The sequence below is a fragment of the Haloarcula sp. KBTZ06 genome (assembly GCF_048595605.1).
In the GTDB taxonomy this organism is placed as follows: Archaea; Halobacteriota; Halobacteria; order Halobacteriales; family Haloarculaceae; genus Haloarcula; species Haloarcula hispanica.
Map to the genome: position 1 here is coordinate 115,343 of NZ_CP184340.1, position 230,686 is coordinate 346,028.

Annotated in this window: 193 protein-coding genes and 6 pseudogenes; 113 read left to right on the forward strand and 86 right to left on the reverse strand. The window is 58.9% G+C overall.

Features of this window, described 5'->3' with window-relative positions:
* Window positions 1-136 precede the first annotated feature (136 nt).
* On the forward strand, window positions 137-391 hold the full coding sequence (locus ACNO8S_RS18985; RefSeq protein WP_014030966.1) for a hypothetical protein: 255 nt from the start codon (window positions 137-139) through the stop codon (window positions 389-391).
* A 23-nt stretch (window positions 392-414) separates the two neighbouring features.
* On the opposite strand, the gene ACNO8S_RS18990 is transcribed toward ACNO8S_RS18985, so the two are convergent.
* From ACNO8S_RS18990 to ACNO8S_RS19045, 12 genes are all read right to left on the reverse strand, one after another.
* Complete coding sequence (locus ACNO8S_RS18990; RefSeq protein WP_050036512.1) at window positions 415-732, reverse strand: hypothetical protein; 318 nt, start codon at window positions 730-732, stop codon at window positions 415-417.
* A 21-nt stretch (window positions 733-753) separates the two neighbouring features.
* The gene (locus tag ACNO8S_RS18995) at window positions 754-4,935 is read right to left on the reverse strand and encodes a hypothetical protein (protein WP_420183107.1); all 4,182 of its coding nucleotides are present in this window, start codon (window positions 4,933-4,935) and stop codon (window positions 754-756) included.
* Window positions 4,936-5,621: 686 nt separating this feature from the next.
* Complete coding sequence (locus tag ACNO8S_RS19000; protein WP_014030963.1) at window positions 5,622-6,674, reverse strand: hypothetical protein; 1,053 nt, start codon at window positions 6,672-6,674, stop codon at window positions 5,622-5,624.
* Between the two features lie 132 nt (window positions 6,675-6,806).
* A complete protein-coding gene (locus ACNO8S_RS19005; RefSeq protein WP_420183108.1) occupies window positions 6,807-7,301 on the reverse strand; it encodes a DUF3592 domain-containing protein in 495 nt (164 codons plus the stop codon).
* Between the two features lie 363 nt (window positions 7,302-7,664).
* Window positions 7,665-8,453 (reverse strand): histidinol-phosphatase HisJ family protein, encoded by a 789-nt coding sequence (locus tag ACNO8S_RS19010; RefSeq protein WP_008308249.1) that lies wholly within the window; start codon window positions 8,451-8,453, stop codon window positions 7,665-7,667.
* Window positions 8,453-9,199 carry a 2-phosphosulfolactate phosphatase gene (locus ACNO8S_RS19015; protein ID WP_420183109.1) on the reverse strand — a complete coding sequence of 249 codons (747 nt, stop codon included), beginning with the start codon at window positions 9,197-9,199 and terminating at the stop codon, window positions 8,453-8,455. Before ACNO8S_RS19015 ends, ACNO8S_RS19010 begins: the two co-directional genes overlap by 1 nt.
* A 186-nt stretch (window positions 9,200-9,385) precedes the next feature.
* On the reverse strand, window positions 9,386-10,195 hold the full coding sequence (locus tag ACNO8S_RS19020; RefSeq protein ID WP_129754733.1) for an energy-coupling factor transporter transmembrane component T family protein: 810 nt from the start codon (window positions 10,193-10,195) through the stop codon (window positions 9,386-9,388).
* Entirely contained in the window at window positions 10,195-11,940 is a 1,746-nt protein-coding gene (locus tag ACNO8S_RS19025) for an ABC transporter ATP-binding protein (RefSeq protein ID WP_151148294.1), read from the reverse strand. Before ACNO8S_RS19025 ends, ACNO8S_RS19020 begins: the two co-directional genes overlap by 1 nt.
* Window position 11,941: 1 nt before the next feature.
* Complete coding sequence (locus ACNO8S_RS19030) at window positions 11,942-12,682, reverse strand: hypothetical protein (protein WP_225306815.1); 741 nt, start codon at window positions 12,680-12,682, stop codon at window positions 11,942-11,944.
* A gap of 449 nt (window positions 12,683-13,131) precedes the next feature.
* Window positions 13,132-14,487 (reverse strand): bifunctional metallophosphatase/5'-nucleotidase, encoded by a 1,356-nt coding sequence (locus ACNO8S_RS19035; RefSeq protein WP_420183110.1) that lies wholly within the window; start codon window positions 14,485-14,487, stop codon window positions 13,132-13,134.
* A gap of 249 nt (window positions 14,488-14,736) precedes the next feature.
* Window positions 14,737-15,648, reverse strand: coding sequence for an acetamidase/formamidase family protein (locus tag ACNO8S_RS19040; RefSeq protein WP_151148298.1), 912 nt, complete (start codon window positions 15,646-15,648; stop codon window positions 14,737-14,739).
* Window positions 15,649-15,767: 119 nt separating this feature from the next.
* Window positions 15,768-16,874: a tubulin/FtsZ family protein gene (locus ACNO8S_RS19045; protein WP_064287195.1), complete on the reverse strand. Its 1,107-nt coding sequence runs from the start codon at window positions 16,872-16,874 to the stop codon at window positions 15,768-15,770.
* Window positions 16,875-17,132: 258 nt separating this feature from the next.
* Here ACNO8S_RS19045 and ACNO8S_RS19050 point away from each other — a divergent pair, with 258 nt between their 5' ends.
* The 14 genes from ACNO8S_RS19050 (at window position 17,133) to ACNO8S_RS19115 (ending at window position 38,248) form a co-directional block, all read left to right on the forward strand.
* Window positions 17,133-18,218, forward strand: a complete 1,086-nt coding sequence (locus tag ACNO8S_RS19050) for an FAD binding domain-containing protein (RefSeq protein WP_420183127.1) — start codon at window positions 17,133-17,135, stop codon at window positions 18,216-18,218.
* A gap of 121 nt (window positions 18,219-18,339) precedes the next feature.
* Window positions 18,340-18,849: a universal stress protein gene (locus tag ACNO8S_RS19055; protein WP_064287194.1), complete on the forward strand. Its 510-nt coding sequence runs from the start codon at window positions 18,340-18,342 to the stop codon at window positions 18,847-18,849.
* Between the two features lie 255 nt (window positions 18,850-19,104).
* Entirely contained in the window at window positions 19,105-22,299 is a 3,195-nt protein-coding gene (locus ACNO8S_RS19060; RefSeq protein WP_151104054.1) for a molybdopterin-dependent oxidoreductase, read from the forward strand.
* Window positions 22,299-23,480: a 4Fe-4S dicluster domain-containing protein gene (locus tag ACNO8S_RS19065; protein ID WP_064287192.1), complete on the forward strand. Its 1,182-nt coding sequence runs from the start codon at window positions 22,299-22,301 to the stop codon at window positions 23,478-23,480. The genes ACNO8S_RS19060 and ACNO8S_RS19065 overlap by 1 nt, the downstream gene beginning before the upstream one ends.
* 10 nt (window positions 23,481-23,490) lie before the next feature.
* Window positions 23,491-24,210: a TorD/DmsD family molecular chaperone gene (locus ACNO8S_RS19070; protein ID WP_420183111.1), complete on the forward strand. Its 720-nt coding sequence runs from the start codon at window positions 23,491-23,493 to the stop codon at window positions 24,208-24,210.
* Window positions 24,203-25,243: an ethylbenzene dehydrogenase-related protein gene (locus tag ACNO8S_RS19075; protein WP_014030948.1), complete on the forward strand. Its 1,041-nt coding sequence runs from the start codon at window positions 24,203-24,205 to the stop codon at window positions 25,241-25,243. Before ACNO8S_RS19070 ends, ACNO8S_RS19075 begins: the two co-directional genes overlap by 8 nt.
* Window positions 25,240-26,154, forward strand: a complete 915-nt coding sequence (locus ACNO8S_RS19080) for a HEAT repeat domain-containing protein (RefSeq protein WP_064287189.1) — start codon at window positions 25,240-25,242, stop codon at window positions 26,152-26,154. The genes ACNO8S_RS19075 and ACNO8S_RS19080 overlap by 4 nt, the downstream gene beginning before the upstream one ends.
* 2 nt (window positions 26,155-26,156) lie before the next feature.
* Window positions 26,157-26,768 carry a hypothetical protein gene (locus ACNO8S_RS19085; RefSeq protein ID WP_420183112.1) on the forward strand — a complete coding sequence of 204 codons (612 nt, stop codon included), beginning with the start codon at window positions 26,157-26,159 and terminating at the stop codon, window positions 26,766-26,768.
* A 1-nt stretch (window position 26,769) separates the two neighbouring features.
* Window positions 26,770-28,017, forward strand: a complete 1,248-nt coding sequence (locus ACNO8S_RS19090; protein ID WP_420183113.1) for a P-loop NTPase — start codon at window positions 26,770-26,772, stop codon at window positions 28,015-28,017.
* Window positions 28,018-28,102: 85 nt separating this feature from the next.
* Window positions 28,103-28,945, forward strand: a complete 843-nt coding sequence (locus tag ACNO8S_RS19095; RefSeq protein ID WP_420183114.1) for a hypothetical protein — start codon at window positions 28,103-28,105, stop codon at window positions 28,943-28,945.
* Entirely contained in the window at window positions 28,942-32,625 is a 3,684-nt protein-coding gene (locus ACNO8S_RS19100; RefSeq protein WP_420183115.1) for a hypothetical protein, read from the forward strand. The genes ACNO8S_RS19095 and ACNO8S_RS19100 overlap by 4 nt, the downstream gene beginning before the upstream one ends.
* On the forward strand, window positions 32,622-33,203 hold the full coding sequence (locus ACNO8S_RS19105; protein WP_420183116.1) for a BREX protein BrxB domain-containing protein: 582 nt from the start codon (window positions 32,622-32,624) through the stop codon (window positions 33,201-33,203). The genes ACNO8S_RS19100 and ACNO8S_RS19105 overlap by 4 nt, the downstream gene beginning before the upstream one ends.
* A complete protein-coding gene (locus tag ACNO8S_RS19110; protein WP_420183117.1) occupies window positions 33,200-37,042 on the forward strand; it encodes a hypothetical protein in 3,843 nt (1,280 codons plus the stop codon). The genes ACNO8S_RS19105 and ACNO8S_RS19110 overlap by 4 nt, the downstream gene beginning before the upstream one ends.
* Window positions 37,043-37,204: 162 nt before the next feature.
* Window positions 37,205-38,248, forward strand: coding sequence for a hypothetical protein (locus ACNO8S_RS19115; RefSeq protein WP_420183118.1), 1,044 nt, complete (start codon window positions 37,205-37,207; stop codon window positions 38,246-38,248).
* Between the two features lie 115 nt (window positions 38,249-38,363).
* Here the strand turns inward: ACNO8S_RS19115 and ACNO8S_RS19120 are convergent, their stop codons facing one another.
* A complete protein-coding gene (locus ACNO8S_RS19120; RefSeq protein WP_420183119.1) occupies window positions 38,364-38,615 on the reverse strand; it encodes a hypothetical protein in 252 nt (83 codons plus the stop codon).
* Window positions 38,616-38,766: 151 nt separating this feature from the next.
* Here ACNO8S_RS19120 and pglX (ACNO8S_RS19125) point away from each other — a divergent pair, with 151 nt between their 5' ends.
* The 5 genes from pglX (ACNO8S_RS19125) to ACNO8S_RS19145 all read left to right on the forward strand — a co-directional run bounded on the left by pglX (ACNO8S_RS19125) (window position 38,767) and on the right by ACNO8S_RS19145 (window position 53,052).
* Window positions 38,767-43,143, forward strand: a complete 4,377-nt coding sequence (pglX, locus tag ACNO8S_RS19125) for a BREX-5 system adenine-specific DNA-methyltransferase PglX (RefSeq protein WP_420183120.1) — start codon at window positions 38,767-38,769, stop codon at window positions 43,141-43,143.
* Between the two features lie 9 nt (window positions 43,144-43,152).
* Window positions 43,153-43,584, forward strand: coding sequence for a hypothetical protein (locus ACNO8S_RS19130; RefSeq protein WP_050036529.1), 432 nt, complete (start codon window positions 43,153-43,155; stop codon window positions 43,582-43,584).
* A gap of 2 nt (window positions 43,585-43,586) precedes the next feature.
* Window positions 43,587-45,779, forward strand: coding sequence for a BREX-5 system phosphatase PglZ (gene pglZ, locus ACNO8S_RS19135; protein ID WP_420183121.1), 2,193 nt, complete (start codon window positions 43,587-43,589; stop codon window positions 45,777-45,779).
* 78 nt (window positions 45,780-45,857) lie between these two features.
* Complete coding sequence (gene pglX / locus ACNO8S_RS19140; RefSeq protein ID WP_420183122.1) at window positions 45,858-50,054, forward strand: BREX-5 system adenine-specific DNA-methyltransferase PglX; 4,197 nt, start codon at window positions 45,858-45,860, stop codon at window positions 50,052-50,054.
* 82 nt (window positions 50,055-50,136) lie between these two features.
* Complete coding sequence (locus ACNO8S_RS19145) at window positions 50,137-53,052, forward strand: helicase-related protein (protein ID WP_420183123.1); 2,916 nt, start codon at window positions 50,137-50,139, stop codon at window positions 53,050-53,052.
* A gap of 750 nt (window positions 53,053-53,802) precedes the next feature.
* On the opposite strand, the gene phnE (ACNO8S_RS19150) is transcribed toward ACNO8S_RS19145, so the two are convergent.
* The 4 genes from phnE (ACNO8S_RS19150) to phnD are packed head-to-tail and all read right to left on the reverse strand — an operon-like array spanning window position 53,803 to window position 57,427.
* Window positions 53,803-54,597, reverse strand: coding sequence for a phosphonate ABC transporter, permease protein PhnE (gene phnE, locus ACNO8S_RS19150; RefSeq protein ID WP_050036533.1), 795 nt, complete (start codon window positions 54,595-54,597; stop codon window positions 53,803-53,805).
* A complete protein-coding gene (gene phnE, locus ACNO8S_RS19155) occupies window positions 54,597-55,412 on the reverse strand; it encodes a phosphonate ABC transporter, permease protein PhnE (RefSeq protein ID WP_050036534.1) in 816 nt (271 codons plus the stop codon). Before phnE (ACNO8S_RS19155) ends, phnE (ACNO8S_RS19150) begins: the two co-directional genes overlap by 1 nt.
* A 5-nt stretch (window positions 55,413-55,417) precedes the next feature.
* A complete protein-coding gene (phnC, locus tag ACNO8S_RS19160) occupies window positions 55,418-56,233 on the reverse strand; it encodes a phosphonate ABC transporter ATP-binding protein (protein WP_008308314.1) in 816 nt (271 codons plus the stop codon).
* Window positions 56,234-56,248: 15 nt separating this feature from the next.
* Window positions 56,249-57,427, reverse strand: coding sequence for a phosphate/phosphite/phosphonate ABC transporter substrate-binding protein (gene phnD, locus ACNO8S_RS19165; RefSeq protein ID WP_191906075.1), 1,179 nt, complete (start codon window positions 57,425-57,427; stop codon window positions 56,249-56,251).
* 299 nt (window positions 57,428-57,726) lie between these two features.
* Here phnD and ACNO8S_RS19170 point away from each other — a divergent pair, with 299 nt between their 5' ends.
* On the forward strand, window positions 57,727-59,028 hold the full coding sequence (locus ACNO8S_RS19170) for an MgtC/SapB family protein (protein ID WP_014030929.1): 1,302 nt from the start codon (window positions 57,727-57,729) through the stop codon (window positions 59,026-59,028).
* Between the two features lie 122 nt (window positions 59,029-59,150).
* Window positions 59,151-59,942 (forward strand): HAD-IIA family hydrolase, encoded by a 792-nt coding sequence (locus ACNO8S_RS19175; protein WP_050007814.1) that lies wholly within the window; start codon window positions 59,151-59,153, stop codon window positions 59,940-59,942.
* 49 nt (window positions 59,943-59,991) lie between these two features.
* On the opposite strand, the gene ACNO8S_RS19180 is transcribed toward ACNO8S_RS19175, so the two are convergent.
* The 5 genes from ACNO8S_RS19180 to ACNO8S_RS19200 all read right to left on the reverse strand — a co-directional run bounded on the left by ACNO8S_RS19180 (window position 59,992) and on the right by ACNO8S_RS19200 (window position 65,444).
* Window positions 59,992-60,936: a glycerophosphodiester phosphodiesterase gene (locus tag ACNO8S_RS19180; RefSeq protein ID WP_023842940.1), complete on the reverse strand. Its 945-nt coding sequence runs from the start codon at window positions 60,934-60,936 to the stop codon at window positions 59,992-59,994.
* Between the two features lie 373 nt (window positions 60,937-61,309).
* Complete coding sequence (locus ACNO8S_RS19185; RefSeq protein ID WP_050007813.1) at window positions 61,310-62,449, reverse strand: ABC transporter ATP-binding protein; 1,140 nt, start codon at window positions 62,447-62,449, stop codon at window positions 61,310-61,312.
* Window positions 62,450-62,459: 10 nt separating this feature from the next.
* The gene (locus ACNO8S_RS19190; RefSeq protein WP_420183124.1) at window positions 62,460-63,362 is read right to left on the reverse strand and encodes a carbohydrate ABC transporter permease; all 903 of its coding nucleotides are present in this window, start codon (window positions 63,360-63,362) and stop codon (window positions 62,460-62,462) included.
* A gap of 1 nt (window position 63,363) precedes the next feature.
* Window positions 63,364-64,248 carry a carbohydrate ABC transporter permease gene (locus ACNO8S_RS19195; RefSeq protein WP_420183125.1) on the reverse strand — a complete coding sequence of 295 codons (885 nt, stop codon included), beginning with the start codon at window positions 64,246-64,248 and terminating at the stop codon, window positions 63,364-63,366.
* On the reverse strand, window positions 64,248-65,444 hold the full coding sequence (locus ACNO8S_RS19200; protein WP_008308325.1) for an ABC transporter substrate-binding protein: 1,197 nt from the start codon (window positions 65,442-65,444) through the stop codon (window positions 64,248-64,250). The genes ACNO8S_RS19195 and ACNO8S_RS19200 overlap by 1 nt, the downstream gene beginning before the upstream one ends.
* A gap of 439 nt (window positions 65,445-65,883) precedes the next feature.
* Between ACNO8S_RS19200 and ACNO8S_RS19205 the strand changes: the two genes are divergently transcribed.
* The 6 genes from ACNO8S_RS19205 (at window position 65,884) to ACNO8S_RS19230 (ending at window position 74,716) form a co-directional block, all read left to right on the forward strand.
* Window positions 65,884-67,002, forward strand: a complete 1,119-nt coding sequence (locus ACNO8S_RS19205; protein WP_420183126.1) for an NADH:flavin oxidoreductase — start codon at window positions 65,884-65,886, stop codon at window positions 67,000-67,002.
* Window positions 67,003-67,192: 190 nt separating this feature from the next.
* Entirely contained in the window at window positions 67,193-68,362 is a 1,170-nt protein-coding gene (locus tag ACNO8S_RS19210) for a thiolase C-terminal domain-containing protein (RefSeq protein ID WP_151148314.1), read from the forward strand.
* Window positions 68,359-68,790: a Zn-ribbon domain-containing OB-fold protein gene (locus tag ACNO8S_RS19215; RefSeq protein WP_050007977.1), complete on the forward strand. Its 432-nt coding sequence runs from the start codon at window positions 68,359-68,361 to the stop codon at window positions 68,788-68,790. Before ACNO8S_RS19210 ends, ACNO8S_RS19215 begins: the two co-directional genes overlap by 4 nt.
* 1,276 nt (window positions 68,791-70,066) lie before the next feature.
* Window positions 70,067-71,254 (forward strand): orc1/cdc6 family replication initiation protein, encoded by a 1,188-nt coding sequence (locus ACNO8S_RS19220; protein WP_050036536.1) that lies wholly within the window; start codon window positions 70,067-70,069, stop codon window positions 71,252-71,254.
* Window positions 71,255-71,497: 243 nt separating this feature from the next.
* Complete coding sequence (locus ACNO8S_RS19225) at window positions 71,498-72,247, forward strand: helix-turn-helix domain-containing protein (RefSeq protein ID WP_014030918.1); 750 nt, start codon at window positions 71,498-71,500, stop codon at window positions 72,245-72,247.
* 60 nt (window positions 72,248-72,307) lie between these two features.
* Window positions 72,308-74,716 (forward strand): heavy metal translocating P-type ATPase, encoded by a 2,409-nt coding sequence (locus tag ACNO8S_RS19230; protein ID WP_420183007.1) that lies wholly within the window; start codon window positions 72,308-72,310, stop codon window positions 74,714-74,716.
* Between the two features lie 134 nt (window positions 74,717-74,850).
* Here ACNO8S_RS19230 and ACNO8S_RS19235 read toward each other — a convergent pair whose 3' ends face one another.
* Window positions 74,851-76,089, reverse strand: a complete 1,239-nt coding sequence (locus tag ACNO8S_RS19235) for an MgtC/SapB family protein (RefSeq protein WP_420183008.1) — start codon at window positions 76,087-76,089, stop codon at window positions 74,851-74,853.
* A 219-nt stretch (window positions 76,090-76,308) separates the two neighbouring features.
* On the reverse strand, window positions 76,309-77,874 hold the full coding sequence (locus ACNO8S_RS19240) for an ABC1 kinase family protein (RefSeq protein ID WP_420183009.1): 1,566 nt from the start codon (window positions 77,872-77,874) through the stop codon (window positions 76,309-76,311).
* A gap of 290 nt (window positions 77,875-78,164) precedes the next feature.
* Between ACNO8S_RS19240 and ACNO8S_RS19245 the strand changes: the two genes are divergently transcribed.
* From ACNO8S_RS19245 to ACNO8S_RS19280, 8 genes are all read left to right on the forward strand, one after another.
* Complete coding sequence (locus ACNO8S_RS19245; protein WP_014030914.1) at window positions 78,165-78,659, forward strand: hypothetical protein; 495 nt, start codon at window positions 78,165-78,167, stop codon at window positions 78,657-78,659.
* A 3-nt stretch (window positions 78,660-78,662) separates the two neighbouring features.
* Window positions 78,663-80,168 carry a UbiD family decarboxylase gene (locus ACNO8S_RS19250; RefSeq protein WP_420183010.1) on the forward strand — a complete coding sequence of 502 codons (1,506 nt, stop codon included), beginning with the start codon at window positions 78,663-78,665 and terminating at the stop codon, window positions 80,166-80,168.
* On the forward strand, window positions 80,165-81,568 hold the full coding sequence (locus tag ACNO8S_RS19255; RefSeq protein ID WP_420183011.1) for a prenyl carboxy-lyase: 1,404 nt from the start codon (window positions 80,165-80,167) through the stop codon (window positions 81,566-81,568). Before ACNO8S_RS19250 ends, ACNO8S_RS19255 begins: the two co-directional genes overlap by 4 nt.
* A 170-nt stretch (window positions 81,569-81,738) precedes the next feature.
* Window positions 81,739-83,421, forward strand: a complete 1,683-nt coding sequence (locus ACNO8S_RS19260; RefSeq protein ID WP_064287173.1) for an acyl-CoA synthetase — start codon at window positions 81,739-81,741, stop codon at window positions 83,419-83,421.
* Window positions 83,422-83,466: 45 nt separating this feature from the next.
* Window positions 83,467-84,633 carry an acyl-CoA dehydrogenase family protein gene (locus ACNO8S_RS19265; protein ID WP_050036542.1) on the forward strand — a complete coding sequence of 389 codons (1,167 nt, stop codon included), beginning with the start codon at window positions 83,467-83,469 and terminating at the stop codon, window positions 84,631-84,633.
* On the forward strand, window positions 84,633-86,411 hold the full coding sequence (locus ACNO8S_RS19270; RefSeq protein ID WP_050036543.1) for an acetyl/propionyl/methylcrotonyl-CoA carboxylase subunit alpha: 1,779 nt from the start codon (window positions 84,633-84,635) through the stop codon (window positions 86,409-86,411). Before ACNO8S_RS19265 ends, ACNO8S_RS19270 begins: the two co-directional genes overlap by 1 nt.
* A 2-nt stretch (window positions 86,412-86,413) precedes the next feature.
* The gene (locus ACNO8S_RS19275; protein WP_014030908.1) at window positions 86,414-88,132 is read left to right on the forward strand and encodes an acyl-CoA carboxylase subunit beta; all 1,719 of its coding nucleotides are present in this window, start codon (window positions 86,414-86,416) and stop codon (window positions 88,130-88,132) included.
* 3 nt (window positions 88,133-88,135) lie between these two features.
* Window positions 88,136-88,600 carry a MaoC family dehydratase gene (locus ACNO8S_RS19280; RefSeq protein WP_420183012.1) on the forward strand — a complete coding sequence of 155 codons (465 nt, stop codon included), beginning with the start codon at window positions 88,136-88,138 and terminating at the stop codon, window positions 88,598-88,600.
* Between the two features lie 41 nt (window positions 88,601-88,641).
* On the opposite strand, the gene ACNO8S_RS19285 is transcribed toward ACNO8S_RS19280, so the two are convergent.
* Both ACNO8S_RS19285 and ACNO8S_RS19290 read right to left on the reverse strand, forming a co-directional pair.
* Window positions 88,642-89,364 carry a class I SAM-dependent methyltransferase gene (locus tag ACNO8S_RS19285; RefSeq protein WP_008308352.1) on the reverse strand — a complete coding sequence of 241 codons (723 nt, stop codon included), beginning with the start codon at window positions 89,362-89,364 and terminating at the stop codon, window positions 88,642-88,644.
* A 42-nt stretch (window positions 89,365-89,406) separates the two neighbouring features.
* Complete coding sequence (locus ACNO8S_RS19290) at window positions 89,407-90,240, reverse strand: HpcH/HpaI aldolase/citrate lyase family protein (RefSeq protein WP_420183013.1); 834 nt, start codon at window positions 90,238-90,240, stop codon at window positions 89,407-89,409.
* 217 nt (window positions 90,241-90,457) lie between these two features.
* Between ACNO8S_RS19290 and ACNO8S_RS19295 the strand changes: the two genes are divergently transcribed.
* A complete protein-coding gene (locus ACNO8S_RS19295) occupies window positions 90,458-91,333 on the forward strand; it encodes an amidohydrolase family protein (RefSeq protein ID WP_050036547.1) in 876 nt (291 codons plus the stop codon).
* Here the strand turns inward: ACNO8S_RS19295 and ACNO8S_RS19300 are convergent.
* Complete coding sequence (locus ACNO8S_RS19300; RefSeq protein WP_050036548.1) at window positions 91,330-92,091, reverse strand: enoyl-CoA hydratase/isomerase family protein; 762 nt, start codon at window positions 92,089-92,091, stop codon at window positions 91,330-91,332. The two genes, ACNO8S_RS19295 and ACNO8S_RS19300, sit on opposite strands and share 4 nt — an antisense overlap.
* A 25-nt stretch (window positions 92,092-92,116) precedes the next feature.
* The gene (locus ACNO8S_RS19305) at window positions 92,117-92,773 is read right to left on the reverse strand and encodes a helix-turn-helix domain-containing protein (RefSeq protein ID WP_151104211.1); all 657 of its coding nucleotides are present in this window, start codon (window positions 92,771-92,773) and stop codon (window positions 92,117-92,119) included.
* Window positions 92,774-92,879: 106 nt separating this feature from the next.
* On the opposite strand from ACNO8S_RS19305, the gene paaA reads away from it, so the two are divergent.
* From paaA to paaE, 6 genes and pseudogenes are all read left to right on the forward strand, one after another.
* Window positions 92,880-93,821, forward strand: a complete 942-nt coding sequence (gene paaA / locus ACNO8S_RS19310; protein ID WP_146418170.1) for a 1,2-phenylacetyl-CoA epoxidase subunit PaaA — start codon at window positions 92,880-92,882, stop codon at window positions 93,819-93,821.
* Between the two features lie 5 nt (window positions 93,822-93,826).
* Window positions 93,827-93,985: pseudogene (locus ACNO8S_RS19315) on the forward strand (PacF protein); the annotation flags it as partial.
* A gap of 69 nt (window positions 93,986-94,054) precedes the next feature.
* A pseudogene (locus ACNO8S_RS19320) lies at window positions 94,055-94,354 on the forward strand (PacF protein); the annotation flags it as partial.
* Window positions 94,354-95,187: a 1,2-phenylacetyl-CoA epoxidase subunit PaaC gene (gene paaC, locus ACNO8S_RS19325; RefSeq protein WP_050036549.1), complete on the forward strand. Its 834-nt coding sequence runs from the start codon at window positions 94,354-94,356 to the stop codon at window positions 95,185-95,187. The pseudogene ACNO8S_RS19320 and the gene paaC, both read left to right, overlap by 1 nt.
* A complete protein-coding gene (gene paaD / locus ACNO8S_RS19330; RefSeq protein WP_151104029.1) occupies window positions 95,180-95,614 on the forward strand; it encodes a 1,2-phenylacetyl-CoA epoxidase subunit PaaD in 435 nt (144 codons plus the stop codon). Before paaC ends, paaD begins: the two co-directional genes overlap by 8 nt.
* Window positions 95,611-95,778 carry a 1,2-phenylacetyl-CoA epoxidase subunit PaaE gene (gene paaE, locus ACNO8S_RS19335; RefSeq protein ID WP_004594293.1) on the forward strand — a complete coding sequence of 56 codons (168 nt, stop codon included), beginning with the start codon at window positions 95,611-95,613 and terminating at the stop codon, window positions 95,776-95,778. The genes paaD and paaE overlap by 4 nt, the downstream gene beginning before the upstream one ends.
* Window positions 95,779-95,878: 100 nt before the next feature.
* Here paaE and ACNO8S_RS19340 read toward each other — a convergent pair whose 3' ends face one another.
* Window positions 95,879-97,330 (reverse strand): aldehyde dehydrogenase family protein, encoded by a 1,452-nt coding sequence (locus ACNO8S_RS19340; RefSeq protein WP_420183014.1) that lies wholly within the window; start codon window positions 97,328-97,330, stop codon window positions 95,879-95,881.
* A 147-nt stretch (window positions 97,331-97,477) separates the two neighbouring features.
* Window positions 97,478-97,936 (reverse strand): MaoC/PaaZ C-terminal domain-containing protein, encoded by a 459-nt coding sequence (locus ACNO8S_RS19345; RefSeq protein WP_008308373.1) that lies wholly within the window; start codon window positions 97,934-97,936, stop codon window positions 97,478-97,480.
* Window positions 97,937-98,034: 98 nt separating this feature from the next.
* On the opposite strand from ACNO8S_RS19345, the gene paaI reads away from it, so the two are divergent.
* Entirely contained in the window at window positions 98,035-98,430 is a 396-nt protein-coding gene (gene paaI / locus ACNO8S_RS19350; protein WP_014030896.1) for a hydroxyphenylacetyl-CoA thioesterase PaaI, read from the forward strand.
* Between the two features lie 3 nt (window positions 98,431-98,433).
* Here the strand turns inward: paaI and paaK are convergent, their stop codons facing one another.
* Entirely contained in the window at window positions 98,434-99,723 is a 1,290-nt protein-coding gene (paaK, locus tag ACNO8S_RS19355) for a phenylacetate--CoA ligase PaaK (RefSeq protein ID WP_044952595.1), read from the reverse strand.
* Window positions 99,724-99,854: 131 nt separating this feature from the next.
* Here paaK and ACNO8S_RS19360 point away from each other — a divergent pair, with 131 nt between their 5' ends.
* Together ACNO8S_RS19360 and ACNO8S_RS19365 are read left to right on the forward strand one after the other, a co-directional pair.
* Window positions 99,855-101,027, forward strand: a complete 1,173-nt coding sequence (locus tag ACNO8S_RS19360) for a thiolase domain-containing protein (protein ID WP_420183015.1) — start codon at window positions 99,855-99,857, stop codon at window positions 101,025-101,027.
* Entirely contained in the window at window positions 101,024-102,460 is a 1,437-nt protein-coding gene (locus tag ACNO8S_RS19365; protein ID WP_151104025.1) for a zinc ribbon domain-containing protein, read from the forward strand. The genes ACNO8S_RS19360 and ACNO8S_RS19365 overlap by 4 nt, the downstream gene beginning before the upstream one ends.
* Window positions 102,461-102,469: 9 nt before the next feature.
* Here ACNO8S_RS19365 and ACNO8S_RS19370 read toward each other — a convergent pair whose 3' ends face one another.
* Window positions 102,470-103,612, reverse strand: a complete 1,143-nt coding sequence (locus ACNO8S_RS19370) for a thiolase family protein (RefSeq protein ID WP_420183016.1) — start codon at window positions 103,610-103,612, stop codon at window positions 102,470-102,472.
* Between the two features lie 99 nt (window positions 103,613-103,711).
* Between ACNO8S_RS19370 and ACNO8S_RS19375 the strand changes: the two genes are divergently transcribed.
* Complete coding sequence (locus ACNO8S_RS19375; RefSeq protein ID WP_014030891.1) at window positions 103,712-104,596, forward strand: 3-hydroxyacyl-CoA dehydrogenase family protein; 885 nt, start codon at window positions 103,712-103,714, stop codon at window positions 104,594-104,596.
* The gene (locus tag ACNO8S_RS19380; RefSeq protein WP_050036556.1) at window positions 104,593-105,405 is read left to right on the forward strand and encodes an enoyl-CoA hydratase/isomerase family protein; all 813 of its coding nucleotides are present in this window, start codon (window positions 104,593-104,595) and stop codon (window positions 105,403-105,405) included. The genes ACNO8S_RS19375 and ACNO8S_RS19380 overlap by 4 nt, the downstream gene beginning before the upstream one ends.
* A gap of 105 nt (window positions 105,406-105,510) precedes the next feature.
* On the opposite strand, the gene ACNO8S_RS19385 is transcribed toward ACNO8S_RS19380, so the two are convergent.
* Entirely contained in the window at window positions 105,511-106,281 is a 771-nt protein-coding gene (locus ACNO8S_RS19385; protein ID WP_014030889.1) for an IclR family transcriptional regulator, read from the reverse strand.
* Window positions 106,282-106,393: 112 nt separating this feature from the next.
* Between ACNO8S_RS19385 and ACNO8S_RS19390 the strand changes: the two genes are divergently transcribed.
* A complete protein-coding gene (locus ACNO8S_RS19390; protein ID WP_050036557.1) occupies window positions 106,394-106,720 on the forward strand; it encodes an EthD domain-containing protein in 327 nt (108 codons plus the stop codon).
* A 60-nt stretch (window positions 106,721-106,780) separates the two neighbouring features.
* Here the strand turns inward: ACNO8S_RS19390 and ACNO8S_RS19395 are convergent, their stop codons facing one another.
* On the reverse strand, window positions 106,781-107,251 hold the full coding sequence (locus tag ACNO8S_RS19395; RefSeq protein ID WP_420183017.1) for a VOC family protein: 471 nt from the start codon (window positions 107,249-107,251) through the stop codon (window positions 106,781-106,783).
* A 195-nt stretch (window positions 107,252-107,446) separates the two neighbouring features.
* On the opposite strand from ACNO8S_RS19395, the gene ACNO8S_RS19400 reads away from it, so the two are divergent.
* From ACNO8S_RS19400 to ACNO8S_RS19420, 5 genes are all read left to right on the forward strand, one after another.
* The gene (locus ACNO8S_RS19400) at window positions 107,447-110,296 is read left to right on the forward strand and encodes a penicillin acylase family protein (RefSeq protein WP_420183018.1); all 2,850 of its coding nucleotides are present in this window, start codon (window positions 107,447-107,449) and stop codon (window positions 110,294-110,296) included.
* Between the two features lie 130 nt (window positions 110,297-110,426).
* On the forward strand, window positions 110,427-111,674 hold the full coding sequence (locus ACNO8S_RS19405; RefSeq protein ID WP_420183019.1) for an ABC transporter substrate-binding protein: 1,248 nt from the start codon (window positions 110,427-110,429) through the stop codon (window positions 111,672-111,674).
* 8 nt (window positions 111,675-111,682) lie between these two features.
* A complete protein-coding gene (locus ACNO8S_RS19410) occupies window positions 111,683-113,707 on the forward strand; it encodes an ABC transporter permease (RefSeq protein ID WP_014030884.1) in 2,025 nt (674 codons plus the stop codon).
* The gene (locus ACNO8S_RS19415; RefSeq protein ID WP_014030883.1) at window positions 113,700-114,464 is read left to right on the forward strand and encodes an ABC transporter ATP-binding protein; all 765 of its coding nucleotides are present in this window, start codon (window positions 113,700-113,702) and stop codon (window positions 114,462-114,464) included. Before ACNO8S_RS19410 ends, ACNO8S_RS19415 begins: the two co-directional genes overlap by 8 nt.
* Window positions 114,461-115,183: an ABC transporter ATP-binding protein gene (locus tag ACNO8S_RS19420; protein WP_014030882.1), complete on the forward strand. Its 723-nt coding sequence runs from the start codon at window positions 114,461-114,463 to the stop codon at window positions 115,181-115,183. Before ACNO8S_RS19415 ends, ACNO8S_RS19420 begins: the two co-directional genes overlap by 4 nt.
* Window positions 115,184-115,457: 274 nt before the next feature.
* Here the strand turns inward: ACNO8S_RS19420 and ACNO8S_RS19425 are convergent, their stop codons facing one another.
* Both ACNO8S_RS19425 and ACNO8S_RS19430 read right to left on the reverse strand, forming a co-directional pair.
* Window positions 115,458-116,210, reverse strand: a complete 753-nt coding sequence (locus ACNO8S_RS19425; RefSeq protein WP_014030881.1) for an IclR family transcriptional regulator — start codon at window positions 116,208-116,210, stop codon at window positions 115,458-115,460.
* A 1,096-nt stretch (window positions 116,211-117,306) separates the two neighbouring features.
* A complete protein-coding gene (locus tag ACNO8S_RS19430) occupies window positions 117,307-118,437 on the reverse strand; it encodes an ABC transporter ATP-binding protein (RefSeq protein ID WP_420183020.1) in 1,131 nt (376 codons plus the stop codon).
* Between the two features lie 131 nt (window positions 118,438-118,568).
* Between ACNO8S_RS19430 and ACNO8S_RS19435 the strand changes: the two genes are divergently transcribed.
* Together ACNO8S_RS19435 and ACNO8S_RS19440 are read left to right on the forward strand one after the other, a co-directional pair.
* Complete coding sequence (locus ACNO8S_RS19435) at window positions 118,569-119,786, forward strand: aminotransferase class V-fold PLP-dependent enzyme (protein WP_050007469.1); 1,218 nt, start codon at window positions 118,569-118,571, stop codon at window positions 119,784-119,786.
* 44 nt (window positions 119,787-119,830) lie between these two features.
* The gene (locus tag ACNO8S_RS19440; RefSeq protein ID WP_014030878.1) at window positions 119,831-120,535 is read left to right on the forward strand and encodes a PIG-L deacetylase family protein; all 705 of its coding nucleotides are present in this window, start codon (window positions 119,831-119,833) and stop codon (window positions 120,533-120,535) included.
* A 39-nt stretch (window positions 120,536-120,574) separates the two neighbouring features.
* Here the strand turns inward: ACNO8S_RS19440 and nagZ are convergent, their stop codons facing one another.
* From nagZ to ACNO8S_RS19460, 4 genes are all read right to left on the reverse strand, one after another.
* A complete protein-coding gene (nagZ, locus tag ACNO8S_RS19445) occupies window positions 120,575-122,122 on the reverse strand; it encodes a beta-N-acetylhexosaminidase (protein ID WP_420183021.1) in 1,548 nt (515 codons plus the stop codon).
* A gap of 99 nt (window positions 122,123-122,221) precedes the next feature.
* Window positions 122,222-123,139 (reverse strand): carbohydrate ABC transporter permease, encoded by a 918-nt coding sequence (locus ACNO8S_RS19450; RefSeq protein ID WP_420183022.1) that lies wholly within the window; start codon window positions 123,137-123,139, stop codon window positions 122,222-122,224.
* Window position 123,140: 1 nt separating this feature from the next.
* Window positions 123,141-124,001: a carbohydrate ABC transporter permease gene (locus tag ACNO8S_RS19455; protein ID WP_008308407.1), complete on the reverse strand. Its 861-nt coding sequence runs from the start codon at window positions 123,999-124,001 to the stop codon at window positions 123,141-123,143.
* A gap of 332 nt (window positions 124,002-124,333) precedes the next feature.
* The gene (locus tag ACNO8S_RS19460; RefSeq protein WP_336358891.1) at window positions 124,334-125,701 is read right to left on the reverse strand and encodes an extracellular solute-binding protein; all 1,368 of its coding nucleotides are present in this window, start codon (window positions 125,699-125,701) and stop codon (window positions 124,334-124,336) included.
* A gap of 243 nt (window positions 125,702-125,944) precedes the next feature.
* Between ACNO8S_RS19460 and ACNO8S_RS19465 the strand changes: the two genes are divergently transcribed.
* From ACNO8S_RS19465 to ACNO8S_RS19480, 4 genes are all read left to right on the forward strand, one after another.
* Window positions 125,945-126,952 carry an SIS domain-containing protein gene (locus ACNO8S_RS19465; RefSeq protein WP_420183023.1) on the forward strand — a complete coding sequence of 336 codons (1,008 nt, stop codon included), beginning with the start codon at window positions 125,945-125,947 and terminating at the stop codon, window positions 126,950-126,952.
* Between the two features lie 237 nt (window positions 126,953-127,189).
* Window positions 127,190-128,338 (forward strand): galactonate dehydratase, encoded by a 1,149-nt coding sequence (gene dgoD / locus ACNO8S_RS19470; RefSeq protein ID WP_014030872.1) that lies wholly within the window; start codon window positions 127,190-127,192, stop codon window positions 128,336-128,338.
* A gap of 52 nt (window positions 128,339-128,390) precedes the next feature.
* Complete coding sequence (locus ACNO8S_RS19475; RefSeq protein ID WP_014030871.1) at window positions 128,391-129,137, forward strand: IclR family transcriptional regulator; 747 nt, start codon at window positions 128,391-128,393, stop codon at window positions 129,135-129,137.
* A gap of 458 nt (window positions 129,138-129,595) precedes the next feature.
* Window positions 129,596-130,654 carry a glucose 1-dehydrogenase gene (locus ACNO8S_RS19480; RefSeq protein ID WP_420183024.1) on the forward strand — a complete coding sequence of 353 codons (1,059 nt, stop codon included), beginning with the start codon at window positions 129,596-129,598 and terminating at the stop codon, window positions 130,652-130,654.
* Between the two features lie 588 nt (window positions 130,655-131,242).
* On the opposite strand, the gene ACNO8S_RS19485 is transcribed toward ACNO8S_RS19480, so the two are convergent.
* Window positions 131,243-131,827, reverse strand: coding sequence for an HD domain-containing protein (locus ACNO8S_RS19485; RefSeq protein ID WP_050036566.1), 585 nt, complete (start codon window positions 131,825-131,827; stop codon window positions 131,243-131,245).
* 1 nt (window position 131,828) lies between these two features.
* On the reverse strand, window positions 131,829-132,548 hold the full coding sequence (locus ACNO8S_RS19490) for an EthD family reductase (protein ID WP_023842934.1): 720 nt from the start codon (window positions 132,546-132,548) through the stop codon (window positions 131,829-131,831).
* 104 nt (window positions 132,549-132,652) lie between these two features.
* Here ACNO8S_RS19490 and ACNO8S_RS19495 point away from each other — a divergent pair, with 104 nt between their 5' ends.
* Together ACNO8S_RS19495 and npdG are read left to right on the forward strand one after the other, a co-directional pair.
* Complete coding sequence (locus ACNO8S_RS19495; protein WP_014030867.1) at window positions 132,653-134,014, forward strand: NAD-dependent succinate-semialdehyde dehydrogenase; 1,362 nt, start codon at window positions 132,653-132,655, stop codon at window positions 134,012-134,014.
* Between the two features lie 134 nt (window positions 134,015-134,148).
* Window positions 134,149-134,820 (forward strand): NADPH-dependent F420 reductase, encoded by a 672-nt coding sequence (gene npdG, locus ACNO8S_RS19500; protein ID WP_191449317.1) that lies wholly within the window; start codon window positions 134,149-134,151, stop codon window positions 134,818-134,820.
* A gap of 112 nt (window positions 134,821-134,932) precedes the next feature.
* On the opposite strand, the gene ACNO8S_RS19505 is transcribed toward npdG, so the two are convergent.
* The 6 genes from ACNO8S_RS19505 to ACNO8S_RS19530 form a co-directional block, all read right to left on the reverse strand.
* Window positions 134,933-136,933 (reverse strand): AMP-binding protein, encoded by a 2,001-nt coding sequence (locus ACNO8S_RS19505; protein WP_420183025.1) that lies wholly within the window; start codon window positions 136,931-136,933, stop codon window positions 134,933-134,935.
* 71 nt (window positions 136,934-137,004) lie between these two features.
* Window positions 137,005-137,388, reverse strand: coding sequence for a PaaI family thioesterase (locus ACNO8S_RS19510; protein ID WP_014030864.1), 384 nt, complete (start codon window positions 137,386-137,388; stop codon window positions 137,005-137,007).
* Between the two features lie 164 nt (window positions 137,389-137,552).
* Window positions 137,553-138,557 (reverse strand): LLM class flavin-dependent oxidoreductase, encoded by a 1,005-nt coding sequence (locus ACNO8S_RS19515; protein WP_420183026.1) that lies wholly within the window; start codon window positions 138,555-138,557, stop codon window positions 137,553-137,555.
* A gap of 86 nt (window positions 138,558-138,643) precedes the next feature.
* Window positions 138,644-139,912, reverse strand: a complete 1,269-nt coding sequence (locus tag ACNO8S_RS19520; protein ID WP_420183027.1) for a M24 family metallopeptidase — start codon at window positions 139,910-139,912, stop codon at window positions 138,644-138,646.
* Window positions 139,913-140,026: 114 nt separating this feature from the next.
* On the reverse strand, window positions 140,027-140,989 hold the full coding sequence (locus ACNO8S_RS19525) for an NAD-dependent epimerase/dehydratase family protein (RefSeq protein WP_050007351.1): 963 nt from the start codon (window positions 140,987-140,989) through the stop codon (window positions 140,027-140,029).
* Between the two features lie 61 nt (window positions 140,990-141,050).
* A complete protein-coding gene (locus ACNO8S_RS19530; RefSeq protein WP_129754787.1) occupies window positions 141,051-142,754 on the reverse strand; it encodes a thiamine pyrophosphate-binding protein in 1,704 nt (567 codons plus the stop codon).
* Window positions 142,755-143,943: 1,189 nt separating this feature from the next.
* On the opposite strand from ACNO8S_RS19530, the gene ACNO8S_RS19535 reads away from it, so the two are divergent.
* The 11 genes from ACNO8S_RS19535 (at window position 143,944) to ACNO8S_RS19585 (ending at window position 158,627) form a co-directional block, all read left to right on the forward strand.
* Window positions 143,944-145,149, forward strand: coding sequence for an ABC transporter substrate-binding protein (locus tag ACNO8S_RS19535; RefSeq protein ID WP_420183128.1), 1,206 nt, complete (start codon window positions 143,944-143,946; stop codon window positions 145,147-145,149).
* A gap of 187 nt (window positions 145,150-145,336) precedes the next feature.
* Window positions 145,337-146,455 (forward strand): pyridoxal phosphate-dependent aminotransferase, encoded by a 1,119-nt coding sequence (locus ACNO8S_RS19540; RefSeq protein ID WP_008308436.1) that lies wholly within the window; start codon window positions 145,337-145,339, stop codon window positions 146,453-146,455.
* 333 nt (window positions 146,456-146,788) lie between these two features.
* On the forward strand, window positions 146,789-147,886 hold the full coding sequence (locus tag ACNO8S_RS19545) for a branched-chain amino acid ABC transporter permease (protein WP_050036573.1): 1,098 nt from the start codon (window positions 146,789-146,791) through the stop codon (window positions 147,884-147,886).
* Complete coding sequence (locus tag ACNO8S_RS19550) at window positions 147,883-149,190, forward strand: branched-chain amino acid ABC transporter permease (RefSeq protein ID WP_151148339.1); 1,308 nt, start codon at window positions 147,883-147,885, stop codon at window positions 149,188-149,190. The genes ACNO8S_RS19545 and ACNO8S_RS19550 overlap by 4 nt, the downstream gene beginning before the upstream one ends.
* Entirely contained in the window at window positions 149,183-150,010 is an 828-nt protein-coding gene (locus ACNO8S_RS19555; protein ID WP_014030855.1) for an ABC transporter ATP-binding protein, read from the forward strand. Before ACNO8S_RS19550 ends, ACNO8S_RS19555 begins: the two co-directional genes overlap by 8 nt.
* The gene (locus ACNO8S_RS19560) at window positions 150,007-150,711 is read left to right on the forward strand and encodes an ABC transporter ATP-binding protein (protein ID WP_014030854.1); all 705 of its coding nucleotides are present in this window, start codon (window positions 150,007-150,009) and stop codon (window positions 150,709-150,711) included. The genes ACNO8S_RS19555 and ACNO8S_RS19560 overlap by 4 nt, the downstream gene beginning before the upstream one ends.
* 681 nt (window positions 150,712-151,392) lie before the next feature.
* A complete protein-coding gene (pdhA, locus tag ACNO8S_RS19565) occupies window positions 151,393-152,541 on the forward strand; it encodes a pyruvate dehydrogenase (acetyl-transferring) E1 component subunit alpha (protein WP_050036575.1) in 1,149 nt (382 codons plus the stop codon).
* The gene (locus tag ACNO8S_RS19570; protein ID WP_050036576.1) at window positions 152,538-153,554 is read left to right on the forward strand and encodes an alpha-ketoacid dehydrogenase subunit beta; all 1,017 of its coding nucleotides are present in this window, start codon (window positions 152,538-152,540) and stop codon (window positions 153,552-153,554) included. Before pdhA ends, ACNO8S_RS19570 begins: the two co-directional genes overlap by 4 nt.
* Before the next feature lies 1 nt (window position 153,555).
* Window positions 153,556-155,088, forward strand: a complete 1,533-nt coding sequence (locus ACNO8S_RS19575; protein ID WP_420183028.1) for a dihydrolipoamide acetyltransferase family protein — start codon at window positions 153,556-153,558, stop codon at window positions 155,086-155,088.
* Window positions 155,088-156,521, forward strand: coding sequence for a dihydrolipoyl dehydrogenase (lpdA, locus tag ACNO8S_RS19580; RefSeq protein WP_420183029.1), 1,434 nt, complete (start codon window positions 155,088-155,090; stop codon window positions 156,519-156,521). The genes ACNO8S_RS19575 and lpdA overlap by 1 nt, the downstream gene beginning before the upstream one ends.
* A gap of 1,827 nt (window positions 156,522-158,348) precedes the next feature.
* Window positions 158,349-158,627 carry a DUF7576 family protein gene (locus ACNO8S_RS19585; RefSeq protein ID WP_044952666.1) on the forward strand — a complete coding sequence of 93 codons (279 nt, stop codon included), beginning with the start codon at window positions 158,349-158,351 and terminating at the stop codon, window positions 158,625-158,627.
* Window positions 158,628-158,708: 81 nt separating this feature from the next.
* Here the strand turns inward: ACNO8S_RS19585 and rdfA are convergent, their stop codons facing one another.
* Window positions 158,709-159,323, reverse strand: coding sequence for a rod-determining factor RdfA (gene rdfA, locus ACNO8S_RS19590; protein WP_420183030.1), 615 nt, complete (start codon window positions 159,321-159,323; stop codon window positions 158,709-158,711).
* A 128-nt stretch (window positions 159,324-159,451) separates the two neighbouring features.
* Window positions 159,452-160,336: a universal stress protein gene (locus tag ACNO8S_RS19595; RefSeq protein WP_420183031.1), complete on the reverse strand. Its 885-nt coding sequence runs from the start codon at window positions 160,334-160,336 to the stop codon at window positions 159,452-159,454.
* Between the two features lie 355 nt (window positions 160,337-160,691).
* Between ACNO8S_RS19595 and ACNO8S_RS19600 the strand changes: the two genes are divergently transcribed.
* The 6 genes from ACNO8S_RS19600 (at window position 160,692) to ACNO8S_RS19625 (ending at window position 165,193) form a co-directional block, all read left to right on the forward strand.
* A complete protein-coding gene (locus tag ACNO8S_RS19600; RefSeq protein WP_420183032.1) occupies window positions 160,692-160,982 on the forward strand; it encodes a DUF211 domain-containing protein in 291 nt (96 codons plus the stop codon).
* A 6-nt stretch (window positions 160,983-160,988) separates the two neighbouring features.
* On the forward strand, window positions 160,989-161,570 hold the full coding sequence (locus ACNO8S_RS19605; protein ID WP_420183033.1) for a VIT1/CCC1 transporter family protein: 582 nt from the start codon (window positions 160,989-160,991) through the stop codon (window positions 161,568-161,570).
* A gap of 73 nt (window positions 161,571-161,643) precedes the next feature.
* Window positions 161,644-162,033, forward strand: a complete 390-nt coding sequence (locus ACNO8S_RS19610; protein WP_420183034.1) for a MauE/DoxX family redox-associated membrane protein — start codon at window positions 161,644-161,646, stop codon at window positions 162,031-162,033.
* 560 nt (window positions 162,034-162,593) lie between these two features.
* Window positions 162,594-162,944: a hypothetical protein gene (locus tag ACNO8S_RS19615; RefSeq protein ID WP_420183035.1), complete on the forward strand. Its 351-nt coding sequence runs from the start codon at window positions 162,594-162,596 to the stop codon at window positions 162,942-162,944.
* A 99-nt stretch (window positions 162,945-163,043) separates the two neighbouring features.
* Window positions 163,044-164,000: a DUF7139 domain-containing protein gene (locus ACNO8S_RS19620; protein WP_191449320.1), complete on the forward strand. Its 957-nt coding sequence runs from the start codon at window positions 163,044-163,046 to the stop codon at window positions 163,998-164,000.
* Window positions 164,001-164,164: 164 nt separating this feature from the next.
* A complete protein-coding gene (locus tag ACNO8S_RS19625; protein ID WP_014030841.1) occupies window positions 164,165-165,193 on the forward strand; it encodes a hypothetical protein in 1,029 nt (342 codons plus the stop codon).
* A gap of 89 nt (window positions 165,194-165,282) precedes the next feature.
* Here ACNO8S_RS19625 and ACNO8S_RS19630 read toward each other — a convergent pair whose 3' ends face one another.
* The gene (locus ACNO8S_RS19630) at window positions 165,283-165,756 is read right to left on the reverse strand and encodes a hypothetical protein (protein ID WP_014030840.1); all 474 of its coding nucleotides are present in this window, start codon (window positions 165,754-165,756) and stop codon (window positions 165,283-165,285) included.
* Between the two features lie 81 nt (window positions 165,757-165,837).
* Here ACNO8S_RS19630 and ACNO8S_RS19635 point away from each other — a divergent pair, with 81 nt between their 5' ends.
* Entirely contained in the window at window positions 165,838-166,539 is a 702-nt protein-coding gene (locus ACNO8S_RS19635; RefSeq protein WP_064287142.1) for a hypothetical protein, read from the forward strand.
* Window positions 166,540-166,609: 70 nt separating this feature from the next.
* Here ACNO8S_RS19635 and ACNO8S_RS19640 read toward each other — a convergent pair whose 3' ends face one another.
* Window positions 166,610-167,425: a DUF7093 family protein gene (locus ACNO8S_RS19640; protein WP_420183036.1), complete on the reverse strand. Its 816-nt coding sequence runs from the start codon at window positions 167,423-167,425 to the stop codon at window positions 166,610-166,612.
* 488 nt (window positions 167,426-167,913) lie between these two features.
* On the opposite strand from ACNO8S_RS19640, the gene ACNO8S_RS19645 reads away from it, so the two are divergent.
* Both ACNO8S_RS19645 and ACNO8S_RS19650 read left to right on the forward strand, forming a co-directional pair.
* A complete protein-coding gene (locus ACNO8S_RS19645) occupies window positions 167,914-168,762 on the forward strand; it encodes a hypothetical protein (RefSeq protein WP_191449321.1) in 849 nt (282 codons plus the stop codon).
* Window positions 168,763-169,836: 1,074 nt separating this feature from the next.
* On the forward strand, window positions 169,837-170,742 hold the full coding sequence (locus ACNO8S_RS19650; protein WP_420183037.1) for an NAD(P)/FAD-dependent oxidoreductase: 906 nt from the start codon (window positions 169,837-169,839) through the stop codon (window positions 170,740-170,742).
* 14 nt (window positions 170,743-170,756) lie between these two features.
* Here ACNO8S_RS19650 and ACNO8S_RS19655 read toward each other — a convergent pair whose 3' ends face one another.
* The 4 genes from ACNO8S_RS19655 to glnA2 all read right to left on the reverse strand — a co-directional run bounded on the left by ACNO8S_RS19655 (window position 170,757) and on the right by glnA2 (window position 176,690).
* Window positions 170,757-171,947: an ABC transporter substrate-binding protein gene (locus tag ACNO8S_RS19655; protein WP_146418219.1), complete on the reverse strand. Its 1,191-nt coding sequence runs from the start codon at window positions 171,945-171,947 to the stop codon at window positions 170,757-170,759.
* 38 nt (window positions 171,948-171,985) lie between these two features.
* Window positions 171,986-173,809 (reverse strand): IucA/IucC family protein, encoded by a 1,824-nt coding sequence (locus ACNO8S_RS19660; protein WP_420183038.1) that lies wholly within the window; start codon window positions 173,807-173,809, stop codon window positions 171,986-171,988.
* Window positions 173,810-173,811: 2 nt separating this feature from the next.
* On the reverse strand, window positions 173,812-175,203 hold the full coding sequence (locus ACNO8S_RS19665; protein WP_050036587.1) for a diaminobutyrate--2-oxoglutarate transaminase family protein: 1,392 nt from the start codon (window positions 175,201-175,203) through the stop codon (window positions 173,812-173,814).
* A gap of 137 nt (window positions 175,204-175,340) precedes the next feature.
* Window positions 175,341-176,690, reverse strand: coding sequence for a gamma-glutamylputrescine synthetase (glnA2, locus tag ACNO8S_RS19670; protein ID WP_336331118.1), 1,350 nt, complete (start codon window positions 176,688-176,690; stop codon window positions 175,341-175,343).
* 220 nt (window positions 176,691-176,910) lie between these two features.
* On the opposite strand from glnA2, the gene ACNO8S_RS19675 reads away from it, so the two are divergent.
* The 3 genes from ACNO8S_RS19675 to ACNO8S_RS19685 all read left to right on the forward strand — a co-directional run bounded on the left by ACNO8S_RS19675 (window position 176,911) and on the right by ACNO8S_RS19685 (window position 182,599).
* Window positions 176,911-178,764, forward strand: a complete 1,854-nt coding sequence (locus ACNO8S_RS19675) for an IucA/IucC family protein (RefSeq protein ID WP_420183039.1) — start codon at window positions 176,911-176,913, stop codon at window positions 178,762-178,764.
* 58 nt (window positions 178,765-178,822) lie between these two features.
* Window positions 178,823-180,757, forward strand: a complete 1,935-nt coding sequence (locus ACNO8S_RS19680; RefSeq protein WP_420183040.1) for an ABC transporter ATP-binding protein — start codon at window positions 178,823-178,825, stop codon at window positions 180,755-180,757.
* Between the two features lie 1,206 nt (window positions 180,758-181,963).
* Window positions 181,964-182,599 (forward strand): hypothetical protein, encoded by a 636-nt coding sequence (locus tag ACNO8S_RS19685; protein WP_420183041.1) that lies wholly within the window; start codon window positions 181,964-181,966, stop codon window positions 182,597-182,599.
* 89 nt (window positions 182,600-182,688) lie between these two features.
* Here the strand turns inward: ACNO8S_RS19685 and ACNO8S_RS19690 are convergent, their stop codons facing one another.
* Both ACNO8S_RS19690 and ACNO8S_RS19695 read right to left on the reverse strand, forming a co-directional pair.
* Window positions 182,689-183,090: a hypothetical protein gene (locus tag ACNO8S_RS19690; protein WP_420183042.1), complete on the reverse strand. Its 402-nt coding sequence runs from the start codon at window positions 183,088-183,090 to the stop codon at window positions 182,689-182,691.
* The gene (locus ACNO8S_RS19695; RefSeq protein ID WP_151104001.1) at window positions 183,091-183,960 is read right to left on the reverse strand and encodes a ParA family protein; all 870 of its coding nucleotides are present in this window, start codon (window positions 183,958-183,960) and stop codon (window positions 183,091-183,093) included. It lies immediately after the preceding gene.
* Window positions 183,961-184,207: 247 nt separating this feature from the next.
* On the opposite strand from ACNO8S_RS19695, the gene xseA reads away from it, so the two are divergent.
* Together xseA and xseB are read left to right on the forward strand one after the other, a co-directional pair.
* Complete coding sequence (gene xseA / locus ACNO8S_RS19700; RefSeq protein ID WP_151104000.1) at window positions 184,208-185,419, forward strand: exodeoxyribonuclease VII large subunit; 1,212 nt, start codon at window positions 184,208-184,210, stop codon at window positions 185,417-185,419.
* On the forward strand, window positions 185,416-185,592 hold the full coding sequence (xseB, locus tag ACNO8S_RS19705) for an exodeoxyribonuclease VII small subunit (RefSeq protein WP_014030824.1): 177 nt from the start codon (window positions 185,416-185,418) through the stop codon (window positions 185,590-185,592). Before xseA ends, xseB begins: the two co-directional genes overlap by 4 nt.
* An 86-nt stretch (window positions 185,593-185,678) precedes the next feature.
* On the opposite strand, the gene ACNO8S_RS19710 is transcribed toward xseB, so the two are convergent.
* Complete coding sequence (locus tag ACNO8S_RS19710; RefSeq protein ID WP_420183043.1) at window positions 185,679-186,674, reverse strand: HNH endonuclease; 996 nt, start codon at window positions 186,672-186,674, stop codon at window positions 185,679-185,681.
* An 868-nt stretch (window positions 186,675-187,542) separates the two neighbouring features.
* Here ACNO8S_RS19710 and ACNO8S_RS19715 point away from each other — a divergent pair.
* Together ACNO8S_RS19715 and ACNO8S_RS19720 are read left to right on the forward strand one after the other, a co-directional pair.
* Window positions 187,543-188,301: a PQQ-binding-like beta-propeller repeat protein gene (locus ACNO8S_RS19715; RefSeq protein ID WP_420183044.1), complete on the forward strand. Its 759-nt coding sequence runs from the start codon at window positions 187,543-187,545 to the stop codon at window positions 188,299-188,301.
* A gap of 293 nt (window positions 188,302-188,594) precedes the next feature.
* A complete protein-coding gene (locus ACNO8S_RS19720; protein WP_420183045.1) occupies window positions 188,595-189,155 on the forward strand; it encodes a hypothetical protein in 561 nt (186 codons plus the stop codon).
* A gap of 48 nt (window positions 189,156-189,203) precedes the next feature.
* On the opposite strand, the gene ACNO8S_RS19725 is transcribed toward ACNO8S_RS19720, so the two are convergent.
* Complete coding sequence (locus ACNO8S_RS19725; RefSeq protein ID WP_064287138.1) at window positions 189,204-189,698, reverse strand: hypothetical protein; 495 nt, start codon at window positions 189,696-189,698, stop codon at window positions 189,204-189,206.
* Window positions 189,699-190,069: 371 nt separating this feature from the next.
* Between ACNO8S_RS19725 and ACNO8S_RS19730 the strand changes: the two genes are divergently transcribed.
* From ACNO8S_RS19730 to ACNO8S_RS19750, 5 genes are all read left to right on the forward strand, one after another.
* Window positions 190,070-190,477 (forward strand): DUF7475 family protein, encoded by a 408-nt coding sequence (locus tag ACNO8S_RS19730; RefSeq protein WP_050036592.1) that lies wholly within the window; start codon window positions 190,070-190,072, stop codon window positions 190,475-190,477.
* 334 nt (window positions 190,478-190,811) lie between these two features.
* Entirely contained in the window at window positions 190,812-191,342 is a 531-nt protein-coding gene (locus tag ACNO8S_RS19735; RefSeq protein WP_129754840.1) for a GNAT family N-acetyltransferase, read from the forward strand.
* A gap of 981 nt (window positions 191,343-192,323) precedes the next feature.
* Complete coding sequence (locus tag ACNO8S_RS19740; protein WP_023842926.1) at window positions 192,324-193,121, forward strand: hypothetical protein; 798 nt, start codon at window positions 192,324-192,326, stop codon at window positions 193,119-193,121.
* Between the two features lie 88 nt (window positions 193,122-193,209).
* On the forward strand, window positions 193,210-193,662 hold the full coding sequence (locus ACNO8S_RS19745) for an ArsR/SmtB family transcription factor (protein ID WP_420183046.1): 453 nt from the start codon (window positions 193,210-193,212) through the stop codon (window positions 193,660-193,662).
* 62 nt (window positions 193,663-193,724) lie between these two features.
* Window positions 193,725-194,552 (forward strand): hypothetical protein, encoded by an 828-nt coding sequence (locus ACNO8S_RS19750; RefSeq protein ID WP_420183047.1) that lies wholly within the window; start codon window positions 193,725-193,727, stop codon window positions 194,550-194,552.
* 115 nt (window positions 194,553-194,667) lie between these two features.
* On the opposite strand, the gene ACNO8S_RS19755 is transcribed toward ACNO8S_RS19750, so the two are convergent.
* Complete coding sequence (locus tag ACNO8S_RS19755; RefSeq protein ID WP_008308543.1) at window positions 194,668-194,955, reverse strand: amphi-Trp domain-containing protein; 288 nt, start codon at window positions 194,953-194,955, stop codon at window positions 194,668-194,670.
* Window positions 194,956-195,142: 187 nt separating this feature from the next.
* On the opposite strand from ACNO8S_RS19755, the gene ACNO8S_RS19760 reads away from it, so the two are divergent.
* On the forward strand, window positions 195,143-195,997 hold the full coding sequence (locus ACNO8S_RS19760; RefSeq protein ID WP_225308212.1) for a coenzyme F420-0:L-glutamate ligase: 855 nt from the start codon (window positions 195,143-195,145) through the stop codon (window positions 195,995-195,997).
* Between the two features lie 86 nt (window positions 195,998-196,083).
* On the opposite strand, the gene ACNO8S_RS19765 is transcribed toward ACNO8S_RS19760, so the two are convergent.
* Entirely contained in the window at window positions 196,084-197,163 is a 1,080-nt protein-coding gene (locus tag ACNO8S_RS19765; RefSeq protein WP_050007337.1) for a CNNM domain-containing protein, read from the reverse strand.
* A gap of 329 nt (window positions 197,164-197,492) precedes the next feature.
* On the opposite strand from ACNO8S_RS19765, the gene ACNO8S_RS19770 reads away from it, so the two are divergent.
* The gene (locus ACNO8S_RS19770) at window positions 197,493-197,756 is read left to right on the forward strand and encodes a hypothetical protein (RefSeq protein WP_014030810.1); all 264 of its coding nucleotides are present in this window, start codon (window positions 197,493-197,495) and stop codon (window positions 197,754-197,756) included.
* Between the two features lie 172 nt (window positions 197,757-197,928).
* Window positions 197,929-198,609 (forward strand): IS6 family transposase, encoded by a 681-nt coding sequence (locus tag ACNO8S_RS19775; protein WP_420183048.1) that lies wholly within the window; start codon window positions 197,929-197,931, stop codon window positions 198,607-198,609.
* A gap of 105 nt (window positions 198,610-198,714) precedes the next feature.
* Here the strand turns inward: ACNO8S_RS19775 and ACNO8S_RS19780 are convergent, their stop codons facing one another.
* Together ACNO8S_RS19780 and ACNO8S_RS19785 are read right to left on the reverse strand one after the other, a co-directional pair.
* Window positions 198,715-199,917 (reverse strand): Fic family protein, encoded by a 1,203-nt coding sequence (locus tag ACNO8S_RS19780; RefSeq protein ID WP_420183049.1) that lies wholly within the window; start codon window positions 199,915-199,917, stop codon window positions 198,715-198,717.
* A 139-nt stretch (window positions 199,918-200,056) separates the two neighbouring features.
* A pseudogene (locus ACNO8S_RS19785) lies at window positions 200,057-200,245 on the reverse strand (hypothetical protein).
* A 119-nt stretch (window positions 200,246-200,364) separates the two neighbouring features.
* Here ACNO8S_RS19785 and ACNO8S_RS19790 point away from each other — a divergent pair.
* A complete protein-coding gene (locus ACNO8S_RS19790; RefSeq protein ID WP_151148362.1) occupies window positions 200,365-202,041 on the forward strand; it encodes a transposase in 1,677 nt (558 codons plus the stop codon).
* A 355-nt stretch (window positions 202,042-202,396) separates the two neighbouring features.
* Entirely contained in the window at window positions 202,397-203,419 is a 1,023-nt protein-coding gene (locus ACNO8S_RS19795; RefSeq protein WP_420183050.1) for a tyrosine-type recombinase/integrase, read from the forward strand.
* 92 nt (window positions 203,420-203,511) lie between these two features.
* Here the strand turns inward: ACNO8S_RS19795 and ACNO8S_RS19800 are convergent, their stop codons facing one another.
* Window positions 203,512-204,357 carry a hypothetical protein gene (locus ACNO8S_RS19800; RefSeq protein ID WP_420183051.1) on the reverse strand — a complete coding sequence of 282 codons (846 nt, stop codon included), beginning with the start codon at window positions 204,355-204,357 and terminating at the stop codon, window positions 203,512-203,514.
* Between the two features lie 196 nt (window positions 204,358-204,553).
* Between ACNO8S_RS19800 and ACNO8S_RS19805 the strand changes: the two genes are divergently transcribed.
* The 5 genes and pseudogenes from ACNO8S_RS19805 to ACNO8S_RS19825 all read left to right on the forward strand — a co-directional run bounded on the left by ACNO8S_RS19805 (window position 204,554) and on the right by ACNO8S_RS19825 (window position 213,292).
* Complete coding sequence (locus ACNO8S_RS19805; protein WP_420183052.1) at window positions 204,554-209,608, forward strand: VWA domain-containing protein; 5,055 nt, start codon at window positions 204,554-204,556, stop codon at window positions 209,606-209,608.
* Window positions 209,605-210,348, forward strand: coding sequence for a hypothetical protein (locus tag ACNO8S_RS19810; protein WP_050036601.1), 744 nt, complete (start codon window positions 209,605-209,607; stop codon window positions 210,346-210,348). The genes ACNO8S_RS19805 and ACNO8S_RS19810 overlap by 4 nt, the downstream gene beginning before the upstream one ends.
* A gap of 94 nt (window positions 210,349-210,442) precedes the next feature.
* Window positions 210,443-211,615: pseudogene (locus ACNO8S_RS19815) on the forward strand (ISH3 family transposase).
* A 159-nt stretch (window positions 211,616-211,774) separates the two neighbouring features.
* Window positions 211,775-212,341 carry an IS1595 family transposase gene (locus ACNO8S_RS19820; protein ID WP_228841619.1) on the forward strand — a complete coding sequence of 189 codons (567 nt, stop codon included), beginning with the start codon at window positions 211,775-211,777 and terminating at the stop codon, window positions 212,339-212,341.
* A 261-nt stretch (window positions 212,342-212,602) separates the two neighbouring features.
* Entirely contained in the window at window positions 212,603-213,292 is a 690-nt protein-coding gene (locus tag ACNO8S_RS19825) for a hypothetical protein (RefSeq protein WP_154020780.1), read from the forward strand.
* Window positions 213,293-213,524: 232 nt separating this feature from the next.
* Here the strand turns inward: ACNO8S_RS19825 and ACNO8S_RS19830 are convergent.
* Window positions 213,525-213,674: pseudogene (locus ACNO8S_RS19830) on the reverse strand (ISH3 family transposase); the annotation flags it as partial.
* Between the two features lie 328 nt (window positions 213,675-214,002).
* Between ACNO8S_RS19830 and ACNO8S_RS19835 the strand changes: the two are divergent.
* The 7 genes from ACNO8S_RS19835 (at window position 214,003) to ACNO8S_RS19865 (ending at window position 219,764) form a co-directional block, all read left to right on the forward strand.
* Window positions 214,003-215,256, forward strand: coding sequence for a hypothetical protein (locus ACNO8S_RS19835; protein WP_420183053.1), 1,254 nt, complete (start codon window positions 214,003-214,005; stop codon window positions 215,254-215,256).
* Window positions 215,253-215,906 (forward strand): hypothetical protein, encoded by a 654-nt coding sequence (locus ACNO8S_RS19840; RefSeq protein ID WP_336358965.1) that lies wholly within the window; start codon window positions 215,253-215,255, stop codon window positions 215,904-215,906. Before ACNO8S_RS19835 ends, ACNO8S_RS19840 begins: the two co-directional genes overlap by 4 nt.
* A gap of 31 nt (window positions 215,907-215,937) precedes the next feature.
* Complete coding sequence (locus ACNO8S_RS19845) at window positions 215,938-216,300, forward strand: hypothetical protein (protein WP_336358964.1); 363 nt, start codon at window positions 215,938-215,940, stop codon at window positions 216,298-216,300.
* Between the two features lie 3 nt (window positions 216,301-216,303).
* Window positions 216,304-216,795 (forward strand): hypothetical protein, encoded by a 492-nt coding sequence (locus ACNO8S_RS19850; RefSeq protein WP_420183054.1) that lies wholly within the window; start codon window positions 216,304-216,306, stop codon window positions 216,793-216,795.
* A 250-nt stretch (window positions 216,796-217,045) separates the two neighbouring features.
* Window positions 217,046-218,569, forward strand: coding sequence for a hypothetical protein (locus ACNO8S_RS19855; RefSeq protein ID WP_420183055.1), 1,524 nt, complete (start codon window positions 217,046-217,048; stop codon window positions 218,567-218,569).
* Entirely contained in the window at window positions 218,566-219,213 is a 648-nt protein-coding gene (locus tag ACNO8S_RS19860) for a hypothetical protein (RefSeq protein WP_420183056.1), read from the forward strand. The genes ACNO8S_RS19855 and ACNO8S_RS19860 overlap by 4 nt, the downstream gene beginning before the upstream one ends.
* The gene (locus ACNO8S_RS19865; protein WP_420183057.1) at window positions 219,210-219,764 is read left to right on the forward strand and encodes a hypothetical protein; all 555 of its coding nucleotides are present in this window, start codon (window positions 219,210-219,212) and stop codon (window positions 219,762-219,764) included. Before ACNO8S_RS19860 ends, ACNO8S_RS19865 begins: the two co-directional genes overlap by 4 nt.
* Window positions 219,765-220,031: 267 nt before the next feature.
* On the opposite strand, the gene ACNO8S_RS19870 is transcribed toward ACNO8S_RS19865, so the two are convergent.
* From ACNO8S_RS19870 to ACNO8S_RS19880, 3 genes are all read right to left on the reverse strand, one after another.
* Entirely contained in the window at window positions 220,032-220,319 is a 288-nt protein-coding gene (locus tag ACNO8S_RS19870; RefSeq protein ID WP_420183058.1) for a PadR family transcriptional regulator, read from the reverse strand.
* Between the two features lie 128 nt (window positions 220,320-220,447).
* On the reverse strand, window positions 220,448-220,705 hold the full coding sequence (locus ACNO8S_RS19875) for a DUF7389 domain-containing protein (protein ID WP_420183059.1): 258 nt from the start codon (window positions 220,703-220,705) through the stop codon (window positions 220,448-220,450).
* 63 nt (window positions 220,706-220,768) lie between these two features.
* Entirely contained in the window at window positions 220,769-221,593 is an 825-nt protein-coding gene (locus ACNO8S_RS19880; RefSeq protein ID WP_420183060.1) for an N-6 DNA methylase, read from the reverse strand.
* 129 nt (window positions 221,594-221,722) lie between these two features.
* Here ACNO8S_RS19880 and ACNO8S_RS19885 point away from each other — a divergent pair, with 129 nt between their 5' ends.
* Window positions 221,723-221,971, forward strand: coding sequence for a hypothetical protein (locus ACNO8S_RS19885; protein ID WP_147439962.1), 249 nt, complete (start codon window positions 221,723-221,725; stop codon window positions 221,969-221,971).
* Between the two features lie 64 nt (window positions 221,972-222,035).
* Here the strand turns inward: ACNO8S_RS19885 and ACNO8S_RS19890 are convergent, their stop codons facing one another.
* Entirely contained in the window at window positions 222,036-222,476 is a 441-nt protein-coding gene (locus ACNO8S_RS19890; RefSeq protein ID WP_420183061.1) for a hypothetical protein, read from the reverse strand.
* A 106-nt stretch (window positions 222,477-222,582) separates the two neighbouring features.
* On the opposite strand from ACNO8S_RS19890, the gene ACNO8S_RS19895 reads away from it, so the two are divergent.
* The gene (locus ACNO8S_RS19895; protein ID WP_151147793.1) at window positions 222,583-222,951 is read left to right on the forward strand and encodes a hypothetical protein; all 369 of its coding nucleotides are present in this window, start codon (window positions 222,583-222,585) and stop codon (window positions 222,949-222,951) included.
* Window positions 222,952-222,959: 8 nt separating this feature from the next.
* On the opposite strand, the gene ACNO8S_RS19900 is transcribed toward ACNO8S_RS19895, so the two are convergent.
* The 16 genes and pseudogenes from ACNO8S_RS19900 to ACNO8S_RS19975 form a co-directional block, all read right to left on the reverse strand.
* Window positions 222,960-223,346 (reverse strand): hypothetical protein, encoded by a 387-nt coding sequence (locus ACNO8S_RS19900; protein WP_151147796.1) that lies wholly within the window; start codon window positions 223,344-223,346, stop codon window positions 222,960-222,962.
* A 75-nt stretch (window positions 223,347-223,421) separates the two neighbouring features.
* Complete coding sequence (locus ACNO8S_RS19905; RefSeq protein WP_420183062.1) at window positions 223,422-224,321, reverse strand: transcription initiation factor IIB; 900 nt, start codon at window positions 224,319-224,321, stop codon at window positions 223,422-223,424.
* A gap of 56 nt (window positions 224,322-224,377) precedes the next feature.
* Window positions 224,378-225,064 (reverse strand): hypothetical protein, encoded by a 687-nt coding sequence (locus ACNO8S_RS19910; RefSeq protein ID WP_420183063.1) that lies wholly within the window; start codon window positions 225,062-225,064, stop codon window positions 224,378-224,380.
* A 263-nt stretch (window positions 225,065-225,327) separates the two neighbouring features.
* On the reverse strand, window positions 225,328-225,642 hold the full coding sequence (locus tag ACNO8S_RS19915) for a hypothetical protein (protein ID WP_420183130.1): 315 nt from the start codon (window positions 225,640-225,642) through the stop codon (window positions 225,328-225,330).
* Between the two features lie 3 nt (window positions 225,643-225,645).
* Window positions 225,646-225,804 (reverse strand): annotated as a pseudogene (locus ACNO8S_RS19920) (HNH endonuclease); the annotation flags it as partial.
* A 140-nt stretch (window positions 225,805-225,944) separates the two neighbouring features.
* Entirely contained in the window at window positions 225,945-226,160 is a 216-nt protein-coding gene (locus ACNO8S_RS19925; RefSeq protein WP_420183064.1) for a hypothetical protein, read from the reverse strand.
* Entirely contained in the window at window positions 226,153-226,356 is a 204-nt protein-coding gene (locus tag ACNO8S_RS19930) for a hypothetical protein (protein WP_420183065.1), read from the reverse strand. The genes ACNO8S_RS19925 and ACNO8S_RS19930 overlap by 8 nt, the downstream gene beginning before the upstream one ends.
* A gap of 233 nt (window positions 226,357-226,589) precedes the next feature.
* Window positions 226,590-226,955: a hypothetical protein gene (locus tag ACNO8S_RS19935; protein WP_170098914.1), complete on the reverse strand. Its 366-nt coding sequence runs from the start codon at window positions 226,953-226,955 to the stop codon at window positions 226,590-226,592.
* 58 nt (window positions 226,956-227,013) lie between these two features.
* Window positions 227,014-227,253, reverse strand: coding sequence for a hypothetical protein (locus ACNO8S_RS19940; protein WP_420183066.1), 240 nt, complete (start codon window positions 227,251-227,253; stop codon window positions 227,014-227,016).
* On the reverse strand, window positions 227,250-227,456 hold the full coding sequence (locus ACNO8S_RS19945; protein ID WP_420183067.1) for a hypothetical protein: 207 nt from the start codon (window positions 227,454-227,456) through the stop codon (window positions 227,250-227,252). Before ACNO8S_RS19945 ends, ACNO8S_RS19940 begins: the two co-directional genes overlap by 4 nt.
* Entirely contained in the window at window positions 227,447-227,761 is a 315-nt protein-coding gene (locus ACNO8S_RS19950; RefSeq protein ID WP_191449697.1) for a hypothetical protein, read from the reverse strand. Before ACNO8S_RS19950 ends, ACNO8S_RS19945 begins: the two co-directional genes overlap by 10 nt.
* Window positions 227,758-228,048 carry a hypothetical protein gene (locus tag ACNO8S_RS19955; protein WP_420183068.1) on the reverse strand — a complete coding sequence of 97 codons (291 nt, stop codon included), beginning with the start codon at window positions 228,046-228,048 and terminating at the stop codon, window positions 227,758-227,760. The genes ACNO8S_RS19950 and ACNO8S_RS19955 overlap by 4 nt, the downstream gene beginning before the upstream one ends.
* A gap of 133 nt (window positions 228,049-228,181) precedes the next feature.
* On the reverse strand, window positions 228,182-228,592 hold the full coding sequence (locus ACNO8S_RS19960; protein WP_008313421.1) for a hypothetical protein: 411 nt from the start codon (window positions 228,590-228,592) through the stop codon (window positions 228,182-228,184).
* 40 nt (window positions 228,593-228,632) lie between these two features.
* Window positions 228,633-229,160, reverse strand: coding sequence for a hypothetical protein (locus tag ACNO8S_RS19965; protein WP_239642335.1), 528 nt, complete (start codon window positions 229,158-229,160; stop codon window positions 228,633-228,635).
* Window positions 229,157-229,915: a hypothetical protein gene (locus tag ACNO8S_RS19970; protein WP_420183069.1), complete on the reverse strand. Its 759-nt coding sequence runs from the start codon at window positions 229,913-229,915 to the stop codon at window positions 229,157-229,159. Before ACNO8S_RS19970 ends, ACNO8S_RS19965 begins: the two co-directional genes overlap by 4 nt.
* 35 nt (window positions 229,916-229,950) lie before the next feature.
* Window positions 229,951-230,631 carry a hypothetical protein gene (locus tag ACNO8S_RS19975; RefSeq protein WP_420183070.1) on the reverse strand — a complete coding sequence of 227 codons (681 nt, stop codon included), beginning with the start codon at window positions 230,629-230,631 and terminating at the stop codon, window positions 229,951-229,953.
* Between the last annotated feature and the right edge of the window lie 55 nt (window positions 230,632-230,686).

Here is a 230,686-nt window from a genome sequence, read left to right on the forward strand (position 1 = left end):
GACCGTCAGTCATCGCGCACCGCCGCGAGCAGTCACGTCGGATTCGAGGAGAGACATACCGATACGGGGGACGAACGGCCGCAAAAGGCTTCGCCCTGTCGGAACTGTTTAGCCCGCGTTGCTCCTCGACCGACCAATGCGAGTCCTCGATCGGCAGCCTTACTCCTACGTCCTACTGGCCCGCGACGGCGAGTGGATTCTCACCTTCCTCCTCGGCGGACCGGTAGAGCGCGATGTCTCCGTGCGCTTGACGCCCGCGGAGGTCACTGCAATCGAAGACGGCGAGTCCTCGGCCACGGACTTGGTCGAGACCGTCCGCACCGACCTCTCAGCGTACGATGACAGACGGATCAGGCCGACAGTCTGGCCAGGGAAAACGGACGACGAATGAGCATAGCGGTCCCGCCAGTTTCGTCAGTGCTCTTCCGTTGCGAACGTGGCGTGTCGGTTCAGCGTCCGGACGAAGTCCGCCTCGTCGATAGCAGTCAGCGACTCGTGTCTGGATAGTTCCTCGCGGAGCCAGTCACCGGCGCAGGCGTCGACGAACTCGGCCCACTCGTCGAGGCGGAAGTCCTCGAAGTCGTAGACGGTACCGCCGAGACCGTGCCCTTTTCCCTGAAAGAGTCGGATCTCACGGTCGTCGAAGGACAGTCCGAGTTCCTTGGGCCACTCGGAACTGTGGTTGCTGTCGGGAGTGTGCTCCGGACTCGAGAGGACGTAGTAGGTTGCCATACGGTGGATTCTGCCAGTGGGTCACTCCGAGTAGTCCCCGGTTGGACGGTCGCCGCCGAAGACGGCCGCTTCGAGGGTCTCGCCCCCGGTCGCCCGGAGTGCCCGACCGAGCAAGTGGGTACAGTCTGCCTGTGCTCGGGGATTACCCGTCGGGAGCCTGTCGACGGCCCGCGAGAAGGTTCGTACCACGGCATCGTCGGCCCGGAATACGTTCTCCTCACTCGCACGCTCGACGGACTGAGACACGGCCTCGACACACGCCTCGACCTCGGCGGCTAGTTGGCTCTGCGTCGTTCCCGCGACTACGACGTCGGCGTAGACTCCTTCGAGAAACGTCGCCGGGTCCTCGACGTGGCTCTCCAAGGCGAACGCCCGGAGGGCGGCATCGAGACGCCGACGCCACGCTGGCGTCTCGGCTTCGACTGCGTCGACGTACGCCCGGGTGTAGACTCCCGCAACGAAACCGGCGGGATCGTCGGGGAGTTCCCGCGTCGCAGTTGCTTCCATCCGCTCCGAGCAGACGGCCAGCCACGCCTCGGTGTTGTCGTGGTCGGCATTCGTCCGACCGACTTCGGCGAGAGCCGCCGCATACACCCGTTCGAGGATGCTCGCCCGCGCCATCCCGACCCACGCGAAGTCAGTTCGCTGTTCGGCGGCGACGACTTCGGTCACGCCGAAGCGAACTTCCGCAGGGTCGGCCTCGACTGCCAGCGCCAGTGCGGTCCCGAAGACCGAAGCGACGTAGTGTACGGGATGCAGTGGGTACTCCGTCGCCGTTGCAGTGGTTTCGATCTGGGAGAGTACCGACTCCACCAGGCGATCGTGCGTTCGCCCGCCGGCGTCAGTCCGAGTCAGCACTGCCAGAAGAACGGCCGCGTCCGCTTCCGCGAACGCGTCGAACCACTCCGTCTTGCTCGGTCCCTCGATCCCTTCTCGCGCTCCGCGGAACGCCCGGACGAGCGACCCAAGCCACTCTCCGGCCAGGTTCGCCTCGCCCTCTGCGGCCCACCCTGTAGCTGCGTCGCCGTAGACCGAACGCAGGAACGCGACCGGATCCGAGACTAAGTCACCCGTGGCTGCCAGGTCCTCAATGCGCTCTGTCAGGCTGTCGAACCACATACTCTCGCTGTGTGGCGAAATCCCGTCGTCAGGCTCGGTGTCGTATCCCCGGACCTGCGTCGAGAGCGCCCCACGGTAGACCGCCCGAAGGTACGGCTCGACCACTGCTGTCGGTGCATCGCCCGCTACTCCGCGGGTCACGGTCGCGTCGTAGCGGTCGATCCAGTCCGCGAACCCTGGCGAATTCGGGAGTCTGAGGGCTCCTTTGCCGTAGGGGCCCGACTTGGCCACGTCTCCCTGTTCCACGATGGCTAGGGTCGCGAGCGCGCCGGCGTGGAGTGACGCACGGCACTCCCACTCGTCGTCGGGGACCTCCGAGTCAGCGATCGTATCGACCAGCCGGTGACACTTCTCGAACAGTCGCTCGGCACGGTCGAGGTCGCGGTAGTGAACGACGTGCCAGATTGCCCAGCTGTACGTGTCGACCACGAAGGATTCGGGGTGATCGACGAACGACGACTCGGCCGTGCTCCGACAGAGTTGCTCGCCGGTCGCCACCAGCCACGGCTCGAATCGGTCCGCCGGACAGTTGTGGTCGAACACCCAGAAGCCGATTGCGATCACGGACGCGACGTGTAACAGCTCGGCCCGGTTCTCGTCGTGCTGGAGCGACGTGGCCACGTCTCTCGCAGCAGCGTCGACCGCGTCAATCCAGACGGGGAGGTCGTCGGTCGGCATCTCCACACTCCCGAGGGCCCCGAGCATCGATCCGAACACGTTGCCGAGGAGGACGGACGCGTGACCGTCCTCGTACTCGGACGCTGTCTGGTCGACGAGCGCGACCACCGGTGCGAGCACCGCCTCAGCACTCGCCGACTCCTCGGCGCGTTCTACGAGCCGTCCGACAGTCTTCCCGTAGATCCGACAGAGCGGATACAGGCCGGGTTCGGGATCGATGGCGTTCCCGTCCACCATCTCATGGAGCAGATGGTCGACCGTCGCGAGTGCCCCCTGATTCGGCTCTCCTCCGGCTTCTGGTCGGGCAAGCGTCGACAGGGCCGTCGTGACGGCGGTCACGATAGGTTCGACGTCGCCACCGACCGAGTCCCGACCGTGGGGAGTCGCGGTCTCGTTGGTCAGTGCCAGCGCACGAACTGCAATGGCCTCGACCCACGCGTCGGCTGTCGGGTGCTCGCTCGCCACAGTCGCCATAGCAGTGCCCGCGACCGTTCCCCGGTACCTGATCGCCGCGTCCGTGTCACAGCGGTTCCCTGCGACGTCTCCGACGAGGTTGTCGACCAAGAGCAGCCACTCCCGTGCGGCGCTCGGCTGGGCGGTCCGTGCGACGACAGCGACGGCCTCGGCAACGACCTGCCCGACGAAGGCCGCATCGAGAGCACTGTCGGGCATGCCAGCGATCGCTGCCAGCGTACTCTGGCCCGCGACCGAATCGACCGCGAGTGACCGACGGGAAGGAGTTCGATTTTCGGGCCACTCCAGCGCGGACAGCAGATCCTCGGCGACCGCCTCTGGCGTCCGATCGGCCGTCAGGTCAGCGTCTCCAAGGTCGAACTCGATACGGTCGCACCAGGCCTCGACGTCGTCACAGCCAGTCCGGTCGGCGAGGGCGTCCAGATGCTCCCGTCGGTCGTTATCACAGAGCAGCACTGCACCGGAACAGACCCCTGCCTCGACCCAGTCAGCGAGCGCCCGAACGCCAGCGTCGCTCACGATCCGTGCTGGCTCGGCCCCGTACGTCGCGACTACGACTGCGTTGGGCGTGGCGTCGATTCCCACCCTGCTGTGGTTTGGCTGACGGAGGTCGGAGAGTCTGACCGTCGCTCCCCGCATCGTAAGTGCCGTCGCAACGCTCGCTGTGAGCCGTCGCTTCCCGCTGGCTTTCGGTCCCGAGAGGAGCACGAGCCCGCCATCGAGTGCGTCGACGACCTCGTCGACGCCGACCCCAGCAACGTCCCCGTCGGCTGCAGAGTTCTTGTCCGAGTTCGGGAACTCTCGGTCCGCCGCAGCCGCGTCTAACGCTGTTAGTCCGTTCCAGTGCCAGGAACCGACGAGGGGATCGGTTCCGTACTCGTCGGGCTCCATCGCGGCGGCGTCCAGCGACGACCCGATTGCTCGCATGGCTGTCAGAGCTGCATCGATTGGGGCACTCGCGTCGGCGATGGCTGTCTCCGTTTCGGACTGAGCCGTCAGGCGCTGACTGATCCTCGCTCGCATCGGTTCGGACCCGAACACCCGAAGCCGCTCGACCGTCCCCGGCGGGAGATCGACGGCGATTTCGAGGGCTTCGGCAGCCCCGGCCAGCGGCCGATGTCGAACGAACGGTTCGAGCCACTCCGTGTCGTCATCAGCCAGCGACCTCGCGACGAGAGCGAGTGCGGTGGCGACCGCAGGCGACATTTCGACCGAGCTACAACTGCCATCCACGGCACAGGAATAAAGGGACGCGATGAGGTCGAGGGCGCCCTCGTCAAACGGTTCGACCGTGATGTCGCGGTCGGTAACCACCGCCCTGACATCGGGACCGGCCAGAACCGTTTCGGACCCATACTGCGAGAGCGAGAGGAAGGCTGCGGGCGTGACTGTCTCCTCGACGGTCCCGATCTGTTGCTGAAGCCGCTCGTCCTCGAAGTCATAGCCTGGATAGGTGACGCGTTCGACGAGGGACGTGCGCTCCCCGTCACCCAGTTCTGGTGGACGTCGCTGGCTGGTGAGTTCGCGGATTTCGGTGATTGCATCGTGGCTCTCTGCGGGGGGCGTCCGAACCACGAGCACGGAATCGACTCGGTCGTGGAACGCAACGGGCGCGAGGTGACCGTGTCGGCAGAGCCAGTCGAGGCTCCGTGGCCGCGTCACGATTACTGCACCCCCGGAACGATCGAACAGGACATTCAGCCTGTCCCGGTCGTCACCGAGGTGCAAAACCGCCGAGACAAAATCGTCGACGACCACGAGTTCGTCGTCGTCGATAGCTGTTGTTTCTGCGAGCCGCTCGACGGATGGACCGACCCGCCGCAGGTGATGTGACTTTCCGACACTGGGTGCCCCGAGGACGAGTGTAACCTCACACGGGTCGACCGCGTCGCACAATTCGCTAGGCGTGACTTCTCGAACCGTTCCTTCCATGTAATTCCCCACGACCGACCCCGCCGACGACCGCGTCTGGATGGCAGACCCTGCCGAGTATATCTGTTCAGTACGCTTGCTGGAGAATATAACTGTTTGCTGTTGGGACAGATATCCCCGAAGCCGATCCAGCCACCACTCCCCCGACATCACCCGACGATTAGCCCCCGGTGTCTTCGTCGTTGGCAGACCGTCCCTGTCGGCTCTGCTTCGGGTCGCTTGTCTGCGCCGTTATCAGGGCTGCGCATTCTCAATCACCCCACGCTCAACTCTAATCTTGCCTGTGGGAGGACTCGGTCGCCCGACGAAACGAGAGCGATTCGCTCTTCCAGTGGGAGGAACACTCGCTGTAGTGGTTCTATAGTAACAATTGAAACGAGTTACACACTGATCGCATTGCCGCCATGCGACCAGCTGTGCATTGATTTCCAATGGCTACTATACTGAAAGTTCAACTCTATGTTTGTGAGCGTCGCGTGTTCAGTCACGGAATCCCATCGACGGTTGCCGAGGGGACGTGTTGCATACAGAATAGTTATTTAACGAATTATCAGATAGTGATAATATAACGGTGCGCCTCGTGGCCACCGTATTTCCGTATTCCGTCGAACTGAGTAGCGCAATGAGCCGCATTGCGTGGAGAATTCAATTTGAGCGAGTGCGCTCAACTAAGACAATCCTGCTGCTCAGTCAGATACCTGTTTGAAACTCTGAATAGCGACTACGGTCTTGTTTTGCGACGGGATATCCCGGACACTGTACTCGTGTGGGTGCTGCTGGTCGTGTGGATATTCGGCCGGTTGTGGGACATCATACGTTTTGCTGTCTCGGAAATCGCTCAGGAACTCTCGGGTGAGCATCGGTTCAACGAACGCCAGCTGTGACCCCTCTGTGTCACCGAGAAACCCTTGAATGAGTGTGTTGCTGAAGCTAGTAGGATCACCTCGGTCGTCGGGGCCACTTGGGAGTTCAGGCGCATCGTTGGGAGCTACGTGTTCACCCATGTCTGTGATATACCGCTCGTCAGCGACGGGCGGAGGTGATCGCGCATACCCTTCTGGAAGTTGAGCGAAGTCGAAGTTTGTCTCGATTCCGTCCGCTGTTTTGATATCGTACGGCGGAAGCTGAGGCCCCTCGACGTTATCCACTGTTGCAGGGTCACGCATGTGAAAGTGGATATCGAAGTGTGGCTTCTCCCACGCTCCTTTGCCACCGAAATGGCCGTCCGGATTCCAGTTGAGTCCTAAGAAGGTAAACGGCGTGCCAGCCGCATCTGGGAACGGCACAAAGAACTGGAGTGACTGTTTGAAATGGATCGTTGCCGCTTGTCCACTAAATCGATACTTATCAGTCTCTACAGGATCGTTTACCTCACTTATCTCTGTCTCGCTTGGAAGCCCTTCGAGTGCCGTGTGGTCGAACTCGACCCCGTGATACCTCGGCTCTCCTGACGGTGTTTCACTCGTAAATGTTCGCACCTCCCCGTTTCCGAGGGTGACTTTCCGTCCATACTCAGTGATGCCACTCGGCGGAAAGCCCGCTGAGCGATTGTTGCTATCTCCAGAACCCTTCTCGTCGGACTGCACCTGTCTGGCAACTGGTGTGGCCAGACCGACTCCCCCCAATATCGCACTTCCAACAAGGGTCGACTGAAGTAGCGTCCGCCGATTTAGCGTGAACGTCGACTGTGCTGCCGACTGACCCTCCTCTTTTCCTTTCGGGCCGGACTCTTCCACCATACTGGTTAAATATAGTCCTATTTACACTTTAAGCTGTGCGCGAATAGAACCGTCGTGTTTAGTTAAACGTATTCGGGCAAATCACACATGATGTCCAGTAACGACACGGACAGCCGAACAACGGAAGGGGACTCAGAGCTTCTTCACGGCAGAGAAGGCTGCAAAGAGGGTGAATAATCCGCCAAGTCCAATAGCGATGATCGGTGCGTTCGACGTTTTGTTTTTCAAAAACGCATCTCCTGGCTCGTCTGGAGACACGTATGCAGTTGTCTGTGTCCCCTGTTCGTAAGAGTCGATCGCTGATTCGGCTGCTGACCGTCTCTCATAGTTCCGCTCAATATTCGCTGGGTATAGTTTTGTCCCGGTGTATGTAGTTCCATTATAGGTGTATTCAAATTCGACGTTCGGTTCGTACTTTACGCCCGGATTTGACGATGTTCCGCTATCCGTTTCGATACCGAGTTCCGTAATGTTCGCGTCCACTTCAACCGAGTTTCGAACTGCTTCAGTCTGCTGAACGTAATCGAATCCCCCGTAGCTAGCGATAGCGATACCGACAACGAGGTACAGTACTGCGCCACCCAGAGTATCTGGACCAGTGACACGAAGCCCTGAATCGTTGGCCATGCTACCAGTCTCCTCCGGAAAATTTGATGGCTAACGGCAGCCAAGTGTCTGTGAGAAGCTCAAGTAATTGGGGACTGAACTGTTTATTCAGATGAATGTGACGGGGCGAGCAGGTCATAGCCACAGTTCGGGCGCTATGTCGTGGGAGTGTGCGATGGTACTCCTGGAGGGCGGAATACACAAGATATCATCATAGGGGCTGGCCACTAAAACCTATATATAGCCACTATCGCAGTGAGATATTCGCTGTGTTCACAGCATTCGAACAGTCGCTATAGTAACAATTGAAACGATGTACACACTGATCGCACTGCCGTCGTGCGATCTGGTGTGCATTGATTTTCAATGGCTACTATAGGTTGCTCAAAAATCACGGTACTGTTGATTATCGCGTAGTACAGCAGCAACAGGTGACCGGTCTAGTGTTTCAGTCAGTGTTCGTAGTTCGGGGACTCGCTGCGAGAGTTCTGCAGGCGTGTGGCTGTCCGATCCGAGGACGAACTGGATTCCATACTCGGTAAACAGATCTAGCATCGCTGGGTCGGGATGTACCCGGCCGAGCGAGCGATGGACGCGACCGGCGTTTACCTCAGGGACTGTCTCGGAGTCAGCAAGCGCTCGTGCGACCCGGTCGTAATCCGCTCGAATTGTGTGCCGTCGCAACGTTGGAATGCGCTCTGGGAGGTCGAGGTGCCCGACTACGTCGAAGAGTTCAGATTCGATGAGCGCAACGACCGCATCGTAGTACCGCTCGACGGCCCGCCGGCGTTGCGTTGCGGACGCAGTAACGTACTGTGTCCCACTGGTGTAGTCGTACTGGTCGGCGAAGTGGACGCTCCCGATAGTGTATGCGAAGTCGGCGGTGTCGAGAAACGACGCAATACGCGACTCGGTGCCTTCGACGTAGCTTACTTCGGCAGCATCGTACAGTTGGAGGGCAGTCGTGTCTCTGGCAGCACGAATGTCCTCCCGGCGTTGTTGATACGTTTCGACGAGGTCGTATCTCGCACGTCGCCCGAAGTCGTCTTCAGTGACGATACAGTGATCAGTCAGCCCGAGTGCAGACAAGCCAGCCTGTTCGGCCGCGGTAACCATTGCGTCGAGATCCGACCCATCCGAGTACGTGGTGTGTGTGTGGATATCGGTCCGCATCAGATCTCGGTCTCGCCACTCACGTCATAGAGCCGTTGCCCGTCCAGTTTCGGAACGACGTCACGGCTGTCGAACGCGAGTGTGTACTCGTAGAGGTCCGTACGCTTGATCTGTGGTTTCTCCTCGTACTTCGGCCCCTTCGCGAACTGAACGACTTCCCGATAGATATCGCGTTGCTCCGGTGTCAGTGGCTTCCCGTGCAGTTGCCGAGCAATATACAGCGCGCCAACGAGGTCCTCAGGCGAGGGTTTCCCTCTCGAGCCGGCGGCAACGAAATAGGTCTCGCGGTCGCTGTCTGCGAGATAGTCGGCGACCGCTTTCCCGTTAGTCAACCCACCAACGTAGATATCGACGTCGTCACCGCCTGCTAAACGGATATCCGTGACCGCGTTCCCACCGTTGGTCGAGGTCATCGCAGTCGGCCGACCGGCGACGTCAATATCCTGAACGAAGCTCGGTGAATTGAAGAAGTCGTATCCTTCTTCGCCCCGATAGTCCGGGCCGGAACTCCCGCCGATTTTCGCGTCTGGATGTTCAGCCTTGAATGCTGGTTCGTTCCCCCGTTCCTCGGTAATGTAGATGTACTCCGCGCCATTCGCAAACAGTTCCGGGACCGTCGTCGAGAACTGCGCCACGTCGACGACGACATAGTTCCCTGGATTGGGATCGTCCGGAATCTTTGCTCGGCCGAGAATAATCGTCTCCAGCAGTTTCGATTCGAGCGAGTTCCCGGTAATCAGGCTCATATCACTCACTCAGTCCGTCATGTCAAAAAGACCGCTAAGAGCCCTATGGACCAGTTACACTCGATATGTATCCCTCAATATACGGTAGACAGTGCCAGACTGTCAAAGGGTACACTAGAGTTCCTTTTGATAGGCTAGTAAGAAAATGAGAACGAGGTAAGGAAACAGTCAACGGCGCGGAGGACATCACAGAAGAAGCGCGAGTCCGGCAACGACGAGCAGAGAACCGGCGAAGAACCCGACATCGACGGGTCGAATCTGCATGTCCGCCAGCCGAAGTTCCGTACTCGCCTCGTCGGCTAGTGAGTGCGAGAATCCCCGGGCTTCCATGGCCTCGACGGTGACGCGACTTCGCTTTGCCACGTTGAAGATCATCGGATAGAACGCACGCACCGATAGCTTCAGCAGGTAGACGTAGTGCCGCCAGCGGAATCGCCCGGGTGAGTCGGGAGCCGTACTCCGTAACCGGAACGAGTTCACCAGATCGTGGTACTCCTCAAACAACACTGGGAGCATCCGGTAGCCGTACGTGATGAGGAACGTGAACTGTCGTGGAATCCCGAGACTTCTGAGACCCTGAGAGAGGGTCTTCGGACCCATGCTCGAGAACACCGCCAAACTCGACACGGAGATAATCGTTAACTTCAGCGTGTACGGAACTAACGCTCGAATCGCCGCAACGGGATCACCCGTAAAGACAGTCACGACAGCGTACGATCCTAACGTCGTTGCCACGGTAAACGCCATCAGTCCGACGAGGAACAGGCTGACCCGTGAAAGTACTGCGAGCACCGACACGAACGCTAGCAGTCCGAGAAGGATGGTTGTGTCGTAGAACAGCCATGGGACGAACAGGAAGACGACGTACCAGAGTAACAGGACTCTGGGGTCCAAGCGGTGGAGGAACGAACCCTCGTTCTCGTAGGCCGTCCGAAGCAAGTCAGCCTTGATCGCCTCGACGGACGTGGCATCACGAAGCGCATCGAGTGTCGTCATCACTGCTCCTCCACGGTCGGTTTCGATGTCTCGTCCGGCGGACTTGCCGTGTTCAGTCGGTCCGTGAACGCCTCGACTGTGAGCGGTGCGGGACTGAGACCGAGTTCTGTCCCCAGGCGGACCACTTGCGGTGGGTGAAGGTTCGCTCGTTCGAGAGCGGCAAGGTCAGCAAACACGTCACTCGGCGGGCCGTCAGCGATGATGTCACCGTCGTCGAGCACGACGACACGAGTCGCCCACGATGCCGCGAGCTCGAGGTCGTGTGTCGCAATCACGACCGTCTCGACACGGTCGCCCGCCCGGTCGATGGTTCGACCGACCTCCTCGCGACTCGCGAGGTCGAGACTGCCGGTTGGTTCGTCGAGCAGGATAATCGACGGGTTCGTCGCAAGCCCGATAGCCAGTGACGCCCGGCGCTGTTGGCCGACGCTGAGCAGGCGGCCGTCCCGGGACTGCAGATCTTCCAAGTCGAGGAATTCGATCACCTCGTCGACTCGCTGCTCGACGTTCGGGTAGCCCCTATCATCGAGATAGTGAGCGACATCAGCTCGGACAGTATCGTCGATAAACATCTCTTCGGGGTTCTGCTTGACGTAGACGACCTCCTCGGCCAGTTGCTCTGGGAGGACGTCTTCGGTGTCTGTTCCGCCGACGGTGACCGTCCCTTCGTCGGGTGTCTCCAAGCCAGTCACCAGTTGCATGAGCGTGGATTTCCCAGCGCCGTTGCTGCCGACGAGGACGACCCGCTCGTCTGGGTAGACATCCAATGAGAGGGTATCGAGAACGTCTTTCGTCCCGCTTCGGAGTGTATCGTACGACTGCGAGACGTTATTGAAGGAGATGACAGGCTTCCCTTTCCGGTTCACCTCCGGTGGTCCGTCAGTTCGAGCCACAGTGGTGTCGCCGTAATCGGTGAATAGATCGAGGCCGTCCGCGAGCGTCACCGGGAGCGGGCGAGCATCATCGAGGACGCGCTCGGCGATCCGCGTGACCTGTGGGGGATGGACGTCCTGTCCTCTGAGGTCTTCCAACTGATTGAGGGCCGTCTCGACCGGTAATTTCCAACGGACAATACCGTCCTCGACGAGGACGACGCTATCGCAGTATTCGGCGATGAACTCTGTCTGATGTTCGATAGTGACCACGGTTTTCCCGTGGGTTTCGTTGAGCGTGGCGAGACGGTCGTAGGTCTCCCGAGCGTTGACTGGGTCCAGTTGTGCCGCCGGTTCGTCGACGACGAGGATGTCGGGGTCTAGCGATAACGCTGCTGCCAGCGCAACCAAGTGTTTTTGCCCGCCGGAGAGTTCCCAGACGAAGCGGTCTTCCAGCCCGCTCAAATCGAGCAGATCTAGTGTCCGGTGGACTCGTTCGCGGTAGTCCTCGTGTCCATAGTTCATCGGGGCGAAAGCGACTTCCTCGAATACAGTCGGACTGACGAGCTGGTTATCGAACTCCTGGAACACGTAGCCGACGTGCTGTGAGAGCTCTGCAACAGAGCTCTCGGAGACATCGTGTCCAGCGACGGTAACTTGGCCTCGCATATCACCCTCGTAAAAATGCGGGATGATTCCGTTAAACGACTTACACAGCGTCGTCTTGCCGGAACCGTTCCCACCGATGATGGCGACGAACTCACCGGGCTCTATCGTCAGCTCCGCCCCGGTCAACACAGCTTCGTCAGCACCGGGATACCGGAACTGCAGTTCGTCAACGGCAATTTGAGAGTCGTGTGTCGCTGTCATCATCTTACGCCGTTTGCGTTGCGCGGTACCAGACGATGGTGGCGACGATAGCGGAGACGACGATCGGAACTGCGATGTAACTCTGACCGAACGTCGCGAGGAATTCCGGCTCCCAGACTACGTTGACCGCCCCGCCGACTTCGCTGGCAGCCTCGGCCACGAAGGCGAGCGGGAACGCGATAAGCACCGCCAACAGCGCCTTCGGGGAAAAGCCACGCCACATCGACCCGCCGCGTTCACCCTCAAACGGTTCCATACCGAGCAGCGGTTCGACTTTACCGTGGAGTTTGGGGTAGAGATACAGTGCGGGGATGACGCCGAAAAGAATCCCCGTGATTAGCATCTGTGTGAGGAAGTCGACCCCTTCGAGCACGATAATGCTCTCGGGGAGGCCGGGTACGGCTTCCAATTCTTCAACCCCGATATACACCTTCCCAATGTCGATGAACGTAGCGAAGAACTCTTCGAGTGCCTCAGCCAGAAACACGACAATTGCCAACTGTGTGGTGTTTTCCGGGTCCTGAAGCAGTTTCGCGGCGAAATAATAGCAAACCGGAATGAGAAGCAATCCCTCCATGGCACCCAGACCATCGAACTCACCGAGCAGTATCTCTCCGAATACGATTTCGCCAACAGGAACGGCTACTGCAGCCCAGTAGGTCCTGAAAAGTAGCACCAGCACGATCGGGATAAAGATGAAGCCACCAACGCCCAGTTCTAGCGGTCCGACCGTGAACTCGGGCATGATTTCTGTGAACGCATTCTGCAACCCGGTAAGGGACATAACGAGTATGAACACCATCATGTCCTGTTTACCAAACGATAACCAACTCTCCGTATCAGCCGAGAGTGTGCTCATGCTACACTGGAACGCATACTGATGACGTGTTTGAACATTTATAATATGTATACTGACTACTATGAACCGTCCACCGTGACTCGTAATACTATATACGGCCCTGTTTAGAGGTCTCCAATAACGTGGGGTGGTGTCTGTGTCGGCTGAACAGGACCGGTCTGTGGGGGTCTCTGGTCGAGTTCGTTTTTCCGATAGCTACCGATCGGCCGACCTGCACCGCGTCGAAACAAGGCCCGTCGATAGCAAGTACTGTTGGTTACTACGACAGAGTAGTTCTGGAACGGTCAGTTCCTGAAGGAGACAGTTGCAGAAGGGCCATCCGTGGCGGGACCCGGTCAGCAGTTCTGGAGTCGGCCACCAACCTGAACAGTGATGCCCTCTTCGCGAGCGTAGTCTGCGACGGTCTCGAATGGGAGACCGAACGAGTCAATGGTTGCCTCGTGTGGAATCGGCCAGTCATCGCTGTAGACGACGTAGGAGTTGGTGGCAAGTCTGTACTCTCGGTCGGCTTCGAGACTCTGGCCGTTGACAGCCACACCGATTAGCCGTCCAGCCTCGGAATCGTACTCGACGGTCATCCCGCTGACGTCGCCGTGCCAGAGCCGTCCGTCCTCGCGGTGTGGACGGAAGGCCGCCTGCAAGAGGGTTCGTAGTTGTTCACCGGAGACGCCGAGGACTTCTACCGTACCGCCGAAGGGGTGTACGCTGGCCACCTCGCCAGCAGTGACCTCGCCGGACAGGGGTCGCCCCGTTCGAAGGCCACCATTGTGGACGAAGCTGACGTCAGTATCAGCCGCCCAGCGATAGGCGTCAGCCACGAGGTTGCCAACGCGGCTCTCGCCGCGGGTTCGCCGGTCGAGGCCTCGATGGATCGGATCGTCGACAGTGGCAACAGTCTCCAGCAGACCGACATCGGCCAGCCGTTCGCGGGTCATGTCGGCCACGGACTCGTCGATAGGTCCCTCGGCTGTCGAATGACGGGTGGCAATCGGCGAGCGGTCCCCGTCGAAGAGTTCGACTTCCCAGACCACCTGCCCGTTCGCTCCGGGGCGGACAACCAGTGTTCCGTCGACAGCCTCGTGGCGCTCCCTGTGGACGTGGCCGCCGAGGACCGCGTCGACACCCTCGACGGCCGCAACGTCGGTCTCTACGTCGTCTCGCAAGTGTGCGAGGACGACGAAATGATCGACACTGTTGCCGAGTTCGCTGACCGCTTTCCGCACGCTCTCGACAGGATTGGTCACGTTCAGCTCTGACGCGCCGGAAGCAATCCGGGGAGTCGCGGGATCGACTACGCCGACGAATCCGACTCGCCGGCCATCTCGATGCAAGACTGTCGTCCCGTCTAATCCGGCGAAGGGAGCGCCACCCTCACTCTCGCTTTCGTAAACGTTCGCAACGACCCACTCCTGTGGACTCTTCGAGACCACGTCCAGAATGGGAGCAGTCCCGAAGTCGAAATCGTGGTTCCCTACCGTCTCGACGTCGGTACTCACTGCCTGGAAAAACGGCAGTGCTTGATACCCCTCGTAGTAATGGGCGAGGACACCCGGTGCAGTGTTGTCGCCGGTGCCAGCGACTACAGTATCCTCCCCGCGGATTGACTGGATCGTTCCGGCAAGCCGACCCATCCGCACGGGGTCGTCGCAAGCGTTCTCAATGTCAGAGTAGTGGAGCAACCGGATCGACATCTTTCGGAGCCGATTCCAGCGGGGCATAGAAGTGGATACCGTTTGTGGCTTCTTGGCAGGGGGCCGATAGCAGAAGCTCTCGATTCTGGAAGGGCGTACGTTCGTTCAACGGTGTACACCGGATTCAGAGCCACCAGTTTGCGGAATGCCGGTAGCAGGACGAGCAGAAATCCATCATCCAGATGAGTGTCCCCATTGAAACTGTCGTCCCGCTAAGTACCAACAGGACTGAAAGATTCGCCGCGATAATTAGAATGGATCTGGGAGGTATTCGCGCGGAATGGAGTTCCGCACAGTAACGAGTGGGTCGACGACTTGGCTGATTTCGAGGCCGCCAACGAGGCTCGAAAAGAGGTAGGCGTCGGTCAGCGTGTACTCGTGTTCGGCAGCGAGCAATCCGATGAGGTCCTCGTTTGCCGTCTTGACCGCATCTTCCATCGTTTCGGCACTTGCAATCGTCTTCCACGCGTCACCGGTGTCGACGAGTGGGCGCTCAAGGTCGACAGCGGCATCCGAGATTACTGAGACGGTGACGTCGATCTCGGTTCCGATTTCGGCACCAGTGCCACACATTTCACCGTCTGCCATCGCGGCCTTCGAGTCACCCATCGCTAACATCGCACCGTCCTGGAACACCGGAAAGTAGGCCGTCGTCCCGGTGGTCATATCCGTGGTATCGAGATTTCCGCCGTGGTCGTGTGGCGTCAGAGTCGACATCGATTCCTCGGACGTTGCCACGCCAATGGTCCCGATGACGGGATCGACTGGTACCTCTATATCCTTGAACGAGAGTGCCTCCCCGTCGTCGGTTATCTCCGTCACGCGCGTCGCTGGGTGTTCGATGTCCTCGTGATCCTGGAGGAGTCCAAACCCCGGTGCCGTAATTACGCGACCCAGATCCTCGGTGACTCGGACGTCTTCGATCTCAACCTTGAGGACGTCGCCGGGTGTAGCTCCCTCGACAGCAACCGGCCCTGTAGCCGCATTCACTTCTTCAGGGATCGCATCCATCAGATCAGCGTCTGATTGAACGGCTTTGTTCAGGCTATCGATGGTTTCGAATGTGAGCGATTCCCCGTCTGCAGCCGTATACAGCGGTTCCATATTCGGGGCGAACTCGTAGACGTGGCCGTCTTCGTATGATATGACAGTCCGTGTCATCGTATGGTTTCGTTGAAAACTGTCACTTATAAATCTATTTGAGTGCAATCCGCTTTGTCTCGTTTTTTCCGCACTTCAGACGGTCTGGCTCCAGTCCCACGAGAATCTAACGGGCCGTCTCATTTTGATTCGTCGACCAGCGTTTTGAGTTCCACCAGCCGCGGCAGTTCTGTGACGCCGCTGAGTACGACCAGAACCGACAACGTGTCCCGGTCCGGCGTCGGCATATCGCCGCTCCGTACCTCCGGTGACTGCAGTTCCTCCGTGAGCCATCGCCGCCCGTCGGTAACGGCATCCCGGATCAACCACGCGGGCGGCCCGGCAAACACGGCCAGGGCTCTGTCGACCGAATCCAGCTCGCACTGGGCCGTCAGTTTGCCGCGTACAGCGCGGCGAAGTGTCGTCTCGACGGCGTTGTATGCCTCGATTTCGTCGACGTCGTCCGAGTTGTCGCCGAGAAAACGGTTCTTGAGCTGGTCTATGACTGTCTCGTCACTGCCGCCATCGTCCGCTTGCAGGTCCTGACTGGCGTAGCCAAGCGTAGTGAAACCCGAATCCGAGAGGGTGTTGATTATTTCGCTGGCGTCGACGACGCTCTGGCCGACTGCGTCGGATGCCGTCGCCTCACCCGCTGCGAATAGTGCACCCAGCCGTGTCACGACAGTCTCGTTCAGCGTCTCGGCGGCCGTCTCGACCGTCTGTCCGCTTCCGAGCCACGCTTCGTTGTCGAACAGTATCTGCCCGTCGACGGTCGGTTCCAGCGCTCGAAGTGCTTGGATGGTGTTGGCGGCTGCTTCGTCGTCCCTGCCGGCGGGTAACACCGACAGGCAGTAGACCGGGATCGTGTAAATCTCTCTGAGTGCGTCGGCAATGTGGGCCGTAGCGCCACTGCCCGTCCCGCCCGCAAGTCCGGCCACGAGGACGAGAGCGTCGATATCGCTCGTTACCAGTTGGTCTATCGGCCGGCGCACTTCGAGCCGTTCGTCTTCGATGGCGGCAGTACCGTTCGTCCGGTCCCCGTTCGTTCCGGCCCCGTTTGTTTCGGAGAGCCCGAAGGCATGCCGCCGGTCGTCCGGAAGTGCGTCGAGTTCGTCGAGCGCTTCGGTGTCCGTATCGACGGCGCAGGCCGCGCCGAGATACGTCGTCTCGCGGCGTTCGTTGTCCTGCCACAGCCGCTCGACGATCCGTCCCCCGGCACCACCGATTCCGACTGCCGCGACTCGCATACGTCGTGTTTAGTGTCGGCTGACATTAATAGTCCGACTCGGTGCGAGGCAACCATTGGGACTTCGTAGTATGATGATTTACAGCGGAAGCGACAGGGGAACTTCAGGAGCGCCTCTCGGGGCTGGTGTTCGGGAGCGATACTGTCATCGGCTGGTGACCAGAGGCCTTTCGTACGGCAAGCGCTGAGAGGGGCCGTGTCACAGGACCTCGCCAACGAACCATCCGATTCCCTGTCCGTCACCATCTCCGGCGGGTCGATGGGCGGCCTGTTTACCGGCATCGCTCTCGACAGTGCAGGCCACGACGTGACGGTCGCCGAGCAATCGGCCGGCGACCTCCGAAGTCGCGGCGGCGGCATCGTCGCCCAGCAGTCGATCCGACAGTTCCTCTCACGACACGACATCGTCGACCCGGCGACCATCACCACCCGAGCCAGTGAGCGGCGGTTTCTGACTGCTGACGGCGATGTACGGACGTCGACACCGGATTCGATGGTGTTCACCTCCTGGGACGCCGTCTACCGTCAATTGCGGGCGGCGTTCCCGGACGACCGGTACCACGCCGGTCGGACTGTCACCAGTCTCAGGGCCACAGACGGCACGGTTCGATTCGCCGATGGGGACCGGACCGCGGCCGATCTGGTCGTCGCTGCCGACGGCGGGCAGTCGACGGCCCGTGCGCAACTGTTTCCCGAGACCGAACCGGAGTTTGCCGACTACGTCGCGTGGCGTGGTGTCGTCCCGGAGGCGGACGTTTCGGATGCAGTCATCGACGCGTTCGACGGCCGCTTCACGTTTTATCAGGGAGAGCGAACGCTCATCCTCGCGTACTTCATCCCAGGCGGCGATGGCAGCACAGCACCCGGTGACCGCCGTCTCAACTGGGTCTGGTACGACACACTCCGCGGGCGCGAGCGTGATACTATCTTTACCGACACGACAGGAGCAAGCCAGCAGTTCAGCGTGTCGCCGGGGCACCTCCAAAACCCGGTCGAAACGCGCCAGCGCGAGCGGGCGACCGAGATACTGCCGCCCGTGTTTGCCGACCTCGTTGCAACAACAGCAGCGCCTTTCGTGCAGGCGATTTACGACCTCCGGATCCCCCGGATGACAGTCGATAGGGTCTGTCTGCTCGGTGATGCGGCGTTCGTCGCCCGCCCACACACTGCCGCTGGCACTGCGAAGGCGGCCAGCGACGCCGTCGAACTAAAAGCCGCTCTCGACCGCCACAGTTCGCTCGGAGACGCGCTGGCGTCATGGGACGACGCCCGGACCGACTACGGAGAGCGTCTCGTTGCGCAAGGCAAGCGAATGGGCGACGAACGGTTGTCCCTCGGGAGTTGATGGACTACCGTTCTGCGTGTCTCGGGTCTGGGTGCAGTACTGGCTCTTCGATTGCGGGCTGTCTTCTCGCCGTGTAAGAACGAACGGTATGTTACTTGTCTATGGCTCCGGTAATCAGCGTATGACACTCGTTGTGCCGTTCGACGGCTCCGAACTGGCCGAGGCAGCACTCGTTCGGGCGACGGAGTTCGGCACCGTCTTCGAAGAGGACGTGTTGGCCATCAGCGTTATTCGGAACGAGAATGCCAAGTACGCCCGAGAACGCGACTGGATCGGGCCGAACGAAGAATTCGATCTGGAGACAGTCGTCACCTCACTGCACGAGCAGGTGATGGACCTGTGTCCGAGTTCGGATTTCCGACATACAGTCGTGGATCGGTACGCGCCGGCCGGATCGGTGGCGAAAGCCATCCGTAAGATGGCCAAGAGAGAAGGCGCGTCAATGGTATTCATCGGAAGCGAAAACGCCGGCCACCTAGTCACGAGCATCAGCAGTGTCGGCGGGTCGATTGCATCGGACGACGCCTACGACGTCGTCATCGTTCGCCATCGGAACCCGTCCAAGATCGCCCAGCTCAGGAACACGTCCCCGCACAGACAATCGAAATCCGATTTTTATCTCCCGGAGTAGGTACCGATAGTCTTCGGCAAGTCAATACTGTTGGCTGTAACTATTTTAAGATATTCGCCACCCCGGGTGGCGAAATTCTTTACAGACTTACAGCCGACAGTAAAGTATTGAAAACAGAAGCCCGTCCTTAGACCCTTTTTCGCCGAATATCTTCGTGCCCCGTCTCACCAATTGGGAACCTGTAGTATCGTTCATTTAGCAAAGGCCGTGGGTCCCACGTATGCAGATACGCGCTGTCCAACGGAGTGATGTCCGGTGAAACTGTCACGGCGGGACTTCCTGACCGCGGCTGGCGCAGGGACGGTCGGCGCGCTCGCCGAAGGTGCTTGGGGCGCGACACAGTCCACGGAACCGATAACGAGCGTGGACAACCCGCTCAAGTCCTATCCGAACCGGGACTGGGAGCAGGTGTACCACGACATCTACGCCTACGACGAGGTGGACTGGACGGTGTGTCACCCCAACTGCACCCAGTCGTGTGCGCTGAACTTCTACATGAAAAACGGCGTCCCGATACGGGCCGAGCAGGTGTATCACAACGAGGAACCCTCGGTCGGGCCGTCGGGCTATGAGGACGCCGGCGTCAGCCAGCACTGGAACCCCCGTGGCTGTATGAAGGGGCTCTCCCTGCACCGCCGGACGTTCGAGCCGTCGCGCATCAAGTACCCGATGGTCCGCAAGGGGTGGGACCCCGAGGACCCTAACCCCGAGGGCCGCGGCGAGGACGAGTTCGAGCGCGTCTCCTGGGACGAGGCCATCGACCTCATCGCCGAGAAGATGGCGAACTTAGAGGACAACAAGCGGTTCCACATCTTCAACGCCATCAAGGCAGATGGACTGTTCACCCGGCACGGCTCGGGCCGCCGACTGGCGTCCATCTTCGGCGGCTGTGAGTGGACCGAGTACGACTGGTACGCCGACCTGCCGCCAGGCCACGTCATCACCACTGGTTACCAGACATCCGATTCTGACGCCGTCGCCTGGCGCAAAGCCGACTACACCATCATCCAGGGGAAGAACCTCATCCACAACAAGCTCGCAGACAACCACTTCCTGCAGGAGACCCGCGAGCGCGGTGGGAAGATGGTCGGCGTCTACCCGGACTACTCGCCGACGGTCCAGAAGTGTGACCGGTGGCTGCCGATCCGCCCCGGGAGCGACCCGGCGTTCGCCCTCGGCATGGCCCACGTCATCATGGCCGAGGAACTGTACGACGCCGAGTTCATGCGGAAGTTCACGAGTCTTCCCCTACTCATCCGGGAGGACACGGGCAAATACCTTCGCGCACACGAGGTGTTCGAGGACGTCGAACCGCCCGCGGAGGACATCGACGAGCAGCACGAGCACAACGACTGGGGCGACTTCGTGGTGCTGGGTGAGGACGGCCAGCCCGTAGCGATGACCCGCGAGGAGGTCGGCGAGGAGATGCCGACCACGCCGCAGCTAGACGTCGACAGCGAGGTGGCACTGACCGATGGCTCGACCGTCGCCGTCCGGAGCGACTTCGCCCGCCAGCGGGACAACATCATCGAGAACTACGACCCGGAGACGGTCGAGGACATCACCACGATTCCGGCGGACAAGCTCGCCCAGACGGCGCGGGAGTTCGCCGACGCCGAGAAGGGCCAGTGGTTCACCGGCGAGGGGATCAACCACTGGTTCCACTCCAACGACGCGCTCCAGCGGGCGGTGTTCCTCGTCCAGGCGATGCTCGGGAACATCGGCGACGCCGGCCAGGGGTACTACAACTACTCCGGCCAGTACAAGATCGAACTGCTGGACGGGTACCCCCACTACGTCAACCCGGACGGCAACGCCGCCCACGGGATGTATCCGGGCTACGCCTTCGCCTTCTTCGGCGGCGAGAAACTCGACCCCCACGAGATTCGCGGCGACTTCGACCGCGAGATGGACCTCGTCCCTCAGGGCGACGCCGAGGAGCCGGTGATGCCGAAGAACGCCGGCTCGTACACGATGTCCAAGCCGTCGATCCTGTGGACGATGAACTGCAACCTCCTGAACCAGACCAAACATCAGGAGCACGTCATCGAGAACTTCGTCAAACACCCAGACACCGAGAACGACCTGTTCATCGTCTCGGACATGCACATGACCTACTCCGCCAGACACGCCGACATCGTGCTCCCGGTGCCGTCCTGGCTGGAGTGTGAGTACCCCGACATCACCATCGGGCCGGAGAACCCGTTCGTCCAGATGGACCACGGCGTGATGGACCCCATCTACGACACCAAACAGGACGGGGAAGCCGTCGCGATGGTCGCCGAGAAACTGGACGAGAAGATTCCGCCCGAGGAGCGAAACGTCGACTCCTACCGGGCGTACTTCGAGGAGTTCCTGGAGGAAGACGGCGACGTCAAGAACTACATCCAAGAGACCTTCGACCGCGGGATGACGACCCAGAGCATCGACGTCGAGGACTTGGAGGACGGCCCGGAACGGCTAGACCTCAAGACCTATCCGCGGATTCCGTTCTACTCGCAGGTCCACGAGGACCGACCGTTCTACACGAAGACCGGCCGGATGGAGTTCCACAAGGAGGAGGACCGGTTCATCGAACTCGGTCGGGACGACATCGACCACGTCGAGAGCGTCGAGGGGACTCCCTACGGCGTGAACAAGAAGTGGGACGAGGCCAAGGACGAGGAGAACCCGCTGTATCACGACGAGGGCAACCAGTTCTACTACAACACCCCCCACCCCAAGTACCGGACCCACTCCTCGTGGGGGATGACGGACTGGAACCTCATCTGGGCCTCGCGGGACTTCGGCAGCGTCAGCGGCGACCCGGAGGGGACCGACCGGTTGGTCGATGACTTCTCGTTCCCCACCGGGGACGGCGAGTCCGAAGACGTCGCGCCGCTCGGTGAAGCGTTCGTCGAGATGCATCCAAGCGACGCAGCAGACATCGATGTAGAGAACGGTGACTACGTCCGCATCACCGGCAAGCGCGGCGACCTCGTCGTCAGGGCGATGGTCAGCGAGCGTCAGCGCCCGCGGTCGGCCGGCGACATGGGACAGCTGACGCTGTGGCACGGCTGGTGGCCCCAGCACTTCCCCGACGACGAGGCCGACGAGGACGGCGTCAAGGGGTACAACACGATTACCAACATCTGGCTCGATCCGCTGCAGGAGACCGACGACCTCGTCCACAAGGCGGTGTTCGGCGACCCCAACGTCTCCGACATCGTCGACGAGGACATCGCCTGGCACGGCGCGGAACTGGAGCACGGCTACGAGGAGACGGTGTGGGCTCCGACAGGGACCAACCGGGACGACCTCGTGGACGTGGAGAAGTACGAGGAAGCGGACTGGTGGCCCGGCGACGCCCGCCGGGACGACCTCGTCGAGGACTACATCGGCGGGTCCTTGCAACCCAGCGGTAGCGGCTCTGGCAGTACCAGCAGGAAGACCCCAGGAGGCGATGACTGATGGCACAAACGTACAACCCACAACTCGGCCGCGAGCACAGCTATCCCTACGAACACCGCGAGGAAGAGCGGGACTACCACTGGGGGATGGTTATCAACACGAACCGGTGTATCAACTGCAACACCTGCTCCTTTGCCTGTAAGTCGACCTGGACCAGCGGCGAGGGCGAGGAGTACATGTGGTGGATGAACGTCGAAACCGAGCCCTACGGCGGCTACCCGATGGGCTGGGACATGCGGCTGCTCGACGATTTAGAGGCCGACCAGACCATCTTCGACGCCGCCGACAACGGCGAAAAGGTCCACGGCTACATCGCCGAGAAGCAGGCCTGGGAGTACCCCGCGCTGGGCGACGATCAGGTCCACGGCGAGTACCCCGAGGGCGAGGTCGTCGAGTCCGACCTGGAGAACGACGAGTACCACGACATCTGGCAGTTCTACCTCCCGCGGCTCTGTAACCACTGCAAGAACCCGGCCTGTCTGGCGGCCTGCCCGCGGAAGGCCATCTACAAGCGCGAGGAAGACGGTATCGTCCTGCTGGATCAGGAGCGGTGTCGCGGCTACCGCCGCTGTGTGAAGGCCTGTCCGTACCACAAGCCGATGTACAACCCCGAAACCGGCATCACCGAGAAGCCGGTCGGCTGCTACCCCCGCATCGAGGAGGGGAACGTCCCGCGGTGTGTCTCCTCCTGCATTGGGAAGACGCGGCTCCACGGCAACATCAACCGCGGGCCGGACGCCGGGCCGGCAGGGGGCAAATCCTCCGCCGCGTCGGGGCGCTCGCCGATCAACTACCTCGTCCACTCCGACGAGAAGGTGGCCCTGCCGCTGTACCCGCAGTTCGGGACCCAGCCGCAGGTGTTCTACATGCCGCCGTACCACGTCCCGCCGGAGTTCCTGACCCAGATGTTCACGCCGAACACCGAGGTCAAAGAAAACGAGTGGCCGGGCGACACCTACGAGGAGTCGGTCCGCATCGTCCAGGAGCGGGCTCGCAACCCCAGCCACGAAGTGCTTGGCATTCTCCAGTTGTTCGGCGCGACGACGCGGCTCATCGAGACCTACAACGTCAAGGAGAACCGCGTGAAGGGATGGGACCGCAACGGCGAGAAGGTCGTCGACGTACCCATCGAGGAGCCCATGGAGGTCCGCGAGGGCGAACAGTGGACCAACCAGCCCTGAGGTGCGTACAATGAAGAACACGCCACAACACCACACGCGACGCGCCGCGCTGTACGGGTTCGCCGCGACGGCCTTCCAGTACCCCGATGAGGCCGTCGTCGCCGATTTACAGGACGAGGCGGTACAGGACGCCGTGCGACAGGCCGGGGTCGAACTCGGGCTCGACAGCGAGGTCGATGCGCTGCTTGACGCGCTGGACGGCGTCGACCGGGACTCGCTCGAACCGGCGTACAATCGGCTGTTCGGCCTCCCGGGCGACGGGGGGACCTATCCGGTCGTCCCCTACGAGGCCCACTACACCACCGGCGAGGAGGTCAACGAGAGCCAGCGCCGCATCGCCACGGTCGTCGGCCTGCTGGAGGAGTTCGGCCTTGAAATCAGCGACGAGTTCGACGAGCGTCACGACCACGTCACCGTCGAACTGGAGCTGCTGCAGGTGCTGGCCGCACAGCGGGCGGTCGCCCTCGACGGCGGCGACGACAAGACGGCCGTCCGCCTCGCTCGTGCGGGTGCAACGGTGTTAGACGAGCACCTCGGTGACTTCGTCCCCGCGTTCGCTCATCGGGTCCGGGAAACCGTCGACGGTGGCGGCAGTTCCGACCGGGACCTGCCCGAGACGAGCGCCGTCTACGCCGCCGCCGCGGGGCTTGCGGCGGCCCTGGTCGAGTTCGACGAGGCGAGCCATCCCGATCCGGTCTCGCCCGGCACGGGGGTGAGAGCCGATGGTTGAACTCGACTACGAGGCGGCCCGCCGGGCGACGACAGCAACGGCAGTCGTCATGGCGCTTCTGGTCGCCGGACAGATGGCCGTCGCGGCGGCCGTCACCGGTGGCCAGCAACCGCTGGTCGCGACCGACGAGGTGCCCCAGACCGCCGAGAGCGACCGCTGGTCGGAGGCTCCGTCCCGGACCGTCTCGCTGTCGAAACAGCAGATGGCCGTCCCCTACGGCGGCGGGAGCGTCGACGAGATGGAGGTGCAGGCGCTGACCAACGAGACCCACGTCGCCTTCCGGCTGACCTGGACGGACCCGACGAAAGACACGAACATCCGGTCGCCGAAGAACTACAGCGACGCGGCGGCCGTGATGCTCCACAGCGGCGAGAAACCGCCGATCACGATGGGCGCGGGCGGCGACCCGGTCAACATCTGGTACTGGCGGTCCCAGTGGCAGTACGGGAACGACAAGAACGCGGAGTGGAGCAACGATATGTACGCCTACCCGCACCCGGACGAGGAGACCAAACCGGGGCGTGCGGCCGGGAACCCGCTATCACAGAGCCAGTACGAAAACTACGGCCAAAACTACTACGCGGCCGGCTACGGGTCGCTGAGCAACGCGCCACAGCAGAACGTGAACGCACAGGGGACTCGCAACGGCGACGAGTGGTCCGTCGTCTTCGTCCGGGAACACACCGGCGAGGGCCAGCATGACGCGGCGTTCCGCCAGAACGAGACGATGTACCTCGCCTTTGCCGTCTGGAACGGGAGTAGCGACGAGGTCAACGGCAAGAAGTCACTGACGATGCAGTACAGCACGCTCGACACTGAATCGGGCGAACTCACGGCACCCGAGAGCGGCGGCAGCGGGGACAGTTCGAGTTCAGGTAGCGCCGCCAGCGGCGGCGGTTCCAGCGGCGGCGACTCCAGTAGCGGCGACGGCGGTTCGGGCGGCAGTAGCAACCCGCTGTACACGTCGCTCGGGACACTCATCGCGGCAACGGTCGCCGGCTGGACTGTCCTCTACTGGAGGCTAGCGCGATGAGCTACGAGAACTGGAGCGCACGCGGTCGGACGCCGGGCGAGACCGAGACAGAGGTCCGAAGCGCACTCGACGCTCCACAGGTCCGGACTCGGCAGGACGCCGCCATCGCACTTGTGGATGCGGCCGAGTCCGGCCTCGACCGGGAAACGATTGACGCGCTGGGAGAGCGCGCACTGGAAGACGACGACCCCGAAGTGCGGCAGTTCGCTGTCGAGGCGCTGGGTGTCGCCGGGGCCGCGCCGGCCGTCGTCCGGCAGGCGCTTGACGACGCCGAACCGTGGGTCCGGGCCGAAGCCGTCGTCGCCCTCTCGCGGGCCGGCGGCGACGCCGACCAGCTAAGAGGGGCGCTGGACGACGACAGCGGGTGGGTCCGACGGAACGCCGTCATCGCGATGGGCAAGCGCGGCGACGCCGACCAGCCGCTGCTGGTCGAGTGTATCAAGACCGACCCCCATCCGGCGGTCCGGGAGTACGCCGCGCAGTTCCTCGGCGGCGTCGCGGAGGACGTGCCGGAGGCCGAACGCATTCTGGCCGCGATGCTGGCCCGAGAGCCGAACGCCTTCGCCCGGGCGAAAGCCGCCGAGAGCCTCGGCGAACTCGCGACCGACCGCGCGGAGCAGGCGCTCGAAGCCCACGGCGTGACCGACCAGAGCGAGGACGTCGCCCGCGCGGCCAAACAGGCGCTCGCGAGCGCTCGCGGGACCGACCCCGAGGAGCTAGATGTCGAAATCGGGCCGCCGTCGGCCCCCGGTAGCGGGCCGGACACGCCCGCGGAGCAGTCCGTCGATGGCTACGACCCCGCCGGCTCCTTTGGCTCGGCCCGATCCGGGAGCGGGTCACCGGCCCCCGGCGGCGCGCCCGGGTTCGAGCCCCGGCGCGACCTGAACACCGACCCGGAGGACAGGACCTGACGATGCCATACGAACTCGACTCGACCGGCACGGCAGCGGAACAGGACGGGAACGAGACAGAAACCGACGAGGGCGGCGGTCTTGAGTCGTCGCTGGGCATGACCATCCCGGAGGACCACGTCGGTGCGTTCGTCGCCGAGGCGCTGGAGGACCCCGAGCGAGCGACGACCTGGACCGACATCGTCGACACGATGGTCGCGCCCGTCGCCCGGGATGCCTGGGCGGAGTTGTCCCCCATCGAACAGGCGACCGAGGTGCTCTCGAAGGCGGCCGAGTTCGACCGGCGGGCCATCGAGCACTTCGAGGCTGTCCCGCTGGACGGGGACCTGAGCGAAGCGGAGACGGACATCGACGAGGGGCTGCGGTGTCGGCGCAACGCCGACACGTTCCGGGACGGCGTCGCCGCCGCCTACGGCGACGGGCGGCTCGACGACGACGGCCTCGTCGACGCCCTGGAAGCCGCGGAGTTCGATACTGAGATCATCGCCAGGCGCGAGGACCTCATAGAGCGTATCGACAGCGTGTTCGAAATCGACTACCGCCCCTACGGCGGCACGTTGATGGACGACGACGATGGTCCCGAACCGGAAACCGAACACGGGGAGACGTGGTAACATGTCCGGAGAGCAGCCCGAACCAACGGAAGACGCTGTCAGGGACGCGCTTCGGACTGTGGCCACGCCCGAGAGTGACGAGGACGTGATCGCCGCGGGGCTGGTAGCGTCCGTGGCTACCACTGACGGGACCGTCAGCGTGGAGACGGCGCTGTCCGGCATGGACCCTGCCACGGCGGACGCGCTCGCCGACCGGATGCGGGCGGTAGTGCTAGAGTGTGGCGGTGTCGAGGCAGTCCGCATAGAGACGGACATCGCAGAGCCGGACCACGGGACCGTCGTGCCCGGCGTGGACCAAATCATCGCCGTCGCCAGTGCGAAAGGCGGCGTCGGCAAGACCACCGTGGCGACCCAGTTGGCGCGCGGACTGGCCGCGTCCGGCGAGCGGGTCGGCCTGTTCGACGCCGACGTGTACGGTCCGAACACGCCGGAGTTACTCGACATCGGGGGGCCACTCGGCTCGACCGAGGACGGCCGCGCCGAGCCGGTCGAGGTCGACGGCCTGCAAGTCGTCAGTGTCGGCCTGATCGCCAACGACGAACCGATGGCATGGCGCGGCGCGATGGCCCACGAGGCCGTCGAGGAACTGCTGACCGACGCCGCCTGGGACGTCGACACGCTGGTGCTCGATCTGCCGCCGGGGACCGGCGACATCGTGTTGACGACGCTGCAGTCGTTCCCCGTCGACGGCGCGGTGTTCGTGACGACGCCGTTTCCGACCGCGGCCAGTGATACGGAGCGCTCGACGGCGCTGTTCCGCGAGGAGGGCGTCCCGGTACTCGGAGCCGTCGTCAACATGGCCGGGTTCACCTGTCCCACCTGTGGCGACGACCACGCGCCGTTCGGCAGCGACCCCGACCTCAGTACGGACGTACTCGCGGAGCTCCCCATCGACGACTCGCTTCGCTCGACCGAGGGAGACGTCCCAGCAGCCTTCCGGGACCTGGGCGACGACGTACGCGAAGCCCTTACGGACCGGACGACGGTGACGGTTCCCGAGACTGCGCTCGACCTTCGCGGCGTCCCCGACCGGGCGCGTATCGAACAGGTTCGCGCGGAGTTCGGCGCGCTCGCTCCCGGCGAGTCGCTCCATCTCGTGACGGACACCCGTCCGGGCGACGTCAGCGGAGCCCTCGAAGATCTCACCTCGGCACCGCCACGGGTGGCCGTAGAACAGAAGCGGTCCGGCGTGTGGGCGCTACAGATATTCAAGACCGCCCCTGACCCAGCCGAAGACGTACCCTGCTAACCGACGGTCGAACACCCGGGTTACCGGACGCCTCCGATTCGGTTTTCCCTATCAACTAAGTGGTGTGGCCGGTTCGAGATGATATATGACTCTCCGCACCGACGGGAGGGGTGTTTCTCTACCGTCGCTCGACTCGACATTTTCTGACGACGAAGTGACGATGGTTCTTACTAGATGCGGGCTTCTCGTTGACAGAGCGGAGACGCTCGCTCGACTGTACGCCCACCATCGGGACTGGACGGTTGTCGAAGAGAAGTGGATCGAAGAGCGATTCGACGAGCGCAGCACGCGTGGGAGTTCGAAGGGCATTTACCGAGCTCTCAGTTCGCGGTTCAAGACCGCTGGCAGCGAACTTCCCTCTATTGTCCAGCTCCCCTCTGTACTCGACCGGTGTGAGACGGTGCGTGACAAAGCGCAGGTGTTGTATTTCTATTTGCTGGAAGACGACCCCCTCGTGAAGTACACGGTGCATCGATACGTCGACCGCCTGCAGGAGTCCGGTGTCGGCGGGCTGGGCTTCGAGCAGGAGACGATAGAGCGCCTCCTGAGCGAGTTCCATTACGAGGACGGGAGCGAGTTTGACTATGCTGAATCGACGACGCGCCGGTGGGGAGAGGGGCTCCGGTCGGTGCTGCGCGATATCGGTGTTCTCGACACACAACAGACCTTGCAGGGACAGATCCCAAACCTCGGGTCGACGCCGTTACTCGTCGCATCAGGCTACTCGTGGGAGATCCACGGCGACGACTGGCTCTCCCAGCCGACCGGCTGGCTCTACCTCTTCCAGCCGGACCAGTACTGGGACGCCCTGGCCGAACGCGTGAGCGACGATCCGAACTGGGAAGCGAGCGGGATTCACGGTGAGTTGCGACTCCAGCCGGTCGATGACACGTACGGCTGGGCTGAACCGTGGGAGGGCGAAGTGTGACGGACGAGGGCTGGTTCGCTGCCGACGTCGGGAGCGATTTCGAGGAGTCCGTGCGCATCGACCGCGAAGACGACGGGCGGGATCATCGGCTGGAATCGATCGACACCTACCACGTAACGGAGGAGTCCGCGGAGTTCATATCCGACTTCTTCTCACGGCTACTCGGTCGGTCCGAGGATATGCGGTCAGGCGCGAACTACTGGCTCTACGGGTACTACGGGAGCGGAAAGAGCCACCTCCTCAGCGTGCTCCGCGGACTTCTTGACAGCGAATGGCTGCGACAGCGGGACGATGTCTGGGAACGGCTACCCGACGGTCGGTCGCTAGAGACGCTCGAGTCAACGTGGTCATCGATTCACGAGGAATACGAGGTCATTCCGGTCTCGGTGAACCTCCTGAAGCATCAGGGCCAGAAGAAACTGAGCTTCAGCGAGATCGTCCTCCGAAGCGCCCACACGTCGGAACGGCTCACTGGTGCAGAGGGAGGGCTCTCCTCGCAACTCGACGTTGCCTTCTTCGAGGACTGGTACCGGACGACCGACGCGTGGGCCGACCGGACCGCCAACACCCACACGGCACTCCGGGGTACGGTTGACAGCCCCGAGAAGTACAACTGGGAGGACGTGCAGCAGTACAACGCTCTAGCCGACGCCGTTCTCCCGACACTATTCGAGCAGGAGACCGGCACGGCGGATGGTCTAGATGACCTGATGCCGTCGGATCTCGACCCACAGGCGATGGTCGAGCGCCTCGAACAGTTGCGGAGCGATCGCGAAGCGGAACTCGGCCGCCCGGTCAAACTCGTGCTGTTGCTCGACGAGGTCAGTCTCTTCATCGGGACGGATTTCGACCGCCTCACCGAGTTGCAGACGCTCGCGGAGAGCGTCGACGAGACCGGCGACGGTGACATCCAACTGGTGGCGACAGCACAGGCCAAGATCGAGGACGTCCAGCCGCAGTTCGCGGCTCGCGGGGCCGACTTCAGCATCGTCAAGGACCGGTTCCCGCATCGGTTTGGCCTGCCGAGCCGACACGTCGGCGAAATATCGACGCAACGGCTACTCAAAAAGTCGGAAGCCGGGAGGGAAGACACGGAGCGCGTCCTCGACCGTACCAGCAACGAGCCCGAGACACTGCTCGTGTACTCCGGTATCGAACAGAACACCGAACCACCGCTCGACAACATCGATCGCGAGCGTCTCATCGAGTTCTATCCGTTCCTCCCGTATCAGCCACCGCTGTTTCTCGAAATTCTCTCGAACCTCCGGCAGGAGGCCCACGATCCGGCAAAGTCGATTTTCTCGGGAACCGCACGGGCGATTCTGGCCCTCGTTCACGGCCTCCTGCAAGAGTGGCTAGAGGCCGGCGACGAGACTCACGTCATTTCGCTTGTCGACTTCTACGACCTCATCGAGCCGGAACTCGATGACATTACGCCACAGGACGTGGGAGTCATCGAGGAGATCGAGGAACAACACGAGGCAGGCGAACTGGAGGAGATCGACGTGGCTGTCGCGAAGGCCGTGTTGCTCCTCCAGCACATCCCGGACACGATTCCGATGTCCGAGCGGAATCTCGCAGTCGCCGTGTTGAGCGACCTCGACGGCCCGACCCAGTTCCAGATGGAGAACCGCGTCGAGGACTCGCTCCAGCGGCTTCGGAAATTCATCCGTCCGACGCACGACGAAACCGGGCCGAAGTACGCGTTCACGCATCCGGAAGAGCGCGAGATCATCGAAGCCGCAGAGCGGAACCTCGACAACCCGGACTGGCAGTCCATCATCGAAGCCGTGGACGGGTATCTCTGTGACGACATCGTGCGTGACCTCTCGCTCCCGACGTCGGCCGAGTACGGAGAGACTGGCGAGCAGTACCCCGTTCGCTACGGGTTCAGTATCGACGGGATAGAACTCGACACGACCGTCGACGCTGCGGACGCACTCGATGTCGAGGTCGCCGTCAGAGGTATTTCACCTGCGGCGACAGACGTCGACCACGACGGCGACCCGCTCGAATGGACGATCGGTCAAGACGGGCTCGACGACCTCCGAGATAGCCTCATCGAGTGGTGGTCACTCAGAGATGCCGTCGGAGACCACACGCTCCCACAGTCTGTCGAACGAGATCTCTCCGATCGCGCGGCTCGCGTTCAGAGCAAGCTCGTCGGGGCTCTCGATAGCGGGGCATTCGACGTCAAGGATCGCGGCGACCAGATCGGGGGCATGGGCTCGGGAGTCGAGGAGTATCTCGACGTCACCTATCCCGACGACTTCCATCCCGTAATGTTGCAGGTCGGGGACGAACACTTACAGGAGCTCCAGGGACTCTCCGCCCAGGACCCGCTCCCTGCGTGGGCCCGGCAGATCGATGTCGCGACAGAAGACCCCGAAACGCACGGCGGGTCGATCCAGAACAACGTACGCGCCTTCACCGGCCGACAGTTGAAGCAACGCGGCGGGAACCTCGCGATGGCGACGATCCTCGACGGCATCGTGAAGAAGAAGCCGATCTACGAGGACGCTCGCCCGGCGCTGTGTGCGATTATCTGGGGGCTCTGCCGGAAGGGGGACTTCCTGCCCGTCGACGAAACGGGCGACTCCCTCGAACTCGACGCCGTCATCGACCTCAACAAACTGACGACGACGCGTCTCAAGATCGCGGGGAGTGGCGGTGTCCGAGGGATTCTCCGCGAGGGCGGCTTCATCGACTCGACGGAGACCATACCGGACGGAATCGTCAGGCTCCAGTCCGCGAACGACACGCTCGCGGGTCGACTCGGGAGTCTCGTAGAAGACGTCAAACTGGTCGCCGAGAGTGACATCCAAACGCGAGCCGTTCGCACCCTCCTCGAGTCGTTCGTGGGGGCGCTCGAAGCCGAGCAGCAGAGCGCTATCGACCGAAGAGAGGCCGTCAAGTCACGCGATACCGACTGGGCGGCAGTCGTCGAAGCAACCAACGACGCACAGGGATGGTACGACGACGCCGAGGAGGTGTGGAATTTGCGCCTGCCCGCGCTCACACGAATCGACGCGCAGCTAACGCTCGCCCAGCAGTCGTACGACTGGCTGACCGAGGAGTGTGACACGGCCAGCCAGACGCTCCGTGGGAGTATCGACGGCTACGGGGGCGAGTGGTGGACACACGATGGGTGGGATCGGTTCAACGACGCCCAAACCACCGCACCGGCGCTCAACGACGCGATCGGGACCGCGTGGGACTCGTTCCGAGAAGAAACCGGGGTCGATGCGTTCGTCGACGAGTTACAGGCGCATCCGTGGATCCAGCCCCTGAGCGAGTTCGAATCGAACGTTCGGCCGGCTTTCGAGAGTGAATACATCACACCGCTCCGCCGCGCCGCATCGTGGTACGCTGACGTCTCGAACGCAGTGTCGACGGTGACTGGCGGAACGACCAACGCCGAAGCTGACGACTTCATTCGGGCAACGAACGCACTCCTCGACAACGACCCTCTCGCCGTGGTTGCCGGTAGCGACATCGGCGATTTACGAGCGACGTTCGAAGAGCTACAGACACTCGTTGGGGAGCAGTCTCCCGCGGACGTCACGGCGATCGGGGTGCTCCCGTCGGATCGCGAATCGCTTGACTCCGAACTGGAACGGCTCGTCGAACACCACGAACTCAGTGTCGAACGGACTGAAACGGGGGTTATCATCCGATGACGACCAAACGTCCCTTCCGGGACTTCACGGACCGGATCGCACAGTTCGCCGACGGGCGACGGGGCATCCGAAACCCGTTCGTCATCGTTCCCGTCCAGCCGAAGTACGAGCGACGCGTCGCCGAACGGCTCACCGAGTGGGCGACGAACCCGCATCGAACCGAGGAGTTCCCGGACGACGGGACCGTCCAGATCCTCCGGTTAGACGAGGCGTTCGTCGAAACAGAAGTCTTCGAACTCGCAGTTGACCTCGGGAAGCACAGCCAACCAGCGACGATCACCGAGACGATGCAAGACCGGCTAGCGGCAGAACTGGTCGGGATTATGCTCGATAGGATCGAGGCACCGGGCGAGCAGCGACACGTCGTTCTCCTCACGCATCTCGGCAGCCTCTACCCGTTCACGCGTGCGTCGGAGCTCCTCGACGAACTCGACCGTCGCAACGTCCAGTCCACTATCGGTATTCCGTTCCCCGGAGATATCGTCGGTGGGAAGCTGAGTTTCTTCGGCGAGGAATCGCGTAACTACTACCCGGCCCACCAGATCGAAGGCCGGGTTGAGGGGGTGCATCTCCAATGAGCGACACACATATTCACGACATCTTCCAGCAATCACCGACTCGCGAACTCGAAGAGGTCCAGAAGGTAAACGCCAGAGCGCAGGCCGAAAACGACGTCCGCGAGTTCTACGAGACCGACAGCGCTCGCGACGTACTGACCACGCTGGGGGACCTCGTCGACAAGTATCCACACGAGCAACCGCGTTTCCTCTACATCTCCGCGACGTTCGGGTCGGGGAAGACACACCTCCTGAAACTCATCGGGTTCGCCGCCGATACCGAATCGGAGTTCACCGATCTCGGCGAAGAGCTGGCGAACAGGTGGCCGGGGTTCCAGTCGTTCCGACAGAGCGTCGCTGACTCGCACGTCGACCGGCTGAAACCCGTGTTCCTGAACCTCCTCAACCGGGACGCAGCACAGGAGCCGCCGCTCCCGTATCTCATCTACGAGGCGATCGGCCGCGAACTCGGCTATCCGACTGATCCGAACTGGCTGCTCGAGTGGGCGTGGCAGCTCGACATGAACCACGGTGACTGCTGGGAGCGGCTACAGCAAGTCGAGCACGACGGACAGACGTTCGAGGATGTGTACGACGAGCGGGCGTCGCTACGGAGCTGGCTCTACGACGCCGTTCCGACGCTCGATGACTCACCGTTCGCGTCTCGGGCAGAGGTCAAGCAGTCGATCGACGACGCCATCGCGGAGGTCGATCCCGACGAGTTCGACCCCGACGAACTCGTCGACCGCATCGAAGCGGCGCAAGCGTCGCTGAGCACGCCGGAGACCGAGACGGAGTTGCTGATCGGGCTCGACGAGGTGGCCCTGTTCATCGGCGATGGCCGCCATCGCTACAGGGAGTTCCAGGAGACGATGGAAGCGCTGACTGAGCTCGGCGTCGGGCCCAATCCCCCGGTCATCGGGACTGGACAGTATCCGATCGAGCGTATCCACGGTGAGTTCGACGATACGGAAGTCACGGAGCAACCGTGGTACGGTGCCCAGGAACCGTTGGAGGGTGCCGACACCGAGATCATCGTCCGGAAACGGTGGCTGCAGAAGGATGTCGAGGGCGGACAGGCCGTCGAGACCGCACTCCGGGAGATGCCCGACCTGACACTCGATGCATACACAGATATCGCCGGGGCCGATCCGGACGCAGTCGAGTCGTACCCGTTCCGGGAGTACGACCTCGGGTTGCTCCGGACGGTGATCCAGCAACTGATGCCGCGTGGACGCGTGACCGAAGAGGAGTACGTGCAGGGTCGGGCGTTGCTCATCCTCGTCCGCTCGCTGTTCACGCGGTTCGAGTGGGGCGACAAGCGGGTCGGTGCCCTCGTCACATGGGACGAACTGTACGACCTGCTGGTCGAGGAGACGACGTACGTCCCGCTCTGGGTACAGGAGATGGTCGAGAACAAACTCGTCCCATCGGCCGGCGGCGACGAGAACGCGTTCTCAGTTCGGGTGGCAAAGGCGCTGTACCTGCTGAATCAGGTTCGGTCCGCGGTGCCGTCGACGCCGGCGAACCTCGCCCGACTGATGGTCACGTCGACCGACGAGTCGTTCGAGTCCGTCCGGGACGATGTCGAATCGGCGCTGTCTGCCCTCCTCAAGGATCGGAAGGTGCTGACGGAGACGAACGACCGCGGCGACGAGGAGTACCTGCTGGTCTCCGAGGAACAGGAGGACATCCTGACGCGGGCGAAGACTCGCGCACAGCAGATTCCGTCGCATCGGCTGTCGGCCAAGTTGGAGAACTCCATCCGGGAGGGAAGCGATCGCTTGCTCTCTGCTGGCAGTCGACACGAAGTGGATTTCGAGGGAGAGCGCAAAGTCCCGCTCCGATTCGGCTACTCCGTCCTGGACCCGATCGAGCAAGCACCGACGCCGGAGTTCGACGCTGTTCGTGTTCGGCTGGTCGCGAACCGCGACGCCGAGATCAGCGACCAGGTTGCTGCGTGGCAGGCAACAAACGAGGGGTGTGACGGTGGTGAGCATATCCTCGTCGCCGTCAGTTTACAGCAATCGACAATCGACCGCCTGCGGGACGTGATGGGGATGCAGGAAGTGCTCTCGGAAGAGACGGACACGTATCCGGACCTGGAGTCCGATCACCGCGACGAACAGCGGGCACTCGAATCGACGATTCGCGAGCAGCTCGAAGAAGCGGACGTCTACGTCCGGACGGGCGGGACGAGAGGGCGGTACGAGGACGCATTCGAGCAGGTCGTTCAAACGGAAGTCCAGTCCGTGTTCAGCGGAACGCGGTTCGTCCTGACGAACGGTATCACGGAAGTCGACGACGCCAAGCGGATGGCACAGTTCTTCCGCGGTGTCGCCGACTGGCCGCTCACGAGCGAGGACGCTGTCACGCTCGGGGTAGATACAGACCGCGCCGAACTCGCCGACGGCCGGTGTCAGGAATTCCTCGACGAGTACGCGGACACCCAGTCGCTTCGTGCGGAAGACGTGCTTACCCAGACTGTCCAGCGTGGCGGCGCGTATCGCGGGACGCCCCAGGAGTCGATCTCGGCACTGCTGATCACGCTCGCAACGGCCAACGAGATCGCACTCCGGCGGGACGACGAGTACATTACCGAACCCGAGGAGATCGGCCGAGCGGTCAGAAACAAGACGAACCTGACCGAGGTACAGATCCGCTTCGAGTCGATAGGCAAGATCGATCCAGAGCAGATTCGGGACACTGTCGAGACGCTGATCGGCGATGAGCCGGACGGGACCGACCCCGACGCGTGGCTCTCCGCGTTAGCCGAGTGGGGTGACGAGAACAGCGTGCTGGTGAAACGCGTCCTGCGAGGCGTCAGCAGGGAGTTCGGCGACGGCGCTTCGCTGGACGAACTCGAAACGGCGCTCCAGCCCGCGCTCGGGGGCGAATCGCTCGAAACGGATGCGTTCGCGTCCGAGACGGTCGAACGGCAGTCCGAGCGGTTCGCTCGGGCCAGCGGGCTCTTCCAGCCGAGCGAAGACGGCCAGTCCCTCTGGGAGCAGTTCAGCCAGCGGACAGTGGAGATGAAGCGGCGCTACCCCGGTCCGGACATTACGGGGGAGATGCAAGCAGTCATCGGCGGGGACGAAGTGCCAGATGCCGACCGGCTTCGAGCACTACTCGAAGAAGCTGACACGCACAGGCGTACCGTCGTCCGTGCGCAGTACGAACGCATCACGGGCGGACCGCCGATGGACGAGGAGCCCGAGAGCGTGGTGTCCAGTCTCGCGACGTGGCTCTACGCACACGACGGGAGCAGCAAGGAAACCGCGGACCGCGTCGCCGTCGAATTCGACGGCGTAACCATCGACGACCTCTACGATCTCTTCGAGACGGCGTGGCGGGGTGACTCGTTCTCCGAGGAAGCCCTCGTCGACCCGACGGTCGTCCAGCAGGCCAAGCGGTACGAGCGGGCACGGCGGCTCCTCGAAACATCCGGTGGCGAGGCCTCGCTCTGGTCGCAACTCCGGGACGCGTCGAAACGACTCGCGGAAGACCATCCGAATCACCCAGTCACGGCCGACGTGAGCGAGATGCTCAGCCGGTCGCAGCCGCCGAGTGTCGACGATGTAGAGCAACTCCTCGATGCGGCAGAGAACCCCTTCGAGGTAGACGAGCGACTCGAGGAACTCGCCAGCGAACTGCAGTCCGAGTATCCCGACCACGATCTCACCCAAGAGGTCGTCAATGCAGTAGAGGGAACCAGCCCGCCGAGTGAGGAACGCGTGGGTGAATTGGTCGAAGACGCCGAGCAGTTGCTCGACGGTGTTGACGAGCAGCTGCGACGGATTCGGGAGACCATGGATGAACTACCGGATGGCTCTGTGATGGTGATCGAGTCGCTCGACTGACGGTCTGGTGTTGCAAAACACCGAATTCATTTATATTCAATTCGCAATTACGCAACACAGGGCCGTAATCACGGTCGAACCGACGTGCCCGTCCAAATTCTCTCCCATTGTTACTGGTGGCTCCAAAGGATTATCATGCGTCTGTGATTCTATCTCGACATCATGCTTAGAGTCGGGGACAAGGAAGACGTTTCCACGTTAGAAACGGTCTCCCTGAAGGAAGAGGGATTTCGTGAGGATGACCTCCGAGAGTGGATTATCAATAGTCCCGAGAGCATCCTCGGAGAGGACTTTCGACTGGTCGGACGGGAGGTCTCTGTAAAGCAGATCGGCGATGGCATCGACCTTCTCGCCATCGACCGAGACGCTAACGTGGTCGCTATCGAACTCAAACGAGGCGCGCTAAAGCCGAAGGTCGATTTTCAGGGACTCAAGTACGCCGCCTACACCTCGCACTGGGATTACTCCAAACTCCGCGACCAGTTCGAGAAGTTCAAGTCCACGTCGTGGGGTCGGACGCTCTATGAAGAGGAAACCACGTTTACCGAGGTGCTTGACGAGTTCTGCAACGAGGACTACACGCTCAATCAGGATCAGCGAATCGTCTTCGTCGGTGAATCCGTCCGCGAGCGGCTGGACATCGTGCTCCGGTGGCTCAGCGACAGATCGATCGACATCTCCGTCATCGAGTTCCAGCTCCTCAAGGACGGCGACCGGCTGTATCTTGACGCAGAGCAGACGATCCCGACACCAGAACACACCGTGACGGACGTAAGTCCCGACACCTCTGACGAGCCGTGGAAGGAGGACGGACAGAGTTGGCACCTCAACGAGCGTTCAAATGAGGAAACAGCCGGTTTGCTGGAAGACGTCACAGCCGCGCTGCAGGAACTGGAGTTCCTCAACGGGCCGGAGTGGGGGCAGAAGCACTACGTCGCGTTCAACAAGGGCCGAAAACGTCGCATCGCGATCCGGACGAAGCGGACGCTGTTCCACATCGACCTGTACGACGTCGATACGGCGTCGCTTGACGCTGCGGAGATTGCGGATGCACTCGGGATCGATGCCGAGTCGGTTGCAGTCAAAGAGGATATGCGGGGCAGTGGCCGAAGCGGAGTGAGAATCACCTGTAACCCGAATCAGGAGATCGATTTTGACGCGCTTGAATCTCAGGCTCGGGAGATACTCGGCGAGACTACCGAGTGAGATAGAGGGCAGCAGAGGCTGCAGCTCCACTCTTTTCGAACCTAGCACCGGGTCGGCTTTCCGCTGTGTCGGCCTTCTGTTCACGGAAGGCGCTTAGAATGCTGCGCTGTGGTTGTTAGAATCCGCTATTATCGGCCAGTTCCAGAGCTTTCATCCCCGCAATAAGGATCAGCGCGATGATCGAGAAGAACCCTGCAAGCTCAAAGAGCGCCATCGGGTTCTCTACGAACCACCAGAAGATTGGTTCGAGAAACTCGATCCCGTAGAAGTCCGCAAGTATCTTCGATATCACGGCACCGAAGACGGCTATCAACAGTAGATACAGGAAGTACCGAAGCTTCCGAGGGCCGGCGAAGGCATCTACCATACCTCAGCTTCCACATTTTGGCATAAATGCTTCGTGGAGGGTTACCCCCGTCGGCCTATCTCCGAGTGCTAATCCAACCGCCGTCCGAGAGATCGAGGGACAATCTTCAAGACATCGCAATGGCTCTGCTTGAAACATCACGGATTCTCGTATGGACGGACAATCTACCCACCCCCGCAAGGCCCAGCTCGACAAGGAAGAACGCGAGCATCTCGAAGCCGTCGTCACCGAGATGCGCGACCGGGTCGAGGCGAACGTTCGCTACCAGCTCGAAGACGAGTACGGCCTCGACGAGAAGCCGGACACCGTCGGAGCAAGCGCCGACGAGTCCTCCCTCGCTGCCGCTCGCGAGGACGGCGACGCGTCCCTGAGCGAGACGCAGGAAAACCTGGTCGAGGCTATCGAACTCGAAGCCGCCGATGGCCACGATTGGGAGGACGCTCACGAGCAGTATATCACGGGCGTCGGCTACACTATCGTCAACCGTCTGGCGGCGCTCCGTTGTATGGAGGTTCGGGACTTCATCGACGACGAAGTCACGTCGTTCCGCGACGACGGTCTCACGCCGGCCGCTGACCGGTTGGTTACTGAGGAATTCATGCTGGAGGAGGAAGCCGTCCTCGAAGCCTATCGGAACGAATGCGACGCCCTCGCTGATGAAATAGAGATCCTCTTCGACCGCTCGACCGCCTACAGCCTGATCGACCCCGACGACGACACCTACGAAGATCTCTGCGGAATGCTGGACGAGGTCCCCGACGAAGTCTGGCGAGGCGACGACGTGCTGGGCTGGGTGTACGAGTACTACAACGTCAAACTCCTCGATGACCTGCGTCGGAAGGGCGACCGCGAAGGATTGGAGCCCGAAGACGTGCCGGCGGCGAACCAGTTCTACACGCCCCATTGGGTCGTCCGGATGCTCACCGACAACTCGCTCGGCAAACTCTATCTCGAAGACAACGGAACGCTGCAGGAGACCGTCGAAGCACAGGACGCGCTGACGCCGGACGAGCGCAAGAACCGGCCACTCTCCCCCGACGAATCCCCGGACTTGGCGGATTTCTGTACCTATCTCGTTCCCTCGGAGGAGGAAGGCGAGCCACCGGCGTTCGACGGCCCAGAAGACATTCGCGTCATCGACCCGGCCTGTGGAAGCGGCCACTTCCTCCTGTACGCGTTCGACGTCCTGGAGCGCATCTGGCGAGCAGAGACCGACCTTGACCACGCGGAGATTCCGCGGGAGATTCTGCGGCACAACCTCCATGGTGTCGACCTCGATATGCGGGCCTGCCAACTGGCCGCGTTCAATCTCTATCTGAAGGGGCGGACGCGTGCCGAGGCCGAAGGGGCAACTGGCTTCGATATGCCAGAAGTCGGCATCGTCTGTGCTGACGCGAAGGTGGCCGACATCGAGGGCGTCGAGGAAGTGTTCGACGAGGTCGCTGATGGGAAGGATGATGTTGAGAACGCACTGCGGCGGATTCTCGATGCATTCGAGGAAGTCCACGGCCTCGGAAGCCTGCTGGATGTTCGTGGGACGCTTGGCGAACTGTTTGAAGACGGAATTGATCAAGAGAGCGTCCAGATTACTCTGGAAGATGACCCGACTGAGCATCACACGCTCGGGCAGATTCTCCACAGCCTTCGAGAGGCTGTTGACGAGCACCGGGAGGAAGACTCGTTCTTAGCGCAGGATTTGCGGAGCTTCGTACGCCTGTTGGATGTGTTGGCACAGGACTACGATGTTGCGTTGATGAATCCGCCGTACGGGGCGCAGAACCGAATGCCTGATGTCGTTCAAAATTACGTAGACGAATATTACGAATATACTTCTGAATTCTATATTAATTTCTTTGAAGTGTGTAATAGAGTTTCGAAGAAAAATGGCAGAATTGGAATGCTTGTCCCGTGGAGCTTTATGTTTAAACGGTCATTCCAAGATTTCCGTGAGGATCTCGTCGGGGAACGGGGAGGTTTTGATTTCCTCGCAGAATTTGGCTACGGCGTTCTTGACAACGCGACAGTAGGAACTGTTGGTACAGTTATTAGATCAAGAGCTGAAAATAGCCCGAAAGGGACATTCCTACGATTACATGATGTCGAGACTAAACAGAAAGAAAACTCATTCTTGGAAACTCTGGTAGAGACTAAAAATACCGATGTTCCACGATATTACGAAGTGGACCTGTCAGAGTTCTCAGATATACCCGGGAGCCCTATTTGTTATTCTATACCCCGAACGGTTAGAGACCTACATAAGACTGAGCTGAAATTAGATGCAGAAAGAGCAGATATAGAAGGTACTAGTGTGGCTAACGCTGTGCAAGGCCTGTCAAGCGGAAATAATGATCGGTTCATACATTATCACTGGGAAAGTGATTCCAGTGGAGGTTCTCTTCCAATCTCAAGAGGGGGTAAAGACGCGTGGATTCTTCCAAAAGTGACTGAGACGGCCCAATGGGAAGAAAACGGAAAAGAGATGGCTAGAACCGATTCCTCACTTCTTCGTAATCAAGAATTCTACGGTGAAGGTGGCCTAACGTGGACATATGTGAAAAGAACTGGCCGACGGTTCGGATATTTCCCGGAGGATAGTCTCTTTGATTATGCAGGTTCGATGCTTTTCCCTGAAGAGGACATTTCTCGGTGGCAAATGTTAGCCGCTCTTAATTCGAATCTCTACCACTGCCTATTCTTATCAATAACCACAGAAAGACATTGGAATGTAGGTGAAGTAGGACGAATTCCGTGGAGGCGTGAACTCGAAGAGCTGAATAAATTGGGTGAGTTGGCACGAGATCAATACCGCGTAATGGTTGAGAGTAGATTGAACAACCCGACTAGTCCATATTATATTGCTCCATCATTACTCCCCAAAGAGGAGGCAACTGGGTTCTTCTATGACCATTCACACATAGAGAAAGCAAATGAGGTAATAAGCATAGAATATCAGGGCGACTCTTTTGATAAAGATCTGAGGGAACTAGCTCGTAAGGCCGAAACAAGGAAACTTCAGTATCGACAAGAACTAGAGTCACTTGCTAATCAGATTGACTCGATAGTATATTCTGAATTTGGTATATCAGATAGCATCCGTGAAAATATTGAAACCGAAATCTTCCTCCGAACCTCCGAAGACCCCGAAGACCGCGAAGTCCCCGACCCTGAGTCCGTCCCTGAAGTCCCCGACAACCTCGACGAGCAGGTCAAAGACCTCGTCCACCACTTCGCGATGGAGGCTGTCCGCGAGGAATCTGATGGCATCATCCCAGTCGAAGGCGCGGACGAACAGGCGGATATGCTCGACCGTATCGTCGAGCGGTTCGAGGACGCATACGGTGAGTACGCCGAAGACCGACTCGTCGAAGTTGACGACATCCTCGGGGCCGAGTCCGCCGCCGACGAGGCCTACCCCAACCTCCGGGCGTTCGTCGAGGACGACCTCTTCGCCTACCACGTCGACACGATGGAGAACACGCCGATCCTCTGGAAGCTCAGTACGGCGCGGCTCCTCGCCGACGCCGAGAGCGAGGGCTTTGCGTGCTTCGTCGACTATCACCAACTCGACGCCAGCCTCTTCGACCGCCTCGGCAACACCTATCTCGAACCACGGAAATCTGCCCTCCGCGACCGGCAAGCGGCGGCGAACCAGCGCCGGAACGACGAGTCGCTCTCTACGAGCGAACGCGCCGACGCGACCGAGGAGTTCGAGTTCTGTTCGAGCGCCCTCGAACAGATCGCAGAATTCGAAGCGGTACTTCAGGAACTCGGGTCGACGAGCGAGCGGGACTTCGACGACGGCGACCGCGAACGCGTGGACGGACTGGCCCCCAAGGTCGCCGCGTTCCGGGAGGAGACTGCGGCACGCATCGAGACGCTCGAACGACTTCGCGAGGTGAACGGCGAGGAGTGGTTCCAAGACACCTTCTCCGATGGCTTCTGGGACAAGGTCGACGAGTGGCGCGACGAGTGGCTGGACGCCCTCGGAGAACTCGAACACGCCTGCGAGGAGTACGCCAAGCCCAGCGACGAACCCGTCGAAGCCCACCTTGCCGACCTCTTCGACTACTTCAACTGGCGGCTCAAGGGTTCGGACCACTACTCCAGCACGGGCATCCTCTTCATGACGTACTACTTCGAACGCGAAGGGAGCGACCTTCTCGATGAGGACGGTGAGCCATTCGGCACCCTCACCGAAGATGAGGAACTGCTCGCGTCACTCGCGACGGGCATCGACGACGCGTCCGTCCTCGACGAGGAGTACCTCCAACAGATTGCAGCCGAGGAAGATGTCGACGACGTGGACGAACTCCCACCGTTAGCGGAGTTCAAGGCGCTCGCCGCGGAGATCGACGACCGCTGCCAGACTGTGGACAAACAGATTCCCGCGGACTGGTCAGACCGAGCGCTGTCGGAAATCACGACCGCTGGCTATCAGCCCATCCACAAGCACGGCGTCGCGATCAACATCACGCCGCTGGCCGAGCAAGACATCGTCCCCGAAATCGTCGAGGACAAAGTGCTGTAAGTCGGACCCATGAGCAACGAAGTCGAATTCCCGGTCGGGAAAGCGATTCTTGCGATGCTCTGCGGAGCATCGCTGTTCCCGATTAGCTACCCTGTATCGTACTTTTTCGGGTACCTCGGCGTACTGAGTTGGGACTCCGTCGCGATGTGGGGCTTTCTTGGCCCGATGTTCGTCATCGGTGTCCCAGTCGTGCTGTATGATCTCCCTGAGCGGTTTGCGGAGAAGCTGACCGGGTACTGGCTACTCGTGGCTAGCGTCGGGTGGGTGACACTCATCAGTACAATGCAGTTTTTCAATTCAGACGTCCCAGAGTCACGTATGAATGTCTACGCGATGGGCACGACGTTGCTCATTGTTGTTTCGACTCTCTCGATAGCAGCCTACCTTGACTACACCAACGCACCGGTAGACGAGTATCTCGACGGTCTCCGTCCCAACTGATTATGCAAGCAACGCAAACGCTCCCCGAAGCCGCGAAAGACACCATCCGAAAAAAGTTCGACCGAGCCGAATCAGCGGACCCGATTGTCCTCTGGTGGGACGACGGGAACTACCTCGAAGACATCATCGAGCAGGCCTGCGACGAACTCGGCGTTCACCTGAAAGTCGCCGAGGAGACGCCGCTGGAACTCCGTGCCAACCCGGTCGACGGCGAACAGGTCTGGTACGTCCCACACGTCAAAGAGCCCGAAGACGCCGAGGGCGACTTCGACTGGTTCCGCGACGTCGAGCACACGGGCGGCGAGGTGGAGATGAGCATCGAAGACCTCACCGTCCACGCGTTCGAGCGCGGACAACTCGATGCGTGGGAGCTGAAAACTGCAACGCAAGCGGACGATCCCGCAAAGCGCCGCGAGATTGCGCGGATTCTCCACGACCAGCTCACCGGCGGGCAGCTCCCGACGCTCGAACAGCTCCGCACGCAGATCGTCACCGGCGGCTACACCGACCCGGTCGCGTTCGTGCTGGAGAACGGTTGGGGGGACATCGACGACAGCCCCGACACTATCGAGCAGATGCAGGACTTGCTGACCAGCGAGGGCGTCAACGCGGTCGCCAGCGAGGACGAACCCGCTGGGATCGTCGCGGCGACGCGTCGGTGGGCCGTCGCCGAGTGGCTGATCCACGCCGGTGTCGACGCCGAACGGTTCCCGACGGAGTGCCGCGCCGAGACGGCCGGCGATCACGACCTCCCCGAACTCAAGTCGCTGTTGAACAACACCACCTCGGCCGGTCTCCTCGCCGACCGCTATCTCGGCGAAGCGACCTGGCCCGACGTCGTCGCGGCCGTCGACGACCCGTGGGACCTCGCGGACTGTCTCGTCGACGCCGCGCTCGAACGTCGTCTCTGGGAGGAGTGGCACGCGTCCTTCGACGCCGGCGACTACGAGACGTGTCTCGAGCGCGCCGAGGAGCGGTACGACGCTCTCCTCGGGAGTGAGGACTTCCGGGGCACTTACCGCGGTGCCTACGGCCCGGACAGTCCGTGGACGCAGACGTGGGAGCAGGCCGCGGAGGTCGCCCGCCTCGCACACCAACTCGAGACGTGGGACGAGAGGGCCACCGACGACGTCGTCTCGCTGTACGCTGATCCGGACGACGGAACGTGGCAGATCGACAACGCGATGCTCAACCTCGTCGTCGCCGGCGCGCCCGAGTCCGACCTCCCTGCCGACCATCCTGCCGTCGATACCCTTGACGACCTCCGCACCCAGCTCCAGTCGGAATACGTCGAGTACCTCGAAGCCCTCGGCGACCGCGTCACCGAAACTGTCGAGGCCGGCGCTCCGTTCGTCGACGAGGACCACTCCTATCAGTTCTTCACGAAGGAGTCCGCCGGCCTCGAAAGCGGCCAGACGGTCGCACTGTTTGTCATCGACGCCCTCCGACTCGACCTCGCGCGCCGGCTCGCGGACGAGTTGCGCGACTACGTGGCGACGCTCCCGGCCGACGCCCCCGAGTTCGCCGTCGACGAAGACGTCTGGCTCGGGACGCTGCCCTCGGAGACCGAGTTCGGGAAGGCCGCACTCACGCCGGGCGAGATCCAGATGTTCGACGTCTCGCTGGTCGACGGCGAGTTACAGCCCCTTCGAAACAACCGAAAGGTGAACACGAACCGGCGGAACTCGCTGTTGGGCGGCGACGGCTGGACGGTCACTCGCGACACCGAGGACGGCTGGCAGTCGACGCGCGTCGCCTACTTCAAAAACGACCTCGACGACATTGGCGAGAAGGAACTCAGCGACCTCGAGGCGATGCTGGCCCGACGCGTCGACTCGCTCGCGGAGTTTATCGGGACGAAGCTCGAACAGGGAGAGTGGGACCAGGCCTACGTGCTGACCGATCACGGGTTCGTCCTGCTCCCGGACAACGCGTCGCCGGAGAAGATTTCTCGGCCGACGGAGGCGTCAGACTCCGGTCGGCGATGGATTGCCGGCGAGGACGTAGACGCGGATTCACCCGGCGTGTTACTCGACTCCAGCACCCGGCTGGGGTATCTCGATGCCAACGTCAGCGTCCTGGCGAGCCCGCTCAAGCGGTTCAAAAAGCAGGGCCTCGGGGACGCACGGTTCTACCACGGTGGCCTGCTCCCACAGGAGTTCGTGCTCGATTTCATCAGCATCACGCAGGGGTAGCTGTCCTGGTCGAGCCATCGCGATGGGGCAATATTCAAGAGACCACAGTTGTACTGGGAGAATATCACTGACTCTCATATGGATGGGAACGCTCTGGCCCCCCGAAAGGCGCAACTCGACAAGGAAGAGCGCGAACACCTCGAAGCGGTCGTCACCGAGATGCGAGACCGTATCGAGGCGAACGTTCGCTACCAGCTCGAAGCGTCTGATCTGGCAGACCGTCCTGATGACGCGTCCCTGAGCGAGACGCAGGAAACCCTCGTGGAAGCTATCGAACTCGAAGCCGCCGATGGCCACGATTGGGAGGAGGCCCACGAACAGTACATTACGGGCGTCGGCTACACGGTCGTCAATCGGCTGGCCGCGCTTCGCTGCATGGAGGTCCGGGACTTCATCGACGACGAAGTGACGGCCTTCCGCGACGACGGCCTCACCCCGGCCGCTGACCGGCTTGTCACCGAGGAGTTCATGCTGGAAGAGGAGGCCGTCCTCGAAGCCTATCGGAACGCGTGCGACAAACTGGCCGCGGAGATCGAGATCCTCTTCGACCGCTCGACCGCCTACAGCCTGATCGACCCCGACGACGACACCTACGAAGATCTCTGCGGAATGCTGGACGAGGTCCCCGACGAAGTCTGGCGGGCCGACGACGTGCTGGGCTGGGTGTACGAGTACTACAACCGTCCCGTTGTCGAGGCGCTCGACGCGAAGAACACGCTCGAACCGGAGGACGTGGGGCCGGCGAACCAGTTCTATACACCGCACTGGGTCGTCCGAATGCTCACCGACAACTCCCTCGGCAAACTCTATCTCGAAGCGACTGAGCAGGAAGACGCCGTTCCGAATCCGGACGCTCTCAGCCCCGAAGAGCGCAAGGAACGCTTGGTCACGCCGGAGGACAGCCCGTCCGTTCCCGAACTCTGTACGTACCTTATCCCTGACGAGGAGGCCGGCGATGCACCGGAGTTCGATCATCCGTCGGAACTGCGGGTCATCGACCCGGCCTGTGGGAGCGGCCATTTCCTCCTCTATGCGTTCGACGTACTGGAGCGCATCTGGTGGGCCGAAACCGATCTCGACCGCGCCGAGATTCCGGCGAAGGTGCTGGAGCACAACCTCTACGGCGTCGACATCGACCTGCGCTCGTGTCAGCTCTCGGCGTTCAATCTGTATCTGAAGGCCAGAACACGTACCGAAGCGGAAGACGGCCAGTTCGAGATGCCCAGCGTCGACATCGTCTGTGCGGACGCCCGCGTGGCGGACGTCGAGGAAGGCGCAGAAGTGCTGGACGACATTACCGGCGAGGGAACGGACCTGCGTGCTGCGCTGGGAGAGATCATCGACACGTTCCAGCACACGGAAGCCCTCGGGAGCCTGCTGGACGTGAGCGGGACGCTCGAAGACGTGTTCGAGAGCGGTCAGACGGACCTCTCGGACTGGGGCGACGGAACACACCAGTCGCTGAACTCCTTCTTGAAGGCACTTCGAGAAGCCGTTGGTGAGCGCTCGTCAGATTCGTTCGGCGAACAGAACCTCAAGAGTTTCCTGAATCTGCTGGTAGTGTTAAGCCAATCGTACGACGTGGCGCTTATGAACCCGCCGTATGGTTCGGGGGGACGAATGCCGGACACCGTGCAGGAATACGTCGAAGAGAACGAGAATTACAAATATACGACGGAGTACTACATCAACTTCTTCGAGGCGTGTGATCGGCTGGCCAAAGCCGACGGACGCACGGGGATGCTCGTTCCGTGGTCGTTCATGTTCAACAAGTCCTTCCAGACCTTCCGGGAGGATTTCGTCGGTGGGAGAGGTGCGTTCGACTTCTTCTCAGAGTTCGGGTACGACATCCTCGACAACGCGACCGTCGGCACTGTCGGGACAGTTGTTCGCTCCGAGGCAGACAGCGGGCAGACAGGGACGTTCATCCGCCTCCCGGATGTTGCGAAGGGTGAGAAGGAAGGGGAATTCATCCGCGCGTCTTTCGAGGGTTCTGAAACCGGTGTCAAGCGACTCTATCACCGAGACCTGTCCGAGTTTGCGATGGTTCCCGGCACGCCGCTTTCTTATTGGGTGCCACGAGGCCTGCGAAGCATCTATCAGTCCGATACCGTTCTCGACGCGGATAATGCGGGCTTAGAGGACCGGGAGACGCTTGGAGACATCAAACAGGGTACCGCAACCGCAGACGATTCCCGGTTCGTGCATAAGTTCTGGGAAGACAGGGGCGCTGAATGGGTGCCGTTTGCGAAGGGGGGCGCTGATGCGTGGCTTTTGCCTCGAATAAAGAACACCCTCCTCTGGGGAGAAGACGGGACGGAAGTCGATAGATACCCCAAATCCTACCCCCGCAATACAGACGCCTACTTCAACGAATCATTAACGTACACCGTCGCAAAGCGAAGCGGTCGGAGGTTCGGGTATCTCCACGATTCGTCCGTCTTCGGTCACAAGGGCTCGGTTCTGATTCCGGATCGGGCTATCTGGAACGCCCTCTCGTACACGAATAGCCATCTATTCACGTATCTGATGCTTGCACAGACCTCCGAGCGAATGTGGGAAGTCGGGTTCGTCTCGAAAGTCCCGTGGCGGACAGAACTCGAAGAGATCGACGAACTGGCAACCCTCGCCCGGGAAGCCGTCGGGCACCTCATCTCGAAGCGGCAGTACGACTTCGTGTCGCCGCATTACGATGGGCCTGTCCTGCTCGATGCACTCGGTGTCGATGACCCGCTACCGCAGTACGATCATCCACACCGCGAGCTTCGGGACGAACTTTCGCTCGATAGCCCGACACAAACTGTGTCCACGGCAGACTCGCTCAATCAGGTCGGAACTGCCGCCGCGAAACACTTGGCGCGAGTCGAGCAAACCCTCCAGTCCTGTGCGAACGACATCGACGATGCCGTCTTCGATTGCTTCGACATCACCGACGGGCAGCGCGAAACGATCCTTCAGGAGATCGCGCTCCGAACCATCGAAGATCCACGCGAACAGGAAGTGTATGCTCCAGCGGCCATCTCAGAGCCGTCTAGCGACTTCCCGGAACAGGTCAAAGACCTCCTTCTCCACTTCACGCTCCGAGCGATCAACGACACCGATGACGGCATTATCCCGCTTTCCGAAATCGACGGCACGGACGACCTTCTGACCCACATCGAGGCGGAGTTCGAACGTGTCTGGGGCGAGCACGCGACCGACCGCCTCGCGGAAGCCGACGCGGTACTCGGGAACCGCAACGCGAGCGACGAAGCGTACCCGAACCTTCGGGCGTGGCTCGAAAACGACCTGTTCGAGTACCACGTCGCGGAGTTCGACCGAACGCCGATCCTCTGGCGGCTTTCGACCGAGCGACTCGTTTCCGACGCCACGGGCGAGGGCTTCGGCTGTCTCGTCGATTACCATCAGTTGGACGCGAGCATCTTCGACCGACTGCAGAACCAGTATCTCGAACCGCGGCGGACGCACCTCCGCGAACGCCAGGCGGCGGCAAACAGCCGTCGGAACGACGAATCGCTCTCGACCACTGAGCGAGCCGACGCCGCCGAAGAGTACGACCAGTGTGAGAGCGCCCTCGAACAGCTCAGCGCGTTCGAAGAACGGCTTGGCGACCTTTCGCAGGCCACCCCGAGTGACTGGCCCAGCGTGAATCAGGAACGCGCGGCCGAGGCGGCCGAACGCGTGGCGGAGTTCCGGGAGCGGACAGCATCACGGCTAGACACTCTCGAAACCCTCGCCGACCTGAAGGACGTAGATATGGCAGACCTGTTCAGTCCCTCGTTCTACGAGACGGTACAGGAGAACAAAGACGAGTGGGTCGATGCGCTCGACGACCTGCAGACCGCCTTCGAGGCATACGCCGAAGACGGCTCAGAACCCGTCGAAGCACATCTCTACGACCTCTTCGAGTACTACGACGATCTCGTCGGCTCCTCCCACTACGCGAGCAACGGGATCCTGTTCATGACGTACTACTTCGAACAGTTCGAGGATGCCGAGCAGTCACAGATCGGAGACACCGGCGTCGCCGAGCGGCAGCGACTGCTCGCAGAACTCGCGGCCGACGTTGACGAGTATCGGCAACTGGCCGACGAAATCGCTGCAAACTGCGACGAGGTTGCGACCGATATCTCCGGCGATTGGGAGGAACGGGCGCTCTCAGAAGTCGTGACCGCAGGCTACCAGCCCACCCACAAACACGGCGTCGCGATCAACATCACGCCGCTCGCCGAGCAAGACATCGTCCCGGAAGTGGTGGCGGACAACGTACTCTGAGGCGGTGGGGAACCGATCTCCGTCAGAGGAGGTGGCTGACAAGGTTCAAGAGTCTATGCCGTTTTGGAACACGTAGCACTCGATGACGGATTCTTCATTCTCGTCCGGGCAACGAGTCCTTCTCAACGGAGCGCCGGCTGAAATCATCAAAACACAGACAGTCGGCGAGATCGAATATTTGAGAGCATACATCGACGGGAAAGGCGTCAAGACTGTCTGTCTCGACGATGTAGAGATTCAGCCACAGCAGTCCGGAATCGAGGAACTGGCCAACCAGCGAATCGACGACCTTCATCCGGATCACGATGCGGTCGCGGCGCAGTGGTTCGACCTCCGGACGCAGGCGACGAAGCTCAAACTCGCTCACGAACAGGGACAGCTCCTGAGCATCTCGAACTCGCTCGTTCGGCTCGAACCGTATCAGCTTGACGCCGTAAACTGGGTGATGCAGAAGCTCCGGCAGCGGGCGCTTATCGGTGACGACGTCGGGCTCGGGAAAACGATAGAGGCGGGCCTCGTCCTCAAGGAACTCGCTGCACGGAATCGCGCTGACCGCGTCCTGTTCGTCGTTCCCGCCCACCTCCAGAAGAAATGGATCCGGGATATGGACCGCTTCTTCGACATCGACCTGACCGTGGCAGACCGCGCGTGGGTGGAAGGTGAGCGCCGACGGCTCGGCGAGGAGGCTAACATCTGGGCCCAAGACCAGCAACGGCTCGTCACCAGCATGGCGTTCCTGCGGCAGGACGAGTTCCGGCCTGCACTCCGGGACGCGTTCTGGGACGTCGTCGTGGTCGACGAGGCCCACAAGGCTGCAAAGCGGGGGGACTCACCGAGCAAGACGGCACGGATGATTGACGCTGTCACGGGGAACTCCGACTCGTTGCTGCTTCTCAGCGCGACGCCACACGACGGGAAGGGCGAGGCGTTCCGCTCGCTCGTGGAGTACATCGATCCGTTCCTCGTCGCCGAAAACCAGGAACTCTCACAGGAAACAGTCGACCGCGTCATGATCCGTCGCGGGAAGACCGACATCTACGACGAGGACGGTGAACGCGTCTTCCCGGACCGCGAGGTCAACTCGGTATCGGTCTCGATGACCCACGACGAACGACAGTTCTACCGGGCTGTCACCGACTACGTGAAAAACGTCTACAACCGCTCGGAGAAGCTGAACGAACCCGCAGTCGGGTTCGCGATGGCGCTCATGCAGAAACGACTGGTGAGCAGCGTCGGCGCGATTCACGCGACGCTCCGACGACGACTCGACGACCTTCTCGACGAAGAGGCAGAAACGGACGGGCTTTCCGAGGAAGCACGAGCCTATCTCGACGGCGAGGATCTAGACGAGGACGACAAGCAACACGCGGAAGACGAGATCGCCGGTCTGACCGTCACCAGTACCGACGAACAACTCCAAGAGGAGATCGATACGCTCCGCGACCTCGTGTCGCTGGCGGAGGATCTACCGGTCGACTCCAAGGCCCAGAAAGTCAGACGGTTCATCTCCCAACTCCTCGAGGAACAGCCGGACGAGAAACTCCTGTTGTTCACGGAGTACCGCGATACGCTGGACTACCTTCTCGAATTCGTGCAGGACGAGCCGTGGGCCGACGAGATTCTGGTGATTCACGGCGACGTTGACAAGGACGAACGGACCCGGATCGAAGACGAGTTCAATCACGGGCAGTCACGACTCCTGTTCGCGACCGATGCAGCGAGTGAGGGGATCGATCTCCAGCACAGCTGTCACATCATGGCTAACTACGAGCTTCCGTGGAACCCGAACCGCCTCGAACAGCGGATCGGACGCATCCATCGCTACGGACAGGAAGAGGAGGTCAAGGTCTGGAACTTCCTCTTCGACGACACCCGCGAGAGCGAAATCTTCGAAATGCTCCAGACCAAGGTCGAGGAGATCCGCTCCCAGCTCGGAAACACAGCGGACGTGCTTGGCATCCTCGACGACATCGACGTGGATGCGCTCATCATGGAGTCCATCGAGAACGACGACCCGCCGAGTGCGACCAAAGCGGAACTCGAGGAGCTGATCGAGGAGCGCCAGCGGACGCTCGAAGAGTGGTACGAGCGGAGCCTCGTCGATACGAGCACGTTCGACGCGGAGAGTCGCCGGCAGATTCAGGAGGTCGTCGACGAGTCAGCGGACGTCTACGGAAGCGAGGGAGACATTCGCGAGTTCTTCGAGCGAGCAGTCGAAGCCTTCGGAGGCGAATTCGAGAAACGCGGTACCAACCTCTATCAAGCCGAGTTGCCTGATGGGATCAATTCGCCCGGCCAAGATGCGACGTTCGGCCCGTTCACGTTCGACCGCGACTTCGCGATGGATCACGAGGACATCACCTACCTCGCTCCGGACACGGACGTCCTGCAACGGCTCATGGCACGCGTGTTGGAGGACGAGCGCGGTGCGGTCGGACTCAAACTGCTGCCGTTCGTCGACACGCCGGGGATTACCTACAACTATCGCGTGGCGTTCGAGGACGGCACTGGCGATGTGATTCGTGAGGAGACCATCCCCGTCTTCGTGGATGCGACGCAAGGGGACGCTCAGCAGGCGCTTGGTGAACGTGTCGTCGAAGGCGACTCGGTAGCAGCAAAGCCCGACGTCGACGACTTGCGAACGGTTCTCGACGCTCAATCCGACTTACGGGCGGCCGCTGACCGGTACGTGAGCGTGCGTGTCAACGAGATCAAGAACCATCTTCAGGAGAAACGTCACAAGGAGACTGCCCAGGAGTTGGAAAATCTCGAGGAGTATGCACAGGCGGAACGAGAACGGATCGAGGCCTTCATCGAGGAGTACGAGCGCAAATCCGACGCCGGCTCGGATATGGACATCGCGATCCGTGGCCAACAGGAGCGACTTGCACAGCTCGAAGAGCGAATCGAGACACGTCGCCGTGAATTAGAGCGCCGAGAACAGATCATCTCACTGGCGCCCGAGGTTGAGAACTACTGTTTGACTCTCCCATTATGAATCGGTTTCTGAATGAGACTACCTCAGTGTCGTAATTGCGACGGGCTCGCTGACAGTCGGCTGAATAATTTGCCTTCCGAGAGAGCGTTCGTGGCCGCGCAACAATCACAGAACCGATAGACTGCAAGCCGATATCACAACTGTTTTTGTTACCAACTGTGTACCGGTAGGTGGGTTCTGGTCCTCGCTCCATTTCCCCCTTGAATCCGATTCAGATCATCGATTGGCCCGAGTCCAGAACCTGTCGTCGTGGATGACGACTTCGAATGGTGCGTTGCACGCCACTCCCCCCCGGCTGCCCACCATTCCGTTGCTGACCTGAGTGAGGGGATAGCAGTCCTCGTGATACGTATCCGGGAGTTCGTCTGCCGTCACTACCACGTCTCTCCAGCAGCGGGGCGGCCACAGACTGGTTCGGGTATATCAGCGTGGCTCTGGTGTAAGACATCGTAAGCTCACGTATACCCATTGGGGCGAGCATCACGGTTAGGCAGGAGATCCACTCCGGTATCCGGGCCGCACCGACGGCCCCGATATCCTACCTTCTTGCGGAATGACTTGTCTCGCGACGCTGTATCCGTCGATAGAGGCACTCGCAAAACGGAGAGTGGGGAAACCAGGTTGGCAGACACTGGCGTTGGCCCCACTATCAATATACAGCCCAAACATATAAGTTTTTTGATAGATGCTTTACAATATTATGTATTTGTCTGGGCGGATAATAATAGGCGATACGAGCGGACTGCTCGCCTACATTACTTTCTTGCGCAGATAGGCCGAGATGGCTTCACTGATGAGCACAAGGCCCAGAATCGAGATGAGGATCGTCAGGACTGCTTCCCAGTTGAAGTAATTGATCTCAGTCTGGAGCGGGACGCCGATCCCGCCTGCGCCGACGAACCCGATGATCGTCGACGCTCTGACGTTGATATCCCATCGAAGCGTCGCGACACTGATGAACGCCGGCTTGATCTGTGGAACGATACTGTAGATGAGCACATCAATCGGCGATGCTCCGGCTGCAGTGATCGCTTCGACAGACCCGCGGTCGATCTCCTCGATGGCTTCCGCGATTAGCTTTGCAGTGAACCCGATCGATCTGATCGAGATCGCCAGCACGCCAGCGAGGGCCCCAGGGCCGAAGATAACCACGAAGATCAGTGCCCAGATGATGACGTTGACCGAACGGGTAAACGAGATGATGAACTTCCCCAGCAGGTACGCCGGCTTGTTGGGCGACGTGTTGCTGGCTCCGAGGAACGCAACCGGGATCGCCATCACGATGGCCAGTGCCGTTCCCAGAATCGAGATATTGATCGTCTCGAGCAGCGGCCCGACAATAGTCCGGGAGTACCCCACATTGGGGGGATACATCCGGCCGAAGAGGTCGGCCAGCTCACGCGGGGCAGTCACGGCGTAGCCGTAATTCACTTCCATGGCGCGCCAGGCTGCGACGAGGATGACGAGTCCAGCTAGCAGCCCGAAGAACCGGAGTAAGCGCTCACGGCGATCGAACCGGCTCCATGAGTCAGTGCTGTTTGACATTATTGGATCCGCCTCCGAGCGAGAGCGCTGACACCTTCACCAACCATGACGATGGCGACGATGACAGCGATAATTGCCATGCTAAACTGGTAATCGTACTTATCGAAGGAGTTCAGCAGCGTGATACCGATACCGCCCGCTCCGACGATTCCGACGACAGTGCTGTGTCGGAGGTTGATGTCCAGGCGGTAAATCGACAGGCCGACGATCCGGGGCATTACCTGCGGGAGAACGCCGTAGAGATACGTCTGAACGGGTGTCCCGCCGGCAGCAGTGATCGCCTCCATCTGCCCACGATCGATGTCTTCGATCTCTTCTGCGAGAAGTTTCGCGAAGAATCCGATCGTTTTGAACGCGAGGGCAAGGACACCAGCGAGCGGACCGAATCCGACCGCTTTGACCATAATGATCGCAACGATGAGCTCGTGGAGTGAGCGCGTGACTGCAACGATGCTGCGACCGACGTAGTAGACTGGCTTCGGCGAGAGGTTATTGGAAGCCATGACAGCGACCGGCACGCTGACGATAATACCCATTGTCGTGGCGACAATCGTCATCACGATACTCTCGACGATCCCCTGTATGAGGAGTTCCCGCTGCGACGGAGTGTACGCTGGTGGGAGCATACTCGTGACGAGTTCGACACCAGCTCCGATCCCTCGCACGAACCGGCTGGGAGAAATCCGAAGGTTCCAGAAGCTATACGCGAAGAACAACAAGATAAGCCCGTAGATGAGATACTTGACTTTCTTGTTGTAGAAGACTGTGGGCCGCTCCCAAGATCCTTCAACGGCCGATCCAGATTCAGCAGCCATATTGATTAGTCACCTCGTTCAGCAATGACGTCGTCAGATCCGGTGCTGCTACCAGCACTCGGCTCTTCGCGGTCCGCAATGGATTCACCACCGCGGTAGATTTCGTCTCTGGCTGCCTGATCCAGATCGTCAGGTGGGCCGTTAAAGACGATCTCACCGTCACTGAGTCCGATGATCCGGTCCGCGTAGTCGACCGCCAGATCGACTTCGTGGATGTTGATGATGATCGGGATATCGTCTTCGTGAGCGATGTCCGTCAAGAGGCTCATAACCTCCCGGGAGGTATCGGGGTCCAGCGCACTCGTCGGTTCGTCAGCGAGCAGAATTTTCGGCCGCTGAATGACGGCACGGGCGATACCGACGCGCTGTCGCTGGCCACCGGAGAGTTCATCTGCACGGTTGTTCTCGACGCCCTCTAGGTTCACCCGACTGAGGATTTCCCGTGCGCGCTTGATATCCTCTGGTGGGAAGTTCCGACGGAACGCGTTCCACGTACTGAGATAGCCAAGGCGGCCGGAGAGTATGTTCTCCATCACCGTGAGGCGCTCGACGAGATTAAACTCCTGAAATATCATGCCCATATCGCGACGGACATCGCGAAGGGCTGATTTGTCCAGGCCGGTCACCTCTGTATCATCGAGCGAGACACGCCCGCCAGTTGGCTCGGTCAGCCTGTTGATACTACGAACGAGCGTGCTTTTTCCGGCCCCGCTTGGCCCGATGATCGCAACGATCTCGTTACCACTGACTTCGAATGAGACACCTTTGAGTGCTTTATCACCGGAGTCGTACGTTTTTTCCAGATTATCTACAGTGAGCATTATTCGGTTCTCTTCTTAGCCTTCGATGTTCTCGGTGTTGTACTTGATGTCGTTGTTCTCCTGAATCTGGAGGATGATATCGTAGACAGTGGCGTAATCAATCTCCGTCCATTTTCCGCGACCACCGAAGACCTCCGCGATCTTGGTGTCCGAGTAGTCGTAATCGAGGAATGCCGCCCTGATACCTTCCTGAATTTCTGGTTTCAGGTTGTAGCGGTAACAGAAGCTCGTTGTGGGGAACGGGTTGCTGGCCCACACGACTTTGAGATTCGTCGGGTCAATGTTGTCCGCCTCCGCAACACGCGTGACACAGGTGCTACAAACGGGGGCAGCGTCGTAGTCATCGTTTGCCACTCCGAGGATACTCTGTTCGTGCCCGCCGGAGTAGCTCACTTCGTAGTCGTCTCCCGGAGTAACGCCCTGGTTCGAGAACAGCGCACGCGGAGCGAGGTTCCCGGAGTTAGACGACGGTTCGGCGTGTGCGACACGCTTGCCTTTGATATCCTCAAGCGACGAGATGTCGTCGTTATCCGCCTGTGTGGCGAGCCACAGCCGATAACCGAAGTCACCCTCCTTCGAGATCTGGAGCGAGAACGGGACAGCGCCGGCCAGATTCACAGCGAACGGCGTTGGCCCAGTGGAGAACCCGGCGACGTGGAGACGCTCGGATCGCATCGCCTCAATCTGGGACGCGTACGAGTTGAGGGGGAAGTACTTGACCGATTTCCCCGTCTCTTCGGCGATGTTGTCCATCAGCGGTTGCATCGTATCCCGGTAGACTGCCGGGTCCTCCGTCGGCGTCATCGCAAACGCGATGCGGTCCGGGTCAATCAGGTCGTCTTGATTACCGGGAGTACTCTGGACGGGGTTACCGTAGCGGGGCTTCTCGCGCTCCTTCATGTTCTTCAGGTCCTGCAGGGACCCCGTCTCGAACCCTGCCTCGATGAGCGTCTGCATCAGCTGCGGGAACTCCGGGTTCGCCGGATCGAACTCGGGATAGTTGGTACTCTGTCCGGAACTACCGTCGCCACTACTGGAACCGTCACTGCTATCAGTGCTGTCACCACCAGACGCTTCGGTGTTCTGGCTACTCTCCTGAGAACAGCCTGCAACGCCCGCTGCAAGCGCAGTAGCGCCAATTTTCAACACAGATCGTCGGTCAACTGGGTTCTGTTTCATTGTCGACGCAGACATGTGCGAAACCTGGGTTAAAAAGTATTTATGTTTATATCTGACAAAACAACAAACCCTTTGTACCGAGTTTTAGATGCTCTTCACATAGAATCTAGAATAAGTATTAGAAGTAGATATATAGAAGATACTAGACACTAAGCAGTAATCGAGGGCGATCTTCGAGTTCCGCAGGAGCCACGGCAATATTCAAGCGAGCCTCAAGGCCAACACCTATTACCCATCAGTATATTTGTCTCCATATAGAATATAGTAGTATATAGACTATATAAAAATGACGGAACCACCGTTTGTAAGATAAGATGACTGTAATGAGTGCAATCGCGAATACGGCTGTTTTCGGAGGTATAGAGGGGATAACTGTCGATACTGAGATACTCCACCTATTTATTGCAGGTGCACTGGGTATGCTGCTCGGGCTCGAACGAGAGTGGGCCAACAAGTCTGCGGGAATCCGAACGTTTACGCTGACGAGTCTGGTCGGCGCTGCCGCAATGTCACTCGACGAGAGGATACTACTTGCCTTGGGAGGGGCATTGGTACTCGTGCAAGGGGGGTTGCTCGGGATCCGGGGAATAGTCGCACAGTGGACCAGCGACGATAGTGAGTTGGAGTTCGGCCTGTCTCTGACAACCTCGACCTCGTTACTTGTCGCGTACGCGGTCGGAATACTGGTCGGAGCCAATCACGTTCTGATCGGCGTCATTATTGGCATAACGTCGTCGTTCCTGCTAGTCCTTCGAAGGGAGCTACACGAGTTTGCGAACCAGCTATCGCGAGAAGAAGTACGCAGCGCAGGTGAGTTTGCGATCATCTCGTTTGTCGTGTATCCGCTCCTGCCCGGCGGGACGTATGGGCCATGGGATGCGATCGATCCGAAACTGGTCTGGATGCTCGTGATCGCAGTCAGTGGGATCGGGTTTGTCAACTATATCGTGATGCAGCGATACGGCAGCAAGGGGATCGCTGTAACTGGCTTCTTCGGCGGGCTGGTGAACTCCACTGCCGTGATCGGCGAAATCGCGGGCAGGGCAAAGAACAATGCGGGGATCACAGAGCTCGCAGTCGGAACGATACTGATCGCTGATGCGGCGATGGCGGTCCGTAATTTAGCGATCATCGTTGCATTCGTCCCCGAGTCGGCTGTCAGTGTTGGACTCCCGCTCGGCCTGATCGCGATTAGTGGCGTCGGACTCGCATATTACGATAGCGACTGGGAGGGAGATCTGGAACTGGATTTCGACTCGCCGTTTAGCAGTGCAAATGCGCTGAAATTCGGCTTGCTCTTCCTCGCTGTCTTGATTCTGACCGCCGGAGCACAGCGCATCTTCGGAACAGCCGGGTTCCTGATTACGAGCTTCCTCAGCGGCATCGTATCGAGCGGCACGACGACAACGACCGCAGTGACGCTGACGTCGACCGGTCAGATATCGCCGGCAGTAGCGGCGCAAGGCGTGCTGGCCGGGACGCTCTCCAGTATACTCGTGAAAATCGGGTTTGCAACAAGTATCAACCGCTCACTGCTAGCGCCGGTGGTGCGAAAGTCACTCTACCTGTCGCTCATCGGGATCGGTGGCGTGGTTATCAGTATCCAATTGATATGAACAGTCAGAGCTATCAGCGTGTTTCGAGGGTCGCCGCGGCCCCTGCGGCAGAGGAAGCGCCTGTGATCACGTCGGCAGCGGCTTCTGCCGAAGCGTCACCGTTCGAGATGGAGGAACTCTAGATGACGTACACCAGTGCCATCATCGACCTCGACGGGACGATATATCGCGGGGATTCGTTAGTCGAAAACGCTGCAGAGGGGGTACGGACAGTACGTAAGGCGGGGCTTTCGACGCTGTTCGTCACGAACAAGCCGATCGACCGGCGGGAGAAGTATTGCGAGAAACTGAACGCGCTGGGCATCGATTGCAGCAGTGAGGACATAATCACGTCCGCCACTGCATCAGCGGACTATCTATCCGCGCAGCACCCGGAGCGCGAAATCTACGTCATCGGCGAAGACGCTCTGGTCGCGGAGTTGCGTGCCGCCGGATTGAAAACGACGTCCGACCCCGAACGAGCGGGCACTGTGATCGCATCACTTGATTTTGGTTTCGATTACCAGGCGCTACAAGATGCGCTAATCGCACTTACCGAGAACGACGCGCTTTTCGTTGCGACCAACCCGGATCGAACGTGTCCGGTAGATGGTGGTGAGATACCCGATGCAGCAGGGATGATCGGGGCAATAGAAGGAGTTACCGGGCAGGAATTGGATCAGTTGATCGGCAAGCCGTCCAACGTAATCCTTCAGATGGCGCTGGAACGGCTCGGTGGCGAGCCGGAGCGCTGTCTCATGATCGGTGATCGCCTCGGGACAGACATCAGAATGGGGAACCAGGCCGGGATGGAGACGGTACTGCCGCTAACTGGCGTTACCAGTACGGCGGACTTAGAGGAGAGTGACGTGAGCGCGGACCACGTCGTGACCGACCTTTCAGAACTGGCAGCTATCGTAGAAAACGGACAGTAGGTCCGGAAACAGGGGAGTAACTGTTTCCAGGGGTCTCGATACCCAGAGCTCAGTCGAGCACTCCGGGGTAGTCAGCGATGATTCCGTCGACACCGGCCTCGACCAGTTTCTCCGCCTGATGCCAGGTCGTTATCGTGTACGGGATTACCTTCCGACCTTCCTCGTGTGCGGTCTCGACCAGATCGATCTCGGCGAAATCCGGGTCTTCGAGGTAGTAGTCCTCGTTGAAGAAAGGCGTGTTCATGATCATATTGTACGGCGGCTGGATGTACTCCGCGTCCAGGTCACGGACGATAGAAAGACCGTCCTCGATTGAATCCCAGAACAGGTACGCGATCGGAATACTGGCGTCCGCGTTTCGGACGGACTCCAGCGCAGCCTTCTGGAACGACTGGATGATAACGTCGTTTTCGTGATGCGAGAGGACTTCGAGTGCCTGTTCCGTGAACGGATCCCAGGTCTCGACATCGGATTCCGACGCGTCGTCGTCGGGAGAGACACCAGCGGCCTTCCACTCGATGTCGAGTGGGATACTGTCCGGAGTCGCTTCGACGAACTCGTCTAGTCGAGGGATTGTCTGTCCGCTGTCACGGATTTCAGCGTTCAGAACCGTCTGCACGTCGTTCTCCCAGACGTACCCTGATTCGTCTGTCAGGTCGTCTAGCTTATCGTCGTGGAAAACGACGATTTCGAAGTCCTCACCCTTCCAGGGCTTCCCGCCTGCAGGCACAAGGTCACATTCCATCATATCGGTATTGTACTCGTGACTGCTGGGACCGCCGTACGCCGCCTGCTGAACTGCGGCGATGGTGTTTTGCGGATACAGACCGCGGTAGCCACGGTGTGCAGCGAGGATCGGTGGAGAAGCGATGGGCGGTTCGGTACTGCTGTGATCGTTTTCCCTGCCAGCCGCAGTGCCTACAATGGAGCCCAGTGCGGCAGCAGACGTACTCTTTAGCACGGTTCGACGGCATATGTCTGGTATTCGAACCATTCCGTGGCCTATTACCTACACAATCTATATATAACTATTGATTGCACATATCAGTATATACTATTGCGTTTTCTTGAGTTTATTTGGGTTATACAGCAGTAGAAACGGCTGCAGAGTGGATGTATATATCAATATATAGCATAAATGCCGGTTGAATCCCCAGCTTCGTTGTATTGAGACTACATGTAGCAAGCTAATCGGACGGAACTGGGCTTGCACAGCGCTCTCGCTAGCAGCGGCTCTGAGACAGCGCTCTGCCACTATCCCCGTGGTCGCGCCGGTCGTCGCGTTCGAGAAGACCACAGCACCGGATCGAACCGAAAATGTCGGTGCCCGTCCCTTCTATCGGAGGATCGAGAATCGGTCGGAAAACCTAAAGAGTGCTATCGATGGGGCTAGTTTCTTCGGGTGGTTGCGCCGCCGCTGCGTGATAGATGGCCTCGCCCGTCTGTGGGTCGAACAGGTGGAGCCGCTCGGTCTCAACTGTCAACGCAACTCGGTCGCCCGGCTCGACGGCCGTTCGGGGTTCGGCGTGTAGTTTGAACTCCTGATCGCCGGTCCGACACTCCAGCAGGAGGCTATCGCCGAGCGGTTCGGTGACGGTTACTTCAGCGGCGAACGAGCTTCGGTCGGTCGAATCAGCTACCGAAAGGCTCTCCGGCCGAACGCCTAGCAACGCCTGTCCTCCGGCGGCTGTTTCCAAGCCGTCGCCGTCGGGTAACGGGATGCGAAACGTCGGTCCGACGGCCTCGTATTCAGTCCCATCACGGGAGATATCCACGGCGAGCATGTTCATCGCAGGGTCGCCGATGAACTCCGCGACGAACCGAGTCTCGGGGAAGTCGTACAGGCGCTGTGGGCTGTCGACTTGCTGGATGCGGCCGTCGTTCATCACTACCACCCGGTCACCGAGCGTCAGCGCTTCTGTCTGGTCGTGGGTCACGTAGATTGTCGTGGTCTCGAATTCGCCGTGGAGTTTCGCCAGTTCAGCCCGCATCTTGATCCGGAGTTTGGCATCGAGGTTCGACAGCGGCTCGTCCATGAGGAACACCTCCGGGTCACGGACTAGTGCGCGGCCAAGTGCGACTCGCTGTCGTTCGCCACCCGATAGCTCGCCTGGCTTTCGGTCGAGCAGGTCGTCGATGTCGAGCACCGCTGTGGCTTCTCTCACTTGGCGGTCGATTTCCTCGTCACTGAAGTCGCCGGCCGACTTCATGCCGAACGTGATGTTCCGGCGCGCGGTCATGTGCGGGTACAGCGCGTAGTTCTGGAACACCATCGCGACGTCCCGGTCTTTCGGTTCGACGCCGGTGACGTCCTGGTTGCCCATCTGGATCGTGCCGTCAGTGGCCCGCTCTAGCCCGGCGATCAGCCGAAGCGTGGTGCTTTTGCCACACCCACTGGGCCCGACGACAGTCACGAACGCCCCGTCCGGTATCTGGAGGTCGATGTTTTTGACGGCGACGACACCATCGAATTCCTTCCGTACGTTCTGTAAGGTTACGTCAGTCATTGGTATCCTCTCACTTTTGTTGGATCGTAAACGTCTCCAGCAGCTGTCGTCGGAACAGCACTAGCAGTGCCAGCGGCGGCAACAGGGTCAGTATCGACCCGGTCATCACCATCGACCAGGCCACTTCGCCGGTGCTGGCCTGTCCGCGAAGCAGGCTCAGCCCGACCTGTGCGACCTGCAGGCTCTCGGCGTTGATGATCACCAGCGGCCAGAGATACTGGTTCCATGTGTAGACGAACATGATCACCGAGACGCCCACGAGGACGGCACGGGACATCGGGACCAGGACCGACCACAGAAACCGCAGCGGACCGACACCGTCGACCTTTGCCGTCTCGACGAGCGAGGCCGGAATCGACAGGAAATGCTGGCGCAGTATAAAGACGGTCGTCGCGCTGGCCAAGTATGGGACCGTGATAGCGAAGATCGTGTTACCCATGCCAAGCTCCGTCGTCAAGCGATACAGTGGCACAAACCTGACCGGGACCGGGAGCAAGAGCGTAAAGAGAATAAACAGGAACACGGCGTTCTTGTACGGGAACCTGTAGTAGACGATCACCAGCGCGGCCAGCAGCGACACGATCAGCTTTCCGACGACGACGGCGACAGACATCACGAACGAGTTGAGCATGTACCGCCAGAATTCGAGGCCAATGAGAGCACGCCGGTAGTTCGACAGCGCGTGGCCACCGGGTGCCAGATCGCCGATAGAGGTGACGATTCCGGCCCGCTTCGTGGAGACGAGGGCCGCGATCACCACTGGCAGTACGATCAGGAACGCGACGGTAGCCGCAAGCACATGCAGCGTGAGCTGCTCAGTCTCGAATCGCCGGATGCGCTCGCTAGTCATTCGTCCCGCAGTACGGGAGCGCTCAGCGGCAGTAGTCAACGCAGTGAGGAGTGACCCGAGCATGTTAGCCTCCGTAGTAGGCGTACCTGTCGCTCAGCCGGAACTGGCCGTACATCAACAGCCCGACAGCGACGAACAGCACCACGGACTTCGCCGAGGCGAACCCGAACTCGTAGAACTGGAAGGCGGTCCGATAGAGGTCGTAGATGAGAATGTTCGTCGCACCGGCGGGACCGCCCTTGGTCATGAGATCGACCATCGCGAACGTACCGAAGAAGCCGTAGATCGTGTTCATGATCACCAGGAACACGAGCGTCGGCGAGATGATCGGGACGTACACGCGGAGCAGTCGTTGCGTTCGGGAGACGCCGTCGAGTTCGGCCGTCTCAGTCAGCGACTCGGGGACGTTGCCGAGTGCGGCTGTCATGAAGATAACGTTGTACCCGACCTGCTTCCACACCGCTGCGATCAACACGACGACGAACGCCTGTGGACCGTTGCTGAACCAGTTGACATCGATGCCGAGAGCCTCGATGTAGCTCGTGAAGATGCCGATGTTCGGGTGTGCGATGAACAGGAACACCAGCCCAGCGACTGCCGGCGGCAGCGCGTACGGCCAGATGACCGCCACCAAGTACAGTCCCTTCCCGACTTCGATCTCGTGGATAAGGAAGGAGACACACAGGGCAACGGCCATCACGCCGACGACGACGCACGTAGCGAACAGGACCGATAGCAGGACGCTCCGGAGGTACTCTGTGGAGCCGGCTAACCGCCTGTAGTTCTCCAGTCCGACGAACACGTCACCCCGGGCGAGTGAGGCCTGGTAAAAGCTCAGCCCTATCGCACGGACCGTCGGGTAATAGAGGAACAACAGCGACACGACCATCGTCGGTAACAGCAACACACCGGCCTGCAGGCGGTCTGTGAATACTTCGTGGGTGGACATTAGCTGTAGTATCGGTCTAGTTCGTCTTCGACGGCCGATTTCAGCTCGGAGAGCCCCTCGTCGACGCCGACCTCGCCGCTGAACAGCTCGACCGACATATCCTGAATTGTTGTCTGGACCTGCCGAGCCGGGCCGATGAGCATCCGTTTTGTCGCCGGCGTGTTCTCGGCCTGTGTCAACTGGTCAAACGCGGTTCGGTACATCGGGTTCTCCGCAAACCAGCCGTCGTTTTCGAGTTGCTCGACAGCGGTCTGTCGGATCGGGTAGTAACCAGTCCCCTTGTGCCAGGTGATCTGTGACTCCGGTCGACCCATGAATTCGAGGAAGCTGCCGATGTCGTCCTGGCGGTCCTGTGGCAGTCCGGAGGGGACGAACCACGAAGCCCCGCCGATAACTGGCCCGGTCCGGTCGCCGTCAATCGTCGGATAGAACGCGTTGTCGACCTCGAACCCGTTCTCCTCCGCGCCGGAGCGGATACCAGTGACCGATGCCGTCGAGGTCATCAACATGGCGGCTTGTCCGGTGAGGAACGTGGACGTTGCTTCCCCCCAAGCCTCTATCCCGGGGTTGCTGAACAGGCCGTTGTCTGCCATCTCGTGCCACCATTCGTACAGTGACCGGGCCGTGGCGTTGTCCGTTTGCATCGTCGTCGGCTGACCGGCGTGGCCGTTCTCGGCGTCGAGTAGCGTCTGGCCGTCGACGGAATAAAAGTGCTCGACGAACCAGACATGGTTCGGCCATGTGAGGCCGGCGTCGGTGACGCCTTCGTCGACGAGCGTCTGCGAGTAACTTCGGACTTCCTCAAGCGTGGTCGGCGGACTGTCCGGGTCGAGTCCGGCTTCCTCGAACGCCGACCGGTTGTAATAGAGGATGGCGTTGGAGTTGTTGAACGGCATCGACGTAAGCGTCCCATCGATGGTGAAAAACGAGGTCACGTTCGACAGGAAGTCATCGACCGGGTAGTCGTCGGAGAGCAAGTTCTCGACGGGCTCGACCGCGTCCGTGTCGAGGACCTGCTGTGCGAACAGACTGTCGATCTGGAAGACATCGGGGACCTCGCCGGAGTCAAGTGCGCTCAGTGTGTTCGTCAGTACCCCCTCGTAGGAGTCCTGAAAGACCAGGTTCGCGTCGATGTCCGTCTCGGACTGGAACTGGTCGACCAGCCCCTGCAGCGTCTCACCGTTGGTACCACCCATGGCATGCCAGATGGTGAGGCTGTCTTCGTCGACCGGCCGGACACTGGCACCGCTGCTACTGCTACATCCGGCTAGCCCCACGGTCCCCACCGTGAGTGCAGCCCCCGATGTTTTCAGAACCGACCGCCGCGATACATGGTCGTACCCGCCACCACTTTGAACCATACCCTTTGCCAGCAAGGCATGAAAAATGAATGATTATAATTGCTCTCTATAGCAGACAGTACGCGTATATGGGCGTCATAACCGAACGATAGACGTAGCAAGTGAGCGGCTGGCTCCCGAGTCTCCGTGCGTTTGGAGGCTCCCCAGTCACGCCGGAGTGAACACGTTCGAAGCGTGCTTCGAAATGGCAAATGTATTATCTTTTTACTCACAGGCGACTGATTCGGCGTATGCTGAACCAGCCGTTAATTGTCTTATCCGCTTACCGGGTGGTGTGACACTGTTCGACGGAACTACACTCAACGAGTTGTCGTTAGACAACCGAGTTGGCCTCGCGCCGATGACACGGGTGAGCGCCACCGACGACGGCCGTGCGACGGCGGAGATGGCACAGTACTATCAGCGGTTCGCCGACGGTGGGTTCTCTTTTCTTATTACAGAGGGGACCTATCCAGACAACGCATACAGCCAGGGGTATCTGAACCAGCCAGGTCTGGCGACCGACGCACAGGCAGCGGCCTGGCAACAGGTTACCGAGGCGGTCCACGACGCTGGTGTCCCGATTTTCGCCCAGTTGATGCACGCCGGCGCACAGAGCCAGGGGAATCCACATATCGACGGGGAACAGACCATCGCCCCATCGGCGGTGCAACCGGACGGACAAAAGGCCGAAGCCTACGGCGGGAGCGGTGACTTCCCTACGCCGAAAGCAGCCACGGTCGACGAGCTAGCCGACATCCGTGACGGGTTCGTTACCTCGGCACAGAACGCCATCGAAGCGGGGTTCGACGGTGTCGAGATCCACGGTGCGAACGGGTATCTGCTTCACGAGTTCCTCTCGGGAGAGTTCAATCAGCGTGATGACGAGTACGGTGGTGTGCCTGCGAACCGGGTGCGCTATCCCCAAGAGGTTGTCGCTGCGGTCGTCGAGGCGACACCCCCCGATTTCGTCGTTGGTATTCGTGTCTCGCAGTCGACCGCCCTTGACGAGGACCACCTGTGGCCCGAAGGCGAGGACGCCGCAGCGGTGTTCTTCGAGGAACTGTCGACGGCCGGTGCCGACTACATCCACGTCACCGAACCCGATGCGACCACGCCGGCGTTTGGCGACGACGGACCGACGCTGGCCGAGGCCGCGGCTACCTACGCAGCAGATGAGACAGTCATCATCGACAACGGCGGGCTCGGAGCGCCTGACGCGGCACGCGAGAAGGTCGATGCCGGTGCCGACCTGGTAACGTTGGCGACGAGCGCACTCGCCAATCCGGACTGGCCTGAGAAGGTCTCAAAGGGTGAAGAACTGACTGCATTCGACCCTGCTGAGTTCCTCGCTCCGTCCGCAGAACTCTCGGAGCATGAACTGCAGACAAGCGGTGCCTCGGCCGACGACTGAAGCAGTTTGGACACCAGATACCGCGACGCGAAAGACGGTCCGAACGCCGATTCGAGGGGTGAGTTAGATCGGGGACGAGCGACCCCGACGGCACCTGCGATGCTATGTGCGTAGTTCGACGGGGCCAATATTTCAACTATCTAGAAAATGGGAATGACTAACTAGGCTCGCAGACATGTGGGAGGTACAGATGCCAGAGCCAGTCATCGCGTCGGTCGGTGCCTCGCCGCTCGGCCGCACAGACCTCCCGGGCCGTGACCTGTTCTCGGTCGCGCTTGCGGAGGCCTTCGACGACCTGCCCGACCCTGCCGACATCGTCGAGGCGGTGTACGTCGGCAACCAGTCGGAGACCTACGAACACCAGATTATGCAGGGGACGCTGCTGGCCGAGTGGGCCGGCCTCCGACACGTCCCCGCCGAGCGAGTCGAAGGGTGTGCCGCCGCGGGCGCGCTCGCGCTACGACACGCGGTCAAGGACGTCCGTAACGGCGAACACGAGGCCGTGCTCGCGTGCGGCGTCGAGAAGATGACGTCCGCGGGCACCAGCGGTGCGACGGACGCGCTCTCGGCGGCGTTCGACCGCGCCATCGAGCAGCGTTCCGGCATCACCGCCCCCAGCCAGTACGCACTGCTCGGCCAGCGGTACCTCCACGAGACCGACGCCACGGAGCGAGACCTTGCCGAGATCGCAGTGAAGAACCACGCCAACGCCGCTCGCAATCCCCGGGCACAGTTCCCGAAAGAAATCGACGTGGCGACCGTGCTAGAATCGGACCCCGTCGCCCCGCCGCTGAAGCTCTACGACTGCGCGCCCGTCGGGGACGGTGCCGCCGCCGTCCTCGTGACGACCGCCGAAATGGCGGCCGACCTCGACCAGCCGCAGGTGCGCGTCGCGGGCAGCGGGGCCTCCGCGAACAACATCGCGGTCGCGGAGCGGGACATGACCGACATCGCGGGCGCTCGCATTGCCGCCGAGACGGCCTACGAGGAAGCGGGTATCGACGCCAAATCCGTCGACATCGCGGAGGTTCACGACGCATTCACCGTCTGCGAGGCGCTGCTCGCGGAGGCCGCCGGCTTCGCTCCCGCGGGAACGGGCTATCAGAGCTACCAGCCGCCAGCGGAGCGGGCTGACGGCTGGACCGACGTGCAGTTGAGCCCGAGCGGCGGCCTGAAGGCCCGCGGTCACCCCATCGGTGCGACCGGGCTCTTGCAGGCGCTCGAAGCCTACGAACAGCTCACGGGGGCCGCGGGCGACCGGGCAGTCGAGGATGCCGAGACAGCCCTGTTGCTCAACGAGGGGGGCGTCGCGGACGCGGTTACCGTTGGCCATGTGCTTACGACGGCGGAGGCACCATGACTGACGGCGGCCTTGATGCAACCGACCCGCGGACGCTGCCGGGCTTCTTCGACGCGCTCGCCGATGGCGAACTCCTGGGCGGGGTCTGTACGGACTGTGGACAGGTCCTGTTGCCGCCGCGACCGGCCTGCTACGCCTGTGGCAGTCGCGACGTCGACGTCGAACCGCAGTCACCCGAGGGCCAGATCTTCTCGTACACGGCAGTCCACACGCCGCCGCCGGCGTTCGAAGCGGACGCGCCCTACACGGTCGCCGTGGTGGAACTCGCGGACGGTGGCCGCTTGCTTGGCCGCGTTGCCGCCGACTACGCCGACGTCACCATCGGTGACCCGGTCGAACTCACGGTGCGGGAGCCGACGGCCACAGAGCGTGAGGTCGCGCTCGACTACGAGAGCGACTGGCCGGTCCACGTCTTCGAACCGCGGTGAGGGGCAGGCCGGCTCCACAGCGATTATCGGTGAGTGATCGGGAGCCCAGTCTGGTGCGAGCGAAACTGGAGAGGGGCCGTGAGGTGAAGAGACGCGGGTAATACGCTGAAAATGGATATTGGGCGCTGCCGGGAGTGTCTATTCGTGCCGGCGGTTCTCAGTCGCAACTGTGGCGAAATCACAGGAAAAGCTCAACAGCGAACGCAATCGCCGCCAGAAATAGCCAGAACCCGAGAACAAGTATGGCAAACCACTTTCGACCATTCCCCGACAAACTCGGCGTTTCTGAGGGATAATACGGAGCTAATGGATTATTTGGCTGTGGTTTTTTGTCGGGCATAATGGACAATGCAGCTTCAAGTCATATTACAGTTCTGGATTCAGTCAATCCGTACGCTTACCGAGCGGTTGTCTTACTCTCGCTCATGAATAAAGTCTACTCCGGGTATCGTCTGTCGGCGTAAGTTTGGGCCGTATGGTTCACCGCTGTGTTGAGTCGATAGACGCCTCAGCCGACTCTCCGCCTCGACTGGAAGTTGTGGATGGCCTGCCCCAGCAACTGTAACAAGAATGGGTCCACACCCCCACCCCACTGGTTCCGCTGTTAGGGAATAAATAGACGGCACCACCCCCATGGGAGGGGGTGCTTTGCTATTTTGTGATAACGTCCTACGGTTGTGGTTTATTACTGAGACACTTGAAGTTATTTACTAGCTCTAGAGATATTCAGGCCGCGATCTGGATAGGTCACCACCAAATTTCGGTCCTAACAGCGGAACCAGTGGGGTGGGGGTAGGGGTCGAAGAAGAGGTATCCCAAGATACTCGACCTGTTCAGGGTGGAGAAACAGCGTGGTCCCACAGCGTATACCCCTTTCCATCGAGCTAACAGCGGAAGTAGTGGGGTGGGTGTGTCGCTCTACAGCTACAATCCCGCGAAATCCTGCTGTCTAACCACTCGCAGTTACTCGATCCCGTTCCTCGACCAGGGAACTTCTCGGCTACCGCGCTAACAGCGGAAGCGGTGGGGTGGGGGAGTAGGAGGGTCGCTATCCCATTTCTCATCTAACAGCGGAAGTAGTGGGGTGGGGGAGTAGGAGGATTGCTATCCCATTTCCCATCTAACAGCGGAAGCGGTGGGGTGGGGGAGTGGTCAGTCAGGTGTTCCCCTCTCATCTAACAGCGGAAGTGGCGGGGTCAATCATTTATATACCCAACCGAACAGCGGAAGCAGCGGAACCAAAGGTTAAGACACTCCGTGTTGCAACTACACACAAATGAGCGATATTACGTTTTCGCCCACCTCCACAATATTCGAACAACGCGAGGCACTACTCGAAGAGTGGACTCCTGAGGAGCTCGTCGGACGTGACGAGGAGCTCCAGAAGTATCACGCTGCTCTCCAGCCAGTCATCAACAACGAAACCCCGTCGAACATCTTCCTGTACGGGAAAAGCGGTGTCGGGAAGACTGCTGCCACCCGATACCTCCTCTCCGCCCTGGAACGCGATGCAGCAGATGTCGACGGACTGGACCTCAGTACGGTCGAAGTCAACTGCGATGGACTCAATTCGAGCTATCAGGCCGCGGTCGCAATCGTCAACACACTTCGTGATCCGGCGAATCAAATCTCCAACACCGGATATCCACAGGCTTCAGTGTATCAATTCCTCTTCGACGCACTCGATGACCTGGGCGGAACGGTACTCATCGTTCTCGACGAAGTCGATCACATCGAAGACGATTCGCTGCTGTACAAACTTCCTCGCGCCAGATCGAACGGTGACATCTCCGAAGCGAAACTGGGCGTCATCGGTATCTCGAACGATCTCGATTTCCGCAACCAACTGTCCTCGAAAGTCCGGTCGAGTCTCTGTGAAAAGGAAGTGTCTTTCTCGGCGTACAACGCCAACGAGCTTCAGCTCGTTCTGAAACAGCGTGAGGCTGTCGCGTTTCAGGACGATGTCCTCGATGACGGCGTCATCGAAATGTGTGCTGCGTACGGCGCGAAAGACTCCGGGGACGCCCGCCAGGCTCTGGACCTCCTCCTTGAGGCCGGAGACCTCGCTCGGGAGTACGACGATGAACTCGTAACGGAACATCACGTACGCGAAGCCCGGCAGCGGCTACAGACCGATCAGGTCGTTGAAGGTATCCGTAACTACTCCGATCACGGCCAACTCGTTCTCTATGCGCTCACCGGGCTCGCCGAAGACGATGACACGCCAGCCCGGACACGAGACATCCTGGGTGCGTATCAGGAGTTAGCCCGTGATGAGGGTCTGGACCCGGTTTCAGAGCGCTCGGTCCGTGACTATCTCGGTGAGCTCACACAACTCGGAATTGTGTCCTCAGCGGAGTACAACCGGGGGAAAGGCGGTGGAAAGTACAAGGAATTCGAGCTAGAGCAATCCATCAGCTCGATCAAAACAGGGCTGTCAGAACTCCTGAAAAAAAGCCCGTAACCCCACCGCTTCCGCTGTTAGCCACCCCACTGGTTCCGCTGTTAGACGGAGAGCAGACATAGACAATCTCTCCGACGGAATTCCGGACCGCGAGCGACAAGCCATTGCGATCCAATGAATGCGGGGCCTGTTCGATACCGATGACGTGCTCTGACTGTCGTCAACGATGAGCGGAGCGTCCCGAAGTCAAGGCTGAACGGCATCGTCCCGACGTGTTTTATCGAACCGCTGCTTACGATGCGTATGCGCGAACTCGTTTTCGCTCTCGACTACGAGCCGGGCTGCAACAGGGTTGCAGACGCTCTCGCCGAACACCCCAACGCCCGTGTCCGCTCGCTCTCGCTGCACGCCACTGCTGACCGTCTCTGGCGCGTCGACCACGCTACCGGAACTCCCGAGGCGCTCGACGCCATCGAAGACGCCTTTCTCACCAGCGACTACTACGCCGACTGTCTCGCCACCGAGGACTGCGGAGCCACCCAGACCACTCGCGTCCTCGACCGCGCCGACGACACGCTTGTCCTCTACTCCGACTGGGAACGCACCCCCGCCTGTGCTTCGGTTCCCCACATCGCCCGCGATCACCTCGGAGAGGGCGTACTGTTCGAGACGCGCCACGAGGGGCATCACTATACGTGGCGACTCATTCACTCCGGCGAGGGTAACGTGGCCGCGTTCTTCGACGACCTCGCGGCGGCCGTCGGGGAAAGTGCCCAGATGGAGATACTCCGCACTGCGGACACGACGGCGTCGATGCGAGAATCCGACGGGACACAGGGTGCCCTATCGCCGGAGCAAGAGGCCGCACTCCGGGCCGCTGTCGAGCACGGTTACTACGAGTCACCCCGAGAGGTCGACGTCGGCGAGTTAGCCGAGCACCTCGACGTCCCCCGGTCGACGCTCACCTACCGACTGCGTCGGGCTGAGGAACAGCTGGCGAAGCAGTACGTCGCGGGCAGCCGAGTGGGCGAGGAGTCCTCGGTATCACGTTGACCCATCGGGTTGGAATATTCCAATAAAGCCTTATCGAACTCACGCGCCTATCATGAAGTGATGACAGAGAATCCGGATTCGACGGGGCAGGCAAGTGGGGGCGGTCAGCAACAGGAGTTGACTGTCCGCCTCACAGTCCCCGAAATGGATTGCCCCTCCTGTGCCCAGAAAGTCGACAAAAGTCTCCAGCGTGTCGACGGCGTTGTCGACACCACGCTCCAGCCGACCACCGGTACAGCCAGTGTCACGTACGATTCTGAACGTACTAGCGAGGCAGATGTAGTCAAGGCGATTGAAGCCGCTGGTTACGAAGTCGTTGGCGGCTCGGACTCCGACGCCGATGAACGGGTGGAGTCGGGCGACAGCGTCGACATCGCGCCGCCGTCGGAGGTCTGGACGAGTCCCCGCGCGAAGAAGACGTGGGTCGGCGCGGCGCTGGTCACGTTCGGTCTCCTCTTCGAGTTTCTCCTGACAGCACAGAATATCGCGGTGGCAAGTGTTCTCGGCTATCCACTGGCCGTTGCCGACGTGCTGTTCCTGGGGGCCGTCGCCGCCAGCGGCGCCCCTGTCGTCCGCAGCGGCTACTACTCGGCGAAGAATCTGAGCCTCGACATCGACCTGCTGATGGGGACGGCTATCATCGCCGCGACCGGTATCGGCTACTTCGTCGAGGCCGCGACGCTGGCTGTCCTGTTCAGCATCGCCGAGCTGCTCGAAGACTACGCGATGGACAGGGCACGGGACTCCCTGCGCGAGCTGATGGAGCTATCACCGGACGAGGCGACTGTCATGCGCGATGGCGAGGAAGTGACGGTGCCCGCCGACGAGGTGGAGATCGGCGAGACCGTGGTCGTCCGCCCCGGCGACAAAATCCCGCTCGACGGGACGGTCGTCGAGGGCGAGAGCGCGGTCGACCAGTCACCGATTACCGGCGAGAGTGTTCCCGTGGATAAGTCCGCCGGCGACGAAGTGTACGCCGGCGCTATCAACGAAGAGGGGTACCTCGAAGTGGAAGTCACGTCGACGTCGGGCGACTCGACGCTCTCGCGCATCATCGAAATGGTACAGGGCGCACAGGCGAAAAAGACCGACACCGAGCAGTTCGTCGACCGGTTCTCGGGGTACTACACGCCGGTCGTCGTCGTGCTGGCGATTCTGACCGCCGCCATTCCGCCACTGGTCATCGCCGACCCAGTGTCAGTGAGCGTGGCCGGGTACGGCGTCACGTTCGCTGGCGACTGGCAGACGTGGTTCATCCGCGGGCTCACGCTGCTGGTGATTGCCTGCCCCTGTGCCTTCGTCATCTCGACGCCCGTCTCGGTGGTCTCGGGCATCACCAGCGCCGCGAAGAACGGCGTCCTCATCAAGGGCGGTAACTACCTCGAAGCGATGGGCGGGGTCGACGCCGTCGCCGTCGACAAGACGGGCACGCTCACGAAGGGCGAACTCGCCGTCACCGACGTCGTCCCTGCCGGCGACACGGATGCGGCGACGCTCCTCAGTCACGCCGCCGGACTGGAGCGGCGCAGCGAGCATCCGATCGCCACGGCGATCCTCGCCCGTGCAAACGAGGAGGGTGTGGACGACCGCCCCGACCTGACGGGCTTCGAGAGCCTCACCGGGAAGGGTATCCGCGGGGAGATCGACGGCGAGACGTACTACGCGGGCAAGCCCGCGCTCTTCGAGGAACTGGGCTTCGATCTCTCGCGGGCCCGCCGCGACCCAGACGGTGTCCCCGGGAGCGGAGCGACCGGAGCCTCGTCAGCGCATCGGTCTGACGGTGGCATCGTGCCGGAAGAAACGGCTGCGTCCGACGACGGGGCGTTCGCCGAGGATGCACTCGCCGCACTGGAGCGGGAGGGCAAGACGGTCGTTATCGTCGGAACGGAGTCGAAGCTGCTGGGTGCCATCGCCATCGCCGACGAGGTACGCCCCGCCTCGAAGCAGGCTGTCCAGCGCTTACAGGAGCTGGGTGTCGAGCACGTCGTGATGCTGACCGGCGACAACGAGGGTACCGCCCGTGCTATCGCCGACGCGGTCGGCGTCGACGAGTACCGCGCCGAACTCCTGCCGGACGAGAAGGTCGATGCAGTCGAGGGGTTGCAGGCGGAGTACGGCGAGGTGGCGATGGTCGGCGACGGGATCAACGACGCGCCCGCGCTCGCCACCGCGGAAGTCGGTATCGCGATGGGCGCTGCCGGCACCGACACCGCGCTGGAAACGGCGGACATCGCACTAATGGGCGACGATATCGGGAAGCTCCCCTACCTGTACGAGCTGTCACACACCGCCAACGGCGTGATCCGGCAGAACATCTGGGTGAGCCTCGGCGCGAAGTTCCTGCTCGCACTGGGTGTCCCACTAGGGCTGGTTAGTGTCGCGCTCGCGGTCGTGGTCGGCGACATGGGGATGAGCCTCGGCGTCACCGGAAACGCGATGCGGCTGTCGCGAATCGAGCCGGACCGGTAATCTGACCGTCTGCCAGCCCATCACTGCGTTACAGGCTATTCTGCGGGCTTCTCGGTACCACGTTCGCGGGCAATCCTTCCGCGGCTTCCGGACGCGTTTTGTCGGGAGCGATGTTGTTTCGATGCCGCAGCGGGTTAGAGGACGACGACAGCAAGTCCGGCGGCGGCGACGATTCCAAGAGCGACCGTCACTCGCCGGCCCAGTTCGACCGTCCCCAGTAGCCACGCGAGTCCGGCTTTCGTGAGCGTATTCGCGATAGCGCCGATGACGATGCCGGTAGTCGCTACTTCGGGCGAGATCTCACCGTCCGCTTCGAGCGCGCTCAGCGTAAGCGTGATGGCGTCGACGTCAGCGAGCCCCGAGAGGAACGCAGTCGCATAGATACCCGAGTCGCCGAACCAGGTATTCGCGGACTGGGACACGAGGAGCACGATTGCGAAAACAGCGCCGAAAAACAGTGCCGGTCGGAGACGAAACGGGTTCTTGAGATCGGTCTCGACCGCGGACTCTGTCGTCGATTGCCAGTAGACGATGCCGGCGATACCCACGCCGACACCAGTCATTACTCCGAGCGGAACGACGACGCGAGGGAGTAAGGCCGGGTTGACGACGGCGACCTCGACGAGTGCGCGCGGGAACATGACGATCGACGCGACGACAATCGAGAACGAGCCGATCTTGTAGAGCTCTGGAGTTTCACTGATCCGCTCGGCCATCGAGACCGTCGTCGCGGTCGAAGAGACGAACCCGCCGAGGATTCCCGTGAGGGCGATCCCCCGCTTGGCTCCGAGAAACCGGCTCAAGATGTAGGCAGCGAAGCTCAGGCCGGTGACAAAGCCGACCATCAGCCAGATGAACCGCGGATTGAGGCCGTATAGGACATCGAGTTCACGATCAGGCAGGATCGGCAGCACGACCACCACGACGAGGATGAATTTGAGCGAGGCACGGCGTTCCCGCTCGTCGATCTGGTCGACGAAACTGTGGATCGTGGGTTTCGCCGACATGAGGACAGTGACACTCCCGCCGAGAATGATCGCGAACAGCATCCCGCGTTCGGAGGACACTGCCAACGCACCCAGAAGGACAGTGAGCAAGGCAGCGGTCACCGTCGTGAGTCCGATATCCCCTTCAGTCAGCACTTTCCCGGCATACGCGACGGTCAGGGGGACTGCAATAGCGAGGACTGTGACAGGTAAGAGGGCCGGAAAGAACGCCTGGGCGGTTGCACCGACGAGGGCAAACAGCGGAAACGTCCGGCTGCCAGCGAACGTGCCCCCAGATTTCGCCTGTTCCCGTTCCAGTCCGATGAGAGCACCAATACCGAATGCAACGAGGAGACGAAGGAGGAGCGAATCGATGATCGCGACCATTCTCTAGGGGTTCATGCCTCCAAGTTGTCAAACTTCGGGTGTGAGAGCCGGTATCGGTCGTCTGCTGTGGCGACTTCGGAGCCGTGCTCGGTTTTTCCCTGATGACCGGAGAACTGCGCGAGCCATTCCGGATGAGCCGACTACACCTGTGCCGTCACCTGCATTCCGACTCTCGGTCGGATTGCTGTTTGTTCTTCTGGAGACCCGGTGAGGCAGGAGCTACGACTCGATGTCGACGAGGTAGACGAGGAGAAAGCCGGCGGCGACGGCAAGTACTGGGATCTCGTACGGACGCTGGTGAAAGGTCAGAATCGCTGCTGCCACGATGAGCGCTCCGGCGATCACCGCGTAACCGAGATTCCGCTCCCCTATTCCATGTCCATCAGCCGGTTCCGTACGGACGACCAGTTCACCACGTTCGAGCCGATACAACGTTCGGTCGACTCGTGACGGGACCCGTGCCAGCGCGGGAAGCGACCGGCGCACGTCCGCCCACGTTTCCTCGATGATTGCGTCCAATTCACTCTCGATGAGGTTCTGTTCGACGAGAAACGAGCGAACAGCGGCGAGGAAGTCGAACTCCGGATCGAGCTGTCGACAGACGCCCTCACCGACGGTCCCGACACGGATGAGTAGCATCACGTCCGGCGGAATCCGAAACGGGAACGCACGGAGGGTCGTCGTCAACTCCGTAATGATCTGCCGCCAGGTGATCTCCGACTGGCCTTCGAGGTTCTCGATGACAAGTTCGAGCACCCGGCCGACCTCGGCGCGGTTGACGTGTGGTTCGAGGACATCGAGCGCGATGAGCGCGTCCACCAGGTCGTCCACGTCACGACGGACGAGTGCCCGATAGAGGGCGATGATATCGTCCTGAACCGTCGGTGGCAGGCGTTCGCTCATGCCGAAATCGAAGAGTAACAGATGGCCGTCGTCTGTGACGCCGAGGTTGCCCGGATGGGGGTCAGCGTGGAACACGCCGTCGACGAGACCCATCTCCAGGTACACATTGATGATCCGTGTCGCCATCTCGTGTGGCGTCACGTCGACATCGTCGAAAGCGTCGTCGTCGGTTATTTTCCGACCGGTCAGATACTCCATAGCTAACACGCGCTCAGAGCACAGGTCTTCGTAGATGGCAGGGATGACGACTCGCTCATCGTCGTCGAAGTTCTCCCTGATATCGGCCATGATCGTCGCTTCACGCTTGAAATCCAACTCGTTCAGGATGATGTCCTCAAAATCGTCAGCCGCGTTTTGGATCGAATACTGCTGGCGTTCGGTAGCGAAGGGGCGAATCAGCGGAAGCAGCCCCCGGACCACCCGGAGATCACGCGTAATCACGGGTTTCAGTTCGGGACGTCGAACTTTCAGTGCGATTCGCTCACCCCGATAGTCTGCCGTATAGACGTACGCGAGCGACCCGCCGGCGACCGGTTCGAGCGTCGACTGATCGAGTTCGTCGCCCAGTTCTTCCGCAACGACGTGCTTTGGATTTCCCCCTGCGGCCTCTGGAACTTCGTCCTGAAGGGTTCCGAAAACGTCGGCATACACCGGTGGAACGATATCTGGGCGCGTCGAGAGTACCTGCCCGACTTTGATGAAGGCCGGTCCGAGTTCGAGCATCGTATCCCGGATCTGCTCGGCCCGTTGTCGATGCTGCTCGTCTGGAACCTGTCTTCGTGAGCCAAAAAGGACGAACCGCCGACGGTCACGGAGAAATGACAGCGCGAAGGGTAAAAACCGGACGATAACGACCAGGTACCGGCGAAACAATCCGTTCATCTATCGAAGCGAAAACGGCTGAGTCGCGTCAATTGGCAGTGCATACTCTGGCTTCGATCAAGCGGCATATATAACTGAAGGAAACATTATGTTGGCTCGTGTAAATATACACTTTCTGACAACCTCTCAATACTAGTGATCCGCGCATTTCAGCTCATAGAGGGCCGATTCGAGTGACAAACTGTGCCTGGGATGCACAAGTCAGTGAAACGGTGGACTGACGACGGTACATATATGCAATAGGGACAAGAGGTTGCTAAGAACATCAGCAAAACAACTGAGGGCAGGTAATGTCGAACCACTACATCACGTCAGCAGACCATCTCCCCGAGGAAGCACAGACAGAGACCACACTACAGATCACGGATGCCCAAACGAAACGCATTTTCGAGGCACGCGTTCGGATTGCCAAAGACCCCGATGCGCTCACTGACCCGGAACCGCTAACAATCGTCGCCGGGCCACACGAGAGCGTCAGCGAGACCAGATACGTCGAACTGCTCGACGAGACTGAGGCGACTGGTATCGATCAGGAGCTGGTGACGCATCTGGCGGCCGAACAGGAGACGGCGTCGAACATCCTCAATACACGATCCGACGATCTGAAGGTCCTCTTACAGTATCTCGTCGAGACCGGCGAGTACGAGTCAACGGCCGATGCGCTTCGCGAGATCGCGTTCGACCAGCTCGCCACAGAACGACCGGCCCTGCTTGACGCCTACGCTGAGGTCCGCCGTGAACTCGACGACGACCCACTGAGGCGCGTGCTGGAACAACAGGAGTGATCTATGTCGGTTAGTTCGCTCCGCGAGTACCTCGATTTGCTCGACACGACCGGTTGGCTCCGGTCCTTTGACCAACCGGTGTCGTGGGACCTCGAAGCGAGCGCGGCGACGATGCTCGCCAATATCCGCGACGGCCCGATTCCGGTGTTCGAGTCCATCGCAGGGCTAGAGACGGAGTCGAAACTGGTTGGCGATCCGTACCGCGGCCCCCAGACGCGTCCCTGGGATCACTTCGCCCGCGCGCTGGGACTCTCAGGCGGCCTTTCGGGCCGTACGTACTACGACCGAGTGATTGATCGCCTCAACGCGCCACAAGCGCCCCGAACTGTCGCGAGCCAGGAGGCTCCCTGCAAAGAAACAGTGCGGACGGGGAACGAGGTCGACCTCCTGTCGTTTCCGTGGCCATATATCCATGAGGGCGACGGGGGACGGTACTCGAATCTCCACACCATCGTCGCACCGGACCCCGACACGGAGTGGGGGACCTGGTCGAGCCATCGCATGATGATCCACGACTCCTCCCAGGCCAGTCTGCTGTTACTGGCCGGCGAGCAGGTACCCAACCGCTACTACTACGACTACGAACCCCGGGGCGAACCGATGCCCGTCGCGGTCGTCATCGGTGCCGAACCCACCGTCGAGTGTACTGCGGATATGTGGATTCCGACAGGCCGGAGCGAAGCGGCATTCGCGGGCGGCCTGAAAAGCGAGCCTGTGGACCTCGTCCAGTGCGAAACCAATGACCTGTACGTCCCGGCGACGGCCGAGTTAGTTCTCGAAGGCCACGTTCGACCCGACGACCGCCTCGACGAGGGGCCGTTCGGCGACTACTTCGGCTACATGAACGGCCCGCGACGCTCCATGCCGGTGTTCGAGGTCGATGCGATCACCCACCGCCACGAACCGCGAATACCGTTTTGTGTCGAGGGGAGCGGTGTCGGATACGGGCAAAACTCGACCAGTACGCTCCGGCTCGTCGCGGCCGGCCCCGACGCGACTGTCGGTCTTCGGGCCGCCGGATTCGACGTTGCGATGGCGGTCCCGTGGCGATTCACCTCTCGCACCGTCTGGGTCATCGCGACGGATCGACCGTATCCGGGCTATCTCCACGAACTGGCGAACTTCATTTTCACGACGTGGGGGATGCTCCACATCGATTTCTTCGTGTTTGTCGACGCTGCTGTCGACCCGCTCGACCCACGGGCAGTCTTGACAGCTATCGCGCTTGAGGCCGATCCGGACGCCGACTTCCATCAGTTCGGCGTCGAGCGAATGCCGAAAGTTCCGCTCAACATCTACCAGACGCCCGACGAGAAGGGCAACGCGGACGTGGGGACGTCGAAGGCGAAGACGGCCAAAGCCTACATTGACGCAACGAGTGACGGTGACGCGGCGGAGATGGCAGCGACCACAGAAACCCGGAAGCGAGCCCAGGAGCGGTTGGTCGATGCGGGCCTAAACGCTGCGCGGTTCGACCGGCTTGACGAGCGGGAGGGCCAATCACAGTGATACCGTTCACGCAGTACGTCCGCGGACTGGCCGGCGACGACGACCTCGTCCGACTCGACGGCCCGTTCGAAGTCCCGGTGGACGTGCTTGCGGCGGAGGCGCTCCGGGCGAGTGGGCCGGCGCTTCGATTCCAGCGCGCCGCCGGCAGTGATCTAGTTAGCGGTGTGTTCAGCGGCCCGGACCAGACACACCAGCGCGAGGCCCGGCCGTGGTCGCGGCTGTCGCTCGGCCTCGGACTCGACCCGGAAGCTCCGCTCGTTGATCTACTGGAGACGATCAGCACTCTCGGCCCGGCCGGCGGGAATACGGACCCGACATACACGAGTCGGGCGGCCTCGGGGAGAGATATCGACGCACAGGACTTGCAGTTCCCGCAGAGCGAAACCGATACGTGGCCTGCTATGACGCTCGGTGTCGCATCGGTTTCGACCGCTGACGGCACACACTGGGCACCGGTTCACGGCTCGGTCGTGGGCGGCGACACGCTCAGAGTGCGTGTCCCAGACACGCTGTCGTCGCTTGTCGGCGAAGGGACGACGATGACGATAGCGCTCGGCGTGCCGCCGGCGGCGATCACGACGGCGTACCTGCTCGCTGTCACCGAGCAAACTGCCACGCCGATCCAGTCCTGTGGGGTGACCGGAACCGTCCCGCTCGTCCCGACCAACGGCGGCCTCGTCCCGAGCGCGACGGAGGTCGTCATGGAGACGACGGTCGTGGACTGCAAGCCGGACTTCCGGTCCGACCGTCGAGAGGGCTGGGAATACGTCATCGAGAGCGGCCCGCTCTCGCTGTCGGTCGAGCGCGTCCGCACTACTGAAAACCCGGTCATCCCCGTCTCCCCCGTCGGTCGCCCACTCGCGGATGACACCCGTCTCACGGGGCTCGTGACCGCCGCAGCGCTCTATCACCGACTCAACAACTACTGGGGCATCTCGCCAGTCGAATGGATTATGCTGCCGGCAGAGGCTGAACTCGGTATCTGTTTCGTCGCTAGTGACGTGCTCTACGGCGGCTTCGAGTGGCAACTCGCGAACATCCTCTTTTCGTTCTCGTCGCTTTTCGACACGGTCGTTATCGTCGATGAAGACGTTCCGCCACAGGACTTCGGCCGCGTTCTGGCCGATATCTGGCTGAAATCCCACCCCGCCCGCGACTGGACGTTCAGCGAACCGGATGCACCGGCAGCGACACGCCCTCACTATCGACGAGACAACGAAACCGGCTCGCGCCTGTACGTGAACGCGGCGTGGGACCCGCGCTGGAAGGAAACCTACATCGCGCCGCGAGTCACGTTCGAGAACTCCTTCCCGAACGACGTCCGCGACGTGGCTCGTGTCCTGTGGGACGAACCCGACACCGCTCCCGGAGAGACGACTGAAAACGAATCGCCCCACTGAATATGTCTCTCGCGTGTATATATCTTCGAATATGTTGTAATCAGTTCTGTTTACGCCATACTGCAATCGAATAATACCTAGGTAGGAATGAAAAATAAAATAGATTCAATACGTTTTTCGCAAAAAGTAACCGGTACAGTTATACCAGAACCCGGTATTCCGAGCGGTGTATGGTCACCAGCCACAACCTCCCGGACTACGACACAGCGCGAAACGAGTTCTCCTGGGACGATATATACGCGGCAGCGGACTGGGACGCACCAAACGAGCTGAACATCGGGCACGAAGTCGCCGACCGTCACGCGACCGACCGGGGCCAGGTCGCACTCTACCAGGTCGGGACCGACGGAGAGCTGTCGAAAATGACGTTCTGGGAGCTTGCTGACCGTTCGAGCCAGTTCGCCAACGTTCTCGACGACCTCGGGGTCGCCCAGGGTGACCGGGTCTTTTCATACATGCCCCGGATTCCGGAGCACTACGTGGCGCTGGTCGGCACGCTCAAACACGGTGCCGTCTGGGGAAGTGTCAACGAGCGGTTCGGCCCCGACGGCATCTCGTACCGTCTGGACGACTGCGACGCGAAGGTCGTCGTCACCACGACCGACAATCGCGACACGGTCGAAGACGCGCTGGACGAGGCCCCGTCGGTCGAACACGTACTCACCGTTGACCGCGGGGGCGGCGCACCCGCTGACGACGTGGTGTTCAATACCGCGCTTGATGGCGCGAGCACGGCGTACGAGGTCGCTGAGACCAGCGGGGAAGACGACGCGCTGCTGTACTACACTTCGGGAACGACCGGGCTGGCCAAGGGTGTCCTCCACAAACAGCGCTGGATCGCCGGCGTCGCGGCAACACAGAAGTACGCCGTGGACCTTCAAGACGGCGACCTGTACTGGTCGACCGGTGACCTCGGCTGGCTGACGGGTGCAATCAACACCCTCGGTGCCTGGTTCTGGGGTGCGTCGCTGTTCACGTACGAAGGCGAGTTCGACACCGACGAGTGGGCCGCCCTGCTCGACGAATACCCGATTAGCGTCCTGTTCTCGGTTCCGACGGCGTACCGGATGCTCCGGGAGAACGAGGAGGTCCTTGCGGATGTCGACCTCGATTTGCGGCATGCGCTTTCCATCGGCGAACCGCTCAGCGCCGGCGTCGTCGAGTGGGGAGAAGACGAACTCGGCGTCACGATTCTGGATACGTACGGCCAGACTGAGACCGGGAACATGATCATCAACAACTATCCAACGATGGACCTCCGGCCCGGGTCGATGGGGAAACCACTCCCCGGAATCGAGGCCGACATCGTCGACCCACAGAGCGGCGAGGTTCTGGAACCCGGTGAGACGGGCGAAATCGCACAGCGCGGCGACTACCCGTGTTTCTTCGCCGAGTTCTGGAACAAGCCCGAGAAGACCCAGCGAGCGTTCGTCGACGGACCGGACGGGACATGGTACCTCTCGGGTGATCTGGCACACAAAGACGAGGACGGCTACTTCTGGTTCGAGGGGCGTGCGGACGACGTGATCCTCTCTGCTGGCTACCGCATCGGGCCGTTCGAGGTCGAGAGTTCGCTGGGTGAACACGACGCGGTCGCCGAGGCGGCAGTCGTCCCCAAACCACACGAAGCGCGAGGGAACATCGTCAAGGCCTATGTCGTGCCGAGCGAGGACGCTGAGCCATCCGCCTCGCTCAAAGAAGACATCCAGAGCTACGTGAAAGAAGAGCTCTCAGCACACGAGTACCCGCGCGAAATCGAGTTCCGGGAGGGCCTACCCAAAACAGTGACCGGGAAAATTCGCCGAACCGAACTCCACGACGACGCCGAAGCAGAAGCCGAAGTCGAATCCTGACACAGGGTATCAAGCAGTACGAGTGCCAACGCAGACACAACCACAATGAATTTCGAAGAAACAGAGGAACGCTCGATGATTCGGTCGACCGCGGCGGACGTGGCGGCCGAGTACGGACCGGAGTACTGGCGCGAGAAAGAGGAAGCAGGCGAGTTCGGAGAGGAATTCTGGGACGAACTGGCCGCGGCCGGCTTCCACGGCCTGCTGGTCCCGCCGGAGTACGAAGGGGCCGGGATGGGCATACAGGAGATGGGGCTGGTCATGGAGACGCTCTGTGCCAAGGGCTGTGGCATGGCAGGCACTTGGTATCTGGTGCTCACCGCCGGCATGGCCGCTGCCGGTATCAGCGAGAGCGGAACAGAAGCGCAGAAACGGACCTATCTGCCGGACATCGCCAACGGCAAGCGAAACTTCTCTATCGGCATCACGGAACCCGAGGCCGGGACAAACACGCTGAACGTCGCCACCCGCGCGGAGAAAGACGGCGACGAGTACGTTCTGAACGGGAACAAGGCCTGGATTACCTTCGCCGACCGGGCTGACAACATGATTCTCGTCACGCGCACGACCCCACGCGACGAGGTCGAGCGCGGGACCGACGGTATAAGCCTGTTTATCGTCGATATGGACGACCCCGGCATCGACGTGTCCCCGATTCCCAAACACGGCATCAACTACTCGAAGTCCTGTGAAGTCTTCATCGAGGACGTTCGGGTCCCCGAGGAGAACCTCCTGGGGGAGGAAGACGACGGCTGGTGGACTCTGGTCGATATGCTGAACCCGGAACGCATCGGCTTTGCGGCCGCCGGGACCGGTATCGGCAAACTGGCCGCCGACACTGCTATCGAGTACGCTAGCGACCGGGAGGTGTTTGGCGCGCCTGTCGGGAGCCATCAGGCGGTGTCGTTCCCGATCACCAAGGCGTACGCACGCATGGAAACGGCGGCGCTCATGCGTGAGAAGGCCTCTTGGCTCTACGACCAGGGCGAGGAGTGCGGGTACGAGACGAACGTCGCGAAGGCGACGGCCGTCAGTGCTGGCATCGAAGCGGTCAAGCAATCCATGCAGGCGTTCGGCGGCTGGGGCTACGCGAAGGAGTACGACGTCGAACGCTGGTGGCGCGAAATCAACCTGACACGGCTGGCCCCGGTTTCCCAGCAGATGGCGTACAACCATATCGGCCAGCACCTCGGCTTCCCCAGATCCTACTAATGTTCGAGAAAGTCCTTGTCGCAAACCGCGGCGAAATCGCGGTCCGTGTGATGGCTGCGTGTGAAGAGCTGGGTATCGAAACGGTCGCCGTCTACAGCGATGCCGACCGCAACGCCGGCCACGTTGAGTACGCCGACGACGCATACAACGTCGGCCCGGCACCCGCAAGCGAGTCGTACCTCGACCAGACCGCGATACTCGATGTTGCCGAGCGGGCCGGGGCCGACGCGATCCATCCCGGGTACGGCTTCCTCGCCGAAAACGCTGAGTTCGCTGGCCGCGTCGAGGCTACCGACGGCATCACCTGGGTCGGGCCGCCAAGCGACGCAATGGAGACGCTGGGCGAAAAGACGAAAGCCCGGACGGTGATGCAGGATGCCGGCGTCCCGGTCGTCCCCGGCACGACGGACCTTGTCAGCGAGCCGGACGAAGTGCGCGAACTGGGTGCCGAGTACGGCTACCCCATCGCGATAAAAGCCGAAGGTGGCGGCGGCGGTCGTGGCATGAAGATCGTCCGGAGCGAGGCCGAGGTCGCGGAGGCGCTCAAGAGCGCGAAGCGCGAGGGGGAAGCCTACTTCGGCAACGATTCCGTGTACGTCGAAAAGTACCTCGAAGCACCGAAACACGTCGAAGTGCAGGTGCTTGCAGACGAACACGGCAACGTCCGTCATCTGGGCGAGCGCGACTGCTCGCTCCAGCGTCGCCACCAGAAGGTCATCGAGGAAGCCCCGAGTCCCGCTCTCGATGCCGAACTGCGGACGCAGATCGGCGAGGCCGCCAGACGCGGTGTCAGCGAAGCCGGGTACACGAACGCCGGCACGGTGGAGTTCCTCGTCGAGGACGGGGAGTTCTACTTCATGGAGGTGAACACCCGCATTCAGGTCGAACACACCGTCACCGAGGCTGTGACGGGCATCGACATCGTTCGCTGGCAGCTCCGGGTCGCCGCGGGCGAGCAACTGGACTTTACACAGGAGGACGTGTCGATAGACGGACACGCCGTCGAGTACCGAATCAACGCGGAGAACCCGGCCGAGGACTTCGCGCCGACGCCGGGACCGCTGACGACGTACGCGCCGCCAAGCAGTATCGGTGTGCGGCTCGACCACGCAGTCTCGCAGGGCGACGAGATCGGGGGCGACTACGACTCGATGATCGCGAAGCTCATCGTCGCTGGCGAGGACCGGGACCACTGTCTGGACCGGTCGAGGCGTGCCCTCGACCATTTCACCGTCGAGGGGGTCCACACGACCATCCCGTTCCATCGATTGATGCTGGACGACGACACGTTCCGCGCCGGGACGCACACGACGAAATACCTCGATCAGGAACTCGCCGACGATGCCCTTGACGCGGCCGTCGCGCGGTGGGGGACAGACGAGGTCGGCGGCAACACCTCATCGGCGTCGACGGACGAAATCGCCGTCGAAGTCGACGGAAGGCGCTTCGATGTCGTCGTTACGGACGGACGACCCCGCGTCTCCGGTGATGGTAACGCCAGTGGCGGCTCCGGCAGTGGCGCTTCGGGCGGCAATTCATCCGGTGGCGGCCCGGTGGCCACGTCGGGTGCGATTACGGCTGAGATGCAGGGCACTATCCTCTCGACCGAAGTCGCGCCCGGTGACGATATCGCAGCGGGCGATGTCGTCTGCGTGCTGGAGGCGATGAAAATGGAAAACGACGTGGTGGCATCCACGGGCGGCACTGTCGCGTCCGTCCCGATCGCGGAGGGCGACTCCGTAGACATGGGTGACACCCTGGTTGTACTGGAGGAGTAAGTATGCAAGTCAGAATTTCAGACGACGCGACCGAATCGGAAGCACAGGCCATTGCCGAGGCGCTGGCGACACACTTTGAGGACGACATTACCCTCGTCATTGACAGCGGCGAAACGGTCGCCAGTGCCACGTACGACAGCACTCGACGGGACGAATCCACGGAACCGGTCGACGACGACCTCGGTCCGACCGAACGCGAAGAGGCCCTGCGCGAGGAGATTGCAGAGATCCTCGAAGGCGGGCCGGAAAAGTACAAGGAGCAGTTACCTGAGGAGGGCAAGCTGTTCGTCCGGGACCGTATCGACCTGTGGTTCGGTGACGATTTCCTGTTCGAAGACGGGAAATTTGCGGAGTTCGACGCCGACGACCAGCTCCCGGCTGACGGGCTCATCACGGGGGCCGCGGAGTTCGAGGGCCGTGACCTGCATTTCATGGCCAACGATTACACGGTCAAACGTGGCAGCATGGCGGCAAAGGGTGTCGAGAAGTTCCTCCGGATGCAACAGCGGGCACTGAAAACCGGGCGTCCGGTGCTGTACCTGATGGACTCCTCGGGCGGCCGTATCGACCAGCAGACGGGCTTTTTCGCCAACCGCGAAGGTATCGGGAAGTTCTACTACAACCACTCGATGCTATCGGGGCGGGTCCCGCAGATCTGTGTGCTGTACGGTCCCTGTATCGCCGGTGCAGCCTACACGCCGGTGTTCGCGGACTTCACCGTCATGGTTCGGGACATGAGCGCAATGGCCATCGCCAGCCCCCGGATGGTCGAAATGGTCACCGGCGAAAAGATCAGCCTCGACGACCTCGGAGGCCCTGCTGTCCACGCACAGCACTCCGGGAGTGCGGACCTCATCGCTGACGACGAGGAACACGCCCGCGAACTCGTCGCGAAACTCATCGGCTATCTGCCAGACAACGCCGACGAAGACCCACCACAGACCAGTGGGACGGCCCCGAAGCGCTCGCCGGAGGGTATCGACGCCGTTGTCCCGGACAAGCCGAACAAGGGTTACGATATGTTTGACGTGATTGAGCGGGTCGTCGACGCCGGGTCGACGCTCGAACTCCGGCCCGAATACGGCAAGGAGATAATCACGTCGTTCGCCCGGATAGACGGGCGGCCAGTCGGAGTTATCGCCAATCAGCCAGCCCAGCGTGCCGGGGCCATCTTCCCGGACGCGGCGGAGAAAGCCGCCCAGTTCATCTGGACCTGTGACGCCTACAACATCCCGCTGCTGTATCTCTGCGATACGCCGGGGTTCATGGCCGGGTCTGGCGTCGAGAAAGAGGGCATCCTCGAACAGGGCAAGAAGATGATCTACGCCACGTCTTCGGCGACAGTGCCCAAGCAGTCCGTTGTGGTCAGGAAGGCCTACGGCGCGGGCATTTACGCGATGTCCGGTCCCGCCTACGACCCCGAGTCGACAATCGGCCTTCCGAGTGGGGAAATCGCGATCATGGGACCTGAAGCGGCTATTAACGCCGTCTACGCCCGCAAGCTCTCCGAGATCGACGACGAGGACGAGCGACAGCAAAAGGAGCAGGAACTCCGCGAGGCCTACCGCGAGGATATCGACATTCATCGAATGGCTAGCGAGGTCGTCGTCGACGACATCGTCCCGCCGAGCGACCTCAGAACGGAACTGACGAACCGCTTTGCGTTCTACGAGACCGTCGAGAAAGACCTCCCGGACAAGAAACACGGAACTATCCTCTGAGCTATGACAGGACGCTACTACGAGGAGTTCGAGGTCGGCGAGACCATCGAACACGAGAAGCGCCGTACCGTCAGCGAGCGCGACAATCAGCAGTTCTGCGATATGACCATGAACCAGCAGCCGCTCCATCTCGACGCCGAGTTCGCGGCCGAGACGGAGTTCGGCGAGCGACTGGTCAACGGGCTCTACACGATGAGTGTCGCTGTCGGACTGACCATTCCAGAGACGACTGACGGCACCATCGTCGCGAACCTGTCCTACGACAGCGTCAAGCATCCGAACCCGGTGTTCCACGGCGACACGATTCGCGTGCAGTCGACCGTGACCGACAAACGCGAGACCAGCGACGGCGAACGCGGCGTCGTCACGATGCACGTCGAGGTGTTCAAACTCGCAGATTCGGACGACGTCCTCGTCTGTGAGTTCGACCGCACCGTGCTGTCGCTGAAACGGGACCACGCCGAGTGACGCTGTGACCGCTCGACGGACGAACCGCAGATTCAAGTCACCTATTCGGGCACACCGACGACCCAGCGCCATCGTTGCTCGAACGTGCCGTCGAGAGCGCCGAGGAGTTCACGAGCTTGTCGAACCCGCTCCTCCGTTTCGAGTTTCGGATAGAGCCGTGCGGCCATCGCGGGAATCGCGTGGAACAGCCGGATGTTTTCGGCAGTCGTCGAAAAATTCCAGGTCCCCGTAATCGTCGAGAACTCGTCCGCGAGGGCGTCCCGAATAGCCGGTGTATCAGTCGGGGAGCGTGACTCGCGCTCGAACTGTTCGAAGACGTCCGTGCCGTCAGGCCGGAACCAGCCCAGCGGTGCGACAGCGCCGACCACGCCGTCTGTGTGGAGGATTCTGGCGGCTTCTCGCACTGCGGCGGCCGGGTCAGGGACCAGAAAGAGCGAGGCGGTAAACGCGACGCCGTCGACTGACCGGTCTTTGAGTGGCACATGGTCGAAATCGGCCTGCAGTCGAGCAGTGGACTCGATCTCGCTCAGCATCTCGCGGCTGATATCGAGGGCAATTGTGTCCGCTGTTGTCTCGGCGAATACGCGTGTGCTCACGCCTGTTCCTGCGCCCGCATCGAGAACTGTCCCGAGGCCGCCGTCAGTACGAGCGCCCATCTCGGCGGCGAGTAGTCGCGCGAGCGACGTGAAGCGATTGGTCCGCCGCTCGTAGGTCGTGTAGGCGTCGACGCTGGCATCGAAGTTCTGCCGGACGACGTCTTTCATACGCGACAGCACAGCCAGGTCCCGGATAGGTGTTGCCGTTGGCTACCGCTGACCGGCTTCGCGAGCGCGTTCGAGGACACGCTCCGCCTGTGCGATAAGCGGTGCGTCGATCATCTCCCCGTCGACCTCGAAAACGCCGGCGTCTGTCTCGTTGTCGGCTGTGACGACGCGTTCGGCCCATGCGATATCCTCGTCACTGGGGGTGAACGCGTCGTTGATGACCGCGACCTGGTCCGGGTGGATCGCCATCTTCCCGTCGTACCCGAGTTGTGCGGCGAACTCAGTTGCCTCGCGGAGGCCGTCCAGATCGCCGTAGTCCGGGTAGATCGTGTCGATTACGTCGATTCCCGCGGCGCTGGCCGCAACGACGACCCGCTGGCGTGCATAGAGCACCTCCCGTCCATCGCTGGTGCGACTCGCACCGATGTCGGCCGCGAGGTCTTCGGCCCCGAACAGGAGCGCATCGGTGGAATCGGCGGCTGCGATCTCCGCCGCGTTGAGGACGCCGGTGGCCGATTCGACCAGCGCAAGCACCGGGAGGTCCGTATCGTGTTCTCTGAGGAGCCGTTCCAGTGCTTCGATGTCGTCGGCGGACCCGGCCTTGGGGAGCATCACGCTGTCGGGACCGGCGTCTGTCAGTATCGCAGCGAGGTCGGCTGTGGCGCTTACCCCCACTGGATTGATGCGAACGCAGATGTGGCTGTCCGAACTGACAGCCGAGAGTACTGATTGAACGGATTGACGTGCCTGCTCTTTATCCGCCGGTGCAACCGCATCCTCGAGGTCGAAGACGACGACATCGGCGTCGCCACCGGCCGCTTTCCGCATCAACTCCGTATTGTCACCCGGTGCGAACAGAACACTGCGACGAACCATAGCTGTGCCTTCACTCCCCGGTAGTAAGATTGTAGGGGGTTGACGCCCGGCCATACCGGGGGTGAGCCTTCGTCTGGCGATTTGTTCGTCTGCCGCCGTTATCATCGGCTCTTCTCGATGCTGGTATCCTCAGCACGATTCTCCACTCGCTCCGGTGAGTATTCCGCACAGCACAATCAGGCATGGATTTTTATGATACTGGGTAAAAGCTCCTTCTGTGACAACCGACCTCCCCGGCGTAGCCGACAGGCAACTGTTCGATACGCACGCGCATCAGCCGACCAGTGAGTTCCTCCACGACGCTGGCGGCGAAATGATGCAAGACGCCGCCGACCGCTTTGGCACTGACCTGGAGACGTGGGACTACGAGGAGATGCTCGCGGAGTACCATGAAGCGGGCGTCGGTGGCGCTGTCCTGCTTGGCTGGGACGCGGAAACGAACACCGGGAACCCACCCGTCCCGAACGACTACGTCGCCGAGGTCCGGGACGAGTATTCCGACTTCTTCGTCGGGTTCGGAAGCGTCGACCCTCTGAAAGACGATTGTGTGCAGGAGGCAATCCGGTGCGTTGAGGATCTGGACCTCTCCGGGTTCAAGTTCCAGCAGATCGCACAGGGCTTTGACCCCTCGGACGAACGCCACGACCACCTGTGGAGTACCATCGAAGACCTCGGCGTCCCCGTCGTCTTTCACGGCGGCAACTCGACGCTCGGGGCCTGTAGCGCCGGCGGCCGTGGCCTGAAGGTCAAGTACGGCAACCCGATGCTTATCGACGACGTGGCCGCCGCCTATCCGGACCTCGACATCCTCATTGCCCATCCCGCGTTCCCGTGGGAGAAAGAGCAGTTGGCGATCTGCCAGCAGAAGGGCAACGTGTACATGGACCTCTCGGGCTGGGTGCCGAAGTACATCGACGATCAGGTCCTTCACTACGCCGGGACCGTTCTCAAAGACAAGGTGATGTTCGGCACCGATTACCCGATGATCGACCCCGAAACGTGGCTCGAATCGTTCGCCCGCGACACCGACTTCGACACGGACGTCCAGCGGAAGATTCTGTTCGAAAACGCACAGGAGTTTTTCCACCGCTAATCGAAGTCCGGGGTTCGACCGTCCAGAAACGCCTCGACACCACGCGAATGAGCCGGCGTATCGTACGCCAGTGACTGGATGCGTGCTTCTTGACGCAGCCCGGTCTGTAACGGCTGGCCGATGTTGTCGTGGATCGCTTCCTTCGCCAGCCCGAGGTTCGCCGTCGGCTGTGCCTGAAGCGTTTCGAGCAGGTCGGCCGTCCGCGCGTCGAGGTCACGCTGCTCGACAGCCTCGTTGATCAGGTCTATCTCGGCGGCGGTCTCGGCGTCGATCAGTTTCCCGGTGAACGCGAGTTCCTTGGTCTTCCTGAGCCCGATGAGCCGGGGGAGTATCGCGGTTGCGCCCATATCCGGCACGAGGCCGACGCTGATGAACGACGCACCGAACCGGGCGGACTGGGCGGCATACGCGAAATCAGCGACAGCCACGAGCGACAGCCCGGCACCGACCGCATCCCCGTTGACCTTCGCGACGACAGGCACCGGCGCTTCGAGGATGTTGCTGGCCACCCGACCCAGCGTCGTCCGGACCCGCTCGTAGGCTTCCGTCGCGGACTCCTCACGCTCGCTCATCGCCTCGATATCCCCGCCGGCACTGAAGGCGTCGCCGTCGCCGGTGAGGAGCACGGCATCGTGTGTCGCTGGGTCGAGGTCAGCGAGCGCAGCAGCGAGCTCAGTCGCGACCGCCCCGGTCATCGCGTTTTTGACATCGGGACGGTCGAATACGATTCGTCGAACAGCGCCGTCTTCAACGCGCATGGTCGTACTCACACGCGCGGGTACTTTACTCCCGGTCGTCGTCCGGTCGGCCTTCGCCGACGCTGCCGAACAGCTGTGTGAGCAGCGAGTGCTGTGCGCGGTGGAGCCGTTCGAGGAACGCGGACTTACTGATACCGAGTTCGGCGGCGACTTCACTAGCGGTGGTCTGTCGTGGGACGACGAAGTAGCCCATCTCGACCGCGTACCGGAGACTTTCCGCCTGTGCCGGGGTCAGGTCCCACTGCTGGGCGATAGACGCGTCTTCTCTCGCACGCAGGGCGTACACCCGCTGTAGCTTCACGCCGACGGTTTCACCGGCCGTCTCCATGACCGTCTGGAGGATCTCGTGGCCCACCACAGCGCCAGTTAGAATCGCGTTTCCGTCCCGATAGGTCAGCGATTCCACCATGAAGCCCGCGCTGATGAGTTTGTGGACGACACACTGCTGGAGCGACAGACATCGGTAGTTGTACCGACCCTCGGTAACTGACTGGTAGAGATAGCGGATCCGGTCGTCGCCGTCGAGGTAGTCCCCGAGTTCCTCACTCGCCTGCGCGCTGAACCGCAACAGTACGTTACGGTCATCCCGGAGGAGTGGCGGGGCCGCCTCGATGGGCGTGCCAGTGGCACTACTCGCATCTGCCAGTGGACAGTCATCGCCCTCGATGCGAAATTCGACCATTAGACACTCCTCTATCATTGCCTCGTATATGTGCGGATATACTTATAAAACCCGTCTATATAGGGGCAAATTAGTATGAACATTCCTCACGATTTATGGGATACATATGAACGTTGACGAAGTCAAAGCCCGCGCTGGACCCCGGGAGTTCAGCCCGAAAGACGACCTTCCCGAAGAGTATCGGAAGGCAGCCACGCGGATGCTTGAATTCCACGCCAACAGCGAGATTATGGGGGCGTACCTCGAACGGCCCTTCATCAGACAAGCCCCGAGCATCGAGCGAAAGATGGCCTTCAGCGCGAAGGTGCAGGACGAAATCGGCCACGGCCAGATGCTCTACCGAGCGGCGGAGTCGCTCGGTATCAAGACCCGCGAAGAGATGCTCGACGACCTGGCGAACGGGGACGGAAAGTTCCTGAACTGCTTCCACTACCCGATGGAGAGCTACGTCGAGACGCCGATGATTGCCTTCTTCGTCGACGGGGCTGCGATGCGTCGTCAGGCGACCCTGAAAAAGTCCAGCTGGGAGCCGTACGCCCACGCGATGGACAAGATATGCTTCGAAGAGGGGATGCACGTCAAGCACGGTGAGTCGATCCTCCGCGAACTGATGAACGGCTCCCGGAGGGAACAGCGCATGACTCAGGAGGCCTTCGAAGAGTGGTGGCCGCGAATTCTGCAGTTCTTCGGCCCGACCGACGACCAGAGCACCCACCACGACTTCGCCGCGGAGGTCGGGCTGAAGACGTGTACAAACGACGAACTTCGGAACGCGTTCCTCAACACCTACATCCCGAAGGCGAAAAAATACGGGCTGGAGATGCCCGACGAGCCACGCATTCGGGACAACGGTGACGGGACCTACGAGGTCGTCGAGGACGACCTCGACTGGGACGAGTTCTTCACCGTCTCGCAGAACGAATATGACGGCAGTATCGAACAGATTTCCGGTCGCCGGCAGGCCCAGGAAGCGGTGCAGTGGGTCCGTGACATGATGGACGACCAGACGACCACGAACAGCGGCCCGCAGACACAGGCAGCGGACTGAGAACGATGATCTGGGAAGTATTCCGACAACAGAGTCCGGACGCGGATTTCGTTCACTGCCGGGACGTCCACGCACCCGACCGAGAGATGGCGAAGCAGTTCTCGGTCATCCAGCACGGGCGGCGGAAGCCGACCCACGCGCTCTGGGTTGCCCCGCAAGAGAAAATCACGCAGGTCGATCCTGACGCAGAGAGCCGTGACGAGGTCGGAAACAGCGCCGAGAAACCGTGGGCTGTCTTCCGGCAGGACCAGCCCGGCGGGTATCACACGCACTGCGGTGACGTCGAAGCCCCCAGCACCGCCGGCGCAGAACAGGCGGCGATTGCAACGTTCAGTGACGACGACCCCAACAGTCTCTGGGTCGTACAGCACCAGTACATCGGCGAAGTCACCGAGGACGACGTGAGCTTCGGTGGGACGACCAACAAGTCCTACCGGTTCGCACAGACGTACAACGTCGATCCGGCTGCTGAGGAGGTCGAAGCCTCCGAATCCGAGCAGATAGAAGCGGAGAAACAGCGAGGTGAGATCTAATGGCAACAACGGAATCCGACCTCGGCGGTCCAGCCGACCTGTCCGAGGACGAACAGCGCGCAGTCGAGGCACAGCTACTCCGACTCGCCGACGACGAGCTGGTTCAGGCCGAACGCTACACGTTCTGGCAGGTGCGTGCGCCGACACTGGAATCGGACCTCTCGATTTCGAACAACGCACAGGACGAGCTGGGCCACGCCCGACTGTGGTACGATGCGGTACAGCAACTCGGCTACTCCGAGGAATCGCTCATTTACGAGAGCGACCCCAGCGACTTCCAGCACAGTACGCTCGTCGAGCTACCGTTTGCGGAAGGTGACTGGGCCGATGCTATCGTCAGAGCGTACCTCTACGACGTCGCTGAAGACATCCGCCTCTCTGCGCTCGAGGACTCGTCGTACGAAATCATCCGGAACAGAACGAGTCGCATCCAGGGCGAGGAAGGCTATCACCTCGAACACGCCGAGAGCTGGCTGGACCGGATGGCACTGGACGAGGAGGCCAGCGAACGCGTTCAGGCGGCTATCGACGAGCTCTACCCGTACGCCCTCACGCTGTTCGAACCCGTTGGCGACGTGGAGGCCGACATCGACCGGCTGGGCATCCGCACGATGACCCTCGACGAGATGCGCACCGAGTGGGAGACCCGCGTCGAATCGTTCCTGACCGAACTGGGGTTCGACGTGCCGACCGATGCTGCCCCCGCAACGCCGGCAGGCCGGGACAACGAACACACCGACCACTGGCACGACCTACACGACGAAATGACGGCCAGTTACCGGAATCTGGGCCGTGACGAAGCGACGCTGATAATGGCGGCCGACGATGAGTAGCGACTACGACCGGCCACGCGCGGACGCTGATGCTACCGCGTGTTCGTACACCGACTACGAGACTAAAGACCACGCAGCGGACGACGTGCCGGCCACGGGCGAAGACGCCGACGGCATTGAACGCGACGTGTGGGCAGCCCTGTATCAGGTCGAGGACCCGGAGATGCCGGTCAGCATCGTCGACCTGGGCCTCATATACGGGCTCGACGTATCCGACGGTGACGTCACGGTCGACATGACGCTCACCTACAGCGGCTGTCCGGCGCGCGAGATAATCCTCGGGGAGGTCGAGGAGGCCGCCGAGAGTGTCGACGGAATCGAGACCGCGTCGGTCCGACTGGTCTGGGCCCCGGACTGGTCGATTGATCTGGTCACAGAACAGGGCAAAGAAGCGCTGCGGGACTTCGGCATGAGTTTCGACGGATGAGTGAACCCGACCCCAGTGTCACGACCAGCGGCGAACAGACGGGCGCTGAGTGCCCGTACTGTGGCTCGACCGACACCGAGCGGAAACACCCACGCGGGCCGTCGCGGTGCCAGTCGATTCATTACTGCAACGAGTGCCTGCAGCAGTTCAAAAAGTTCGAGTAAGCAGTTATTACTCGCTAGTTTTGCCTTCGGAGTTTCACAGCGTGAGGCAGAGCGGTGGAACTGTTGCTGGCTGCCTGGGCACGACTCGTCGGGGGAAGTTTCAGCCGAGGTTGATGTGGACGTTTTTCACCTCGGTGTAGGCCTCGATAGCCTGCTCGCCCTGTGCGCGGCCGTGGCCGCTCTGTTTCGTGCCGCCAAAGGGTGTCTGTGGCCAGGTGTTGGGCGTCTCGTTGACCATCACCATCCCGTAGTCCAGGCTGTCTGTGACGGTGTGTGCGCGAGTCAGGTCGTTCGTCCAGACGCAGGCGGTGAGGCCAAACGGTGAATCGTTTGCGACCGCAATCGCTTCTTCCTCGTCGCTCACTTCGATTGCGGTGAGCACGGGACCGAAGATCTCCTCCTGTGCAATCGTCATCCCGTTGTCCACGTCGGCAAAGACGGTCGGCTCGACGAAGTGACCGGTGTCTCTGTCCGCAGGAACGCCACCACCAGCCACAACAGTCGCACCCTCCTCCTTGCCGGTCTCGATGTAGTCGAGTATCTCCTGTTGCTGGCCCGCGCTGACGACTGGTCCCATCTGCCCATCGTCGTCGATGCCACCGCCGAGTGGGATGTTCTCTGCGATCTCTGCCATCCGGGAGACCATCTCGTCGTAGACGTCCTCGTGGACGACGATACGCGAGTTCGCCCAGCACATCTGCCCGGCGTTCATGAAAATCCCGTACTGGATGCCGCGGGCGGCGGCATCGAGGTCAGCGTCGGGGAACACGACTGCCGGCCCCTTCCCGCCGAGTTCGAGCGTCACGTCGGCGACCGCGTTGGCAGCACTGCGCTGGACCGTCTTTCCGACACCTGTACTCCCGGTGAAGGTGACGTGATCGACGCCCTCGTGTCCGGTGAGTGCGTCGCCGGCCTCGGACCCCTTCCCGGGAACAACGTTGACGACACCATCCGGAAGGCCCGCTTCTTCGGCGGCTTTCGCGTAGTACAGCGCCGACAGCGGCGTCATAGCGGACGGCTTGAGGATAACGCTGTTCCCCGCCGCCAGCGCCGGTGCCAGGCCGCGGCCGGCGAGCTGGAAGGGATAGTTCCACGGCGCGATGTGTGCAGTCACACCGACCGGCTCACGGGTGGTGTAGTTGAGCCGGCCGTCCTCGACCGGAATCTCGTCGCCGCGTATCTTGTCCGTCCACCCGGCGTAATGGCGGAACGTATCGATGACCATGTCGATTTCAAGCCCGGCTTCGAAGGGGGTTTTCCCGTTGTCGTGGGATTCGACCATGGAGAGCTCGTCTTTCATCTCCTCGATGGCGTCGGCCATCGTGTGGAGTTTCGCCCGGCGCGTCCCCGGGTCCATCGTCGCCCACTCTGAGCCGTCTTCGACGGCCGCCTGTGCCGCCTGTACCGCATCGTCGATATCAGTCGCCTCGGCCTTCTGTACCGACGCGTAGGGCTGCTCAGTTGCTGGGTCCTCCGTCTCGATGCTGCCGCCGTTGGTCGATTTTCGCCATTCGCCGCCGATATACAGGTCTGTCGGGCCGGTGTACTCCATTGCAATAACAGAGGGAGTGCGCGGCGTCTTAGTTGTTATTATTGATCATTAATGTCTGGGTGGCGAGAGCGCGATCCTCGATCTCCAAGTCGCACAATCGAGGCACTACCCGCTACCGATGCATCGCTTTCAGACGCGTCAGTTGACTCACTCGCGTTTCTTGATCAGGAACTTCATGTCGCCCTTGAAGACGACGGTTCCGTCCTGGTTTTCCATTTCAGTGTCGAGGACGACTAACCCGGCGTCGTCGCGCCCGACCTCCTTGGTGTTGTCCACGACGATCTCCAACTGGAGTGTGTCGCCGATGTGGACCGGGTTCGGGAGGTCCATGTAGTTCATGCCGAGGAACGCGAATGCGGTCCGCTCGACGATCCCGGTCCGGTAGACGAAGCCGGTCGCCTGCACGAACGTCATTGGACCGTGTGCAATCCGCTCACCGAACTCCTGTTCTTCCGCGTACTCCTTGTTCGTATGCAGTTCCGTCCAGTCGCCCGACAGCGCAGAGTGCATGACGAAATCGGACTCGGTGACCGTCCGGCCGACACTGATAAACTCCTGTCCCTCTTCGAAGTCCTCGAAGTGGTGTGGCTCGTAGCTATACGCCATAGTTCCCCATCTGATAGCAGACATTTATATTTTTACGCTCCGCTGACAGCAGCGGCGACCGGTATATATTTATCATTCCTGATAGAACCACAGGCCGTATGTCCGGCGTCGCCGACGAAGTCAGAGAGCGCATCGAATCCGACGCGTACTGCGAAACCCTCGGCATCGACGTCGTCGAACTCGACTCGGGGTACGCCCAGACTGAACTGACGATTACCGAGGACCTGCTGAACTTTCATGGGACGCCCCATGGCGGTGCGGTCTACTCGCTCGCCGATGCAGCCTTCGCCGCGGCGTCGAACTCGCACGGCGAGGCGGCGGTCGCACTGGAGACGAACATCTCGTATTTAGACGCCGTCGAAACCGGTGAGACGCTGTCTGCGGTCGCCGAGGAGACGCATCTCGCGGACAGCACCGCAGAGTACGAGGTAACGGTGACTGCACAGGATGGCGAGCGCATCGCGACGTTTCGCGGACGAGTCTACCGGCCCTGACAGTCAGTCACGGTGGTCGTAGACGCGTTTTACTTTGCCGACCTGCGTTCGGTCGATGCTCCCGGGCGCAACGAGTTCGAGTTCGTCCGGGGTGAACGCGAGCACGTTCTCCAGTCGCTCGATGATTTCGTCTTCCAGCGCTTTGTCGCCCGGCCCTTGCTCCGCAGTCCGTTCGATGGTGAGTTCCAGGACGTCGAGGTTGTTCTCCTCGTAGAGGTCGATGCGGTAGTGCGGAGCGACGCCGTCGATGTCAAGCACAGCGTGCTCGATTTCACTGGGATAGAGGTTCACGCCACGGACGATGAGGAGGTCGTCAGTCCGACCGGTGACGTTGTCCATCCGAACCATCGTCCGTCCACACGCACACTCGTCGTAGTTCAGCGTCGTCAAATCCCCGGTCCGGTATCGGAAGACCGGTAACGCTTCTTTGGTGAGTGTTGTGAGAACGAGTTCACCCTCCTCGCCTTCCTCGACTGGTTCTTTCGTCTGTGGGTCGATGACTTCCGGGTAGAAGTGGTCCTCCCAGATGTGGAGCCCGTCCTGTGCTTCGTGGCACTCACACGAGACGCCGGGACCGATGATCTCCGAGAGCCCGTAAACATCGATGCCGTCGACGCCCAGCCGCTCTTCGATTTCTGCCCGCATCGGATCGGTACACGGTTCCGCTCCGAAGATAATCGTCGAGATCGGCAGGTCGCTGGGGTCGTGGCCCATTTCCTCGGCCGTTTCGGCGAGGTACAGCGCATACGACGGGGTGCATGTGAATACATCGCTCTCCAGGTCGGTCATCAACTCGACCTGTCGCTGGGTCTGGCCGCTCCCGATAGGGATAATTGTGGCCCCCAGCTCCTCGGCTCCGTCGTGAAGCCCCAATCCGCCGGTGAATAGCCCGTATCCGTAGGCGTTCTGGACGGTGTCGCCCGGTTCGGTCCCACTCGCAGCCAGCGAACGGGCAACGACTTCGCTCCAGCTGTCGAGGTCGTCATCCGTGTACGAGACGATTTTCGGCTTCCCGGTCGTCCCGGACGACGCGTGGATCCGGGCGACGTCCGCATCGTCGACGGCGAACAGGCCATCGGGGTACTCGTCGCGGAAATCCTCTTTCGTCGTCATCGGCAGTTTCGTGATGTCGTCGATACTCTGGATGTCTTCGGGCGAGACGCCCGCTTCGTCGAGCTTCTCCCGATAAAACGGGACGTTCTCATAGGCGTGCGTAACAACCCCCTGTAATCGGTCGGTTTGCAACGCACGCAGCTCTGTACGGTCAGCCGCCTCCAGTTGCTTGTACACCATCGTCAATGATAGAGTGGAATGATAGTGATAAAATGGTTTGGGATTGACCACTCCGAGTGCCGGTCGTGCTTGCTGTGTGACTGTCGGCAAGTGATGCAAAGCTATTTTTCAGTACCCTCAGAGTTCCATGTATGCGGGACGCGTATCTCATCGGCGCAGGGCAAACGCCGTTTGGCTCGATGCCCGAAGAGAGCTACAGATCACTGTTCGACCACGCAGTCAGCGAAGCCATCGACAGTGTCGACCACGGTATCGACACGGATGCAATAGACGAAGCGGTCGTCGGCTCACTCGGCGTGGGCGGTCGACAACTCGGTCTCTCGGGACCGGCAGCAACCGAACACGCCGGGCTGCACGGAATCCCCAGCGTGCGCGTCGAAAACGCCTGTGCTGCGTCGGGCTACGCCGTCCGTCAGGCGGTGCAGGCAGTCAAAAGCGGGATGGCCGACGTGGCGCTGGCTGGCGGCGTCGAAGTCATGACAGACATGAGCAGCGACGTGACGAAGTACTGGCTCGGCGTCTCCGGTGAAACAGAGTGGGAACGGCTGACTGGGACGACCTTCTCTGGCGTTTACGCACAGATGGCAAGTGCGTATCTACAGGAGTACGAGGCCAGCGAGGAGCACCTCTCGATGGTGGCGGTCAAGAACCATCGGAACGGCGCAAAGAACCCGAAGGCCCATCTGGGCTTCGAGTGTTCCCTCGAAGACGCCGTCGACGCCCCGGTCGTCGCGGACCCGTTGAACCTCTATCACTGCTGTCCGACCTCCGACGGCGCAGCCGTCGCTCTCGTCGCCAGTGAAGACGTCGTTGAGCAGTACACTGACGACCCGGTCCGGTTCGCCGGGGTCGGTGCGGCCAGCGACCGGGTCGGCCTCTTCCAGCGAGATAGCTACACCGCGGTCTCTGCATCGGAAGCCGCTGCAGACACGGCCTATGATCGTGCCGGGATCGGCCCTGACGACCTCGACTTCGCCGAGGTACACGACTGCTTCACGATCGCCGAACTGCTTGCGTACGAGGACCTCGGCTTCTGTGACCGCGGCGAGGCCCCACAGTTGCTTGAACAGGGAACGACCGAAGCTGACGGAGCCATGCCGGTCAATCTCTCCGGCGGGCTGAAATCGAAGGGCCACCCTATCGGCGCAACCGGGGCCGGACAGATTGTCGAAGCGTTCAAACAGCTCACCGGCAGCGCCGCGGACCGGCAGCTAGCGGCCCCGGAGTACGGGCTCACTCACAACGTGGGTGGGAGCGGCGGCAGCGCAGTTGTCCATATCCTCGAACGGGAGGCTGCACGATGACTGCGTCGGGGCTCGCGGCTATCGGCGCGTACGCACCTCGCCTGCGGATCGACGCCGCGGAGTTCGAAGCCGCCTGGGGTCGGTTCGATGCAGCGGGGGTCGACGAGAAAGCGGTTCCCGACGCCGACGAGGACGCGGTCACGATGGGTGTCGAAGCCGCACGCCGTGCGCTCACTGCGGCCGACGCGTCCGGGACGGATGTCGCGCACTTGGCCTTCGCGACAACGACACCACCGATGGCGGAAGAGGACCTTGCGGCGCGACTCTGCAGTATTCTCAACGTCCCCGACAGCGCAAAGACCCAGACCATGACCGGCTCCACGCACGTCGGTGCGCAGGCACTGGACGCAACCATGGACGGCGGGCCGTTCGGGGACGGTGTCGGCCTCGTCGTCATCAGTGACTGTCCCCGAGGTGACCCCGACAGCGGCGTCGAGCACGCCGCCGGTGCCGGGAGTGTCGCGCTCGTTGTCGACGAGGACGGTCCCGGGACCGTCGTTGACCGGGCGTCACACACTGAGGCCTACCCCGGAACGCGCTTCAGAACGGGTGGGGACGACCGGACGACCGGCCTGGGTGTGCCGCAGTACGACCGCGAGGCGTTCACGACCACGCTCGGCAGTGCGGCCGACAGACTGGACGTGTCGATGGATACAGTCGATGCGGCAGCGGTCCAGTCCCCGGACGGGAAACTCCCGTATCGGGCAACAGGTGCGCTCGGGGTTGACGCAGAGACTATTGCCGCCGCGGACACAGTCAGTACGCTCGGGGACACCGGCGCTGCCAGTGCGTTTCTCGGAGCGGCGACAGCGTTTGCAGACGACGCCGAACGCGTGCTGATTGCCGCGTACGGAAGCGGTGCGAGTGCGACGCTGTTCGTCGCCACTGGTCCTGTTCCGGTCAACACTGCACTGGACGGTGCCGTCTCCCTGTCCTACGCCGAGTACCTCAGGCGGCGTGGCGAGATTACGCGCGACGAACCCGAGGGTGGCGGCGCCTACGTTAGCGTCCCGTCCTGGCAGCGGACGCTTCCGCAACGCCACCGGCTCGTCGCCGGCCGGTGCTCTGCGTGCGGTACACTGAACTTCCCGCCCACCGGGGCCTGCAACGACTGTCACGAGCGCACCGGTGATTTCGAGACTGTCGAACTGCCCGGGACCGGGACAGTCGAGGCAGTAACGACTATCGAACAGGGGGGTGCGCCACCGGAGTTCGTCGCCCAGCAGTCCAGCAGCGGCGAGTTCGATAGCGCTATCGTCGCGCTTGATGGTCCATCTGGCGAGCAGACTGTGAGCGTCCCCGCACAGGTGCTCGATACAACCGACGAGGTCACGATAGGCACCTCCGTCGTGCTGACGACGCGGCGCATCTACACGCAGGAGGGCGTCATCAGATACGGCTTCAAAGCACAGGTCGCCAGCCAGCGCCGGTAGCCGACAGCATCAGGGACGCTCGAACACAACCGCGACGCCCTGACCGAAACCGACACACATCGTCGCCAGTCCGTGCGTCGCCTCCCGCCGTCGCATCTCGTGTAACAACGTTGTCGTGATCCGCGCCCCCGAACAGCCAAGCGGGTGGCCGAGCGCGATAGCGCCACCGTTGACGTTGAGCCGCTCGGCCGGAATCCCCAGCTCGCGCTTGCAGTGGAGACTCTGCGCGGCAAAGGCCTCGTTGAGTTCCACGAGGTCGATATCGTCGATTGTCAGGCCGGCATTGTCCAGTGCAGCACGCGTTGCCGGAATCGGTCCCCGTCCCATTACCAGCGGATCGACACCGGCGACGGCCCGCGTCTTGATCCGGCCGAGGACATCGAGACCGTGCTGGTCCGCGTACGCCGCTGAGGTGACAAGCATCCCAGCAGCCCCGTCGGTCAGCGGTGACGCGTTCCCCGGCGTGACTGTCGCCGCCTCGTCGTCACGAAACACCGTTGGGAGTTCGCTCAACTGTTCGACTGACGTGTCTGCCCGTGGTGTTTTGTCGGTCTCTATCGCTGCCTCGTCGGTGTGGACTGGCACGGTCTCTGCGTCGAACCGACCGCTTTCCATGGCAGCGACCGCCCGCTCGTGTGAACGCAACGCGAACTCGTCCTGGGCTTTTCGGCTGATATCGTGGGTCCGTGCGATGGTTTCGGCCGTCTGTCCCATCGGGAGCCTGTCGGGGTCGTACCGCTGTTCGATAGCGGGATGCAGCCAGTCGGAGAAAGGGACGGTGCTCATGTGCTCGACACCGGCCACCGGATACACCGCCCCGTCGCCCGCCTCGATGGCGCGAGCGGCGTCGACGAGCGTCGTCAGTGACGAGCCACACAGGCGGGTCGTCGTCGCCCCGGGCACCGTCTCGGGGAACCCACCGGCGAGTATCGACTGCCGGGCGAGGTTGCGCCCCTGCTCTGCCTCCTGGTTTGCACACCCGAGCCGGAAGTCGTCCCACTCGACGGCCGGGACATCGGTCCGGTCAACGAGGGCAGCAAGCACAGCGGTGACGAGGTCCTCGGGATGTGTCCCGGCCAGCGCGCCATCCTTCGGTACCTGTGGCGTTCGTACGGCGTCGACAACAACGGCTTGCGAGTCGGAAGCAGTCATCCTCACCGACTCCTATCGCGGCCGCCGTATTAAATGCAGGCCACGCCGGCGGCGAGACGCAAGCAACGTTTTTATCCTTCGCTACTGTGCTGAGAAACGATGCACGTAGCTATCCTAGGCGCCGGTACCATGGGACACGGTATCGCTCAGGTGTCGGCAATGGCCGGTCACGACGTCACTCTCCGTGATATCGAGGCGGATATCGTCGACGACGGCCTGGCCGCCATCGAGTCGAATCTGGAGGAGGGTATCGCCCGGGAGAAAGTGACCGAATCCACGGCTGAGGCAACCCTGGACCGCCTCACCGGAACGACATCGCTGGAGGCGGCTGTGACCGGGGCAGACCTCGTCGTGGAAGCAGTCCCCGAAGACATGGATATCAAACACGAGACGCTTACCGAGGTCGAGTCCCACGTCGACCCGGCGACGCTTATCGCGTCAAACACCTCTTCACTGTCACTGACTGAGATAGCGAGCGTCCTCAACTATCCCGACCGAGCCATCGGCCTTCACTTCTTCAACCCGGTTCACATCATGGCACTCGTCGAGATCGTCGTCGCGGAACAGACGAGTGCCGAGACGGTCGCGCGTGCCCGCGAGTTCGTCAACGGGATCGACAAGACACCGGTCGAGGTGGCCGATGCACCGGGCTTTGCTTCCTCCCGCCTCGGCGTCTCGCTGGGCGTCGAAGCGATGCGGATGGTGCAGGAGGGCGTTGCAACACCGGGGGACATCGATACCGCGATGGAGCTCGGCTACAATCACCCGATGGGGCCTATCGAACTCGGCGACGTCGTCGGTCTCGACGTCCGCCTCGATATCCTCGAGTACCTGCGTGCGGAACTCGGTGAACGGTTCCGCCCGCCACAGATCCTGAAACGAAAGGTCCGGGCCGGGAAACTCGGCAAGAAATCCGGCGAGGGGTTCTACGTCTGGGAGGACGGCGACATCGTCGGCACCAGCGGCGACTGGGGGGACGCATGACGGACCTCGCTGACGCCGCGGTGGACTGTGAAACGGTTTCGGTGAGCGTCGGCGACCGCGTCGAGAACGTCGCTACCGTCGAATTACGCCGTCCGGAGGCCCGAAACGCGCTCAACACGCAGTTGCGGTCGGAGTTCAAACAGGTCTTCGACGCAGTTCCGGACAGTGACGTACGTGCTGTCGTGTTGACTGGCGCGGCAGACACCGGCGCATTCGTTGCGGGTGCCGACGTGACGGAACTCCGCGAGCGGGATATGCTAGAGCAACGGGAGGCGAGCAAGCGACCGCGGGTCTACGAGTACGTCGACGAGTGCCCGATGCCGGTCATCGCCCGCATCAACGGGCACGCGCTCGGCGGCGGCTGTGAGCTGATTCAGGCGGCTGATATCCGGATCGCGCACACGGACGCGAAGTTCGGCCAGCCGGAGATCAACCTCGGCATCATGCCCGGCGGTGGCGGGACACAGCGGTTGCCACGTCTGGTCGGCGAAGGCCACGCGATGCGGCTGATCCTCACCGGCGAACTCATCGACGCGACGGAGGCCGCTGACATCGGCCTCGTCGACGAGGTCCACGACGACGACTCCTTCGACGAGCGCGTCTACGATCTAGCGTCATCCATTGCAGAGAAAAGCCCCGCGGCGCTCGAATTTGCGAAGAAATCCGTCCGCGCAAGCTCCCGCATGGACCTCGAAGCCGGCATCGAGTACGAAGCCGAACTGTTCGCGCAACTGTTCGCAACTGGTGACAAGGACGAAGGAATCGACGCGTTCCTCGAAGACAGAGAGCCGGAGTGGACCAGCGAGTGAGCGCGTCCCCATCCCAGAACGAAGTCCCTAGCTTGGCTGATACCGCACACAGGGAAGAACAGTCCAAAAACAGCCAGTTGCCCCGCTAGAACTGCGCTGGTGGTCTCACGGATGGGCCATGTTTATCCCGATTTCGTTGACGACGCCCAGTAGCAGCGTCGGCAGTTCGTCCCGGAGAATGGGGCCTTCAAGCCGGCTTGCCGGGCCGGAGACACTGATAGCCCCGATGGCAACGTCGTTTTCGTCCGTAATGGGGGCCCCGACCGCGTGCAGTCCCTCCACAGACTCCTGAAAGTTGAACGCGTAGCCGCGGTCACGTATCGTCTCGATTTCCTCCCAGAGTTCGTCCCTGTCGGTGATCGTCTGTGGCGTCCGGCCGGGCAGGCCGTGCCTGTCGATGGTCTCCGTGATCTGGCTATCCGGAAGGTGTGCGAGTATGGCCTTCCCCGCGGCGTGCTGGTGGAGATAGTTCCGATGGCCGACCCGGGCGTACGTCTGCACCGAGTGTTTGCCCTGCGCGCCGTAGATGTGGACGCTCCGGCCGTGTTCTTCGACTGCACACCAGATCTTTTCCTCGGTCTCCTCCGCGAGTTCGTCGACTCTCGGCTTGGCCTCGTCGTAGAGCCGGTATTTGTTCCGCGCCACTTCGCCGTAGTCCAGAAAGCGGATACCGAGCTGATACTCGTTGTCGTCCTCGACGAGGAGGCTGTTGGCCGCGAGCGTCTTCAGGTATCTGTGCGTTGTACTCTTCGCACAGTCGAGGTGGGCCGTCATCTCCGACACGGTGGCCGTGTCGTGTTCCTTGAGATACTCTATAATCTCGATCGCTCGCTCAATCGTTCCGACCGGCCTGTTGACAGCGGGCGGGATTGCCATACGTACACACATGACTAATTGGCTTACAAGTGTTTTGTTCGAGTAGCTTGAATCGGTGGCAGCCCTGTCTGATCGGTAAGTAAAAGCCACTCCGGGGCGACACGGGGAACGCATGACAAAAATCGTCGATTTGCTCGTCCGGAGAGATGGCTACACTCACGAGGAGTTTGCCGACCGATGGCAAGGCGATCACTCGGAGCTAGCGAAGGATCTGCCGGGACTGCAACGCTACGTAACATCCGTGCCAACGGACCCGGAGCGTGCAGCCTACGACGGCGTGCTTGAGCTCTATTTCGAGGACATGGACGCACTCAGCGAGGCGTTTGATTCCGACCTCGCCGAGACGGTCCAGGCCGACGCGGCTGAGTTTATCGACCTGGAGGCCGGCCCCCGAATGATTGTCGAGGAAACGGTCCAGCTCGACGAAAGAGACGACTGATAGCGTCGCTCCTGCTGTTCCCGTTCGACTCCGTTTCCCGAGAGCGAACCGTTGCAGATGTCAGCCATCGAGTCGGCTTCCATCGACGTAGAGTTTCTCGGCGGGCGGCCGCTCAGCGTCGTAGCTGTCGTGATACTCGAACAATTGAAAGAGCGCCCCGGTCGGGTTCGACGGTGGGACAAACGCCTCGGTCCAGTCCTGGTACTCGCGGTACTCGACGACGCTGTAGCCGTTGCGTTCCAGGACCGCTTTCATCGCGTCAACCGCAGCCACTTCGAGCGTGACGTGGTGGAGTCCCGGACCGTGGTCGTCGAGATACGACGTGAGGAACGTGTCCGGTGCCTCCGGAGCGATGAGTTCCAGCCGTGACGCGTCCCGTTCGAAATCGTACTGCGCCCAGCGAAACCGCCCTTCGACGGACTCTTCGATGAGTTTCCGACAGCCGAGGGCGAACAGGAACGGTTCGGCGTCACTGATGTCCTCGACAGCGATTCCGATATGATCGACACGGATCGGCGTCTCCTGAGACATGGCGAGGACTGCGTCAGGCTCCCAATTATATGCTTGGGTCGGACGATAAGTGTCAATCTCGGTGGGAGGGTACCCGGCCCCTCCCTGCTATAGTCTATACTCCTGCACCACTGATACCGGACTCGAACAGACACACCCGACTCCGTCTGAAATGTTCCCAAATATTTATTAAATATCCAGACTGTCGACTACGGGATGCCAGCACAGCACCAGCAATCGCGGCGGCACCTCACACGACGAACGCTCCTGAAGACGGGCGCGGCGGTCACCGGCATGACCGGTATCGGAGCCGTGGAGACGGAGCTAGCGTACGCACAGGACGATGACGCGACGGTCACGATACGACGAGACGACTACGGCGTGCCACACGTCTACGCCCGCGACGCCGACAGCCGTGACCCGGTGTTCTATGGGTTCGGATACGCGACCGCGGCCGACCGGCTCTACCAGCTAGAACTGTACCGGCGGTACTATCACGGGACTGTCGCAGCGGTCCTCGGCTCGGGTGACGGGGACACCGACTGGGTCCAGTTCGATATCGAGGCGCGGCGCAACACCGCCGGCGAGCCGTCACTCGACGAGCAGGCCGCTGAGCAGTTGACGGCGGACCAGCGAGCGGTCCTGCAGGCGTTTACCGACGGCATCAACCGGTACATTACCGACGTCCGTGAGAGCGAGGAGCTGGAATTCCACCAGGCGTTTCAGGAGCACGGGTTCGAGCCCGAGGCGTTTACTACGGCGGACACCGCGGGGATGTTCGTCGCCAGTATGGCATATTTCAGCGGCTTCCAGCTGGAGACCCTCAGCGCGACTGTCCTCGACGCACTCACACAGGAAACAGGGAGCGAACAGCGTGCCACGGCGCTCTTCGAGGACCTGCAGTGGGGTAACGACCCCGGCTGCCCGACCTCGACAGTCCAGCCATCGGATGCCTACTCCCCTCCCTATACTGATGTCGGGGCAGGGTCGACACCCAACGTGACCGGGGGACAGGAGACAGACAGGGTGACGCGCGGGGCAACCGGCGCGTCTGTGACGCCGAGCAACCTGGTTACTGGTGGGGACTACACGCCTCCAACTGACGCCGACGGGATGCACGAAGGAGAGATGGAGCGGATGCGAACGCTTGCGTCCGGACTCGATAGTCTGGGCCTCCCGATCAAGTACGGCAGCAACGCCCTCGCTGTCCAGGGTGATATCACGGCCAGTGGCGATGCGCTACTGATGGGCGGGCCACAGATGGGGTTCAACACGCCTTCGATAATGTACGAGGCGAGCCTGCACGGGCCGGATTTCGACGTCACCGGTGTCACCGTTACCGGGTATCCGTTCATCATGTTCGGCCACAACCGCAACGGGGCACTGACCTCGACCGCCGGGATCGACAACTGCATCCAGATGTTCACGGAGTCGATCACCACCAACGCGTCGGGTCCGGACACGTACACCTTCCAGGGCGAGGAGTACGAGGTCGAAACAGCCGAGCAGACGATCACTGTCGCCGACGGCGAGGACGTGACGTACACGGAACGGTTCACACGCCATGGTGTCGTGACACAGTGGGACCCCGACAACGGGGAAGCGCTGGCGCAGACGAAGTCATACGCCGGCCGGCACATGAACTGCTGGCGGGCCTTCTACGAGTGTCAGTTCGCGACGGACGCCGAGGAGTTCCGGGAGTCAGCACAGCGCTGTGACTATGCACTGAACTTCATGTGGGCAGACAAGGACGGCGACATCGCGTATGTTCACTTGGGACGGTATCCGGACAGCGAAGCAGTCGACTGGGACACTCGGTTGCCGGCCGACGGAACGCAGTACGAACTCACGTCGGCGGACTACCTGCGCGCGGCTGACGGTGACGTGCCCTACGCGATCAACCCCGCCCCGGGGTACTCGGCACAGTGGAACAACAAACCCGCACCGGACTGGAACAACGGCGACCTGAGCTATTCGTGGGCGACCGACCACCGCGTGCAGCGGATCATCAATCTGGTCGAACAGCGGTTAGTACAGGAGGGGACAGTCGATTATGAGTTCCTGAAGACCGTTATCTACGATATCTCCTTCACCGATCTGCGTTCGATTCGGTACAGAGAGCATCTGCTCGACGCGCTTTCGGACGCAGACCTCTCCGGCACCGAACAGCAAGCCCGCGACGAACTGGCTTCGTGGGACCACTTCGCCCAGGCCGACGGCGAAGACAACGAGGGACGCCACTCTGCCGGCTACACGATCTGGGATGCGACGTTCCCGTACATTCTGGAAGAGGTTTTCAGCGAGACGTTCGGGAGCGCATACGGACCGGCATCGTACTTCCTCGACTACGACTACGGGCGCGGCACCCTGATGCGGGTCCTCAACCCGGCGGAGACAGCACTGCCGACGCAGGCCGAGTACGCCGATGGAGATATCACGGACGCGCTGGTCAGGGCGTTCCGGACCGCAGTGAGCGAACTCGCCGAGCGATACGACGGCGACCCGGAGTCCTGGCGGCGTGAGGCAGCCCTGCACGAGTTCGACAACCTCGCGCTGTTCGGGATGCCTATCGGCGTCACGTCCGCGGGGAACACGGCGCTGATGAACCGTGGGACCGAGAATCACGTCGTCCGGCTCAGCGACGACCCGCAGGCAGAGAACATCCTCCCGCCCGGAAACGACGGCTACGTCGCTCCAGACGGCACTACCGGCGAACATTACGACGACCAGCTGGCGATGTTCGAGGACTTCGAGTACAAACAGTTGTTGTTCGCTGACGCCGCTATCGAGTCCGCAACGGCTGAAACCCGTGAGTTGACGCGGTCAGCAAGCCCGGCTGACGGTGCCACCGATGACACGCCGACGAGTGAGGGCACTGAGACAGACGAGAGTACTGTGGCCGGTGGGGCGACAACTCCTGCCGAGACAGAGAGCACGGTCACAGCGACGGAGACGAATACCGGGACTGCCGCCAGTGGTCCCGGCTTTACAGCACTGACTGGGGCGACCGCAGTACTCGGGACTGCGCTGGCGTGGCTGTACAGACAGGACGACAACACCAGCTAGCCCCCACGGCGGTGGGGATCAAAAGCCGCGAGACGCGATAGTGGAGTTACCGAACGCGGCGAACAGCGCGAGACACGCCGACAGGGGGCAAGGCTTTAATACGATTTGCTTAACAATAGATAATGAACCTATGTCGAGCGAAGGTACCTCACCAGACAGTAGTGTGGGAATCGACCGTTCACGGAGACAGTTCATCGCCGCCGCTGGCGCGGTCGGCGCGCTTGGCCTCGCCGGCTGCCAAGGTGGATCAACAGGTGGCGAGGAGGCGGTGACCGTCGCGAGCCTGAATCCAATGACTGGCCCGTTCAGCTCTCTCGGGCCGGGCCAGCGCACTGGCGCTGAACTCGCTGTAACGGAGATAAACAACAACGACGACTACGACTTCGAGTTCGAGCTGGTGACGGGCGATACAGAGACTGAGGCCGGGGCCGCACAGTCCGAGGCCCAGCGTGTCGTTCAGGAAGAGGGGGCAGAGTTCGTGTTCGGTGCGATTTCAAGCTCCGTTGCGCTCGGGCTGAACGACTTTGCCGCGCAATCTGAGCATATCTACTTCCCAGGCGGCGCAGCGGTTCCGATCACCGGGTCTGCCTGCAACGAATGGGTGTTCCGCTTTGAAACGAACACTGCACAGATCGCTGAGGCGATATCGGCGTATTCAGTCAACAATCTGGGGAACAACGTCTGGTTCCACTACGCGGACTACGCGTACGGCGACTCGGTGTACAACCGCACGAGCAGACGAATGGAGAGTGCCAGTGACGACTACACCGAGGTCGGGACATCAACGTCGGCGTTGGGTGCCAGCAACTACGGCTCGTTCATCACGCAGATCAGCAACTCCGACGCTGACGTGGTCGTGTTGGGGATGACCGGTGGTGATCTGGTGAACTTCACTAACCAGGCCGCAGATCAGGGCCTCACCGACCAGATGGCTGTTGTCGGTCCGACCCAGACGTTCCAGAGCGTCCGTGCCGGGACCGGGTCGAACAGCGTCGGCACCTTCGGCGGCGCTCGGTATGACCCCTCGCTCGAGACCGGGGACAATCAGGCATTCGTCGAGGCCTACGCCAGCGAGAACGACAGAGAGCCCGGCAACTTCGCCCGCGTCGGCTACGACTCGATACGGCTGATGGCCAAAGGAATGAACGAAGCCGGGAGCACCGAACCGGGGGATGTCCGGGACGCCCTCGAAGGAGGCACGTTCACGACAGTGCTGGGGGACATCACGCTTCGGGAGAGCGATCACCAGGCCACCAATCCGACGTGGATGGCCGAACTCGTCGAAGGCGATGGTGGTTCAGCGGATGTCGAACTCCTCGAGCAGGTCCCGGGTTCGGAGACGCTGCCACCAGCCAGTGACCTCGGCTGTGAGATGTAGGTAGCACAATGGTTGCTGCCGACTTCATCGAACAACTGCTGAATGGCCTCACCCTGGGGATGGTTTACGTCCTGCTAGCCGCCGGCCTATCGGTCATTTTCGGCGTGATGGACGTGATCAACTTCTCCCATGGCGAACTGTTCGCACTCGGTGCGTATTTCTCCCTCAGCATCATCGCGCCGTTCGGCGCGGGGACTGGGTTCTGGATCGCGATAGTGGTTGCACCGGTCGCCGTCGGCCTCATCGGTGCCGCTATCGAGCGAACGACTGTCCGACCGCTGTACGGTCGAGACCCGTTATATCACATTCTCCTGACGTTCGGGCTCGTGCTCGTGATCAACGACGGTATCCGTCTTATCTGGGGGACACAGCAACGACAGCTAGCTGTCCCGGAGTATCTGAGTCGGCCAGTGTCCATACTGGGCGTCCAGGTGTCCGTGTACAATTACTTCATGATCGTCTTTGCGGCGCTGCTCGCGGTAGTGACGTGGTACCTGCTGAACCGGACGAAGTACGGGATGATCATTCGTGCCGGATCGCAGGACCGCGAAATGGTCCGAAACGTCGGTATCGACATCGACCAGTACTACACGCTGGTCTTCGGTGTCGGTGCGGCGCTCGCTGCCGTCGCCGGGATTGTCCTCGGTGGCTACCAGAACGTGAATACCGGCATGGGGAACAGCGTCATCATCCCGGCGTTCGTTGTCGTCGTCCTCGGCGGCCTCGGTAGCTTCAGGGGTGCCGTCTTCGGCGGGTTGCTCGTCGGTGTCGTCCAGACGCTGATGCGGGCCTACAGTGGGTCTGTCGTGGCAACGGTCGGCGATGTCACGCTGAGCGTTCCCAATCTCGAGGGGTTGACTGTGTACCTGCTCATGATCGCCGTGTTGCTCGTGAAACCGCAAGGACTGTTCGGAACGCGAGGTGACGAGTCGGAAAGCGAGGGCGAGATCCTCGTCGGGGGGTACGGCGGGGTACTGGCGGACAGCACACGGGTACGGCTCGGCGGTATCGCCGTTGTCGCGCTCGCGCTCGCCCCACTCGCGATTCTGTTCATGGGCGACCAGTACTACCTCGTCGTTCTCAACGAGATCCTGATCTGGGCTATCTTCGCACTGAGTCTCGATATCGTGATGGGCTATGCCGGCCTGGTCCCCCTGGGCCACACGATGTTCTACGGCGTCGGTGCGTACACCGCCGCGCTCGTCATGTTGCACTATTCGCAGTCGGTTTTCGTCGTGTTGCTCGGGGCGATTCTCATCTGTGCTGTCCTAGCTTGGATCGTCGGCAGCCTCTCGATTCGGGTCTCCGGCGTGTACTTCGCCATGATCACGCTGGCGTTCGCGGAACTGCTCTACAGCGCTGTGTTCAAGTTCGACTTTACCGGCGGGAGCGACGGCCTGCTCGGCTTCGAAGCGTTCCTCGGATTCGGTACTGTCGGGGCGTCGCTCTCGAACATCGAGTTCGGGCTCCTCGGCTACGAACTCGGACAGCAGTTCGTGTTCTACTATCTCGCCTTGCTCATCGCCCTGCTGTCGTTCCTGTTCGCTCGGCGCATGATGAACGCGCCGTTTGGCAGTGTCCTGCAGTCGATTCGGGAAAGCGAGGAGCGAGCGGAGTTCATCGGCTATGACGTCAACAGATACAAGCGCCGGGCGTTTGTCATCAGCGGCGGAATGGCTGGACTGGCTGGCGGCCTCCTCGCAATCAGTCCGTCGACAGTCATCATTTCACCGGACCAGACCCTCAACTGGATCCACTCTGGTGAAGTCATCGTCATTGCGCTGTTTGGCGGAATGGGGACACTGTACGGTCCCATGATCGGCTCCGGTGTCTTCTTCGGTGCCGAGGAGTTCCTCTCGTCGTACACCGACCAGTGGCGGCTTATCATCGGGACGATGTTTATCCTGTTCGTGCTGTTCGTCCCACGCGGTATCGTATCGATTCCGTCTCTCGTCGCACAACGGCTGGAGACGGCCAACAACGCGGACGGTCCTGTCGACATGGATGAGCCGGAAGTGAGAAGCGATGACTGAGACTGTACTCGAAACGGACGGACTGACGAAGCGGTTCGGCAAGCTCACCGCCGTTGACGACGTGTCGCTGTCGGTTGCGGACGGTGAGTTCAGGAGCGTTATCGGGCCAAACGGGGCCGGGAAGACAACGACGTTTAATCTCATCACTGGCGCACTATCGCCGTCAGCGGGTGTCGTGCGGTTCAAAGGTGAGGACATCACTGACGTCGCGCCACACGAACGGGTTGGCCGCGGACTGGGCCGCTCGTTCCAGATTACGAACGTTTTCGGCGGTCTCACCGTTCGAGAAAACGTGCGGCTGGCAGCACAGTCCGTCCACAGTGACGAGATCAATCCCAGCGAAGCGCTGTTCCGTGACAAGAACGGCTTCGACGAGATCACGGAGCAAACCGGGACGGTGCTGGAACAGATCGGGCTCCAAGACAGGGCTGACGAGCACGCGGAGGCCCTGGCGTACGGCGATCAGCGACGACTCGAACTGGGGCTCGTGCTGGCGACAGACCCCGCCCTCGTCATGCTCGACGAACCGACCGCCGGAATGAGTAGCGAGGAAACACAGGCCACGATGGACCTCATCGATGAGGTCCTCTCGGATCGGTCGTTGATGCTCATCGAACACGATATCGACCTCGTGATGCGTGTCTCGGACCGGATTACTGTCCTTACTCGCGGCGAAGAACTCGCAAGCGGGACACCCGACGAGATCGCAAACAACGAAGACGTCCGCGATGCGTACCTCGGTGGTGTCCGAGAATGACTGACCCGCTCCTCTCTCTCGAAGATGTCCGGGCCGGGTACGGGATGACCGAGGTGCTACAGGGCGTCTCGATGGATGTCGAACGCGGAAGCGTTGTGTCGCTGGTCGGGCGCAACGGCGTCGGCAAGACGACGACGCTACGGTCGATTGTCGGTAACATCACCCCGACTGGTGGGTCAATAACGTTCAACGGCGAGGACATCACGACACGCAACTCCGAGGCGACGATCCGGAGCGGCATCGGGTTCGTTCCCGAAGAGCGACGGATCTTCCCCGAGTTGACCGTCCGAGAGAACATCAGAATGGGTGAAATCGGTGCCGAGTCGCCTGATGGGCCGTCAGTCGACGACGTACTGGATATGTTCGAGAACCTCGCGGAGCGAGAACACAAGGACGGGTCGGTCCTTTCCGGTGGCGAACAGCAGATGCTCGCGGTCGGCCGCGCCCTGACTGCCGACCCGGATCTGTTGTTGCTTGACGAACCGACGGAAGGGCTCGCACCCTATGTCGTCCGGCAGATAGAGGACCTGATCCTCGAACTGAACGAACAGGGTATCACGGTGCTGGTCGTCGAGCAGAACATCCCGGTCGCACTGGCGGTCTCGGAGTACACGTACATCCTCGAAAAGGGCGAGATCGTCCACGAGGGGACTGCGGCGGAGATCCAGAACAACGAGGACGTACTCGACAGACACCTCGGCGTCGGTGTCACTGACTGACTATGGCGACAATCGCCGGGCACGACCCGATCCCCGGTCACTAGCCGTATAGCGCAGGGCCCCGTTCGAGACGGGGCTTACCGACCATAGTTCGAGCCCCATGCACCGAGCGGTAACGACCACTAGAGTGCCAACACATCAAGAGTGTCAACATGTAACACGGAAAGTTCTATTCTATTGAATCGGCTTCTATCGTGCTATAGCGTTGTTCCGAAGGGATTCGAACGGTCTCACAGGTGTCTTGCCCAGATCAGTGGTGTTCGAGTCAGTAGAACTACTGATACGAGAGATTCACCTGTAGCTCGCCGGAGATTCCACGGATGAGGTCCGTCAGTTCGTTTTCGATGCGTTCGGAGTCCAGCCGGTTCGCTGGTCCCGACACGCTGATGGCACCGTACGTGTTGCCGGCGTTGTCTACCAGCGGGGCACCGACGCCGGCTACGCCTTCGAGGAACTGGTCGATGCCGTAGGCGACGCCGCGGTCCTGAATCTCGTCGAGTTCTGCTTCGAGTTCCTGCCGCTCCCGACCGTCGGGGAGGGGGTAGTCGTAGCTTTCGAGGATTGTCTCCCGCCGGTGTTTCGGCAACACTGAGAGGATTGCCATGCCACCAGCGAGCCTGTACAGTTCGGTGTACTGGCCGATCTGTGAGTTTGTCTGAATCGCCCGACTGCCGAGCGCTTTGGCCAGGAAGACCGCCTTTCCGTTCTCTTCGACGATCCACCACGCTTTCTCGTCGGTTTCGTCGGCTATCTCGTTCAGTTTCGGGGCGACCTCCTGGTACATCTCCTGCCGCTCGCGGACTTTCATCCCGATATCCAGAAACCGCAAGCTCAGCCGATACGCCTTGTTCTGGTCCTGGACGACGTAGCCTCGGCTCTGGAGTGTCGAGAGATGAACGTGGACTGTGCTCTTGGGCATCTCCACCCGCTCTGCCAGCTCAGTGACGCCGAGTGCCTGTTCCGTTTTCAGTGCTTCAATAATGTCCAGCACCCTCCCGGCGGACTCTATCGGGCCTTGTCCTGTCATACGCGTATATTCGGCTAACTGTTTATAAAATTATTCAACAAGATTGAACTCTGTGTCCGGGGACTGTGTTATCAGGTGTATTCCCAGTGGCGTCGCGACGACTGCACCATGATATACTACCCAAAACTCGGCAATCCAGTGACTCTCCTAAATTCCGTCCGTCCGTTTACGTACCTACTGACCACTGTATTGCCACTGAGAAACGGAGTAAGGCGGCGGTGTCCCGGTGCTCTAATGCCGGCCGATGCAGATGTCGGACGGTGGCACTTGCTGTACACCAGGATGTTCAATCAGCTTGAACTCGGCCGCAGCATACGAAATACAAATGAGAACATAGCGAGGATAGCAGCGTTACCGGGACTAGTCCTGTCACGGTCTCCCAGTCCGTTTCGATTCGCCCTGTTCGTGCTCAGCACTCTCCTTGCACAACCGCAATCGCTTCTCGTATCGCCTCGATACTGGTCTGCACTCCAACGCCGACACTATCACCTACGGCCGGTAACTCTCAGGCTGATTCTGAATCAGATAATAGATGTACGCCTGTTATCCTATGGCTGTATCTCTGAGATATGTGCGCTCCAGAGCGCAGTGCAACCATCCGGCCTACAGTGAGGGTTGTTCACAGGTGTTGAATCTCAGTCAGGGTTGCATCTGTCTCCCCTCTGCTCCCGACGCCTAGTGAGACGTGTAGAGCAGTCGACCACTCCGATAATATTTGTACGCCTGTTATCTGAAGGCCATGCAGATGTCGTATTACGAAACACAGTGCCGTTGCGGTACTGACCCCTCACAACGACAACAGTTCATATAGCAAGTGACTGCGCCTCGCTAGCTACTTCTGGTGACTGCGCGAATGAATTTCACATTACGAAACGAACTCCCACACCCGCTCGCAGAGCGGAAATATTGAATACTGAGCAAGCACGTCTCAGACCATCTCGTCAGCAAGCCCTGCTCACAGAGCCGTCAAAATGGGTCGGTTCCGCGCTGGTCCTCCCAGTGGCTCCTTTGGTATTCTTCCGGCCGTCACTACCACTGGTACCCTTCTCGGGTATTCTCAAGCCACGTTCTATCGGACGTCGCGGAATGAGAAAAATCAGGCTGCAACCGGACTCTCTTCGTCGATTTCCGTTTCACTGTTCTTGATCGCAGTGCCGGAGTCCGCATCAAACAGATGGATGACCTCCTCTGGGAACTGCAATCCGACCGTGACGCCATTCCCGAGGTTTGCTCCATCCTCGACGGTGACCGTATACTGCTGCCCGTTGATAGTCACGTACACATGAAACAGGTCCCCAAGTGGCTCGACGACGTCGACGGTCGCGGTAACGGTCTGCTCCGGGCCAGTCGCGGTGTTGAGCTGAATATCTTCAGGCCGGACACCGAGGATGACTTCCTCGTACCCGTCGAGCTGGGCGGCGGTTTCAGCGGACAGCTCGTAGGTAAACTCCTGGTGCACTAGCGACCTGTCCTCGACAGCGGCAGGAATGAAGTTCATCGAGGGCGACCCGATGAACCCGGCGACAAACCGATTGGCTGGACGGTGATAACACTCCAGTGGCGTTCCAACCTGCTGTAACACGCCATCGTCCAGAATAGCGATACGGTCGCCCATCGTCATTGCCTCCGTCTGGTCGTGAGTAACGTAGATCGTTGTCACGTCGAGTTCGTTCTGGAGGCTCTTTAGCTCTGTCCGCATTTTCGTCCGGAGCTTGGCATCCAGATTGCTCAGTGGCTCGTCCATCAAGAACACCGCTGGGTCCCGAACGATTGCTCTCCCGAGCGCCACCCGCTGTTGCTGGCCCCCAGATAGCTCCTTTGGCGGATCATCAAGCAAGTCCTCGATGCCCATCATCTCGGCTGTCTCGGTTACACGCTGTTCAATCGTTTCTGTATCTAGGTCCGTCGTCATCTTCAACCCGAACGACATGTTCTCCTCTGCGGTCATATGTGGATAGAGCGCGTAGTTCTGAAAGACCATCGCGATATCGCGGTCACGGGGCTCGGTGCCGATGACAGACTCGTCTCCGATCAGAATATCACCCTCAGTCACCGTCTCAAGCCCGGCGACCATCCGCAAGGTTGTCGATTTTCCACAGCCGGATGGGCCGACCAGTACCAGAAACTCGCCGTCGTTTAGCGACATATTCACCGTATCGACAGCGACAACCTCGTCGCTCCCGTCGGAGAACGTCTTGACAAGGTTATCGAGCTCTAACTGTGCCATGCGATACCTGTTATTGTTCCACAGAGATATATAATAGTTTGTGTTTTTCGATTATAGATGGGAATCTTTCATATACCTGGAGCGGGTTTGAGTTCGTATACGGGACTAGCGGTAGTGAAAAGAGCACAACTATGGTTCCATTCACAACAGAGTCAGAGTCGGTGTATCGTCAGTTGGGTGTCACGCCGGTCGTCAATGCAGCGGGCACAAAAACGCGGATTGGCGGCAGCCTCATTCGAGAGGAAGCCGCGGACGCCATGCGCGCTGCTGCCGACGAATTCGTTCAGCTGAGTGATCTAGAGGCAAAGGCTTCCGAACAGATCGCTGAAATCGCCGGGTCGGAAGCCGGATACGTTTCGCCGGGTGCTGAGGCCGGCCTGTTGTTGGCCGCGGCTGCCGCAATCGCGGGGGACGACCCGGAGACCATGTCGGAGTTACCCCATCCGACAGACGCACCAAACGACATCGTGATGCCCCGGACTCACCGGACGGGGTACGACCACGCACTGCGAGCGGCTGGCGCAAACATTGTCGATGTCGGGACAAACGATTACCATCTCGGCACTGGCGCAACAAACGTGGAACCCTGGGAGATCGAAAGCGCCATCGACGAAAACACTGCCGGGGTCGCGTACGTCCAGAAAACATACACACAGCCGGACCTCTCGACGGTCTCGGAGATCGCACACCGACACGATGTTCCCGTGATTGTCGACGCTGCCGCCGAGGTGCCGCCCATTGAGAACCTCTCTCGTTTCGTCGAGCAGGGAGCGGACATGGTGGTGTTCAGCGGTGGCAAAGGAATCCGCGGCCCACAGACGACGGGTATCATCGCCGGCAAACGTCAGTATATCCGTTCAATCGCTGTGCAGCACCAGGATATGCACGTCGACCGCCGGGTTTGGAACCCACCCAGCTCGCTTATCGATACGGAACGGTTCGATGGGGTTCCCAGACAGGGAATCGGACGGTCGCTCAAGGTCGGCAAGGAGGAACTTGTCGGCCTCATTCGCGCGCTAGAACTATTCATCGAAGAGGATCAGGAAGCGCTTGTCGCCGAGTGGGAGAACCTCGCCGAAAACATGGCGAGCCAACTTGAGGCAGCGGGCGTAGAGACCACAGTTGTTGCTGGTGGTGAGCAGAGTGTTGCTCCACGGATCATTGTGGATATAACTCACTCCCAATCGACTCTTTCGGCAGCCGCGTTGGTGTCAGAACTGCAGCGCGAGGACCCACGCGTGTATGTCGGCGAGGACCGCATCGACGAGGGCGAGATTGTTCTCAACCCGATGTGTCTCGACGAAGACGGTGCTGCGTACGTCGTCGACCGCCTGCTCACACATCTGTAACAGAGAAAAGATATAAATAATAACTTACAATACCATAGCATAGTATGGACGTCCTCGTAGTAGTTGCCCACCCAGACGACGCAGATGTCTTCTGTGGCGGTACGATAGCAAAGCACGCTGAACGCGGTGACGAGGTCAGTATCGTACACATGACTCGGGGAGAGTACGGCGGGCTGCGAACGGACTCACAGGAAGCCGTCGGGAGAGTCCGTGAACAAGAGGCCCGCGCTTCGGGGGCGGTGTTAGGCGCCTCGGAAGTCGCGTTCCTCGAGTTCAAAGACGGGCGGATCACTTACTCCCTGGAGAACCGTGTAGAGATGGTGGATGTAATCCGGGAGTACGACCCGGACATCATCCTCACGCACTACAAAGACGATCTGCATCCAGACCACCGAGCGACGTCACGGTTAGTGACGGACGCGTACTACATGGCTTCGCTCCCCCTCGTTGAGACGGATTTCGAACCCTGTGATCCGGACAACATCTACTACTTCGGCAAGCCGACATCGGAGTTTACCCCCTCCATGTTCATCGATATCGATGGGTACTTGGAACAGAAGGTCACAGCGATCAAGAAACACGAGTCTCAGGTAGAGTTCCTCGTCGAGCACGGCGGCATCGACGCCGAGTTCGACAACCTCATCGACGGACTTCGCGCCGAGAATCTCGTGTTCGGGAAACAGGCCGGGGCCCGCAGTGCGGAGGGGTTCGTCCCGCTGCACGAGTCCGCACAGGAGTTTCTCGGATAAGGTCGCTGGCGTTTCACGAGCACTGTCGTTGAAGCGACCTCAGTCGGGAATCGTGACCGGAAGCGTCCCCGTTGGGTCGACTGTCCCTGCCAGTGTTTTCGCCGCTGCCTGAATCGCACCTGGTGAGTAGCCGTAGGTCGTCAAAAACGTGGCCGCACCTGGACAGACAGAGAGGTCGTATGGGTTCCGTACGGCAAGGACTGCCAGCTGGTCGTGGTGCGCAATGAGCGTCCGGAGCGTCGCTGCCTGTGACTCGTTTGCCAGGGCATCGTAACTGACAGCGACAATCTGCTCGTTCTCTGGCGCTATCTCGACAGTCTCACCGGTCGCCACTGTATGTGTCGTGATTTCAAACCCGACCTCGCTGAGCGCAGCAGAGACCGCCTCTGGGTCGTAGCGCTCGTCCTCGGCGGGCGACCCCCGCGTTCCGGTAAAGCTGACCACATGCAGGTGACGCGACGTATCGAACGGCACTGTCTCGCTGTCGTCCCTGACGAGTGTTACCCCACAGTTTGCGATTTCAGTTGCAAGCTGTTTCGATTCGGGCGCACAGCGATTCCATTCCGGCTTTTCGGCAGTCTCAGATGCACCCATCCGTTGCTGTTTACAACGCCGGATGCGCTGCAGCGACCGGTCGATTCGCTCCTCGGTAAGCCGTCCCGTTCGGACGGCGGTAAGCACGGCCTCAATCGCTGCACGCTGTCGCTCGAACGTATGTGAAACAGTGACGATATCACACCCGGCCTCGATTGCACGGACAGCCCCTTCGGTGGGACCGACGCCTTCGGCAATCGCGTCCATCTCGAGACAGTCCGTGACGAGTAACCCATCAAACCCCAATTGCTTTCGAAGCAGTGCTGTCTGGACTGCCGACGATATCGTCGCTGGCAGTTCCGCGTCGCCTGTTATCGCCGGAAAGGCAACGTGTGTGGTCATGATCGCGTCGATACCGCTCTGTATCGCCGCTTCGAACGGTGCGAACTCCACGCGTTCCAGTCGGGACCGCTCGTGGGCGACCACCGGCAGGTCGAGATGTGAATCGACTGCCGTGTCGCCATGACCGGGGAAATGCTTCCCACAGGCCGCGACAGCCACGGACTGGAGGCCCTGGGCCATGGCTGCGCCCAGCGCGGCCACGCGCTCGGGATTTTCACCGAAGGATCTGACACCGATTACGGGGTTGTCCGGGTTGTTGTTGACGTCGAGGACTGGCGCGAGGTTCAGATTGATCCCGAGGCTCCGTAGCTCCCGTCCGACGGTCGCACCTGCTTTCCGAGCCATCGCTTCGTCATCGCAGGCCCCAATGAGCATCTGACTCGGCAGTTGCGTGCCCCAGTTGAGGCGTGAGACGACGCCGCCCTCCTGGTCGGTGGCGACGAACAGTGGGAGGCCAGCGCCGACTGCTGTGGCTTCTGACTGCAACTCCGCCGAGAGGGCTGCCACCTGCGCCGGCGACGTAATATTTCGGGTGAAATAAATGATGTTGCCGAGGTTGTACTCACGAATCAGTTCCCGTATCCCAGCAGTCGGTTCGGTGCCATCAAAGCCAGCCATGAATAACTGGCCGACTTTCTGTGCTAATGGCATACTCGCCACCGTCTGAGTCTGCATATAACAACATCCGACGTGCTGGGGATATAAAACTACGTTTGGAATCGCGAACCGCCACAACACTGGAGCCGAAGATTACTGCTTGACACTCCCGGACGTCAGCCCGGAAACGATCTGCCGCTGGAACACGACGAAGATTGCGAGCAGTGGCACAGCGGCGAGGGTCGAGGCAGCCATCATCTGACCCCACATCGTCTGATCCTGCTGCTGGAAGTTCTGAATCCCAATTGAGAACGGCGTCACGTTATCGGTCGCAAGGACTGACGCGAACAGCACCTCATTGAATGCGAGCAGGAACACGAACATCCCAGTCGCGGCCAGGCCCGGTGCTGCAAGCGGCATCACGACGCGGAACAGGGCCTGTGTCCGCGTACAGCCATCGATTCGCGCGGCTTCCTCCAGTGCGGTCGGAATCGTGTCGAAGTACCCACGAAGCATCCAGATGGTGAATGGAACGGTAAACGTCGTATAGAGGAATATCATCCCGTGGTACGTGTCTTTCATCGGAATGTTTGCGGACTGGTCCATGATGATGAACAACAGAAACATCGGGATGAGGATGAGTACGCCAGGGATCATCTGCGTTGCGAGTGCCCCCATCTCGAATTTCTCCTTGCCAGGGAACTCATATCGCGACAACGAGTAGGCAGCCAGTCCACCGATGAGCAGCGAAAGAACTGTTGTCACGCTCGAAATGACCAGGCTGTTAACGTAGTAGTCGACGAGCGGGAACCGCTGGAACATCAGGAAGTAGTTCTGGACATAGGGGTCCGCCGGAATTATGTCAAGCCCGAGTTGCAGCACTTCATCGCGGGTTTTGAACGACGTCGTGAACATCATCCAGACGGGGAATATCGCGAATATGAGAACAAGGATGAGCACGGAGCGCCAGAGCAGTTGGTACACGAGCTCTTTACCATCGGCAGTCAGCCGCATTTCGTCGGGCACCATCGTACTTTCTGACCCGACAGCAGCCATGAGCGAACTGAGCATCTCAGATAGCCCCTCCGTCGTAGCTAGACGCCACAACGCGCTTGTAATAGACGTATGCGATGGTCATAGAGAACAGGAACAGCATCGCGCTGAGCGCGGACCCGATCCCGTATGCACTCTGTTTGAAGCCAAAGGAGTAGATGAGCAACATCAGGACGTTCCCCGATTCGCTCGGTGACCCTCCCAGCAAAATATACGGGACGGGGAAGTTGATGAAGGTCCAGAGGATCAACAGCAGCAGAATGACGGCAGAGACAGGCTTCAACTGTGGCAGCGTCACGTACCGCAGCTTCCCCCATCGGCCGGCCCCGTCTATCTCTGCAGCCTCGTACAATTGCTCCGGTACCGACTGCAGTCCGGCGTACAACATGATCGCCGCATACGGGAAGTTCCGCCAGACGTTCGCGATGATTATCGCGTACAGTGAGTTTGGACCCAGCAGCCAGAACAGGGACCCCTCGATGAGTCCGGCCTGCCGGAGTAACGCGTTGATGACTCCAGTATCGCTCCGGAACATCATCCGCCAGGTGAGAAGCGTGACGACAACCGGTGTCACGTACGGAATCAGAATCACGGTCCTCGCGACAAGCTTCCCCCGGAATTGCTTATCGAGGGTGAGTGCGGTGACGAGCCCGAGAACGTACGTCCCTACGACCGAGCCAACCGTGTACAGAATGGTGACTTTGAGCGAGTTCCAGAACTGTGCGCCATAGATCGTATCCTTCTGGAAGACCTTCGCGAAGTGGTCAAGCCCGACGAACGTCTCTGGGCGGAACCAGTCAGTATATCTGAGCGACGGGAACTCGTAGAAGCTCATAACGAACCCGAGGATGACTGGAATCCCGTGGACGAGAAGCATCATTGCCAGAGCCGGGGCAATGAGCTTGAGTCCGAAGCGCTGGCTTGCAGGTAACGAGCTAACGTATGGGATATGAACCGCTGGGAGTCGACGTCTGACTCGCTGGTACGCGGACAGGAGCATACACAATCGATTATTATGCAATGTATTTAACCGTTCTGCACGACGCTAGAGTGACATGGTCCCGACACAAAGCTATAGTAGCCATTGAAAATCAATGCACACCTGATCGCACGACGGCAGTGCGATCAGTGTGGACATCGTTTCAATTGTTACTAAAGTAGCTATTCGACCGGACAAGCACAGAACCACACTGAAACGCCTGTTTTCCGAGGTTATCCTTGAAGCGCGTTTTCTGCCTGCATCGCAGCCTGTTGGAGTGCCTTCTCGGTATCGCCTTCGGACCAGGAGTCCGTTGCTGCCTTCGTGAGTACCTTCGTGACAGCCCCCTTGATCGCTCCGGAGACATCACCCCAGCCCACGACTTGCGGCGCTGTCTTGGCGTTTGTGTTGTTCAGAACGTCTTCACTGAAGGACTGATACAGCTCACCTTGGAAGGCGTCTTGCTCGAAGCTACTCTTGATCGTCGGCAAGAAGCCAGAGCCCTTCGCGAGTTCTGCGTTGACCTCCGGCTGCATCAGATACTCGATGAACGTCGCGGCTTCGCTCTTCTTCTTCGTCCAGGGATGGATGCCCATGAGGTTCACTCCGAAGAAGGTCGACGACTCTCCCCGGGGACCGGCCGGCGGCTTGCCGACGCCGAGTTCGGCGTCGATATCGTTTGCTACTCTGAGCCCCTGCCACGTCGAGGCTATCCGTTTGCTGCTAAACGCGTTGTTCCGTGCAACGCCGTTCCACTCGACTGACGCCTGTGGGGACGCCTTGTGCGTCGTCGACAGGTCCTTGTAGAAATTCAGCGCCTCCACCGCCGCGTCACTGTCGAATGTCGGCTTGGACCCGTCGATCACGCTCCCGCCGTTTTGCCAGATGAGCATCATATAGTACTGGACGACTGCCCAGTTGTTCGCCCCCGGAATGCCGAACAGGTATCTCGTGTTGTAGCCTTCCTGTTCCCACTTTTCGGCCTGCGTGTTGTACTTCGACGCATCATTCGCGAGTTCGTCCCAGGTCGACGGAGGGCCGTCGATACCGGCTTCCTCGAACAGCGATTTATAATAAATGTGCCCGCGGGGTCCCCAGAACCAGGGGAACCCAGCCCGGACACCGTCGAATTTGCCGATCTGAAGCGGCGAATCATAGATATTGTCTGTCGGCATCGAGACGCCGGCTTCTTCGAGGTCCATCCAGCCGTCGGAATTGACCTGTTGTGGCATCCACGTCGATGCGATCTCCTCGACGTCCGGACCGGTCCGAGTGGAGATACTGTTGTTTTGCTTCTTCCGAGCGACGCCCCAGCCCATCGTCTCGAAATCCACGCTGATCCCGTGTTCTTTCTTCAGTATGGGATTGTGCTTCTCGTAGAACGTCTCAATGTGGTCATTGACGAAGTGACGGACAGTGAGGGTGGTTATATCGTTCGATTGCTCCCCGGTGCTCGCGCCGGAGCCGCCATCCCCGCCGTCTCCGGAGGTACTCTCTGAACTTTCGTTGCCGCCACAGCCCGCGAGCAGGGTGACTGTTGCCGCTCCGGCGCTTTTGATGAAGCGACGTCGCTTGCCACTCCGCAAACTACTGTCTGACATATGCTATCACCAACGACCCATGTAGTATATATAATTAATTGTTTAGGATATTCTTCGCAACAGGTCCTACAGCCTATCACAAATACCTATCGTATGGTTTTATTATCTACTGCCATCAATCGGTAATCTAAGTGATCGCAGAGCGAGTCCGATCAGTCAGACAGTCGCTGGCTGACCGGAGCGTCTCTGCCGGCGTTGTCGTTGAAACAACTGACCACGGTGCCGCCCCTTGAACACCAAAACATGACTACACACGCAGTCTACGACGAGATCCGAACCGGTATCGATCGACTGAATCATTTCGAACTGAGTACGCACGACCTTTCCGAGCCACGCGAGCGTATTGCACACGCTGACCGAGTCCACTTCATCGGCTGTGGGTCCTCGTACTGGACCGGCGTGATCGGTCAGTATGCGTCTTTCCAGAGCGGCATCGATGCAACGGCGCACGCCGCGTCAGAATACCTGTTCGCCGGTCCGCCGATTACTGAGGAAACGGTTGTCGTCGCCTACTCCCAGTCCGGCGAGACGTCTGAAACCGTTACAGCCGCTCGACGAGCAAAAGAGGGGGGTGCGGTCGTTATCGGTGTTACAAACAGTGACGATTCGACGCTGGGGTCAGTAGCGGACGAGGTCCTCGTCACGCCGGCGGGGACCGAGAAGGCAGTCCTCGCTACCAAAACAGTCGATGCCGCGCTGATGCTGACGTTCTCGTTGCTCGAAAGCAAATACAGTGAGTACACACCGAGCGAACTGCAACGCACATGCCGGAACGTCATCGATCAGGACTTTCAGGCAGCCGTCGCCGTCCTCGCGGAGGCCAAGACACTCTACACTCTCGGACAGGGGATCGAATATGGACTTGCAGGCGAGGCGGCGACGAAGTTCGGCGAGGGTGCACTGTTGCATACGACAGCGCTCCCGACACCGGAAATCAGCCACGGTCCCATCGCAAACGCTGCCGGTGAGCCGGCACTCGTCATTGCGACCCGAGAATCGAAGTCATCGTTGACCAGCGAGGTCGTTTCAAAGCTACGCGACGCCGGAGTGACCACAATTGTCCTGCGGCGGCCGACGAACGACTACGGTGGAGACATCTCAATCAAACTCCCGTCCCGATCACCGGACCACCCGATAGTCCCGTTGAAGATCCTGCAATCGCTCACGTACAAGACGGCCGTCAAGAAGGGATACAATCCGGACGATCCACCGGAACTCTCGAAACATATCGAGTGGAGTGCGCTGGGGTAGCGGGCTACACCAGCAACCCTAGCGAAGGGCACGTATCGATCACCGATGAGAAGCAACGAATTGAAACGGCTAACTCACACTGGTCTCTTTTCCGCCCTCTGGAGTCCTGTCGATAGCTGACAGCGGTGACGACCGTCACGATACACAGCCGCACAACCGATATGTAAACCCAGTGGGAGCTGGATTATGCAGATTATATCATGAAGGTTAATCACACTCCGGATACGATGCGGCAGTATGCAAATCACCGGATACGAACTGTTCGAAATCCCTCCCCGCTGGGTCTTCCTGAAACTAGAAACCAACACCGGAGTTCTGGGGTGGGGTGAGCCCGTCATCGAGGGGAGAGCGAAAACAGTTCGAGCGGCGGTCGAGGAGATGCTGGACCAGTATCTCATCGGGAAGGACCCGTTTAGAATCGAGGATCACTGGCAAGCGCTGTACCGTGGCGGGTTCTATCGCGGCGGACCGATCCTGATGTCTGCCATCGCTGGTATCAATCAGGCGCTCTGGGATATCAAGGGGAAACACTTCGGTGCACCTGTGTACGAACTGTTGGGTGGAAAGAGCCGTGATAAGGTTAGAGTGTATAAGTGGATCGGCGGTGACCGGCCGGAGGATGTCGCTGCAGAAGCGACGCGGTTAGCCGAGGCCGGCTACACCGCACTCAAAATGGATGCGACGAATCAGACCCGGTTCATCGAAACAAAGGCGTCGCTCGACGAGATCACAGAACGGATTCAGCACGTTCGAACAGCGGTGGACGACCGAGTGGATCTCGGGATCGATTTCAGAGGCCGAGTATCAAAATCGATGGCCAAGACCCTCACCAACCGCCTCGAATCCGTCGAACCGATGTTCATCGAAGAGCCAGTGCTTCCCGAGAACATCGAACACCTTCCGAACATCGCGGCACAGACACGCGCACCAATCGCAGCAGGTGAGCGACTGTACTCGAGATGGGATTACAAAGACCTCCTCAAAACGGGGGCGATTGACGTGATTCAGCCCGATGTCTCTCACGCAGGCGGTATTTCAGAGATGGTCAAACTTGCTAACATGGCGGAGTCACACGACGTCGCCATTGCACCGAACTGCCCACTGGGTCCAATTGCGCTGGCTGCGTCGATCCAGGTGGATACGGTCGTTCCGAACCTGTTAGTCCAGGATCAGGGGTTCGACGTCCACTCTGAGACGACCAGTCCCGCACACGATCTGCTGAATTCGAACCCGTTTGCGTTCGACGACGGCTACCTGAAGACGCTGGACGGCCCGGGACTGGGTATCGACGTAGCACTAGATGTCGTTCGGGAGAAAGCAGAGGCCGATCTCGACTGGCACAACCCGATATGGCGGCACGAGGACGGCAGCGTCGCCGACTGGTAACGATTGTTTCATAATAATAAAAACTTAAGCTATAGACGGGAGTAGTAATCTTATGCCCGATAAAACTGAGACAGCAACACTTTCGGCACCGATGAAGACGTTCGCCATCGTCGACGTGCTCAGAGACGCCGACGGGCCGCTTGGCGTCTCAGAGGTGGCCGAGCAACTCGGGTACACTCGGAGTACGACATACAAGCACCTGAATACGCTGTTGCAGTCAGGCTACGTTACAAAGAGTACAGGGAACTATCAGCTGACGTTACAGTTTGCCGATATCGGCGAACACGTCAAATCTCAGGCACCCATCTACCACGATACGAAGCCCCAGATAGACCAGATATCGGCGACGACCGGCGAGTCCGCCGGACTGGTTATCAAGTGCGAAAAGCAAATTGCCGACGTCTATCATACCGCCGTTGACGACTCTCCGAGACACGTAAACTCCCCGTGTTTTCACTGCAGCGCTCCGGGAAAGGCAATCCTCGCGGCGACCGACCCAGAGGCGGTCGATGCTATTTTAGACCACACTGGTCTGCCTGCAATGACCGAGAACACGATTACGGATCGCCAGACGCTCACCGCCGAACTCGACAATATCCGGGACCGGGGTATCGCGTTTGAGCGTCGCGAGCAGTATCCAGACGTAAACTGTGTCGCGGTTCCGATTCAGGACCAGTCTACAACCGCAGCCGTGTACGTGGCAGGACACGCTGAACGGCTGAGCGGGAAGCGGTTACAGGAGGATGTCCCCGGGATGATTCTGAGCGCCGTCAGGCAACTCAATGCGGAGCAAATCTGAGTCATTCGTCAGCCATTCCTGTTCATCTCGGCCATTGTCAGCACAGCCTGGAATCAGCAATGTTCAGTACAGCCGCAGCAACTCCAGTCCTAGCTGACCGACGGCAGTTTCAGCAACGCCATACATATCCCAACAGAATTTTTTATCCGAGATAGGGTATTTCTTTTAGCGAAACCATTTGAGAGCGAGTGGTGAGTGAAATAACAGCCGTACACTTATTATTCTAATCCACTCACCTGAACCTGGCCCTCCTAAATATGCACATATCGTACTGTAGCGGTGCTGCATCGGTCTTTTTTCATCCACTTGCCGTTCACACCGCTGTCGTTCAGTATGCTTCCCGCATCCTCACAGCTTTTCATAATACGAAATAATTTCGTCGAAGTCCCTCTGTCTATTGGTCGAAACATTCAACTGTTGATGGATGGTGCGTTTCACTCACGGGGATACCTACAACAATGGATGCAATCGCTGTCAAGCGGGGGAAGACTCGGCCAGAACGCATCGACATCGAGCGCCCGGAACCGGACGAGGGAGAGGTGCTCGTGCGGACGCTCCGTGTTGGCATCGACGGAACGGACTTTGAGGTGCTATCGGGATCACATGGCGAGTTTCCCGAGGGCAGCGACTACCAGATACTGGGCCACGAGGCCGTCGGCGTCGTGGAGTCCTCGAACGGGACCGCGCTGAACGAGGGAGAGATTGTCGTCCCGACAGTCCGGCGGCCCGCAAACACGTCGAGCCGGTTCTTCGAGAACAACGAGCCCGATATGGCTCCACCAGGTGAGTATGTCGAACGGGGGATTGCGGGGGCGCACGGCTACATGGCCGAGTACTTCACCACACCCGCATCGTTTCTCGTCCCGATCTCGGAATCGCTGGCGGATGTCGGATTTCTGGTCGAACCAATCAGCAATGCCGAAAAGGCACTCGAGTTGGCACAGCGTTCCAGGTCGACCTTCGAGTGGCAGAATGCTTCCGGACTCGTCCTCGGAAACGGACCGCTAGGACTGCTCACATTGGCGATGCTTGCAGACCGGTGTGAGCGGACGTACTGTCTCGGCCGTCGTGAACGGCCGGACCCGACCATCGACATTATCGAGGAACTGGGGGCTACCTACGTTAATTCTCGACAGACGGCCGTCGACGAGATACCCGATGTCCACGAGCCGATGGATCTGGTGTTCGAGGCGACGGGGCACGCAAAACACGCGTTTTCGACGGTCGAGGCACTCGATGCGAACGGAGTCGGGGTCCTCCTTGGCATCCCTGAGGACTGGGAATTTACTGTCAACGGTGGAGCGCTTCACAGGCAGTTGGTCCTCCAGAACAAAGCGTTGCTCGGGAGCGTGAACTCCAACGTCCGGCATTACAAACGCGCTCGTAACACACTTGCAGAATACCCGGACTGGTTCCTTGCGTCTATCATGACGACCCAGTGTTCGGTGTCGGAGTTTGCAGACGCATTCGAGGAGTCACCGGAGACTATCAAATCGTACATCGAATTCAGCACATAAGCTGCAGCATACCATCGATATGTGCATATTCACTTGAGAGAGTGGTATCCCCTCCGCATTTCTACATAAATAATCGCCTTAGGCACTCTTTTGACGAGAAAATTCGAAGCCGGGCTTCTCTGGAGGCATTTATGTCGACAATATTGTTATATGAAGATACCTACGGCATGTTTAGACGTAAGTATCTGTTGAGAGCGTAGAAATACATTGAACCCTCAAAATGAAACCCTCAAAACTGCTTCCGTACACATTATTTAGCTGCTGAATCCCAGAGCACGTTCGAAGCGGTCGACAGTTTTGTTATTGAATGCACAGCTATCTCTTCGGTTGTCCCCCAAAACGCGTTCGGAGACTGACGATGTGGTCTCGACTCATTGCCGCACGGACAGTGGACGCGCTGCGTCGTCCCGCCCCGCCCGCTCGAAATGCGAGTGAGGGTAATCGTGGTTAGTGTCTCCGCGTACCGTCGAACCCGAAGGTGTCAGCGAACTTTGAAGGGGAGATAGCATACCTCCGACCAGTGATCGCAAATGGACTAATTTCGCCGGTCGACGCCTTAGCAGAGCGCGCTATCGTTCGCGCCAGTGGCTACGTCTGGGAGTACTCATCGACCCACTCCTGCAGCGTGATGCCCATCGTTGACTGCGTAATCGCGTTCGAGGACGCGGAGTTCGCACTCTTGACGAGTTCGGCTTCCAGTGTCCGCGTCGGGATCTCGCCGATAAAGTGCGGAATCGCTCGTTGGACCGCCAGCGGACAGCCGACCTCGTGTGCGAGTGCATAGCCCGACAGGGAGTGTGGGACCTCTTCGGTTGCGTATTTCGGGTCCGGGTCGAGTAGCTTCTCGTCCTCGACGAAGTCGACGTACTCGTAGCACTTTCCGACGTCGTGGAGTAGTGTGGCTGCCACGATGACGTCCATATCGGGGTCGGCACCGTGGAACTCCTGCTGCTCGATAGCGGATTCCCGTGCGATTCTGGTGACACCGCGGACGTGCCTGACGTTGGTTACTTCGTGGATGTTCCAGGCGTAGGGGATATCGGTAATGTCGCGCCAGCCACCTCGGTCGAGCGCGAGTGTCCACGCCTCGATGACGTTGCTGCGGAGGCTGTCCGACGAGATGTAGTCGAGTTCCGGGAACGCCTCCGTGACTTGCTCCTCGTAGTCGGGCATACTACCCCTCGTCCTGGACGAGCTGTTCCTGGCCGATAAACCGGGGCCGCTCGTCGATAGCCAAGAAGTTATCCACGTCCTCGCGTGCCGCTTTCGCTTTCCCTTTGTCGGGCGCGTAATCCCGCGACCCTTCGCTGCCGAGCGCGTCGTATAGCTTCTCGAGGTCGTCAAAGTAGAGTTCGGCGACGCCGTCGAACTCGGCGTTCTCGGGGTCAGTGGGGATGACCGTATTGTACTTGACGACGCCCTCGATTTCGCGGGCAATCGGTGTATGGTTGCTCTGCCAGTAGTCGACGAACTCATCGTGTGTCATGTCGTCCTGCCGGACGAGAAACGCCGAGTGCTTGTAGAGGCCGTCGGTGTCGCCGTCGACCTCGTCTTTCTGGACGATCTCTTCGCCGATAATACGCGGCCGCTCCTCGACAGCAAGGAAGTTGTTCACGTCCTCGCGGGCCTTCGCGGCGACCGCTTTCGTGGGGTCATAGTCACGGGAGCCGGGACTACCCAGCGCCTCGTGCAGGTCCGCAAGCGTCTCGAAGTACAGCTCCGCCAGTCCGTCGAATTCGGCGTGTGCTGGTTCTGTTGGAAGGACTTGCTGGTAGCGAACCACGCCCTCGATGTCCTTTGCAATCGGCGTGTGATTGGTCTGCCAGTAGTCGACGAACTCCTCGTGAGACATGCCGTCCTGTCTGACTAACAGGGCTACGTGCTTGTACATCATCAGCACATTTCTGACCTATGAATATAAAAGCTAACGCTGTCGTCTATCAGATTAGTTAGGTCAGTAAAGATTAATGTACGTGTGACGCCGAAGACTGAACCGATATGGAGTCAGTCAACCCAGCCACGGGTGAGCGGCTAGACGTGTATGACCCGGATGATGACGACACGGTCGAACGGAAACTGGACCGAGCCGCAGCGACGTTCGAGGAGTGGCGTGATGTTCCGTTGCGTGAGCGCGAGCAATTGCTCGTAAACGCTGGTGAGGTCCTCCGGGAGAACAAACAGCGGTACGCAGAGCTGATGACCCGGGAGATGGGCAAACCCATCACTCAGGCCGTCGCTGAAGTCGAAAAGTGTGCCTGGGCGTGTGACCACTACGCTGAATACGCGCACAAATATCTCTCCGATGAGCACCACCCCAGCCCGCCGGGGACAGAAGTAAAGACGGTCCACGACCCGCTCGGGCCGGTACTCGCGGTGATGCCCTGGAACTACCCGTTCTGGCAGGTCGTTCGCTTTGCCGCGCCCTATCTCACTGCCGGCAACGTCGGCCTCCTCAAACACGCCTCGAACGTTCCCGGGTGTGCGCTCGCGCTCGAAGAGGTGTTTACCGAAGCGGGCTATCCCGAAGGCGCATTCCAAACGCTGTTGGTCGGTTCCAGCGATGTCGACGGCGTTCTCGCAGACGAACGCGTTCGCGCGGCGACGCTTACCGGAAGTGGTCCCGCTGGGCGCGCCGTCGCCGAAACGGCCGGCAAACACCTGAAAAAGACTGTGCTGGAACTCGGTGGGTCTGACCCGTTTATGGTCCTCGACGACGCGGACCTCGACGCTGCCGTTGAGACTGGGGTACAAGCACGGACGCTCAACGGCGGACAATCGTGCATTGCCGCCAAGCGCTTCATCGTTCACACAGACGTCTACGAGGAGTACGTTGAGCGACTCGTCGCTGCCTTCGAAAACCTCACTGTCGGCGACCCGATGGCCGACGAAACTGATGTCGGTCCACAGGCTGACCCTGACCTCATGGCCGAACTCCACGACCAGGTACAGACCAGCGTCGACGCCGGTGCAACGCTGTTGACTGGGGGCGAGCCGCTTGACCGGGCCGGTGCGTTCTACCCACCGACAGTACTGACTGACATTCCTTCAGGGTGCCCCGCTGACACCGAGGAGACGTTCGGCCCAGTGGCGACCGTCTACGAGGTCGCCGATGTAGAGGAAGCAATCGCAGTCGCGAACGACACCCGTTTCGGGCTGGGTGCGAGCCTCTGGACTGCGGACCGGGAACGCGGCCAGCGGCTGGCACGAGAGGTCTCCGCGGGCTGTGTCTACATCAACGAGATGACCAAATCAGATCCGCGGGTCCCGTTCGGCGGCATCAAAGACGCCGGCTACGGCCGTGAACTCTCGGAGATGGGAATCAAAGAGTTCGTCAACAAAAAGACAGTCTGGGTCGAATAACCGTTCGCGTTTGGCACTGGGTGGTCTTCACATTGCTGACGCGCTCGGCTCTCGTCTGCCGGCAGCAACGATGGTAGTCAGCGATTCGCGTGACAGGACAAACCTTCTTGTTTCAAGGGGCGTTATGCAAGCGCATGGAGTTAGCAATACTGGGCGGTACTGGTGACATCGGTGAGGGGCTCGCAATGCAGTTTGCCTCGGACACGGACCACACGATTACGATCGGCTCGCGGGACGCTGCGAAAGCCACCGAGCGAGCGAGCACGTACGAAGAACGACTGTCCGAGCACGGCGTCGAGACTGGAATCAACGGGACAGACAACAGTAGCGCTGCGGCCGGTGCAGACGTGGTTATCCTGGCTATTCCGCCACACCACGTCGGCGATACAGTTGAAGCACTGGCAGAAGATGACGTGCTCTCAGACCAACTGCTCATTAGCCCCGCCGTCGGAATGAACGGCGATGGGGATGGACTTCACTACCGACCACCGTCGACAGGGAGCGTTACTGAGTTTGTCGCGGAGCGAGCCCCTGAATCTGTTCCAGTGGCCGGCGCGTTCCACAACCTCGCCGCGGACCGGCTAGCGGATCTGGAGGCCACGCTCGATGTGGATACGCTGGTGGTCGCGGACGACCCGGCGGTCAGTGAACGAGTCGTGACGCTAACTGATGACCTTGCGGGCGTCCGACCGATCCCTGCTGGGCCGCTATCGAACGCTACGGAGGTCGAGAGTCTGACGCCACTGCTCATCAATATCGCTCGATACAACGAGGATATGCACGATGTCGGTGTGAGTTTTAGCTAGACCCGGCCGCGCTTCCGTCCGCCGCCGCGGTTCGATAGTATCGTAGCGAGATCGGCGACGTCCTCGCGTTTGCCTGTATCTGTAGACAGTCGCAACCAGATCAGGAATTATCTCAGCGCGCGTTGTCGATTTCGTCGATCGCGTCGGGGTTTTCGATACTCGAGAGGTCCCCCAGTGCTGTCCCCTCGTAGACGTTCTGAACGATTCGACGGACAATCTTTCCCGACTGGGTCTTCGGGAACGCGTCGACGAAGTGGAGTTCACGCGGTCGGAACGGCTTGCCGAGCGCGGTCCCGACCTGCGCGCGCAACGTCTCTCGAAGGTCGTCTGACGCCTCGTACTCCTCGTTGAGGATGACGTATGTGACAACCGCGGTCCCCTTCGTTTTGTCGTCCGCACCGATGGCAACAGCGGCGTTGACCGCATCGTGTTCGATGAGTGCGCTCTCGACCTCGGCCGGGCCGACCTTCCGGCCGGCGACGTTGAGCACGTCGTCCGACCGACCGTGTAAGAACCAGAAGCCGTCCTCGTCTTTCTGTGTCCAGTCGCCGTGGTCCCACATATCGCCGAACCGCGACCAGTACTCTTCGAGGTACCGCTCGTCACCGCTCCACAGCGACTTTGTCATCGACGGCGCTGACGACTGACAGACCAGATACCCCTTCTCGTTGGCTTCGGCAACGGATTCCCCTTGTGCATCGACGATGTCGATGTCCATGCCGAGCGCCGGACCACCAAGCGTCCCCGGCTTCAGCGAATGCAGCGGCGTCGGTTGCAGGAAACAGCCGAATATCTCCGTTCCGCCGGAGATGTTCATAATCGGTGTCGTGCCGTCGCCGACGTTCTCCAGAAACCACTCCCAGGAGTCCGGGTCCCACGGCTCGCCAGTTGAACCCAGCAGGCGCAACGTCGAAAGGTCGTGCCCATCCGGCCACTCGTCGCCGTGTTTCTGTAGCGAACGGATCGCCGTCGGTGAAATCCCGAACACCGACAGATTGTGGGTGTCGATCATTTCCCAGAACCGGTCCGGCTCGGGATAGTCGGGGGCCCCCTCATACAGGAAGACGGTGCCACCGTGGGCGTGATTGCCGATCAGCGTCCACGGCCCCATCATCCAGCCGATGTCCGAGACCCAGAAAAACCGGTCTGCGGGCTTGTGGTCGAACGAAAAGAAGATTTCCTTCGCCGGCTGGACGAGCCCGCCGGCGTGCGTGTGGACGATGCCCTTCGGTTTGCCTGTTGTCCCAGATGAGTACAGCAGCATCGACTCGTGGTCGGCGGGGAGCGACTGGGTCTCGTAGTCGGCAGTTTGGGAACCGACTGCATCCGCCCACCATTCGTCACGAGCGGGGTCCCACGAGAGAGTGGATTCCCGAGAACCCAGCCGATTGTAGACGATTGTGTGCTCTACGTGGCCCGCCGCTTCGATAGCCTCGTCTGCGGCCGACTTCAGGTCGATTTCGCTTCCCCGGCGGTAGAAACCATCACCGGTGAACAGGACTGAACACTCGGCGTCTTCGATGCGAGTTGCTGTCGCGTCGACCCCGAAGCCGGAGAAGATAGGGACGGCAATCGCACCTACTTTGAAACAGCCATACAGCAATGGGACGATTTCCGGGACCATCGGCATGTACAGCCCGACGGTGTCACCGGGTCCGACACCGCGCTCTTCGAGTGCATTGGCGACGCGATTGGCCTGTTGGTGGAGTTCGTGATAGGTTATTTTACGGACTGTCCCGTTTTCACCCTCCCAGATTGTCGCGACGGTATCTCGGGTCTCTGAATCTGGGGCCGCGTGACGGTCGACGACGTTGTGCGCGATGTTGAGTTCCCCACCGACGTACCAGTCCGTGAACTGCGGACCATCTGTGTCATCGCGGACTTGCTCGTACGCCTCGTAAAACTCCAGGTCGAGATAGTCGACTATCTCGTCCCAGAACCAGTCAAGTCCGGACGCCGGCTCACCGTCGATATCGGTGACCGTCCGCCTGTGGAGTTCTTCGAAGGTCTCGATGCCGTGCGCTTGCATGAACGCGTAGACGTTGCTCTCGGTCACGAACGTCTCGCTCGGTTCGTACCGTACCTCGTCGAGTGCTGTGAGTGAATCTGACATTGGATTCAAGTGGCTGTGACAGTGTCGGAAGCTGTGCAGTCGCTGCAGTTGAGCGACCCCGTCTGGTTGCGCTACCCCGTCTTGTAGACGCCGCGTGCGTCCGCGACCTGTGTGCCGTCTTCAGCGTACACTTCGACGCTGACGACGCCAACGTCACCGCCGTGGCGAACCACATCCGCCTCTGCTCGGAGGTCCCCTGTCCCGGCTTCGAGGTAATCGATGCGCATATCGATGGTCGGCACCGGCTGGTCGACGAGAGACACGAGCGCGGCCCCGCCAACGGTGTCTGCGAGCGTGAACGTGACGCCGCCGTGGGCCATTATCTGCTCTTCGTTCCACGACAGCTCTTCGCGCATTTGGATATGCCCTTCGGCGTACCCGTTGTCGACTGTGGTTATTTCGATATCGAGCAGGTCGGCAAACGGCATGTTCTCGAAGAACGCTTCGATGTCCATACTCATTCAACCGGTTTTTCATCAGGGGAAATAAGTATTGGTGTTCACACGGTGCCGGACCACACGGGCGGTACCGAGGGACTCACTGGCGCTCATGGTGTCTCAGCCCCTTCGGTCCGGACTGCGTCTGGCGTCTCGGCAGTCACCGACACGACGTGTCAGTCTTAGCTGATCTTCGGCTGCACCTCTTCACCCAGCCGCCGGATACACTCGACCATCTCCTGCGTTCCGGTTCCCGGGTGATACGTCCGGAAGATGAAGTGTATGTCGTCGCCCAGCGCCTCGCGGTACGTTTCGAGTTCTTCGGTGACTTGCTCGGGTGTCCCGAAGATAGCCTGCTCTTTGAGTTCCTGCTTGCGGTCTTCGTCCAGTTCCGCAACGGTCTCGCCGGAGAATATCTCCTCGTACCGGCGCTGGATGTAGAGGTAGCCGTCGCGCATCCGCTCCCACGCGTCCTCGCGGGAGTCTCCGACGAACCCGTGTTGGAGGACGTACACCTGAAAGTCGCCCTCGATATCCTCGTCGTCACGGACGTTACGGATATCCTCGACACGCTTGCGGACGCCATCGACTGACAGCGACGACGGGGCACACCATGCGTCAGCGGTCCGGGCGGCTCGCCGGACGGCAGGCCGCGACGCCCCACCGAGCATGAGGGGAACGTCGTGTGCAGGTTTCGGTGTCACAGTGACGTCCGACGAGATGTCATGGAATTCCGGCTCGTAGCCGAGCGGCCCGTCAGACCAGGCCCCTCGAAGTGTGTCGACCGTATCGGCTAGCCGCTCGGCCCGTTCGTCGTCAGGAATCCCGAAGGCGTCAAACTCGGAGACGTTGGACCCGATTGCCATCCCGAGCGTCGTTCGGCCACCGGAGATCTGGTCCACCGTTGCGATATCCTCGGCGAGCCGGATCGAATCGTACAGCGGCGCGAGTGCGATGCAGGACCCGATTTCGATGTCGTCGGTGACTGCGGCTAACGCCCCAAGCGCCGGTGTGACGCCCGACAGATAGTCGTCGTCGAGGAAGTGATGCTCTGAGACCCAGGCGCTATCGAGACCCGCGTTGTCGATAACTTCCCCCAGTTCGAGCATTTCGTCGTAAATATCGCTGGTTTCGCGGTCGTCGTCCGGGCGCTGCTGACAGGTAAACAGGCCTGTTCCCAGTTGCATAAATTTCCGTAACGGCGCGACCGACTTAACGGTAGTGGCACGCCGGCGACCAGACAGTGCGTGAGACCGGCCAAGATGCCTGCCAGTCAGTAGTCTATCCGCGTGATCTCCGAAACGGGCCATTCGCTGAGGATCTCAACGCCGTTCTCGCGGACAACGACCATCTCTTCGACGCGGACGCCCTGTCGCTCTGCGGGTTGCATCGTCTCGACAGCCATCGTCATACCCTCCTCGATTTCGATCGGGTGGTCCGGCGAGAGCCCGCGCCAGATGAGCGGCGTCTCGTAGAGCTGTAGCCCCAGCCCATGCGCCCAGTGGTTGGTCGTCATCTGCCAGAACTCGTCGGCGTCGTACCAGTCCATATGCTCACCCTCTCTGTCGGGGAATCCTTTGCAGATCTCGTCGGTCGTGGCCCCCGGCTCGATTCGTTCGAGGACGTCGTAGAGGTCGTCACGCGCCTTTTCGTAGGCGTCTTTCTGTGCCTGCGTCGGTTCACCCATGCTGAACGTCCGGTAGTAACAGGAGCGATAGCCCAGATAGCCGATGTTGTAGAAATCCGCGTAGACGAGGTCGTTCGGCCGGATCATTCGGTCGGTCGTGTTCGCCTGATGTTTCGGCCAGGTGTTCGGACCAGAGGTCACGTAGCCGCCCTGGGCCATCGCGCCGTGGCCCCAGAGTTCGCCGACCGTGTCGCCCCAGACTTCCGATTCGCGCTTGCCTGGCTTCGCACTCTCCGTAATCCTCTGGAAGCCTGCCTCACAGATAGCAGCGACCTGTCGCAGACACTCGACCTCGTCGCGGGTTTTGGTCTTCCGCGCGTCGAGCATGATATCGGTCGCTGCACTGGTGTCGACATCGACGCCGCGGTCCTCGAACTTCTCGATGAGTGTCCCGTTCCCCACGTCGATACCCATCGGCTCCCGATCGACACCGTACTCTTCCATGGCGGTGTACACCGTCTCGGCCATCTTGTCTTTGAGCCAGTCGCGCGCGGAAGCGCTGCCTGACGCCCGGGGAACGTTGCCGAGTCCGGGACAGGCATACCGGATATCGTCGAGCCAGGGACAGTTGAACCGCTGGTTCGATGCGTGGTCCGCAGTGTCCCAGTGGACCACGTCGCCGTCTTCGGTCAGGAGCGTGTAGTGATCTGCCCCGCTCCCGCCAGTCATCGCCAGCCCAGTGACGTACCGGACATTCGGGTCATTGATAAGCAGCATCGACCCCAGTTCGGAGTCCTGCAGTCGGTCGAGGGCTCGCTCTTTGCGCTCGCGTCGCATCCGCTGGACGTCGATCCGCTCTTCCCAGTCGACGGCCATGGTGCCACGCGTTCCTTCCATGAAGTCGCGCTCGTACATCACGTATGCGTACAGGCAGGTCCCTAATCAAACACTGGGTTCACTCCGGCCGATACGGGACAAACGCAAGCACCCACGGTACGCACGTCACACAGCGACGGCAGGACTGGTGTATCAGAGCGATTCGAGCCCGTTCTCTTCCCGGAGGGTGTTGATGTAGGACCGGAACCCGGATTCGAGGTCGTACTCGACCTCGTAGCCGAGATCGTTCTGCGCAGCGGTCATATCGAGATTCTGGGTCCAGGGGAGTTCGCCCTCGTCGGAGACATCGAGGTCGGCGTCCGGAACGATTTCCCGGACAGCGTTGGCGGCTTCACGGATCGTCGCGAGGACGCCGCGGACGTTGTAGATGCGCTGGCTGAGATCGTCCTCGTCGACGAACGTTGCTTTCCGGAACGCCTGTGCGATATCGCGGGCGTGTTGCCAGTCGATCACCTGATCACCGTACTCGACGCTGAACGGTTCGCCGAGTGCCGGCTTCTCGATGATGTTTGCGAGGAACGCCGACCCACCGGTTTCGCGGTAGGGGCCGTACGCGACTGTCGGACGGAGTCCAACGTGGTCAACACCGTAGTCCTCGTGGTAGACACGGGCCTGATGTTCGTTGTACTCCTTGGTCGCGCCGTAGAGCGTGTCAGGATAGACGAGTTCGCTCTCGTCGACGTACTCGGCGGCGTAGTTGTGTGGCGGCGCGTACACCGCCGCGCTGGAGGCCCAGGTGACACGCTCGATCTGGTCGTCGAGGGTGCGTGCGGCCTCGAAGACGTTGTTCGTCCCCCTGATGTTGACATCGAGGCCAGCCCGCGGGTTGTCCCGTGCTGTGTTCGTCAGCAGTGCCGCGAGGTGAACGATGTGTGTCGTCCCCGTCTCTTTGACGGCACGAATCACATCCGTCGCCTCGGAGACATCACCGCGCCGGATGGTCACGTCGTCGGCGACACCCAACTTCGATAGGATGTGGTCGTCCGTCGAGAGGTCGTAGGCGACGACGTCGTGGCCGTGTTCGATGAGGTCCTCGACCACATACGAGCCGAGGAAGCCGGTTCCACCAGTGACAAGCACCGTCGTATCTGTCATTGTCATATCAGTGTGTGTTCCGTGGTTGATTTATATTCTTTGCTAACCCGTGTCTGGGACGTCATTCGTGCAGTCCGCCGACTTCCTCGTAGAACGACGATTGGAGGGACTCGACCATCTCTTCGTCGCGGTCGATGCGGACGTCGATGACGAACGGGACATCGACGCTGGTCCCTTCGGCGAGTGCATCCCCGAGTTCAGCAGGCGTCACGGCTCGTGTCGCTTCAGCGCCGAACGCCTCGGCCGCTTTCACGAAGTCGGTGTCGTGGAACTCGACGCCAGCGATGTCGCCCGCCTCGTGTTGCATCTGACGGACCATCCCCAGGCTGGTGTCGTTGAGGACGACGAACGTGGGCGCGACGCCGTTCTCGACGGCTGTCTCCACACTCGTCATCGTCATCGTGAAGCCACCGTCGCCGGCGACGGCGATGACATCTTTCTCCGTCGTGATGGCGGCGGACACCGCGGCTGGCGTTGCCCATCCCATCGCGCCGACGCCACCGCTGCCGTAGTAGGTCCCGGTGTCCGGTGTCTGGAGGTAGTTCAGCAACCAGAATCGGTTGTTGCCCGAGTCTGCGGTCACGATGGTCTCCGAATCAACCACTGTCTCTATCTCTTTGACCGCCCGCTGTGGCTTGATTGGCGACGCGTCCGACTCGCATCTGGGGGCGTAAAACGACTCCTGCGCCGCGGCCGCACGGTCGCGCGCCCAGTCGTTTCCAGCGCTCTCGGGGAGGTTTGCCGCCAGGTCGTCGAGGCTCTGTGCGGCGTCACCGATGAGTGCAACATCTGCGGGGTAGACCCAGCCAGCGTTGCGTGTGTCGATGTCAGCGTGGATGATTGTCTGCTCGTCGGGTCGGATGAACTCCGGGGACTGCCAGTTCGTGTCCATCGGGTTCATGCGACAACCCACGACGAGGAGGACGTCTGCCTCGCTGACGACCTGATTTGCGCCCTCGTGCCCGAAGGAGCCGATAACGCCCGCGGCCAGGTCGTGGGTTTCGGGGAACGTGGACTTGCCGAGATAGGAGGTAGTGACGACGGCATCAGTAGCCTCAGCGACAGTTTCGAGCTGGTCGTAGGCGTCGGCCGCGTGAACGCCGTTGCCGGCGATGATGACCGGTCGGTCGGCCTCGCTCAGGGCTGTTATCGCTGTCTGGACGTCCTCGCGGGCCGGTCGCGATTCCCAGTTTTGCACCTGATCGTGACCGTCCCAGACCGGCGGAATCGGGTCTTCGGGCATCTCCTCGGTGACGGCATCGCCGTCGAGGATTATTGCCGTTGGCCCCGGCCGGCCGGCAGTCGCGTGTTTGAACGCGAGCTGGAGGCTTCGCACCGTCTCCGTCGGTGAGCGCGGGAACCAGTTTTCCTTGGTGTAGGCGTCGAGTGCTGACGGCAGGTCCAGCCCGCCGTAGTCACCGCGAGCCTGCTGGTACGGCGCGAGTGTGGAATAGTCGCCACGCTCGCTGGCCTCGGTGATAACGACCATCGGTGACGAAGCGAGCTTGCCCTCCATCTGGCCGATTGCGCCGAGGCTGCCGATCCAGGGGCCTTGCCCCGCGAGGACCCCGGGGTTGCCGGTGAGTCGCCCGTGCATTTCGGCCATGACGCTGGCTTCGCGCTCATCGCGTGGTCGGACCATCTCGACGTCGGCCTCCGGGACGTGATCGAGAATCTCGATGGCACGACCGCCGGGATATCCGAAGACGTACTCGACGCCTTGCTCGTCCAGTTCTTCGACAAGGCGCTTTCCTGTTTCAGTCATGGGTAGTGAATTTGAGAGTCATTATCGCGTTACGTCCCACTGTGGGTAACTCCCAAGATATAGAGTTTGGGGTCAACGTTGCACCAATCCCGGTGAACGGACGTACTATTCGGGGCCCTGCGAAACTCGATGTCCTGCCGCGGTGTTCAAGTAATTCGACAAAGTCATAGTACCAGTTTCTAGCGGACTCGGTCCTTTGACCGCTCGGATTCCTTGTTATTGCTCCCGAAAACTGTTCTAATAGTTAGAACAGAGTAAATTCCAGTGCAGACTCCCTAGATTCATATACTGACTGAAAGGATAAATTAGGAAAATTGTCGGTAAAGACCTTCTAAGTTTGACTTCACCTACTGAGTAAGACACCTGAACCTTGGAGTATTGGATACTACGGTTGGCGGATTACAGCGTTACTGTTGTAACAGCGTTTGTCGCACGATTTTCGCATAGTGTTACACTCATATAGATGTAACAGTACCCTGCTGTGCAGGCTCGGTTGTCATTGTCCTCATATCTTTGTTATTTACATCGACGAATAACCCTTCTTTGGAGCGGAACTATCGGTTCTTCAATGCTGTAGAGGCAGTAGCGGTTCTGGGGAGTCCGTAGCAGCTGGGGACTCATTCACCGAACTACATACCGAAGGTTCAGTGAGCGTGGCTGTGAGTCCGTTCGAATAATTCGAACCATTACGATCTACGATTGATTTATATACTAGAGTCCTCTGGATAGCTGCCTGTCCGAGCGGAGAGTGACGACTGATCGCCGAATTTGAGAGCCCATTCCGATACGAGAACCGGACTGCGCATTCGGTATGGCTAGTCCGGTGCTGGTGCTCGATTGGACGCTCAAACCAGCACTCTCGCATCGGCTACCCGTACCTATCTGGGCCAGAAGTGCGCTGTAACGGTTATAGGGTACGTCGAACGCCCTGTCGCCGACACCGTTCGTATGTTTCGAACGAGTATCGGCACTGGCGCGGTGCGCACACGACAGCGTTGACAATACAGGCACGTCTGTTGAGAGTCTTCTGCGTATCGCTGTGTTCGAGATCAGCTCGGATCGGACTCGTCCCTCTCAGGGCCCGTTTCGTCTCTGAGCAGAACCGCTTCGGTTCATAATAACGTTTATCACGAAAGATGGTGTCATGGGTAGTGTTGCGATGCACGATACAGTCAGCCGTCGAACTGTCATGAAGAGCATTGGTGCCGCAGGCGCTGTCGGACTTGCAGGCTGTTCGGCAGATGGTGGTGATGGTGGCAGCGAGAACACCATCAGCATGGGTATCCTAATGGGAGTCACAGGTGGATTGTCCGAAGTGGGTCCTGCGATTCGGGACGCAGCAGAACTAGCCGTAAAACAGGTCCGAGACGCGGACAACGGGTTCTCAGTCGATACGCAGTTTGAGAATACGGAGACCAAGCCCAGTCGGGGTGTGAGTGGTGCGGAAGCCCTCGTGAACGGTGGCTACCCGATGATTTGCGGGGGGTTGGCGTCATCGGTGACACTGCAGGTCGCGGAGAACGTCGCAATTCCGAACCAGACCGTGATGTGCTCACCATCGGCGACGTCGCCGGATGTCACGTCACTGGAGGATAACGACTTCGTGTACCGGACGCCCCCCACGGACAAGTTGCAGGGGTCACTGCTGGCACAGATAGCGGCCGAACGGCTCGAGAAGGAGAGCGCAGCTATCCTCTTTCTCAACAACGCGTACGGGAACGGCCTGTCGAACGGATTCACGAAGACGTTCGAGGAGGAGTACGGTGGTGAGGTCCTGAATCAGGTCTCGTACTCGGCGGGTCGGTCCTCGTACACCTCCCAGTTGCAGAACGTGCTTGACGGTGACCCGGAGACGCTCGTGATTATCGGCTATCCGGAGAGTGGGAACAAGATCTTCCGGAACTTCTACGAGAACTTCGACAGAGCGGACATGGATATCCTGGTGCCGGACGGACTCAGGGCCGATGACTTGCCCGGGAATGTGGGCCACGACATGACAAACGTTCGCGGGACCAATCCGTCCTCGGCCGGACCGGGGATCGAGTACTTCAGATCTGCATACGAGGAGGAGTACGGCTCTGCACCGGGACCGTTCAATCAGCAGTCGTTCGACGCCGCGGCAGTTCTGCTGCTGGCACGCGCGGCAGCCGGTGAAGACGACGGGACCGCAATCCGCGACCAAATGCGGGCAGTCACAGATCCCGGCGGCGAAACAGTCGGACCCGAAAACCTTGGAGAGGGTGTTTCGCTGGCGGCCGACGGGAACGAAATCAATTACCAGGGCGTCTCGGGCCCAGTCGAGTTCGACGACAACGGGGATCTGGCCAGCGCCGTGTACAACTACTTCAGGTACACGGAGGACGGCACAGAGAATATCGAACAGGTGGAGGTGTAACCGAAATACCACTGGTCTTTCTCCTCTGACTACAATTGCCCCTCAGGTACGACAGTCTAAGTGGATTTTGTACCATTGCCGTGGCTCAGATAGAACCTATTCATCATACTGTCTGGCAAGGTTGAAGCGACGGCACCTGTCGTACAACCGAAAGACTATAATCAAATACCGTTATACTCATGAACTGATGTCTCAGTACGCAGCACGCGTCGAAGAGATGGATATCAGCGGCATCCGAGAAGTCTTCGAGGCGGCAGGCGAAGACGCAATAAATCTGGGTCTCGGTCAGCCTGATTTCCCAACTCCAGAACACGCCCGGGAGGCAGCGACGAGTGCGATTCAGGATGGGATGGGCGACTCATACACGTCCAACAAGGGCATTCCAGAACTCAGAGACGCCATCAGTGAACGCTACGCCACCGACAACGGACAGGACATACCGCCCGAAAACATCATCGCCACTGCCGGCGCAAGCGAGGCGATTCACGTCGCCATAGAAGCCCACGTCCAGCCAGGTGACGAAGTGCTCTGCCCCGACCCCGGGTTTCTGGCCTACGAACAACTGGTGCTACTCGCCGGCGGCGAACCAAAGCGGGTCGAACTCAGAGATGACCTGACCCTCGACCCCGCTGCTGTGGAGGATGCCATTACGGACAACACGTCTCTGTTTATTGTTAACAGTCCTGCGAACCCGACCGGTGCGGTGCAATCGAAGCGAGATATGGCGGAGTTCGCGCGGCTAGCGGATGAGCACGAAGTCATTTGCCTCTCCGACGAGGTCTACGAGAAGATCGTCTTCGACGGTGAACACCACTCACCGGCGGAGTTCGCTAGCTCCGATAGGGTAATTCAGGCCAGCGCGTGCTCGAAAACGTACTCGATGACGGGGTGGCGGCTCGGGTGGGTGGCGGCCAGTTCGGAGCGAATCGAACGGATGTTACGGGTGCACCAGTACGTGCAGGCGTGTGCCAGTGCCCCATCGCAGTACGCTGCCGAAGCGGCGCTTACCGGCCCACAGGAACCGGTGCGAGAGATGGTGTCGGCCTTCGAGGAGCGTCGAAACGTGCTTCTCGATGGGTTGGAGGATATCGGCCTCGACACACCAGTGCCGAAGGGAGCGTTCTACGCGATGCCCCACGTCCCGGACGGGTGGACCCAGAAGATGCTGGACAACGACGTCATCGTGGTTCCTGGCGAGGCATTCGGGCCGAGCGGTGAGGGACAGGCGCGAATCTCGTATGCCACGAGCACAGCTGAACTGAAAGAGGCGCTGGAAGTGATGGGAACGGTCACGGATTCTCTGTAGCGCGCCAGCAGGGACTCGCGACTGACTTCGCCTTCCGGCAATCGGTTTCATATTTCTCGTCGTGGACATAGATACATATGCGCTTCAAGCAAGCACTGCCGAAGTCGGGAGCGTATGCGCCCGCGGTTGTGTACTGACCCCTGGTATCAACGCTGAACCCTGGTATCAACCCCTGCGGTTGCAAAGCTCGCCTGATTTAGTCACAATGTCTGACATATGTTGGACATTACCGTGTGTGATACTAGCATGAAACGGGCGTATATTTTCGGTTCCCTGTGATTCTATGACGATTTTACATCAAGATTTTTAACACTGGGTACAGAGCACGATAATATGGCGGCACGAGACTACTACAGCCGTGGACAGAATCTACTATACAACCGCCCAGTACTCGTTATATTCGCCGTTATCGGCGTGTTTCTCGTATTCGACATCCTTCGACAGTTAGGCACTGGAACAATCGTCGTCACAGACCTCATGAGTTATCTCTGGAACGGACTGGTGCTTGGGATGTCGCTTGGACTGGCCGGTGTCGGCCTCTCGATGACGTACAGTATCCTCAATTTCGCGAACTTTGCCCACGGTGACTTGATTACGAGCGGTGCGTTCGCCGGATGGGCGACGGCGTTTCTGGTTGCAGGGCTGGGTGAATTCTCTGCCGAAGCGCTCGTCCTCATCGGCGGCCCGATCGCAGTCGGTTCGAATGAGCTTGGAATAAACGTCGTCAATACCCCACTGGCGCTTTTGGCTGGATTGCTCGTCGCCGCGGCCCTCACAGCCGCCCTCTCGCTTTTGCTGGATCGAATCGTATTCAAACCGATGCGCAGTGCCGATGGCGTGACGCTGATGATCGCCAGTGTCGGCGTCGCACTGTTCCTTCGTAATTTCCTCACCTTTTCGTTCCTGACTGACAGTCGCGGGCTGACAGGCGGCAATATCCCCCAATTTACCATCGCGGGCGTCACGTTCGGTGGGCACCAGATTACGCTGGTCGTCGTCGCCGCACTCCTGATGCTCGGCACGCACATTCTGCTCCAGTACACCAAGATCGGCACGGCCATGCGTGCGATGGCCGCGAACAAAGACCTCGCAAAAGTCACGGGCATCCCAACGGAACGCGTCGTCAAGCTCACATGGATTATCGGCGGCGGGCTTACTGGGTGTGCAGGCTTTCTTATCGCGTTACAGCAGGGAACGCTCACAGTTACAATGGGGTGGGACCTGCTGTTACTGGTGTTCGCAGCGGTCATTCTCGGCGGTGTCGGATCGATCTACGGCGCAATGGTCGGTGGGGTCATCCTCGGCATCGCGAGTCGACTCGCACTCGTCTGGATCCCGGCTAGCTTCCTCCTGGTTGCGGCATTCGTCATTATGATCGTCATGCTGCTCGTGCGCCCGTCGGGTCTGTTCAGTGGGAGGACGACGGCATGAGTACGGGTTCCATTCAGGCGCGGGCTGAGGGCTGGCTTGGCAACAATGACGTGCGCCTGCTTGTCGCGCTTGCTCTCGCGATCGGGGGACTGTACGCGCTTTTCAGTGTCGTCCTCGGGTTCCAGCTGAACGGTACCGTCAACACGCTCCGTCGTGTCGCGTTCCTCTCAGCTATCTATGCCATGTTAGCGCTCGCACTGAACCTCCAGTGGGGGTACGCGGGCCTGTTCAATCTCGGTGCGGCCGGGTTCATGGCGATCGGTGTGTACACGATGGGGATACTGACCGCCCCAGTGACGGCCAGTCCGCCCGGCTTCGGGCTGCCGCTCCCGGTCGCCATTGTGGCTGCTATCCTCGTGACTGGGGTCGTCGGCGGCCTCGCAGCGTTGCCGGCGATCCGGCTTCGTGCCGACTATCTTGCCATCGTAACCGTCGCGTTCTCGGAGATCGTTCGCCTCACACTCCGTGCCCCGGAGTTCGCGAACACTCGCATTGCCGGCGTCGCATTCGGAACTGGCGGTGCGACGGGCCTGTCCCTGCCATCGAACCCGATCCGGATTCTCTTTTACACAGACCCGGCCGCAACAGCCCCAGCGCCCAATGCGCTGGGTGCGGCGATGTTCAGCGCCGTGGAACCACTGGGAATCGAGCAGACGCTGGTCATCGGCTGGGCGTACGTGGTCGTGCTGTGTCTCTGTCTCGGCCTCCTGTACTGGCTGATGATCCGTATCGGGAAGTCACCCTTCGGCCGGGTCCTCAAGAGCATCCGCGAGGACCAGCAGGTCACGCAGGCACTGGGGAAAGACACGCGCCTGTTCAAAATAAAGACCTTCGCGCTTGGCTGTGCGCTCATGGGCCTGATTGCCATCCTTTGGCGGCTCTCCGGAGGCTATGCATCGCCACGGATGTTCAAGCCGATACAGACGTTCTATATTTTCATTGCCCTGTTTATCGGCGGGACTGGCTCACCGACAGGAAGTATCGTTGGCGGTGCCCTGTTCGCGAGTCTGCTCTTCGAGGGACCCTCGTTCGTCCGCCGGGTCGTGGCAGAGTACCTCCAGCTCAGCAACGCCCCCGACACGCTTGTCGGTGCGCTTGCCGAGCTGGGGACCCTTGATGTCACGCCCCTGCTGGCCTATTCCGTGCAGGACGTGAGCATCTCCGCGCTCCGTCTCATGCTGTTAGGTATCGTCCTGGTGTATCTCATGCAACGGCATCCGGACGGGCTGCTTGGCCATCGAAAAGCAATCGCATCGAGCGTTGACCTCTCACAACAGGCGACTCGCGAGGACGACAATGAGTAAGAACGCACACTCAGCACGGAGCGACCAGACCCAAAAGGGACAGCAAGAGCAGATACTCAAAGTGGAGAACCTACGAAAGACGTTTGGCGGTATTACCGCTGTCGCCGACGTCTCTTTCCACGTCGAAAAGGGGTCGATCACCGGCCTGATTGGCCCGAATGGGGCTGGCAAGTCGACGACGTTCGACCTGATTACCGGTGTGCAACGGCCGGACGGGGGCGAAGTCGAGTTCAACGACACGGAGATAACGGGGTACCGGTCGGATCAGGTCGCAAACCAGGGCCTCGTCCGGACCTTTCAGATCGCACGGGAGCTATCGGAGATGACTGTGCTGGAAAACCTGCTGCTGGCACCACAGAACCAGGCCGGCGAAGCAGTCTGGCGAGCGGTCCTCCCGCGAGCCAGAACGAAGGTCGTCGAACAGGAAAAAGAGCTCCGGGAACAGGCCTGGGAGATGCTCGAACTGTTCGAGATCGAGCACGTCGCGCACGAATCCGCCGGCAATCTCTCAGGGGGCCAACGAAAGCTTCTGGAGATGGCGCGCGTGCTCATGACCGACCCCGAGATGGTGCTGCTGGACGAACCGCTTGCGGGAGTCAATCCGACACTCGAGGAGAAACTCATCGACCGGTTGCACACGCTCAAAGAGCGTGGCTACACTTTCCTCTTCGTCGAACACGACATGGACGTTATCATGAACAACTGCGATACGGTCATCGTTATGCACCAGGGGAGCGTTCTCACCGAGGGGCAACCGGACGCGGTGAAAAACAATGAGAAAGTGCTTGACGCCTACCTCGGAGAAGAGGTGAAAATATGAGTTTGCTGTCAGTACAGCAACTGGACGCCGGCTACGGTGACCTGCAGATCCTCACAGACGTCGATATGGAAGTCGGACAGGGTGAGTACATCACCATCGTCGGCCCGAACGGCGCAGGTAAGTCCACTGTGATGAAGTCAGTGTTCGGACTGACGACGTACATGGGGGGCGAGATCGTATTCAATGATAGGGACATCGCTGGCGAACAGCCGGAAGATATCATCTCGTATGGGTTGAGTTTCGTCCCCCAGAGCAACAACGTGTTCGAGCCGCTGACGGTCACGGAGAACCTCAAGATGGGTGCATACACGCTGGACCAGTTTCCCGAAGAGCGGCTACAGGCGGTTTACGACCGGTTCCCGATACTGGAAACGCGGTCAGAACAGAAGGCGGGTACACTTTCAGGCGGCCAACAGCAGATGCTTGCGATGGGCCGTGCGCTCATGCTCGACCCTGATCTGTTACTGCTTGACGAGCCCAGTGCAGGCCTCGCACCGGACCTCGTCGACGAGATGTTTGACCGCATCGACGAGATCAACGACGCCGGAACCGCCGTCCTCCTCGTCGAGCAAAACGCCAAAGAGGCATTGCGGCGGTGCGACCGCGGCTACGTCCTTGTGCAGGGACAGAACCGACACGAAGACAGTGGTGAAGCACTTCTCAACGACCAGCAGGTTCGCGAGGACTTCCTCGGCGGGTAGTCTCTGTACCCAGGACTGGCTTGGAGACTGCTTTTTGCCACAGGAAGGCGCCGACGCGAGATACTGTACGGGCCGTCGAGCCGGCACGGGCTGTTGAGTCCTTGACGGCCCATAATCAGCGAACGGATTGCCACACTGCAGCCCCGGATTCAGTGAAGTTGTAGATATTTGAACGTATTTAGTTCTTCACAGCACCTCGTTATATCGACTTATCCGTATTACCGTCTGAATATATGTTGTGTTACAATCATCACAAGATAGGGAAGGTAGATATAATAGTCAAATATGTTGTACTTGTTGCTGTCTCTACGTCCCTTTGGCCCAGTAACTGTCACCGCTCATACCGGGATAGCTACTGTGGCGTGTGAACGAGTGTCGCACAAACAATAAGTATCTACCATGTCAGTCTCCACATATGCATCCGGGCTTGAACCCTATCGCCTGCCCTGCAGGTCAGCTGTCCCGGCAGTTAATGGATTGGGCACTGCCCTCTTCCACAGCTACATTTTTCACATTTTCGACATTTAAACTGGCGTAGACTGCCAGCGCACAGGTGGTCCCTGTGCCCGGTGGAAAACGCCAGCCTTGAACACGCTCGGGGAGCCGTACTCAGCGGCTGTTCGGGTTATCAGGGTCTGTTGAGGGAGCGTCTGTCGAATACAAAAAACATCATCGAAAACAATGAACATGAAAAACGAAGCAGGAAGCAAGGACGTGCCAGCGGCCGTCAGAGAAGACTCGGATCTAGTCCAGGTACTGGATGCTGAAGGAAATGTCTTACCACAGGCGTCTGTTCCGGACATTTCAGACAGGCAGTTACTTGAGTTGTATGAGACAATCAAGCTCGCTCGTCACTTCGACCAGCGGGCGATCAGCTTCCAGCGACAGGGGCGGCTAGCGACATACGCACCAATGACGGGCCAAGAAGGGTCACAGGTCGCCACGAGCCTGGCACTTGCCGAGCAGGACTGGTTGTTCCCGACCTACAGGGAGCACGCGGCGAAGTACGCCCACGGGATGGACCTTGCATCCCTTTTCGAGCCACTGAGAGGCTATCGAGAGGGATACGCGATCCCCGACGACGTCAACGTGATGCCGGAGTATATTCCGATTGCGACCCAGGTTCCACAGGCCATGGGAATGGCGTGGGGACACAAGCTACAGGGAAAGACCGATACGGCCGTCCTGTGTCACCTCGGTGACGGTGCGACCTCCGAAGGCGACTTCCACGAAGGACTGAACTTCGCTGGGGTGTTCGACGTCCCCGCTGTGTTCGTCTGTAACAACAATCAGTGGGCGATTTCGGTCCCCCGCGAGCGACAGACCGCGAGCGAAACCATCGCTGAAAAGGCACAGGCATACGGTATCGACGGCGTTCGAGTCGACGGGCTGGACCCGCTGGCGGTCTACAAAGTCGCCAGTGCGGCACTGGAGAAAGCCCGGAATCCGGGTCCCGGAGAGCTACGCCCAACGCTTATCGAGTCCGTCCAGTATCGCTTCGGTGCGCATACCACTGCGGACGACCCGTCCGTTTACAGAGACGAATCGGAAGAAGAGGCCTGGCGCGACCGCGACCCCGTGGACCGCATTGAAACGTACCTGTACAACGAGGGCATCCTCGATTCCGACCTTGAGAGTGAGATCCAGGACAGTATCGAACAAGAAGTCAGCGAGGCGATAGAAACGGCGGAGCAGACAGAGACGAGTCCGGACAACATCGTCGAGCATGTGTACGAGGACGTTCCAGCGCGGCTCGAAGAACAGCGGGACGAACTGAACCGGCTGCGCGAGAAGTATGACGACGGCGCGTTCTCGGAGGTGCTGGAATGAGTTCGACAGCCAGTACGCAGACGGGGCAAAACGCACAGCGTCTCACCCTCGTGGAGGCGATACAGGACGGACTGTACACGGAAATGTCGCAAGACGATAGCGTCGTCGTTCTGGGCGAAGACGTCGGGAAGAACGGCGGTGTTTTCAGAGCAACCGACCAGCTATACGAGGAGTTCGGCGAAGACCGCGTCATCGACACGCCACTGGCAGAAGCCGGAATCATCGGGGCTTCGATTGGACTCGCCCAGACCGGCATGAAGCCTGTTCCCGAGATGCAGTTCATGGGCTTCATGTACCCCGCGTTCGACCAGATCGTCAGTCACGCTGCGCGCCTCCGGAGCCGTAGCCAGGGGCAGTACTCGGTGCCGATGGTGATACGGGCCCCATACGGCGGTGGGATTCGCGCCCCAGAACACCACTCCGAGTCAAAGGAAGCGTTCTTCGTGCATGAGCCCGGCCTCAAGGTCGTCTCACCGAGCACACCCTACGATGCGAAGGGGCTCCTGGCGGCGTCCATCCACGACCCGGACCCAGTCATCTTCCTGGAGCCGAAGTTGATCTACCGCGCCTTCCGTGAAGATGTCCCGACGAAACCGTATGAAGTGTCGCTGAGTGAGGCTGCTGTCCGGCGGGAGGGAAGCGATATTTCAGTCTATACGTGGGGAGCAATGACCCGGCCCGCCCTGATCGCTGCGGAGAACCTCAGCCAGTCAGATGGCATCGAGGTCGAGGTCATCGACCTGCGGACCCTGTCACCCCTCGATGTAGCGACGATTACGGACTCGTTCAAAAAGACCGGCAGAGCCGCGATTGTACACGAAGCACCGAAGACCGGCGGACTGGGGGCGGAAATCGCAACGACGATTCAGGAAGAAGCGCTCGTTCATCAGGAAGCGCCAATCAAACGAATCGCCGGCTTCGATGCCCCCATGCCGCTCCATTCGCTGGAGGATTACTATCTGCCACAGGCGGTCCGTATCCAGGACGGCATCCGCGAAACAGTCGATTTCTAACATGGTCCGTGAATTCGAACTCCCCGATGTCGGTGAAGGCGTCGCCGAGGGCGAACTGCTTCGCTGGCGGGTTGCGCCGGGCGACGCAGTTTCGGAAGACCAGCCAGTAGCGGAAGTCGAGACCGACAAAGCCGTCGTCGACGTCCCGTCCCCCGTCGACGGTGTTGTCGAAGAACTCCGTGCCGCGGAAGGTGAGACAGTCCCAGTCGGTGACGTGATTATCGTCTTCCGGGTCGAAGGGGAAGCCGAACCGGACGGAACTGAAACGCCTGCAGACGACGCCACTGCGGACAGCGGGTACCAAACCGACGACGAAGCACCAACACAGCCAGTCGAAGATACGCAGTCAGAACCAGCGGTGACACAGCGCGTCCAGGTCGCCGCTCCGCCGTCTGTGCGGCGTCTCGCCCGTGAACTGGGCGTCGATATCTCCAGCATTGCGGACTCGTCTCCGGGACGTATAACGGAGTCGGATGTCCGCGCGTACGCGAACACGGACTCTCACTCCTCGACGCAGGCGCAGTCAAACCAGCGGACCGCTGCTGCAGAGCGACAAAAACAGCAGGCAACTTCGACGCAGTCTGTCAGCCCAGTTCAGGCGAGAAAAACGGCAGACCGGGAGACGACGGTGGCCGTCCCGAAGACCAGACACGTCGCAGCCGAGGAAGGGGTCGATCTCGACAATGTCCCTACTGATGAACGAAAGGACGGAGAACCCTTTGTCACGCTCGAAGCGGTCCGAGAGTACGCAAAGGCCCAACAGCAGGCACAGAAAAAGGATCAAGAAGCGGTAGCCGAGAGGGCAGCGGCTGACGAGCCGGCGCGCCCGGAGTCTCGGACGCCGTACAACGGGATCAGGCAGACGATCGGAGCCGCGATGACGGAGTCGAAATATACGGCCCCGCACGTCACCCATCAGGACGAGGTCGACGTGACTGCGCTGGTCGACGCTCGTTCGAGCCTCAGACAGGAGGCCGAGGAGCACGATATACGACTGACGTATATGCCGTTCGTGATGAAAGCGTGTGCCGCGGCCCTGCAAGAGAACCCACAGGTAAACGCCTCCCTCGACGAAGCAAACGAAGAAATCGTCGAAAAGGAGTATTACAACATCGGTGTCGCAACGGCGACTGATGCCGGGCTGCTGGTTCCCGTTGTCGAGCACGTTGATGCGAAAGGCCTGCTCGAAGTCGCATCGGAAACCAACGAAAAAACCCAGAGAGCGAGAGAACGGAGTCTTTCGCCGGAGGAGATGCGTGGCGGGACGTTCACTATCTCGAACATCGGCGGCATCGGCGGGGAGTACGGAACACCGATCATCAATCAGCCGGAAAGCGCAATCCTGGCACTGGGAGAGATCAAAAAGAAGCCACGGGTTGTCGAAGCCGATGGTGAAGAGACGATAGAACCCCGTCATGTGATGACACTATCGCTGTCGTTCGACCACCGAGTGCTCGACGGCGCAGACGCCGCACGGTTCACGAACTCCATACAGAAGTACCTGCGAAATCCAAACCTGCTATTACTAGAATAATGGTCGTCGGAGATGTCACTACCTCGACTGACGTACTGGTTATTGGCGCGGGCCCCGGCGGATACGTCGCCGCAATCCGCGCTGCACAGCTTGACCTCGATATCACTCTCGTTGAAAAAGGAGCGTACGGGGGAGCCTGTCTCAACCGTGGCTGTATCCCCTCTAAAGCGCTGCTAAACGGTTCAGAACTGGCATCGGAGGCGGGCCAGGCGGAGGAACTGGGGATTTACGCGGACCCAACAGTGGCGCTCGACGAGATGATGAGCTGGAAAGACGGCATCGTCGACCAACTAACGAGCGGTATCGAGCAACTGTGTACGGCAGCCGGCGTGAATCTGTTAAAAGGGACTGCCGAATTTGCTGCTGAGAACAAGATCAGAATCGTCCATCAGGGAGAGGGGCAGGGCTCTGAATCGTTGAAATTCGACCACTGCGTCATCGCAACGGGGTCCCGGCCGATCGAAATTCCGGGGTTCGACTTCGATGACGAGCGCATCGTCTCCTCCGACGGCGCTCTGAACTTCGAAACGGTACCCGACGAACTCGTCATCGTCGGAGCCGGATACATCGGCATGGAGCTAGCGACAGTCTACAGCCGACTCGGGAGCGACGTCTCGGTAATTGAGACCCTAGAGCAGGCGCTTCCCGGCTATCAGGAGGACATTGCCTCGATAGTCCGACAGCGAGCAGCGCGTCTCGGCGTCGACTTTCACTTCGGGTACACGGCGGACAGCTGGGCAGAGTCGGACGGTAAAGCCGTCCTGACTGCTGTCCCTGCCGACGAGGCGGCGCACGATAGCGATATCGAACTCACTGCTGACAGAATACTCGTTGCCGTCGGCAGACGCCCAGTGACTGACACGCTCGGTATCGAAGCTGCCGGCATCGAAACCAATACTCAGGGGTTCATTCCAACGGATAGCAGATGTCGGACGAACAAGGAGCACATTTTCGCGGTCGGCGACGTGGCGGGTGAGCCGATGCTGGCACACAAGGGCTCGAAAGAGGGGGAAGTCGCAGCGGAAGTAATCGCTGGCGAGCCCGCTGCGGTCGATTATCGGGCACTCCCGGCTGCGGTGTTCACCGATCCGGAAATCGGAACCGTCGGGCTGACGGAGGACGAAGCTGCGAACGAGGGTATTACCCCAGTTACAGGTGAGTTCCAGTTCCAGGCGTCTGGACGGGCACTAACAGCGAACCGGCCAGAGGGCTTTGTCCGAATTGTCGCCGCAAAAGAAACCGAACGTGTGATCGGTGCACAGATCGTCGGTCCGGAGGCATCCGAGTTGATCGCAGAAATCACAGCCATGATCGAAATGGGTGCAAAGCTTCAGGACATCGGCTCCACCGTCCATACGCATCCAACATTAAGTGAAGCGGTAATGGAAGCCGCACAGAATGCGAGAGGAAAAGCAGTACACAGACAAAACTGACTGGTCGATATTGACTCATCAGAAACCAGATCTACGACCAAAACCGTTGAATATACAGCCAGCTATGGCCTATCCGATACTGTTTACTGAAACGAAACAACAACTCGGGAATAGAACCCTCGCTGAGCGACCGCTACGTTCTTTTCTGGGTATAGATTGAAGCTATAGTCGCCATTGAAAATCAATGTCCACCTGATCGAACGACGGCAGTGCGGTCAGTGTGTACCTCGTTTCAATTGTTACTGTAGTCTCCAGCGTCGGACAACAGATACGTTCCAGATTCAGTCGTTCGCGACTGTTTGGCTTGCGGCACCGTCACTGGCACTCAGTTTGCTCTCCTCTTCTTCGGGTCTCGGTACGTCTGTTGGAAGGTTTTCGTACAGAATTCCTTTGCTTGCGTTGTAGCATGTCATGCAATGACATGGCTGATGGACTTACATAAAACCGTCCCTTATTCTGTACCGCCGAATATTAATATTCCGAGGATGTTTATATATTGACCAATTTTCCAGAACGAGGTTATAGAGTATTTGTTTGGATTCGGTGTCGATGTGGATATATACGACCTGTTTTTTGCGCTGAAAGTTCAGCTACTGTCTCGTATGCTATCACTTCCTGTCATCTGTCTTTTCTATGCTGTCGGATACAATCCAAAAATCTTGGATTATATACTATCTCGTTGTAGACCTAATATTTGTTCTGATCGCAATCCAAACAGGTATGTTAGATATCTGGGTATTGTGATGTCATGCATTCCTCTTCACAGAAGAAATGCTCCGTTATCTCTCCGTCCGGATCACGTATCGTAACCCCGCTGAACTTCATCTGTTCGCTGATCACTTGTCCACAGTAATCACAGCGGTAGTTCGGTGACCCACCGACCAAGACCCGAGTTGACTTGTTTTGGATATTCAGTTCGGCAGCGGCCGTGTTGCCGCTGGCTTCCATAGCGCACCGAGCAGTTGCTAGTGACTGCTCCGCCTCAGTTTGTTCATTCATCGTTTGTATCGATTCGTTGTTGACAGGGGTCGGACTCGTTCCGTCGACTGTTACACATTACTCTGGATCGCTCTTGTCGCTTTACCGACGTTTTCCGCCTATGCCGGGTTACTGCCCGGACTAGGGTGGGCTACGTGGGTTACCGGGGAGAAAGTGTAAAAAACGTATAACCGGAGGTTACAGCCGCTAATTGGCTCGCTTTCCGGGGCGGTTCTACCGTTCTAGTACCCGGTTCCATACCTCCCAGTACGGAACTTCCGTATTTAATCATTTGGTTAGTCCCTATTAGCTTCGCCACTGAGACGGGTGCGCTCACAAACTCGAAGCAAGCTATAGTAGCCATTGAAAATCAATGCACACCTGATCGCACGACAGCAGTGCGATCAGTGTATACATCGTTTCAATTGGTACTATAGATGTCTTAGAGTGATGACCGCTGCAGGCCCCGGCTACGTTGTGCAGCCTCGCTGGACTCACAGGTTTGGGCCAGTTATTTTCGTTGGATGTGAACGCCACTCACGGAACTATTAAGTGAACATCCATTAAAGATAAGGACATGAACCCGGGCGCTGACTGTACGGCTTGGCAGGCAAGCCCGCTGTCCCGGCACTTGATCGGTGCAGGCCCCCTCACATCCGGTTTTACGTTTTTTACATTTTTCAAATTTTAAACTGACGTAGACCACCACAGTGCGGGCAAACGCCGGCACACAGGTGGAAAACGTCGGTCCTGGCTGGTTCCCAAACACCAGCCGACGGTTTTCGGGTCGCGATGACCCATCTCACGAAGCGCTGCGACACCAACTACAAACCCATAATCAGCGACATCATGAACGCACAAAACACGCAGGAGTACCGTAGCCAACAATCAGCAGACATCGCAAACGCGGACCGAGCGCGGAGTGCTGCCCCCGAAAGCGTTGAGAGCCAATCTATCAGGGTCGTAATTAGCTCGATTGAAACGCGACACTGCGATCACTGCGGCGCATCAATTGACGACAACGTCCGGTATCGTAATGTCACGACCAGAGATAGTGCTGGCAACGTCTCGGAATACGCGTTCTGCGGTGTCGACTGTAAGACCGCTCGGTTCCCGAGGCTCGGCTGACCGCCGGCTGGCGTGGCGCATTGTCGGTTTACAGGACCATACTGGGATTTTGGCGTCGGTTCGATAATACGGTCCGAGTCCTCACGCGGATTGACAGTCGCAGCCACCCTGTTCCAGAAACGCTACAATATCGTAGCTATGGCCGCAGTCCTCACACAGCACCTGCACCTCGTTGATGACGTTGAAATCGCCTGCCGAGATGGCGTCGTTCTTTTCGAGGCTCTCGATAGTCTGCCTCGTTACAGCGGTGGTTCGGCCCCGAAGCCGCTGTATTGAGTCGATGGCGTTTTCTTTCCGTTCTGCGGGCGTCCGCTCGGGTCGGGCCGCCCCACGGTCGTTCTTGAGATAGCGATACACCGTCTGGTGGGAGACAAAGTCGTCCATCACCGATTCAATATCGACCCCGCTCTGTTCGAGACGGGAGCGTATGAGCGGGGCGTCCGCGTCATCTTCGCGAAGTGATTGATAGACCTGCTGGATGTCGCCACTCAGTGTCGGTGCGTCGCTCCCTCCGATGGCGGACTCGAGCACCGACTGATTGAAGTAGTCCGCAAGGTCTCGGGTACTTTCTTCCTCCCCGTCGGCGCCGACCCACCGATCTTCGAGTTCTGCACCCATCCCGACAAGATCGTATTTTCGAATTACGGCATCCACCTTGTTCGTTCCCCCTCCGGACTGTGAGTCGTCTGCGGTCATGATCCGATTTACATGAACGCCATAGTTACTAAACACTCCCGCATATCGGGAGGTTTGGCGAGGTCCCTCATGCGGAGAGCTTTATCAGGCCCGTGCTCTGGTATGTGTCGGCCGATTCACGGACTGAACTACTCATTTGATGCGGATTCAGGCTCGCGAACCCACGCCACCGGAACTGGGGACTGCCGGACGATTTTGGCGCTGACACCACCCATGACGTACCTGCTGAAGTCAGTCTGTCCGTGGGTCCCCATGATCGCGAGATCGACTTCGTTCTCGTCGATGTAGTCGCAAATCACCTTCGAGGGGGTCCCGTGTTCGATGACGCTGGTGATCGAGTTGAGCGACGTCTCCTCGACTTTCTCAGTCGCTTCGGCCAGAATCTCATTTGCCCGCTCGGTCAACTCCCCTTCTTTCAGGACGGAGCGTGCATCCGGTCCGAGACCGCCGGTCTCGACAACGTGAAGCAGGTGGAGCGTTGCTCCCGTCGCCTTCGCGACATCGATCCCCTCTGCCACTGCGAGTGCTGCGCCACGGCTTCCATCCGTCGGGACGAGGACGTGCTTGGGGGGATACACGAGTGGTCGATCTTCGGCAGGGTTGACCGCAACGACGGGAACCGCTGCCGTATTGATGACGCGTTCGGTGACGCTTCCGAGCAGGATCCGCTTGAGCCCGCGCCGTCCGTGCGTCGGCATAACGATGCAGTCGATGTCGGACTGTTTGCTGTAATCGACTATCGTCTCGTGCGGGTCACCCTGGAGGACTGCAGAGACGACAGGAACGCCTTCATCTTTCGCAGACTGTGCGGCTTCCGCCACGATTCGCTCCCCTTCTGTTTCGAGAACGTCGATGACCTCTCCACGAATCGTGGTGACGCTGTCTCGGCCAGTGTCGGCGACGTTGATGACGTGAATCGTCGCCTCGTGTTCGACTGCGATCTGTATTGCGTACTCAAGGACCGATTCTGCGGCGTCACTTCCGTCGGTTGGGAACAGGATAGTGTCGTACATAGTGGCGTGCTGGACTGTGGATCAGCTATCTGGGTTGCGGAGGGCGTGCCGGGCTGTCCGTAGGCGGGTCCCTATTTTCGCACTCCCTGATTGCGGCTTCTGCGTCCTCGCGCGCTCTGTGCCGTTGCCTACGCATCAAAGCACTCGCGCCGGTATGTGTTTCAGAGACATTGTATTCGGAGGCTGTGTGGCGGACTACGCAGTGACGTCTAATAATATCTCGCCTACCGAAGCTCTCTCCAGCCATCTGTGGCTGGGACACACAGCGGATTGCTCTACGCCCCACCAGGGCTGGCGCGTCGACAGGACGGTGCTGACACACATTTTTAAGCCAATCCCCCCACCGTATTGAGATATGGCAGCAGTCCGACGCCTCGTTATCGATGTACTGAAACCCCACGATCCGCCCCTGCTGATGTTCACCGATCAGCTGGCCGAAATTGAGTGCGTCGAGGGCATCACTTCGTCTCTGATCGAACTAGATCAGGAAGTGCAAAACGTCAAGCTCACGTTCGAAGGCGAAGAGCTGGACTTCGAGGCAATCGAAGAAACGATCGAAAACCTCGGCGGGTCAGTACACTCTGTGGACCAGGTTGCCTGCGGTGACAGCGTCGTGACGGACCGACGGACGTTACAGGATGCCTGACGCGCCGTGACGTCCATTCGACAACTCCTCAGGCGTCTTCTCGGGAAGGACGACGTCCTCGCAATCTCGCGCCGGTACTTCATCTCGAACGGCTTCGACGGGACGCTGACGTGCATCGGCATCATCGTCGGCGCTGTCCTTTCGGGAGTTACAGATGGTTCCACCGTCATCAAAATCGGACTGGGCGCGGCAGTCGGTCTCGGGACGTCTGCGGTCTGGAGCGTCTGGGAAATCGAACGTGCCGAAACCCGGGCCGAAATCAGACGTATCGAGCGAGCGATGCTCAAAGACCTCGACGATACCCGCGTTCAACGCGACCAGAGCGGTGCCCGCTTCGTACACGCCATGATGAGCGGCCTGGGGCCACTCATCGGGGTTCTGATTCCACTGACCCCGTTCGTTGTCGCGGGGACCGTTGTCACAATGGTAGAAGCAGCACTCATTTCGGTCGGCCTGGGTATCGGTGTGTTGGGTGCGTTCGGCGCTTACATGGGCTCGATTTCGGGTCAGCGGTGGTACGTTGCCGCAGCGCGGATGGGACTCGCCGGCTTGGTCGTCGCAATTCTTAATCTCTTTCTTCCGGGGTGAGAGACCGCGACTCCGTTCTCACTGGAGGGCAAATCCCAACTTGCTTTCCACTGGTCCCCATACACGGTAGTAGATGCGTGTTGGCTTGCGACAGTTCAAACGGCCGTTGTGCTACGTGATGGCGCTCCTGTATGTCGTCGCGGGAGGATTGCATTTCGTCGTGCCGGAACTATACGTCCAGATCGTGCCACCGGTCTTGCCGGCGGCACTTGCGCTGGTGTATCTGTCCGGCGTCGCGGAAATCGCTGTCGGGCTCGGCCTGTTGGTGCCCCGGACGCGTTCGTACGCCGCGTGGGCGACGATCGCATTGCTCGTCGCGATCTTTCCCGCGAACGTCTATATGGCTGTCTCCATGGTCACTATCGAGGGGACGGGTGGCGGCGATCCCTCTGCGCTGGTCCGCTGGGCACGGTTGCCGCTGCAGGGCGTGTTGATCCTCTGGGCGTACTGGTACACCGACTGAGCGTGGCGAAAGCCTCGAGTGACCGGGCTGGCTCGGTCGTATTTCATCGTCTGCGACGGATTTGATCGACGGCGTCGTCGCCGGTTATGGGGCGAAGCTGTCGGCGTGGACGTGACCGGTAGCCAGCGCAGCTGGGTCGCAGCGATCGAATCGGTCGATGCCACTGTTGTCCCTACGAATATCGCCATATAGTGTGAGACGCCGAGGACTGCCCAACAAGGACCAGAGGGCCGCTCACCGCCATCACCAGAACCGTGCCGAGGGCCAGAACAACCGCGAGCGACCGCCATTTTTCAGCGGATATCCGCTTGGCAGACGCAACGCGACGCCCGTGTCCACGACGGCGGAGTCGGCCGTGAAGGGGACACACGGCACAGATGCCATCTGGCTTCTTGCGCCTCCAAGACTCCGGGGAGCTGCTTTGCCAGATTAGACATGAATAGGTACCGATTGGGAACTAGTATATATCTACACTACATGTGAGTTTACCGTAATGACATAGAGATATACTGTCTATCCATAAGACATATTCGTAACTGCAGTATAGATACAATGTCGACATGCCCTCCAGTAGTCGTAAACTTCTGTCGACGAACAGTGAACAGTGGCGTCTGGCGCACGAAGACCTCCACATCAGAAACACCACCGATACCAAACATGATGTCCGCATAGAAATATACGACAGCGAGGAATGTTGCCATAGAGCCCACTATCACCTCTTGTCAGGCCAGTCCGGCTGTTCGGTCAACTTGCTACAGGCTGGCTGCTACAGGGTTAAAGCCGTTCTCGATAGACAACACGAATCAGTCGCTGCCGTGACAGTCTCCGACGAGCCCGAACAGACTATCTTCGTCCACATTCAGAACGACGGGATCACCATCAAGGAGGGAGTGACACCCTCGCGCCCCTGAACCAGCGTGTCGCCGCTCCCCCTCGCCCCCCACAGGTAGGATCGAACGAAATAGGGTAAGCCCATCTTTAACACCCATCGGAACCAAATAACAAACGGAATGAGCTCTGCATCTACATCGGACAGGTCCCCAGAGTCTGCCGACTCAGTGTCGGGCTATCGCGACACGCTTGCGTCGATTTATTACGAATATGTCGGCGAACCAGCTAAAGAGCGAGATATTTACGTTGGGTTCGGACTCTTTTTTGCCGGAGTTACGCTTGCCATCGTCGGATTCTGCCTCTTTCTGTACAGTAACGTTCTGGAGCCCGGGAGCGCACCGTACTGGCAGATTCGTGAGGTTGCGCTCGTCGTCGGGTTCGTCGGACTGCCCTCCGTGCTGTTGAGCGTCGTCGTACTCCTCCCAGTCGGTTTCAAGACCCGGGTCGTCAGTGCCGCCGGCACGTTGTTCTGTCTCGCCGCAACGATAATTCTGGTTAATGTCTTTCCGTATGGGTGGACGAACAGTGGCGGAGTCAACGGCAGCGTCTGGACGATCAGCGTTTACGCCACTGGCTTAGTCATGCTTGCGGCCTCAACAGGAGCGGCGCTGGTTGCACACTACCTCGAGAAAGCGGCAACCCCAAGCGACTCAACTGAACCAGTCGAGTCGGCCGAGAGCGAGTCTGAATCTGTCAGCAAAGCAGATGTGGACGACGATATCGAACAGGCACTAGACGGAGCGGAACTATCGTGGGGTGGTGTCGAACAGCAGCCCAAAACTAAGCGGCTAAATCTGGATATGCCAGAAACGGACTCTGACCTCGATCGGACGGCTATCGAGAATTCCGAGGCGACCACGACACGAGCCGACAGCAATGACGTTGATGACGCAGTAGATGGGCTCAGACAGCTACAGGGTGGCCAATCAAAGACAGAACGAAGCACCGGTACCGAAGAACAGGTCGACGCTCTCACGCAGTTTCGAAATGAGCAGGCCGAAGATGACGATGTGGAAACCGGTGTCAAAGAGCAACGAAGCATTGTTACCCGTCTTCGGTCGTTGTTATTTGAATAGACTGTCTGCTCACCACAGACACTCCGCTGTTGTTCTCTCGTTGCGTGGGGTAACCCGGAGTAATATGTTCCTACGAACCAGTCCGTCTGTTTTCATAAATAAAATGTAACCTATTGCAACAAAACAGGATAGTTTTTTCAACTTGGTGGGAGGAATACAACTGTATGCCCCAAGGTCTCGATGTCGGTACGATGAACCTCCTGTCTGCACGCCAAGATGGTAACGAAACAGTATTTGTGCAGCAGCGGAACTCCTTCGTCGAAATTGACTACAGCGACATGGCCGAACAGATGCTGTCGAGAAGTGATGTTCTCCACATCCGCAAGGATGATCGCGTCTACATCGTTGGCGATGACGCCCTGAATTTCGCGAACATCTTCAGTGAGGAGACACGCCGCCCGATGCAAGCCGGGATTCTCTCGAGCGACGAGCAATCAGCTATTCCGATGATTAAGCTCATCACGGAACAGGTGGTTGGACAGCCGGAGTTCCCGAATGAACGCCTGTTTTTCTCGGTTCCCGCGGACCCAATCGATGCCGATGTCTCGACGCTATATCATCAAAAGACGATTGAGTCCCTACTCACTGATATGGGCTACAGCCCGGAACCGATCAATGAAGGGATGGCCGTCATCTACTCCGAGCTTGCCAACCGTGAGTTCACTGGCCTCGGTATCAGCTTCGGCGCCGGGATGACCAACGTCTGTCTGTCGTACTATGCAGTCCCCGTAATGAAGTTCTCCATCGCACGCGGTGGCGACTGGATCGACGAGCAGGCTGCACAGGCGACTGGCACGCCCGTCGATAAGGTCACCTCGGTTAAAGAAGAGGACTTCGCACTCAACTTCGAGACGGACGTCGGCGGTATTGAAGGTGCACTGAGTATCTATTACGATAATCTCCTCGACTATGTCATCGAGAACATCATCAGTGAAGTCGATGAGGAAGATGTCGAGGAGGGACTGGATGTCCCGGTCGTCGTGACTGGTGGGACATCCAGTCCTGACGGCTTCGAAGAGTTGTTCGCCGAACGGATCAACGAATCCGAGATACCGTTCTCAATCAGCGACGTCCGCCAAGCCGAGAATCCGCTGTATAGTGTCGCACAGGGCGCACTCGTCGCAGCGCGGTCGGAAGAAGAGCGCGAGGGGCAAAACGAGCAGGCCGAAGAATCTGACACCACCGCCGAGTAACGGTTGGTCTCGAATAGAAGCACTGCTCGCCGGCGTCAGCCGGAACATTCTACTGGTCCCCGTCCAGACAATACAACTGACGTCGGACGCTACTCAGTTTCGTCCCCGTTTTTGTCGGCTTCAGTTTCCGTGTCTTGGCTATTCTCGTCGTTCTCATTAGATTTGGCTGTAACCTTCCCGCTCTGTTCAATTTCGTTCTCGTCGATAACACGGTTCAATTCGTCAACAGCGTCCTGTCGGAACCTGTTAGCAGCAGACCCAAGAGAGACTCCCACCGCGACACCAGCCTGTTCAAGCGAGAACTCTGGTCGGTCTGTGGGCTCGTCCCTTTCGGGAATCGGGACGCTGGGTGTACGGCCGGTGTTTTCGGGTTTACCGGGGTTAGAATCAGGATGCTCGTTGAACCGAGCGAGAGCGAACTCCCAGGACTCTGGGGGGGAGGCCTCGTTGTGATGCGACGCAGAGATGTCTGCGAAGCCGCACGATTCACAGACGATAGCTGTCTGGTCAGCGGTCGCAAGCGTATACGTGCTGAGATCGGATTCGCAGCGGGGACACCGCATACTAGACCATGCGTGCCTCTGCTATACAATGGTTCCGTCAGTTATCGCCGTCCAGGGAACGAGTTATGAGATGGGCGACCGATGTTGGAGGTGATGCCGGAGATCGAGATTACGGACACACAACAGGAAGACTTGACGTCGATTCGGGAGGATCTCGAAGACGCGTTCATCGAGACGTACGGGCACATTCGTACGCAAGATGTCGTTGACTACCTCCTCGATACATACACACCGCCGGACCAGCTGGAAGACGAGCAAGGCCTGAGCCGTACCGACTACGAGCGACTCGCCTCGGCTGAGTATCCGGAACTCCAACACATCGCCTCCGAGGTGCCGGACGTTCCCGGTAGCGGTATTGAGGCCGATGAGATGCGAGGGAAACTGCTCGCAGCACTTGGAACGAGTGAACTTGCGGATCGCCTCGCGGATATCGAACCTGAAAAAAGAGCGAACGAGGGGGGTGAGGAGGCGGCTGCCGGCCCAACTAGGCCGGGGGACACGCCAGACGACGGACGTGACGTCGCACAGAACGGTACGCCGACACAGACCACACCGTCAGCCGATACCATCGAAAGCGCCGACGCGGCCGAGTCGAACGCGGCAGCTGACGACACTCCGAGTGATACTCTTTCCGCTGCCAACCGTTTGCTAACCGAACATGACGAGAAGTGGACCCGGTCAGACGAGACCGACGAACCATACGAAGTCACACTTCCCGACGGTTCAACGGTGAGCGCCCGGACGAAAGACGACGTCCGAAAACTGCTGTTTCAAAACTACTGAGTACACTCTCCTCGCGAAAACACTGTCTGACGTCGACTATCCCTCCACGAGGGTACGTCCCATCGAGCGCCTACGACTCACCATCCGATACGTCCTCGAGGTAGCCGACCCGACACTGTGGGCAAACGTCACCGGGAAAGAACGACGATTCACTCGCGGGGAGTTCGAACTCACACCTCGGACACTGATACGTCGGAACCGAGTCGCTTGTGGTATTCTTTGAGCGGTCCGCCGTATACGACTGCTCGTCTCGACCGTTTCCTATACCCGGTTCTTCGGGGGTTTCAGAAGACGGTTCTGCCGTGTCTGTAGCAGCATCATCAATGAGGACTGCATCGTCGTTACTTGACGGCGTGTCGCTGTCGTCATCTGGTTCCTGTGTCTCCGACAGTATCACGGCGTCATCAGTCGTTTCCAGAAGCGCCGATTCGGTCACCGCCGGTGACTCGTCACTCGCCGCCACATCTGGAGATGTTTCTGCCACATTGTCTGACACGGCCATCGTTGATGCGGGTGGCTCGGTCGGTTCCGTTTCGTCCGCTGCCTGCACCGGATCTCTCGCTTCGGTCTCGACCTCCGCGTTCTCTCTCACCCCCGCTGGCCCCTTGTTTTCGGTTCTGTGTTCGACTTCTTCCGACCGCTCGCCATTCGCTTTCGATTCCTCTGTGGTGGATATCAGGCCTTGGTTCTCAGAGATATCTCGGATATGCTCACAGCGCTCGCAAGACTTGTATTCCCGAACAGTTAGAACAGTGCCCCGCTTATCTTCGTCGTACGACTCCTCTATCGTCGACTCCCCGAAGTCGTGTCCAAATACCTCACAACGCAGTCCCATGCATGGCCATTTACGTCGTACGATTAAGAATGTATTCACCAGCAGTGACATCTTTGTCGCGTTAGCCGCGGGCGGGAACGTGTCTGTGACCAGCCTCGCCCCGTCGCTAAAGTAGTTGTCAAACCCGTTTACTTGCGCTCAACCCCATATTGATTCTGGAACCACTATGAGGAGAGCAAGGAAGACAACGAGGATACCGAGACCAAGTATTCGCAGTACCCCTGCCGAACGTTGTCGGCTCGGAGGAAGAGATTCGGCTAATCCAGAGAACGCAAACGCGATACCCAAAAAGAGCATGTTGTGAGGGCCGTTGAGTACAATACCGAAATACGCCCACCCAAGGATGCAAATGAACGAGAAGAGTGAGAATAAGAGGCCCTTCCGTCGTCCGTCTGGTTCACGAAACAGCATCCGTTGAACTGCCTCCATACGTCCTACCAGAAGTTTGACCCGCTAAAGAGTTCCCCTGTGTTGACTGTAACTGAATTAGCATAGATCACTGCCGAGGATTTTAATAACCCCGGGAGTACGCGACAACAATGGGGTTTACAGAGAAGTTCGATGCTGCAGAACCGACACATAGGCTCGTCTCTCGGAGTCTATCCGGTGTTAAGGACTGGGACGAACTCGGCGGTGTGACAGTCGAGAACCGGGCGATTCGCGTTCTGATGGACTACGGAACCGTTGTCCACCTAGAGCTTGAGCCAAAACACGGTCAATTTGAGACGGTACAACGGGAGCTAGTGCGGGTTCCCGACTCGAAATGTATGTTTGTCCGTTCGGATCACGAATTTCGAGCGTCGCTTCCTGAGGACCGGGTGGTGATTGAGTCAGTACTCGAAATCCCGGACGGTGATACTGACGCGTGGACGGACCGTCTGTTCTACTTCGACGAATTTGCAGTCCTGACCGACCAGTCGTGGCTGTATCGCTCAGTACCGCATGAGACCCATATCCGAGAAATCAACCCGGGTGGACACGAGGGAGTAATTGAGGAATTGAACGAGACACTCGATCCGGTACGAGGGTCGGCTGTTGTCCCGTTTGGCGGGCTTGTCTCTTGGACAACTGACGATACCACGTATGATTTGAAATGGGACTCGCTGTACTGCTCCAATAAAGAGAAGAGCGCATCATATGATTTGGAACGACTGAAGCAGGTGACTGTGCTGTTTTCTGAGGATAGCCTACGTCTCGATTGGAAGCCGGTATCCCAGGAGTCGTTACTTCGTCGAACGATTTGGCGAGTCCTGAATCCGGAGAGTGCCACTCCACCAGCACACGTCGAGATTCCTGCCGGTGAAGACGGAGAAAAGATACTGGAGGCGTTCCGTCAGCTACGTGAGAAACTTGGATATGAATATAGCGTTGAGACTGCTTCGGATTAGCACTCCTGATCAGTTAGCATCAATAATTGGTTCGTCTGTACTGACCAGTTCATGCCACGAGTAGTTGTCCCAGAGTGGTGCCCTCCGACGGTCGGATTTTGTGGCCCTCTGCTGGCCGAGCGAGTATGGTTCCGCCACAGATCGGTGTCGGCGTGATTGTTGCAACGCTTGAGCAAATCCGTCAACGCGGACACAGCGCTCACACGAACTCCCGAGACTGAGCCAACCTTTCCCGTACGACAAAAATATGACGACTTTGATTCTTTCTGAATGCTTGAAAGTGACATTGCGAAAGCATATATGAGGAATTAATAGTTCCTCCTGTAATCAGTAGAACCACCGATCAGTAGTTCTACCTGTAGGCCGTCCTCAGAACGGCTATCCCATTCTGATGGGCTGGACAAAAGCGCACGCTCATAAACGCTACGAGTCCGAAAAGAAGCAATATTCTCCATAGCGGTTGTCTTTGACCATGACAAAAAATCACACAGAAATCCTTCTCCAAGGACTAGAGCAAAACACATGGCGAGCCTCTGTGTTTCTCGTATGTAATACGAAACATCCTTGAGCTTTACTTCAACAAGTTTGGACCATCCCTGATAGAACACTATGGAAATCGGACTACTGTCAAATATATAAGCTAAAACACAGGACAAAGAAACTCTCCGTTTTCATATGTTTGTGACACGACGAACCGACCACCGCTGGAAATTGGCTTTAGAATATCTTGCTGACACATCCCTCTAAACTAAACACTACCAGTTGACCGTCCACAGCAAGCTTACAGTGCTTGCCGTTGAACTCAGTACTTCGGATATAGTAACAATTGAAACGATGTACACACTGATCGCACTGCCGTCGTGCGATCAGGTGCGCATTGATTTTCAATGGCTACTGTCGGACCGTGTCGGGTGACGCTACCGCGGCACCCTTCTACAGCGACAGCTCGACGTGGCCCACAACTCCCAATACTAAGTTGAACCCCTCACAGAAGTACTGGCTCCGGAAAACCCTCTTGACAGATAATAAATAGCAAATCGAAGAATTTTACTTTTAGGCCAGCCTAATCCACTCATGTCGAAGAAGTCTCGAAAGGTCGTGGCTGGAGAATACGACGTTGTTATTGTTGGCGGAGGAGTCGGAGGGATTACAGTTGGTGTTTTTACGAGTCGATACGGACTCTCCACACTAATCCTAGATCGTGGTCGGTCATCACTGGGCCGGATCGCACATCTGGAGAACTTTCCTGGCTTCCCTGGCGGAATCGATACGCCAACATTCCAGAAACTTTTGCACGCACAAGCCGAGCGAGTCGGTTGTGAAATCACGCGTGAGAAGGCTGTAGAAGCAAGCCAGACAGAAGACGGCTTTCGTATTGAGACTGAAACGGGTGACGAGTATGCAACTGAATCGCTCGTCGCGGCAGCAAAGTACGGGCGAGAGTGGCTCGAAACACTTGACGAGGGAGAATTTCTGGGGGACGACGGGGGAGTCGATATCAATTGGGAAGAGCACAAACGCTACGGTCGAACATCGGTAGATGGACTCTATTTTGCTGGTCGACTTGGGACGGCTGAGGACCAAGCTGTGGTCGCCGCAGGACAAGCGGGCGAGACTGCGCTCGGACTGATCCATGACGTGCGGCGTGATGAGGGCTTGCCCGAGGATCTCGCAACTCACTACACTGACTGGGTGTTCGTTGAAGGGTCTGTCATCGACGGTGATTGGGAAGCACACGTCCGGAAGGAGTTCCCGGAACGGGTTGGAGACGCCGACCTCTCCGAGGCACGTTTCGATGAGCTACAGTCACAGTACGTCGAGCGGAAGGTGGAGCAAGCGATCTCACCATCCGAACAGCGCAAACGACGTCGGGATGGTCACCGCCATCTCGTAGAGCACATCGACGACGATGCGGTACTTGAACGGGCCGAGGAGATCAAAACGGAACGGTCGTCTGGACTGGACGACGAGCGACAGTAGTTTGAGACCGGACTCTAGAAAGCCCCGTTGACGATGTCCGCGACGCGCTGCCGGTCAAACAGTTCCGTGTCGTCCGTCACGTCCCCGAATACGTCGGGGTAAATCTGTTTTGCGGCCTGTTCGGTCAAAAACAGGTTGTGGATCGGTCCCTGATGGAGGTATCCGCCACGATAGACGCGACCGTTCTTGACGGCCGTCAGTTGGCTACCGACCGGATGATCTTCCATATATGCGAGGATGGTATTTCGGAACTCCTCGACCGACATCTCGGCGAAATTCCGGAACAGAATCACATCCGGGTCCAAATCGAGTAGCCCTTCGTAGTCGAGGTCCATGTTCCCCGTAGTGCTCTGATTCTCGATGTCCGTCCCGCCAAGTGCGTCGCTCACGCCGAGGTCACGCCACTGCTTCTTACTCGTTCCCTGGTCGTTGAGCCGGTACGGTGTGAACTCATCTGGTTCCTGCGTGACACCGTACGTAAGGAAGACATTCGGTCGCTCATCGGCTGTCGGGAGTTGGCTCTGTATGTCCGCAATGAACTCGTCGTGGAGTTCTTTGAACGCCGCATAGCGCTCTTGTTCTTGGAACACCTGTGCGACCTTTTCGAAGGCCTCGTACAACGTGTAGTACCGGTAGTCGTGCCAGTCGTCCGATCTTCGGAAGATCAAGTTCCCCACGAACGGGGCAACGTTCGTGGTGATTTCCTCGATGTCCGACTCATCCCAGTCGAACCAATTAATGAGCATTTGCGGATCGTATAGGTGGACATCGTTGTCAAGTTCGTAGAATTCTTCCTTTGTCCGGACCTCTGGATAACTCTCGATAGGTTCGGTATCGATCTCCACGCCTGGTATTTCGTTGTACAGATGTGTGTAGTATCGGTCAGCACCTCCGATACCGGTCATGCCGTCGGCTTGGCCCAGTGCGACTCCCATATCAGCGTAGCTACCGTCGTAGGCAATCCATTGATCAGGAGTTGAGTCGAACTCTACCTCACCTATCGGTTCCATCGTTACCGAATAGTTAGTAGATTCAGTAGCGGTCTCAGTTGATTTCTCCGTTGTATTATTGGCCGGAGTGGATTGAGAGTCAGATCCAAATACACCGGCACAGCCCGCCAGCAATCCGCTGCCTGTAGCAACTCCGCCGTACTTGAGGACATCTCGCCGCGTTGGTGTTTCCTGGGAACCGTTATTGCCGTCCATACTTTTAGGCCAGCCTAATCTCACTTAACGTTGGCGTTTTAGGACGGCCTAAAAGGCGTTGTGAGTGGATTCGCTATTTCGACGTAGACCGACTCGTCATCTAAAGTCGAATCCAGTTCGTCATATCCCTCGAACCTCGTAAACAGGTTCCCCTTGCATGGTATTTGATCGCTGTCGAGTAGTACTGAGAGAAGGTCGGAGGTTGCGGGCTCGATCTCCACAAGAGACGCTATCTCTTCGCGGAGAACCCTTAATAGCGTAGTTTCATCAGCAGCCCGGCCGACACCCAGTGCGTTAATCACACCGAATGCATTGTTGATGAATAGATAGTATCTCAGGCAACGGTCAATAATTTCGTCGGAGCAAACGGTTTCTACCCGATTTTCCAGGCCGGGAATCCAGCTATCGACCAGATCGTACCGTGATCTGGGGAAGCAGTATCCACCGTTGTCTCGATAGAACCCTTCCTTTGGCCAGCCGTCCTCATCCAGTCGAACTACAGTGTTTTGCTGATGAGCTTCCAGTCCGACACCAAGCTTGAAGTACGACCACACAACAGGGTGAATTACGGTTCTCAGATACTGACGGAACCACTCACGGGCTACTTTTGACGCCGGACGACCCTCCCGCTGTGCTATTCGCTGGATGATCTGTGAGACCCACGGTGGCTCAGACGGTCGATCCTGACAGAGCGCAACGACGGTAGCAGTATTCTCCGTAGAAATGCCTCTGAATGGGTTTTCTCGAAGAATCATCTCGAACCCCGATTCGCTTCCGGAGCCGACATCGATTGTTGCAGCAGCAGCGTCTGCCAATATCGAGAACTGCGGATGAGCATCACTGAGCCGATCGGCGTACTCTGTAGTGAGAAGCTCGGCAGCGGCGACTGCTAACCGAAGTTTCGACCGCGGTATTGTTCTCTCGGCGTTCGTTATCTCTATGGCTACCGAGGATTTGACCATATAGGGAGTTTCGGGGCTCCATAGCGTCCGAACAGAAGAGGTAGGATAGAATGTGGGACCGAATTCGCCAAGATCGATCAGGTGTCCCGTGTCTATTACATCCGCCACGTATTGTCGTGAGCGTAGGGCGTCAGCCTGCCACGGATGGACGGGAATAAGTAACTTTCCATCGTTGAGAGCAGACTCTGCTCGCTGCGGGATCATACTGTTCGCTTCGCGGAGTCCCGACGAGATCCACTGGGTTGCACTCTCGTCGTGTGCCGACCATTGTGAAACGATCTCGGCATCAGCGGCAAAGTAGTCGAGCTGAAACGAACCACGGAGTTCTGGTGCATACTCGGCAACCTCGTGCTCCGCGATTCCCTCACGGCTCTTTGGAGTCGGATGGAGGAGGTGACCGTAACAGAGCGACTGTTCTGCTCGAATGAAAGTGGGGAGTTTCTCCAAGTGAGCAGCGTTGTCACTGCGTTCACGAATGAATCGCTCTATTTCGCGCTGTGAGACAAGGATACGTCGCAGTAAATCGGTCGCCTCGGTTGTATCTGCTCCCGTTGACAACATAATCTCGCGGCGGATAAACGCAGCCAGCGTTCCAGCGTCTACTGTAGAAGTCTGGCCCTTTTGACGGACGTGTATCGGAAGGTCAAATATGTGTCGACCGGTTTCAGAGTCGTATCGAAGCGCTGCATACACCGCAACCTCCTGTTGTGTGAATGGTACGTAAAGGATGGATTCAGTACTGTGAACCGACACGGGAGCCTCCGCACCGGAAATGATCCGTCCATTACCGGTCTCCCGGTGATAACAGTTCAGTAGTGCATGCAGGGTAGCTGATTCAGCGTGCTCTGCTGGCGTTTTGCAGTTTGCTCCGAGCCCCTGTGACCTCTTCCTGTCGCTCATAATTATATCCCGGCTGTTTCGTCTATCGCCGCTTCGACGGCTTCGGTGAAACGAACGGCAATCTTGTTCACTTGGTTCTGGTCGATAGTGAGTGGCGGCAGGAACCGTGCGACAGCTGAGTCACGGCCACCGGTTTCGATGACGAGTCCGCGATCAAAACACTCCGCCTTCACCGTCGACGCAAGTTCGCTGTTTGGCGGGGGAACCTCTCCATCGTCAGTGTCCACCGTCTGGTCGACAAACTCTACACCGAGCATCAACCCACAGCCACGTACGTCACCGATCGCATCGAAGCGGGCGTTTAGCGAGTCGAGTTCCTCTCGAAGCTGCTCGCCCATCTTCGCTGCGTGCTCGTCAAGGTCGTTTTCTAATACGTGCCGTATTGTTACTCGGCCGGCGGCCATTGCAAGCTGGTGCCCGCGGAACGTTCCGGCATGAGCGCCAGGTTCCCACACGTCGAAATTCTCATCGTAGACAACAAGCGCCAGTGGGAGACCGCCGCCGACCGCTTTCGAGCAGGTAACGATGTCCGGAGTGATTCCTGCGTGTTCGAACGCCCATGTCTCACCAGTGCGGCCCAGACCGGTCTGGATCTCGTCAACGATCAGCGGAACGTCGTTTTCACGCGTCATTCGGCGGAGCTTCCGCAACCACTTGTCGGGTGCCGGATTGACGCCGCCCTCTCCCTGAACGGGTTCGACGATCGCCGCCGCAGGGTCGGTGACGCCGCTCTCGGAGTCAGCGATCACTCGCTCTACAAATCGGCTGATAGATTCGTGTTCACCTGCCTTCAGCCCGAACGGATGACGGTATGGGTCCGGGTATGGTAGGTGGTGGACGCCTGGCATAAGCCCCGGAACTGCCTCTTTCGCATCGGTGTCTCCCATAAGGCTGAGAGAACCATTAGTCATCCCGTGATACCCGCCCTGAAAGCCGAGGACGCTTCGGTTGCCGGTCGCAGTTTTCGCCAATTTCAGTGCGGCCTCGACGGCGTCAGTTCCTGCCGGGGAGCAGAACTGTACTTTTGCCGTGTCCGAGAACTCGTCCGGGAAGCTCTCGAATAGCGCGTCCACGAACGCTTCCTTCTCAGGGGTCGTGATATCTAATGTGTGGAGGGGCCGGTCCTCGGCTAGCACTCGCTCCACCTCCGAAACCACGTCTGGATGGTTGTGTCCGAGGGCTAGCGTCCCGGCTCCAGCCAAGCAATCGATGTACTCGTTTCCGTCGGCGTCGACAAGTATCGCACCTTTGGCTCGTGCGACTGCGAAGGGAAGTGTTCGTGGATACGTCCGCGCGCTGGACTCTCTATTCTCTTGGCTCTGCCGTAGTTGGGTATTAGATTGCTCGTATCTTCGGTGCGGGATTCTCCCTGAACGGCTGGATTCTCGATACATGCGTTTTTTAGGCTAGCCTAAAAACACAAAAGCCTGTCGGGTGATTGAAAAATGGCGGTGAAATCTGACAGCCGGAATTTTATTCTACATCGTTACAGTGAATGAGGTGGCAAGGGTCTGTGTTAAGCGGTAAGAGCCTAATACACGCTTCGTAGGTGCTCCATCTCCCACGATTGTGCGCTGTCGTACGCGAACTCACGCCAGTGACTGCGTTTTACCTGTATATATGTTTCGAACAACGCGTCACCGAGCACGTCCCGCAACACGTCGTCGGACTCAAGTTCGTCAAGCGCCTGGCCAAGCGTCCGGGGCAATCGCTCGACACACTTTTTAGACCGCTCCTCCGCAGTGAGATTCCCTGGATCAACGGAGAGTGGTTCGGGAACATCCAGACCCCGATCAACACCGTCGTATCCAGCCCCGAGAAGTCCCAGCAAGCAGAGATAGGGGTTCACCGCATTGTCCGCACCACGGAATTCCAGTCGTAACGAGTTCCCACTCTGATCGCCCGCGGTAAGCGCCGGGACGCGAACCAAAGCCTCTCGGTTCTCCTGTCCCCAGCAGACGTACCCTGCTGCACCGTTCTGCGGTCGTAGTCGGGCGTACGAGTTGGCAGTGGGGGCTGCAAGGGCTGTAAGTGCTGGTGCGTGCTCTAGCACACCGGCAATGAACTGCTTGCCTATCCGGCTCAGGCTCCCCTCCCCAGAGTCGTAGAACTGGTTCGTCTCCCCGTCCCAGAGTGAAACATGAAGGTGGCAGCCATTCGTCGCGTTATCAAACGGCCTAGGTAAGAACGTGGCCCGGTATCCATCAGATCGGGCGACGCTGTCGACCGTCTCACGGACGAGGACGTGCTCATCGGCCGCACGGAGTCCAAACTGGTGACCTGTCACGATCTCGTGCTTTCCGGGGGCGTACTCTGGATGGTACTTTTCCACAACGACGTCTTGTTCCTCGAGAGCATCGATAGCTCGGAGGATCGTCCCGTGTGTTTCGCGCGTGCTTTCTGTGAGATACGCGCCGGGCGAACCGATAGTCTGGTCGCCGCCTTCTGGGTTCCGCTCGAACAGATGGAACTCGCTCTCGAAGGAGACTCGTGGCGACAAGCCTTTACTCTCGAGGGTGCGCGAGAACGAACGGAGGGACGAACGAGCGTCAATAGTCCAGGGATTCCCGCCGAGCGTTTGTATGTTGCAAAACATTACTCCTGTTCGCTCCGCGTAGGGAAGGGCTCGAAACGTGTCTGGGTCCGGACGGAGCCGAACTTCCCCGACAGTCGTGAGATGTCCGTCCTTGTTTCTCCGCCCGACCGCGTTGTACATCTGAATCAACTGTGATACGGTCGTTCCGTTCTCGATTGCTTCGTCCAGTTTAGCCGTGTCAACAGTTTGCGCGCGAACTGCGCCGCTCTGTGTGACGAAGAGCAACCGAACAAGATCGATATCCTCCTCTGCACATCGGGACTGGATAGCTGGTTCTTTTGTCATCAGCACTCCTCAATGGGAGATATTATTAGGCTAGCCTAAAAAAGTAGGCGCTGTAGTGTGTAATGTGCGATGCTAGCCGTCCATACAACACACCGTTCTTGCAGGACAAGGTTTATATACACTTTAGGCTAGCCTAAAACTAGGCGATTACGATGTTCGTACTCAGTCACTGCAAGAGCGACAGACGGATTGCAAACACAAAGAGCGGGGAGTACAGATAATGGAGTACTCAGCCACGGTACGCTCCACATTCGGAACCGACTACTGGAAGCGGGCGAACGAGGCTATGTTACGGAAGATTTTTGCGGAGTTCACCCGCGAGGGCCTTTTAACTCCGACGGAGATACGGACCGTCCCCGCAGAATCCGACGAGCCCACCGAGGAGTGGATTCGATACGTGATTCGGTTGACAGATGGTATCGAGTACCAGTTCGACGCGCATCAGCGCGCGCTCGGAACCTATCGAGTCCGTCGTGCCTCGATCATTCGACGTGACGGTCTTGCAGGGACTGAGCCGGAGCCGGCAGACGACCCGATTCAGTTCCTGGTCGACGCCCAGGCGTATTTGGGAACCAGCCAGACGACTCTCGCACGCCTCCTCAGAGAGTACTACAACACACTCGTCGCCGACACACACGTTCGCGCGTCGAAAGATAACCGTGAGCATGAATCGATTCTTGACCTCCCCTACGCAATGGTCGAAGGAGAACTGGAAGGACATCCCAAGTACACGTATAACAAAGGCAGGGTCGGGTTCGATTACGACGACTATCATAAGTACGCCCCCGAGACGAAACGTAAGCGGACACTCTCCTGGGTCGCGGCACATGAGAATCGGGCCACGTTCACGTCGGTTGCTGGGATATCACAGAGAGAACTCCTTGAGAACGAACTGGGGGACCAGTATCAGGCGTTCAGGTCACGGCTTTCGAGTGACGGGCTCGATCCGGACGACTACGTTCTCTTTCCTGTTCACGACTGGCAGTGGACGGACAGCGTTATCCAACTGTTCGCTGGCGACATTGCGGACGACTTGCTCGTCCCTCTCGGTGAAGGTCCCGATACGTACCTTCCGCAGCAGTCCATTCGTACGTTCTCAAATGTCTCGGCTCCCGAGAAGAAGCATGTGAAGCTCCCCATACGCGTGCTGAACACCAACGTGTACCGTGGGATACTCGGTGAGCAAGCTGAAGCCGCCCCTCAAGTGACCGAGTTCGTACAGTCAATCCTAGACGACGATCCGTATCTTCGAACCAATTGTAACCTCGTCCTTCCCGGAGAAATCGCAGGTGTGAACTACGAACACCCCAAGTTCAGCCAACTCGAGGACGCTCCGTACCAACTTCACGAGCTACTCGGGTGTGTCTGGCGAGAGAGCGTCACGCCTTCAGTAGACTCCAGCGAGTCCCCGATAGCTCTGGCTGCAGTGTACGAGGATGACTTCGATGGGACGCCGGTCGTGGCAAAACTCGTCGATCGATCGGGGATGACACCGGAGACGTGGCTCACCGAGTTTCTGGAGACTCTGCTGAATCCAATTCTACACTGTCTCTATCGCTATGGTCTTGTATTTATGCCGCACGGTACGAATGTCGTCCTGATACTGGAGGACGACGTTCCCACCCGGATTGCGATCACGGACTTCGTTGACGAGGTTGCGGTCATAGACCGGAACTTCCCTGAACTGATCGAGAAGCTCCCCGAAGAACTCCGCGACGATGACCGATACACGCACAGTATCGTGAAGCGGAAACCACCGATTCTCCTCTGTCATCGAATCGTGGGAACGCTGTTCGACGGTGTGTTCCGGTTTGTCTCTGACGCGCTGGAGCGAACCCACGGACTCACTGAAGCAGCGTTCTGGCAGCACGTTCGGAACACCATCGAAAACTACCACAAAAAGTTCCCGAGATACGAGGATCGGTACGAAGCAATCGACCTTTTTAGACCTCGGTTCCGGAACTACTGTCTCAACCGGAATCGGTTGCTGGATCACGGCTACACGAACACCAATACGCGCCCGAAAGTGCGCCATCACGGTACCATTCCCAACCCACTCGCTGAGTTCACATGATACGCATTGACCAGACTTGCGAGAATCAAGAGTTCAATAGCAGCAGCGTTTTGAACACATGACAGAGGAGAACACAGGCGGGGACGGGTCCACTATCGACGAACTCGGACGGGACATCGAACAGCCTCTCCGTAGTCTGTTCGTTCGATATGGACGGACGAAGCAGCGACGGTTAGCACTCGGATTGTTCGCCAGTGTCGTCTCACGCGGAGCAGGGCTCGTCACGCCGATAGTTCTGGGAACAACCATCGACGCCGTCTTTAACAATGAGGGAGCGTATACACTTCCTCTCGTCCCCAGTGCCTGGTTGCCATCGGACGCAACGAGTCAGTTTTGGCTCTCAGCCTTGCTTGTTGGCGGGTCACTCGTACTGGTCGCTTTGACGGCATGGCTCCGAGACTATATGATGAATGATTTCGCCCACGGTGTTATGTACGATATTCGAGCGGACAGCTACAGGAAGTTCCAAGAGTTAGACACGGTGTTTCAGGAGGAGGTAGACACTGGGGAGGTCATGTCCATCCTGAACAACGACACGACCAATTTGGAACGGTTCTTCGACAACGGACTTCAAGACATGGTACGGATCGGTGTCATGGTGGTCGGAGTTACGGGAATTCTTCTTCATCTCAACTACCAGCTCGCAGTGATTACACTGCTCGCACTCCCGCTTTTCATAGGTTTCACATGGTGGTTCACCCAGGCGGTCGAGCCACGATACGCCGGCTGGCGGTCGTCAGTCGGGCATCTAAACACTCGTTTGCAGAACGCGATCAGCGGCAGCCTGCTCGTCAAAACAGCGCCAGCAAAGGGATACGAGGCTAACCGCATCGATAACGCGGCGAAAGATCTGTACGACGATGCGATCAGTGCAATCAGATTGAGTGTTGTTTACCGGCCTGGCATGCGGTTTTTAACCGGATTGATACTCTTCGCAACGTTCGTCGTCGGAGGAACTTGGGTGTTCACCGGGCCACCAGGTCCGTTAACGGGTGATCTCACTGTCGGTACATTCGTCGTATTTATGTTACTCACCCAACGGCTCACCGACCCACTCGCGAAGCTTTCCGATGTCGTCGACCGGTACGAGAACGCGAAAGCCTCTGGAAAGCGGATCTGTGGACTCCTACGAGCACCCACGTACGTAACCGAAAATCCCGACGCAGCGGTGCTCGACAGCATCGATGGTCACGTCGAGTTCGATACAGTGTCATTCGCTTACGGGACAAATAATCCTGAGTCGAGCGCTGACGAACCTGTACTTGCTGACATCTCGTTCACGCTGAATCCGGGCGAAACCGTTGCACTCGTCGGCCCGACTGGTGCAGGAAAGTCGACGATAGCAAAGCTCCTCTTACGATTATACGATGTGACGAGCGGAGAGATACGAGCGGACGGGCACGATATTCGGGAGGTGACGCTAGGGAGCTTGCGCGAGTCCATCGGATACGTCAACCAAGAGCCATTCCTATTCGATGGCACGGTAGCGGAAAACATTCGATACGGGCAGTCACAGGCGAGTGACGAAGCCGTCCGACAGGCAGCACGAGCGGCACAGGCACACGAGTTCGTCGAGAATCTCCGAGACGGGTACGGGACAGAAGTCGGGGAACGCGGTGTGAAGCTCTCTGGGGGACAACGCCAGCGAATCGCGCTTGCCAGAGTATTCCTTCAGAATCCGGATGTCGTCGTTCTTGACGAGGCGACGGCAAGTGTTGACACGGAAACGGAACTGCTGATCAATCGGAGTCTGACTGAACTTGCGGAGGAACGCTCCACGATAGCAATCGCGCATCGTCTCTCAACGGTCTGTGATGCAGATCGGATACTGGTCATCGAAGACGGACAGATAGTCGAGCGCGGCACTCACAAGTATTTGCTGGAGGAAGACGGGTTGTACGCGATGCTGTGGAGAATTCAGACTGGAGAGATGGACGAACTCCCCGAGCGTTTAGAGCGTCATGTTGCGAACGACTCTGTCGTAACTAGGTAACCTACCTACCCAAAACGTCGTGTTTAGTCAAGGGTCAGGTAATTACTCTGGTGATCCGGGTCCGAGATCCTGCTTGGCGATGGGGAGAAATCGAACATCCCGCGGTCGTTGCAATAAGCTTTGGTGGAACTGTCGGCTCACAGGGGCGTTTTTAGCGACAGTGTCTGTTGGAGAAACCGCTAGAAAGAACCCTAGAACCGATTAAATCACCGTATCTTACAGGTGTACGCTTGTTATATCATGATGGTGGTGTTTATACTTGTAAATCCAGGCTATAGTATGCGGGAATATTGTATATCATTACATAGCACCGGTGCAGCGTTTGGGTCTATTACACTATCGGCCACTGCTTCTCATCCATTACTAGTGCCCGAAAACACCCCGTTTGCGTGCTTTAGCTGTCCCAACCCGGAAGACAAATAGTCCAACCGCTAGGTAGGCAACCGCCTGCCCGACCAATACCCCAAGGTCGCATACCGGAAGTTCCCACACGCGGAGTTCGCGCTTCCGTTCATCGGTCAAATAGTCATCACACACGACTTTGGCACTCGCGCTACCCTGCTCGTCAGCGATATCTTGGACATGTTCCAGTAGATCCTGCGTGGTTCGCGAATACGCGTCGTACCAGAATCGCCGGCCCATGTGCGGCTTCCGTGCGACGCCGTCGATCTCTTCTGGAACTCCGGCCGTATCGGTGAGGTCGTGGATCCAGTCCCCGATTGTTGTTCCGTTGACGTGTCCGATTTTTGAGCGCTCCGAAGGGGACAGATAGCCGTCGATGCGATGTGTACTGGACTTATGTCTCTACGGTGGTTGGTAAATATCTATTTAAAGTACATATCGCTATATAGATTCGCGTAATCTGGAATTTGAGACCGCACCGGGTTTAGCGGGGCTACAATGCGTGGATTCAGCCGGTTCAGTGAACAGGAATTGACTTAGATTGCTCTCCAAGCGCCCGATCTTGTTGCACTGCCACTCATTTTCGCGAATGTCGGAGACTTCCGACAGCGTTGCCACTCAGACGCCGCGCTATTACGGGTGGAGAACCTCACTATCCGATTCCTATCTCCTTTTTCAGCAGCGTCAGCGTATTAGCCGTCACCATGGGAGAGTGTTCGTATACACCGGTCAATTCGACCTGCACGAGTCGCTGTATTAGTCATACAGACAAGACATTTATCTCCTTCTCCAGATACCCTACTCATGAATTATCGATTGGTCCATTCAATCTTTGCCCTCATAGTTGCAGCTTCACTCATCGGTGCTCCAATTACAATGTTGGACTGGAGCCAGGAGGCAGATTTCACTACTGAGCCTATCGAGGAATCCGACATCAATGAAAACAGTCGGGTACTCCAGTATGATAATCTCTCAAACTCCGCGCAAGACCCTGTTCGACGAGCTATCGAATCCCCCGACGGCCACTACACGATTTACGGGCAAGAAGACTTTCCGGACCGATTCTTCTACAGTGACACCATTAATCCCGGCAAAGGTCAGTATGTGATTGCCTATGAGGGGCAGTACTATCGGCTCTTTACGATGTCGGGTGGCGGATTCTTCTTCGTGTACTTGTTCTACCAACTGCCGTTCATCATCTATGGGGTTCTCCTCGCCGGAGTTGCGTTCCTGCCGTCAAAGGGTTTGACTGGACCTCGAACTGAGGCACTCATTACTGTCCCCGGAATCGCGTTCCACCTCCTCGGTCCCGAATTTGACTTTCCTTTGCTTGCCCCAATACAATTCGTTAAACTTGGAGTCCTCGCCGTTATTGTCGTCCTGATAGGACTTCTGTGGGCATACCTGAGGGAGAGGAACGGAGAGCAGTGTATGCGGTAGCCGCAATGAATCGCGATCGGTAGGTCATCCACTCGGTCTGCGACCCATTGCTTTGTGCGAGCAACGTATTCGATAGTGTCTGGTCTCGTTCACTTGAGATGCTCGTAGCCCCAACTCTCCAGTATTGAAGCCACAGTGTCGGGATTCTCTGCCGCCAGTTCGACGAACGCCTCGCGCAGATCCGTCACCGAGACATCCTTTGAGCGCATGCCGAGTTCATCGGCCACGTCGGCCCTCACTTGGTCCTCTAATTCGGCGTATTCGTCACGGAGGAACGCGACGTGTTCGTTATCGCGGTCTTCTTTGACCGTCTGTCGGCGAATGACGTACGGGATTTCGTCTGTACTCATGCTGTCGGTGCTATCGCTTTCGGATTCGGACGGAGATTCGGCTGTCGTTTCAGGTGCTGGGTCCGGCGCTGGGTCGTCTTGCTCGTCGGTCGTCTCCTCGGCGAACGGGTCCTCTCCGGGGCCTTCTTTCATGCCCGCCATTTACGCCACCTCCTCGATAGCGCCGGGTTCCGGTGGGTTCGGGGCTTCGATCCCGGCTTGCGCTTCGAGGTAGCGAGCCAATCGGTCGTACTGTGCCAGCGTTTCGACCTCGTAGTCACGTCGACGGTCGCGATGGTCTCGGACATACGTGAACGCCGAGCACTGCTGTGCCCACGACCCTTCCATTAGCGAGGTACGGTCGCCGAAGATTTCTGGTGTCGAGTACGGGATCTCGCTAAGGACGCGCTTCTGGTCGTTCGTCCCTTTCACGCCGACCGGGACGGCCGCAAGGACGCCTACATCGATTTCAAGCGTGTCTTCAAGCCCGGAAACGAGCTGTTCCAACCCCTCAACAGCGGCTTGACCCTTGGCGCTCGGTTCGACTGGGATAACCAACGACCGTGTGGCGTTGATAGCGTTGTGTAGGTGTGGGCCTTCCGTCGCCGGCGGGTCACAAATCAGCACATCGTACTCGTCACGAACGCCAGCATCGGCGAGCGTGCTGAGTAACGCGGCGTGAATATTGAACGCATCCCCGACAGCGGCGGCCTGGTCCTGTTCGCGGCGGAGCCAGTCCCCGAGATCGGCGAGTTGGTTGTGTTCAGGGATGACATCGACGCCGTGTTCAGCGGTGACGATGAGATCCTCAAAGTCACCTTTGGGCCGGTTGATCATATGCCGGGCGAGATGATCGATGTTCTTCGAGCGGTCCTTGTCGACGCCAAACAGCCGCGAGAGATTGCCTTCTTGCGGATCTAGTGGGACGACCAGTGGTTTGAGACCGGCGCGGGCGTGTGCGACGGCGAGGTTCGCGGCGGTCGTCGTCTTGCCGACGCCGCCGGCCTCGCTGTAAGTGCTGTATGAGAGCATAGCTGGTTGTTATAGCCTTCAGTTGAAATAACCTATTGATTGATTTTCCTGATTCAAGCAACTTGTTCAACTAACCGATTCAATCAACTGGTTCAATCAATTGGTTCAATCATCCAGTTCAAGAGGCAACACAAATCGACAAAATGCGGTCAGGGCACACCGCTGGCTGGCCGCGTCTGGTCATCCGGTTCGCTGTCACAAGATAGTACCATGGCTTAAGTACACAACCGCACTACAGAGGAGTCGAATGGGTTCGGAGCCGGAGCCGACGCACACGTCGCTGGAGACACTGCAGGAAGCACTCCAAACGGAGCGAATCACCTACGTCGATACGCTGAACGAGGATATCGGCGCAGTCGTCGAGAGCGCAGACAAGCTCGCCTTCGATTACGTCGTCGGTGATGTCTCCGACTATGGTGTGTCCTCAAGCGACCACGTCCACCTCGATCTGGTCCACGAGGGTTCGACGATCCACTGCGTGCTCTTTGAGTACAAACGATCGACAATCGACACCACAATCGAGGATGGGATGCAGGTAGCTGTCAAAGGCTCGCTGTCGTACTACGAAGACGGGGGCAACGTCTCCGTCATCGTCGAAGACATCGTGGCGGTCGGTGAGGGCACGTACCAGCAGATCTACGAGCAAAACAGGGAACTGCTGGACTCGGATGGATTGCTCGATCCGGAGCACAAGCAAGCCCTGCCGGACTTTCCAGAACGGATCGGAATCGCCACCAGTGCGACAAGCGATGCCCGGATGGATGCGATCACCAGCGTCCACGAGCGGTATCCCGACGTGGATATCGTCATCCAGAACACGAGCGTTCAGGGCGACGATGCGATGATGTCGATCATGGGTGCGATCAGCGAACTCGATGACGACCCGCTGATCGACGTTATCGTGCTTACTCGCGGTGGTGGGTCCGACAAGCACCTCCGGGTGTTCAACGAAACGCCGCTCTGCCGTGTTATCCACAAAACCGAGACGCCAATCGTAGTTGGGGTCGGCCACGAGAACGACCGAACACTGGCCGACGAAGTGGCCGACAGACGGGTGATGACGCCGACCGAGGTAGGCAACATCGTTCCGGAGCGGACAACCCTCGACGCGGAGCTGGACACACTCGAAGAGCGTCTCAACACGGCCTACACAGCGACCGTCGAGACGACGCTGGAGACGATGGATGACCGACTCACCCACGCCTACAGACGGACCGCCGAATCGGACCTGTCCTCGTTCGAAGGCGAACTCGACCGCGCATACGACACGCACGTTCGCGATGCACTGACCGATCTTGAGAACCGGCTAGAGCAAGCACGAACCCAGTACGATCAGGAGCGGAAACGGAAACAGGAGGCCACAGCCTATCGCCGCCAGCGTCGACGGCTGCTGCTCGTCCTGCTCGCTCTGGGCCTGCTTGTTGTGGCTCTGCTCCTGTACATCCTGCTTCCACTATGAAAGACGAGACAATCGCCGACAAGACCGACCGGCTCGAACAGATTATCGACCAGCTCGAAAACGGAGACGTCTCGCTGGAACGGGCGAACGAACTCCATGCCGAGGGAACGAAACTGATCGCCGAACTCGAATCCGAACTAGCTGTTGGGGACGGCGAGGTTATCGACCGCTGAAGCCCGGTTGAATCCGTTTTGTGCTGTGGTATCCTCCCCCGCGAAAGCGTTCGAGAAGTACACGTCAGGCACAGTCTTCGCTCCGATTAATTCGTCACCCAATCGAGAGAGTCATTGTGCTGCCGGAGATACGTTGGTGCGACGTTGCCGTCCAGCTGGGGGACTGACTCACCAGCTCGGTCGACGATTGTCTGTTTCAGCAGGTCGCTGTCGGTCTCGAAGTCGGGATTGACGTGCAGCCGATAGTTGCGGTCGATAGTGAATAGTTCGCGGTCGAAAGCTGCGTGGTGAATCTTGCTGAGTGGGAGGACATTGGTGGGATCCGCCCGGTGCTGTGGGTAGTCGCTCCAGGGCAGGACATGAGCGACATCCAACAGCCCGCGGTGGTCAACGCCGGATATCGGGCAGGTCTTATCATACTGGACGAGGACTGTCTCCCGGAACTCCGGATCAACTGCACGGGCCTGAACCGTCGTTTCGTAGGTCGTTACCGTCGGAGTATCTGTGGTAGGTGCATCGGCCTGTGGGGTAGACCCAGCCCACTGCTCGACGGCGGTCTCAACGAACTGGCGGCCCTCATCTGTGAGGGCATACTGCTGGCCGTCCTTGTGGACGAGTCCGAGGCTTCGGAGCCAGTTTGCCCGCTGTTTGGCCATGTCCGTGTTGGCCGGATCCCAGCCCAAGCTTGTATGCGTCTTGAGTTGCTGGTGCCCGATTTCTTCGATTGTCATCGGAGCGGGCACAAGTGAGTACAGCAGGCTCCGGAGGCCGACGTTCCGGCGACACATGATTTCAAGGAGCGTTTCGGTCGTTTGCTCGGCGATGTAGGTGGTCCCCTCCGGGCCGAGTCGCCAGTGGTGGCCGTCGCGTTCGATAAAGCCGACATCTTCGAGATAGTCGATCCGGCGCTGTATCGAGTCCCGGCTCGAAACTCGTTCGAAGTGTCCCCGGTGCCAGCCGATGAGTTCATCGGGAGTGGGCTGTTGGTCGTCGACGTACTCGAGGATTGCATTGAGTGTCTTGACGTAGTTCGTTGCGCCGCCGAACATCGGGACGATACTCCGGAGCCGGTCAGGTGGCATCTCTGGCTGGTATTTTGGAGGTCAGTACATGGTCTTTGGGACTACGCGGTCGGGTCAGTAGTCAATAGCTGGACCGAAATTGAGTGCACTCCGAGTCTTCAGCGTAGTATTTTTGATAACTGTACTGGAGGGTAGACTCAGCTATAGGCTCGAAAGCGGTTGCAGTACACCCAGACAATCATGGGACTGCTGTGGGTAAACTGCCCTACACCGGGTTCACATCCAGAACAAAACCCTGTATCCAGAGTACTGTGGAAACTACCTGGGGTGGTCAGTCACCGTTTGGATCGACGCCTGGTATTCGAACAGATTTGGGTTACGAAAAGAGCGCTTCTCATCGAAACTCAGCCGCTTGTGAACCCGGCGAAAAGACCGACAGCGATAATTTTGCTTGTGATAAACCAGCGAGTAGATGCCCTCCTCACGACGTCGATTTCTGGGATTAGCCGCCTTGGGAATTACCGGTTCAGCTGACTTCACGTCTCTCGATACGCAGAAACGTATTGGTAGTCAGTCACCCTCCGACTGGCCGATGGGCCGGTACGATCCTCCCGGAACCGGGCACAATCCCGAAGTATCAGGTCCAAAAGACGATGTAGCGGTTGCGTGGACACACCAGGCCCCGGATTGGTTTCGGGGGAGTACCCAACCGATCCGCCGTGGGAAGACGCTATACGTCGGTGGCAACGGACTCCTTGCGCTCGATACCGAGACTGGGAAGCGGCGGTTCAGCTTCCAGGGGCCGTATCACTCAACTCCAGCGATTGCCCCAGCCTCGATCTATCAGACGAAGACACTCGGTATAACCGGGTCAGATGGGGTTTACGGGCTTAACGCCAATGGCGGACGGGAACTTCCCTTCATAGATATGAGCGTCGGCGGCGAGCGATGGACAGGACCGCAATCGCCGACGCCCGGTTTCTTCGGGCCGGCCGAGTCAACAACGCCGGTCACTGCGAACGGGACGATATACACGGCACTACCTGGGACGAACTCAATCGTAGCACTGAATCCGAACAGTGGGGAAATTCTGTGGCAACAAACCCATCACAAAGACGAGGCAGTCAGTGGGACGTACAACAGACCCGCGGTGGACGACGGCCTCGTGTTTGTCACCGCGTGGCCACAAGAGGCCACTGCGTATCGTGCTGATACTGGTGAGCAACACTGGCACCGTGAACTCGAAGAGATGACAGTTCTGCCGCCAGTGGCGACAGACGAGGGCGTCGTCATTCAGACGCGTGAGTCAGTTCAGTTGCGAACCAGATCCGACGGCGCACTCCTGTGGGAACGCAACCTCGACGGGAATGTGACCGACAGCACGCCAGCGGTAGCCAACGGGACGATATTCGTTGCCGATGAGCGGGAGGAACTGCATGCGCTTTCGCTGGCAACCGGCGAGACACGGTGGACAGTTCCGTTCGACGGAAAAACGACGCCGGTTGTCGCTGACGGTCGCGTCTACGCTGTGGACTCACTCTGGGCACTGGAAGCGTTCGACGTCGCCACGGGTGAGAAACAGTTCGAGTACCATCCTTCGGAAGTACCCCTCTCGCCACCGATGGTCGGGGATGGTATGCTGTATCTGGCGAATCGTGGCCGAGTTCTCGCACTGGAGGAAGCATAGTGCCCCGAAAAGAGGGGGCTGGAAGCGAAAGGGTGTCTTCACCTGGACACCCATCCCCGACGCCTCGACTGTCTACTCTGGGCGTTCTCAAGTCCGCGCTCGGGCGCATTCGTCGCGACCCTGTGCTCGCTGTCCCATTCGCCGTCGTTGGTGTGCTGGTTGCACTCGTTGACTGGCTTCGCCAGCACGATTCAATTCCAATGGCACCAACCGACGCGCTCAGTCAATCGGTCAGTGTCAACTACGCAGTGTTCCCGCAAGGGACTGCACGAACGGCCCGACACGTTGGTGCGTTGGTCGACCTCGAAACACGGTATCTCCTCTGGGCTGTGGGGCTCGAAGCCCTCGTTCCACTCGCAGTCGGGATCGCCGGTTGGGTGACGATTACACGAGTCCTCGATACCCACTCAGGTCCCCGTGCGTTGAGCAGGTATCTTATCGCGCTGGCTGCGGTCGTCTCCATCCCGCAGCTGTTGGGCGGTTTCTCGGTGGATATCACTGGTTTCCTGTTCGGACTGCTGCTGTTGGCGGTTGCTCTGTTCGTTCTGACCCGTCTGTTCCTGCTTCCGGCGTTGCTAGTCACCGGACGTGGCTTTGTGACGGCACTCAGGCAGAGCTATCATCGATCACAAGGTCAGGGCATGACCATCGGCGGCCTCATCATCGTCATTGGTCTCGCCTACTGGGGTCTCGCGACCGTGCCGGTCGCCGGCGGGTTTCTGAGTACTGCGGTAGTGGCACCGATCCACTCTGTGGCGATCGGAACCGTCTTTTCGACCGGCTCTCGTGGGACAGCGGCGATCCCGGCCAACCATGTCGAATCGAGGGATGCACGCTCTGGCGAGAGGCGGTAATACGTTTGTGAGCGGTCTCGCTGTTGTGGATCGTCACTAGCGCCTCACTCAGGCACAGGTTGCGCTACCACTGGTTCCAGCTTCCTCGAAGGTCAAACTGTGTTCCTGACCAGTTCTGGGACACGTCCGTATTCTAGTGTAGACGTGCGTCCCGTTATCGGCGACTTTCTCGCCGAGGTACACTGTCACGTCCCCACGCGTCCACCCATCAATCGTGGTCGTCACCGTCTCGCCGGGAGCGACGGTGATCTGTTGCGTGGGGACCCCATCATCAGCGAGTGTGACGTTTCGATCCCCATCCGGCCAGATCAACTGCGAGAGCGTCTTGAGCCTGTGTTCGCCATCTCTGGTCGTGACCTCGAAATTCAGGTACATCGCCTGCTCTCTGCTTTCGACAGTGTACGCTGACAGTTGATACGCTGTCGTGTCGTTGTTTTCCACAGTCAGTGTAGGTTTGAAGGGTCCAGAGACGGTATCATACTGGACATAACCAATCACAAGCGCCGATCCGAGGAGGAGCGCGATTGTTCGACGGGAGACCATCCGTAGGATCGTGTTCCAACAGGAAACAGAATATCATTCCGATTGTCTCATCCGAGTGTCACGGCCAGAGTTGATAAATCGAGATCGAATCAGTGATTCAGGTTGAGATTGCTGATGAGGGGCCAGAAGACTCATGCAGAAAACGGGACGTATTACCGCTGAGGAAGATACGGTCGTCGGACACAGTACTGGTAGTTGATTGTGCTGATGTACTGGCCTGTCTCCGCATTCGATGGGACAGTCGAACGGACAGATAACTTCCTACACCCAGTGCTGAACCAGGAACGCAGCCGATCATATCCGTTCTGCCTGCTCCCGTAATGTCGAAAAACTCACATGGATTTAATACACTTCAGTGACAATTACTCAGTATGGTTGCTCAATCGACACAGCGACAAGACTCGTTTTTTACACTCCCATCGCATCCAGTAGGGTACCTCGCAATCGTAGCTACGCTTACCACTGCTGGCATCCACTTACTGCTCGGTCCACAGGTCATGGGATTCAGTCAGACATTGGGGGCGCTGTTTATTCTGAATGGGCTTGGATTTCTTGGCGGGGTCCTCCTGTACAGTAGCCGGTACTGGCGACCCGAGCTGTACCTTGTCGCTGCGGGATACGCCATTGTCACCATTCTCGCACTGTTTGTGTTCCAGGGGTTCAGCTTTGACGCGTTCTATATGCAGGGGAACCTGAATCCGCTGGCCGTCGCAGCGAAGGTAGCTGAGGCCATCCTCGCCCTCTGTGCCATCTACTTGTACAGAACATCGGCTCCGTGAGAAGGCCATATTGACCGTCCATAGAAGAGGGACGCGTCAACGAGACACTGTTTTTCAAGGCAATCAAAGGATTTGTCAGTTAGTCCTAAATGATGGACCGGTTCAAGTCTGGGGTGACGTTCGTGGTCCTCGACCGAGTCATACTGTTGTCTCACCGATTCGGGGAGAGAGCACGCAGCAAATGAGCAGAACATCCATCAGCAGGTGCAGAGACAGGTGCCCCTTCTATTGGCTCTGGCGTTGGATGCGCTCCGTCAATCAGCTTTCTTGCTCTCAAAGTCATCGTCACCCCGAGAGTAACAACAAATAAGTGGCGCGACTGGTCCGGACAGGTATGGAGATCGTGGAACTCTCAGCAAACGAGCCTGCTGTCCGGCGCTTTATCGAGGAACTCTGGCTACCGTACTACCGCGAACTCGAAGGGACTGTCGATACGTTCTCACTCGCCGACGACGTCGACCTCGTCGCGGAGGAACTCCCGTTCCGCGTCGATCGACTCGATTCGGAGGAGTATCGAACGTGGATCGCCGTCGATGGATTCACCGACGAGACTCCACTCGCCGATGCTGACGGTGAGCTTGCCGGGTATATCGCGGCCGAAGTCGACGAAGCGCCGAGTGTCTTCGACCGCCCCGACCGACTGTTCATCTGTGACATCTACGTTGGCGAACCGTATCGTGGAACCGGACTGGCTGAGGACCTGTTCGACCGTCTCAGAGACTGGGCACGCGAAGCCGGATGTGAGGAGTTCAGTCTCGATCCGCACGTAGACAACGAGCGAGCCATCGCCTTCTACGAAAAGCTCGGATTCGAAAGGACGCAGTCTCACATGGTGGCTAGCGTCGACGACTGTGAGGAGAGATAGGAACTGATATTTGCCCGTTCGTTTGGAGGGAAATGGTGGGCTGCAATGGGCACCTTGCGTAGCGCCCACCACTTTGCTATGTCAGAGGCACGGCTGGGTTCTGGACCCGGGAAACCCAGTCAGACGACCAGCAGTCAGGGGAGCTCGAAGCGGGGACCAGAACCCACTCGGTTGTGACAGACGCCACATAAATAGCCTTTGTGGAACCACGGTAGCAAATACCACGCATCAACCCATTCACAATAGTGGCCAGCTCTACCACCCTACCGATGTTTCCAGTGGCGTACGCACTTGGACGTACACACTACCCCGTGGCTCCGCTGTGTACACCAGCAGAATGGTGGATAGGGGTGGGAGAAGCGGTCTGCAACGCACCATCCGAAGTCGTCTACTTCGACGACGGGCTCTACCCTGAAACAATCGATGGGATGGGTGAGTCCAATGGAATTGGACAGGGCACGGAACCCACTTGCTCCTGATACGAGTGGCCACGAAAACGCTTGTGTCACCCCCACGCTGTCTGTCGATTTTCCGATTACACAACTCACTCAACGATAAACTTCAATGAGACACGCTTGCACGACTCCGACGGTCCAAGCAGCAAAGGCTTGGGGAGATGATGTGCAGCTGGGGGGAGCGGCGTGCTACACACCATTGGAAGCCGTCATCTACGACAACGGGTTCTGGATCCGGGCCGATCGGTGAATCGGATACGATTCAGGGGGGAAGTGGAGTGGGGACCAGAACCCAACTATTCAGTACGTGCTTGGTATCAAAAATACTTGTGATTCAGAGTTACAGTCTATCCATCCGACAACTGCAGAGGCTCCACCGTCCCGCCACCAGAAGGTGGCTCGATGACTACCCCACCGAGCGTTGGCGAGATCGGTACTCGTCGCCTGTACTACCGTTCAAAATGCTCAAATCTGATTTTGATACTACGCTCGACCTAATACCCGACGACAGTAATTCGTGAACACAATGGTGACAGTCTCCGCATTCAAAGACGGATCCGCTGCCCTCCGAGAAAACCCGATCCTGTTCGTTGCCGGGCTCCTCATCGGGGCCGTAAGTCAACTCCAGTACGTGGATCATCTGATCGAATCACCACTACTGTCAGCGGGTGTCTCTCTCGTATGGCTCATTGTGTTCCCGTTCGTTCTCGGTGGCTTCATCGGCACCGCACAGACCGCAATCGAAGGAGTAGACGCGTCGTTCACCCAGTTTTTCATTGAAGGGCGAACACATTATTTCCCACTTCTCCTCGCAACTGTGTTGTTCATACTTATCGTGTTCGGGACCGCTGTCGGACTCGGATTTATCGGGTTCATCCTCGGTATCGGATCGATGGCACTCGCCCCAATTAACGAGATGGCTGCCTTCGTCGCCGGCGTCGGATCTATACTCATCTGGCTGCTGTCCATCCTCGTTGTCATTATGTTCGTGCAGTTCTACGACACTGCGATTGTCATCGAGAACGAGAGTGTTACTGATGCGTTCCGAAAAAGTGTTGCACTCGTCCGCTCAAATCTCAGAAGCGTCGTTGGATTCTCGCTGGCGTGGAGTGTCCTGCTGAACGCCTTCTTCATCCCCGAATATCTCGTCCGGTTGACGCTGACGGACGCTGGACCGGCTGACGTATTACCGATTGAGATAGGGATTCCGATGACCGTCTTGCTCCCTCTCGGGATCGCTCTGTCTTCAGTCGGCTTCGCGTACTTTTATACGGTCTACACGGCCTATTACTTGCGATTGACTGCTGTCCCGGAATCAACATAAACACCGACCAACAATTACAACCGATAGTTTCGAACAGCAACCAGCCGGGTCAGATCCCGTGCTCCAGCCACAGCAGCTACTCACACACATGGCACGACTTCTTCCAACACAAACTGACGCCGCCGTCGAACGAAGTGATAACCCCGCTATCTTGAGTCTCGATGACGACACGACACGGGAGGTAATCGAAGCGTTGTCCTCCGAGACTGCGTACGAGATTTTCCAACTGCTCAACGAAACGCCAGCGACACCGGCACGGATCGCTGAGCAACTCGGCCAGAGTCTGCAGAACGTTCACTATCATTTGGAGAATCTCGAATCGGCTGGCGTAATCGAAGTGACTGACACCTGCTATTCGGAGAAAGGCCGTGAGATGAGTGTATACGTCGTATCAGAGGACCCGACACTCCTCTTCCTCGGCACTGAGGACGACCGCCCGAGTCTCAAACGTGCGTTCAAATCGTTCGCTTCGCTGCTTGGTCCCCCCTCGGTTTTACTCGCTATCGGCGAATCCGTCTCACAGTTCCTCACTGCCGAATGAGCGAACACACCGACCCCCCAGTCCGAAGCGCTTCTACCAGTGACGACACAAGCGAGTGTGACGTGGCACCAACGATCAAGTCACGGGAAGATATCGATGGCTGTGGTTGTCTCGAATGCCGAAACATCGAGACGACGACCACCAATCGGACCGCCCTTGATGCATTGGTCTGGTCCGTTCGCCTGTTTCGCTCCTACCCCTCGATCATCGCCTTCGCGGGTGTGACTATCTTGGCCAACCGACTTCTCGAGACGGACATCATCAACGGGCTCCCGATGCCTGTAATCGGCGTATTCGATGCTCTGACGGCGTTTGTGTTCATAATATTGATTCGAGCTTATGTGGGAACAATTGTCGCCGGAGAACTGACTGATAACTCTGTAACGATACGCGAAGGAGTCCATCGGAGTATCACCCGGACACCGGCGTTGATTGGCGTAACACTGCTTATCGTTTTTTCTGTAATGACGGTTCCGTTCTTTCTGTTTCTGCCACTACTCCTCCTTGCTGGCGCTATTCCGGGAAACCCCGCAGATATAGTTGGCTTTCCCGTCGTTGCGGCGGTGGGTGGGCTCGTTTTTGCCGTGCCGTTTCTCGGCTTGCTGTTCAAGTTTTGGTTCGCACCGGAGGCCTGCGTTATCGGCCAATATGGCCCTCTCAAATCACTTCGGATTAGCTGGCAGATTACGACGAACTACCGTCGGAAGTTCGTGCTCATCGCAGTGATCGCTATCGGGAGTGTAAGCAACCTCTATCTACCCGAGATAGGGACGGGCGTCGCTTCGGTGACGCCTGTTTTGCGTGTGTTCTCTACAAGCGTTGGAGACCTACTTTCAATCGTGTGGGCGAGCGCGTACGCCCACCTCTACATCCAAGAGATTGTATCGTAAACGCAGTCCCCCAGACAGAAACAGGAGGAAGAGTTAAAGAGACCGGACAGCACAGCGACTTCATTTGTTTTAGATAGGTTCCGCTGAATCGACTTCCCAGCGTGTGTTGGCGTGATTACTCGATTTCTAACTGACCACTTCCGCCGCCCTCCTCGCCATCATTTTCGTCCCATTCGAGTTCGAACTCGACACTTAGCTCCGTCATATTGTCTGCCGGCCCTTCACGTTCGGCTTTGACCTCGAAGGTCGGTCGGGCAGGGGGATCCAGCGTTACGGACTCGGAGCCTGCTTTCAGGTTGATAGCGTTTCCGCTGTCGAGATTATCCGCGACTTTCCGGAGGTACGATGCGATCTCTTCTCGGCTCTGATCACTTTCTGACTTGAACAGGACTTCTTCGGGCATACAGGAATCGATACACAGCCTGCACCAATAAAGCCGCCTGCCGTGTGGGTGCGACGTGATTACGTTCCGTCGACTGCCCGATACCGCCGGTACACTGAGTGGGACACGTTTCGAAGAACGTCTCGTCTATTCCCAGCGATATGCAATCGTCTCAGCGTTGAAGTGTGCTGTTTCCGATCTTCAACTGATGACGGAACTAACGTTCCACGGACTTAATATCGGGCAAGTCGAACCGAACGACGACCTCGTCGACCGGATCGTCGAGACAGCGGCTGCAGAGTATCCCCTGACAGACGGTGACATCGTCGTCGTCACCGCGAAGGTCGTCTCGTTCGCCGAGAACCGACTCGTTGAAGCCGACGAGGTCGAAGTCACTGACCGCGACCACCGGGTGGCAGACATCACCGGCATCGATCCGCGAGAAGTGGCCGTCATCTACGACGAAAGCGAGGTCATCGGTGCGATCCCGATCGCAGAGGTCGGCGAAGACGTGCTGTTGGAACATGCCGTAGACCCCGAAGCGGCACAGGAGGCACTTGCTGAGGTCCCAGCGATGCTCGTGACCGAGCGGAACGGTCGACTCTGTACGAACGCGGGTGTCGATTGGTCAAACAGTCCGGACGGGATGATGACGCTACTACCTGAAGATCCAGACGAGAGTGCCCGTCGCCTCCGCGAGGGAATCGAGGCACAGACTGGCGCAGATGTGGCTGTCGTCTTGGCCGACTCGGAAATTGCCGGCCCGGGTTCGATGGATCTGGCGATCGGGTGCTCAGGGATCGAGGCGATCGATAACAACTTCGGACAGACGGACCTGTATGGAGAGCCGAAGGTCGGCGGTGTCGACCTCGTCGCAGACGAACTCACCGCCGGGTCGGCGTTGCTGTTCGGACAGGCGGACGAACAGATCCCCGTTACGGTCGTCCGGGGACTGGAGTACGAAGACGGAGAGGGCGTGCCGAATTCGGGCGGTGTCGTCCGCCGCGGACTCCGCAAGAGCGTCCAGCTAACGGCTCGCCTGAAGGCCCGCGAGTGGTTCTGATAACGACGTTATAATCTAGAGTCGGGATACTGGAGAGGTCATCGAACTCTCGGTACACATTGACGATGATGTGCCTGTGCTGACAGTCACTCGGCCGCGCGATCCATCGGGTCTTCGAGTTCACCGGTGATTGCCTCGAAGGCGTCTGTCGCGGTGAGGAGACCAACGACATCGTCGTCTGCAACCACGAGGGCGAGTTCCTGACTTTCGTCCTGACACCGGTCGATGAAGTCACTGATAGTCGTCTCAGCAGCGACAGTTAGCGGCGAGGTTGCCAGTTCTTCGAGTGTGGTCGTCCCCGAATCCAGCGCTTCGTAGTTGTGCAGCACCGTCGGCGCGTAGACAACACCCACGAACGAGTCCAGTGAGCCTTCGATCAACGGAAAGCGGACGTATGGCATTCCGTCGATCCGGTCCATGTTCGTCTCGAAGTCGTCAGTCGTCGAGAGCGCGACGATGTCACTGCGGTCAACCATGATCTCACTGACCGTCGTCGCGCCGATGTCGAGAGCGTTGATAACTTCAGTCCGTCGCTCTTCAGGGATATCGAGTCGGCTGAGCGACTCGCCCATTTCGCTACGCAGTTCGGCCCGAGTAGTTGCGAGATCGCTTTCGGCCTCCGATTCGGTCCACGAACGGGAGATCTCAACGCCGAAGAGGCCCAGCAACGTTTTCGCCACCCAGTCCGCCGAGATGATTACCGGATACATGAGCTTTGTCCAGGCGTACAGCGGGCCCGAACCGTACCTGGCGACGAACTTGGCACGCTCGATCCCCAGATACGTCGGTGCCTGCTCGCCGACAATAACGTGCATGAGATTGACAACGACCAACGCGAGGAGGACAGACAGTGTCGTGTGTCCGCCGCCGGTGACGCCAACTGCACCCAGTAGCGGTCCCAGGACTGCTGTGACGGCCGGTTCAGCGACCACTCCCAGGCCGACACTGCAGATGGTGATCCCCACCTGACAGCCTGTGAGAAATATCTCCAACCGCTTGGTCATGTTCCAGGCGCGTTCAAGTCCACGTCCATTACCGAGAAACTCCGCCTCCTCGAACTGCCTGACGCGGGTCATCGCGAACTCGGTCGTGACGAAAAAGCTGTTTCCCAGAAGGAGGGCGACACCACCGAACAGACGGAGCCACGTTACCAGCGAGATAGCCATCAAATCCTGGTTTCTCCGGGCATTATCTAAATCTATTGTTGACACGCCGGAGTCGGACGCTCTATGTAGATTTAGGACCTCACAAAGCCGGTTAGTTGAGACGTCTGCTTGCTGCGAATGTGCCTAGCAAACAGCAGCAAGCAGACAGTGAAATTCACGAGTACCAACTCCTTAACTTCCTCGACAACCGGCTTGACGAGGAAGTTTCTCTCGGTCTTGCGAACGTTTCTATGACACGCTGGTGTCTTAACCAATAGCGACCGCAATACTTCCCGACTGTTGGTTAACGCTACTTTTGTGTCTCCCCGGTCGGGTGAGGGATTTCCTTCATGGACCCGACTGAAACAGTTCCAGACTACGAGCGCTTCGAGCGCGAACAGATCGCACAGGACCGCGACCGGCAGCGTCCCGATACTGTCGAGATCGACGAGCCACGAGGCTGTGAGGTGGTCACCAGTCTACTCAATGAGGGTGTGGTTGAGCCAATTCCTGAACAAAACGTCTTTCAGCACGTTCCATCCGGGCAGTGTTTTGACTCCGACATGGCGCTGGTGTACTTTCATAAGGGCTGGGAGGCTGCCACCGAGGAGTAGCGGATTTGCGTCTGTTAGACTCTTAAGTCAATAGAATGAGCTACCAGACTATCTATTTGCGTTAACTACTCTCGGAAAGAATTAATTGTCACAAATACACATATGGTACACGTAAAGGCACTGTCTAGTTGAGCGAGTTTGAGAAGCGAGGAGGTCTTAGTGAGTTTTGTCCATGAAGCTCGCAGACCTCCTCAGAGAAACGTTAGACGAGGACAGTCAAGACGTTTGGGAGAACGAGCGCACCCCGACACCAGTCCGGCGGTTTGGGGTGCGTCTCCACACGGCGGGGCTGTCGATCAGGGAGACAGTCGCAATTTTAGACTTGCTGGGTGTCGATCGCTCTCACGGAGCGGTCTGGAACTGGGTTCACACGCTATCGGAAGCACAGAGCGACCCGCCGACGGCGGAGCCGTCGCGGGTCGCGGTCGACGAGAAACAAATCGAGGTTGACGGCGAAAAGAAGTGGCTGTACGCCGCCGTCGACGTTGATTCGAAGCTGTTGCTAGAGGTCGACGTGTTCAGCCGCCGCGGGACCGACCCCGCGGCGGCGTTCCTGCACCGACTCACTCAGAAACACGATGTCGCCGATACAGAGTTTCTCGCCGATGCTGGCGGCTATCTGACTGCCCTCTCACGCCACGATTTGAGCGGTCGGCTCAACTACCGAAGCCGGAACCACATCGAAAAGTGGTTCCAGACTGTGACCATGCGAATGGACCGCTTTCATTTCTTCTGGAGGGGCAGTCAATCCAGCGCGAAACAGTGGCTACGACGCTTCAGACACCACTACAACCACGAACGACCCAACCAAGCACTTGACGGACGAACGCCAACTGAGGTCATCCAAAACTAGACAGTGCCTAGAACTTGAGATCCCGAAAACGTGACTTCCCCCTCTCCCCAGTAGTTGAGATTGGCCATCTCAATGCATATGGCTCGTCTCTTGTTAGGCTATGATCTAGAGCTGGTCGATTGGCTTGTTAATAATCTCGAAGACTTCGCTTGCACGGTAGAACCGATTACGCTCTTTTCCAGTGAGTTCTTCGAGTATCCCGTCATCTTCGAGTTGTCCAATCAGTCGGTTGGCTGTGCTGTATTCGACATCCAACCAGTCGGCTGCTGTGTTCACGTCCAAGTACGGATCTTCGAAGAGTCGCATGACCAGTTCGAGGATATTCTCAGACCGCTCGCTCTGGTAGCGCTGTTGATAGTCCTCTCGGAGGTCGACCAGTAGGTTCGCTCGCTGGTGAGCTTCATCTGCCTGTGACTGCACACCACGTAGAAAGAACAGCAACCATTCTTCCCACTCACCCCGCTGACTGACTGCCAGTAGGTGATCGACGTAGTCCGAACGTCGTGCATTGAAATACGAACTCAGGTAGAGATACGGCTCGGGCAAAAGACCGTCACGTTGTAGGAGGAGACTGATCAATAGCCGCCCGAGTCGTCCGTTCCCATCGAGAAACGGATGAATCGTCTCGAATTGGTAGTGAATCAATCCGATTCGGAGGAGTGGATGTAAATTCGTCTCTTGGTTCGCATACTCGAGCAAGTCTTCGAGAAGGTCAGGGATTTCGTTCGGTGGTGGCGGCACGTACCTGGCGTCTTGGATGTATGGCGTACTGCCGATGAAATTCTGGGTTGTACGAAGTTCACCTGGGTCAGCCTCATCCCCACGGACATCCGAAAGCAACCGGTTGTGCATTTCGCACAGCAATTCGACGGTAATTGGATCGCCAGCTGTGATCGCATCCAATCCGTGCGTCAGGGCGTGTAGATAGTTCACGACTTCCTGGGTGCCCTGCTGTCTGTCTTCGTCGATAAGAGCTTCCTGTCCGGCCTCATAGGCGTAGATATCCGAGAGGGTAGCATGTGTTCCTTCGATTTGCGAGGATTCCAGGGCTTCTTTTCGAATGAACGGTTCGATCAGGATCTCTCTTGAGCCAACACGTGGGCCGATACCGTGGAGTCGTCCAAGTGCCTGTGTCGCCTCGGCCAGCGGTGTAATGAGCTGTTCAGTGTCAGTTGAGGGGGGAAGCGGGTCAGGCCGGAACGCCGAATACGTCCCTTTCGGCGTTGTCGTGGGAATGATTTCGCCAGGGGCCGTCTCGTCGAAGTCATCTCGCTCCATCAGTGGTATTTCTACAGATATGCTGGCCACTATTGGTATTTACGGGACCAAATCAAAATAGTATGGCTGTTGATTGCACCGTCACCACTACTCGGGATTTCTGGAGACAGATTTGATATACAGCTTTCGCCCCCTATCTTGCAGGTGAAACAACTGCTCAGTAAGGTGCTTAGTTATCAACAGATGACTCCGGCTCGGAGGTGGTTCTCTCACGTACTGCTTGGGTCTTTCCCCTGTTATAGAGTCAGAATAGGACGAGTAGCGTCAGAGGGAACAATACAATAGCGATGATGGCAAGAGGCGGGAAGAGGAGGAATAGAGCAAATGTTTTCCACGAAACGAGGGTGTCACGGGGCATAACTGAACTTCCGGTCAAGGCAATATCTGTCTTGTGGACTTCAAAAAAGTGAGTTTACGTACCTTCCCTGTACTGAGCAGTAAGCGGATTCTTGAGCCTGCCGTGGCCAGCATCTCGTAGTGGTTGCGAGTTGCGACTCTCAACGCAGTGTCTTTCGACGAATCGCACAGCAGTCATACGCTGAGTGGCCAGCATATGATTCGACTTCACTCTACGACCGGAGTTCTCTCGCCGGCCTGAAAGAAGACATCTGGACCGTTGCGTCCACATGGTTCGACCACCAGGCTCACCACTCCGTCGACGAGTTCGTATCTCACTACCCAGTAGCGTACGTCGAGTTTGGGCCACATGTCCGGTATTCTGGAGCTATTCAGTACGAGATGGCTCAACTGTTCCGATTATTTCTACTCAAAGAACTTCACGGCTGGGCCCACGAGACGGCACTCCTCACGTACCTCACTCACCATCCTGAACTCCATGAACAACTAGACATAGAGACGGTCCCAGACCAGTCGACGCTATGGCGAAGCTGGCACGAACGATTCACTACAGAGCTTCGCGAGACAATTGAGGCAGCTGCGCGGACAATTCTAATCAAAGCTCAGAACGCGGGCGTTGCTGTTCCGCGCGAGCCAGAACGTAGCTTTCCATCGCACGATGACGAAGCGAACAAATCAGACCCAGACGATCAAACCGTTCTTGACGAAGCAGCATCGATTACGGACCACATCAGCCACGTCGTTTTCCCAGCATTCTCACTGAATCGTGGTGATGGCTGTGAAATCCACGAGAACGCGTACTGGGACTTACAAACGTATCTCGGACTTCGGGAACGGTTGGCTGCTAACGAGGGGGCTCGCAGTTTTGTTCACGAGTCGACCCGTGACCGGACACCGCTGGGTCACGCCCATCGCGAGCACATTCGTGATCTCTCGATTGAACAGATTCGGGAGATGTACCGACGAGCCGTAAATCGATTACTCGATGAAGTTGCAGAGACAGAGGAGTTCTTTCGAGCTGGGATTGTTGCTATCGATATTACGGAAGCCGACCCGTTCACAGGCGACAGAACCGGGCACGAAGACGAGATTATTGGGACCAAGGAGAAGACCGATGAGTACGCCTATCAGTGGGCTACGGTCCAGTTAGTCGGCAATGCCGTCCCAATCGTGTTAGACGCACGTCCGGTTCGGAAAGGCGAGACTCGCAAGGAGATTGTCGAGGACCTGCTCAACTCTGCCGAGGAGTTGGTTCACATCGATAACGTATTGATGGATCGTGAGTTCGATAGCCAGCATATTCTAGAGATGCTCAGCCAACGTGGGCTCTCCTACGTCGTCCCGAAGCGGATGCAGACCAGTGAGAAAGCCCAGGCCAAGCGATTGCTCCAGCGGGGTCAAGACCGATACGAGACTGATCGGAAACTCCATCTTGGGAAGAACGAGTGGCACGAGACGACGCTGATCTACCGTCGGCAAGAAGACTCTGAGCACGACGATCACCGGCAATACTCGGTATTCATGACAAACACCAGCAGCGCCTATCTTACCGAGTATGGGTATCGCTGGGAGATTGAAAGCGGTTATAAATCGATCAAGCGCTTCATGGCCGCCACGACATCGAAGGATTTTGGCCTCCGATTCTTCTACTTCGCATTCGCGTGTCTGTTGTACTCGATTTGGCGAGCAGTCGATTTACTGGTACAGGTCGAATTGACTGGTGAATACGAGCATTCGCCGATCGTAACAGCCGACAATACGCTGACGCTGTTGAAGAAGGAAACGGGAATCGGATAGTGAGGGGCTCTCTCCGTGTTAGCGCCGCGTCTGAGTGGCAACGCTGTCGGAAGTCGTCTAAATTCGCGAAAATGAGTGGCAGTGCAACAAGATCAGGTGTTTGGAGAGCAGTCTGTGCCAGTTCCCGATCACTGAACCAGCCGAAACCACGCATCATAGCCCCGCTAAACCCCCTGTAGTCTCAACTTCCAGACTGAGGCAAATTGATATAGCTACATATACTTTATCAGGAACAGAATACCCAAATATTCGCGCACAGAGTGCCTGAGACGGCGATATTCTGGTTTGTGAATTAGGTTTGTATTAATGTAATAAGCACCACCAGTTTTACCCGGACCGCCGCTGTACGGGAAGCATGGATCGTCTTCCGCCTGCATACGACGCTACTCCCAGGGGTGACGCCCTCGAAACAGCCATCGAGAAACGACTGGTCGATATCGACTCCGGGCGCTACCGAACGAACGTCGCGAGCGTGCTGCGGAAGTTCGCAGCTTGGTCCCGGGACCAGCACGGTATCTCCGGTCCCGAGGATATCGACGACGACCTTTGTCGGCAGTACGCTCGTGACCTCGCTCGAGCTGATGACCGAGACAATATCTCGCCAGAGACCGCCCGACGCTACTTCGCCTACGTCCGCTCGTTTCTCACATGGGCCGTCTACGAGGGCCTGATCCCGACGAACCCAGCCAAGACCAACCACGCCGAAGGCCCACTTCCCACCGACGAGACTGAAACAGACCAGCAGTACTGGACGACACGCGACCGCGATGCTATCTGCGCTACTGCGACCGCCCGCGTCGACGACGCCGGCGAAAGCGACGACGTCGACCGCACGGCGGCCTATCGCGACCAGGCACTCGTCTTCCTACTCGCCTACTCAGGAGCCCGTAGTGCAGAACTGGTCGCTGTTTCTGATGACGAAGAGCGGAACGGCCTGCGGTGGCGGCACGTCGATTTAGAGGGAGGCACAATGCAGGTGTTCGGCAAGAACCGCACCCGAGAATCTGCGCCGATCCTTGACGACGCGCTTCGCCCGCTCCGGCGCTGGAAGCAACTCCGAGAGCCCGACGAGAATGAAGCTGTCTTCCCCAGACTCGACAACGCGGCAAAAGCACTTGACCCGACGCCGTCGATCACAACCCAGTCGGCTCGGGATATCCTCGCCAAACTCTGTGAGTGGTCCGACTACGAGTTCGAGGAGCCACTGAAGCCACACGGTGCCCGCCGTGGGCTCGGACGAGAAATCTATCGCGAGAACCCACAGCTGGCGCAGGATGTGCTACGCCACAAGTCCATCGAGACGACCCACGAAGGCTACGCACAGGAGGCCGCAAAACGCACGCGTGACGAAGCGAACGATATCATCGGCGGTGAGTAGGTTGCCGACAGCTCTTCACAAGGAAGCGACAGACGACCTCCAATTGGGCCGGTCAGCGAGGTGAGAATGTTTCGTGTGTCTTGGAATCGCTTCTACAAGCGACGATAGATGATGATCCCACCGAGAACAGCGACGATCATGCTCCCGGCAATAAGCAGATTCGTGGGTGAGCCGCCAGACGGCTCGACAGTGTCTGTGGTCCCGGTCTGAGACGGTGTGATTGCTGGCCCACCACTGCTGGTCTGGGTTGAGGTTGATTGCTTGGTGTCTGTCTCGGTCGAGCGCTCAGTTTCCGTGGCCGTTGTTGGGTTGTCGCTGGGCGTTGGTTCCGTTACTGTCGGTGTGTTCGTCGCTGTTACTGTGTCACCAGAGTCACTGCCGCTGGAGTCGCTACCATCATCGTCATCACCGCCATCATTATCACCGTCATCATTACTACCGCCGGAACTCGACGAGTCTTCCTCGGTAGGCGTTTCTGTTGGTGTCTCTGTTGCAGTCGGAGTCGGTGTTGGTGTCTCCGTTGTGTTCTCTCCGGACTCGACTGTCAGTGTTCCATCGCGGGCGCTGGTGACATTGTATGCGGTCCCAGATTCGTCACCGACGGCTGCAACGGTCAGACCCACATCGCTCGTCCCGACAGCCTTGCCGGTGAGCGTGACAGAGACAACAGATGTCGAGCCACTGTCGGCGGTATCCATTCCAGTCGCCGCAATGCGGACGCCGTTCGCCTCCTCGGCAGACTGGACTGTTTCTGGCTTTCCAGCAACAGACGTGTTCGAGACTGTTGCAACCGAATCGTTGGTGCTTGCGATATCGAGATCCAGTGAACCCACCCCGCCTGTGGTCGACGTGACTACGATATCAACAGTGGTTGTGTTTCCAACCGTAACAGTGTCAGTCGAAGGCTGGATCACGACGCTGGTCGTTCCCGCCCCCATCGCGATCCCCGCCCAGAGGGATACTGCTATACAAAGGCCGAATACTGTCGCAAGCTTCCTCATTAAATATACTGTCTCAATAAGTAGGATTAAGTATTCTGGTTACTGATTCAAATTCACAATACTACCTCTGGTGGGGGTTTATATGGCAAGTTCAACGACAAAATTACAAGCGTTATTTGGTGTATTACTATTAGTGACTGTCGGTCCGGTCTCAGGGATGATGACCGGTACCGGGGCTGGCCCGTTGCAGACGGCCGGCAATGACATCCCTGGTACAAGTGCCGGAAACCAGGCTGTCACCACGGCCGGAAACGAGCCGACACGGACACAACCGACACAAACACCCGCCGCAACGGCTGGGAACCAGGCGACCGGACCACTTTCGACCAGCTGGAATGGCTCAACCGAGCCGAATGCGAGTGCCATCGCGGAGTTAGCGCCCCGGGAAAACGACTCTCACCCGTACCCGCTCGTTGGCGATAACCAGCCTACTGATCCAGATGGCGACGGACTCTACGAAGACGTCAACGGCGATGGCGCTGTCAACATCGTCGACGTTGACGCCCTATCACGTCACTTGGGATCCACAGCAGCCGGTGCCAACTGGAGCGCGTATGATTACACGGGTGACAACCGAACCGATGTCGGGGATATCCAGTGGCTCTTCGTCGCCACGCGCTCGACGCCCTCGAATGACACTGATGGCGATGGACTTCCGGATGCCTACGAGCGAAACGTCACGAAGACCGACCCCAAGGTAGCAGACTCTGACGGGGATGCTGTGATTGACGGCGCAGAAGACTGGGACAATGATACGTTACCGGCATATCGCGAATACCGACTCGGTACTGACCCCCGAAGCAACGATACAGACGGTGACGGACTCACTGATGACGTCGAATCACGGCTCCAAGGCGTTGATCCGACCGACCCTGACACGGATGACGACGGCGTGAAGGACAGCGCTGCCGATCCAGATAACGACTCACTGAGCATCTACAACGAGACCGTCGCAGGTACTCTCAGCAACGATCCAGATACGGACGGTGATGGACTGCTGGATGGAACAGAGGTACACCAGCTTGGAACTGACCCGCTCAAAGCGGATACAGATAATGATGGCCTTCCAGACGGCGAGGAAGTTCGCCTCGGAACAGATCCACTCGTCGCCGATAGCAACGACAACGGCGTCAGTGATGGTGAAGAGAGCTATACCACGACGGCGACCAACGAGACGCTCGGAGTCACACTGAGCCTGACTGGCAACGGTGATATCGGCAATGGGACGACCATCGCCCCGCAAGATGACCCACGGTTCAACACGTCTCGCGTAGGGAATATGAGTGCCTCGCCAGTTGTTAAACTCAACTCCGAGCAAGAATTCTCCTCGGCTAACGTTACCCTGGCGTACAACGAGACTGGGGTGGAAAATGAGAGTCAGGACCTCGCCGTGTTCACATACGATCCCGAGGCGGGGATTTTCGTGCCGTTGAACTCCACTGTTGACGCCACTAACAACACGGCCACTGCGGAAACGACTCACTTCTCCACGTTTGCGGTCTTTGACATCTCCAACTGGGCGACGACGTACAACGCAACTGAGCCAGTGCGACAAACCGACGACGATGGTGTCAAGCCCGTCGATGTCGTCATGCTGCTGGACGCCTCGGGGTCAATGAAAGGCGAAGACCCTGACCGACTAGCGAAGGATGCTGCACAGCGATTCACGGGCAGTCTACTGGAGACCGACCGTGCAGCAGTCATTGAATTTGATAACTTTGGGCGTGTCAAACAGCCGCTGACGAGCAACCACACAGCGGTCAACCGCTCGATACGGGATGTTGAATACGAGGGTGGTAACGGCGGGACGGACTTCGCATCGATTAGCGCAGCAAACGAACACTTCGCCGAACAGAGTAGTCCGAACCGCACCAAGATTATAATCTTCCTGACGGACGGGAAATCGAAATATTCCGATGGGGTAGCCGCAGCCGAGCAAGCGGCTGAACAGAATATTACCATCTATCCGATCGGATTTGGTGGGGCGACGCGCGACCAACTCTCAGCCATCGCTAACGCAACCGGCGGGGAGGTCAACTTCGTCGATGACGCAGCGGGACTGCCGACAGTGTTCTCGCGTGTCGCAAATACCACGACCGAGATCAACGATACCGACGGTGACGGCCTGAGTGACGAGATGGAACGCGAAGGGGTCATACTGGGTGGACCCAATGGGGATCGCGTCACGACAGATCCGAAGAGCGCTGACACCGACGGTGACGGCCTCTCCGACAGCAGAGAAATCGGCCAGTACACGGAAGTCAGTTATTGTGGCAGGACAGCCTCCTATTACAACCACCTCGCCAATCCAAGGCAGGTTGACACTGACGGCGACAACCTGACCGACGCGGAGGAAGTCGCAGGCTGGGAAGTTCAGCGGACACAGAGTGCAAACGCCTCAAAGGGATATTTGAACGTTTCTCGTCCCGATCCCTCGAAACGATTGCTGAGGTCATATCTCCGTTCGTTGTACCGCGGCGAGACTGAATCGTATCAACCTCAAATTAGTCGTGGTCCAGATAGTAGTTCTTCAAAAGCACTCGCAATAACAATTGCAGAACAAACAGATATCGACGTTTCAACGCTCAATGAAACTGGTCATGGCCCCTCACCGAATGGGTCGTATCTCACGAACATAACGGCTACATCCGACCCGTTACAGCCTGACACCGATCATGATGGACTTGCGGACAACGTTGAGCACCTCCGGGGGACAGACCCCAGTCGTGCTGATACTGATGGCGACGGCATCTCTGACCAGACGGAGTTCACAAGTGGAACGGCTCCAGTCCTGTTCGACCACCGCGCTCCAACGGTAACCATCGAAAGCATTCGAACAAAGCGTATAAAAAATACAACAAAAGTGATTGTGAGGCAACAGGGCACTACAAAAACGGTACGCCCTGAAAACATCAAGACTACTGATTCGACTTCTTCTGGGGCTATTCTGGTTGCAAAATACCGGTATACCGTCCGTTTACGTGCGCATGATCCGAGCGGTGTCTCCAAATTGGTAGTGAAGCCAGATTGTCAGTATCTTGCTCGTCGAGCAGGCTCGAACTTGGGCTCTTTCATGGAGTCAGCGTGTCAGGGTGATGGGGAGACAATCCGATTCGACAACGAGACAACAACATCGTACAGGCGAGTCGAATTCACCGTCCGAACACCTATCGACAAAGCTGGAGTGTTTGCCTTTCAAGAGTTTAGTCAGTTCTTTGAATCCTCTCCAGTAGCTGTTACAGCAGTTGATAGCAACAGGAACAGTCGATCCAGTGACTACACTTCTCCCGGAGCAATTCCCGAGTTAGCCAAGACTGCTGCTGACCATCCGGCTACTGGCGAGCGGACGGAAGACCGCGTGATCGAAGAGATCGCATACCGTAGCGGGGGAGTATGGGGTGTTCGACAATCAGCGCTTGATCTGTCATACTTCCTCTCGCATCCGTGGACGGCTGTCACCTGGCTCGGAAATATCGATCGACTCCCTGATGCGGCTTTGAGAGCGCCCGAAACCCTCCCCTCTGCAGCCAGAAATCTTCAAGACCGGCAGAACCCCTTCGACCGGAGGACTGAGACAGAGAATTACAAGCTCTATGGTCAGAACTGGTTAGTGGGATACGGCAGTGGCGTCGCTGGCTCTGAGCTCAGTATCGGCCTTGCAACCGGTGGTGGCTCAACGGTCTCGAAAGCCGCAAAATTGCGGAAGGTAACTGACACAGTTGGTGATGCTGGAACGGCAGCGAGAGGCTGGACCTTCCATCGGTCGGTCAGGATGGCCTCAACCATTTCGGAAGGCACTGATATCAAGCCAGCAGGAACCCGGCGCGCACTCGGGCGGGTGGCGATACCCGAGCGTGTGCGCCACGCACAGCGGCTGAACTCACCACGGTGGACACGACTCATCGAATCGCTCCCAGAGCGTGCTACAGGCCCATCCCGAACCGAACGAGTCAGCCGCACTATGCGCCGGACTGGCGATGACGGTCGTCAACTGATGCTGCAACTGCACAACTCGGGTGACCAGCGCGCCCTAGAGACGTTCATCGCAATGGACGAAACGCCAGGGACACAGCGGGCACTGGTTCGAGCGTCTCGCGAAGATCCCGACGTTTCGAAACAGGACCTCAGCGAGGCGCTGCGGAGGTACGACGAACTGGATGCAAACGAGAGAAGCGAATTCGACCGGTTCGTCGAGGCGTCCGGCGATAACGGTATCAAGTTCGCTTCGGATCTCGATACCGACCAGGCAAGAGAGTTCTTCAGCTCAGCCTGCCGTCGGTCACCGTCCATCGGCGCTGCGCCGCGACCGCGCAGCGACCGCTTCTACTCTATCAAGACAATTGGCGGTTCGAGCCTAGCCGGCTGTGGTGACGACCTCACTGACGCCGAAGAGACGAGATACTACAGTCGCATCGCCGATGTAGCGGCCGAAAACGAAGATATCAGTGCGGGTGAAATATTTGAACAGGTATCCGATGTCGACGATGCAACCCGGAGAGAGGCAGTCAAACGGCTGTTAGCTGACTCCGGCGAAGATGGAGTTCGACTCACCCGCAATATCGATTCCGACGCACAGGAAATCTTCTTCGACCTCGGCCGAAACGATCGTATCGATGGGTTCGACGATTTCGATGAGTGGCGTTCGGCAATTGCGAACGCGGAGGATGTCGATGCGGCAGAAGCAGGCCGGTACGCCGAGCGTGTCGACAGCGCTGCCACCCGGGATAACATAGATGACGTGCATGAAATACTTGATGAGACTACCCCGCGTACCGATGCAGTGGCAGGAGAAAGCGGTGAAGCCGCGAGCGCGATTCGGTACGCGGACGACGGTGCCGAAGTTGAGATGGAGCCAGGACAGACCGATGCCTACGATATGTCCGTTGAAGAAGGGGGAACGACCGAATACGTCGAAGTGAAAACGCGAGCCGATAACGACGTCGATTACAACTATATCAATACACAAATATCTGAAATGAACAAGAAACACAACAATGCGCTTGATGATCCAGAGTTAGATGTCTCCGAGAACGCACAAGTGCTAGAGATCCGGACGAGAGCACCGTCTGATGAGTTGTCATCGGCACAGACAGCCGCGGAGAATGTTCTCGCCGACCGGGTAGATGCGCAGGTAGATGAGATCCGTTTGGTCGCTGAAAACGGTGATACCGTCACTGTAGAACCATGACACAGGTCAATCGGCCCGAAGTTCGAGTGTCGATAGCAGCAGGTTTAACATGGGAATTTCTCGTCCCGTCGTCGGCAGCGACATGTGCCGAACAGGCCGAAGAGATGTGCGAGTTTTGCGACCGGTTGTACAGTGCGTTTGGCGAGTTTCTTGTCCCCATTGAGATCAGTTATGTCATCACCAAATTCGACCAAGACAGAGAGCTCAGACCGGACACCGATACTGGTGAGCAGGTGAGACGCGAACTGCGAAACGACGCTGGGATCGGTGTCTCGGAGTTCGTCGAATCCACTGCAATTGACCAACACGGGGTTCGCTGGATTCCGCAAGTCCCGTTCGATAAGAACCGCTACAAGGTCCATTTCGACGGCACTGACTATGCCGTCAAGCGGAGTGATTGCACACCGTATCAAAATGGTGAATGCCGCCAAGGAATGGCTATCCCAGACCCGCTGGAGCTGACTGTTACCCATCGACCAGCGAGGGACCTCCTATCAGCCACCGCAGATCACGTACTGACCGTCTCAGTTGCGATGCATAGTGATCTCTGGCTGCGTACATCGACTGACGGGGAAAGAAATAGAGAGTATCTCGGGAGCTTTCTGTCGGATATAGCTGGCGCTGTTTCAGCCGAATCAGTAAAACGGGACAAGTACAAAACCAGCGACTTCTGGAACGATCTATCCGTCTACAGCGGTGACGACGCCTATATCAATCTAGAGCCGGAGGAGATATACTAACAGCTACCGGCGGCCAGTATCGGTACTTCCCAACCAGCGTAATCAGCTGAATTGAATCGCCGGATTAACCACACGAAAGTGTCTGGATCTGGATGTGTTCAACGTCCCCGATCCAGACGGGTTCCTTTCGGCGGCGGATGTAAAAGACGTAGCGGAAGAGGTCATTACGGCCCTTCCCTTGCCGGGTGTCGAGGGGAGCCCCCTTGACCCCGGCGACATCTGGCTCGTCGTCATTATGGCCTGTGTCAACCAGAACTCGATTTGGGATACCTGCAACGACACCAACGGGACACCGTGTGACGACACTGTTCTGACGTGGCTGCATACGCTCGACCGAGACTGGCTTGAGTTCGTCGCTAACCTTCTGCTTGGACGCCTTGCCATGACGATTCTCGACCCTGGCCGGTCGAGAATCGTCTCCATCGACTTCATCGACAACCCCTATCACGGCGAGCATCATGCCAACGAAGGCGAACTCTGTTCGATGGCTCCTAAAGACGGCACAACGACCTGCCACCGATATTGTACGGCGTACGTCGTCTCCAACGGAAAGCCGGTGACACTGGCGATGACCTATGTTCGCAACGATGAAGACGAGGCCGACGCGGTCGAGCGCGTGCTCGCCCGTGTCGAGAACTATCCCTTCGATATCGACCTCCTGCTTGCCGATAGCAGCTTTTATAACGAGCGCGTCATCCGCCGCGCTCGTGATATCGCCGCAACGGTGGTTCACGTGCCCAAAAAGGGTGAACGCATGAAAGATAAACTCGACACCCACAAGTCGTACATGACGACGTATCGGATGTACAAAGACAGCGAGCGGGAACTGCGCTCCCCGCTCGCGGTCGCTGTCTCCTATCAGAACGGTGATCGGGGTAAGCACGGAGAAGTTGTTCGTGGCTACGTGGCTTGTGGCGTTACGGAGAAGTCACCGAAGCAAGTTGAACACCTCTACAGGAAGCGTTCAGGTATTGAAACGACCTATCGGTTGCTGCGGCAAGCACGCGGGATCACGACGACACGTGATCCCGTCGTGCGATTTGCCATCATGCTAGTCGCAGCACTGCTGGAGAACCTGTGGCTTGTTCTCAGGTGGGCGGTCGTCGCCCGCCCTCGGCGAGGCGGGCGCGACCTTCCCGAGGAATTCACGCTCAAGACTTTCCGTGACTGAATACGTCACGAGTTGGAAGAGGAGTTGCGTCGGCAGTGGAAGATCAAAGCGAACGGGGTTGGTGTGCCGGCTTCACAGATAACGGCCGCGGGCTGACCACGGTCAGCCCACGGCCAGCCCGATAGACGGTGAGCGACAGCTGTCGGCAGAGACCGTCGCAATCCGGTTGATATCGTCTGTCCATAGCAGTGAATCGGAACAGCCTCGGTCTACTCTGCGGTAGCAGCTGAAACAGACCGTCAAATCATACGGAAAGTGATTGTTTTGCGGCGTTCAGGCAGCACTCTCTCGACTCATTTGGGAAGTAACGATACTATTTGGCTGGAAGAGGGTGATAGCGCAAGTGGCTTCGAGCACATCTTGGACCGTCACGCAAATTCAGATGAGTCCACGCGTGGGCGTGGTTCGTATAATGGAGACAAGCCACCCGTGTTCATCATCGCCGACCACGGCACCGGACAGCGGTACGTGATCCCGGCGAAAGCCGCAGACGAATCGACGATTCGACTCCTGCTGGCGGTCGGCCAGCAGGAGTCGCTCACTGTCTATACCGACAGCTTTCGAGCGTACGAACCGCTCGAAGACGACGACGCATTCGACCGCGAATACGTCGTCCACGGCGACGGCGAATACGCCGACGACGAGGTGCACGTCAACGCCTGCGAGAGCCACGCGTCGCGGGTGCGACGGTGGCTCTCGCCCCACCGAGGTATCTCCAAAGACAAGCTAACACAGTATCTCAGAGCGTTTCAACTACGCCGAGAGCTGTTTCGGAAACCCGGCCGAGACGCTCTCAAACACGCTGTTCGAGCGACGCTGTGAAATCAACAATGTGCTACGGATGAGCGGGTTATTGAGAACCCCTCTGAAATATATCAAAATGGGCGTCACCGTGTCTATATTAAGCAAGTCAACGGCCAAATATACACTGTCCGAACTTATCAACGTGATAATGCTATATATCATAAGCACAACCGCAATCTATAATTCATATAATGAGCTTAAGAACAAGTTCCTCGACCCAAAAGGGTATCCAGATAAACCTATTTATTCAGATGATTAACGAGATCCTACCCACTACACATGACTGGTATTGATAAAAAAGAAGGCGATGGTGACAATACAAATACGGACTTGTCTTCAGCTTACGGAGAGTATCGCCGAGCAGCACGTCGAGCCCGAGAATTAGATGACCTTGAAACAGCAGGCTCGTTTTATGCAGCAGCATCTCGGATTGGAATGGCAGAGTCGTTTCCGTTACCCGATGATAATCGTCCACCAGATGCGTCAACCGCAAATAAATTATTTTTTACACAGGCATTGAGAGAGTTCCTTCTTGCCAGCCTCTGTTTCCGGTTAGCTGACTGTGGCGACCGATGCCAGCGTCACTGTGAACAAGGAGTTGCTATCATGACCGATGTCAGAGATACTCTTTTTCGCGATCCCGCTGAGATTGGATTGGGCCACGAGATTATTGGTGACTTCCAGCTCGTGGCTGGTTTTAATAACTATAATGAATCCTATTCCCTTGCCGCCGAACAATATGCGACCATCGACAACGATCTTGGATGGCAGATGGAGGACGGGTTCGATGACTTTTCTCTCATCGCCGTCGAACTGGCTGACTCCGCCGGATTAGGTCCCGAAAACGGTGACCGGGAACGTATCAGGCGGACATCTCTTGATGCACGAGCCAAATTCAAACAAGAGCAATTTCCCGAGGTGATTGAAGCAATAATTACCAAGGGTAATTGGAAATCAGATACAATTTAGCGAAATCTGAATAGTGCTTTCGAAAAGACCCGACAAACGGTTCGGCCAAAGGGAGAGTCTCAGTACCTCACAAAGCATCGCCAGTTAACCTGATCTGAGTCACCTGTTCTGTCGAGATGAGTCGTCGATAGTGGTCGAGGGACGCTAATAGAAGGGGAGGTGCCGCTATCGGCGGCGATCAGCCACCGACGCGGCAGCGTTGCCACTCACAAGACGGCGTCCCGCCTGGTGATTATCGGTGGAACCGGTCATCCGGTGGCCGGTTCGCGGGGACGGCCCGACGCACTGCGAGGGCCGTCCACGCTGCCCGACACAGCATATTGATGAACTCCTCGAACGACCAGGACCAGAGGCGACGCCCGCCACGGCGGGGCGTCGCCATTGGTGTTTGGTCACACTTCATCAAGTAGACTTCTCAACTAACGGGCTTTGTGAGGTACTGAACCTACGACTGCTAATCGAAGTTTTCATCCGTTTTAAATTTCTGTTAATTAAGCAGAGTTGCACGCGCGATTGATAAAATCGAAAACACTCGCTACTTAGGGAAATCCGTCACCGCGGCTCGCAGAATGAAATATGCGAGTGAACTCCCGGCACGGAGCGCTGGCCGTGTAGCTTCATTTGGCGTTGACCAAGCAAAGCGCCCGTTCGCGCGATACTCACTACGTAACTCACGGACGGTCGGGAAGGTGGTTCGGACACGTCACTATGTGGCCGATAAGACACCTCAGAAGGTATACGATCGGAATACCAAGCAACGGAAGCTCTCAGCCCGATACTTCCGAGATGCCGACCTTGGCGGTCGCTCACCGTCGGAACTGGAGACCGCCGGGAAGCTGATGGCCGAGAACAATCCCAAGCAGGTCTCACGGATGCTGCGTCGGATGGACGACGGCCAGCAGGCGGCGTTCTTGAGCGATGATCTCGACGAAGCGGCGCGGGCGGACTTATATAAGGCTTGGAAAAACGGCGACAATGTACGTGCCAGCGATGTTGCAGAAGCTTCCAGCGCTGACCCGCAGACAGTGCGGCTCATCGCGGATGGTTCCGGAGACGTAGACGACGCATATAATCGGGCAGTCATTCGGGCAGCCAACAGCGATAGTATTGATTCCTACAAACAGCTCGACCGGGCTGTCCGGAAAGTCGACGACCTCGACGCTACCAGGCAGCGCCGGGCCAAGCAACTCATCGCTGAGACCGACGGTGCTGGTGTCAAGCTCGTTGACGAACTCGACGACAACACACTCAGAAGGACACTCCGTGACAGCGATGTTGAAATCGACGAGCTATCCCGCGCAACTCGGAAATACGGCGGGCTTGATGAAGACGACGCCCGGCAGTTCCGCCGCATCCTCGATGACGATGATCTTCGGAAATCCTGGGTCCGCGCTGCAGGCCACCCGGACATCTCCACGAGTGCGGTTAGAACAGCTCTCAAGCAGTCTGACTCTGTCAGCGATGACGTCTCGATCAGCGAATTCAAACCCGCTTCCGACATCGACGTGGATTCAGATCCATACTATTCGTCGTGGTACGACAACCCGCGCGACCCGTATGATGACGACACCATCGTCATCGACGGGAAAGCCGACGATTCACTCACAGTGTATCGGTTCTGGGATCCGGAAAGAAACAACCACGAGGCCGGACCCTGGGTGACCGACGCCGACGATATCGATCGGTTGCGCAGCGACGACAGTGTCGCGCCGGCGGACATTGTCGACCGATACGCGCTTCCCGGCGACGCCGACAAGGTTACCAGGCTTGATGTCGATGAAGGAACCAACGTACGTATCAGTGAAGCCGGTGAGAACTTCGGCAACGATGGTGGAGGGATTCAGTACGAGATCCGTGGAGACGATATGATGGACGAAAGTAGTGAACTCAAACTCGACGATCTCCCTGCCAATAAGGACGGACAGTGGGATACTGATGAGTTCTTGAGCGGTGAGACGCTATGAACCTCGATATTGAATGGGACCGTGTCTCGATCAATGGGAAAGAAATTCGCTTTCAATATCCCATCGATGATTCGATCGTGTCCGAAGAAGAGGTTATCCTACGCCTGGTCAATCAAAACAAGCCTCTAAAGGAGTACGATTTCAAAATCGACGACCCGGGACGAAACGTGGTCGCGCTGACTCCTACTGGTGAGCTCAAGTGGGTAATTGAACCGGTAGACGCCAGCGATGAAGACGGCTATCATGGCTACTTGTGGACTGTTCAGGATCGCTTTTTGACTGGACATACGAGCGGAAACATCGAGTTTGACCCCGGAACCGGGACGATCAGGGATCACTGGTCGCGAAATCACTTCCCTATCGGAGACGAAATTGTCGAACTCAGCGGTGAGGTCTCCCGGGTTGTTGAATTCGAAGATGCCATCTTTCTGCGGTGTAAACAGGCCACCCACGACCTCTATGCCTTCGAGACTGACGGAACCGAACGCTGGCGGTCGGACGCCGACGAACGCCGCGGGATCATCTTCGTCGAAGACGGCGAGCTGTATGAGCGAACAGCGGAGAACCGCACCACCGACCATCGCTATCGACTCGATCCCGTGACTGGTGAGCGCTTCGACCGGGAAGTCATCGACACTGGCTTGTGGTGACGGCACGCATCCCGTAAACAGCTATACTCCAATGCCAAATCCATACGCCGATGACTCAATCGTCATGGAGGGGACGACCAGCGACGCGACAGAGTACCTCCAGTTCCAGCCCAACAATCTACCTGGCGACTGCTGGCTCCACCGACGGGACCAGTTCGATTCGACAGTTTCGGAGCCAGATATCCGCGATGAGTATGCCTTGCCAACGGATAGCGCTATCACCGTTCGCGTCATTGAAGTCCCAGCTGATGTTGACATCCGGATCGGGACTCTCGGCCCAGTGAGCCAGCGGTCAGGAGGGGCCGATCTAGTCGAACTCCGCAATTATCAAACTGTCCCCGGGGAGTGGGAGCAAAATTCCACCTCTCTTGAAACGTTCCTCAGTTCGAGCTAACTAGTGACTGTGGAGTATCTATATATCGAATTCGTCTATCCCACAGGGCAAGCCCAAGTGATCTTGGACAAACTTCGGGAAGCGTTGAATGAATGGGACGCTATTGAGTTGGGACACCTAGTGATAAAACCTCAAAAATTCGGAGCGGTCGGGATTGAAAAGTACAATGATATACTAGAGCATTGGCCACTTGAAGAGAGTGAAATTGCTCACGAGACTACACGTAGAAGTGTCGACTTTGACGACTTTCCGACAATTCAATTCACCGTTAAGGATCTCCAATATCTGAAAGGCGGTGCCGATCACCCCCTGGACGTTGGGTCCGATGAACCGCTTCGGGAACTGCTCGATATTCTCAAGTTCTGTTACACGACCACCGAGGAACGCCCTATAGCCGTCTATAGCACTACTCCCGATACACCGCTCGACTTGCGGAAGCCACCTATTACGGCTGAATCAGTCGCCAATAGCCGGTTTACGTATCTTCCGTGTTAACCATCCTTCCACCGGCGATGGTTGAGGAGTACGGTCGAGAAACTGTGTTATCGACTCCCGCCTGGCACGTTGATGAGTTAGACGACGGCTCGGTTCTACTGGTCTGCCACAACGACATCGTAGACTGGGACAAAGATTGTCGAACTGTTGCCCAACACATTGGGCTACCGTCGTACCGTGAACTCGGCTGAGTAGATCATCGAAGCTCAGACGGCTGGTCGACGCCGCCGACTCGGCGGTCCCCGACAGAGTGCCAAACGGCGTCAAGCCGACGGCACTACGGCGGGCTGGGAAAGTCGACGACTCGGTCCCCGACGCGGACGTGCCGACCGGGCGCATGAGCGCGAAGCTCGACGACATGCCCGGGCCGAAGCGCCAACGGACCACCGAGCAGTTCGACCAACTCGACAGCGATGGCAAGGACTACCTCGGCGACACTGACATCGACGACCCGACGCTGAAGGCTACCGACCTCTTCGAGAACACCGGGCCCAGTGGGCGTCGCGCGCTCAACGATCTGGCGGAAAGCGATCAGGACGCCGCCGACGCGCTCCTGCAGATGGACAACGCTGCGACCCAACGCCGGTTCGCCCGCGCATACGAGAGTGGCGAGGTCGACAGCGATGAACTCACGACGGCACTCACCCGCTACGACAGTTTAGATGCGGATGGAAAGGCGGAGTTCGACGACCTACTGGCGCGCAACGGCGACGACGCGGCCGACTTCGCCGGGCGCACGGACTCGGATACGTTCGACGCTGTGGTCTCACCCTGTGGGGCCAGAAGTGCGCCGTCGCTCGGTCGTGCGGGGTCGCTTCGCACTGACCGGTATCACTCGGTCGCAACGCCGCCGTCGACCCTCGCACAGAGCGGTGGAAGCTGTCCCGATCTTCCGGATGACGTAGAGGATGACCTGCAGGATGCCCTTGTAAATGTCGACGGAGACCTCGATACCGACAGCGTCGACGATGTCCGCCGATCTATCAACGAGCTAGACAGAGACGCACAGGATTCAGCCACCAATCTCATCGAGAGCGAGGGCACTGACGGCGTCTCCGTCACGAACGACGCAACTGATCTCAGTGACGGCAGCGATAGTGTTCTGACTGACGGGGAGGTTGATGACCTGGTAAGGGCCTACGATACCTACAGCGACAAAAGTTATGGCCGCGATGTCAGGGACATACAGGACGACATCGATGACCTCGACCAGAACGATGTCGACGGTCTCGACGACGCTATCAACAGAGGTACGAGCAGCTCTGGCGACGATATAAGTTCGAACATGAAAGGGCTCGACGGTGAAGTAGAGGTAAACTCAGACCTCTTGGACAGAGACGATATCGACGCCAACGACCTCGAGATGGACAAGCAGATTAGAGAGGATAGCAGTTGGGAAACCGATTCCCTGCAGTCGAGTGATTACAACAGTAACACTGACATCGATAGCGATATCGATGGCGGTCCGGCCTACGAGGTGAAGAACTTGGATTACGAACCCTTTGCAGAGTTCCCGCAAGCGTACCGTAAAACTGCTGAGTCACTCAGTGACCTTAGAACAAAGCTCAACACGTTCGGTGCCAGCGGTCAAGACGAAATTGTCGTTGTGGTTCGGCAAGATGCCGATACGGAATTCGCCCCCGAAGTCCAGCGTCGTCTCTCCGGGCAGCTGAGCGGTGCGGAGTCACTCCGTGATCTCGGCGACCAAGTTGAATCCAACTTCGACGGTGTCGAAGTAACGTTCAAACGTTTCAACGAGGTAGAAGACGCATGATGGATGGTGTTGCCCAAGCCGGCTTCTACAGGTGGGAACCGAACAAAATTGAAGATGTCCTCGGTAATATACTGGAGGTCGCTGAGAAGGAAGAGTTTTGCAATAGCTGGGACGGTGAGGCACCAGCGACGGCTAGCGAAATTGGTCTTGGCGATGTGCTCCTGTTAAGTGACAGTGACAAGCACATTCGGGTAGGATTCGAACCTAATGACCAGACAGACCGCCGGCTAAATTATTTTCTCAACGTGAGCATCAGTGTTCGTCACCTCACGGTTGATGAAAACAAAATGGTGTATAATGGATTCATGGCAAAGTTCGTGAATCTGATCAGACAGCTCTCTATCACAATTGAACCCGACTATATCTCAATTATTCATCCAGATCCAGATGTCGGCCCATCACCGCTGGAAGCGATGCCGACAGAGGGTGAGTTCGAAATAGAGCGTCTTCCGTGGCTAAGCGTCTACTCTCCTTCACTCTTAGACCAGCTTGGATGGACAGATTGTATTTCTGATGCGCCGGCCTGGAAAGTTGACCAGCTCGACACTGGTGCTGTGCTCCTGATCAAGACACAGGAGCCGTGGGCCGATGTAAGTCGAGACCATCCACTCGATAAACATCTTCTGGACGGTGATGACGCGTGACTGATGCTAGTGGACCGAATTCAGTTACCCTCGGCGACCCCTTTGCCGCTCTCGACATCGGTGAGTACGGTGCAGACGTGTGTGTCCACCGCGACGACATTAGCACAGAGTTCCCGAACGAGATTCTAGAACTGATTCGTGTCCAAGTCGATGAGGACCGAGACCTGCGCCGCGTCGACTCGGGACAATTCGTCCGTAACGTCGTTTACGCTGACTCCGACGACCGCCACTCAGTAATCAAGCAGATGCTCGCTGACGTTCCCAGCGACGCTACCGACGACAACCTCTACGTCTCGGCGTTGCTTCGGGACGTAATCCCGCCGGCGTTCGTCCGACTGGACGACCCCGACGACGAGAACGTCGTCACGAAGGTGATGCGTCTGGATACGGCCGTGAACAAAATCAAGCTCCTCGTGAGTCTGGGGCGGGTAGCCCGGCAGGACGACTTCACTGCGGAGGACCTCAACTCGATGGAAGGAGCGCTGGATACGCTGAACGAACTCGATGACACCGAGAATATCGACCAGTACATCGAAGCGAAGCTGCTGTAAGCAGTGACGAAGGCCGCGAGTGACAGTGTCCTTAGCGAGGGTTCGACGTAGTGTAATCCTACAGACTTCGAATGCGATATGGACTCTCCAGCGATGATGCCTGTCCTGAGTCAGTGACAGCGCGGGGTTATCGCTTTGATACACACGCTGTGGCTGCTTTACCTATCCTCTTACCTCGCGATTTTGAGACGGCCGCGTGAACCACGTTCTCGATCTCGACTGCGGCGTGGCCATTCAGAGCCGGATCAAAATCAGGCGCGTTGACAGTCATCCAGAAAGCTCACCCGCTCCGTATTGTTGTTCCCACTCGTTTCGAGCAGCTATCTCTCGTTCGCCACGTCGCGTGATTGAGTAGATGTTGGTCCGTCTGTCTTTTTGTGCCTTCTCAACGAGCCCTTTGTCGACAAGTGTGTCAAGGTTCGGGTATAGCCTCCCGTGATGGATTTCTCCCTCGTAGTATTCCTCCATCTCCTCTTTGATCGCGAGGCCATGTGGGCCGTCTAGACCGCACACCACGTACAGTAAATCACGTTGAAAACCGGTGAGGTCAAACATTTCAGGCTGGCTAACAACTTTGCGCCATTAAGTCTAATGAAATTGACCAAAATCCAGACGTATTGACCGCCACTTTGAGGCCTATAACCGGTCTCGAAAGCGGCTGAAATCTGATGGTAAACTAGCTGTTAATCCTCGTCTTCCCCTGGCTGAACATCCCGAAGCCGGCCACCGATCTCCTGCTCGTACTCTTCCAAGAGCTTGTAGAACTCTGCAATCGTCTCCGCAGCAGTCTCACCCTTCGACTTGATGGTCACTCTGTCTTGATCGCGAGTGTCAGTGCCTCGATCCAACCGTGCTTCCATACTGCATCCAAAGTCCGTTCGTTCGACCTTTTCGACTGAGTCTGGAGCCGTGTCTGGCTCTACATCTGGTTCACTTGACATGGGTCTTCTCGGGACGCTCTCACTGGAACGCCCCGCACCCGACTGGGGCACACAAAACAGCCGTCAATCGCTGCCCTCGAACGCATCCAGACTGGCCTGCTCACTTGGGACAGACGTCGCAACAGGAGATGCTTGGTCTTCCGCGCCCGTGTCTGTCCCCTGCGTTGGACTGGGCTGGTTCTCCGCCTCGACCGTATTCTCGAAGGCGTCGGTCACCCACTCGTGAAGCTCTTCGACCTTCTTCTCGTCTAGCTCGCGAACGCTCCCTCCCAGCAAAGAGTACGAGGTCTGCCACGCTCGCTGGAACTCAACAGTCAGTGAGTCGCCCTGTATGATATAGGCGTCCAGATTCAGGAAACAGCAGTTCAGTGCTGTCATTCGAGCACACAGTGGGTCTTTATCTTGCCCGACAAACAGCGCGTCTGGCTGCTTTCGACCGGCGACCAGCAGTGTTCGACCGCTCCCACAGGCTGGATCAAGAACTGTCTGTCTATCATCGGTATCGCTCTCGTCTCCGACGCCGGCGCTCTCGGCCATCGTCTCGCAAATAGAGTGGGGCGTGAAGTGCTGGCCGAACGCATCGCTGGACAGTCCGTATTCCTCGTAGACAGCACCCAGAACGTCAGCGTCGGTGGCTGCCATCCGTTCTTGAAGCTGGCCGAACGCCTTGGCGAAGAGGTCGACCGAGCGCCGTCCTTCTGGATGGTCCATATCGCCGCGTTCGCGATAGTCGTCGACGATCTCCAGATACGGATCGTCTCGGTCCTGCAGTGCGAACAGCATGAGGTTGACCCAGTCTCGGAAGACTGTGTGGGCGCTGTGTCCGCGCTGGCGAATTTGCTCAAGCGTTGCAACAATCTCGTCGACGTCGATCTGTGGCGAAGCCATGCTCTCTCAGCCACCAGAGAGTCACAAAATCTGGCCTGCCGGAGGGCACCGCTCTGGGAATTCTACTCGTGGAATGATCTGGTCAGTACAGGGAATAGAGTTATTAGCCAACAATGACGTTCCTGAAATATGGATTTTGAAAATTTCAAGTCAGAAATTTGTGACAAATATTCGGGGTGTGATGAGTCTACTGCAGAAAAGATCGCAAAGAGAGCAAGGCAGTACCACAGTAAACACAATTCAAACAATACGGCGGAAGACTGGTTATCTATCATGACGAGATACAATCAGCAAGACCCTATAGCTGCTTGGAATTATGCAGTAGGTTGGGCTGACGTTTCCAACTTTGGAGGCAGTAGCCCGTATAAAATCGATTAGGACGCACGCTCACTGAACGGTCGTTTCAATCGCTGTCATGAGTAAAGAAACCGTTCTACAGCGGCTACGACGGGTCGTATAGGTCTTCGACCGAGCGTCGGTAGTAGTCCTGGCTGGAGTCTGGAACGGGATCAGCCTCCTCTGGGTGCTTCGCGATGATGCTGGCGAACTGCTTGGGCGGCTTCCAACTGTCGTCAATTTCGCGGGCCTCCAACTCTTTCAGGACTGCATACTCACCGTCAGCGGTGACGTACAGAACGCGAAGCCCCGGTTTCTCACTCAGTGGACCTCTGAGTAGCTTTCCTGTTCGTGTATTGACCAGCCACTCAAGCAAGAGTCCAGCCCGACACTGGATTGCGTACAACTGCACTTCGTTCTCCTCGGGAGATTCTGTGCGACCGTTGTCGGCCCACGATTGGGGCAGCGACCGATTGTCAGTCTCATCTTTCCAGCGCCACTTCAGCTTTTTCGGCCCGGTGTTCCCTCGTCGGTATCCACTACTCATTGTTGGATTCTCTCAGCCACTAGAGAAACACAAAATCCGCTCTGTATCGCTTCTATGGCAACTTTTTTGCTGTTTGAGGGTATATGTGTTAGTACGAGGACTCATCATGAAAACAGCCGAGTCCCCCACTACGACCAGCGAGTATTCGGCCCCAGACCAGTGGATATCCCGCCAGCCCAGTGGCACCCGCGAACTTGACTTCCGGCAGATTCGTGACGACCGATCAGCAACGTGGAACGCCGCCCTCGATGCCAGTGTCGACGTAACGAAAGGTGGTCGCCCGGACCTGTTTCTTGTCTCCGTCGACGACGACTGTCCGGTTAATTGCTCGCTCGCCGAGCATCCCAACGGGATCCACGCCGGCTGGTGCAGCTGCGAGGTCTTCCAGGCGACGACCGTCTGCCCACATCTCTGCGTTCTCCGCCAGCACGCTGCCCTCGGTGATCTTGACCTGCCAATGCGGGACCAGACCTGAAGTACAACTCAGTCGTCGCCCATCGAGATATCAGCCAGCGGCCGAACGTCGACGCGCCCAGTCCGGTCGTGGTCAAGACACTGGCACAGTCGTTCTCGAACCGTCGCCTGCGAACACGGCTCGACATCAACACCTAATCGTGGGTCGTCTCGAATCTGGACGTACTCTGCGTCGACGTCCAACGGCGTGTGCTCGACCCGGCACCAGATTGTCGTCGCTCCAGCCCGGTCTAGATCGGTCACGTACCGAGAAGCCACGGCTTCATGGCGAAGTTCGACGAGGACTCGTTCGACAAACGATGCGACCTTCGTTGGCGACCGTAGCGCTGGGACCGACGCAAAAACACTCGAAGAGTCGTGCTGTGCCGCCGATTCGGGAGTATCAGTAACTGACATATGTCTCTCTCAGGACGTGCTTGCTGGCTCGCCCTGCACCCTCGCCGGGGCACGCAAAACAACGGTCGCGAGCGGTCACGCAACGATATGCTCCTCGATCTCTTGGAACCACTGCCGGGCCGTCGTAATATGCACATCCAGTGGCTCGCAGATCGTCGCTTGCGTGAGCCGGATGTCTGACTCTTTCCCGGCGAGATATAGAGCGCCGGCTGCGATACCGTCTGGTCGTCCATTGACCTCAGTGGACTCGGTCGCCTGCTCCGCTAGTTCGAGCGCCCGCTGGCGAATCTCCGGGGAAACGTTGAATGGAAGGTCTGAACAAATCCGTGCCACCCAGTCCACCGGGAGCGACACTGGGATTGGGAGATCGAGTTCCACCAAGAACGTCCGGTAGCAGTTCCAGACGTGCGATGCAGAACACCGGGCAACATCGGCTACCGTCTCCATCGTCACGAGGCCGTTGCATCGGCAGGCAGCGTATACAGCGGCCGCTGCACCGCCCTCAATCGACCGCCCGATTAGGAGGTCCTTGTCCTGGGCTTCCCTGAAGAACGTGGCTGCCTGCTCTTTCACCGACCGGCTTTCGGACAGCGCACTCGCAATGCGTCGGATTTCGCCAAGCCCGTGAGCGAGATTCCGGTCGCGCTTGCTGGTGAACTTCGACCGGCCGTGGAGTTGTTGCTGGCGAGCAAGCCGTCGACGCCGTCTCGGGGAAATATCTGCACTCTCAACCGAGCCGATGTTCGTCGACAGGCCTCGATCATGCCGAGTGGCTGTTCGGGGTGCGCCCGTCCGTTTCTGTTCCTCCTTGTCGTACGTCCGCCATTCCGGCCTGCGGTCGATCTGGTCTTGGTCGGTCACCAGGCCACAGTCCTCGCAGTTCGTTTCTCGCCCGCTGCTATCGAGTTCGCCGCCACACTCGGGACAGCTCGGCGTAGCTGCAGACAACGCTGTCTGGACAGTTTGTGAAGACATATTTCGAGACATCCTCTCACCTGACCGGAGGGGCAGAAAACACACTGCGGCCCCGGTTAGGCGTCTGGCAGTTTTCCATCCGGGCGGGGGACTCGCTGGGCGTTGATCTCGATCTCGACCCGGCGACGGTGCTTGCATCGCTCGGCCTCATCGGGACAACTGCACGTCTCCTCAAGCACATCCACCTCGTACCGGCTATCCGACGCTGAGTGAACCTCGTATCGACCGGGCTTTGCGAGGAAGGAAACGTCGATATCTTCCTGCTTCGCTCGTTTCGTGCGTGGTTCATCCTCAGAAGAGACAGCCAAGGGGTCCTCGTTGGGGTCCGTGACGCCGCCGTCGTCGAACCGAACCTGCATGACTCCGCCGTCAGCGACTGCTTTGCGGGGTTCGCCGTCGACGTGCAATCCGAACTGGTCGTCGAGAGCGTCGTCGTCCACCCACTGCGGGATAGGGCGCTCGCCGGTGGCGAAGGCGACTCGCTTCTGGTGCTTGCACTCCTCGCCGGGGTTGAACTGTTTCCACTTGCACTCACAACTCCCTGTTCGAGTGTCGACAAGGTATTCTGAGCCGGAGCCAGAGTTGACCAGGAAGAGGTCGGCAGCGTTTCGTGCCCGACCAATCGAGTCCAACACCGTCATCACTTCGGTCAGCGCCCGAACGGTCCGGTTGTTCGGGCCAGCCTCCTCCAGTTCGCTCTCGTCGATGCTGCCGGCGTCGCTATGGGATTCTGTGGTAGCCATGTGTAACAGGCGGCACGCCCTCTCTGGGACGCCCCTCACCCCGCTGGGGCGCAGAAAATTCGGCGACTAGAGCTTGTGAAGGCGTAACTCTATTCTCGAACAGGAGTGGGCGCTATAGAGAATACAGCCAGCATACGGCAAGAATTTCGAATTCGACAGTATACCATTGTATTATGAGCAGGTTGCATAACAGCACCAAGTCCATAATCATCTGATGTGGGCCTCAATAGTGCTTACTTCATACGGTTCCACAGTGCTAGAAGTTATCGAAGTGAATTTTTTATATACAAATAAATACGTTTTGATATGTTATTGGACTTTTTTGAGTGGGTTTCATCACTATCTCGTATAGTTCTGCCCTGCTTCTTTTTCTCCCAATACGGCTCGCCTTCTGTCGGTGCTGGCGGAGTACATGGGTCGTCTACGTATTTTTCCTCATCTACATCTGGATGCATCGGGTGCTCTTCAGGGGTAGATGTTCTTATCGTATTGATGTTCTTTCCACCATTTCTGCTTGGAATACTATGCCCATGTATTTGTTCGTGGCAGCGTCTACAGACAGTAACTAGATTATACATACGGTGGCTACCTCCCCGAGATTTTGGTACCTTGTGGTGTGCGTGAAGTTCTACGTCCCCCCGACCGCCACCTTGTGCCCCGCACTTTTGACATCGATAATTATCCCGTCTATAGACTTGTTGGCGGCGGTTTTTCCAGTCTGGTGGATAGCCGTTTGACATTCCAACACCCTGTTATGTCATCTATTGTGACCTTTAGCCACAGATTGTATAAATACTTCGTTAGATAGTAGTGGCGGTGTATATACATTTTACTGAGCAGAAGCCAGCACCATGGCCGAAGAAACTGCCTTCTCACCCGGTCAGAGTTCGGTCGCCTGCATCTGCTCGTGGGCGTCGGGATTGACCACCGGGATGACGCCCTCAATCTCCTCCTTGCCATACTCCTCACGAATCAGGTCATGGATGTCGTTCGCGAGAGCAACGGCCTCGTCTCGCTTGTTGGAACTCGCCTCGTTCTCAGGAAAATCTGCTGGCCCGACGCCCTCAACAACGATGAACAGGTGGTCGTCACTCATTTTCGACCTCCTCAACAAGCAGCGTCGTTTCGGGCAGGTCGTCGCGAGAGGTCGACAGGAACTCGGAGGTTTCCAGCGTTTCCTCGACCAACTCGACCAGTTCCTCCGAGACATCGCCAAAGTGAACGATGGCGTCGGGATCGGGGTAGTTGTCGTACTGCTGTGCAGCCGTCTTGTCTGTCTTGTTCTTACTCATAATCGGTCGGCGGCACGCCCTCAGTGGGACGCCCCTCACCCCGCTGGGGCACAGAAAATACACGGCGGCTCGTTCCCTGCCATCCGATTCATCGCGATGAGCCTTACCTGCCTCCAGAAGCGGGACCGCCGGACCGGCCTGCCGGTCCAAGGTGGAGCGTGTCCCCCGAGCACTTGCGCTCGGGAACCGTGAGCATGAGAGTGAGTGAAAGAGTGGCTGGTACGGCTCCTCGATTATTCCGCGATTACGTTCCCGTCCTCGTCGATGGCATACCTGAGTGGGTACACGTTCCCGTCGATATGCGTGGCCTTCTTCGGCAGCGTCTCGTTCAGCCACGCTTCCCGGTCGGCGTCGGTCTGGATGTCCTCGTTCGGGGAGTGGACGCTGAACAGGTCCATGCTCACCCAGCGATTGACCGTCAGCTCACCGGATGGGGAATACACCTTCACGCGCTTGTTTTCAGCGTCAACACCGACGACGGCGAGTGCAGACGTGCCCTCGGTCGTTTTCAGTCCATCACCGATATCCACGGCGTCGGGGTCGATATCGAGGTCGTCGCACTGCTGTACAGCCGTCTCGTCTGTCTTGTTTTCACACATAGTCGGTTTGGCGGCACGTCCTCCGTGGGACGCCCCTCACTCCGCTGGGGCACAGAAATTACACGATTGCTTGCTCCTCAGTATCCGATTCATCGCGACGGATTTCCCGTGCCCGCTCTCGAAGGCGAGACTGGACTGGCGTCCGGTTCTGGTGCTTGTTCTCGTAGGCGAGATACTGCTTGACCGTCTCCATTGAGTGCATACAGTTGATGCCGGCGACGATTGGCTGGAGATGGTCGGCGTCCAGCAACCGCTCTGGAGGGAGTTCATCGAGAATTGGGTCAGGAGTGTCGCTCATGTGTCCCCTCCCCGAAAATCGTCAAGTGTCGTCCTGCGTTTGTACCGACAGCCCGGGTAGTGAGCCAGAAGCGTCTCGTCGACGGCCTCCCAGAAGCTGATTTTGTGTGGTGCAACTGACTGCCAGAACCGGGCGCGTGCCAGTGCTGCCGGAACACGGTGTCGTTCCTCGCGACGCCACTGCTCGCGCTCGATCATCGCCATGTCGAGGCTCCCTCCGGTCTGTCTGCCATATACGAGCTGGCAAGCTCCAGCCCAGCATCGAGTGATCGTCGCGTCCCGACCAGTTTGGTCGCCCGTTCGAGCGTCCAGCCAGCGTCACTGTGTTTCAGCAGGACTGTTGCCCCGGTGTCGGGAATGTGCCAGCCGATTGTGTCGTTGCCAGCGGCGAGAAATTCCCACTCACCGGCAGCGGCCTCCTGTGCCGCGCTCTGCGTGTCAATCAGCGCATCCGAGCGTGGGCCACCAGCGCCGAAATCGCCCAACGTGGCCGTGCCTGCTGCGTTCATGCAGCGACCTCCCGCCGGTCCCAACCGGCGAGTTCGGCTTCGATGCCGCTGATGATGGTTGTGACCTGTTCCTCTAGCGTGTCTGCCCGCTCACTGTCAACGTCCAAGAGCGAGCGAAGTTCGAGTACGTCCGGGAGGTCGATGCTGTCTGAGCGCCGGGCCACCGCACGGAGGACAACTGCCTGAACATCGGCGCTGCCGGACTGCCCTCGAACAGTCGCCGTGATGGACTCGACGAACTGCGAGGTGGTTCGCTGCGACAGGTCTTCCGAACGACGGCAGGACATATTTCGAGACATCCTCTCACCCGCCAGAGGGACACAAAATGGGGGTCGCTACCGCTGTGACTGGAGTTTTATGCTTACTGTGCTGGCTGAGATACCTGCTCAATAAAACTGCGCACCTGTTGTGCTTCTGCAATTAATCTTGTTCACGGTAATGCTCGGCGAACAATTCTACAAAGATACCGAGAGCCGGGATGAAATTAGCGATAGCACCGGCGAGTTCGCCCATCGGTATGAGTTGGTGCAAGGCCAAGGTGAATCCACCGAGCATCAACAAACTGCCTCCAGCGGAGGTGAGAGGGTCTGCTATCCCGTAGACATAAAACCGAGATACTCCCCAAAGAACGAACCATACCGAAATAGCCCACTCAATCATGGGGAAAATCGGCGGATACAGAGATACCGCTCCAAATCCAAGACCTACACCAACAAGCAGGGTCAAGAGACGACCAAACGGGTTCCCCCAAACCTTCTCAACAGAGTGGCTGACGGCCATGACTATCATGTCACGAGGGAGTAGAATAAGTTCTTCCTCCGTACTGCTCATTAGCGGACCAGACCTACCGGTTTCATGGAACTACCGCCGGCTACCCAATCCACCCGTCGATCTCAACCTGTGTACTGTCTGCCGGAGCATCGTCCGCTGTCCTCGCAGCTGAATCAAACGGGGGCTCGACGAGATGCGGCACTTCATCGTCGTATGTTCGGTCGGGACGTTTCACACAGTCGAACGTCACGATGGGGCTACACTCACTACAAGAGTGCGTTGCCCCGTCGAAGCCATTGATACTCACCGACCAGGAGATAACGCTCGCGAGCCGATACGTCTCCGCTGCTGGACGACGAGTACTGGCAGACTGGCAGCCAACAGCTCCACAGACATCGCAGGTAAGCAGATAGTCCCGATCTGCCTCGTGGAAGAGCGAAGCGGCCTGTTCGACGTTGTCGCGGTCCTGAAGCGCACACGCCCGGCAAATCGTGAACCGAAACACGCCGTCCGCTCGCTCAACCTCGTCGGGCCACCGGACATACGTGTACGCCTCGCCGGAGATCTCGGCTCTGTCCCCACAGAACCGACAGCACTCAGCCGTTGCCCCGGGCTGGACGTCGGTCACCGAGACCACCGTGCAAGTGTTGACTGCTCGCGAGCAGTGTCCACGGGACAGAGAAACCGCCATTTATACCGCTCACGAATCGGCTTGTCCTCTCGGTTGCTTGCCTGCCCTGGTTCTCGATAGCCCGTGCAGGTCCAGCCCTTGTCTTGCAGCGCTCGAACCATCGCCCCATCGTAGTCCGAGCGAACCCACGTCAACAAGAAGCGAGTGTCACGGTCATTACTCTGCAAGAAGTGCTCCTGTGAGCGGGCCAGCGCTGCCGACGCGAGGTTTGGCATCCGAACGCCCAGACAAATCCGCGCGGCCTCGACGAGCGAGTCCCCAGAAATCACTTCGCTGTCAACGACTGGTGTGTCCGTCGACGGAAGCACCCGCCGGGCGGTCGCTCGAATCTCTGCTGGAAGACTGTCGATCTCGACGGGCTCGGGACAGAGCTGGCCGTCGACGCCGTACCGGATTCGCTTCTTTGAGATGAGCGGGTAGCGGTACGTGATGGCCCCAACTAGCGAGTCCTGAAAGTACAGCCCGTGGTGGGTGAGGTTGACCGACGGCAGCGACTCCATGTATGAGTGATGCGCCTCGTAGACAGCGGCTGCGGTCTCTATGTCGATTGGTTCGACGGCGACGTGATCGGCAAATCGAATCCCGAGAGGTGCCGTGAACGGGTCACCGTCGACGTGGATCGGACAGGAACACTCCCCTGTGTCTGCTGGCGGGCGATGCTGAAACGACTTCGACGCTGAGTGTGTGGACATCCTCGCACCCGCCAGAGGAACAGAAAACCGCCGTCTCAGTCGAGGCCGGGGAGTCGTTCAGCAATGATGATGCCGCCCCTCGGCCCCTCCAAGTACAGTGCTGTGTGTCCACGAAAGTAGATAGTGTAGCGGTCTGGAACGTACTGGTGGCCAGGTGAAAGCGTCGCGATAGCCTTCGACAAGAGCCGCGCCGAGAACAGTGAGTCGCCGTTGTGGTTCGACAGGCGGCCGGATTGCAGTGGCTCCCAGCTATCGAACTCGTGGTCCGCTGGTGGCGTCAGTGTCGTCCGGGCTGTCGCGATCAGGTAGTCAGCCCCGTCGACAACTTTGGCGGCGGTGTTCGTTACATCTGGAATGAATTCCACATTACCCCCGAAGTCGGTCATCGGCTCGTTGTCCCAGCGCAATGCTTCTGGATGGCCGGCGACCGGCACCGGCGGGCCTCGGAAGCCCTCGCTTCGGATATGGGATTTTGCTTTGCTCTCGCAACCGAATGTCTCCCCGCAGGTGCACTCGAACGATTCGTCGTTGCGATAGTAGCCGTCGGTATCCTGTGAGCGGACGAGTTCACCGTCATCGTCCATGTAGATGGTGTCGACATACCCCCACGAGTACGACACCTCGATCTCATGCTCTTGACTGGGCTTGCTGAAGTCGAAGCCGTCTTGCTGGTCTGGCTGTCCGTCCTGCGTCTGAGTCGGATCAGTTGCAGTCATCCTCTCACCCGACAGAGGAACAGAAAATCGCCCGATACAGCGTATTAACCAACAG

Bases quoted from the DNA above. Each gene is read 5' to 3' on its own strand.
- ACNO8S_RS19290 (WP_420183013.1), bottom strand. From the start codon at position 90,240: ATGGTTCGTCGCAGTGTTCTGTTCGCACCGGGTGACAATACGGAGTTG.
- ACNO8S_RS19030 (WP_225306815.1), bottom strand. From the start codon at position 12,682: ATGCCCGAGTTCACGGTCGGACCGCTAGAACTGGGCGTTGGTGGCTTC.
- ACNO8S_RS19280 (WP_420183012.1), top strand. From the start codon at position 88,136: ATGACAGGACGCTACTACGAGGAGTTCGAGGTCGGCGAGACCATCGAA.
- ACNO8S_RS19115 (WP_420183118.1), top strand. From the start codon at position 37,205: ATGCTTAGAGTCGGGGACAAGGAAGACGTTTCCACGTTAGAAACGGTC.
- ACNO8S_RS19770 (WP_014030810.1), top strand. From the start codon at position 197,493: ATGGACCCGACTGAAACAGTTCCAGACTACGAGCGCTTCGAGCGCGAA.
- ACNO8S_RS19810 (WP_050036601.1), top strand. From the start codon at position 209,605: ATGACACAGGTCAATCGGCCCGAAGTTCGAGTGTCGATAGCAGCAGGT.
- ACNO8S_RS19520 (WP_420183027.1), bottom strand. From the start codon at position 139,912: ATGTACGAGCGCGACTTCATGGAAGGAACGCGTGGCACCATGGCCGTC.
- ACNO8S_RS19425 (WP_014030881.1), bottom strand. From the start codon at position 116,210: ATGACAGGACAAGGCCCGATAGAGTCCGCCGGGAGGGTGCTGGACATT.
- ACNO8S_RS19265 (WP_050036542.1), top strand. From the start codon at position 83,467: ATGAATTTCGAAGAAACAGAGGAACGCTCGATGATTCGGTCGACCGCG.
- ACNO8S_RS19035 (WP_420183110.1), bottom strand. From the start codon at position 14,487: ATGTCGATCCGGTTGCTCCACTACTCTGACATTGAGAACGCTTGCGAC.
- ACNO8S_RS19475 (WP_014030871.1), top strand. From the start codon at position 128,391: ATGCCCGATAAAACTGAGACAGCAACACTTTCGGCACCGATGAAGACG.
- dgoD (WP_014030872.1), top strand. From the start codon at position 127,190: ATGCAAATCACCGGATACGAACTGTTCGAAATCCCTCCCCGCTGGGTC.
- ACNO8S_RS19485 (WP_050036566.1), bottom strand. From the start codon at position 131,827: ATGCCCGACTACGAGGAGCAAGTCACGGAGGCGTTCCCGGAACTCGAC.
- ACNO8S_RS19970 (WP_420183069.1), bottom strand. From the start codon at position 229,915: ATGTCCACACACTCAGCGTCGAAGTCGTTTCAGCATCGCCCGCCAGCA.
- ACNO8S_RS19895 (WP_151147793.1), top strand. From the start codon at position 222,583: ATGAAAACAGCCGAGTCCCCCACTACGACCAGCGAGTATTCGGCCCCA.
- ACNO8S_RS19250 (WP_420183010.1), top strand. From the start codon at position 78,663: ATGTCGGTTAGTTCGCTCCGCGAGTACCTCGATTTGCTCGACACGACC.
- ACNO8S_RS19660 (WP_420183038.1), bottom strand. From the start codon at position 173,809: ATGAGCGACAGGAAGAGGTCACAGGGGCTCGGAGCAAACTGCAAAACG.
- paaK (WP_044952595.1), bottom strand. From the start codon at position 99,723: ATGGTGTACAAGCAACTGGAGGCGGCTGACCGTACAGAGCTGCGTGCG.
- xseA (WP_151104000.1), top strand. From the start codon at position 184,208: ATGGGTTCGGAGCCGGAGCCGACGCACACGTCGCTGGAGACACTGCAG.
- ACNO8S_RS19675 (WP_420183039.1), top strand. From the start codon at position 176,911: ATGGAGTACTCAGCCACGGTACGCTCCACATTCGGAACCGACTACTGG.
- pdhA (WP_050036575.1), top strand. From the start codon at position 151,393: ATGAACATGAAAAACGAAGCAGGAAGCAAGGACGTGCCAGCGGCCGTC.
- ACNO8S_RS19080 (WP_064287189.1), top strand. From the start codon at position 25,240: ATGAGCTACGAGAACTGGAGCGCACGCGGTCGGACGCCGGGCGAGACC.
- ACNO8S_RS19515 (WP_420183026.1), bottom strand. From the start codon at position 138,557: ATGCAACTGGGAACAGGCCTGTTTACCTGTCAGCAGCGCCCGGACGAC.
- ACNO8S_RS19505 (WP_420183025.1), bottom strand. From the start codon at position 136,933: ATGTCAGATTCACTCACAGCACTCGACGAGGTACGGTACGAACCGAGC.
- ACNO8S_RS19095 (WP_420183114.1), top strand. From the start codon at position 28,103: ATGACTCTCCGCACCGACGGGAGGGGTGTTTCTCTACCGTCGCTCGAC.
- ACNO8S_RS19685 (WP_420183041.1), top strand. From the start codon at position 181,964: ATGAATTATCGATTGGTCCATTCAATCTTTGCCCTCATAGTTGCAGCT.
- ACNO8S_RS18995 (WP_420183107.1), bottom strand. From the start codon at position 4,935: ATGGAAGGAACGGTTCGAGAAGTCACGCCTAGCGAATTGTGCGACGCG.
- ACNO8S_RS19545 (WP_050036573.1), top strand. From the start codon at position 146,789: ATGGCGGCACGAGACTACTACAGCCGTGGACAGAATCTACTATACAAC.
- ACNO8S_RS19075 (WP_014030948.1), top strand. From the start codon at position 24,203: ATGGTTGAACTCGACTACGAGGCGGCCCGCCGGGCGACGACAGCAACG.
- ACNO8S_RS19760 (WP_225308212.1), top strand. From the start codon at position 195,143: ATGACGGAACTAACGTTCCACGGACTTAATATCGGGCAAGTCGAACCG.
- npdG (WP_191449317.1), top strand. From the start codon at position 134,149: ATGGAGTTAGCAATACTGGGCGGTACTGGTGACATCGGTGAGGGGCTC.
- ACNO8S_RS19230 (WP_420183007.1), top strand. From the start codon at position 72,308: ATGACAGAGAATCCGGATTCGACGGGGCAGGCAAGTGGGGGCGGTCAG.
- ACNO8S_RS19645 (WP_191449321.1), top strand. From the start codon at position 167,914: ATGGGGTTTACAGAGAAGTTCGATGCTGCAGAACCGACACATAGGCTC.
- ACNO8S_RS19400 (WP_420183018.1), top strand. From the start codon at position 107,447: ATGCCAGCACAGCACCAGCAATCGCGGCGGCACCTCACACGACGAACG.
- paaA (WP_146418170.1), top strand. From the start codon at position 92,880: ATGAACGTTGACGAAGTCAAAGCCCGCGCTGGACCCCGGGAGTTCAGC.
- ACNO8S_RS19020 (WP_129754733.1), bottom strand. From the start codon at position 10,195: ATGACGACACTCGATGCGCTTCGTGATGCCACGTCCGTCGAGGCGATC.
- ACNO8S_RS19860 (WP_420183056.1), top strand. From the start codon at position 218,566: ATGATGGATGGTGTTGCCCAAGCCGGCTTCTACAGGTGGGAACCGAAC.
- ACNO8S_RS19875 (WP_420183059.1), bottom strand. From the start codon at position 220,705: ATGTCAAGTGAACCAGATGTAGAGCCAGACACGGCTCCAGACTCAGTC.
- ACNO8S_RS19570 (WP_050036576.1), top strand. From the start codon at position 152,538: ATGAGTTCGACAGCCAGTACGCAGACGGGGCAAAACGCACAGCGTCTC.
- ACNO8S_RS19070 (WP_420183111.1), top strand. From the start codon at position 23,491: ATGAAGAACACGCCACAACACCACACGCGACGCGCCGCGCTGTACGGG.
- ACNO8S_RS19555 (WP_014030855.1), top strand. From the start codon at position 149,183: ATGAGTAAGAACGCACACTCAGCACGGAGCGACCAGACCCAAAAGGGA.
- ACNO8S_RS19380 (WP_050036556.1), top strand. From the start codon at position 104,593: ATGACGGACCTCGCTGACGCCGCGGTGGACTGTGAAACGGTTTCGGTG.
- ACNO8S_RS19120 (WP_420183119.1), bottom strand. From the start codon at position 38,615: ATGGTAGATGCCTTCGCCGGCCCTCGGAAGCTTCGGTACTTCCTGTAT.
- ACNO8S_RS19715 (WP_420183044.1), top strand. From the start codon at position 187,543: ATGAGCGTCGGCGGCGAGCGATGGACAGGACCGCAATCGCCGACGCCC.
- ACNO8S_RS19900 (WP_151147796.1), bottom strand. From the start codon at position 223,346: ATGTCAGTTACTGATACTCCCGAATCGGCGGCACAGCACGACTCTTCG.
- glnA2 (WP_336331118.1), bottom strand. From the start codon at position 176,690: ATGACAAAAGAACCAGCTATCCAGTCCCGATGTGCAGAGGAGGATATC.
- ACNO8S_RS19885 (WP_147439962.1), top strand. From the start codon at position 221,723: ATGGATTTTGAAAATTTCAAGTCAGAAATTTGTGACAAATATTCGGGG.
- ACNO8S_RS19050 (WP_420183127.1), top strand. From the start codon at position 17,133: ATGGGCGGCCTGTTTACCGGCATCGCTCTCGACAGTGCAGGCCACGAC.
- ACNO8S_RS19825 (WP_154020780.1), top strand. From the start codon at position 212,603: ATGACTGGTATTGATAAAAAAGAAGGCGATGGTGACAATACAAATACG.
- ACNO8S_RS19455 (WP_008308407.1), bottom strand. From the start codon at position 124,001: ATGATGCTTCTCGTCCACGGGATTCCAGTCATCCTCGGGTTCGTTATG.
- phnE (WP_050036533.1), bottom strand. From the start codon at position 54,597: ATGTCAAACAGCACTGACTCATGGAGCCGGTTCGATCGCCGTGAGCGC.
- ACNO8S_RS19735 (WP_129754840.1), top strand. From the start codon at position 190,812: ATGGAGATCGTGGAACTCTCAGCAAACGAGCCTGCTGTCCGGCGCTTT.
- nagZ (WP_420183021.1), bottom strand. From the start codon at position 122,122: ATGCCATTAGCACAGAAAGTCGGCCAGTTATTCATGGCTGGCTTTGAT.
- ACNO8S_RS19800 (WP_420183051.1), bottom strand. From the start codon at position 204,357: ATGGGGGCGGGAACGACCAGCGTCGTGATCCAGCCTTCGACTGACACT.
- ACNO8S_RS19285 (WP_008308352.1), bottom strand. From the start codon at position 89,364: ATGAAAGACGTCGTCCGGCAGAACTTCGATGCCAGCGTCGACGCCTAC.
- ACNO8S_RS19550 (WP_151148339.1), top strand. From the start codon at position 147,883: ATGAGTACGGGTTCCATTCAGGCGCGGGCTGAGGGCTGGCTTGGCAAC.
- ACNO8S_RS19950 (WP_191449697.1), bottom strand. From the start codon at position 227,761: ATGAACGCAGCAGGCACGGCCACGTTGGGCGATTTCGGCGCTGGTGGC.
- ACNO8S_RS19745 (WP_420183046.1), top strand. From the start codon at position 193,210: ATGGCACGACTTCTTCCAACACAAACTGACGCCGCCGTCGAACGAAGT.
- ACNO8S_RS19560 (WP_014030854.1), top strand. From the start codon at position 150,007: ATGAGTTTGCTGTCAGTACAGCAACTGGACGCCGGCTACGGTGACCTG.
- ACNO8S_RS19460 (WP_336358891.1), bottom strand. From the start codon at position 125,701: ATGTCAGACAGTAGTTTGCGGAGTGGCAAGCGACGTCGCTTCATCAAA.
- ACNO8S_RS19655 (WP_146418219.1), bottom strand. From the start codon at position 171,947: ATGGACGGCAATAACGGTTCCCAGGAAACACCAACGCGGCGAGATGTC.
- lpdA (WP_420183029.1), top strand. From the start codon at position 155,088: ATGGTCGTCGGAGATGTCACTACCTCGACTGACGTACTGGTTATTGGC.
- ACNO8S_RS19345 (WP_008308373.1), bottom strand. From the start codon at position 97,936: ATGGCGTATAGCTACGAGCCACACCACTTCGAGGACTTCGAAGAGGGA.
- pglX (WP_420183122.1), top strand. From the start codon at position 45,858: ATGGATGGGAACGCTCTGGCCCCCCGAAAGGCGCAACTCGACAAGGAA.
- ACNO8S_RS19945 (WP_420183067.1), bottom strand. From the start codon at position 227,456: ATGGCGATGATCGAGCGCGAGCAGTGGCGTCGCGAGGAACGACACCGT.
- ACNO8S_RS19190 (WP_420183124.1), bottom strand. From the start codon at position 63,362: ATGCTCGGGTCACTCCTCACTGCGTTGACTACTGCCGCTGAGCGCTCC.
- ACNO8S_RS19880 (WP_420183060.1), bottom strand. From the start codon at position 221,593: ATGGCTTCGCCACAGATCGACGTCGACGAGATTGTTGCAACGCTTGAG.
- phnD (WP_191906075.1), bottom strand. From the start codon at position 57,427: ATGTCTGCGTCGACAATGAAACAGAACCCAGTTGACCGACGATCTGTG.
- ACNO8S_RS19370 (WP_420183016.1), bottom strand. From the start codon at position 103,612: ATGACTGCTTCCGACTCGCAAGCCGTTGTTGTCGACGCCGTACGAACG.
- pglX (WP_420183120.1), top strand. From the start codon at position 38,767: ATGGACGGACAATCTACCCACCCCCGCAAGGCCCAGCTCGACAAGGAA.
- ACNO8S_RS19215 (WP_050007977.1), top strand. From the start codon at position 68,359: ATGACTGACGGCGGCCTTGATGCAACCGACCCGCGGACGCTGCCGGGC.
- ACNO8S_RS19530 (WP_129754787.1), bottom strand. From the start codon at position 142,754: ATGACTGAAACAGGAAAGCGCCTTGTCGAAGAACTGGACGAGCAAGGC.
- ACNO8S_RS19730 (WP_050036592.1), top strand. From the start codon at position 190,070: ATGGTTGCTCAATCGACACAGCGACAAGACTCGTTTTTTACACTCCCA.
- paaI (WP_014030896.1), top strand. From the start codon at position 98,035: ATGTCCGGCGTCGCCGACGAAGTCAGAGAGCGCATCGAATCCGACGCG.
- ACNO8S_RS19610 (WP_420183034.1), top strand. From the start codon at position 161,644: ATGCGTGTTGGCTTGCGACAGTTCAAACGGCCGTTGTGCTACGTGATG.
- ACNO8S_RS19975 (WP_420183070.1), bottom strand. From the start codon at position 230,631: ATGACTGCAACTGATCCGACTCAGACGCAGGACGGACAGCCAGACCAG.
- ACNO8S_RS19535 (WP_420183128.1), top strand. From the start codon at position 143,944: ATGAAGAGCATTGGTGCCGCAGGCGCTGTCGGACTTGCAGGCTGTTCG.
- ACNO8S_RS19300 (WP_050036548.1), bottom strand. From the start codon at position 92,091: ATGCGCGTTGAAGACGGCGCTGTTCGACGAATCGTATTCGACCGTCCC.
- ACNO8S_RS19595 (WP_420183031.1), bottom strand. From the start codon at position 160,336: ATGTACGACACTATCCTGTTCCCAACCGACGGAAGTGACGCCGCAGAA.
- ACNO8S_RS19465 (WP_420183023.1), top strand. From the start codon at position 125,945: ATGACTACACACGCAGTCTACGACGAGATCCGAACCGGTATCGATCGA.
- ACNO8S_RS19755 (WP_008308543.1), bottom strand. From the start codon at position 194,955: ATGCCCGAAGAAGTCCTGTTCAAGTCAGAAAGTGATCAGAGCCGAGAA.
- ACNO8S_RS19890 (WP_420183061.1), bottom strand. From the start codon at position 222,476: ATGAGTAGTGGATACCGACGAGGGAACACCGGGCCGAAAAAGCTGAAG.
- paaD (WP_151104029.1), top strand. From the start codon at position 95,180: ATGAGTAGCGACTACGACCGGCCACGCGCGGACGCTGATGCTACCGCG.
- ACNO8S_RS19955 (WP_420183068.1), bottom strand. From the start codon at position 228,048: ATGTCCTGCCGTCGTTCGGAAGACCTGTCGCAGCGAACCACCTCGCAG.
- ACNO8S_RS19225 (WP_014030918.1), top strand. From the start codon at position 71,498: ATGCGCGAACTCGTTTTCGCTCTCGACTACGAGCCGGGCTGCAACAGG.
- ACNO8S_RS19620 (WP_191449320.1), top strand. From the start codon at position 163,044: ATGAGCTCTGCATCTACATCGGACAGGTCCCCAGAGTCTGCCGACTCA.
- paaE (WP_004594293.1), top strand. From the start codon at position 95,611: ATGAGTGAACCCGACCCCAGTGTCACGACCAGCGGCGAACAGACGGGC.
- ACNO8S_RS19775 (WP_420183048.1), top strand. From the start codon at position 197,929: ATGAAGCTCGCAGACCTCCTCAGAGAAACGTTAGACGAGGACAGTCAA.
- ACNO8S_RS19420 (WP_014030882.1), top strand. From the start codon at position 114,461: ATGACTGACCCGCTCCTCTCTCTCGAAGATGTCCGGGCCGGGTACGGG.
- ACNO8S_RS19665 (WP_050036587.1), bottom strand. From the start codon at position 175,203: ATGTATCGAGAATCCAGCCGTTCAGGGAGAATCCCGCACCGAAGATAC.
- ACNO8S_RS19870 (WP_420183058.1), bottom strand. From the start codon at position 220,319: ATGTTTGACCTCACCGGTTTTCAACGTGATTTACTGTACGTGGTGTGC.
- ACNO8S_RS19025 (WP_151148294.1), bottom strand. From the start codon at position 11,940: ATGATGACAGCGACACACGACTCTCAAATTGCCGTTGACGAACTGCAG.
- ACNO8S_RS19105 (WP_420183116.1), top strand. From the start codon at position 32,622: ATGACGACCAAACGTCCCTTCCGGGACTTCACGGACCGGATCGCACAG.
- ACNO8S_RS19940 (WP_420183066.1), bottom strand. From the start codon at position 227,253: ATGAGCGACACTCCTGACCCAATTCTCGATGAACTCCCTCCAGAGCGG.
- ACNO8S_RS19130 (WP_050036529.1), top strand. From the start codon at position 43,153: ATGAGCAACGAAGTCGAATTCCCGGTCGGGAAAGCGATTCTTGCGATG.
- ACNO8S_RS19010 (WP_008308249.1), bottom strand. From the start codon at position 8,453: ATGCGGACCGATATCCACACACACACCACGTACTCGGATGGGTCGGAT.
- ACNO8S_RS19235 (WP_420183008.1), bottom strand. From the start codon at position 76,089: ATGGTCGCGATCATCGATTCGCTCCTCCTTCGTCTCCTCGTTGCATTC.
- ACNO8S_RS19240 (WP_420183009.1), bottom strand. From the start codon at position 77,874: ATGAACGGATTGTTTCGCCGGTACCTGGTCGTTATCGTCCGGTTTTTA.
- ACNO8S_RS18990 (WP_050036512.1), bottom strand. From the start codon at position 732: ATGGCAACCTACTACGTCCTCTCGAGTCCGGAGCACACTCCCGACAGC.
- ACNO8S_RS19090 (WP_420183113.1), top strand. From the start codon at position 26,770: ATGTCCGGAGAGCAGCCCGAACCAACGGAAGACGCTGTCAGGGACGCG.
- ACNO8S_RS19575 (WP_420183028.1), top strand. From the start codon at position 153,556: ATGGTCCGTGAATTCGAACTCCCCGATGTCGGTGAAGGCGTCGCCGAG.
- ACNO8S_RS19435 (WP_050007469.1), top strand. From the start codon at position 118,569: ATGGTTCCATTCACAACAGAGTCAGAGTCGGTGTATCGTCAGTTGGGT.
- ACNO8S_RS19065 (WP_064287192.1), top strand. From the start codon at position 22,299: ATGGCACAAACGTACAACCCACAACTCGGCCGCGAGCACAGCTATCCC.
- ACNO8S_RS19725 (WP_064287138.1), bottom strand. From the start codon at position 189,698: ATGGTCTCCCGTCGAACAATCGCGCTCCTCCTCGGATCGGCGCTTGTG.
- ACNO8S_RS19195 (WP_420183125.1), bottom strand. From the start codon at position 64,248: ATGTCCACCCACGAAGTATTCACAGACCGCCTGCAGGCCGGTGTGTTG.
- ACNO8S_RS19395 (WP_420183017.1), bottom strand. From the start codon at position 107,251: ATGTCTCAGGAGACGCCGATCCGTGTCGATCATATCGGAATCGCTGTC.
- ACNO8S_RS19910 (WP_420183063.1), bottom strand. From the start codon at position 225,064: ATGGCTACCACAGAATCCCATAGCGACGCCGGCAGCATCGACGAGAGC.
- ACNO8S_RS19585 (WP_044952666.1), top strand. From the start codon at position 158,349: ATGAACGCACAAAACACGCAGGAGTACCGTAGCCAACAATCAGCAGAC.
- ACNO8S_RS19615 (WP_420183035.1), top strand. From the start codon at position 162,594: ATGCCCTCCAGTAGTCGTAAACTTCTGTCGACGAACAGTGAACAGTGG.
- ACNO8S_RS18985 (WP_014030966.1), top strand. From the start codon at position 137: ATGCGAGTCCTCGATCGGCAGCCTTACTCCTACGTCCTACTGGCCCGC.
- ACNO8S_RS19055 (WP_064287194.1), top strand. From the start codon at position 18,340: ATGACACTCGTTGTGCCGTTCGACGGCTCCGAACTGGCCGAGGCAGCA.
- ACNO8S_RS19510 (WP_014030864.1), bottom strand. From the start codon at position 137,388: ATGGACATCGAAGCGTTCTTCGAGAACATGCCGTTTGCCGACCTGCTC.
- ACNO8S_RS19915 (WP_420183130.1), bottom strand. From the start codon at position 225,642: ATGTATAATCTAGTTACTGTCTGTAGACGCTGCCACGAACAAATACAT.
- ACNO8S_RS19375 (WP_014030891.1), top strand. From the start codon at position 103,712: ATGCACGTAGCTATCCTAGGCGCCGGTACCATGGGACACGGTATCGCT.
- ACNO8S_RS19365 (WP_151104025.1), top strand. From the start codon at position 101,024: ATGACTGCGTCGGGGCTCGCGGCTATCGGCGCGTACGCACCTCGCCTG.
- ACNO8S_RS19690 (WP_420183042.1), bottom strand. From the start codon at position 183,090: ATGGCGGGCATGAAAGAAGGCCCCGGAGAGGACCCGTTCGCCGAGGAG.
- ACNO8S_RS19200 (WP_008308325.1), bottom strand. From the start codon at position 65,444: ATGGGTGGTACCAACGGTGAGACGCTGCAGGGGCTGGTCGACCAGTTC.
- ACNO8S_RS19185 (WP_050007813.1), bottom strand. From the start codon at position 62,449: ATGACTGACGTAACCTTACAGAACGTACGGAAGGAATTCGATGGTGTC.
- ACNO8S_RS19640 (WP_420183036.1), bottom strand. From the start codon at position 167,425: ATGTCACTGCTGGTGAATACATTCTTAATCGTACGACGTAAATGGCCA.
- ACNO8S_RS19040 (WP_151148298.1), bottom strand. From the start codon at position 15,648: ATGACACGGACTGTCATATCATACGAAGACGGCCACGTCTACGAGTTC.
- ACNO8S_RS19905 (WP_420183062.1), bottom strand. From the start codon at position 224,321: ATGTCTTCACAAACTGTCCAGACAGCGTTGTCTGCAGCTACGCCGAGC.
- ACNO8S_RS19480 (WP_420183024.1), top strand. From the start codon at position 129,596: ATGGATGCAATCGCTGTCAAGCGGGGGAAGACTCGGCCAGAACGCATC.
- ACNO8S_RS19405 (WP_420183019.1), top strand. From the start codon at position 110,427: ATGTCGAGCGAAGGTACCTCACCAGACAGTAGTGTGGGAATCGACCGT.
- pglZ (WP_420183121.1), top strand. From the start codon at position 43,587: ATGCAAGCAACGCAAACGCTCCCCGAAGCCGCGAAAGACACCATCCGA.
- phnE (WP_050036534.1), bottom strand. From the start codon at position 55,412: ATGGCTGCTGAATCTGGATCGGCCGTTGAAGGATCTTGGGAGCGGCCC.
- ACNO8S_RS19525 (WP_050007351.1), bottom strand. From the start codon at position 140,989: ATGACAGATACGACGGTGCTTGTCACTGGTGGAACCGGCTTCCTCGGC.
- ACNO8S_RS19625 (WP_014030841.1), top strand. From the start codon at position 164,165: ATGCCCCAAGGTCTCGATGTCGGTACGATGAACCTCCTGTCTGCACGC.
- ACNO8S_RS19930 (WP_420183065.1), bottom strand. From the start codon at position 226,356: ATGAGTAAGAACAAGACAGACAAGACGGCTGCACAGCAGTACGACAAC.
- ACNO8S_RS19495 (WP_014030867.1), top strand. From the start codon at position 132,653: ATGGAGTCAGTCAACCCAGCCACGGGTGAGCGGCTAGACGTGTATGAC.
- ACNO8S_RS19275 (WP_014030908.1), top strand. From the start codon at position 86,414: ATGCAAGTCAGAATTTCAGACGACGCGACCGAATCGGAAGCACAGGCC.
- ACNO8S_RS19175 (WP_050007814.1), top strand. From the start codon at position 59,151: ATGACGTACACCAGTGCCATCATCGACCTCGACGGGACGATATATCGC.
- ACNO8S_RS19630 (WP_014030840.1), bottom strand. From the start codon at position 165,756: ATGCGGTGTCCCCGCTGCGAATCCGATCTCAGCACGTATACGCTTGCG.
- ACNO8S_RS19220 (WP_050036536.1), top strand. From the start codon at position 70,067: ATGAGCGATATTACGTTTTCGCCCACCTCCACAATATTCGAACAACGC.
- ACNO8S_RS19490 (WP_023842934.1), bottom strand. From the start codon at position 132,548: ATGATGTACAAGCACGTAGCCCTGTTAGTCAGACAGGACGGCATGTCT.
- rdfA (WP_420183030.1), bottom strand. From the start codon at position 159,323: ATGACCGCAGACGACTCACAGTCCGGAGGGGGAACGAACAAGGTGGAT.
- ACNO8S_RS19410 (WP_014030884.1), top strand. From the start codon at position 111,683: ATGGTTGCTGCCGACTTCATCGAACAACTGCTGAATGGCCTCACCCTG.
- ACNO8S_RS19415 (WP_014030883.1), top strand. From the start codon at position 113,700: ATGACTGAGACTGTACTCGAAACGGACGGACTGACGAAGCGGTTCGGC.
- ACNO8S_RS19540 (WP_008308436.1), top strand. From the start codon at position 145,337: ATGTCTCAGTACGCAGCACGCGTCGAAGAGATGGATATCAGCGGCATC.
- ACNO8S_RS19245 (WP_014030914.1), top strand. From the start codon at position 78,165: ATGTCGAACCACTACATCACGTCAGCAGACCATCTCCCCGAGGAAGCA.
- ACNO8S_RS19680 (WP_420183040.1), top strand. From the start codon at position 178,823: ATGACAGAGGAGAACACAGGCGGGGACGGGTCCACTATCGACGAACTC.
- ACNO8S_RS19015 (WP_420183109.1), bottom strand. From the start codon at position 9,199: ATGAGCCTGATTACCGGGAACTCGCTCGAATCGAAACTGCTGGAGACG.
- ACNO8S_RS19045 (WP_064287195.1), bottom strand. From the start codon at position 16,874: ATGCGAGTCGCGGCAGTCGGAATCGGTGGTGCCGGGGGACGGATCGTC.
- ACNO8S_RS19210 (WP_151148314.1), top strand. From the start codon at position 67,193: ATGCCAGAGCCAGTCATCGCGTCGGTCGGTGCCTCGCCGCTCGGCCGC.
- ACNO8S_RS19085 (WP_420183112.1), top strand. From the start codon at position 26,157: ATGCCATACGAACTCGACTCGACCGGCACGGCAGCGGAACAGGACGGG.
- ACNO8S_RS19305 (WP_151104211.1), bottom strand. From the start codon at position 92,773: ATGGTCGAATTTCGCATCGAGGGCGATGACTGTCCACTGGCAGATGCG.
- ACNO8S_RS19270 (WP_050036543.1), top strand. From the start codon at position 84,633: ATGTTCGAGAAAGTCCTTGTCGCAAACCGCGGCGAAATCGCGGTCCGT.
- ACNO8S_RS19340 (WP_420183014.1), bottom strand. From the start codon at position 97,330: ATGGAGTACACCGGCCCGACAGACCTGTATATCGGCGGCGAATGGCGA.
- ACNO8S_RS19360 (WP_420183015.1), top strand. From the start codon at position 99,855: ATGCGGGACGCGTATCTCATCGGCGCAGGGCAAACGCCGTTTGGCTCG.
- ACNO8S_RS19260 (WP_064287173.1), top strand. From the start codon at position 81,739: ATGGTCACCAGCCACAACCTCCCGGACTACGACACAGCGCGAAACGAG.
- ACNO8S_RS19385 (WP_014030889.1), bottom strand. From the start codon at position 106,281: ATGGCAATCCCGCCCGCTGTCAACAGGCCGGTCGGAACGATTGAGCGA.
- ACNO8S_RS19740 (WP_023842926.1), top strand. From the start codon at position 192,324: ATGGTGACAGTCTCCGCATTCAAAGACGGATCCGCTGCCCTCCGAGAA.
- paaC (WP_050036549.1), top strand. From the start codon at position 94,354: ATGGCAACAACGGAATCCGACCTCGGCGGTCCAGCCGACCTGTCCGAG.
- ACNO8S_RS19600 (WP_420183032.1), top strand. From the start codon at position 160,692: ATGGCAGCAGTCCGACGCCTCGTTATCGATGTACTGAAACCCCACGAT.
- ACNO8S_RS19005 (WP_420183108.1), bottom strand. From the start codon at position 7,301: ATGGCCAACGATTCAGGGCTTCGTGTCACTGGTCCAGATACTCTGGGT.
- ACNO8S_RS19650 (WP_420183037.1), top strand. From the start codon at position 169,837: ATGTCGAAGAAGTCTCGAAAGGTCGTGGCTGGAGAATACGACGTTGTT.
- ACNO8S_RS19110 (WP_420183117.1), top strand. From the start codon at position 33,200: ATGAGCGACACACATATTCACGACATCTTCCAGCAATCACCGACTCGC.
- ACNO8S_RS19170 (WP_014030929.1), top strand. From the start codon at position 57,727: ATGACTGTAATGAGTGCAATCGCGAATACGGCTGTTTTCGGAGGTATA.
- ACNO8S_RS19450 (WP_420183022.1), bottom strand. From the start codon at position 123,139: ATGCTCAGTTCGCTCATGGCTGCTGTCGGGTCAGAAAGTACGATGGTG.
- ACNO8S_RS19935 (WP_170098914.1), bottom strand. From the start codon at position 226,955: ATGTGTGAAAACAAGACAGACGAGACGGCTGTACAGCAGTGCGACGAC.
- ACNO8S_RS19840 (WP_336358965.1), top strand. From the start codon at position 215,253: ATGAACCTCGATATTGAATGGGACCGTGTCTCGATCAATGGGAAAGAA.
- ACNO8S_RS19765 (WP_050007337.1), bottom strand. From the start codon at position 197,163: ATGGCTATCTCGCTGGTAACGTGGCTCCGTCTGTTCGGTGGTGTCGCC.
- phnC (WP_008308314.1), bottom strand. From the start codon at position 56,233: ATGCTCACTGTAGATAATCTGGAAAAAACGTACGACTCCGGTGATAAA.
- ACNO8S_RS19695 (WP_151104001.1), bottom strand. From the start codon at position 183,960: ATGCTCTCATACAGCACTTACAGCGAGGCCGGCGGCGTCGGCAAGACG.
- xseB (WP_014030824.1), top strand. From the start codon at position 185,416: ATGAAAGACGAGACAATCGCCGACAAGACCGACCGGCTCGAACAGATT.
- ACNO8S_RS19145 (WP_420183123.1), top strand. From the start codon at position 50,137: ATGACGGATTCTTCATTCTCGTCCGGGCAACGAGTCCTTCTCAACGGA.
- ACNO8S_RS19440 (WP_014030878.1), top strand. From the start codon at position 119,831: ATGGACGTCCTCGTAGTAGTTGCCCACCCAGACGACGCAGATGTCTTC.
- ACNO8S_RS19795 (WP_420183050.1), top strand. From the start codon at position 202,397: ATGGATCGTCTTCCGCCTGCATACGACGCTACTCCCAGGGGTGACGCC.
- ACNO8S_RS19000 (WP_014030963.1), bottom strand. From the start codon at position 6,674: ATGGTGGAAGAGTCCGGCCCGAAAGGAAAAGAGGAGGGTCAGTCGGCA.
- ACNO8S_RS19845 (WP_336358964.1), top strand. From the start codon at position 215,938: ATGCCAAATCCATACGCCGATGACTCAATCGTCATGGAGGGGACGACC.
- ACNO8S_RS19180 (WP_023842940.1), bottom strand. From the start codon at position 60,936: ATGGTTCGAATACCAGACATATGCCGTCGAACCGTGCTAAAGAGTACG.
- ACNO8S_RS19710 (WP_420183043.1), bottom strand. From the start codon at position 186,674: ATGCCACCTGACCGGCTCCGGAGTATCGTCCCGATGTTCGGCGGCGCA.
- ACNO8S_RS19925 (WP_420183064.1), bottom strand. From the start codon at position 226,160: ATGAGTGACGACCACCTGTTCATCGTTGTTGAGGGCGTCGGGCCAGCA.
- ACNO8S_RS19430 (WP_420183020.1), bottom strand. From the start codon at position 118,437: ATGGCACAGTTAGAGCTCGATAACCTTGTCAAGACGTTCTCCGACGGG.
- ACNO8S_RS19960 (WP_008313421.1), bottom strand. From the start codon at position 228,592: ATGAGCAGTACGGAGGAAGAACTTATTCTACTCCCTCGTGACATGATA.
- ACNO8S_RS19635 (WP_064287142.1), top strand. From the start codon at position 165,838: ATGTTGGAGGTGATGCCGGAGATCGAGATTACGGACACACAACAGGAA.
- ACNO8S_RS19390 (WP_050036557.1), top strand. From the start codon at position 106,394: ATGACAAAAATCGTCGATTTGCTCGTCCGGAGAGATGGCTACACTCAC.